Origin of the sequence: Pseudoalteromonas sp. NZS100, assembly GCF_015864815.1 — a bacterium.
Lineage (GTDB): Bacteria > Pseudomonadota > Gammaproteobacteria > Enterobacterales > Alteromonadaceae > Pseudoalteromonas > Pseudoalteromonas distincta.
This window is the reverse complement of record NZ_JADYWM010000006.1, coordinates 57,672-269,071: the sequence shown is the minus strand read 5'-3', so window position 1 is coordinate 269,071 and position 211,400 is coordinate 57,672. Positions and strand designations below refer to the sequence as shown.

Genomic DNA, 211,400 nt, shown 5'->3' with positions numbered 1-211,400 from the left:
GAGCCATTAAGCTAACTTGTACTAATTACCCGTGAGGCTTAACCATACAACGCCAAACGCGTTTTATGCGACAGTTTAGACAGAAGTTAATATAACTAAAGTAGAAATTACTTAGAAAGACTTAAAAAATATTATCAGATATTTTCCAAATTCAGTTAGTGCGTAGAAATACGAATTAACGCCCTAATTTGCTTGGTGACAATAGCGTTTTGGACCCACCTGATTCCATGCCGAACTCAGTAGTGAAACGAAACAGCGCCGATGATAGTGTAGCATTTGCTATGTGAAAGTAGGACATTACCAGGCTTCAAATTGTAGAAAGCCCGACTAGAAATAGTCGGGCTTTTTTACGTCTGTAAAAAAGTGAAATATGCGCAATTAACACACACTCATATCGCGACACAAAGATAGTGTAGCATTTCACTGTGGCTCTCTACCGCTGTGGGCACTACGACATTATCAGGCTTCAAATTAAAGAAACCCGTTACTGCAATGTGACGGGTTTCTGCTTTCTGGGGTTTAGAAAAAACCTATAGCCTATATAGAACTTACATGCCGAACTCAGTAGTGAAACAAAACAGCTCCAAAGCGAGATCCACTGAAGGCTGCCCTGACACAAAGATAGTGTAGCATTTTACTGTGGCTCTCCACCGCTGTAGGCACTACGAAATCCTACTGCGTAGCGCACCGACTTCAAATTGTAGAGAGCCCGAGTAAAAATAGTCGGGCTTTTTTACGCCTGCAGAAAAGTGAAATGCGCGCAATTAACACACATTCACATCAACACCCATCACGTAGGTCGGGGAGCTTAGCGACTTCTGATGTTAATTTAATCTTTTTTATTTTATATAAAAGCTAATTACTCTCATTTCCTTAGATAGCAAATTTAATTTTGCTTTGTTACTGTCTTTGATTTAGGATCAAATCAGTTTAAAACCAAGAACTAACAGCCTGTGTATAGATTATTAATTAGCGCCATATCCATTTTATTTTGTTTTTCTGTGTCGGCAGTTGAAGTAACTGATCTATATCAAGATATTTTAAGAGTGGATGACAAAACACGAGATACTCGATTAGCTGCGAGTCGTAAAGCTTTGCTTAATGTTTTAGTGAAAGTAAGCGGTGATGAAACTGCGGATCAAAATAAATTAGCGCAGCAACGTACTAAAGATATTTCTGATTATATGCTTAAGTTTGAATATGACGAGAGAGCAAATGGACAATTGAAACTCGTTGTTAAATTTGAAGCTCGAAAGATCAATGCGCTAATCAAAGAGTTAAACTTACCTTTATGGGGAGTACAACGTCCATTAGTCGCAATATGGTTAGGTATTGAAGACAATTGGCGCAGAGAATTAGTAACACAAGAAAGTTATCCGCAGTTAGAGCAGTTAATTTATGACAAAGCAGGGCGTCGTGGTTTACCTGTTGTTGTTCCATTACTTGATTTACAAGATCGACGTCTAGTAGGCATTCCTGAGGTGTGGGGTAACTTTTCAGAACCAGTAGAAGAGGCCTCTAGACGCTACAGTGCTGAGCGAAGTATTACAGCTAGAATGTATAAAGAAGCAGATAGCGAAAATTGGATTTTAGACTGGCGTTTTACTAATGATGATCAATTTGATTCAAATCGATTAACCGGTGATAAACAGCAAATAGTTAGCCAGATGATTGACACCTTAGCACGAGGCCTTGCAAGCGAGTATGCAATTGATCCAAATGCTTATTATGAACAAGCAACTGCTACGCTCACGCTAAAGGGTACACAAAGTTTTGTTGATATAGAATTAGCGAAACGAAGATTATTGAGCCTAAGTGTTGTTACGCAAGTCAAAATTGTTCGTAAAACACCGGAATTTGTTGAATTTAAACTAAACCATACTGGTAACTTGAGTGATCTTAAAAAAGGGTTAGGGCTAGACTCTTCATTTAAAGATTATGAGGATCCACGCGCATTTTATCATGTTGTTGATAAAAATAGCTTAGAGTATCAATGGGTAACACCATAATGCTAATGTCTGAGCCGATGCAAATGGCACTACCGGTTACTTTACCGGATGACGAAACCTTTGCATCATATTTTGGGGGAGAAGACTCTTTGGAGGTTAATCACCTAAAAGATAGCTTTTCCAAATTAGCAAAAACGTTTCAGTATACATACCTATGTGGTTTAGGTGATTCGGGCAAGTCTCACCTTTTATATGCAACCTGCATAAAAGCACAAGAGCGTGGCTTATCTAATATGCTGCTGTCTATGCGCGAAGTAATTGACTTTGGACCTATGGTATTAGACGGTTTAGAAGCGCTTGATGTTCTATGTATTGATGACGTGCATTTAGTTGCAGGGAATGATGCGTGGGAAAAAGCACTATTTAACTTTTTTAACCGGTTTAACGAACCCGGTAAAATGTTAGTAGTAACTGCTGATTTACTTCCTAGCATGCTCAATATATCTCTGCCTGACTTAGAGTCTCGTCTAACGTGGGGAACAACCTTTCAAATTCGTTCTATGAGTGATGACGATAAAGCACAAGCACTTGTTAAGCGCGCTCACATGCGCGGCCTTGAATTAAGTGATGAGTGTGCACGCTTTTTATTAACCCGTTTAAGCCGTGATATGCGAGCTTTATTAGATGTACTCGACAAATTAGATCATGCATCTATGGCTGCACAGCGAAAATTAACTATTCCTTTTATAAAATCAACGTTAAAGCTGTAGTAGGTCTAGAATCTAGACCCTGCTTTCAGTTATCATAAGCTATTATCAGAGCGTGTTTACCTTTCCTGATTGGAATTTGTTTAACTTAAGTGGGCTTTAATCGCGTCGTGAGGACATTAGCATAGTTTTTATATGCAAAACCCGAACAACAAAGAAAATAGCCTTCAAGATAAACACTTCGAACAACACGTGTTTGGTCTTTATTTAGCGTTATTGCATGACTTATGTAGAAACTACAGCCCAATGCTTAACCTTATTTAATAGCCAACCACACTGTTGTAAAGCAATCTTGAAAGGCCAACACGCTCTTAAGCAATCACCTTCTGTGAAAGATCAGGTATCGAATGAACTTAGAAAACATATTAGCGCAAGCACTTGAGGCGGTAGCCAGTGCCAGTGAAATAGCGCAGTTAGAAGATATCAGGGTTAATTACCTTGGTAAAAAAGGCGAAATCACTAGCTTACTTAAAACGTTAGGTAAAATAGCACCTGAAGAACGTAAAGAAGCAGGCCAAGTTATCAACCAAGCTAAACAAGATGTGCAAGTTGCTATTAACGAAAAACGTGAATTGCTTGCAAGTAAAGCACTTGAAGAAAAGCTAGCTGCTGAAACTATAGATGTAACTCTGCCAGGACGTGTTATGCCTACCGGCGGTTTACACCCAGTTACGCGCACTATTGAGCGTATAGAAAGCTTTTTTGGTGAGTTAGGTTTTGAAGTTAAATCTGGTCCAGAAATCGAAGACGATTTTCATAACTTTGATGCGCTAAATATTCCAGAGCATCATCCAGCACGTGCTGATCACGATACCTTTTATTTCAATCCTAAATTAGTACTACGCACACAAACCAGTGGCGTGCAAATTCGTACTATGGAAACTGAGCAGCCACCACTGCGCATTATTTCACCTGGACGTGTATACCGTAACGATTACGACCAAACACATACACCTATGTTCCACCAGGTTGAAGGTTTAATGGTTGATACCGATGTTAGCTTTACTGAGTTAAAAGGTATTTTGCATGATTTTTTACGTAACTTCTTTGAAGAAGATATGGAAATTCGTTTCCGTCCTTCATTCTTCCCGTTTACAGAACCTTCAGCTGAAGTAGATGTTATGGGTAAAGACGGTAAGTGGTTAGAAGTACTAGGCTGCGGCATGGTACATCCAAATGTACTTAAGTCTGTGGGTATTGACCCAGAAAAATACACCGGCTTTGCCTTTGGCATGGGTGTAGAGCGTTTAACAATGTTGCGCTATGGCGTAAACGATTTGCGTGCATTTTTCGAAAATGACTTAAAATTCCTGAACCAGTTCCGTTAAGAGTGAAACAATAAAATGAAATTTAGTGAAAAGTGGTTAAGAGAGTGGGTTAATCCTGCTATTGATACGCAAGCTCTTTCGGAACAGCTTTCAATGGCTGGTCTAGAAGTTGATGGTGTTGAGCCTGCTGCTGCCAAATTTAATGGCGTAGTTGTTGGTGAAGTTGTTGAATGTGGTCAACACCCTGATGCAGATAAACTGCGTGTTACCAAAATTAACGTAGGTGGCGATGAGCTACTTGATATCGTGTGTGGTGCACCAAATTGTCGTTTAGGTATTAAAGTTGCTGTTGCAACTGTGGGCGCTGTACTTCCTGGTGACTTTAAAATTAAAAAAGCCAAACTACGCGGCCAACCTTCAAACGGAATGCTATGTGCTTTTGTTGAGCTAGGTATTAGCGAAGAAGGCGACGGCATTATGGAATTGCCAAGCGATGCACCAGTAGGCACTGATTTACGTGACTATCTAGGTCTTGATGACAATATTATTGATGTTGACTTAACACCAAATCGTGGTGATTGTTTAGGCATTAAAGGCCTTGCTCGTGAAGTAGGTGTTTTAAATAGCATTGACGTAAATGTATTAGATATCCCAGCGGTTACGCCAACAATTGATGACAAAGTATCAATTGAGCTAGTTAATGAAGATGCATGTCCTCGTTACCTTGGCCGTGTGATAAAAGGCATTAACCTTGATGCTGAAACACCACTTTGGATGGTTGAAAAATTACGTCGTAGTGGCGTACGTTCAATCGACCCAGTAGTTGATGTTACTAACTATGTATTACTTGAACTTGGTCACCCAATGCACGCGTTTGATTTAAATGCGATTGAAGGTGGTATTAAAGTTCGTAGTGCAAACGCAGGCGAAGAACTTGTTTTATTAGACGGTAATACCGCTAAATTAAACGACACAACACTTGTGATAGCCGATCATAATAAAGCACTTGCAATTGCAGGTATTTTTGGTGGGGAGCAATCAGGTGTTACAGATAAAACATCTGATATATTACTTGAAAGCGCATTTTTTAATCCTGTTGCAATCGCAGGGCAAGCACGTAGCTACGGTTTGCACACTGATGCTTCACACCGTTATGAACGCGGTGTTGATTTTGCTCTGCAACATGATGCAATGGAACGTGCAACAGCACTTCTTCTCGAGATTGTAGGTGGTCAAGCAGGCCCTGTAGTTGAAGCTGTTGCGGCTGATAAACTACCAAAAGTGACTGAAGTACGTCTTCGTCGTGCACGTTTAGACCGTGTTATTGGTCATCATATTGAAGATGCTAAAGTAACAGATATTCTTACGCGTTTAGGCCTTGATGTTAAAGTAGAAAATGAAAGCTGGAGTGCGGACGTACCAAGCTACCGTTTTGATATTCGCATCGAAGAAGATTTAATTGAAGAAGTAGCACGTGTTTACGGTTACAACAGCATTCCAAATGTTGCACCAACTGCAAAACTTAAAATGACGACACATAACGAAGCAACTATTGCGCTTAGCAAGTTCCGCAATACGTTAGTGACTCGTGGTTACCAAGAAGCAATTACATACAGCTTTGTAGACCCTAAAGCACAAGCTATTTTACACCCAGAGTGTAAAGCAATGGTATTACCGCATCCTATTTCAATTGAAATGTCAGCAATGCGTGTAAGTTTAATGCCCGGTTTATTAGCGTCTGTAGCTTATAACCAAAATCGCCAACAGCCTCGTATTCGTTTATTCGAACATGGTCTTAAATTTATAAGCGACGAAAGTGCAGAAAACGGTGTTTACCAAGTGCCGGTTATTGGCGGTGTTATAACAGGCCTTGTAAATGGCGAGCATTGGGTTGAAGAAAAACGTAATGTTGATTTTTACGATTTAAAAGGTGATGTTGAAGCCTTACTTGCAATTACCAATGACATTACTCGCTTTGAAATTAAAGCCGAGCAGTCAGATGGACTTCACCCTGGTCAATCAGCAGTAATATATGTTGATGGTAAAAAGGTTGGTTTTTTTGGTGCTTTACATCCTCAAGCTCAAAAGTCGTTAGATATCAACAACGCAACTTTTGTTTTTGAAATTGAAATGTCAGCAATAGAAAAAAGAAATTTACCGCAAGCCGAAGGGGTGTCTAAATTCCCTTCAAATCGCCGCGACATCGCGATTTTAGTGGCAGACAGCGTTAAATCTGGCGACATTTTAAGCGTGATCGAAAAAGTTGGCGGAAATCAATTGGTTGACCTAAACTTATTCGATGTGTATAAGGGCAAAGGTATTGAGCCAAATTATAAGAGTTTGGCGATTGCTCTAACACTGCAAGCGGTTGATAGAACACTCGAAGAGAAAGATATCAATCTAGTAGTTGATAACGTGGTGGCCGAATTGGCCGAACAGTTTAATGCATCGTTGAGGGACTAGATATGGCGCTTACTAAAGCCGACATAGCTGAACACCTATTTGAAAAGCTCGGGATCAATAAAAAAGATGCCAAAGATTTAGTTGAAGCGTTTTTTGAAGAAATCCGCTCAGCGCTAGAAAAAGGCGAGCAGGTTAAGCTCTCTGGATTTGGTAACTTTGATCTTCGAGACAAAAAAGAAAGACCAGGCCGCAACCCGAAAACAGGCGAAGATATTCCTATTTCGGCACGTCGCGTGGTGACTTTTCGACCAGGTCAAAAGCTTAAAACCCGCGTAGAAGTGGGCACAAGCAAAGCAAAATAAAAAAAGGCAGCGTAAGCTGCCTTTTTATTTGCCTGAATAACCTAGTTATTAAATTATACCAACCTGCATAAATCTTTGATCAATTTAACGAATTAAATAGCACTATAACGTCGTTAAAATATTTTTATCTAGAACAACTAGATACAAAAATTTTTGCCTAGTTCTAGCGTAATTTTCTTAACGTTAAATAGACCCCATACATAAGCAGATTGGTATTAGGTTATTTTTGCGATTATAAATTAAAACTCTCGAGGAGATACAAAATCACCTGCCATTATTTGCTGAAATGTTTGCTCTGCAAGTACATCTAGGCTATCTAAGCTTTTACCATTTGCGACTAATTTCTGCTCAATTTCAAATGCATCAATATTTTCAATCCCCGACATTTGCGCTACTCTAGAAAATATATATGCGTGCTTAAACTTATCATGTTTATAAAAAAGACTAATAAGTGATGTATACACTTCCGGATTCGGTATGTTGTCTTTTTTATTGAGCTCTAGAGTTTTATAAAGTAAATCAATGGTTTTTTCATCATCAAATTTAATATAGTACGATGCTAAAAAAAATTGCATTTCGGCACTTTGCGTTACACTTTTATCGTTTTCTATAGCCAATAATTTAGTCAACGCACTTTGGTTGTTATTTCGTGACCATTGGTAGTAGAGCAAACCTGGGTGGTTTGTATTTTGGGTATCTTGATATAACCGAGTCATTTCTTTAATACTCGTTAATTGACCATCAATACGTGACGTTTTTTTAGCTTTTAACTTAATATGTTCAATTTTAGCGGCCAAAGTTATGCATTGGTTATAAGATTCAAAGTCCTTGAGTAATTGGTATTTATTTTCATCAGTAGGGTCTTTGTATTCTATGTAGCGTTTGATAATTACATCAGAACGCTCATCCTTGCAGTGACTGTCTTTGTTTAAGTCGCTACAAAAGCCAGGTGTTTCTTTGCACACTTGTGCGAGTGTTAACGGCTCTTCACACCCTGCCAATGTTAGCAAACCCAATAGTACACTTGCTTTTTTAAGCATTCCTTAACCCCAAATGAATATTTACTTTGTTATTCTAACGCAATCATTTAACGCCTAACAGTAGAGAATAACTTCAGTTTAAATTAGAATAGCCCTGCCTGAAGTGCATTACTCTCAAAATATAGTGCATTTTTAAAGGCTATCCGTTCAAAATGATAAACTTAGGTAAATAAAATGACCTCATCTCACGAGTTAGAATACACAAATAGTTGGCAAGAGCGCCAAGATTACGCAGAAAGCATGCAACCAATCATTGGTAAGCTTTACCGTAATCGTGGTATCGAAATCGCTGTATATGGCCGTCCTCTCGTAAATGCCAGTACTATCGATATTATCAAATCTCACAAAACCGTTGCTCAGTTTGAAGGCACTAAATTACGTTTGCGCGAAAGCTTCCCATTTTTAGAAGCTATCAGCAAAATGGAATTAAACTCAGCACGTATTGATATTGGTAAGCTTGCATATAGTTATTTGTTCACTGAAGCCGCAAAAGGTCGTTCAGTAGAAGAGTTTGTAAAAGATGAACTTGCAGAAATAACAGACTCACCAGCGAAAGAGCCACGCGATGTAGTATTGTATGGTTTTGGTCGTATCGGTCGTTTATTAGCGCGTTTATTAATTGAAAAATCAGGTCCATATTCAGATTTACGTTTGCGCGCTATTGTTGTGCGTGGTGGTAAAGATGGGGATCTTGAAAAGCGTGCAAGCTTACTGCGTCGTGATTCAATTCACGGTCCATTCAATGGCTCAATCACGATTGATAAAGAACGCAATGCAATTAAAGCTAACGGTAGCTACATTCAAGTTATTTACGCTAACTCTCCTAGCGAAATTGATTACACTCAATACGGTATCGACAATGCATTAATTGTTGATAACACAGGTATTTGGAAAGACGAAGCGGGCCTTGGCCAGCATCTAGAGTGTAAGGGCGCTGCAAAAGTATTATTAACAGCTCCTGCAAAAGGCAATATCAAAAACATCGTATATGGTGTTAATAACAAAGATATTTTACCTGAAGATAAAATTGTTTGTGCAGCAAGCTGTACAACCAATGCAATTACACCAACGCTTAAAGCACTAAACGATAAGTTTGGTATCAATAATGGCCATGTTGAAACTGTACACTCGTACACGAACGATCAAAACCTTATTGATAACTACCACAAAGCAGAGCGCCGTGGCCGTGCCGCAGCACTTAATATGGTAATTACTGAAACAGGTGCTGCAAAAGCGGTTTCAAAAGCATTACCAGAGCTTGAAGGCAAGTTAACAGGTAACGCAATCCGCGTACCTACACCTAATGTGTCGCTAGCTATTTTAAATCTTAACTTAGCAACAAGCACATCAGTTGAAGAGCTAAACGCATTTTTACGCGATACAGCACTTCATTCAGACTTACGTGATCAAATTGATTACACTGCATCAACGGAAATTGTATCTACCGATTTAGTAGGTAGCCGTTACGCAGGTGTTGTTGATTCACAAGCAACAATTGTTGAAGATAACCGTATTGTTTTATATGTATGGTACGACAATGAGTTTGGTTACAGCTGCCAAGTAGTACGTTGTATGCGCGATATGGCCGAAGTGTCATTCCCAAGCTTACCTCGCTAATTTATTTGCAGTGACTTAAAAGCCAGCATGTTGCTGGCTTTTTTGGTCGTGTATTATTTTTAAAGCGTATGCCTTGTGATAGGCTTTAATTAAGAAAATGCACATTCGTTTTACTATTTATAAAATAATGTCAGTTCTGTGAATTAATAAGCAGATAAACTTATTCAACCTAAAGGTTTTTTCATGAAAATCAGCAGCAATTTCGACAGTGGTAATATCAAAGTTATTGAAGCCACCGATCCTTTAAATATTCAATTAGAAATTAATAAAGATCACCAGTCTGAATTTTATCAGTGGTTTCACTTTCGCCTTGAAACAACACCTTACCAATTGCATAAGTTAAATATTAATGAGCTTGATAAATCAGCTTACCCAGATGGTTGGGAAGGGTATCAAGCCGTTGCATCATATGACCGCCAAACATGGTTTCGTGTACCATCAAGCTATGAAAATGGCACATTAAGCTTTGAAATTGAACCAGAGTGCGGCAGTGTATATTTTGCTTACTTTGCGCCATACAGTTACGACCGCCATTTAGATTTATTATCTTGGGCACAAAGCCAAGGCGCTTGCCAATTAATAACGCTTGGTGAAACACTCGATGGCCGCGATATGAGTGTGCTTAAAATTGGTGAGCCAAGTGAAGACAAGAAAACCATTTGGATCACAGCACGCCAACACCCAGGTGAAACAATGGCGCAGTGGTATGTAGAAGGTCTATTGCACAAACTTCTTGATGACGAAGACCCACATGCAGCTGCGCTCTTATCAAAAGCAGTATTTTACGTTGTGCCAAATATGAATCCAGACGGCAGCGCACGTGGACACCTTCGTACTAACGCTAAAGGTGTTAACTTAAACCGTGAATGGCAAACACCAAGCATGGAAAACAGCCCTGAGGTTTACTTAGTGCTTAATAAAATGCGCGAAGCTGGCTTAGATATGCACTTAGACATACACGGCGATGAAGCTATCCCATATAACTTTGTGGCAGGCAGTGAAGGTATTCCAAGTTACGATGAACGCTTAAAAGGCTTAGAAGATAGCTTTAAAGCTGCGCTTTTAACTATTACACCAGAGTTTCAAGATGAGCATGGCTATCCAAAAGATGAGCCAGGTCAAGCTAACCTTACGGTAGGTTCATCAGCTACGGCTGAAGAATTCAAAGCATTAACGTACACAATTGAAATGCCATTTAAAGACAACAACGATTTACCTGATCCAGATTACGGCTGGTCAGATCGTCGTTCGTATCAATTTGGTCAAGATACATTAGCGGCTATTGTTAATGTTGTTGATGATTTAAGATAAAACGCTTATCTAAAAGGGTATCAATAGTTTTGATACCCTTTTTGCTTTTAATAAAACCCTTTGTATAAAAAAATAATAATCATATAGCAGCTTTATTCTTAAAACGTTTTCAACGCTTCTTCGCTGCGTATCATCACCGTATCGGTACAAATCAATCTACTTTCATTTAAATACTACAGATGTAGTGCCTTTCGCCAAGTGTGTAATTATATATTTTGAAAATTAAGTGTTAACAAAGTTAGGTTACTTAAGTTAAGATTAATTAAATCATGAGTCGGGACGGGAGAGGTAAAACCTTATTTCGTAAAGCTTATGTAGCGTAGTAGCTAAAGCAGAGTCTCGTAATTAAAAATAATAAATATAACTATAGAGGATATCCATGGAAGCTTTTGTAAGTGCTGTTAATGATGTTGTTTGGAGTGATGCACTCATCTATTTATGCCTAGGCGCAGGCTTGTTTTATTCAGTATTAACTCGATTTGCTCAAGTTAGACATTTTAAAGAAATGTGTAAGTTATTATTTAGTCCTAACACGTCTGATAAAGGTATCTCATCTTTTCAAGCCCTTGCAGTATCGTTATCTGGACGAGTAGGCGTTGGTAATATTGCTGGTGTTGCTGCCGCTATCGGCTTTGGTGGACCAGGCGCAATTTTTTGGATGTGGGTTGTTGCATTTTTAGGTGCAAGTACTGCATACGCAGAGTCTACTTTAGGCCAAATTTATAAAACAGAAGAAGATGGGCAATACCGTGGTGGCCCAGCGTACTATTTTGACCGTTGTTTAGGGCAAAAGTGGCTAGCTGTTTTATTTGCTGTTTCGGCGATTATTGCCTGTGGTGTTTTTCTACCTGGCGTGCAAGCAAATGCAGTAGGTAATGCGTTTACCCAAGTGTTTGGCAATGGCAACATGGTTACTACTAGCTTTGGTGACGTAGGTAGCTTTAAGTTAGTCGCTTTAGCAATCATCCTTATTGTTTTAGCGTTTATTATTTTTGGCGGTATAAAGCGTATTGCAAACTTTACGCAAGTAGTAGTGCCATTTATGGCGCTTGGTTACATAGTACTGGCATTAATCGTAGTATTTTTAAATTTAGATAAAGTAGCTGATATATTCTATTTAATTATTAGTGATGCATTTACTGCGCAGGCTGGTTTTGGTGCTGCTATTGGTTGGGGCGTAAAGCGTGGTATATATTCTAATGAAGCTGGCCAAGGTAGTGGGCCTCATGCTGCAGCGGCTGCAGAGGTTGATCACCCAGCTCAACAGGGTTTAGTACAAGCTTTTTCGGTTTATGTTGATACCATTTTTGTATGTACTGCAACAGCATTAATGATTTTAATAACGCAGCAATATAATGTTGTGGGTGACTTACCAGCAGGACAGTTTATTGTACAAAATGTAGATGCAGCCACTGAAGTAGGCTCAGCAGCCTTTACTCAAATGGCTTTATTTAGTGTATTTGGCAGCTTTGGACAAGCATTTGTCGGTATTGCATTATTCTTCTTTGCCTTTACCACAATACTTGCTTATTACTTCATTGCAGAGACAAATATTGCTTACTTAAATCGTTACTTTAAAGGCAATATCCCGCTTGTCCTTGTGAAATTTGTGATTATGTTCATGGTTGCATACGGTATGGTTAATAATTCAGGTTATATCTGGACTATTGGAGATATTGGCGTTGGCTTAATGGCTTGGATTAACATATTGGGTATTTTAGCTATTTTCTTTGTAGCTAAGCCAGCTTTGTTATGTTTGAGCGATTATGAGGATCAGAAGAAAAAAGGCGGAAAAATCACATTTGATCCAGTTAAATTAGGGATTAAAAACGCCTCGTTTTGGGAAAAGCGTCTAGAGAAACAGTCAAAAGACGCTGAGTAATTAAACTTAGTGGGCAACTTAGAAAATTATAGCCCCTAAATCAGTTGTTGGTTTGAATTCAAAAAAGACAACGAGAAATAAAACAAGTACAATAAAGGCGCCGAAAGGCGCTTTTTTTATGCGTAGTATGGAGAGAAGTATGGCGATTATTCGTTGCCCAAAATGTGCAAAATCAATTTCAGATAAACATAAGCAATGTCCGCATTGCGAAAGCAACATTGCAGAGCTAAACGACGAGCAAGTTTTACAACTTCAGCGCGAACAGCGAATTAAAAAAAAGCAGATGTTTATAAATCACTCCTTTTTGGCGCTTATCTTATTTTTAGGTGGTTTTTTCTGCTTGTACTTTTTACAACCGCAAGAAGAAACACTTCAATGGTATGCTTACACTGCCGCAATAGGCATAGGCTGTATTTGGTACCTTATAAATCGTATTATATTAGTGACTCTAAAAAAGAAAAAATGACATGAACATCGATAATCTTGTACAAAATATTACTCCCGAATTATTCGAACGCTTACAATACGGTGCTTCTACTGGCAAGTGGCCAGACGGTACCGTTTTATCAGATGAACAAAAGCAACAAACAGTGCAGTTGGTTATGTTGTATCAAGCAAAGGTGGCTCAATCAAACGAGCAATTTACGATTGGTGCTAATGGTGAAATGATCCAAAAGACAAAAGCTCAACTACAAAAAGAATTCAAATCAGACAACGAAATAGCTAGGTTTAGTGAACATGATCTTTAAGCACCTTTTTACACCTAAGTGGAAACACCCAAAGCAACAAGTACGTCTTGATGCTATCGAAAAATTAGACATTGAACGTGATGCAACCATATTAAACACGTTAGCACTTGAAGATAGCTCAGCTGAAATTCGCCGTAAAGCGCTGCAAAAGGTAAACAATTTGCCGCTATGGTGGAAAGCGTATAAACAAGATCAAGCATTAAAAGATATAGCAGAGCTGCAAATATCTAATGCTGTTTTAAATAGCGAAAGTACACTAACAGCGCAAATCAAAAGTGAATACATAGAGCGTTTTGCACCTGTTAAAACACTCGAAAAGTTAGCATTTGCAGAAAAAGAACTGCAAGTACGCGTTAAATTATTAAAACGTTTAGCAAATCCAAAATTAGTAGAAAAAGCATTTAAAGAAGGTAGCGAAGAGCTACAAACTCAGTTAGTTGAACTTGTTATTACCCATCAATTAATTAAGCCATTAGTAAAACATGCAAAAGGTGATGCAAAAGCAGCACTTGAAACGCATATTGAAAATGAGCGTTTAGCAATTGAAATGCCACTTCAGGTTGAAAGTGCAACACGTGTTATTTTAGCTAAGTTAAATGCTTTACGTGAAAAAACAGATTTTGGTGTTGTAAATTCACAAGCCGGCGAATTAATGGCCCAGTGGCAAGCACTTGAGCTTAAATGGTTAAGTGATGAGCGTGTTAAGCTGCTTGATGAAAAATACATTTCTATTACTACTAAGTTAGATGCACACATTGAACAGCTAAAAGCGGTACATGACAAAGAGCAGCAGCAATTAGCGCAACAACAGCGTCAATTATTAGCACTTGCAACACTTGAAGCTTTAGGTGAAGAAATTGAAAATGCCTTACAGCTTGGTCTTGAAACTCCAGAGCAAATTCAACAAGATTGGCTTGATGCAAAAGTAGCGCAAGCTAAGCAAGCTATTAGCGAAACAGAACTTGCTAATAATGCACAATCAAAACTCGCTGTAAGCAAGTTAGAAAAACTATTTACTCAAGTTGCTAAGTTACCCGAGCTAACAACGGCTATTAAAGAGTACAAACTCGCTTTTGCAGCATTATGCGAAATTAAGCCAGCAGAGGATTTAGCACAATACGATGCAACTCTAACTGAATTTAATAATGGCTTTAAAGCAGCGCGTAATCATTTGAATATATTAGATGGCGCACTGCAAAGTACCTTTAAAACACAGTTAAATGGGCATAAAAAGCAATTTTTAGCACCAATGAATGAGCTAGTTAAGCCACTTGAAAAAAACCAAAGCCAAGCAAAGCGCAAAGCGCGTGATGTTAAGCGCCTAATTGAAGAAGGTCGTTTTAATGTTGCTTTTGGCGTATTTAAAGGCTTTGAAGAGTTATTTAATACACTTACTGAGCAATATCAGCAGCCACTTGTGAACATAAAAGCAGACCTTGAAGCGCAACTTGCAGATGCGAAAGATTGGCAAAAATACGCTGCAGCACCAAAGCGTAAAGCTTTATTAGAAGAAGTAAGTGCATTAGTAATCGAAGAGTGTACAGACCCACAACAACGGGCAGAGCAAGTAAAAGCGCTACGTAAACGTTGGAATGAGTTAGGTCGTTTAGATACAGATGAAGAAAAGCAACAAGGTGTGCAGTTTGATGAACAAATCGAGTTGTTATTTGCGCCTTGCCGTAGTTACTTCGCAGAGCAAGAAGTGCAACGCGAAGCATCAAAAGCACAGCGTGAAAGTATTATTAACGACATGCATGCGCTCCATTTACAGCCAACTGCTGAGGATGACTTTGATTGGAAACAATATGAAAGCCAATACAATCGTTTAAATAAAGCGTGGCGTAGTGTGGGTAAAGTTGACCCTAAAACATACCGTACACTAAACGATCGTTATAAAAATGAGCAACAACAAGTACTGGCTTTATTAAACGCATTTCATAAAAGTAATGCAGCACTTAAAAATGAGTTAGTAGAAAAAGCGCAGCAGTTATCACAAAGCGATGATTTAGCCGCTGCTTGCCAAGAGTTGAAGCAAATGCAGCAGCAATGGCAAACCATTGGCTTTGCTGGTTTAAAAGCTGAAAATGCGTTATGGCAAAAGTTTCGTCAGTATAACGATGAAACATTTACCAAGCGTAGTAGTGAGTTTGAGCAGCAAAAACTCGAGCAAAACGAGTCAGATAAGCAAGCAGTTGCAGAACTTGCTGAGCTTGAAGCAGCACTTAGTGATGTTAATCAAAGAGCGCAGTTGCACGACCTCGAAACAAAAGTGAAAGGGTACACGCAATTTAGATCGTTAGCGCCAAAGGTTACTAAGCTACTAGCAGCTATTGACGATAAACTTGCATTGCTTACAAGTAAATCTGAGCAAGCTAATTTAGATGCATTAATTACTGCACTTGAAAACAATGAAACGTTACCAAGTCAGTATCAAGCACCGCTTAAAACAACATTAAGTAAAGAGCAACTTATTACTCGCATGGAAATACTAGCGAACGTAAGTTCAACCGATAAGTCACTTAGAATGGCAGAACAAGTAGCCATGCTAGATGACAAACATCGTGGCGATCATGCTGATTTAAACTATTATTTAAAACAGTTATTAGCGCTCAGTGACGGTTCAGTTGAACCTGACACACTAACGCGACTTAAAGCGACACTTGCAGCTTAATAAAACCAGCATAATCTATGCTGGTTACTATTTTACTAAGCCGCTTTAATAGCGGCTTTTTTATGTATCACTAATTCATAAACAAAAGGGTTCTCATGAGAATTTTAGTTATTATTGCAGCGTTATTTTTAACTGCCTGTAATACCACGCAAGGCATATCAGTATATTCATTTACCAACTCTGAGGTTGAATCTGTACTGGGTAAGCAATTACCAAAGTTAAGTGAAAAAGTAAGCTTAATGGGTTTACCCGTTCAGTTTGATGTAAACGACTTAAGTGTCAACATTGGGCCTGATAACCGCGATGTTGTTGTTCTTGGTGCCGATTCAAGCGCTGAAATTAATGCATTCGCACTTAAATACCCTGTGCGTTTAAAGCTGCAAATTGAAGGTAGCCCATTTTACGACAGTGAGAAAAAAGCAGTGTTTTTACGTAATATTAAATTACTTGATTCGAGTGTAGATGCCGGTGGTTTTAAAGGTAATTTAGGTGCGCTTGATAGCCAAGCAATGGATGTTATTAATGCTTTTTTAGCGGTTAACCCAGTTTATACATTAAACATGGATGACCCTAAAATGATGCTACTTAGTAAGCTTCCACTTGATATGAAAGTGGTTGAAGGTGCAATTAAGCTAGTACCTCGTCTATAAGTAGATCTACCTACTTACAATATACGTATTAATTAGCCTGACTTTCAGGCTAATTAGGTTTTAATATTATGGCGGCTCCTCGTACTGTTCCCTCTTCTCGGCTTTCTCGCTTTGCAAAATTAGGCTCACTTGCCACAGGTGTTGCTACCAACATGTTAGTTGATGGAGCTAAGAGCGCGCTAACAGGTAAAGGTTGGGATAATAAAAGCTTACTACTACAACCTAAAAATATTGAAAAACTAGCCACACAGCTATCACATTTACGTGGTGCAGCAATGAAACTCGGGCAATTGCTCTCAATGGATGCCGGTGATCTACTTAGTCCTGAATTAGCTCAGTTACTTGCTTTACTTCGCTCAGACGCGAACCCAATGCCTCATAAGCAGCTTGTTGAAGTGTTAAAAGAGCAATGGGGGGATGAGTGGCTAGCGCGTTTTTCTCACATTGAGCTAAGACCTTTTGCAGCGGCTTCTATAGGGCAAGTTCATTTGGCTTATAAAGAAAATGGCGAGCAGCTTGCTGTTAAAATTCAATACCCTGGTATTGCTAAAAGTGTAGTAAGTGATGTCGATAACGTTATTTCTTTATTAACGATTTCTCGATTATTGCCAAAAGATCTTAATATTAAACCACTTATTGGTGAGGCTAAGGCACAGTTATTAGCTGAGGCTGATTATAAACGTGAGGCTCAGTACTTAATACGTTATAAAAATGCATTAGCAACTAATCCCCACTTTAAAGTACCCAAAGTATATCCAGAGCACAGCACACAACAAGTGCTAACTATGGAGTATATAAAAGCAGAACCTATTGAGAGCATTACAGAGCTACCAGATAGTCAAAAAAGCTTTGTTGCAGAGCAACTGATTGATTTGTTTTTTAAAGAAATGTTTGAATTTAAATTAATTCAAACCGACCCTAACTTTGCCAACTTTCATTATCAGCTTGATACACAAAAAATTGTTTTATTTGATTTTGGTGCAACGCGAGAAATATCAACCGAGCTTAGCTTAGCGTACTTAGCCTTATTTAAAGCGGGTAGCGAAAACAACCGAGAAGGTGTACTCAAAGCGGCATCACATATAGGTTATTTTAAAAATGACTTAGTTGATGAGTATAAAAACAACGTCATTGATTTATTTTTAATGGCGTGCGAGCCGCTAAGAGTAAAAGGGGAATTTGATTTTAAAAATAGTGAACTCGCGCTCAAAATTAAAAATGCAGGGCTTGCCCTTAGTGCGCAATCTCAGCAATGGCATACACCGCCCGTTGATGCGTTATTTATTCACCGAAAACTTGCAGGACTTTATTTAATAGCCGCAAGGCTAGGTGCAAAAATAGATGTAAAAACGTTATTTAAGCACTATTTATAGCGTTTTAATTTACGCGTAAGTGCACTTTAAGTAATGAGTGCACTTAGCGTATAAAATTGCCATAATGCTCGCGATATTTCGCGAGGTGCATTTATGATAAAACAATTTTTAAACGATCCTAAATTATTGCTAAACGCAGTAGGTGAGGGCATATACGGTTTTGACCTATCGGGTAATGCGGTGTTTGTTAATCCTGCGGCTGAGCGCATGACAGGTTGGTGCGCTGAGGAACTATTAGGTAAAAAAATACATCAATATCATCACCACACTCATGCTGATGGCACTCCTTATCCCGCTGATGAATGCCAAATTTACTGCACCATGTTTGACGGCAAACGTCGTGAAGTTAAAAATGAAGTTTTTTGGCGTAAAGACGGTAGCTCATTTGCAGTAGAATACACCTCAACACCGGTTTATCAAAATGATAAGTTAATTGGTGCTGTAGCGGTATTTCGCGATATATCACTGCAACAGCAAACACAAAATGCACTGCAAGAGGCACTTACTCAAGTAAAGCACTTAAGTGAGCAGCTAAAAGATGAAAACAACTACTTAATTGCAGAACTTAACGAAGATTGGCAAGACTCAGGGCTAGTTGGACAAAGCCATATATTTCAAACCATGTTAGATCAAATAAAACTGGTAAGTGAAACCGACAGCACAGTGCTTATACTTGGCGAAAATGGCACGGGTAAAGAATTAGTAGCCCGTAATTTGTATAGGCTAAGCAAACGCAGCGAACAAGCTTTTATAAAAGTAAATTGCGCCGCATTTACCCCAAGTTTGCTAGAATCGGAATTGTTTGGCCATGAAAAGGGCGCGTTTACAGGTGCCAATGACCGCCGTAAAGGGCGCTTTGAACTTGCTGATAAAGGCACCTTGTTTTTAGATGAGATAGCAGAGCTTCCACTTGAGGCGCAAAGTAAACTACTAAGAGTTCTGCAAGAACAAGAGTTTGAACGTGTGGGTGGCAGCAATACGCTAAAAGTAAACATTAGAGTAATTGCAGCGACTAATCGCGACCTGTGGGAGATGGTACAAAAAGGCACGTTTAGAATTGATTTGTATTATCGGCTCAATGTATTTCCTATAAAAGTACCCGCCCTTAAAGATCGAAAAGAAGATATTCCTTATTTATGCGCTAATTTAATTGCGCAGATAAATAAACGACTGGGTAAACACTTAAAAGGGCTAAGTAAAAAAGCAATTACGCAGCTGCAGGCTTACGATTGGCCAGGCAATATTAGAGAGCTGCAAAATGTACTTGAACGCGAAGCTATTTTATCTAATCAAGCGGTACTTCAGTTAAGTCAGCCTTTGCAAGCGGGTGGTGAAGTAGTTATTAATCCTTCACTTACGCTCGATGAAGCGCAAAAGCAGCATATAACCTCTGTTCTTGTGTTATCGCACTGGCAAATATCGGGTGATAAAGGAGCGGCAGTTAAATTGGGCTTACCTGAGAGTACACTACGCTCAAAAATGCGAAAGTTAGGAATAGCTAAGAATTCGTGATATATCGCGAAGTTCGCTTTATATCGCGAGGTTGCTTTTTGTTTTTTAAAATAATTTCTTTAATATCAATGAAGTAGTTAAAGTTTCAGCTTGGTCTGAAGGTTGCAAATACTTGCTTAACACCCGTCATTATGAAGCAAGTACTATGAAGTTTGATATTAAAGAAGAAGACATGATTATTAAGCCCTATAACACAGAAGGGCCAATTTATATCCGCGAGCAAAAAGGATTTTTTCAGCGCATACGCCGTAATTTAGGCTGGCTGTTAATGCTAACTTTTATTGCAATACCGTGGATTCAATATAACGGACAACAAGCTGTGCTGCTTGATGTGGCAACGCAAACCTTTACTATTTTTGGTTTAACACTCCTTCCTCAAGATTTTATGATTTTAGCCCTGCTATTTATGGTGGGGGCTTTTGCATTATTTTTTGTAACTAACTGGCTTGGTCGGGTTTGGTGTGGTTATACGTGCCCGCAAACAATATGGATGCTTATGTTTTCGTGGGTAGAGCAGCGCATTGAAGGCACGCGAAATCAGCGAATTAAATTAGATAAATCTCAGTGGACGCTAAGTACTTGGCGCAAAAAAATAACTAAGCACAGTGCGTGGATTATTATTTCAGTTTTAACCGCCACCTCGTTTATGGCGTATTTTATTCCAGCAAAAAGTTTGTATATGGAAATGCTTACATTTGAATGGTCAGGTATTACGAGCTTTTGGGTGTTTTTATTCGCTTTTTGCACTTACGGTAATGCAGGGTTTTTACGCGAAAAAATGTGCACGATTGCTTGCCCGTATTCTCGTTTTCAGGCTGTTATGTTTGATAAAGATACGTTGCTTGTTACCTATGATAGCAAGCGCGGTGAAAGTCGTGGACCGCGTAAACGCAAAGCCGATCCAAAAGAGCTTAACTTAGGTGACTGTGTAGACTGTAACTTATGTGTAGAGGTTTGCCCGGCAGGTATAGACATTCGAAATGGCTTACAATATGAATGTATAAACTGTGGCTTATGTATTGATGCTTGCGACGATACTATGGAGAAATTTGGTTATCAAAAAGGCTTAATTAAATACGCCAGTGAAAAACAAATGGAAGGTAAAAAAACCAATCCATTTAGATTAAAACTAATAGGATACGGCGCATTAACGGCTTTGTTAATAATTTCTATGTTTGCATGGATGCTGCAACGCACACCAATAGAAGCCTCAGTACTACGCGATAGGAATGCGCTTTATAGAGTGAACTACGAGGGCCTGGTAGAAAACCCTTATACACTTACTATTATTAATAAAACGCAGCAAGCTCTGCATTACAGTATTGCCATAGAGGGCTTGCCAGAAGCAACACTCTCAAGTCCAAGTTCTACACTTATACAGCCAGGTGCAATGAAAAGAGTCCCCGTTACTGTAACAGCCGATGGTTACAATATTGCGCACAAAGTGAGTAAGTTACAATTTGTAGTAACAGCGCAAGAAGATGCCAGCATTACTATAACCAAAGACAGTCAATTTTATAAAAATTAGTACAGTATATAAGCTCTATATAAACAATGGCTTGAGCTTTACCTAGCTCAAGTCGTTGTTTAATTCATTTAAAATAAAATGCTTTGCCGATTCTAGGTTATCAAAAAGACAATCTTTGAAAGAAACGTCTCTTTTGGCGTTTTGCATTATTCGTTGCATTTGGCTTATAGCAATAGGTGATGTAAGCACAAACGCGCTAATTAAACAGTTATTCTGCTGCATGTTGTGGCTTATGGCTACCATTTCTTGCTCGGCCTGCGGGGTTGCAGCTACAACGTTTGATGAGTCACTTATATAACCCCATTTCTCGCCTTTAAATGATTGAATGGTTTCAAAAAGCGCTATTTTAAAATTACTTAAAAGCTCAAGTTCTAGGTTTCCGCTAAATTGTGCAATAACTATATTATTTTCAAGCGATAAATTAACGTGTCCGTTTTTATTTTTGTATTCCATTAATACCTCCTAAATTAGCTTTTTATCTAAATTTAGTTTAGCAGCCAAGAGGGTACAAGCGGCTGCAAACTTATTAAAGTGCTTTAATATAGTTAAGGGCGCTTTTAATAACCGCTACTTGCGCCAAAATACATTCTTCATCTGTGGCTGTTGGGCTATCAGGGTATACCTCTGTTGTGGTTACATAGGGTGCATCTGTAAAGCCCATACACAAACCTAAATCGCGTGCTGCGTAATTAATAACGCCAAATTGCTCTTGAGGGACGCCTATTAACTGGTTATTTTCATCACTCGGTGCAATGTGCGTGACCTTTGCTACATCTTCGATAATTACTTTTTGAAATTCAGGCTCAGGCTTATTGGTATCGGCCACTAAATAAAACCCATCAGGTATGTTCCAATTAGTGTTTGTTGTGCCTTCACGGGCAGCAAGTGCGGGTCTAAATTCACTGTTATCGCTGTCGGTTGTTTCGTGTAAATCAATATGAGCAACTAAGTCTACATCGAGTGATTTTACAAACGCCATAATAGCTGCTGACTCTTGTGCTGGGCTGCCTTCGTAAAATGAGCGGTTAGGATCAATAGCATCAGGGTTCCAGCGATTTATTGTTTCATATCCCCAAGGGCTAATGCAGGGCGCAACAACAATATTAAACTGCTCAGAGTGTTGCATAGCAGATGTTTTAGCAAATCTAAGTGCGCCATGTACGCCACTGGTTTCGTAGCCATGTACACCACCGGTGATTAAAACAGTTGGTTTATTGGCATTAAAGTTAGGCGTTTTTAATATATATAATGGGTAAGTACCAGCGGCGTAATTAAGCTCGCCGTATTGCTCTATATCTAAGGTGCTTTTAAGGTCATTAATTAGCGTTACGACTTCGTTTTGGTAACTGCGTTTAATGTTTTGGCGTGCTAACCACTGGGCTTTATCGTTGTTATTCCATTTTTTGCCTGGTGTGCCAATAGGGTATGTGCTGTTAGTCATAATAAACCTTTATATCAACTGTTATTTGTTCTCCTATAAATAAGGAGGGCAATTACAATTGGTAAAATTACTTAATAAAGGCGTAGCTTAACGCTGAGTAAATTAGCGTGCAAATTAAAACGTTAAAGTCATATTTTTAATAGCGCGTGATTGCTGGGCTTTAATATAACTTTGGTTTGCGAACTCACCCGAAATACTACCTAGTCGTTCACGCTTTACACTAACGGTTAAACTACACGTTTTACTTTGATCTACTTGCGAGCTGCTAAACATATCTAAGCTTTGCAAATCTATTTCAAGGCGCGAAGTGCCAAGCGCAAAAAGCATTGATTGTAAAAGTGTTTCATTATTATTGTTAGTGCAGCTACTGCTAAGTTCTACTTGACTAGTACTATTGGGATCAGTGCCATCTAACTGAACTGTAAGGAGACTATTAATACTAAAAGTTTGGTCGTTACTCGGGGTTAAAATAATAAAATTTAAAGGTAGTTCCACACCTGAATTCGCATTTATGCCATCGTCTCGTTTAAATTTAATATCAAACTGTTGGTTATCGTCAGTGGCATTTATATACGCTTGGTAATCAACGTCTAAAAAGTCGGTATCTTTTGTAAGTACAATAGCAGTGTTATTCACAAGAGCTTGTAATGAGTCGCTATCGCTTAAAACAATGTTTGAGCCATTAGCATCTCCCGCATTTAGTTCTGCGTTAACACGCGTGCGGTTACCGTCAGAAACCAGCTCAAAGCCTGCCCAAATTCCTTTTGTTTTTATTAAATTCGACTCTGTTTCTGATGTACATGCGCATAATAATAAAATTAAAGCAGTTGTGGTAATGCACTTTTTAAGCATGTTAGCTCCTTTTAACCACTGAATTAGCTATAAGTAATTGTTTAATTGCGGATATACCTAGTAAATATATTAAGTGTATTTGTGCATTGTTACACAACACGCTATTTGTAAATGTTTAAAATTGTTAATGGTTGTGAGTAAAATGCTAATATTAAGTTTTAAAAGTCAGCCTGCTAAGAGGTTGCTCGATAAATGACTACTATTTAGCGTTAAATGTAATATAAAAGAGTATGTTACAATCAAGTCAAAGCATATCTTCATATTGAGTATTATGGCGCAGTATATTGCTACTCCAAGTTGGCTAGGCCGTTTTTTTACCCGTATTAAACACGTAACTATTGAACAAGAGCGCCTTGTTGTGCATTTTAGAAGTGCTCCCGCACGGACATTTTTAATTAAAGACTTTTATAATTACTCAATACTTAAAAATCGTTTATTTAGCGCCAAAATTAATTTGTGCGATAGTAGCAATACATCAATTAGCTTTTTAAACAAAGCGCAAGCTAAGTCTTTAAATACCGCCCTTAACACGCAATTTTCAGCCATGCTTGAGCAAAAAGTAAATAACGCCAAGGCTTTGCTAAAGCGTTATGCTTTAGATGAGTTTTTACGTGATAGTTCCATAAAAATACTTAATAACGAGGTATTTTTACTTGCTAAACAATACGCTCAAAGTACAAACACATGGCAACAACACTTATCGCCAAGCAGTATTAAATTTTTAAATATACTGAGCTCCACACCCAATACTCACGATGCAATCACACAGCTGCGCCATAAATATGAAAAAAAACAGCTAACTCTTAAAAATGACTTTTTTAATCAAGTAGAGTCAAATCCATTAACAACAGAGCAGCGCTTAGCGGTTATACGCGATAACGATAAAAACCTAGTATTAGCGGCAGCAGGCACAGGTAAAACATCTGTGATGGTAGCAAAATCGTTAGATTTAATAGCGTGTGATATTGCCAAGCCTGAGCAAATTTTGGTGCTGGCCTATAATAAAACAGCAGCAAATGAGCTTAAAGAGCGCTTTATTAAACGCGCCACGCATGCAAACTTGCATACCAAAGTACCCACTATTTTAACGTTTCATGCGCTTGGGCTTAAATTATTACAAAGTGCTAAAAAGCCAATCGAGTTGTCAAAATTTGCAACCGACCCAGTTCAATTAAATAGTTGGTTAACTGGGTGGGTAAGTAAAAAAATACAAACCGAGCCACAGTTTTTAAAAGCATTTGTAGATTTACTCCATGAGCCGATTGATATATTTAGCTTTAAAGATAATGCACAGTACGAGCGGTACGTACGCGATAACGAATACCGTAGCCTTGCGGGACATAAAGTAAAAAGTTATCAGGAAGTGCTTATTTCAAACTGGCTACATTTGAATTGCGTGGCGCACAGTTATGAGGTGAATTATCACTTTAATCAAGGCGCAGAGCTAAGTGGGCAATACCAACCAGACTTTTATATACCTCAATACGATATTTACTTAGAGCACTTTGGCATTGATAGGCAAGGGAGTACTCGTGCCGATATAGATAAAAAACACTATAACGAGCAAATTGCATTTAAGCGTAAGTTACATAAACAAAATGGCACCACTTTACTCGAAACCTTTCATTACAACTGGGTAGAAGGAAAGCTTGAGCAAACTCTCGCAAAGCAATTAAAGCAGCATAATGTTGAATTAGCACCTTTAAGTAACGACGAAATATTTCATACTTTAAATAACTCAGGACAGTTACAGCAAGGCATTGAGAAGTACATAAAATGCTTACAAGCTATTCGAGTGGAGCAACTAAGTAATAAGCAAATAGCGCAGCGCATCAAGCAAAGTGGTATTAAAAACTATCAACAATATGCAAACTTGTTAGTGCAAATTCACGACGCTTATATAAATGAACTAAGCACGCAAAATGCCATTGATTTTGACGACATGATTATTCAAGCAACAAAGGCGATAGTAAGCGGAGATTTTAATATTCCATGGAGCCACATTTTAGTTGATGAGTATCAAGATATATCAAGTGCGCGTATGGGTTTTTTAAATGCCATATTAAAATATGGCAAAGGAATACGCTTTACTGCGGTAGGTGATGACTGGCAAGCAATTTATCGGTTCTCGGGTGGTAATTTAGCGCTTACTACACGCTTTAATGAATTAGTGGGCAGCCACTCACTTACTATGTTGCAAAAAACATTTAGATATAACAATAGTATTAGTGATGTAGCGGGGCGCTTTGTAATGCAAAACCCTGAGCAATATAAAAAGCAGATCAGCACACATACGCAAGTAATCACACCACAAGTTATTTTGTTAGACGATTTATACCAAGGCACTAAATCGATAGAAATAAAAGTACAGCAGAGCATAAGCACTATTCAAAAAAACGATGCATCAGCGAGCATTGCCATACTTAGTCGATACCGATACATGTTAAATAGCGTGCAGCAGCATTTAAAAGATAAAAAGCATACAAACCCTCTTTATTTTTGGACATTGCATAGCGCTAAGGGGCTTGAAGCCGATTACTGTATTATTATTGGTTTTGAACAAGGTAAATTAGGGTTTCCTAGCGATAATCAAAATAACGTGCTGGTGGAGTCGTTATTACCAGAGCAAGATGAATTCACTCACTCAGAAGAAAGGCGTTTGCTTTATGTAGGTATTACGCGCGCAAAACATAAAGCGTATTTAATTGCAGACCCTTATGCATGCTCAGCGTTTGTAAAAGAACTAGTAAATGACGATTATCCTATTCAAATCGGCTCCACGTTGTTTAACAAGTCGCAACTAAAGCAAAGAGAGTGTAATACGTGCAGCGACGGATTAATTGTGCCAAAAACGGGTCAGTATGGTGATTATTATAGCTGTACTAATACGCAGATTTGCGAAACTAAACTACGAGTGTGTAAAAGCTGTAGTAGCCCATCGGTTGATAAAAACACGTATTCACAATGTGTGAATACAGAGTGTAAAACGCAGCATCCAATTTGTGAAAAGTGTGGTCGCGAAATGCGTAAACGTAAATCTAAGCACGGTGAATTTTTAGGATGCAGTGGTTTCGCGCTTAAAGAGGATAACTGTAAAAACACTCGAAAAATGAATGTTTAACGGCTAACGAGCAGGTTTACACCTATCTATTTTATAGAACAATGTAAATAGAAATTATATTCATTTGATTGATTTTAACAAGTTATCAATGTCTAATAGAAGAATGAGCTTTAACTGTTGTTTATTATGCATTTTTTCAATAGGTTCTTTTTATTAAACGATCACTATTCAGCCCCTGATCAGGTTGCTAATTGGCGAATAAGTGCACTGCGCATTATTCTATCATTAGTAATGGTGTTATGTTTTGCTGTGGTGTGCCACACGTACGCAAGCGCTATTGAGTTTAACTTAATTTATATTGTTGTATTAACAAGCAGTTTTTTTGCGACTGTATGCGGTTTGCTTATAGCAAGTAAGCGTTTTTATCACTTCAGCGCTCATGTACTTTTAATAGCCATTGTAGCTGCTAGCGTGTCGATGAACTTATTTTTAACAGACCTAGAGCTTGCTAAAGTGGGCTCTATGTATATGTATTCCTGCCCAATAATCGCACTTATGCTACTTGGTTATAGAACAGCCCTTGCTTATGGCGTATTAAATATTGTACCGTTTTATATGATCATCAATAACGTTGATGTATCGGGCTTAACTGGCATTGCTCAACAACTTCCCGATGCCAGCTTATACATTACAGGGCTAATATTCTTATTTTTTAACATTTGTATTCCCCTTGCTGTGGCACGCACAATTGTGGCTGCTAAGCGTTTAAACAAAACAATGATAAGCGCTAATACACACCTTAAAGATAAAAATGAGCTTTATCGAAGCCTGTTCACCGAATCAAATAAAGCCAAAATTATTGTTGACGAAAACCTTGTCATTACTGATTTTAATCAACACGCTATTGATATGTTTGGTATAAAAAAAGAATTAAAAGAAGAGTGCGTTAACCTTTCTCATTTATTTCCTACTTTAGTTTTTGACGCCCCTAATGCTCAAAATAAAATTGTGAAGTACAAAAAAAGCTATTTTAAAGCCTGCTACCAGCAAATAACAATGAGTACAAACTACCGTGTATACGACTTTTACGATTGCACGCAAGAGCAGCTAATTAAACAAAATTTATCGATGATGGAACAAGAAAATAAACGTTTACGCTTTAGAGACTCGCAAACAAAACTACCTAATAGAGAATGGTTTGAGCTGCAATGCGACAGATTAACAAGCAAATACCAAAAAGGTTTTTTTATCGTTGTTACCCAAAGTGCAAATAGTGAATACTTAAATTTAAAGCTCACTAAAGCCGACTCTCAAGCATTACTTATTAACGCGTATAAGCGTTTAAAGGCGATGGCAGATGGGCCGTTGTTGTGTGCCCATATAGGAGTAGGAAAGCTTGCTTTTATAATTGGCGCAAACTCGCAAAACGAGCTTGAAGATAAGCTATTAATGCAAATAAAAAATACATTAGATAAAACTTATAATGTGTTTGGCACTAAGTGTCAGCAATCATTTTTATTTGGTTTTGCAAAGTATCCTGATCACGGAAAAAGCAGCACAACAGTACTTAGCAATGCGTGCGAAGCACTTAAAGTTGCAAACTGTAATATGCCTCTAAGTGGTTATAACGAAAAACAATCACAAGCTTTTATCGAAAAATACGAAATTTCGATGTTATTAGATGAAGCGCTTCAGCAGGGCGATTTGTCGGTACACTATCAACCTAAAGTAGATGCAACGGGTCAATGTATAGGGCTTGAAGCTTTAGCGCGTTGGAACAGTCCCATACTAGGTAATGTGTCGCCAGTGGTATTTATTCCTATTGCTGAAGAATACAGAATGGTCAGTAGATTAACCGATCTGATTATTCAAAAAGTCTGCGCACAAATTGCCAATTGGACTAAGGCGGGTTTACCGAGTGTGCCGGTGGCAATAAATATATCTCTAATTGATTTTAGCCAAACCGATTTCATGTCAAAACTGGTTAAATACCTTGCCGACTTTAACGTAAAGCCACCTCAAATAGAGTTAGAACTGACTGAAACCTCTCTTGAGGCAAACCAAGCGCATTCGCTAAAGCTTATGCAAACACTGCAATCGTGGGGTTTTACTATTTCGGTTGATGATTTTGGAGTGGGGTATTCTAATATTGCACGCCTTGCCGATTATCCTATTAACAAGCTTAAGTTAGATCGCTCATTAATCAGCCAAGTAACGAGCTCTACGCGTCAAAAAAGTTTAGTTAAAGCGGTGCACGTTATGTGTGAAGAGCTTGATATTAAGTGTGTAGCCGAAGGAGTAGAAACCCAAGAGCAAGTAGCAATAATGACGCAAATGGGGTGTAAAGAATTTCAGGGCTTTTACTTTGCGAAACCAATGCCAGCCGAAAATTTTGCAGAGCATGTTAGCCGCCATGGCTTAGTGTTTAACCCCAAAGAGATGACGGCTCAACTTTAAATGTATAGCAGGTATTTTATTACCTAATTACAAAGCTGTTGGGCGTTTATAGTTATTTCACACTGATGAATAACTCCTGCTCCCCAATGCTGTATATCTGATTGAGCGGTACAGCCTGCATCTTCAATTAAAGCAGTATTGGCATCACATAAAAGTAGCACTGCGTTATCATCTTGTACGTTCACGATAAGCGTGTATTCCCCAAAAGGTGCAAGTTTGCTTAAATCGTTATTAACAGCAGCTTTTAACAATTCATCAGTTGTTGAATAGGATGTTTCACTAAATTTTAATGTGCCATCAACGGCTGTAGCAATATCTTTTAATTGTGAGGCTAAGTCGGCCATCACTTCTGGATTGTTGTTTTTAGGAGTGTAGCAACCGCTAAGTAATACCATGAGGCTTATACAAAGTAAGTGTTTCATTTTATTTGCTCCATACCGTCATCGTGTTGTGTTCATCGTAGCCTGTATCTAGGTTCCAATTTTTAATTGCACTGTAATCAGTATCTAAAAATACGGCATTGGCAATAATGGTTATGTAGTGCTGAATGTTACTAACGGCAAAGTCAAAAATATCGTTGTAATGCATAGGCTCGTGCGGCGTTTTTAGTTGTTCAATAAAAGTGGGGTCTACTTCGTTTGGGCGAGGATAAAACAAGCCTAAATCAGCAGCAACATGGCGTGCACAGGCAAATAATCGATAACTTTCTTCAACGTTATTTACCACAAGCTGAAAACCGTTATGCCATGAATTAAAGTTAGGAGCGTGTTGTGCTGCGTAGCTTGGGTGAACCGTTAATAAAGCATGTTGCCAAATTTTTGCAATATCGGTATCAAAATTATCGTCTTTGTTAGTACAAGATCCAATATTTTGTTGCACGCGGTCAGCATAACCTAACTCACCTAAGTTTAAACGTTGCCAAATAAACGCGTCTTGATTCATTTCGCAGGTACGGTGCGCCGTTTGGTTTTGCTCATACGGGCCTACTTTTAATTCAACAACCGGATGCACCGTTATATCCGCAGCAACATGGGCCATATAACCGCATAACCAAGCAAAACATTTCTCAAATGCTTCACCTTTAAGTGTTTTACAGTGTTCAATCATGGCTTTAAGTAAATCGCCTGTGTGCTCATAGTGCATTAGGTCGGCCCACGCATTTTGGCCAGGCTGCGCTACAGCTAAGTAAGGATAATCGGGGGCTACACAGCCTAGTTCAAGGTATGCTTGGCGTTGGCTTAAAATAAGCTTTGCTTTTTTAGGCATATCCATTTTAGCGAGTGATTTGGTTTGCGTTGCAATATTAACGGCAGTGATGTGCGCAAAAGCACCTGGCATTGTCATATCCTTATGATTTATTAATAAGGGTACAGATTAACATTGAGAGGGGGTTAAATAAAGCCAACTAAATGCAAGTATAGCGGGGTAAACACCTATTAAATTAGCTGCTCAACTAATTGGCCATTCTCGTATAATTTAGCATGTTGACGTTTATGTTCTTCAAATAGGTAAGCTCTTAGTTGCTCTTGACCGCTATGGATTTGCGTTATTTTAGCGGCTATACCTTGCGTGCTTTGCCTTACGGGTTCTATTTCCATCGAAATACTTTGTTTGTTAGGCAAAATAAATTCCATGTGCTGCGATTTATTTAAATGGTTACCTTTTCTGAGGGGTTTTAAAAACATCCCCGTGTTTGATATTGATTCAATTTTAAACCCTTGGCTTTTAATATTTAGCTCACTCCAGCGCCAACTACGCAGTGTGCCTTGTGTGTCTATTACTTCGGGGGCGGTTAAAATAGGTTTGATTATACCGGCGCTATCAATTTTTAAGTCCAACGGAAACCATAACTGATAGTGTGCAACTTCTGCGAGCAGGGTTAAATTAGCGCTACTAAGTAAGTGAGCAATATTGGCTGGTACTGAACTTTGTAACGTTAAAACGTGACTGTTGTGCGCATGTGACTTTTTATTAGGCTTAAATAACTCAGCAAAAAAATTTATCTCTTCATTAGAAAAGTCCATATTTCACCCCAGTTACATAAAATAATTCACCACCGTAATTTAAACAATAAGATTGGTCAATAAATGCCCCGTTTAAATTTGTTTAGATAATATTTACAAAGACAAAAGGGCAAACTAAACAATGTATTTAAATGCAGTGCTTAACCCGAACGTTTTTCAGAGACTTGAATTATTTAACATTTACAAAAATATATTTAGGCGCCAGTGGCTAGCTGTTAAACTACAGCACATTAGTTTTATTATTTATATTAGAGTTTACATTATGATATGTGCATTTTTACGTGATCAACAGCCGAAGTTACTGGGTATGGTAGTGGCATTGGTCGGTGCAGGATTTTCAATAAATGCAGTGGCTCAAGAGCAAAGCCAAACTTTAATTTTAGTGGGGTCAGAGCTTACTACCTGTACTAGCGCCAAGCTCAATAATTGCCAAAAAGAGGCTGTTATTGATGGTAAGTCACATAATTTATATACACTTAGCAGCTCTCAAATAAAAAACATCGCGCAGCATTGGCCTAATAATAATGTTGAGGCAAAAACGGCTGTATTAAAAACACTTAAAACCATACAAAGTAAATCGTCAAATAGCTTATCAAAAACAGATTTACTCTGGCAGTGGCGCGATATAAATAATCAGCAATTAGAAAGTCTAACTCAGCAAGAGTACAACTTTGTATTTGATATGCTAGAAGTACCGCTACTTGATAAAAACGGTGAGCGTTTAAAAGAGCAAGTAAATACCGATTTTAATAATGAGGTTGCGACTAATAATATTTTACAATTTGTGTCGGGCAGTTTAAAAGTTAATAACGCAAAACCAACCATGCTTGCTATTACGGCTTCGAGCCGCGACCCTTATGAGTCGGCAGATGTAGCGCAAAGTCTTTTGGCACAATCAAATATAAACACTCAATGGTTAGCACTAACGCCAGCGCTTGCTAAAGCGATTACGAGTAACTCGTGCGATGAATTACCAGCGCTTAGAAATACATTAATGAATGTGTATAACCGTGAAGTGATTTATCCCGATCGCACAAAGGCCGAATACGCTTTATGTAAAAGTGGCACTAATGCACTTGTATCACTTATTAAAAGCAGTACCGGCGTTATGTTTAATGATGGTGATGCGGCTTTAACACATAAGGTATTATTTGATCCAAACAATAACCCATACCCGTGGACGCAAGCATTGCAAACTCGCCCAGTAATTGTAGGTGAAGGAGCAGGCGCAGCAATCCAAAGTAAAGTGACGAGCATGCTTACAAATACGACAAGCCTTGAGGCACTTCGTAAAAGTGAAAATAACACTAATGCTGGTGGGCTGGGCAGTTTTAACTTTGGCGTACTAGATACTCAATTTAGCGAACAAAACCGTACATTTAGGCTCACAGCAGCGCTAAATAAAAACGAAGTAAAAAGTACTAAAACAGAAATTCAACATGGATTTGGTATTGATGAAAATACAGCCTTAGTTGCTATTAAATCGCCAGAAGGTAGTTTAATAACCGTAATAGGCAAAAGTGGTGTAGTGCATTTGGCTAACCAAGGAAAAGCCCAACCTGAGAGTAAGAGCTATAGCTACTCGTACTGGCCTAAAAGCAGTGTAATTGAAATTACCAATAATACGTTTACCTTAAGCGCACGCACAATAGATGAAGCGTTACCCGCTATAAAAATACCTCCATTGCCAGTGCAGCGTTTTGGCTCAATTTTAACAAATTCAAAACTGCGTTCACTTACTCAAGCGATGTGCCTAAGCCAAGAGCAAAGTGCGGTAGCCCAACAAGACGAGTTTATAATTAGCCTTACAGCAACGAGTGACACACAGTATCATCGCATCAATGCAAAAGAGTTTGGTTGTGCGCTAAGCAATTTAGAGTTAGCTATAAAGTCGATTTAGTGACTAACCTGAGCCAAGGGTTTAAGTTTTTGGCTCTTCTATATAAAATAGCCACCATAATGATTTAAAAGCCTTACTAAAAGAGTGTTAAAATGAATAAAGAAAATGATGTAATTTCTAGTCTAGCCGAATTAGAAAGCTTTTTATTAAATGTAGAAAACGGCGGTCTTGGCCTTAAGGGTGTTTCGGGCGTTGGTATGGCAACAAACAATAGTGATGGTAGTCGTTTTGTAGCCGTGTTTGACGATAATCAAAAATTACTTTTAGCGCGCGGTATTACAGAAGATGTATTCCAAACCGGGCAAGACATGGTACGTAATGGTGTAGGGCGCAAGCACTAGTACTTTAATAAAAAAGCGCTTAGAGCGCTTTTTTATTTTAATTTCAATAAAATTGAAATTAAATGGCTTAATATAGATTCCACAAAGGCCACTTCAAGGTAATAACATTTAAATACAACCCACTCAAAAACTACAAGACTTACTAGGTAAATTCGTTTTATTAAGTGTGCTTTGATAAATAAGATAGTGCTACGGATAAATTGTAGAATCAAAACAGATGGATTTTGGCTATATTTTGAAGAGAAGTTTAACTTATTGATATAGAGGGAGTTTATACCAATTCGCTTAATTAAGTGATCTATTTTTAGGATGGAAAAACGTGTTGATAGCTAGGCAAAAAATTCGCTATTTAGTTGTTCTAAATGAGAATTTTTTAACACAGGTAGCGACACGTTTAGCCCCGCAAAATGATTAAGTATTATTGCGGATTGGTATTAATGGTCGGTATGGAGAGATTCGAACTCTCGACCCCTGCCACCCCATGACAGTGCGCTACCAAGCTGCGCTACATACCGACGTTGTTTGCAATAGTACGTGTATTTTTTTAAAAATCAATAAGCGATTGTTTGTTTGGGTGTTTATTACGCAAGAGGCCTAAAAAGGCGCCCTTGCGGTGTATTAATTAGCTAGTCTTTATTTAACCACTTTTTGATCGAGTCATACATCTCATCTCGTATTAATGGCTGAGCTTTTTTGTTAGGGTGTAAACTATCGTTTTGCATTAGATCAGATTGGCTGGCAATATCTAGCATAAAAAAGTTCATTAAATGCGCATTTGTTTCTTCGCTAACGCGCGAAAAAGTGTCAGTAAACATTTTGCTATAACGCGGACCATAATTAGGGGGAATGTAAATCTCCATTAAGGCGGTCATCGCATTAGCTGCTTGGCTTTTTTGAATAAGAGACGTTAAGTTAGTTTGCATTTTTTTAACTGGAAAACCACGTAAACCGTCATTAGCACCTAGCTCAATAAGTACATGAGTGGGTTCGTATTGCTCAAGCAATGCATCTAAACGGCGTAGGGCTCCACCAGATGTTTCGCCACTAATACTGGCGTTGATAAGTTCAATGTCGGCTTGTTCGTCATCGTATTTATCTTGTAACAATTTTACCCAGCCTTCTTCTTGTTGAAGTCCGTAGGCTGCGCTTAAACTGTCACCGAGTATTAAAATCGTGTTGTCGGCTGCTGCGCTCAGCGGTTTGATAACTAAAAATAAAATGAATACTAAACGAAGGATTGAATGAGTCATATGTCAGCGCTTTCTCAATTAAATATAATTCAGGTTAATGGTTTGTCTAAAGTAGTCTCTACCTTTGAAGGTGAGCTGCCCATCCTCAGCGACATCAGCTTTAATGTCAAGCATGGCGAGTCTGTTGCTATTGTTGGCACGTCGGGCTCTGGTAAATCTACGTTACTCAGTTTATTAGCAGGGCTGGACACCGCCAGCAGCGGTGAAATATTTTTAGATGGTGAACCATTACACAATTTAGATGAAGAAGAGCGTGCTGCACTGCGCGCGGCTAAAATTGGATTTGTATTTCAATCGTTTATGTTAGTACAAAGCTTAACGGCACTAGAAAACGTTATGCTGCCAGCAGAGCTCGCTGGTGAAAGTGATGCAAAAGAGCAAGCAATTGCATTACTTGAAAAAGTAGGCTTGAGCCATCGAATTGATCATTACCCGTCGCAACTCTCTGGCGGTGAACAGCAACGTGTTGCTATTGCGCGAGCATTTATTGGTACACCTAAAATACTATTTGCTGATGAGCCTTCGGCTAATTTAGACAGCAAAAACGGTAAAATGATTGAATCCTTATTATTTGATTTAAACACGCAACACGGCACCACGCTTATTTTGGTTACTCACGATGAAGGGCTTGCACAAAAATGTGAGCACATTATTCAAATAGAAGCGGGCTTACTGGTAAAAAGCCAAGTAGAGGACATTGCTAATGTGGGTTAAGTTAGCGCTTAAGTTATTTTCGCGAGAATTTCGCCGTGGTGAGCTCACGGTTATAAGCGCAGCTATCGCCCTTGCTGTTTTAACCGTGCTTACACTGTCTATGGTTACTGAGCGGATAGGGCAAAGTATTGCGCAAAAAAGCAGTGCTTTTATTGCTGCAGACCGTGTACTTGCAAGCGACCATGTTCTGGACACTGCTTTTATTACTCAAGCACAGAGCCAAAATTTAAAAACGGCGCAAATGGTGTATTTCGACACTATGTTGTTTGCCGATGATGAAATGCAGTTTAGCTCAGTAAAAGCAGCATCTAATGCGTACCCGCTAAAAGGGCAGTTAAAAGTTAAAGATACCCTAACCGGTGAAACTAAAGTTGCTAATAGCGGACCAACGCCTGGTAATGTGTGGCTAAGCGAGTCGGTATTTTACAGTTTAAATATTGATATAGGCGCGCAAGTAGAGCTTGGCGCTGCATTATTTAATGTTTCAAAAGTTATTGTAGAAGAGCCTGACGCGCCATTTAATGTATTTTCGAGCAGCCGTCGTGTGCTTATTAATATTGACGATGTGGCAAAAACCGAAGTTGTGCAGCCGGGTAGTCGTGTTTATTACCGCCAACTTTATGCAGGCAGTGAGGCCGACATAAATAGCTTTTACGAGTGGCTTAAACCACAAATGAAAGAAAACCAACAATGGTATGGCGTTAAAGACCGCCAATCACCCATTTCAAACAGCTTAAACCGCGCTGAGAGCTTTTTATTACTTGCTGGTTTACTGGGCATTATTTTGGCAGCAGTGGCTATAGCTGTTTCAGCAAAACGTTATTGTGAACGCCAATACGACCCAGTAGCGATGATGAAAACGCTCGGCGGTAGCCGCTCAATGATCCGCAAAATATACATGCTTCATTTATTGCTTGTATGTGCAATGGCGGTAAGTATAGGGCTGTTAATTGGTTATGGCTTGCAAGAAATAGCAACAAGTTACTTATCAAAAAGTATGGGCACAGAGTTACCCTTAGGTGGCTTTAAACCTTGGCTGGTGGCTATAAGCACTGGCGTAATTTGTGCTGTTATGTTTTCTATTAAACCGTTATTTGATTTATTTGATATTCCACCGCTTAGAGTACTGCGCCGTAACTTAGGTGACAAGTTGGCAGTAAGTCGTGTGCATTTAGGTATGAGTGCGCTAACCGTGTTTTTATTAATGTGGTTATTTAGCAACAACATAAAAATAACGCTTATTTTGTTTATATCAACACTTGCGCTAATTGGTGTGCTGTTTTTAGTATCTAAATTAATATTTGGTGGTGGTCGAAAACTAGGATTAAAGCCAGGTAATAGTTGGTCGCTTGCAATTGCATCTATCCAAAAGCGTGCAAATGTGAACGCGGTACAGTTAATTAGTTTTTCGTTAGCGATTAAATTACTGCTGTTTTTAGTGGTACTTAAAAACGACATGATATCTGATTGGCAGTCGCAACTTCCAAGCGACGCGCCTAATGCGTTTCTAGTCAATATTACACAAAATGAGCTTGAGCCAATTAATGAGTATTTGGCACAAAAAGATATTCAGGTATCAGAGTTTTATCCAACTATTCGTGGGCGCGTAAATGCTGTGAACGGCGAGTTGGTAGCGCGTTCTGTATCGCTGCAAGACAACGAGAAAAAAGACGAAGAAGCACGTGCAGGTATTGGTCGTGAGCTAAATCTTACATGGCTTAAAGATGTGCCTGATCAAAATGAAGTAACACAAGGTACGTGGTTTGGTGAGAATGCGATGGCTGAGGCTTCAGTAGAGGAGTCGATGCTTGAGCGTTTAGATGTTGAGATAGGCGATACGCTTACATTTTTAATTGGTTCGCAGTCGTTCGACGCTAAAATCACCAGTGTGCGCAAAGTAAATTGGGCCACGCTTAAACCTAACTTTTTTATTATTTTAAGCCCGGATGTACTTGCAGATTTTCCGGCGACGTATATTTCGTCGGTACGTATAAACCCAGATCAAAAACGTGACTTTAGCCAGTTATTACGTACTTACCCTACTATTACAGCGATTGATATTGATAACTTTGTTAAGCAAATACAAACAACTATTTCGCAAGTATCGCTCGCCATTGGCTTCGTACTTGCAATTGTAGTGCTGTGTGGCGCGCTTGTACTTATATCGCAAGTGCAAGCTAGTTTAGGTGAGCGTATGCAAGAAATTGTAATACTGCGAACGCTTGGGGCTAAAAGCCGATTAATTAAAAACGCGACCCTGTATGAGTTTTTATTACTAGGCGGTTTAGCTGGTTTAGTGGCTGCATTTTTTAGTGATATAGCGCTTTTGATTGTGCAGCAACAAATGTTTGATTTAGCAGGTAAGTTACACCCACATATATGGATTATAGGTCCGGTAGCTGGCGGCGTATTTGTGGCTGGTTTAGGTTATTTAATGATTGCCCGAACACTTAAACAAAACACCCAAGGATTAGTGCGTGCCCTAGGGTAAGCTTAAACTAACATGTTCCTGTAAATGCCCACCTAGTACGTGGGCATTTTTGTTTTTCTTTGTACTGGTAATTTATACAGTGCTCTGGCATTATTAGCGTAATTTAAAAATAATAACAATGGAGCGCTGTTTGGCCATTATTTTAGGGATCGATCCTGGTTCACGTTTGACCGGATATGGCGTTGTTGCCCACCAAGGTTCTAAATTTACATATTTAGGCAGTGGTTGTATTAAGTTAGCAGATCATCCTTTTCCGGTTAGGCTTAAAATGATCTATCAAGGCATTACACAGCTTATTGAGCAGTTTTCACCAGAAACCTTTGCCATTGAAAAAGTATTTATGGCGCACAACCCCGATTCAGCTTTAAAACTAGGCCAAGCTAGAGGCGCTGCGATTGTGGGCGCTGCGATGGCCGACTTACCTGTATTTGAATACTCAGCTAGGCAAATTAAGCAAGCAGTAGTAGGCAACGGTGGCGCAGATAAAACACAAGTGCAACACATGGTAAAAAATATTTTAAAACTACCCGGTACGCCACAGGCCGATGCAGCTGATGCACTCGCTATTGCGATTTGCCACGCCCACTCAGAACAAAATTTAATTAAACTAGCGGGCAGCGCAAGCAAAACCGTTAGAGGACGTTTAAGGAAATAATTATGATAGGCCGCTTAAATGGTATTTTAGTCGAAAAACAGCCACCAGAAATATTACTCGAAGTAAGTGGTGTAGGTTACGAAGTACAAATGCCAATGACCTGTTTTTACGATTTACCAAAAATTGGTGAAAACGCGATTGTTTACACTCACTTTGTAGTGCGTGAAGATGCTCAACTATTATTTGGTTTTAATAATAAAGTTGAACGTGCCTTGTTTAGAGAGCTTTTAAAAGCAAATGGCGTAGGGCCAAAACTTGGCTTAGCTATTTTATCGGGCATGTCGGCAAAACAATTTGTAAGTTGTGTAAATAACGAAGACTCAACATCGCTTGTTAAATTACCCGGTGTAGGTAAAAAAACAGCCGAGCGTTTAGTACTCGAAATGAAAGACAGACTAAAAGATTGGGGTAATGATTTATTTACGCCATTTAGCGACAGCGCAGTAATAGAGCCAATGAGCGATGCGACAATTGCTAATAATGCAGCGGATGATGCCGTATCGGCACTGCTTGCATTAGGTTATAAATTGCCACAAGCTCAAAAAGCAGTAAAATCGATAAGTAAACCCGATATGTCTACTGAGGTTCTTATTAGAGAATCTTTAAAATCTATGTTGTGAGTAACCCATGATTGAAGCGGATCGCTTAATTGATGCGACTGAAAAAACAAATGAAGACTCTATAGATCGTGCAATCAGACCAAAACTTTTAGCCGACTACAGAGGCCAGCCTCATGTTAAGCAGCAAATGGAAATTTTTATTGAAGCTGCCCGAACCCGTGGTGAAGCGCTCGATCATTTATTAATATTTGGCCCACCTGGGCTTGGTAAAACCACGCTTGCAAATATTGTAGCCAATGAATTACACGTAAGTATTAAAACAACATCAGGCCCTGTACTTGAAAAAGCAGGCGATTTAGCTGCTCTACTTACTAATTTAGAAGAAGGCGATGTACTGTTTATCGATGAAATACACAGGCTAAGCCCGCAAGTTGAAGAAATACTATATCCCGCAATGGAAGACTACCAGCTTGATATAATGATTGGTGAAGGCCCAGCTGCGCGTTCTATTAAATTAGACTTACCTGCATTTACACTTATTGGTGCAACCACACGAGCAGGCTCGCTTACATCGCCACTGCGTGACCGTTTTGGAATTGTGCAGCGATTAGAGTTTTATTCTGTAGAAGATTTATCGCACATAGTAGGGCGTTCAGCGCATTACCTTGATTTAGAAATGTGTGACGATGGCGCTACCGAAATTGCCCAGCGCTCACGCGGCACACCACGTATTGCAAACCGCTTATTGCGCCGTGTACGCGATTACACTCAAGTAAAATCTGACGGCACAGTAAACGCCGATGTAGCTAAGCAAGCCCTTGATATGATTGACGTAGATAAAAGTGGTTTTGATTATATGGACCGCAAATATTTACTCGCCATAATCGAAAAATTTATGGGCGGCCCAGTAGGGCTCGACAATGTAGCGGCTGCTATTGGTGAAGAGCGCGAAACAATAGAAGATGTAATAGAGCCATTTTTAATCCAGCAAGGATTTATTCAGCGTACTCCACGCGGGCGCATAGTGTCTGACAGTGCATATCATCACTTTGGTTTACTTCCTAAAAAAGACTAGCCTATATACTTTACTTGCTGTGGTTTATTGCGCAGCAGGTAATTGTCTCAGTATCCCTTTGTTTCAAATTATTATACCCAAAACCTCAACACTCTGTTGCAAATGTTATTTCAAAATACTAATACGCTTTATAGTTAACTGTTAATTCACAGGGCGTTAAGACTCGCGAAGCTATCCTGCGTACCATTCAAACTAGTAAGCGAATTACTTATTGTAAATTAGGTAGGGCAATTATTAGTTTATAAATAAAATATGTAGCGCACTAAATTGCAGGCAAAAAAAAGCCCGCAAAAAATGCGGGCAAACAACAAGTTGAAGGAAGTAATCCAGGGGAACTACGTTTTACTAAATTTGGTTTTATCCAGAAAGAGTAAAACAATGTAATACGATAAAATATCCTATTACTAAGAACTTGGCTTAATGAAACTATCTCATTCAGTGCGCTAGCTCGGTATGGGAGAATAATACGTAAGTTTACTTTTTTGTTCAAACTAGAAAATTTGTATTTTCAGATTAGAAAAACTAATTTAGTGAATTTTATTGTTGTTTGAATCTTGTGCGTTAATTAATCGTTAAATTTATAAGTTTATGAAATTTATAACTTAAGTAATTTATTTCGTTATAGCTCGGTATTAGTTTTACTATTACGTACAGGTGAGGCTTATAGGTTTTGAGTGTTTATGCTCTTATTTTGAATAAACGGCGCATTTTATGACGTTTCATGTATATATTTACGCATATTTATAGTTAGCGAGTTTGTTTAAAAGTTTAAATAAAATACTGAGGCAAAGGGAAATGCCAGCTAAAGCTGTTTTTTAACGTTTTTTGTTGCCTATTCATAGCAATACCGTTGTCAGCTTGAAATGGACTAGATACACTAGATGCAACTTTTGGCCGTGTAAGCGGTCATATTTACACAAATTAACCAATTTGCCGTATTTTGAAATTATTTAGGAGTTTAACATGGGATCAGGGCTTAATTTTTTAGATCTAATTTTAGAAGCAAGTTTGCTTGTTCAATTAGTAATGTTAGGGCTAGTTGCCATGTCTGTAATGTCGTGGACAATTATATTTCAACGTAAAAAAGCAATATCGGATGCGCTAATAAATGCTAAGAAATTTGAGCAAAAGTTTTGGTCGGGTATTGATTTAAGCAAATTATATAACGAGATATCGTCACGCAGCGGTCAGTCTCAAGGGATTGAAGCTTTGTTTACTTCGGGCTTTAAAGAGTTTGCTCGCCATAAAAAGAATACATTTCAAAGTGCGAGTATTGTTATGGAAGGAACGCACCGCTCTATGCGTGTTGCGCTTTCTCGTGAAATTGAAAAAATGGAATCTAGCCTATCGTTTTTAGCAACAGTAGGTTCTATAAGTCCGTACATCGGTTTGTTTGGTACAGTGTGGGGTATAATGAATGCCTTTATTGCACTAGGTGAAGTTAAGCAAGCTACATTACAAATGGTAGCACCTGGTATTGCAGAGGCACTTATTGCCACTGCTATGGGTTTATTTGCGGCGATCCCTGCTGTTATTGCTTATAACCGTTTTTCAAACAGTGTTGAAAAGCTTGAGTCTCACTATATTAACTTTATGGAAGAGTTTGCTAATATTTTACACCGTCAAGCAGCTACACAAATAGAGGCACAAGCGAATGTATCAGCGTAAAAAGCGCCGTCCGGTCGCAGAGATTAATGTAGTACCTTACATTGATGTAATGTTGGTACTACTTATAATATTTATGGCTACAGCACCGCTTATAACGCATGGTGTAAAAGTTGATTTACCTAAAATGGAAGAGTCTGATTTAGTTGATACTAAAGATACTCCGCCTATTATTGCCTCAATAGATGCACAAGGTAAATATTACGTGAGTGTAGGTACAGATCCAGAAGAGCCTATGGAAGCACTTGATGTTGCGGCGGTTATAAAATTACAGCTAATGAAAAACCCTGACGTGCCGGTAATGATTAAAGGCTCGGGTAAGGTGTCGTATCAAGAAGTATTATTACTAATGGATTTTTTGAAAAATGCAGGCGTACCATCAGTAGGATTAATGACTGAATCCTTTGAGGGGAAGTAGCTGTATGAATAGTTCAGTAGTAAAATCAATAGTACTTCATTTAGGGATTGGTGGATTTTTGTATGCTTCTGCAAATATTCATCCGCCAACACCTAAAGTAATGGAAGTAACGCTTAATTCGGCTATACCTACGCCAGATAAAGCGGTATCAGCCGTTACAGTTGATCAAAAACAAGTTGAGCAAAAAATTGCTGAGCTTCAAAAGAAAGAAAAAGATAAAAAAAGTGCTGAAGATAAACGTATCCGTGATTTAGAACGCAGAGCGGCCAATGCACGCAAGCAACGCGAATCAGAAGCACGTAATATTAAAAAGCTAGAGCAAGAGCGTAAAGCTAAAGAGAAAGAAAAAGCGCAAGCCGAGGCAGAAGCTAAAAAAGCACGTGCCATTGAGCAAAAAGAGCGTGCTAAAGCTAAGCAAGCCGAAAAGCAAAAGCAAGAAGCTGAAAACGCAGCAAAAGCAGCAGCTGACAAACGCAAAGCTGAAGAAGAAGCGCTTAAAAAAGCAGAAGCTGAGCGCAAAAAGCGTGAAGAGGAAGCAAAAGAGCGTGCTGCTGAGGCCGAACGTAAACGCCAGCAAGCAATGCAAGAGCAAATGTTACAAGAGCAACTTGCCAAAGAGCAGGCTGTCCGTAGTAAAATACGTCAGCAACAAGTGGTGAGCGAAGTTGATAAGTACCGTGCATTAATTATGGCGCGTATTCAGCAAAACTTACTGATTGATGAAAAAATGAAAAACCAACAGTGCCGAGTTAATATTCGTTTGGGCTTTAATGGTTTAGTAACGCAAGTTAAATCATTAGGTGGCGACAAGTTAGTATGTGAAGCTGCATTAAGAGCAGTGCGCATGGCTGACACATTACCGGTATCTAAAGATAAAGACGTATTCGAAAAACTTAAGAATATTAATTTAACAATCAAGCCAGAATTTTAAAGGAATGATATGTTCAACAAAATAAAAATAGCCTGTTTAGTTTTACTGTTTGGGTTTACGGGTGTTGCTAATGCAGCGCTTGAAATTGTAATAACAGAAGGTGTAGACGGTGCAAGGCCTATTGCTATTGTACCTTTTAAATACCAAGGTGTTGGTCCAATCCCTGAAAAGCTAAGTGGTGTTATTGCTGCCGATTTAATGCGCAGTGGTAAGTTTAAACCTGTTGATGTGGCGCAAATGCCGCAACAGCCAAGTAAAGATGGCGAAATTGATTATGCGTCTTGGGTTAATAAAGGTGTTGAAGCTGTTCTTGTTGGTGAGGTTGAACAACAAACTGATGGGCGTTATTTAGTTCGTTATGAGTTAGTTGATGTGATTCGCGGCCAAATTACCGGTGGCAATACGCAAATGATGAGTAACGGTAAGTTAGTTAAAAGCCAAGATCATATTTTAGAAGCGCGTGAAAGTGTTATTGGCGAGAGTGGTTTTCGTCGTTATTCACACCGCATTAGTGATGTTATTTATGAAAAGCTAACGGGTGAAAAGGGCGCGTTTTTAACTAAAATTGCCTATGTAATAGTACGTGATAACGAGGCTAAACCTTATCAGCTAGTCGTTGCTGATTACGATGGTTTTAACGAACAGGTATTACTTCGTTCAAAAGAACCATTAATGTCGCCAGCATGGTCACCAAATGGTACTAAACTAGCGTATGTAACGTTTGAAAACCGTCAAAGCCAAATTTACATTCAAGATATATACACAGGTAAGCGTGAAATAATAGCAAGCTACCGTGGTATTAATGGTGCACCGCAGTTTTCGCCAGATGGTAAAAAGCTATTATTAGTGCTTTCTAAGGATAAGACGGGTGCGACAGAAGTTTACATGCTTGACCTTGCTACACGTAAAGAAACACGCTTAACAAATCATCGTAGCATAGATACTGAGCCATCTTGGTACCCTAATGGCCAAGATATTGTGTTTACATCTGAAAGGGGTGGTAATGCTCAGATTTATAAGTTAAATTTAAAAACAGGTAGGTCACAACGACTCACCTTTGATGGTGATATGAACCTTGCTGGTTCTATAACACCAGATGGAAAAGAATTAGTGATGGTTAACCGTACCAACGGGCAGTACCATCTTGCTAAGAAAGAGCTGGCTACAGGTGCGTTTCAAGTATTAACGAGAACACGCCTAGATGAATCACCGAGCATAGCGCCAAATGGTTCGATGATTATATACAGCACGCTCCATAATAATAAACAGGTACTTGCGCTAGTATCGATGGACGGCCGATTTAAAGCACGGTTACCTGTGCTAGACGGACAAGTAAAGGCACCAGCTTGGTCGCCATACTTACAGTAATATTACTGGTTTACTCAAAATAGGAATCTACTCAATGCAACTTAACAAAATACTTAAAGGCCTGCTAATTGCTGTGCCAGTAATGACATTAGCAGCTTGTAGCTCATCTTCTGATATTGATGAAGGTGCTGCAAACCAATCAAATCAAGGCGTTGTTGAGCAATCAACTAACACTGATACAGTTGAAGTAGCTACAATCTCTCCTGAGCAACAAGCAGAAGAGCAACTTCGTCAAAAGTACGAAGCACTTCGTCAAGAGCAAGTAATTTACTTTGACTTTGATAAAGCGACTGTTGAAGGTAAGTACGCTGATTTACTTCGTGCACATGCTGAGTTTTTAGTTCAAAACCCATCAGTTAAAGTACTAATTGAAGGCCACGCAGATGAGCGCGGTACTCCAGAGTACAACATTGCACTAGGTGAGCACCGTGGCCAAGCAGTTGAAAAATACCTATTAAGCTTAGGTGTTTCAGCTAGCCAAATGTCAGTGGTAAGCTACGGTGAAGAGAAGCCAATGGTTAAATCTCGCACTGAATCAGCTTTCGCTAAAAACCGCCGTGCGGTACTAGTTTACTAAGATAAGAGATATTATGAAGCCGAAAATTATTTTGGCAGCCATGATATTGAGCGGGAGCACCCAGTTAATGGCTGCTCCCGCTCCTGTTTCAGAAGCTGCAAGTTCACAATCAAGTATTGAGAAGCGATTAGCGTCGCTTGAGAATATGATGCAGTCGCGTAACTTTTTACAAGTAGAGTTACAGCAACAACTTAACTTGTTACAAGACGAAGTAAGTCAAATTCGCGGTGTAACTGAAGAGCAAAGCTACAAACTTGAAAAAGTACTGCAGCGTCAGCGTGAGTTGTATCAAGAGATTGAAAACCGCGTGAGCCAGGCTTATACACAGCCAACAGCAGCTCCAGTAGTCGATCAGGCGCAGCCAAACGATGCACAGAGCTACAGCAGTGACTTATCTGAAAATGAAGCGTACGAGCGTGCTGTTGCGCTAATAATGAAAGATAAACGTTATGATCAAGCGATTCCTGAATTTCAAACGTTTTTAACTACCTATCCAAACTCTGTATATGCGTCTAACGCGCATTATTGGTTAGGGCAGTTGCTTACTATTAAAAATGATGGCGTAAAAGCGGTAGAGCATTTTAAAGTGGTTGTTAACGAATTTCCCAATTCTAATAAACGCCCTGATGCAATGCTAAAGTTAGGCACACTTTTACAAGATCAAGGTTCAGCGGCGCAAGCACAAAAAATATTGAGCGATCTTATCAATCAATACCCAAGTACTACCGCTGCAAAACTAGCAACTGATCGTTTGGGAAACTAAAGTTCACCAGCGATTAAATTTCTAGTTAAGGCATGCAAACTACATGGAAACTCTCGAAGAATCTTGGATTTGCATGTAGTTTGAGCACAAACGGTTTAATTTTGTGCATCTAGACATAAAAACTTAAAAAAAGAGACAATTTCGGTTGCACTCATTTTATAAATAAGTATTATAAGCGCCCGCAGCAAACGAATGGTTACCCCACTCGAAATGCGACAAAAAGAGCGGGTTATTAGCTCAGTTGGTAGAGCAGTTGACTTTTAATCAATTGGTCGATGGTTCAAATCCATCATAACCCACCATTCTTTGAATGGTCTTTTATCGGCGGATTTACGTACAATACTAAGTTGTTATAAAACGCAACGTCAGAGCGGGTCATTAGCTCAGTTGGTAGAGCAGTTGACTTTTAATCAATTGGTCGATGGTTCAAATCCATCATGACCCACCATTCTTTATTCCTTGTGAATACGGTTTGGCATCAATCGGCGGATTTACGTAAGCTTCATTCTAATTGAATAAGTGCATAGAGCGGGTTATTAGCTCAGTTGGTAGAGCAGTTGACTTTTAATCAATTGGTCGATGGTTCAAATCCATCATAACCCACCATTCTATGACAGTTTAATCGGCGGATTTACGCAAGCTTTTTACAAAGCAGATTTATATTAGAGCGGGTCATTAGCTCAGTTGGTAGAGCAGTTGACTTTTAATCAATTGGTCGATGGTTCAAATCCATCATGACCCACCACTCTCTAATACTTTCCTTTATATTCTTTTGTAATTTCCCACTTTATTTTTTATAAACAGCCTTACTAGTTTGCTGTTATTTGCTTTCATATTCTCGTATAATTCGCCCTAATTAATGCACTGTAGATAAGTGGTCGAGAACATGAGTCTAGCTCAAACTATTATGCCTGAAGGTTATATTTTTCCCCCTAAGCCAGCACCGTTAACACAAGACGAGCAAGGCGAATATAAAGCGCGTATAAAACAATTACTAAAAGATAAAAATGCAGTACTTGTTGCCCATTATTATACCGATCCTGAAATTCAAGCACTTGCTGAAGAAACCGGCGGCTGCGTTGCCGACTCGCTAGAAATGGCGCGTTTTGGCGCACGTCACGACGCAGATATGATTATTGTTGCTGGCGTAAAATTTATGGGCGAAACAGCCAAAATTTTAACGCCAAATAAAACGGTTGTTATGCCAACGCTTGAAGCAACATGTTCGTTAGATATTGGTTGCCCGATAGACGAGTTCTCTGCGTTTTGCGATCAGCACCCAGATCGTAAAGTCGTTGTATATGCAAACACGTCTACGGCTGTTAAAGCACGTGCAGATTGGATTGTAACTTCATCATGTGCACTTGAAATAGTAGAGCACCTCGATGAGCAAGGCGAAAAAATCATTTGGGGCCCAGATAAGCACCTTGGTAGTTATATTCAAAAAAATACCGGTGCTGATATGCTTATGTGGAATGGCGCATGTATTGTACATGACGAGTTTAAAACAAAAGCACTTAAAGACATGAAAGCGCTACACCCAGATGCAGGCGTATTAGTTCATCCTGAGTCACCAGCAGAAATAGTTGCTCTTGCCGATTCGGTTGGATCTACGAGCCAATTAATCAAAGCAGCGCAAACAATGGACAATAAAAAGTTTATTGTAGCAACCGATCGCGGCATCTTTTATAAAATGCAGCAACTATGTCCAGATAAAGAGTTTTTTGCGGCTCCTACGGCAGGTGAGGGCGCTTCATGTAAAAGTTGCGCACATTGCCCTTGGATGGCAATGAATGGCTTAAAAGCGATTGAGGAAGCCCTCATAAGTCCTAAAGGCAAAGAAGTATTCGTTGATATGGATTTACGCGAAGGCGCACTTAAATCCTTAAATCGCATGCTTGAGTTTACTGCGAGCATGGCTAAATAACTTTTAAATTATAAATTAAAAACGGTTAAGTCTTAGATTTAGCCGTTTTTTTGTGCCTATAGGTATGTGTTGCTTGATTAATAAGCATTTAAAGGCCCAAATTTAAAAATGCCTTGCACCTTAAGGGTCTATTTCATACTATAGCGCGCTGTTGCATTACACAATTGCAGCACCGTGGAGGGATGGCTGAGTGGCTGAAGGCGCACGCCTGGAAAGTGTGTTTAGGTTTATCCCTAACGAGGGTTCGAATCCCTCTCCCTCCACCATTATTCTTAGAGCCCAGTTATTAATATCGAAAGGTAACAATAACTGGGTTTTTTAATGCCTTCAGTATGACTAATTATTTACTAAGCAAAGTGTCGATAACATGCCGACAAGTTCATGTTTTTCGATTGGTTTTGAAACGTAACCATCAAATAATTGCCTGTATATTTCTTTTTGTTCTGTAAAAACATTAGCAGTTAATGCAATAACAATTTGTTCGCTATTAAGCGCCTTAATTTTTTTACATGCCTGAAGACCATCCATTTTTGGCATTTGAATGTCCATAAAAATAATGTCTGGTTTGTGTAACTCGTATAATGAAATCGCTTCTAAACCATTGTTGGCAATAATAATGGTGGCTTTAGTTGGTTCAAGCATCGCAGCTGCAACAAGCTGATTTATTTTATTATCTTCAGCTAATAAAATAATTTTTCCAGATAGGTCAGGAAACTCACTATTTTTGGTTGTTAATGTGCTGTCATCCACCTGCGCTTGTTTTAATGGTAAGTACACATAAAACTGACTCCCTGAACCTAACTGGCTTGTTACTTTAATTTCGCCATTCATAAGGCCTATTAATGATTTAGTGATGGGTAAGCCAAGGCCCGTACCACCATATTCACGCGTGGTTGATTGCTCAGCTTGTTCAAAGCGCTCAAACAATCGATCAATTGCTTGCTCAGAAATTCCAATCCCCGTGTCTGATATACAACAACATATTCTGCTTTCGTCGGTTAGCCTAAAGGTTACTGTAACGCCACCTTGAGATGTAAACTTAATCGCGTTAGATATTAGATTTAAAAATACCTGTCTGAGTCTAACTGGGTCGCCCACCCAATGCTTGTGCTCAATATCAATCACAAATTTAAGGTAAATGTTTTTATCTGTTGCTTGTACACCTAAGTCTGACTCTAAGTGATGAATAAGTTCAAAAAAATCAAAAGGCTTATTCTCTAATGAGAGCTTGCCAGCCTCTATTTTAGAAAAATCAAGAATATCGTTAATAATGGTGGTGAGTGCTCGAGTTGAATACAGTGATTTTTTTAAATACTCTTTTGATTTTTCATTAAGCGGTTGTTCTTGTAATAGTTGTAATGTGCCAAGTATACCGTTCATCGGGGTTCGTATTTCGTGGCTCATATTTGCTAAAAACTCAGACTTAGCCTGCGATGCTTGCTCAGCAAGTTCTTTTGAGTGACCAAGGGCTTGCTCGTGGTCAATTTGTTCTGTTAAATCGTAAGCAATACCTAAGTAGCCAACGGTGTCTCCTTCGTTATTTAACAACGAAGTGACACTTAAATTAACTTGTATTTGCTCGCCTGTAGAAGAAATATATGTCCATTGATTAATATCTGGCTCTGTTGCTGTTGCTTTTAAGATAAAGACTTCAAAACCAGGGGGTACAGGTTTATTTAATTCAGCACTAAGTAGTTTAGCCTTTTTTATAATTTCTTCTTTTAAATGAAATATGCTTGGGTCTTTAATACCAATAACATCTTGCGCTTTGTAGCCTAATAACTTTTCTGAGGCGGGATTAAATAGAGTGATTAAGCCGTTTGTGTCGGTCGCTATAATTGAATAACTAGCACTGTTTAAAATACTTTGTTGGAGCATGCTCATATCGGCTATTTCTTGCGTACGTTGTTTAACTTCGCTTTCTAGTTTTAAATTTGCTTGCTGTAATGCGAGTTTATTTTTTTTAGCCTGAAGTGTTTTTCTCTTAATTCTTTGGTTTCTTCTAAAAATAAACAATTGCATTAAAAAAACTACAAACATACAGCCAATAGTGGCGAAAGAGCCATTAACAATGGCTTGATACCGACTAGGGAGATGAAGGTTATAAATAAAGGCGTCTGAGGCATCAATGGTAATTTTCCACGTTCTACCCATTAATTTTATAATTTTAGTTAATTGATAATCGTTAGTTTTGCTTTTTATGCCATAACTAAAAAAATCAGTCTCAGTCTCAGTATCGTTATTTATATCACTTATCGTTAGTTGATTTTCATCAAGGTGTGAAAGTGAGTCTAAAATTTTATCAATTAACAACGGCGAATATGCCCAACCTAAAAGCTCATTAAGGCGCTGTTTTTTATTATCAGAAATAGTAATGGTTTTATATATTGGCACTAATATTAAAAAGCCTTGTTGCGAGAGTTTATTCGCTTGTACTAAAGTCAGTGGCGCCGTTAATTGGGTTGTATTATTTATGGCAGCATTTAGTGCTGCCTGTTTGCGCATGCTCTCAGATCCAATATCTAATCCAATTGCTTGTAAGTTTTTTTGCTCAGGAAAAATATATTGAATTATAAAATGCTCATCACTAGTCGCTACGAGTGTATTCAAATTAAATGTCTGATCGGGTCTATCGTTTTTTGCATCATTCAAAAATTTATTTAATTGCTCAACGCCAACTTTTTTTATATAGCCAATACCATTAGCTCCAGGGAATTCTTTAGCGTAGTTACGGCCCCCAGAGTAGTTAGTTATGGCTTGATAGTTTAAGTTATTTGCACCTATCCCATGTACAAAGCCCTTTAAACCAAATAGCCCATATTGATACAAATCGAGCCTACTGTTAATACCTGTAGAAAGCGATGATAGGCGGTTATCAAGCGCATTGTTTATTTTATTTTTTATGGCTTCTTGGTGTTTAATATGAGCAAAGTAGGTAAGTATAATGCCCGCAACTAATAAAATGACGTGAGGAAGCAGTGAGATTAATAACCCTTTATTAACCGGTCGTGCTTGAATCATTAATTAATCCTTTTTCATGAGTCGCAGTAAGTGTGTTTCTATTTTAATAACGTGATAAATATAGCACTTTTTAGAGAGGATACAACTTTGTCCGTAATTAATAATTATATATTTAATAGAACCTTGGCGCTGCTTATACTGAAGTAAAAAAATAGCGTTTTACCTTTAAATAAATGAGGTTAATAGCTATTTATTGATGTTTTTGTTTGTAAATAATAGTTATAAAGTGCTGCTTTATTGATATTCAAATAATGCGTTTTCCCATTCTTGCAAAATTATTTGGCGCTTCATTTCATCATTAATAACTAAAATTTGAATACCTAATGGTACAGGGCGCAGCTGTCCCTCAGAGGTATCGAGTAGGTGGGGTTGTGTTGTACGTACTTCGTTGTTTATAGGTTCAAAATTTGTAAAGTTGGCCATATCTGTTTGGCCCTTGCTTGAAAGTATATAATCAAGAAACTGCTGCGCGCCTTTAACATTTTTAGATTTTTTAGGAATAATAGCACTGCGCATAATTACTGAGGTGTAGTCTTTTGGTTGCACTACAACAATATTTGGATATTGCGCAGCCCATGTACGCGCATAAGAGCTTAAAATATTATAGCCTACTGCTATTTCTCCTTTTGAAATAGCTTGGAGTATATCTGCGCTGCGCCTAAACACTCGTGTGTCGTGATATCCAAACGACTCAAGCATTCGGCCATAACTGGAGCTTTGCTCTCTGTCGTGCGCCCAAAGTAAATAACCTATTCCTACTGTTGTTATATCGTAAATACCTATGCGGCCTTTAATTTCATCACTGTGCCTGCGGATCAAATCAAGTAATTCATTACGGCTACCTGGTGGGGGCTCATTAGATAAAAAATCTTTATTGAATGCTATTACCGCTGTTTCGTAGGTAAAACCAAATACCTCGTTACGCCATTTTGCCCATCGGGGGAGTTTTTTTGTTTCCTGTGATTCATAAGTTTGTGCGTAGCCATCGTTAACTAACTTAACTTGCAAGTTCATTGCAGAGCTTAATAAAATATCAGGTGGGTTATTTGTATCTTTTAAAAATGATGTATACACACCGCGTGTACTCAATTCATGGTAATTAATTTGTACGTGTGGGCTAGTTTTTTGAAAAGCTTTTAAAAATGGAGCTATTTCCATTTTATCAGCGCCGCCAAATATAGTGAGTTCAGTGTGTTTTGTTTGCAAAGCTTTAAATATAAGCGGCTTTTGAGTAGTTGCATTTGCATTTAAAAAAACACTACTTAACAACATTATTAAGGCGTAAATATAGGGCGTTTTCATTGCTCACCTTCGGTTAGCATTAGCTTAAAATTAATCTCAAATATAAGTCCCGAAGGGGTGTTATCGAGTAATTGTATGGTTGCGTTATGATGCTCGGCAACTTCTTTGGCAATACTTAGTCCTAAACCACTGCCTGCGCGCGGATCGCCCTTACTTTTATAAAAACGTTCAAATACATGGTGTTTTTCATTATTTGGTACGCCCACACCTTGATCGGCCACGCACAAGCGAGCTATATAGCCAAGCTCTGTGCTATGCAATTGTGTAGATACGTTAATTTCTTTATCTGTTGGGCTAAATTTTATAGCGTTTTCTAAGATATTGCGCAGCATTTGGCTCAGTGCAAATGCATCTCCTTTTATCATTAGGTTTTCTTCACCCTGATAAGTAATCGTCACACCTCGTTGTATTGCCGACACAGCTACATCTCTACAAACCGATTTTACAAGTTCAGGCAGTGATAGGGTAATAAACGGCTGACTATGGAAGCGATGTGCAAGTGTTGCTTGGTTTAACAGTTGCGTTACAGTGCTATCAAGTAAGTCGGTTGAGTAAAGTACGCGCTTTAATTGCTCTGTTCGTATTTTTGTGTCGGTTTCTTCTATTGCATTTTGGGCTTGGCTTTTTAGCCCTGCAAGTGGCGTTCTTATTTGATGAGCTACTTCACCGGTAAAGCGTTTTAAATGATCAAGCGATACTTCTAGTTGAGCCATAAAATGGTTTATAGTAGCGATAAGATCGGCCATTTCCTTAGGTATGCTCATATCTATCGGCCTTAAATCCATAGGCGAACGCCTGCGGATTTTTCTGTTTATGGCATATATTGGTTGCAGAATCTGCCTTACACCTAGCAAAATAAGCACAATAGCAATTACAAAAATTAGAGTAACCATTTGCAGTACTTTTAAGTTCATCTCGTAGGCAAGTTGGTCGCGAGCTTGGGTGGTTTGGCCTATTAAAATATTAATATCGAAGGCTTTTCCTACTTCATATAATTTGTCTGAGAGCATTATAAATCGGTAGTTTTCGCCTTTGTAATGACCTTCCCAAAACTTAATTTGTAAGTTGTCTCTAGGATCATATTCAGAGCGTTGCCAATTATTGCCGGCTTTATCGGTAATGAGCGTATATAGTTCTTTATAACCGGTTAAATGCCCACCTTTGTTTTGAGTAATTTGATACACCAAACGATCGGTTGATGCCATTGAAAGGGTTTCAAACGTGGCACTGGGTAAATCAACAATTATTTCGTGGTAGTCGATATGGATGTTTTCAAAAATTTGCAAAGCAGCGCTTGCAAGTAGTCTATCGTAAGAAAGCTTAGCTGCACTTTTACTGTAATTATTTGCAATAATGTAAGTGAAAAAAGTGATGATAAGCATCAAGCTCATCGTAATTGTGAGCAATTGTCGGCGAATAGACGGAAGCGCTATATTACTCATTACACTCTGCTAAAAGGTAGCCTAAACCGCGTAATGTTTTTATATCAACACTGCTATTTACAAGCTTTTTACGCAGCCTTGCTACATAGGTTTCTATGGCGTTTGGGCTAGGTGAGTCGTCAAAAGAATATAAGTGATCGAGTAACTCATCTTTATTGAGCACTTTGCCTTGATGGGTTAAAAATATTTCTAGTAATCTAAATTCGCGTTGTTTTAAATCAACAAGCTCTTTGGCAATAGTAACTGTGCAAGATTTGCGGTCAAAATCGAGGTTGCCATAGCTAATTACATCTTTACCTAAGCCTTGGTTTCGTCTAAGTAGTGCACGGCAGCGGGCTTCTAATTCTCCAAAGTCGAACGGTTTAGTTAGGTAGTCGTCGGCGCCTAAATCGAGTAATTCAATACGGTTTTCTACCTCTGCGCGGGCAGTTAAAATCAATACAGGTGTGTTTGAAGAACGAGCTCTAAGCTTTTTAAGAATTTGTTCGCCATTTAAATTGGGTAAATTTAAATCAAGTAGAATAAGGTCGTACTCATGACGTTTTAATAAAGAATTAGCTACATCACCACTGGTGACAAGGTCTATACCTTGGCCCATTTTGGTAAATCGCTGACAAATTGCCTCGCCTAAAACCTCGTCATCTTCAACCGCTAAAATTCTCATTGAGCACACCTACAGGCAACTTTTAAAAAAGTATAACTTTAAATTATGCAAGACACTAAACAATTAGTGCAAAGTTTACAACACGAAAATACCTTACTTTATAGCAATATAAGCTATAGTTTTATCTTAAACGTTAAAAAATACAATTGCCTAAAATGTAATTATCTTGTGACAGGTTTGTGACAGGTTTACCCTGTAGATTGCAATATGAATACGCTGATACGCACTACACACAACTATAAATTTAATTTAACAAGGTAGCGGAGATAACTATGGCTCAACGGTTCTCTAAAATATTTGCAGTAACAGGCGCAATGTTAACTTGTGTTTCACTTCCTTCGTATGCTTCTTTTAATGGGCTTACCGAACAAGACAATTTAAACGTTAAGCTTAGGTCTATTTACTTTGACCGCGATTACGACAACGACGCCAGTGACGACTCAACCTTTGCACAAGGTATAGAGCTAAATTACCAGTCGGGCTATTTTAATGACTTAATTAGCTTTGGAGTGTCTAACTATACCGTGCTCAATTACAACTCAACCGGCAGCGCACAAAATAATATTTTACCTGCAGGGGATGAAAAAGGCGGTGTAGACGATAGCTTTTCTAAATTTGGCCAATACTTTATCGACTTTAAATTAGGCGATAAGGGGCATATAAAAGTAGGCGGACAAAAAACCAAAAGCATGCTTTTAAAAAGCTCAGGTAGCCGCGCTATCCCAAATACCTTTAGAGGTGTATTTGGTGATTACATAATGGGCCATACCAAAGTATACGGCTTCGCATACGATAAATGGAGCCGACGCCACGATGACAAATGGGAAGACTTTTCAACCGACCAATCAGATAAGGGCGCTATTAGTGTAATTTGGGGTGTAGGTGCAAGTTACAAAAAAGATGCACTTAAAATTGACGCTGAATATTTAAGCTCTCACGACTACCTAAGCAAAATGGGCCTTAAAGCCAGTTACGATATTAAACTTGAGCAAAGCAAGTTAACACTTTCAAGCGGCGTGTTTACCTCAAAAGACGACGGTGATTTATTTGTAACCGGCGCAGAAGGTGGCGATTTAGATGACGAAGATGCACTAGGTGCGATTTCTGGCGTTACTAAAAGCGAAAACGATGGTTTTGCTTATTATTTAGATGCTAATTGGAAAAAAGATATTTGGACATTGGGTGCGGCGTTTACCAAAGTAAACGATGCATGGATAGAAGATAACTTTAGTGGCGATCACGGTACTAACCCATTTCCTACACGTTCATTAATTGGTGCCGATTTAACAAACCAAAACGAAGCTACCTGGCAGGCACGTTTAGGCATTAACTTAAAAGCAGTTGCACCAGGTTTAACCACAAAACTTTACTACACAAACGGTAGCGATGCAGAAAATTCAGCTCTTGGAAAAGCAGGTGGTACGGCAGATGAAAAATACTGGGCTATAGATACTCGTTACAAAGTACCCGCGGTTAAAGGTTTAAGTCTACGCTGGATGTTTTTAGATTACACCACTGATGAAATGGGTAGTGTAGATGGTGTTAAAGGCGACCGAGCCGACCATCGTGTTTATGTTGATTACACTATTAAATTTTAAATTCCCCTCCGATATGGTCTGAAAAGATAAAAGACCTTTTGTTTTGGTGCGTCAATTCATTGTAATTGCGCACCTTTTTTATGCCAATCAAAATATATTACTTTTTATACAATTATTTTTAACATGACAGGTTAGTGACAGCTTAGCTGATTACTCTTAGATAAAGAGCAAGATTTAAGCATATAACTCGGGCTCTATCCGTTCAAAGTGTTAAACAACGTAAAAAGGGTGATTATCATGAATATATTATTTGCAGCTAAACAGTTAAAACCCGCTCCACGAGCGATTCATGTTCGCGAAAATCAACATGGTAAGTCACCTTCTAAATTATCGCATTTGTCGCCAATGGCTGTTCAGCATAACGTATTTGAAAGCATAAGCTCACAAGAGCAAACGTTAGAATGCGTTGTTGTTTTAAGTAATAACTAACAGTGTAAGCCACGTATTTAATTAGATTAATTGGTTGGATTATTATGACTATTCAAAAAAAAATACCCTGTGTCATTATGCGCGGTGGCACATCACGCGGAACCTACTTTTTAGCAAATGATTTACCAAGAGAGTGGGAAAAAAGAAAACAAATACTCATGGCAGCAATGGGATCTGGTGATCCGCTTCAAGTAAACGGAATAGGAGGCGGTAACTCGCTAACCAGTAAAGCGGCTATTATTTCTCGATCAAACGAAGCCGATGCTGATATAGATTACTTGTTTGCGCAGGTTGCCATAGAAGATATGGAGGTAGACATTACCCCTTCTTGCGGCAACATCTTATCGGGTGCTGCGCCTATGGCAATTGAATACGGCTTAGTCACTGCAAGTGAAGGTGAAACCACTGTAAGAGTAAGAAACGTCAACACCAACACACTTATTGAAGTTATTGTACAGACTCCAAATGGCTTTGTTGAATACGAAGGCGATGCCACCATTGATGGTGTACCTGGATCTGGTGCGCCAATTCTACTTAAATTTTTTGACGTATGCGGCACTAAGACTGGTGAGTTACTACCTACAGGGTCTGTGCGTGATACGTTTGATGGTGTTGAGGTAAGTTGCGTAGATGCTTCTATGCCTATGGTACTTATTCCGGCTAAATCATTGGATGTTACAGGCTGGGAAACTAAGTATGAGTTAGATGCAAATAAAGGGCTATTACAAAAAATAGAGAGTATTCGTTTACAAGCATCATTAAAAATGGGATTAGGCGATGCAACTGGTAAGGTTATTCCAAAAATTGGGCTCCTTTCTCCAGCACAGTTTGGTGGCACAATTACCTCTCGCTACTTTGTACCGCAAAACTGCCATACGAGTCACTCAGTGACTGGCGCAATATGTGTAAGTGTAAGTTGTATGTTACCTGGCAGTATTACCGAAGATATAATTACTCAAAGTGAAGAAGAATCTCAGAATATTGTAGTTGAGCACCCAAGTGGAAAAATTGATTTATTACTTGAAGGTAACTACAACAATAACACCCTAAATATAAAGTCAGCGGGCTTAATGCGCACTGCTAGAATGTTATTTAAAGGTGAAGTGCATATTCCTGGCAAAGTATGGGATATACCTGCGTAAGTTAACAATTTCAACCAACCCAATTGAGCGATGACGGTTTTGTCATCGCTTTTTTTATGTTGTCTAAAAAACAAAATGAATATTAAGTATTTAAAATCAATGTCTTGGGTTTTTTTTGTAAAGGGTATATAAATATTAAAAGTTTATTAACGATGACAGGTCGATGACAGTTTCGAAGACTAGTCTAGGTGCTGTTAACTTCTAGTAACGAAATACTTTCATTTAAGCAATGAATGTAGAGCCGTTATTAGGACCTATTTAAATAATTAAAGTGAAAACCAGAGGTCGATTTATGAATATTAAATTAAGTACTTTTACACCTAATCGATTAAAAGCATTACTTGTTGTTTTAGCAGCATCAAGCGGTTTGAGTTCAGCATATGCAAACGCAGATGAAGTAAATTTTGAAGGCGAGCGAGTAGAGTGGGTTGTGCCATTTAAAGAAGGCGGTGGTTCTGATACATGGGCACGCTTTTTTGGTCCTCGTTTTTCACAGCACTTAAATGGTAAGCCCGTTGTTGTTGTTAAAAATATTCCTGGTGGTGGCTCAACTAAAGGTGCAAACCGCTTCGAGCGACGCGCTAAACCTGATGGCTTAAATGTTTTTAGCACGTCAGCTTCTACGCAAATACCTTATTTACTTGGCGACTCACGCGTTAAATATAATGTAAAACGCTGGAACGTTATTATGGCTACACCTACGGGAGCGGTTGTATATGTGCGCCCAGAGCTAGGTATAAAAAGCGCAGCAGAGCTTACAAAATTACAAGGTCAAAAACTTAAATTTGGTAGTCAACGTGCTGCATCAATGGATTTAGTTGGCTTATTAGCTTTTGACATGCTTGATTTAGATATTCATGCGATTTTTGGTATGAAAGGTCGCGGTAGCGCTCGCTTATCGTTTGAACGTGGCGAGGTTGATATCGATTTTCAAACAACATCAGCGTACTTAAAAAAAGTACGACCATTAGTTGATGAAGGTAAAGCAATTCCGCTTATGTCGTTTGGCGTACTAAATAAAGACGGCGTTATAGTTCGCGACCCGACTTTTCCAGATTTGCCACATGTAGGTGAAGTGTACGAAATGATCCACGGTAAAAAACCTACAGGTGTTGAATACAACGTATGGAAAACTTTTTTCATTGCTGGATTTGCAGCTCAAAAGGGTTTGTTTTTACCACAAGGCACGCCTGATGACGTGATTGCATCTTGGCGCAGTGCTGCGCAGCGCGTAATTGATCAAGACAACTTTAAAGAAGAATCAGAGTTGGTACTTGGCGAATATCCGCAGTTAATTCACGAAGATGCGGTTAACACATTGAGCTCAGCACTTACTATTTCAGACACAGATAAAGAGTGGGTAAGACAATACCTTAACGACAACTACAACACGCGTTTTTAGAACCATGTTGATGTGTTTTATTCAAAGTGGCTCTACGAGTGTGAGCCACTTTATTAATCAAAGGAGAGCAGTATGTTAGATGCATTTTTAATTGCGCTGCAAACTATTCTTACCCCAACTCATTTAATGTATTTATGCGGCGGTGTATTTTTAGGGCTGTTAATCGGTATATTTCCGGGCCTAGGTGGTATTGCGGGTTTATCGTTATTGTTACCGTTTTTGTATGGCATGGATCCAATATCTGCACTTGCTATGTTAATTGGCTTAGTCGCGGTTATTCCAACTTCTGACACGTTCACCTCTGTTTTAATGGGGATCCCAGGCTCTAGTGGTTCCCAAGCGACCGTACTTGATGGTTTTCCGCTATCTAAAAAAGGGCAAGCGGCTCGCGCACTTTCAGCGGCATTTGCATCATCATTGTTTGGTGGTTTATTTGGCGCAGTTATTTTAACGTTGTTTGTACTTATTGCTCGTCCAGTTATTTTAGCATTTGGCTCAGCCGAACTATTTATGCTTACTTTACTTGGTTTAAGCATGGTAGGTGTACTTGCCGGTAACAGTTTGGTTAAAGGTCTAAGTGCATGTGGTTTGGGACTTTGTTTAGGCTCGCTTGGCGGTGCACCTGCCACAGGTGAATACCGCATGGTATTTGATAACGGTTATTTAATGGATGGCATACCACTGGTTGTAGTGGGGTTGGGTATTTTTGCTCTTCCTGAAATTATTGATTTACTACGTCAAAACCGTTCTATTTCAGAGGCATCTGAGCTAGGAAGTGGATGGTTTGAAGGTGTTAAAGATGTGGTTAAGCACAAATGGTTAGCGACACGTTGTGCTGCAATAGGTTGTGTAGTTGGGGCGTTACCAGGGCTTGGTGGCAGTGTTGTTGATTGGATTTCTTATGGCCACGCTGTACAAACCTCCAAAGACACCGAAAACTTTGGTAAAGGTGATATACGCGGTGTTATTGCTCCCGAATCCTCTAATAATGCTAAAGAGGGCGGTGGTTTAATTCCTACTTTATTATTTGGTATTCCAGGCTCTGGTAGTATGGCGGTATTTTTAGGTGGCATGGTATTAATTGGTTTAGAGCCAGGTCCTGCGATGATCACCACCGACCTTGATATAACTTACACCATTGTTTGGTCTCTTGCGCTTGCAAATGTAATTGGCGCGGGTGCGTGTTTACTTATTTCTAAATGGGTTGCCAAAGTAACAACGATACCTTACACGTTAATGGCACCATTTATGGTGATGGTAATATTTTTTGCAGCGTTTCAGGCAACTCGTGACTTAGGCGATTTAGTTGCATTAATTGGTATTGGTATTCTAGGTATTTTAATGAAGCGCTTTGGTTGGCCACGACCTGCATTTTTAATCGGTTTTGTACTTGCAAGTGGGATGGAAACTTACCTTTATCAAGCTATCCAATTCGACGGCATTGAGTTTTTATTAAAACCGGGTGTAATTATTATTGGTGCGTTAACTGCGCTTTCTATTTTCTTTGCAGCACGCCACTCTATTAAGGCTGCTAAAAAAGAAAAAGCGAATAAAAATACGGCGAATGCTGAACCAAAACCTACCAACCTAAAACCACAAACTGCGTTTTCAGCATTTGTTAGCTTAGTGTTTGCTTATGGTTTATATGACTCGTTCCAACGCTCATTTTTAGGCGGAGTATTCCCTGCGGTTGTGTGCTCATTTATGTTAATACTCTCAGCAGTCGTCTTTATAAAGCTATTACTTAACAAAGTAGATGACGCTGTAAATTACGATAACGAAGTGTCAGCAGGATACGAAAATGACTCAAGTGTTACCGGGCTTTGGCATTATGTATTTTGGCTATGCGGCTTATTAGTTGGGTGTTTTTTAGTGGGGTATGTTATTTCGATAGGGTTGTTCTTTATTACATTTTTACTTATAAAAGCGCGTATTTCGATTGTTAGAACATTAACTTTAACCACCTGTGCCTTGGCATTTTTACTTACCCTTGCGCATTTTATGGTACTTGATTTACCGACAGGCTATTTACAAGAGGTAGCCAGCTTTACAGCACTTTAATGACAGGTTGAGTGTTAAAAAGCGTTCAACTTCTTAAGCTGCCATGCTTGGATTGTTTCCTTTAATGTAATGAGGATATAAAAATGATTTCGCCGAAATTAATTTTAATGCCGCTCTCTACCAGCGGACATGTAACGGAACGCTTAAAAGGGGGGTTAGCCATTGCTAAATATTTTAATGCTCATCTTGATGTATACCATAACCACCTTGATCCAAAACGTTTTTTACCAATAGGTCAGCTTGGATTACCTTCTAAGTTGGTAAAAGAACTTGATTTAGTTGCTGGGCGCTTTGCAAGTACTGAGTCAGCAAACTTAAAAGGTGAGTTTATCAGCCTATGCGACGAGCAAAATATAATATATAGCGACAAAAGTGGTCCAAGTTTAACGCACCCAAGTGCAACATGGCACGTAAACTCGGGTTTGCGCAGTGAAATAATTGCAGAGCAAGGCAAAGTAGCCGATTTAATTATTATTCCACAGTCAAAAAGTGGTAAATCGACTTCTACTTTTGAAGCGTCGATTATGCGAAGTGGTAAACCTATATTGTTAGTGCCGCGTGAAATGACCAACTTTAATATAAAAACGGTAGTGATTGGTTGGAACGCAAGTACAGAAGTTGCCCGTGCGCTTACATATAGTTTGCCATTATTGAAGCAAGCTGAAAAAGTAATTATTTGCACCAGTGCAGACAGTGTTAATAAAAGGCCAAATGGCAATGAGGTCGTTAATTACTTAGCGCAGCATAGTATTAAAAGTGAATTTGTTACCTTTAATAATGGTAGGCAATCAACCCCAAAAGCGTTTATGTCAGTGGCACAAATGCATAATGCTGATTTAGTTGTAATGGGGGCATTTACGCACAGACGTATCCACGAGCAAATTTTTGGTGGCATGACCAACTACGTGCTTGCAAACACCACGCTACCTATATTTATGGCGCGTTAGCGCGTAATAACAATTGTATTAAATTTTACCCAAAGGCCGATATTTACGTTCAATATCGGCTTTTTATTTTTAGTGACTCATTGATTAATTGTGTTAAAACTAACTAAGTACAATAATAAAAATAAAGGGGTATTACACCATGAAAGCACTTATTCAATGGAGATCAGATGGACAATTCATTGATATAAATGGCCATCAAATATTTACAAAAATAGCTGGTGATATAACTAAGCCTGCGCTGCTTTTAATACATGGCTTTCCAAGTGCTAGCTGGGATTGGGAAGGTATGTGGCAAACGCTTAGTGAACATTATTTTGTAATTACGCTCGATATGCTAGGTTTTGGTTTGTCAGATAAACCAATAAACGCTACTTATAAAATTACCGAACAAGCCGACTTATATACCCAATTTTTAAAAACGTTAAATATTAATGATGTACATATTTTAGCTCATGACTATGGCGATACAGTGGCTCAAGAGTTATTAGCAAGGCAAGTGGTTAGCCAAAGTGACTTTAAAATAAACAGCGTGTGTTTTTTAAATGGTGGGTTATTTCCTGAGGTGCATAAACCATTATTTATACAAAAGCTTTTACTTTCAAAGCTAGGTTGGATAGTGCCAAAATTAATGAATAAACAAAAATTTGCCAATAATTTAGTTACTATTTTTAGTAAAAGTACACCTCCTTCAAAACAAGTGGTAGACACACTTTGGGAGTTGCTAATTTATAAAGATGGTTTAGCCGTTATGCCTAAACTCATTAGTTATATAAAGCAGAGGCAGCAAAACAGAGAACGCTGGGTTGGTGCCATCATAAATAGCAATATACCACTTACGTTTATAGCAGGCGCAGAAGATCCCATCTCTGGTAAGCACATGATTGAGCATTATAAAAAGCTTATTCCCAATGCGCGCGTACAAGAGTTTGTAGAGCTTGGGCATTATCCGCAAGTAGAAAATCCAGATGCAATTACGCAGGCTTACTTGGCATTTAGAAATTAACTATTAGTACAATTTAGATTTTTATAGAAGCTAAAATTTTAGCTATTTTTTCTTTTGATTCATAATTGATAGGCGCTAAAGGGCTTCTTACCGTTGCGTGTATTGGTAATCCCAAAAGGCTGAGTGCTTCTTTAATATTTGCATGAGGGCTGGTTACTGACTTTATTAGTGGTTTAGGACTACGAATTAAAATATTAAGCAGTGAGTTTTGCACACTTACTGAAATATTTAAATTATTAGCAATCGGCAATACAGATTTTAATACTGTACGACGTTTATTTATCTCTTTAGTGTTATTTAGATTTAAATCTTCAAAAAATGCAGCAGCCTGCATGGGTAAAATAGTTGCTATAGGACAAATTGCACCCGCAGCACCATGGGCAGCTATATGTTCGTACACCAAAGTTAATCCGCTAAAGTAACGAGTATCAGGCAATTTATTTAAAACGGTGCGCGCTGTTGCTAGATGTAATGAGCTATCTTTAATACCTATAATATTTTTAATACTTAGCAGTTTTATTAATTGTTGGTTTGAAAAATAATGCCCTGTAATCTGAGGGAAATAATAAAAAAGGATAGGTGAAGTTGAATGCTGCGCTATGTTCTCAATCGCTTTTAAGTAGTTTTCAAAGCTTGATTTATAGTAAGGAGTTAATAACAGTAATATATAACTCGAGTAACCTTTATAAGCAGTAATTTTTTCAATTGCTTGCGCGCTACTGTATGCGTTTACGCCTATGATAAGTGGCTTTTTATTTTGCACTTTATTGTAAGTGTACTGAACAATTTTAAGTTGTTCTTGATCAGAAAAATAAGGGAGTTCACCACCACTACCTAAAATTGTTAAGCCGTGTATATCTGTATCTAGGTAATAACCTAAACATTTATCAAACCCTTTAAAATCGATACTCTCATCTTCTAAAAGAGGAGTGTGGATCACTGGGTATATTCCATTTTTTATAGTCATATTGATATCCAACTAAATATTAGCTCCTAAAATTATTAGGAGCTAAGTGATTTTATATACTTAAATCAAGTAAGTTATAATCTTTAATCTCTTGTTTTGCCTGATCATCCCAATCAAAGGTTTTATTGGCTTCAACAAAAGGTTGATATTGATAAGGTGTTTCGTCAGGGAAGTGCTGTTTTCTAGCATCTATTGCATAGCCAAGTACTTTTGATCTCTGCTCAATAAGTGACTCATCGTAAACTTTAGCTTCACAGTGCATTCCAGAGCCCATGACACCTAATACAGATGAACGTTTATGGAACCCAAAGTTAATAGTAACGCGAGGCTCAAATCCAGAGTTAGCGAATGAACCATGCAAAAGCTGTCTATTACAAATAACAACATCACCGGGATTACAAATTAAAGGCACCATTCCAATTAAGCGCTCACTACCTGCTTCGGCAACCATTTTTTTAATATCAACCCTACCAACCTTATGACTTTTAGGTAAAACCCACACACCATTTACAGCAGTACTGCCAAAAACTTGCGCCATAAAGTTAAAGCCGTGTATGTCTTGATCAAAATTTTCATTTTCCCAATGAGTATCACCATCTTGGTGCCATGAAACGGCAGCGCCTACGCCAGGATCTTTAATAAAAAGACATTCATGAAATGGTGCAAAATCTTTACCATTTATTGCCTCGGCCACTTTTAATAATTGAGGGTGCGCGTACGTTCTTAAGCATGACTCAGAAAACTGCAGTGAGCCAAGCAATACAAAAGGCGAAAACGCAGGCAGATCGTCAGCAGCTTCAGGTTCAAATAATTTTACTTGGTGTCGGCCATTAGCGATTGCGGTTCCGCCAAGTGGATCTCCAAGTGATTTTGACCAAATTAAATTAGGTGCTTGATTATCAGCACCTAACGCTGGTTTTCCATCTGCGGTTGTTTTTCCATACGGTTCTAAAGGGAAGGTTTTTTTTAATTGGGCTAGTTCTATTTCTATCTCGGCGAGCTCTTTTTTATCAATTACGTTTTCGAATATATAAAAGCCGTATTCTTGGTATTGGCTTTTAATGTTTTGTGCTAAATCACCATATTCATCAAACTCAATAGGGCCTCTATTATTCATAGCTAAAGCATTTTTTTCGCCATTAAGTAAATATTCTCGCATTTCATTGGCATTTTCACCGTAATGTGAGGCGCATGCATCAATCGATCTTGTTATACTTTTAGTCATAATGTGTCCTTAACGTATTTCACAGTTTTTATCGCAAGTAAAACTTAACCTACAATAAAAACTGTGGTCAAGCTGTTTTTCTATGGAGAAAATAAATGGAGCAACTAAATATCGCTCGGGGTAATAAAAAAAGACAAGAAAACAAAGAGTTGAGAAAGGTTGATATACTAAAGCATGCCCGAAATCTTATTGCCTCTAAAGGCTTTGATGCGTTTACATTAAGCGAATTAGCCACTGTTGCAGGTGTTTCAATACCAACTATTCATAATTTATTTGGTAAAAAGCATGATATCTTCAAAGTGCTGGTCGAAGAAATGGTCATTCGCATTGAAAAAGTTATACTACAGCCCGACATGACAAACCCAATAGAAGCCGCTATTGCGTTTATAGATAACTTACTCGAATTATTTAAAAAAGATGAAGCGTTTTACCGAGCTGCGTTTGTTGCTGGTGAGCGTAGTAATTTATTTGAACATAAACAACCGACAGGCATTTTTAGTCAATCGCTAAAAATAGCAGAGCAGCTATGTATTTCAGCTAAAGAAAAAGGCTTTTTGAATGGTCTTGTTGATAGTAAATGGTTAGCAAAGCAGCTGTTTGGTTGTCAGCGACTAGCTCGCCAAGATTGGGTTAACGGGTATATTGATTTACAGCAGTACAAAAACCAAGTGCTGATAGGTATGTTTATTACTTTTAGTGCTGATGCAACAGATGAGTATAAAGTTGAATTGTTAAATAAAATTGATTCACTGACATAAACGTATAAAAATGCGGCCTACTTTACAGTGGCCGCGTTTTAAATTTAGTAATTAGGTTTAATATTTTTTCTTCGGTGCTCTTAATTGTTTTTCAAACTCATCTGAAAACAATATCGTGCCGTCGTCTTCCTCAGTAGGAAAGGCAGCAATAAGTAAATCATCCTCTTCAAGGCCTGGTGTCCAGCGACTAAACCAGTCAGCAAGCGGGATTGCTTTAGCGCTGCAGCCAGCCCATTCGCCGGTTGCCCATGCTTCTGCAAATTCACGAGTTGGCCAAACTGGTACGCAGTCGTCATCTTCGTTGGCAAGCATAACGCAGCCATCATCGTCGTTTAAAATCCATACTTGTTTAAATTGTTGTACGGTTTCGAACATATAGGCTAGGCGTTTTTTTGCCCCAAGCCCTAAAATTACTGCTTGTTCTTCGCTTAAATTTGGCGTTGTCATAATTAGCTCACTCTTAATTACTATATCTCAATTATATGCACACAAGTATATCGAGTTATATGACAGAGTGTTGAAAAGTTGCTATTTAATTTCAGCAATGCAGATCTAATTTGTATATTGAACAGTATAAGTCACAACTAATTTGAGCGATCATTCAAAATAAGCTTGAATGTTTGTAAAAAGGCCACATTGTAGTAAGCATATACTTAATGAAGGATTGAAAAATGACTACTGATCTACTTGCTCCGTTTAAACTAAATAATACGATTGAGCTTAAAAATCGCGTACTTATGGCACCATTAACGCGTTGTATGGCTGACGATAACTTAGTGCCAACACAAGATATGGTTGAATATTATGCTCGCCGTGCCGAAACCGGTTTAATTATTAGCGAAGCAACTATTATTCGTCCAGATGCGCAAGGTTACCCAAATACACCGGGTTTATTTACCAGTGAGCAAATTCAAGGTTGGAAAAAAGTAACAGACGCAGTGCACGCTAATGGCGGCAAAATGTTTGCACAGCTTTGGCATGTTGGCCGTGTTGCACATCCTCACTTTTTTGATGGCGATGTACTGGCACCATCGGCAATTGGCGTTGAAGGCTCTGTGCCTCGTATGCGTGAGCTTACATACATCACACCAAAAGCAGCGACTATAGATGACATTAAGGGCCTAGTAGCTGATTACGCAAAAGCGGCAGAAAATGCGATTGAAGCGGGTTTTGACGGGGTAGAAATTCACGGTGCTAACGGGTATTTGATTGACCAGTTTTTACATTACGCTGCAAATACACGCAGCGACGAATACGGTCAAACGCCTGAAAATATGTCGCGTTTTGCACTAGAAGTAACCGATGCAGTTATCGCCGCTGTAGGTAATGAGCGTACTGCTTTACGTGTTACACCGGGTGCTTATTTTAATATGAGCGAAGATAGCCGTGATAAAGCGGTATTCGATTACTTATTACCAGAGCTTGAGAAGAGAGATTTAGCATACTTACACGGCGGTATTTTTGACGACAGTACAACGTTTGAATCGCTTGAAGGTAAAACGACGTCTGAATTTTTACGTGCAGGCTACAAAGGTACATTAGTAGGCGTAGGCAGCTATAGTTTTGAGTCAGCAAAAGAGGCAATTAACGATGCTAAGTTTGATTTAATCGCTATTGGTCGCCCACTTATCGCAAACCCAGATTACATTAGCAAAATTGCAAACGGTGAAGAACTAGTACCATACATCGATGAAATGCTAGCTGAATTAAAGTAACAGCTAAATATTATATTTAGTGATTAAGGCACCTTAAGCTAAACCTTTGGGTGTCTTTTTTTGTACATATTCCCGCCATAAATCTTCCATATTTGTTTAACCTTTATGTAAATAAAGTTCATCCTCGTTGTCATATTTAAAATTCATACTGTCCGCGTTTTCATATTTCATAATTAAAACTAAACGGGACAACAATGTACGCTTTAAAAAACAAATCGCTATTGAGCATGGCTATTGCCATGGCTGTATCAACATCTACTTATGCTAACGACAACACCATAGAAGAAGTAACCGTGGTTGCTAAACCAACGAGCTACGCTAACAATGTTATTGAGCCTGCAATGCTTGAGCAACAAAGTTCGGTATCGAGCATATTATCGGTTATTGATAATTTACCAGGGATTAGCATAAACGAAGGTGATGCATTTGGTGGCGACGATTGGTCTACTACAATTACTATGCGTGGTTTTAGTATTGATGGGAACCAACAACAATTAGGAATGACCGTTGATGGCATTCCCAATGGTGGCTCTAATTACGGCGGTGGTGCTAAAGCTAACCGTTACTTGGAGAGCGAAAATTTAGCAACGGTAGAAGTAGGTCAAGGTACCTCTGATATTAAGTCGGCTTCACTTGAAGCACTAGGCGGGACATTTAACTTTGTAAGTAAAGACCCAAGCCTTGAAAAAGGCACTACCTTTGCTTATACATCAGGCAGCCACGATGCCACGCGTTATTATATTAAACACGAAACAGGCACTGTTTTTAATAACACACAAGCGTACGTAAGTTACTCGCAAACAGATACAAGCCGCTGGATTGGTTCAGGCAGTAATGGGGGTAAAGACAACCAACACGCAGAGCTTAAGTTTGTATCTAATTTTGACGATTTAACGCTCACTGGTCGTTTATCTTACGATGATGTAAGCGAGACAAACTATAACAGCGTAAGCCTTGAGCAGTTTGAACAAACACCAGAGTGGGATCAGTTAACATGGAATTGGACGGGAGTACCGCACTTTGACCAAATGTTTGCAGAAGGTTGGGGAACGCTTCGTGAAAATACCTTAGGCTATTTAAAATTTGAATACGCGATTTCGCCAACTTCATTATTAACTGTTAGCCCTTATTATCATAAAAATTCAGGTCGCGGCGATTGGATCCCACCTTATTTAACAACGCCTGTTGATGAAAATGGCGACCCAACAACCGAGGGTGGCACTAATGCAGGCTCTTATGGTTTTGCTGATAGTGAAGGCAACCCGCTTGCACCCAATGCCGATTGTACGCAAAGTTTGAGCTGGCCATGGGAGTCGGGTCCTGGTTTAAATCCTGCGTGTTACGATGCAACAGCAACGCCGGTTATGTCTTACCGCCATACGCATTACAACAAAGATCGTTTAGGTGTAACGGCAAATTACCAAGCTACATTTGGTGATCACGATATCGAAGCGGGCTTTTGGTATGAGCAAAGTGAGCGTGATGAATCGCGTGATTGGCACAAAGTAATTGATGCGCGTATTTATCATCACTTTGATAGCACGCCTTACTGGACACAATACAAAAACACTTTTGATACCGATACATTCAAATGGTACCTACAAGACTCGATTAATTTTGGTGACTTAACATTAAATATTGGTGCAAAACAATATTTAGTTGAATTACAAAAATACGACCACTTTGCTAACGAAAGATCAGATAAAGTAGATAGCGACTCAGACGTGTTATTTAGCGGTGGTGTATTGTATCAGCTAAATAACAGCACAGAATTATTTGCTAGTTACAGCGAGAATTTTTCCGCAATAAAAGACGGTGTACTTGAGCGAGATAGCTCAACACTCACAAACATAGAGCCAGAAACTGCCGACAACATAGACTTTGGTGTACGTTACCAAGCCGACAGATTAACCCTTACAGCAACGGCTTACAGTGTTAAGTTTGATAACCGCATTACCTTTATTGCCCCTGGTAGTGGCACAGATGGGATTGATTACACCATTGGTACAAATGGCTCGTACGTAAATGTAGGGGGTATTGACTCAAATGGGCTTGAGCTTGCAGCAAGCTATATGTTAACACCAAGCTGGAGCGTGTACTCGTCGTATACTAATAGCAGTTCTGAGTATTCGTCGGATGATCCAAATGCATACGATTCACAGGGTGTAATATTAAGAGATGAAAGTGGTAATGAGGTAGCACCGAGCTTTAGAAAAGGCGACAGCATAATCGATTCATCAGAAGATTTATTTGTGGTATCTACCGATTACTTTAGCGATGGCTTTCGTGTTGGTTTATCGGCTAAATACACCGGTGAGCGCTTAGGTGCATGGCAAGACGAAGACACTCGCACGCGTAATAAAGTAGACGGCTACACCGTACTTGATTTTAATGCAGGTTATTCAACTGACGTAGATGCAGGCCCGTTTAAAGCCATTGACGTATCGTTTGTTGTTTATAACGTTACTGACAAAAGCTACTTAGCAGGTGGTACTGGTAACGGCGCTACTTATTACATTGGCGCGCCACGCACCGCAGCAGTTACATTTACCGCTGACTTTTAATTAAGTTTTAGTAATTGAATTAAAATAAAGCCCATCATTGATGGGCTTTATTATATCAAAGGGCGCAAAACGCGATGAAAACGATTTTAAAAGTAACACTATTTAGCTTAAGTGTATTAGCGAGTAACTTTGCAACAGCTGCGCAAAATGTAGTGCTGGTAACGCTTGATGGAGTACGCTGGCAAGAAGTATTTTATGGGGCTGATAATAGCTTAATTAATAATACTGATTTTGTTAAAAAGCCAGAGCAATTAAATACCCAGTTTTGGGCAAAAACAGCAAATGAGCGCCAGCAATTACTAATGCCTTTTTTAACGCAAGTAGTGGCTAAAAAAGGGATTATAATTGGCGATAGAGCTAACGGCTCTACTATGTCGGTAAGTAACCCGTGGTATTTTTCATACCCTGGTTATAACGAAATACTCACCGGTGAAGTTGACGAAAATATAAATAGTAATAACAAAGTGCTCAACCCAAATAAAACTATTTTAGAGCGTTTAGATAAGTTACCTGAGTTTAAAGATAGCACAGCCTTATTTGGTAGTTGGGATGTATTCCCATACATTGTAAATACTAAGCGCAGTAACGTGTATGTAAATGCAGGTTTTATGTCAATTGAAGAGAATTTATTTACAGATGCGCCACTCTTAAATGCGCTACAAAATGAAATTCCCAGTCCTTGGTATAACGTACGACTAGACAGTTTTACATACCGCTTTGCTAAAGCGTATATGTTGGCTAAAAAGCCTAAGTTGTTAGTGATAAGCTTAGGCGAAACCGATGACTTTGCGCATGATGGTCATTACGATCAATACCTTAAATCGGCAAGGCAAAGTGACGCGTATATAAAAGACTTATGGGCAACCATTCAAACTACAGCGGGTTATAAAAATAACACCACACTAATTATTACTACTGATCACGGCCGTGGCAATAATGCCAACGATTGGCAACATCACAGCTCTAAACGTGCACTTGCTGAGCTAGAGTTAGGTGAAAATACCTACCCAGAAGGAATTGTCGGCTCTGAACATATTTGGCTTGCGGCCATTGGCCCCGCAATAAAAGGTAGTGGCTTAATTAAAACTAAAAATGAGCTTAAACAAGCGCAAATAGCGGCGACCGTTTTAAAGGCGCTTGGGCAGAATCCAAATGAAATAAATTCAAATATGGCGCCTGCAATTAGCGAGATTTTAAAATGAAGAACCTATTAAAACCATTAACCCTAACTGCCTTGGCGTTGAGTTTGGTTATTAGCGCGAGTGTTACTGCCGCGCCATCTAAAATTCTATTTGGTTCGTGTGGGCATCAAGATAAAAAGATACCCATATTTAATGCAATTAACAAAGAGAAAGGCGATTTGTTTATATTTTTGGGTGACAATATCTACGGCGATACCAACGATATGGATGTACTTGCCGATAAGTACCAACGTTTAGGGGCAAAGCCTGGTTTTAAAACGTTAAAAGCGCAAACGCCTATTATTGCTATGTGGGATGACCACGATTATGGCCAAAACGATGCAGGTAAAGAGTATCCGCATAAAGAGCAATCACGCCAAATTATGCTTAATTTTTGGGGTGAGCCTGCAAACTCAGCGCGTCGCACTCGCTCTGATGGAATTTATACCTCGTACATGTATGGTGAAAATGAGCAAACCATACAAGTAATAATGCCTGATTTACGTTGGAACCGTGATGCGTTAAACCATGTAGGTGAGCTTGAATACTACACTAAACGTAAGTTAAATAACCAAGGCCCGTATAGTCCTAGTGAAGTGAAGGGCGCATCAATGCTAGGTGAAGCCCAGTGGCAATGGCTTGAACAAGAGCTTAAAAAGCCTGCTGCAATTAAATTGATTGCCTCAAGCTTACAGCTTTTACCCGATTTTACAGGTTGGGAGTCATGGGCAAACTTTCCTGAAGATAGAAACCGTTTATTTGCATTGATTAAAAAGCATAAAGTAAATGGGGTCGTGATCATCAGCGGCGATACGCACTGGGGTGAAATATCAAAGTATCAGCAAAACCTTGATTACCCATTGATTGAGATGACCAGCTCAGGCTTAACTGAAAAATGGAAAGACGTAAGCCCTAACAAGCACCGAGTAGGGAATTTTACTCATAACGTAAATTACGGTGATTTAAGCATAGACTGGCAGCAAACTGATCCCACTATTTCACTTAAATTAAAAGGCGTTGATGGCGAAGTAATAATGCAAAGTGACTTTAGTTTATCAAGTATTAGCCCTTATAAATAAACTCACTACTACGCACAGTATATAAAATAGATGCTGTGCGTATAAAAATCTGTAAATTAGTTCTTAACTCTCTGATTTATTAAAGCCAATTACCCGTTTGCGCTACCCCTAATATTGAAAATATCTTACACTGGTTTTATCTCAAGCAAGGTCAGTGTTATATGCTAAATATTATTCAATCAAACCGCATGGAAGCCCTGCAAGCGCAGTTCCACCAGCTGTTAAAAGTAAACCCATTGCAAAGCCCGTTCGACAAAGAAGTAGTGCTAGTGCAATCGCCGGGTATGTCGCAGTGGTTAAAAATAGGTTTGAGCGAAAACTTAGGGGTTGCAGCGCAGGTGGATTTTCCGCTGCCGTCGAGCTTTATTTGGCAGTTGTATCAGCAATTACTGCCAAATGTCCCTAAAGAGTCGGCATTTAATAAGCCCAACCTTGCTTGGAAACTGTTTGCAATTTTACCAACCTGCATTGATGAACCGCTTTATTTGCCGCTAAAAACCTATTTAGAGGGCGATATTGACGGGCAAAAAACCTTTGCGCTATGCGAAAAAATAGCCGATGTGTACGACCAATATTTAATGTACCGACCGCACTGGATAGCCACATGGGATAGCGGCAAAGATGAGCTTGATGACGTAGATGTAGCCATTGCCCCATGGCAACCTGATTTATGGCGACGCATTGTAAAGCTAAGCCAAGAACTTGGGCAAAGCCAATTTCATCGCGCTAACATGCAAGGGCAATTACTTGCAGCACTTGAGACGATGGACAATAGCTTACTGCCACAACGCATTAGTTTATTTGGTATATCGGCGATTGCCAGCTCCCAGCTTGAGGTGTTTGAAGCGCTGAGTAAAAAAACCGAGGTTATATTATTCTTTTTTAACCCAAGTGAGCACTACTGGGGCGATATCATAGATGAAAAAACAGCAGCTAAAATAAGCGCTAAATACGCCAAAATGCCGCTGGTGGAAGCGCAACAAAAAAAACAAACCAATCCTGATGAAGAATACTACTTTATTGGTAATCCGTTGTTATCGTCGTGGGGTAAATTAGGCCGCGACTATTTTGAACAACTTGTACAGTTAGATGCCCGTTGGATTGATGGTTTTATTGATGTGTTTGACGACACCTTACTAGGGCAAGTACAAAGCGAGATTTATCAACTTGCGTTTAAGGGGGAGTCTCTTACCGATAACAAAGAGTGGTTTATAAACGACGAAGGTAAATTACCAATCAGCGCAACCGACACCAGCATTACGCTCAGCGATTGCCATACACCGCTTAGAGAAGTTGAGCGCTTGCACGACTACTTACTTAACTTATTTAATCAAGACCCAACGCTTACCCCCAAAGACATAATTGTCATGATGCCCGATGTAGGCACTTACAGCCCTTATATTGAAGCCGTATTTGGCGGGGCACAAGGCAGCCGCTTTATTCCTTACGCATTGGCCGATTTAGCCATAGAGCAAGAAAAGCCTGTCCTTAGTTCATTTGCGAGTTTAGCTAACTTACCGTTTTCGCGCTTCGGTGTATCGGATATTCTCGATTTATTACAAGTGACGCAAATAGCCGAAAAATTTGGGCTTGAAGCACACGAATACGAGCAAATTCAATACTGGCTTGAACGTGTAGGTGTTAAATGGGGTATAAACGCAGCGCATAAAAGCAGCTTTGATTTACCCGCTATCGATTTAAATACCTGGCAACATGGGCTCAACCGTTTACTGCTTGGTATAGCCATGCGCGACGAACAATGCCCGTTTAACGGTATTTACAGCGCTGATGAAGTAGAAGGCATGGCGCTTGATACACTCAACAAGCTCGTGCATTTTATTGATGTACTGCAAAGCTTTAAAGAGCAGCTAACGCCCGATGATACGCTCACTAATAAAGCGCATATTTTAAGCGAGCTATTAAGCGCCATATACGAAAGTGAAAGCGACGACAGCTGGGATTTATTAGTACTGCAAAACGTGCTCGAAGAGTTACAAAAACACCACGATAACGGTGATTACAGTAAAGCGGTTTCGCAGCGTATTGTTAGTTACTTAGTTAAACAAGGCATTCAAGAAAAAGGCGTAGGGCAGCGGTTTTTGGTTGGGCAAGTAAACTTTTGTACGCTTATGCCCATGCGCGCCGTGCCATTTAAAGTGGTGTGTATGCTGGGTTTAAACGATGCTGACTACCCGCGTAACGTACAGCCCATTGGTTTTGACTTGGTGCCTTATTCTAAAAAGCAAAAAGGTGACCGATCACGTAAATTAGATGACCGCTACTTATTTTTAGAAGCGCTACTGAGTGCCCGCGACAACTTATACATGAGTTACATTGGTCGCTCGTGTTTTGATAACCAACCGCGCATGCCATCAACGCTTGTAAGTGAGCTGTTAGAATATATTGGGCGTAGTTTTGTATTAAACGAAAAGAGTGAAAAAACGCTGCCCGCATGTCTAATTAATCAGCAGCATTTACAGCCCTTTAATAGCCATTACTATTTAGCCGATGAGCAAACCAATACTGTGCTGAGCAACCACAGTTACAATCCAATTTGGCTACCAAGTGAGTCAATTAAACCAGAGCCGGTTATTGCGCTTGATGTGACTGTGCCAGATCAGCTAGATCTCGATGTGTTTATTAGAAGTGTGTGCAGCGCACAAGAGAGCTTTTATCAACAAACATTGGGTTTACGCCTACCACAATTTAACGAAGTAGCAAAAGACGAAGAACCCTTTAGCCTAGATGCGCTGCGCCGTTATTTTTACCTTGATGAAATACTTAAAGCCAATATAAACGAGCAACCACTGAGTACCGAGCAAATACTGCAGCGGGGTGAGTTACCTCAAGCCAATGTAGGCAGCCTCATATTTGAGAGTATGGAGCACCGAGTTGATGCGCTTGCAGGTCAAGTTAAAGAGCACATTAAAGGCGGGAAAAGTGAGCCGATAGAAGTTTTGCTTACCATTGAAGGCACCAAAATAGAGGGCTGGCTCAATCATGTGTATTTGCAAAAACAAGTGTTTTACCGCAGTGCGAGTATTAAAGCGAAAGATTTAATTAAAGGCTTTATTTATCACCTCGCAGCGCAAAGTATGGATCAACAAGTAGAAACATTGTTACTTGGGCTTGATAAGCAAATTACCTTTGCGCCAATTAATAAAGCTGATGCCGATGCATTGTTACTTGATTGGTTTGAGTTATACAAAGCGCTGCGCGCGGAGCCTGTGCCGTTTTTTCCGGTAAGTGGTTATGAATACGTTAAAAGCGGCGGCGATATAACAAAAGCAATGAGCAAATTTAGCCCGCAATACATAGGGCGAGGCGAGGGCGAAAATCCGTATATTCGCTTAACGGTGCAATCGCTAAACGACTGCCAAGAAGAATTTATAAAATGGAGTGATAAATTGCTCACGCCTTTATTTGAACACGCAAAGGAGAGTGACCATGCAAGCGCTTAATCCTCTTACTATGCCGCTCATTGGTCAAAGTTTAATAGAAGCCAGTGCGGGTACTGGTAAAACTTATACCATTACAGGGCTGTATTTACGTTACTTACTAGGTATGCAAATAGAAGGTGAGTTAAATACGCCGCTCAGTGTTGAGCAAATTTTGGTTGTAACCTTTACCGACGCCGCCACCCAAGAAATTAAAGACCGCGTACGCAGCCGAATTATTGCTGCACGCGACGCACTGCTTGGGCAAGACCCAAATGACGAACTCATTGAAGGCGTAATTGCCAAAATTGATGATAAGCACCGCGCGTTTGATTTGCTCGATGCAGCTGCTAAATCAATGGACGAAGCCGCTATTTTTACTATTCATGGCTTTTGTCAGCGGATGCTAAAGCAACATGCGTTTGAGTCGGGTGTGGCGTTTAATCTCGAATTTATTTTAGATGAGCGCGACATATTACTCGAAACTATTAAAGATTTTTGGCGGGCATTTGTATACCCACTTAATAAAGAACGCACCGATGCTATTTTAGATGTATTTGCCGCACCAGAGGCTTTATTCGCTCAAGTGGCGAGCATTTTAAACAAAGCTAATGCGCACATTACGCCACAAATAAATTTAGATGATGTATGGAAAGCCCGTGACGAGTACATAACACGTGTACCTGCATTTAAAAAAGCGGTGTTAGAGCAAGAGTTTATCGGTGCTATTAAAGGCTCGGGTTTAAGCGGGTCTAAAACGCCAGCACGAAAAGGCAGCCTTGGTGCGCTTGAGGCATTTTGTTTAGGCGGCGATTTGTTTTTTGAATTTGGCACTAACAAGTATTCGTTTGAAGTGTGGAGTACAGAAAACCTAAGCGATGCAGGCAATTATAAAAAAAATCAGCCATTATTTGTGCATCCATTACTGAGTCAGTTTGACGAGCTTGCCGCACTTAATAACACCATAAACCAAGGGCTCAAAATAGCGGTTGTACAACATGCAGCACGCTGGGTAAAAGCCGCAATAGTTAAGCGCAAGCAAGAGCAAAGCGTGATCACCCCAGATGACTTATTGACCAATTTACACAGTGCGCTTAATAACGAGCAAGGCGACGTACTGGCGCAAAAAATTGCGCAGTTGTTTCCGGTTGCCATGATTGATGAATTCCAAGATACCGATCCGATTCAGTACGGTATTTTTAGTAAAATTTATGGGCAAAAAAATACCACGCTTGCCATGATAGGCGACCCCAAACAGGCTATTTATGGCTTTAGGGGCGCAGATATTTTTACGTATATTGGCGCAAAAGAGGCAGTACAGACTGATCAGCAATTTACGCTGGGTACTAACTTTCGCTCAAGCACCGATATAGTAAATAGCGTTAATAGTTTATTTGGCAAACACGCTAACAGCTTTATTTATAACGATGCCATACCGTTTAACGCAGTAGCTGCTAAAGGTAAAAAAGCGGAAGACTCTTTTTTAATTGATGGCAAAGCCGCGACCGCATTCGAATTTAATGTATTTGTGGATGAAGCCGCCGATGAAAAGAACAAACCAACTAACAAAGGTGTAGGGCAAGCGCATTTAGCCACTCACTTTGCTAATAAAATAGTCACCCTGCTTGAAAAAGCAAAACAGGGGGATGCGTGCATTGGCAGTAACCCTGTAAGCGCTGCCGATATTTGTATATTAGTGCGCGACCGTGTTGAAGCACAAATAATGAAAAAAGCGCTAGATGATGCCAAAATTTCCAGTGTGTATTTATCGCGCGAGAGCGTTTTTAGCCAAGAGCTTAGCCATCACCTACTTAACTTTTTAACAGCGCTGCATGGTCAATATGACGAGTCATTGCTGCGCGGTGTTTTAGCGGGTCCACTATTTTGTTTAAGTTATAACGAAATACATGCACTCGCCGATGATGAAAATAAATGGCAAGACTACTTAAACTTTTTTGCACAACTTAGCCACATTTGGAACAAGCAAGGCGCTATGGCAATGCTTGAGCGTTTAATGAGCCATAACCAGCTTAGCGCTAAATGGCAAGGGCTGGGATATAACGTTGAGCGTTGGCTGACAGACTTTAGGCACTTGGGCGAAATACTTCAGCAAAAACAAATAGAGCTTGAAGGTACGCTACGTTTACTGCGATGGTTTGCACAAAAGGTAAGCCAACAAGACGGTGAAACAGTACAAGTACGCCTAGAAAGTGACGCGAACCTAGTTAAAATTGTCACTATGCATGCCTCAAAGGGGCTTGAATACCCTTTGGTATTTATGCCGTTTGCCAGTGGCTATCGCGAAACAAAAGAAGCGCTTTATCATAATAATGGCAAGCTAGTTTTCGATTTAAGTAAAGACGAAGATGCCCTTCAAAAAGCAGAACAAGAACGCCTAGCTGAAGATTTACGCCTGCTTTATGTAGCACTTACTCGCGCCGTACATTTTTGTGCGCTTGGTGTTTATAACATAGGGCAAGGACAAAGTAGCCGCTTGGCTATGCAAAGTAGTGCACTTGGGCATGTTTTATTTGCAGGGCTTGAACTTGCCAGTAGCCAAACATGGCGCACGCATTTAAGTGAGTTTTGCGACGCTAACAGCGCGATGAGCTATCAGCAATTTACCTCACAAACATTATTAGAGCAGGGAACACTTTGTTTTAATAACAGTGAAAGCGCGCAGCAAACGTTAAGTGTTAATAAAGTAACAGCAAATATTGAGCGTAACTGGCGAGCAACCAGCTTTAGTGCGTTGAGTTTTAAAAAGCACAGCGACCAATTAGCTCCAGGGCGAAGTGATGAAGATCACGAAAAAGACGAGTTTGCAGTGCAAGAGGACGAACTACCATCACCTTATAGCTTTCCTAAAGGGGCAAAGCCTGGTAGCTGTTTACACGAAATATTTGAACAAATAGATTTTACTAGCCCAATAGTTCACCCAACTAATACTGAGCAAAACTTATCTGAGGTAGTTAAGCGCAGCCTTGAAAAGTACCACATAGGTGAGCAATGGCGAGAAGTGGCTGAAAAATGGGTGCTTGATGTTCTTACGTACCCCCTAGATAACAGCTCTTTAGAAAACGGGCTTCTTTCATTGGGTGTGCTTACACCCAATGATTGCCTAGTCGAAATGGAATTTAATTTACCTCTTGAGAGTTTAAGCGCACCTAAGCTAAACGAAATGCTCATTAAACATTTTGGTTTCACGCAAAGTAAGCTTGAATTTTCGCACGTAAAGGGCTTGTTAAAAGGCTTTGTCGATTTAATATTTTGCTACCAAGGCAAATATTATATTTTAGATTATAAGTCTAATTATTTAGGTAGCACGCCAGCTGATTACGAAGGCGACATGCTTGAGCAAGCGATGAGCAGTCATCAGTATCATTTACAGTATTTAATCTACACGGTAGCGCTGCATCGTTTATTAAAACAACGTATAGCTGATTACTCGGTAGAAACCCATTTAGGCGGCGTGTATTACACGTTTTTACGTGGGATGCCCGCAGGGCAAGGCGTGTACTTTAAAAAGCTAACTGAAGAACAAGTGATTATTTTAGATGGCTTATTTAGCCAAGGAGCCATGCTATGAGCGATTTAAATGAGCAACCTGGCTTGTTTGACGATATAGACGAGACACTTAATAATGAAGCCGTAGAGCCTCTTACTTCAAAAAATGTAGCACAAGATGTCCCATTAGAGGACATTGTGTTAAATAATACGATTATCGAAGTCCCGTTACTTGAATATTTATTAGCGCAAAATCGACTACGTGTGGTTGATGTTAAACTCGCAGAATTACTGTGTGCTAATGACATTGAGCAAACTCACAATGAGCTGTTTTATATTATTTTATTGCTGTGCTTATCGCAGCAAAGCCAGCATAGCTGCCTAACTTTAAATGAGGTTGATTGGAGTAATCCTTTTAACTTGCGCAAAAGCGACTTTAATAAACTCGATGGCAATGTACCCAGTACGCTAAGCCCGTTTAGTGATGACTTTAATGTACATACAGCGCTCAGTTATTTACAAAACCATGAAAGCGTGGGCGAAAATAAACCACTGCAACTGTTTAAAGAGCGACTTTATTTTGCGCGCCTTGCCGGTTATGAGCAAACACTCGCAGATAGATTATTAAGCATGAGCGAGCGAAAGCTCAATATTAATAATGAAGTATTGGCTGAACTTTTGAATACCTATTTTCCTGCTGATTCAACAATTGAGACTGATTGGCAAAAAGTGGCGTGTGCGATTGCGGCCACCAAAGGCTTTAGTGTGATCACGGGTGGCCCAGGTACAGGTAAAACTACCACAGTGACTAAGTTGCTGGCTATTTTGCAGTCACTTTATAAAACCGCGCCGCTTAGCATTAAGCTGGTGGCACCCACTGGTAAAGCAGCTGCACGTTTAAGTGAGTCTATTTTAGGCGCTAAAAATAAGCTCACAACGATTCCTGATGATATAAAAACGCTGATACCGCAAAGCGCTCAGACTATTCATCGCTTATTGGGCGTAAAACCGTTTACTAATAAATTCAGACATAACAAAAGCAATCCGCTGCATTTAGATGTGCTGATTATTGACGAAGCCAGTATGGTCGATTTATCGCTGATGGCTAAATTAATAGAAGCATTGCCTACGCACGCGAGATTAATACTCCTAGGTGATAAAGATCAGCTTGCCTCGGTAGATACCGGCAGCGTAATGAGCGATTTATGCCAAGGTTTAACACTTGGGCAAACGCCACGCTACTCGCAAGCACGCTGTGATGAGCTAAATAGCTTATGTTTTAATAATGAGCCTAAGCTCGTAGCGCAAAGCGTGAGTGAATTTAAACTCGCAGATTGCGTTGCCTTTTTACAGCACAGTTATCGATTTGATGCACAAAGCGGCATTGGCCAACTCGCACTTGCGGTAAACACAAATAACACCGGTATTTTAAATTACGTTGAGCAAGAAAGTATTGAAGGGCGTTTTAACGATGTAATTTTAGATTACGACTTTGTAGCAAAACCAATTGAAAAGCTTGTTAAAAGTGCAGCAAGTCATTATGCAAAATACCTTAACTTAATTGCCCAAGGTGCAGATGTTGCACAGGTGCATGCTGCTTTTGCTAGTTATCAGCTTTTAGCTGCGGTACGAGAGGGCGATTACGGCGTGCATAGCTTAAATCAGCGAATAGAGCGCGTATTGCAACAGCAAGGTTTAATAACAGTTAGCCCTAATACTCATCATTATACAGGCATGCCCATTATGGTGAGCCAGAACGATTACCAGCTTAAGTTATTTAACGGCGATATTGGTATTTTAATGCCCGATGAAAGCAATCAGCTCAAAGCCATATTTATTGATGAGCAAGGGAATCAACGAGCATTTTCGCCAGCACGACTCCCTGCACACGATAAAGTATACGTAATGACTATTCATAAATCACAAGGCTCAGAGTTTAGTTACACCGCTATGGTATTGCCACCGCTAAAACAAGCGCGTATGGGTATTAACCGGCAATTGGTGTATACGGGGATAACCCGCGCTAAAAATAAGTTTGAACTGGTGGCTGACAAAAAAGTACTGCAACTTGCAATGAATAAGAGCGTATCAAGAGCATCTGGTTTATATGAAAGGTTACAATTTTAAGCTTATTTTGTATTTTTGATTAATAATTTAGCTTCAAACTGCTTGTTATTTATCGCGTTATTATAAATGTCTTCTATACTAAAATTAATTTTATATTGAATGTGTTAGTAAGGATATTAATGTTTTTTTCTAAAAATAAGCAAAATGAAATAGCCTCTTTAAAAGCAGAACTCTATCCGTTACGACAAGTGTGGGAAGGGCTTTACCGAGAGATGTTAGTACTAAACATTCTTTATGATGGTAGAATTTCGCACGCTAATGATAGGTTTTTAGAAAACTTAGGCTACAACGAAGACGATCTTACTAATAACTCTTTTGATGATTTTATTACTGAGTCGTCTCGTCAATCTTCAGAATTTAAAAGCCTACAGCAAGCTATAAAAAAAGAAGGACATTGGGGAGGTGCATTACAAATTGCGCGCGGTGATGGTAAAGCTGAATGGTTACGTTTAATAGTACACCCAGTAAAAGGTGAGCAAGACCAGCTGCTCTATTTTTCTATATTCGGGAGTGTACTTACAAAAACAATTACAGCTTCTCGCGAGCAAAGCGACACTATTAAAGCAATATATCGCTCTATGGCGGTAATTGAATTTGATTTAGAAGGACATGTTTTAAAAGCAAATGAGCAGTTCTTATCAGCAATGGGTTATCAAGAAAGTGAATTAATAGGAAAACACCATCGCACATTTTGTGAAGCTTCAGAGTATAATTCCCAAGAGTATCAACAGTTTTGGGCTAAATTAAGAGAAGGACAGTTTATAGCGGAGCGCTTTAAGCGTGTTGATAAATACGGCAATGTTGTATGGTTAGAAGCGTCATATAACCCAATCTCAAATGATGCGAATGAGCTTTATAAAGTAATGAAGTTTGCAACAGTTATTACAGAGCAAGTAAATCAAGAAATTGCGATATCTCAGGCTGCCGAAATAGCTTATAGCACCTCAACCCAAACTGATAAAAAAGCAGAGCAAGGCGCGAGCGTTATACAAGATACGGTTGCAGTAATGACCGAGCTGGCTATTAACATGGAGCAAGCTGCTAGTGAAATTTCAGCGCTTGATCAGCAGTCGCAACAAATATCGAGTATTGTACAAAGTATTAGTAGTATTGCAGAGCAAACCAATTTATTAGCACTAAATGCCGCAATTGAAGCGGCTAGAGCTGGCGAGCAAGGTCGAGGCTTTGCTGTTGTTGCAGACGAGGTTCGATTGCTTGCATCTCGTACATCAAAAGCAACAGAAGAAATAGTAGAAGTAGTACAGCGTAATCAATCACAAACCCAAAATACGGTGGCTGTAATAGAAAAAGGTAAAGAAAAAGCAGAGCAAGGTTTAGCACTATCTAAAGAGTCGGGTGATGTGATGCAGGAAATTCAGCAAGGCGCACAAGAAGTTGTTAATGCGATTGGGCAATTTACCAGTGAACTCAAAGCTAACGGCTAGATTAGTTACGTTCTTATTCTAAAGCGGGCACCTTTACCGGTACCCGCTCAACCTAACCCCCTCAATATTACTCTCGAAACACCCCTGATAATTTTAAATTTAACAACTATTCTTTATTAACCCATTAAATAACAAGTAATAAGTTTTTTCATTCCTATAAATGATAATAAATTGTTGCATTTTTGTTCTTTGTTCCTAATACTGGTGAACGCCAAGGCTGACAAGCCCTAGTATGAATACCTTAAATGATAATAAAATATTACGTACACAACATTAAGGAATTGTATGAACAACACTAAGCGCACACACACATTAATTAAACCAAGTCACCTAATTGGTGCTGGTCTTGCTATGCTAATGAGCTTTTCTGCTGCGAGTAAAGACTACAAAATTATATTAATTCACGGGTTACAAACTTCGCAAATAACCAATAAGTCGGGTAGTGATGTAATTAATGACGGTGAAACATATTGGCAATCGTACTGGAATAATCGTGCGGATGAGCGAATTGATTGGCCTGCTTATGAACGTATTGAAGATAAAATTGCTACCGATTGGGTGTGGCCAAAGTTAAAGCAAATTTCACGCTCTAATTTATGCAGTGATGGCTGTGTATTTGTAACACATTCAACAGGCGACTTAGTTGCACGCCATATTATTGATAACCAAGAAAACTGGTTAGAAAACACAGGCTTACAGCCGCTTAATATTGTTGCGACGTTTGATTTAGCAGGCGCGGGCGGTGGAAGTGAGCTGGCTGATGTAGCAGTTAGTGCTTTAACTGGCGCATCATGGAACTTTGCGGTCGATGCAGCACTCAAATGGTGGCTAGGGAGCGATGTAACCGAAGCTGTTGGTGTATTACACGATTTAAAAGTAAATAATGCCCGTAAAATATCGCCATTTCCTGATGCACGTACACCTAGGTTACGCTTTGTGGCAGATGGTAATGCCTATTTAGGTTTAACAGGTGGGTTTTTAAAAGGTAATGATGATTCGGTTGTAGCATCGCACTCTTCATGTGGTGCAAGTTCGGCTGGCTCGTTTGGAAGTTGTAGCAGCAGTATTGATACAGATGGCCATTTAAAATCGCAAGGTGACGCTGTCAGTAGCTTTATGCCAAATCATTATCCAATGATGATGAGTGACAGTTATAGCCATAACGAAATACATAACGCGCAGCGTAAAGGTAATGTCACAATAGCCATGAATAACGTAAATGTTGAAGGTAATAACCTAGGGTTTAATACGTTTGATAAAACTACAGGTAGTTGGTTTTGGAAAAAACAATATCGTTATATTAAGGATTCAAATAATTTAAGCGCATCAGCACTTATTTATAATGTGATTCCATAACATAGAAGGCGTGTAGTTATACCAATCTGCATAAATCTTTGATCAATTTAACGAATTAAATTCCACTATAACGTCGTTAAAAATTTTTATTTAGAACAACTAGATACAAAAATTTTTGCCTAGTTCTAGCGTAATTTTCTTAACGTTAAATAGACCCCATATATAAGCAGGTTGGTATTAAAAACTATACGCCTTATAAAAGATTGAAATATAAAAATGAAAAAATTTTATGTCGTTGCTTTAATTATTAGCACTATTTTATTCTCGCTATGGTTTACTGGTAAAAATGATGCTCATAAAGTTGCTGAGCCAATAAAACCACAGGTTAAACACAGCGCGAACGCAGCTGACTTATCGCCTGTAAAAGTGATCCCTATAGATGTGCCTAAAGCTAAAAAACCACAATCAAAGAAGCAAATTGCGTTTAATGAAGACCTAACAAAAGCAGCGCAGCAAGTGGTGATGCAATACGAAAGTGCACTTAAGTTTCCTCCTTATTCCCAACCTTTAAGTCCTTTAGATGAAGATCGATTAAAGCCAAATCAATTTTATCCTGTGTCGAGCCCCATAGGTGAAAGCGGCGATGCTTTAACGGTAAGTCTCAAACAATATCGTTTTGTATATCCAGAAGAAATAACAATAAAGGTAAGCGCTCAAGGGCTTGGTAAAGTGGTCGTTGAACTTGCAAATACTGATACAAAGGAAGTATTAAATACCCATACGGGCAATGCGCGTGAAGGTGAGGCAATTATTACATTTAAAGAAGATGAAGATTACCCTCGTAGTTTGCAGGTGTATGTGCAGGGCGATGTTGAGGGTAAAAAAGTACCTGTAGTTGCGCAAATTCAATATATGCCGCCAAGTGCTACTTTAACAGGTTTTGAAATTGCTTATGCTCAAAATGAAAACATGGTTATGCCAGCTAATTTAACGGTGATAAAAAGTGGTTTGTATCGTGTTAGGGCGAATTTATATAGTGGTGATACACCACTTGCCCATTTGGTATCTAAGGAACGCTTAACACAAGGGAGTCAAACCGTAGACTTAAAAGCTCATTGGTCAGTATTACCTAAGGGCGTTACCGATATGCGCTTAAGTGACTTTGTAATAGAAAGAATGTCGCCAAGCCCAGGTGAGCGTAACAGCTTTGGGAATAGTGAAATAAGCCATTTTGATATAAACGATTTCTCGTACGACAGTTTACAGCAGTTGCCGTATCAGACTAATGCACAAGAAAAGTTAAGTTTGGAGTTTTTACAAGGCCTAGCTGAGAGTTAAAAAGACAACGCAATGCTGAATTGGTAAATTTAAGGGGGTTGTACATAAATACAACCCCCTTAAATTTGTTAGCTTAGATATGTTAGCTTAGGTTTATAGTAACTACACTTGGCGCTTCTTGTTCATCAAGCTCATTAGTAACAGGCACTTTAGGAATGTCTGGCTTATCAAGAGCTATATCGCCACCATCAATGACTTCACCTGTTTGTAAGTTTTTAAAATCAAACAAATCAGCATCAGCTAAGTGTGAAGGCACGACGTTTTGCATTGCTGTAAAAATACTCTCAATACGACCTGGATGCTCAGCATCCCATTTAGCGAGCATTGCTTTTGTATGTTTACGCTGTAGGTTTTCTTGCGAACCACATAGGTTACACGGAATAATTGGATAACCTTGCGCAAATGCGTATTGGCTTATATCGCTTTCTTTACAGTATGCCAGTGGGCGAATAACCATATGCTCGCCGTTATCACTCATTAATTTAGCCGGCATACTTTTTAGTTTTCCACCGTAAAACATATTTAAAAACAACGTTTCAATCATGTCGTCACGATGGTGGCCAAGGGCTATTTTAGTTGCGCCTAACTCATTTGCTGTGCGGTATAAAATACCACGGCGCAGTCGTGAGCAAAGTGAACAGGTTGTTTTACCTTCAGGAATAATATCAGTAACAATGCTGTAGGTATCTTCTTCTACAATTTTGTATTCAACATTTAATTTATCAAGATACTGAGGTAAAACGTGCTCAGGAAAACCTGGTTGTTTTTGATCTAGGTTTACAACAACGAGATCAAACTTTATAGGTGCTACACGTTTTAAATGTTGAAGCATTTCAAGCATTGTGTAGCTGTCTTTGCCACCTGATAAACACACCATTATACGGTCACCTTCTTCAATCATATTGAAGTCCATAACGGCTTGACCAGTTTGGCGACGTAAACGCTTTTGTAGCTTATTTAAGTTAAATTGAGCTTTAGCTTGATCTGAGTGTGACAATTACGCCCCCTAGTAAAACAATACAGCAAAGTTATTTGCTAAAAATAAAGGGGCGTATTATACCCAAACCACCTGAATATGCGAGTTTAGGATGTAATTAAACACGGTATTTTTAGCAAGTAACATCCAGTTTGTTACTAGCTAAATTTTTAATTAATCTAGTTTCTTTGCCAACGGGCTTACGTAACCATCGGGCTTGAGTGCCAGTACATCGCAGTCAAGGCTATCAATTACATGCTCTGCTGTATTACCTACTAAAGCGGCACTTAAACCTGTACGCCCAACGGTACCAATAACTACTAATTCACTATTTAACCGCTTAGCTACATCAGGGATTACATCCTCTGGTAGGCCTTCTTCAATAAAACATTGCTCTTGGCTTAAATTAAACTCAGCAGCAAGTGCATTCGTTGATTCAATGTGGTGTTTTTTAACTGATTCGTTATAAAGTCCAGGGTTAAACTCAGGAATTTCGATTGCTATATTTATGGGCGTTGCAGGATAAGCATTAACTAAATTAAGCTTTGCGTTGGCAAGTTCACATAAAAATTGTGCGTCTTTAATTACCCGTTTATTAAGTGCTACATGTTCTTCGTTTTCACTAACCGCATTCACAGCAGCTAAAATATTTCCGTTTGCTGGCCATGCCATTTCTTTAACAAACAACACCGGGGCAGGGCATTTTCGTACTAAATGCCAGTCGGTAGGGGTGAAAATAACGGATTTAAGTGCACCATGTTGATGTGTGCCTTTAATTACTAAATCGTACTTTTGATCAATTACAGTATCGATTATGGCTTCATAAGGACGGTTATGCCAAACCACTTGGGTGTCAATATTTATATCTTTGTAAGGTGAAATCATATCGTTAAGCCATAGCTGGCGATCTTTTAGTACGGCATCACGCATTGCTTCGCGTTCATCGCCAGATAGCATCGTTGTCATTTCATAAGAGAAGTCGTAAACCGTCATGAAGGCGGTAATACTTGCGCCAGATTTTTTGGCTAAGTCTATTGAACGTGATAAACCGTGTTGATCGTCTTTGGTAGGGTCAATAACCGCAATAATGCGTTTAATAGTGTTCATATGCTACTCCATTTGCCTAACGGGTGTACAATTAGTGTAACGCAAATATAAAACAGTTAAAGGGGTAGCATATAAATTGTTGTTCTAAATCAAACTATTTAATTTAGCGAGGCTTAACGATTGCTGCCGTTTTAGCTAAGGCATCATTATCTAAAATAGTAATAAATTTACCTTCTACTTTAATTAAGTCGGCTTTTTGAAAACGGCTTAATAAACGGCTAATGGTCTCTACGGTAAGGCCTAAGTAGTTACCTATTTCACCGCGAGTCATGGTAAATCTAAATTCTTTGCGTGAAAAACCACGTTCACCAAAACGCTCTGATAAGTTATAAATAAAACTAGCTAAGCGTTCTTCTGCTGATTTTTTATTGAGTAATAACAGCATTTCTTGATCGTATGTAATTTCGCTGCTCATTAAACGCATAATTTGTTGACGAAGTTTTGGTAATTTACCAGCAAGTTCGTCAAGGGTATCGAATGGTATTTCGCACACCATTGACGTTTCAAGTGCTTGTGAAAAACTCTGGTGCGCCATTTTGCTTATCGCGTCAAAGCCTACTAAGTCACCCGCTAAATGAAACCCGGTTATTTGCTCATCACCTTGCTCTGATAATGTGTACGATTTAAATGAGCCAGAGCGTACAGCATAAATAGCCTGTAAAGGCGCGCCTGATTCAAATAGATAATCGCCTTTATGGAGTGGTTTTTTTCGCTCAATAATTTCGTCTAGCTTATCCATTTCTTGGCCATTGAGAGAAAATGGCAAGCACAATTGACTAATACTGCAGTTATTACAGCTAATAGCACAATTACCTTTAGCGCGACTTTGAGAGAAATCCATAATTTAATCCGTTTAAATTTTTATACACACGACTGCAAAATAACCATAAAAGGTTAATACTGCGAATAGGTTATTGTATCAGCTTGTCAGTTGCAATTATCAATAAGTAGATACCATACCAGATTATAACACTGCCCAATACAATTCGGGTCCAAGGGTGGTTAATAATACTATTTAGTTTTTGTGCGGTAACGCCTAACGTGATCATTGCGGGGAAAGTACCCAAAGCAAAACAAAGCATCACTAAAGCACCGTCTAAGGCACTTGGGCTAGTCATCGCCCATGTAAGTGCTGAGTATACAAGTCCGCATGGAAGCCATCCCCACAAAGCACCGTAACCTAGAGCTTTAAAAGGGGAGTTAATAGGCATTAAGTATTTATTTAGCTTAACAATGTGTTGCCACACTAAGGTTTTACCAATTTTTTCTAACCATTGCAACGTAGGACCCAAGCGCATTATATACACGCCGACTAGGAGCATAAAAATAGCTGCAATGAATGAAAGTGCTAAAGAAAAAGATGTGTTTTGCCTAGCAAATTGGCTGCTAATACCAGCAACAAGTGCACCTGCTGCCATGTAGCTCAGTGCACGCCCGGTATTATAGGCAAATGAATAGGTAAATGTTTTGCGTTTATCACTTGCAAGTTGTAATGAGCTTGCAATACCGCCGCACATGGCAATGCAATGACCGCTACCTATTAGCCCCATTAAAAATGCGCTGGTGTAAAGAGGATCAATCATTACTTTTGTTATGTTGCTCTTTGTCATCTTCAAACAAAATACTATGACCTTGCTTATTTAAATCCGAAAACTGCTCACTTTTTACGGCCCAAAAGAAAACGCCTATAGCAATAATGACAAACAAAATGGCAATGGGGATCAAAATGTAAATTATGCTCATAACTTTAATAGCCTTAGTGAATTACTAATCACAATAATTGAGCTGGCAGACATGCCAATAACAGCCATCCACGGAGCGACTAAGCCCAGCGCTGCCAATGGTAATATGGACGCATTATACAATAAAGACAGCGCAAGGTTTTGCTTAATAATACGTCTGGTTTGTTTTGCCACATTGAGTAAATGATCAATTGAAGCTAAATCGCTATTAAGAAGCACTACATCGGCGCTATTTTTTGATATGTCAGCACCGGTTTCCATTGCAATGGATAAATGCGCGCTGGCAAATACAGGGCTGTCGTTTACGCCATCGCCGACCATTGCTACAACTTCGTTCTGTGACGCCCATTGTTCAACGGCTGTTTGTTTATCTTGTGGCGAACATCCAGATTGCACACTTTCAAGGTTGAGTTGTTTAGCTACTTTTTGCCCAGCATCTGATGCGTCACCGGTTAACATATGACACGTTAAATTTTGCGATTGAAGTGAGTCTATAAGTTTATTAGCATCGCTTTTCACTTTATCAATAAAGTAAAAACGAGCAACAACCTGCTTATTTATATACAAGCTTGCTTGTGCATTTGATTTTTTGCTATTAAACCAACCACTTTTACCAATTGCATAATGATTGTTTGCATCTTGTGCGCTAATTCCCAGACCTGGATGCACTTCAACGTTATTAAGATTGTGGTGAGCAGGAGTAATTTCATCAAATGCGCTGGCGATAGGGTGCTCAGAATAACGCTCTAACATAGCTGCTATATCTAGCACTTGCGCTTTTGTGTATTGCTTATCGAGTATATCTACTTCATCAAGGCTAAATTTACCTTGGGTGAGTGTGCCTGTTTTATCAAAGGCAAATAACGTAATTTGTGAGAGTGTTTCGAGCACATGCGCTTGTTTTATTAATACGCCTTTACGGGTCAAGGTTGCAACCGCGCATGTAAGTGCGGTTGGTATGGCTAAACTCAAGGCACATGGGCAGGTAGCAACTAAAACCGAAATGGTGATCCAAAATGCGTGTTCAGGGTCAATTTGGTACCAGCCAATAGCTGTAAGTGAAGCAAATATAAGCAGGCACGCTATAAACCATTGCGCAACTTTATCTGTAATTTCAACCAGTTTAGGGCGTTTAGTTAATGCGTTGTGTTGCAAGCGGATAATTTGATTTAAAAGGGTATTTTGGCCAATTTTATTGATTTTTATTTCAATAACGCCGTCGTGGTTAACGCAACCGGCGTAGACATTGTGGCCGATAAATTTTGTAACGGGTTGGTGTTCGCCCGTCATCATTGATTCATCAACCGTAGTTTTACCCTTAATAAGCTCGCCGTCGGCAGGGATTGTTTCACCCGCTTTAATAAGTACTACGTCATTAAGTTTTAGTTTTTTGGCTGCAATTATAAGTTCTTCACCACTGTCGTTAATGGTGCGGGCTGTTAATGGCAATAATTTTTGTAAGTTGGCAGTAAATTCGCTCGCTTTTAAACGCGCTCTAAATTCAAGGTATTTGCCCAGTAACAGCAAAAAAGTAAACATACATACAGATTCAAAATAGACCTCGCCTACTTGCATAAATGTGGCGTAACAACTTGCACCAAACGCACCAAAAATAGCCAGCGATACGGGTAAATCCATATTGAGCTGTTTTGCTTTTAAGCCATTTATAGCATTGGTTAAAAAGGGCAGTGCGCTGTATAAAACAACCGGAGATGCAAGTATTAAACTTATCCATCTAAAGTACTGTTCAAAATTGCTATCCATGCCTGAAAACATGCCAAAGTACATGGCAAACGCAAACATCATTACTTGCATTGTCATTAAACCTGCAACACCTAAGCGGCGAATATAAGATTTTGCAGTTTGCTGTTTTTGTTGTGCTTCAATATCGGATTGAAATGGGTAGGCTTTATAACCAATTTTGGCAAGTGCGGTAATAATTTCACTCAATGGGGTGGTGGTTTTGTCCCATTGGATCATCGCGCGGTTGGTGGATGTATTTACATCAACCCGTTTTACAGTATTTAAGTTTAAGAGTTGTTTTTCGATAAGCCATGCACACGCTGCGCAGGTTATACCTTCAACACTCAACAATACCTCTGAGATATTATCGTTAGTGGCTATAAATTCGTCTTGAATGTCTTCGTTGTCATAACTTTTTATAAATGCGAGTTGCTCAGGTACCAGTTGCTCAACCTTGCCTGCGCGAACAGTTCGGTATTTATAATAATCAGTCATACCTTGATCAACAATATTTTGCGCAACTGCTTGGCAGCCAATGCAACACATTGGCTGGGCAATATCGTCAATTATAACGTTTGCGCTAAATCCGTTTGGCACACTTTCAAGGCAATGAAAGCAAGAGTGAGACATAGTAATGATTACTTATAGTTAGGAGTAACTAAAACGGTTTCAGCCGTCGGTAGAACAATGTTTTCTTTTAGTTTCCAGCTGCCATCAATTGGCTCAATAAATACAGAATATGCACCTGGCGTATACTTATCAAGTAATGCAGTAAATTCTTGATTGGCATTAGGTGTAAGTGTGGCCTCAAAGTCATGCGCTTTAATAGTACGGTGGTAAAACGAAAGTTTTAAAACATGTACGTTGCTACTGTCACCTTTTGTAAACTTAAAGCTTACACGCTCGTTGGTTACATTTAATTCGCCATGTAAGTAAAGTGCTTTTGCTTTTTCAAACTTAGTCAGTTCTAAGTTTATTGCTTTGCCTTTTTTGTAGTAGTCGTCAACAACCATATCTGGGCCGTTACCTATTGCCGTAATAAATAAGCTAATACAGCCAATAATGGCAACTAACGGAAAAAAGATTAAAAACCAAGGCCAAAAATTTTTATACCACGGAGTAGGTTGCATAGTGTCTCTAAAATTAGTTTAGGAAGCGTTATTTTATAGGAATTATACGTAAAAGACTAAAAAAAAGCCTCCGACTGGAGGCTTTTTTGATCTGGATTAATCTATTGAATTAAATAAATTAATTTATAAACATTTTATTAACCGCGTGCTTATTTATCTTGCGATAAACTGTAAACGTAGGCTGTTAATAAGTGAATCTTATCTTCACCTAAAATGTCTTTCCAAGCAGGCATTACACCAGCACGGCCGTGGTTAAGCGTTTCTTCAACAGCACGTTGAGAACCACCGTATAACCAAATGTTGTCAGTCAGGTTAGGCGCGCCAAATGGTAGGTTATGTGCAACCGACCCTTTACCGTCAGCACCGTGACATGCAGCACACATAGCAAACTTAGCTTTACCTGCGGCAGCATCTTTTTGGTTAACAGTACGACCAGAAAGGCTCAGCACATGTGCAGTCATTTCTTTAACGCCTTGCTCACCAAGAGCATCGCCCCAAGCTGGCATTGCAGCTATACGACCATTAAGCAGTGTTTCTCTAATTTTGTCTGGTGTACCGCCATATAACCAATCTTTATCAGTTAGGTTAGGGAAGCCGGTTCCACCACGTGCATCAGAGCCGTGACATTGCGCACAGTTTTGTGAGAATAAACGCTGACCAATTTCGATGGCTAATTGACCATCTGTTTGTTCATGTTTGTCACCATTTTCAAGAGCAACTTGCTGCGCTGCGTCACCTTCAAATTTAGAATTAACTAAATCTAAAACCGGCACTTGTGCAAGTCGATTAAAAATAGGACCAAAGCGTTCTTCTGCAGCTTCATACTCTTTATCAAGTTTAACAAAACGACCTTCTGCTTTGGCCTCTGCAACTGCTTTTTTAGATTCAGCTAAAGACGTAATACCTTGGTTAGAGCTAGTCCATTTACCTAAACCTTCCCAGTTACCTAAACCTGGGAAAGCTGCAAGGTAATATACTGACCAAATAAAAGTTGCGAAAAACATGTAAGTCCACCATTTTGGTAGTGGATTATTTAGCTCTTCAATGCCGTCAAATTCATGTCCACAGCTTTCACCTTCTTTTACGCCAGCATAGTTTTTTAAGTTCCAAACTAATAGGCCAAAGATGATGCATAAGCATGCAAGGGTTAATACAATAACCCAAATACTCCAAAAGCTAGTCATTTTTCAGACTCCTTTTCCTCGTTAGAGAGTGTGTTGTTATGTTTTTTTTCATCTTCAAAAATGGCATTAGCAGCGCTATCAAAACGATTTTTGCTACGCTTGCTGTATGCCCATACAACAATCACAATAAACAATACTAAAATTACCAGAGTCAAAATGCCTCTGTATGTTCCGTAATCCATAATAATTTACTTCAAGTGGGTACCAAGTTGCTGTAAATACGCGATTAGAGCTTGGATTTCTGTTGCGCCTTCGCCGTTATTCATAGCGTTAACTTTTTCAACATCAGCTTTAAGTTCTTCGTCGCTGCCATAACCTAGGCCCGGGTGTTTAGGGTTTTCTGGGTTAATAGCAAAAGTATCACGGAAAATTTGTAGTTTTTTCAGAGTCAGGCTTGTATCTACCTTATCCTCTGCTAACCAAGGAAAACCTGGCATATTCGACTCAGGAACCACAGCACGTGGGTCAACTAAGTGAGCATAATGCCAGTCGTCCGAGTAACGTTTACCAACGCGAGCAAGATCAGGACCAGTACGTTTAGAACCCCATTGGAAAGGGTGATCCCATACTGATTCGCCTGCTACAGAGTAGTGACCGTAACGCTCAACTTCATCACGAAAAGGGCGGATCATTTGTGAGTGACAGTTATAACAACCTTCACGTACATATATGTCACGGCCTTCCATTTCTAAAGCATTAAGAGGGCGTAGGCCTTCTACTGGTTTAGTTGTGTCGTCTTGGAACATTAGCGGAGTAATTTCAACTAATGCACCAAAGCTGATAGCAAAAACAGTCAGAATAGCCATAAGGCCAACGTTCTTTTCTACTATTTCATGTTTGTTTTGTGAATTTTTATTGCTCATCATCTCACTCCGTTATGCTAATTGTGCTTGCGCGTCTAACTTCAGAGATTCTTTCTCAGCTGAAATTGTACGGAAAACGTTATAAGCCATAACTAACATGCCTGTTACGATGAATACACCGCCTACAAAACGCATAATGTAGAAAGGATGCGACGCTTCTAAAGACTGCACAAAGCTGTACATTAATGTACCGTCGGCATTTACCGCACGCCACATTAGACCTTGCATTACACCAGAGATCCACATCGCAACAATGTATAAAACAACACCTACAGTGTGTAACCAGAAGTGGGTGTTAACCAATTTAACGCTATACATACGACCTTGCGCAAATAACGCAGGAATTAAGTGGTAAATAGCACCAATTGAAATCATAGCAACCCAACCTAGTGCACCTGAGTGTACGTGGCCGATTGTCCAATCTGTGTAGTGAGATAACGCATTTACAGATTTAATTGCCATCATAGGGCCTTCGAACGTAGACATACCGTAGAAAGACAATGAAACAACTAAGAAGCGTAGTACTGGATCAGTACGCAGTTTATGCCATGCGCCTGATAGGGTCATAATACCGTTAATCATACCACCCCAAGACGGTACGAATAGGATAATAGACATAACCATACCTAAACTTTGCGTCCAATCAGGAAGCGCAGTGTAGTGAAGGTGGTGAGGACCTGCCCAGATATATAATGAAATTAATGCCCAAAAGTGAACTACCGATAAACGGTATGAGTAAACTGGGCGACCTGCTTGTTTTGGTACAAAGTAATACATCATACCCAAGAAACCAGCAGTTAATAGGAAACCTACAGCGTTATGACCGTACCACCACTGAACCATAGCATCTACTGCACCTGCGTAGATTGAGTATGATTTAGTTAACGACACAGGCACTGCCATGCTGTTTACAATGTGTAGTACTGCAACAGTAATAATAAAGCCAGCATAGAACCAGTTAGCAACATAAATGTGCGACACTTTACGCTTGATTAAAGTACCAAAGAATACAATAGCGTAAACAATCCAAACCACAGCGATTAAAATATCGATTGGCCATTCAAGTTCTGCGTATTCTTTTGAGCTAGTAATACCAAGTGGTAATGTAATTACTGCTAATACAATAACTAGCTGCCAGCCCCAAAATGAAAAGGCGGCGAGTTTGTCTGAGAAAAGACGCGTTTGACAAGTACGTTGTACGACGTAATAAGACGTCGCAAACAGTGCACTAGTACCAAATGCGAAAATTACTGCGTTCGTGTGTAACGGACGTAGTCGAGAGTAAGTTAACCATGGTGTATCAAAGTTAAGTGCTGGCCAAGCTAATTGGGCAGCAATCAGAACCCCAATACTCATGCCAACGATGCCCCAAATCACTGTCATAATAGCGAATTGGCGTACAACCTTATAGTTATACTCAGTTTGTGATGCTACTGTTTGGCTCATTTTCTGGCTTCCGCTGCAATAAATGCGTTTAGAAATGAATTACCCACTATTAAAAGTGGGGCCTACTATTTTTCTCAAGCGTGTTACCTAAAACTTTCAATACATGAAAACTTCAGAAAAAAACTTGAGAAACCCTTATTTTTTGCGGGTGAAATGATAAATTTTTTGGCCTAAAAAAGATAGGTCAATTACATAAAATTATGACATCAATCAAACTTTGTGAGCTTGTTGTTTATTTTTTGATACAGTTTGTGCCTAATTTGGCCTAATAGTAACACTCGCACTTGTTATTTACAGTCACGATTATTAGTATTTGCTTTTCTTTAGTGCGAAATTGTTATGCTTATATATAGGTTAAGTTTATTCACTGTGGTGTTTTTTTTATTAACAGCGTGTGATTTTTCTAAAAATACAGATGAAAAATTTCTTAAAAATGCCCAGTGCGAAGCCAATTTGCCTTGTACTTTTTCAAATGATGTTAAAGTATGGTTAAGCGAGAAAACCCTTTCCCCCGAAACCCCATTTACTATCTTTAGTGACTTACCTGCAAACGTTACAATTGAAGATGCCAAGCTTAAAGGCATCACTATGTACATGGGTTACATTCCCCAAAAATTTAAAAAACATAATGATCTTTGGCAAAGTAATACTATGGTTGGTATTTGTTCAGAGCAAAATATGCTTTGGAATTTAGAACTAACCGTTAAAGATAATGCCACCTCTGTAATACAAACACTCAATTACTCTTTTTACGTAACGTATTAAAGTTGCGACTACAAACTCTTGTATACAGCTTACATTTTTGATGTGAGTTCGTTTTCTTATACATACGATTATTTGAGTGACAAGATCAATAAAATTGCCTTTTTAGGTTTTAATACTGACAAAACTTCAATAGTGAATAAGTGCTCTCAAAAAGTTCAACTTTAATTACGACTGAATAAAAAATCTAATCAAAAAACCTTCCAAAGAGGCTAAATAAGACTATTTAAGCACCAAGTATGCATAAATATGGTTATTAATTAACATTTAGTTTTGCGGTTTTAATAATGTGCTGTGATTAAGTTGTTAATTTGTCTGTTTTTGGTACGTAGCTCAGTTAATTACATTTGATTACAAAGTGAATCACTTTGGTTTCAGGTGTGTTTCTAATGTTTCCTTATCTTTTCAAGGCGTTGTTTTTAAAGTGTATTTATTAATTAACACTGAAACATAATGTAACCTATGTACCTACTATGGTTATTCCATTTTATTTCTTGATATAAATTGAGCTGTCGTTAAGTTTTCGTTCAGTTAAAAGCGCCTAAGTTGCCCACCTGACTCACTATTCTAATAAAAAGTGAGCATTACCAATAAAGGTAAATTTCCAACAAGTAGGGTTCTTTCATGAAAAAATCAACTCTTGGTTTAGCTGTAATCGCAGCATTTCCAATGTTCTCAAGTGTGCAAGTTTTAGCGGCTGACGAAGCAGCTACATCAATTGAAAAAATTCAGGTAACTGGCTCTCGCATTAATCGTACTGATATGGAAACATCAAGCCCAATCACAGTTATCGGTGATGACTTCATTGCAAAAAGTGGTTTCACATCGGTTGCTGACATACTTTCTACTCAGCCATCAGCTGCTGGTATTAGCTTAGGCGCTTCAAGTAATAATGGTTCAGGTGGTTCTGCGACAGTCAACCTACGTGGTATGGGCTCGCAACGTACACTGGTATTATTAAATGGTCGTCGTATGGTTTCTTCAGGAACCGGCGCAGATTCTTCTGTTGATTTAAATACCATTCCTGTAGCAATGATCAAATCTATAGAAATCTTAAAAGACGGCGCGTCTGCAGTATATGGCTCTGATGCTATTGCTGGTGTTGTTAACATCATAACAAAGAAAGATTTTGAAGGTTCAGAGCTTAACGTTGAAGGCAGCCGCACTACAAAAGGTGATGGCAATAATTACGGTGTTAGTTTATTACACGGAATGAATATTGCCGATGGCAACTTAGTTGTTGGTGCTCAATACTCAAACCGTGGTGAAGTAATTCAGTCGGATCGTCGTTTTGTAGAGCCTGGCGAGTCTTCATTTATTCCTGAAGGAACACTGGGCGGCAGAACTTACCAGGGTAATGGTGTTTTTGCAGATAGAACTACTTCATACGATTTCACAACATCAAGCTATGCTCAAACACCTAATGAGCTATACAGCTTATTTACTAGTTTTGACAAAGAGCTAGACTCAGACACTACATTTAATGTTGATTTGATGTATACACGTCGTGAATCTAACCAACAACTTGCACCACAACCAGCAAGTATTGATTTAAGTACTTCTAGCTTGGATTCAACTTACACAGATAGCTTCCGTGACGCAGATACAGGCGATCTTGCTGACTCTTTAGAGTACAGAAGAAGAATGGTTGATGCTGGTCCTCGTATTTATGAGCAAGAAACTGACACTTACCGTGTATCTGTTGCATTACAAGGTTTATTAGATAACGATGCAAGCTGGGATGTAAGTGCAACTTACGGTCGTAATGACTCAAAAGATAAAGTTCAAAACTCAATTAATGCAAGTCGAGTTGAAGAAAGCATTTATGCAAACCAAGCTCTTTGGTTTAGCGGTGATTCTTTAGATCGTAGCTTATTAACATCTAACGATTCAATTTATACTGAGTCAAACGAAGGTGGTAACGAGCAATTTATTCTTTCAGCTGGTTATAGCGCAGTCACAGAAAGTGATATTGGTTACGCAATCGGTGTAGAAAACCGCTTTGAAAGTGGTTACTACACACCAGATCTAATTACTCAGATTGGTGAGAGCACAGCTGCACAACAAGATCCAACTGAAGGTGATTTCTCAGTACAGTCTATCTACTTTGAAACATCTATGCCGGTATTAGAGACTGTTACCCTTGAAGGTGCTGCTCGCTACGATAACTACTCTACCTTTGGTGGCGAAACAACGTGGAAACTTGGTGCAACGTGGAATGTAACTGAAGAGTTTATGGTTCGTTCTGTATTAGCTACTGGCTTTAGAGCACCAAACGTATCAGAACTGTTTGGTGGTAACTCAGGTTCGTACGATTACCTAGCTGATCCATGGGGCAACGAACAAGATGCTCAAATACTTGTAAACTACACAAGTGATAACGATCTTAAAGCCGAAGAAAGTCGCTCTTTCACTTTTGGTATGGTTTGGGAAGTAGCTGACGGCTTATCAACAACTCTAGATTACTGGAAGTTTGATATTACTAATGCGATTACTCGCTTAGATGTTCAAAACGAAATGAATAGCTGTTTTGCAGGTGACTCAGAATCATGTTCATCAGTAAACATCACACAATCTGGTGACTTATCTAACCTAAGTTCAGCACTAACTAACGTAGGTTCTCAAGAAACATCAGGTGTTGATTGGAATATTAGCTACTCTGCAGATAACTATCGTATAAACCTTGATACAACTTATTTAATCAAGTTTGAAGAAGATGACATTAATTACACTGGCACTATTGATGGCAACATCGGTGGATACTCTAAAATTAAATCTAATCTATCTGTAAGCTACGATATAACTGATGCATTTAATGTGCTTTATAATGCACGTTTTCTCCGTGGTATGGACGGCGATTACTACGGTGAGTCGTTTAGCACAGATAACGTTATTTACCATGATATTTCTATGAGCTATAACATCAATGATGCACTTCGTGTTACCGGTGGTATGAACAATATCTTTGATAAAGAGCCAGAAGAAGTTCTAGGCGGCAATGATATGGGCACTGTTCCAGAAATTTACGATGTAGTTGGTTCTCGCGTGTTTGCAAGTGTAAACTACAAGTTTTAACTAGCACATTAATCTTATTAAGGCTCAGTATTTACTGAGCCTTTTTTATTGAACAAAATAAAGGAGACAAGTACACTAAAACGATATTTTAGAAGGAGAACTGATTGTTAAAACAAGATGAAAACTTATCTTTTGTCATTGAACCAGAACTAACTCCTCGTTCTGAACAGCGCATAGATCTGTATTTTTCTATCCCTAATGAAATGGGGATCAATCCGCAAACACTTACCGAAGAATCTTACTTTAATAACCACTTTAAATCACACTTAGCGTATAACGCTAACAATATACACTTGCCTTTAGTGCGAAGCCGTTTTGTTAGTAAAAACAAAGGTGAGCAACAAGATTACCGGCAAAACCTTAATTTATTTTGTTACCAAGTACGTTTAGCCCTTGATGCCGACATTAAAGACGCGTTAAAAATTGATGAGGCAGAAGATTTTTATAAACGGGCTAACGAGGTATATGAGCAAAGCGAAGGGCTTTTAAAAAAGCTACGTCGCTACACACCAGATGACGAAAAACTACTGCCATTTTTTACCAATGCCGATAACTATTTAAGTTGGCATGTTGAGCAATCTTTTTTAAAGCTTTTAGATGAAGGCCCACGTAGTAGCGATTATGCAAAAGAGCGTAACGATTTACTGCAGTTTTGTAAAAGCGAAAATACGTATCGAGCAGAGAAAAGCTACAACTCTGAAACCACTATGCAAGACGCAAATCGAATAACAAATAAAATGCGCTTGTTACAACGCTTAATTGAGCACGGCGTAATATTACAGCGTCAAACGCGGTTTCTTAACAGCTACCTTAAACGATTAGTTAAAGGCACTGTAACAGCTGTTATCATGGCATTTGTGATGGTTGTGATACTTAATGCCCGCTCAACGTTTACGGAAGTCACCGCGACGCTTATTTTAATTTTAGGAGTTATTTACGGGCTGCGTGAAATATTTAAAGAAGATATTACACGTATGATTTGGCGAGCCATTGTACAAGGGCGACCTAAGTGGCGATTTAGTTTTAAAAATAGTATTACCAAAGACAAAGTAGCGAGTCAGCTAATTTGGCTTGAATACATGCGCTTTAAGAAAATACCTAAAGAAGTGAAATCTATTTTTTCAAAACGTCGTCAACAAAATAAACAAGCTGCGCAGTGGTTACATTTTGCAAGTGAGACACGTGTTAGTGCGAAAGAGTTTTTGCCCGGCTACGATACACTACAGCACACGCTACAATTTAATCTTGCACCATTTGCACGTTATTTAAAGCGTGGTGAAGGGAAGCTATATCATTTAGACAGTAATAAAATTTCTAAGCAGGCTGTAGAAAGGCGTTATCAATTAAACATGGTACTTGTTCTAACAGAGGAAGATAAAACACTCTATCAACGCTATAAAATAACGTTAAATCGCAGTAAAATCGTTAATATTGAGCTTATCTACTCCAAAAAGTGAGTTTTATTAATTTAAAAAGGGGCTGATACAATCAGCCCCTAATATTTGGTCACTTTATTTATTAGCTAAGCCATGTTTGCTATATAAAGTTACTTTGTCTGATACTAGTGTGATCTCGATATTTTTTGCTTCATCGCCCCATATACAGTTAGTATGCAGTGTTTTTTCAACACAGTTATCAGCACTGCCTAAAATAGTTTCAACTTCAGTCTTATCCATGCCTACTTTAATTTTTTCATAATTTTCAAGACTTACCTTAGAACAAGCCGCAAGGCTTAATGTAGCTGCGATGATAAGGAGTTTTTTCATTGTTATATCCTACTTAATATTAATGTTTGAATTTTCTGATCTGGACAATCATGCCCATTCGTGGATGGTCAAAGTAATGTACTTCACCACTAATTACACGTCTAAACTGAGAAAAACGGGCTGACTCTATATCGCCGTTTTCTAGCTTTTGGCTAATATCAAAATTAGCTGTTATGTATAAATAATGTCGTAAATGTATTTTAAATAAACCGTCTAGTTCCCATTCTGCTTTTGATTGATCTGGGTCGTTAAATAGCGCCGGTTGTGAATTTAATAAACTTACAAAATCAGGGTTTGAATAGCTAGGTGTTACATTGGGTTCATTTTTAAGATGCTTACCCGCTATTAAATGTATGCTTGGGGCGCGTGACTTACTTGCGCCTTCAAAGCGCCAGCCAGTATGTAGGATAGGTGTTAAGCCTTTGCGGTCCAGTTGCCTATACTGCGCTTTAAATTGCAGCTGTTGCGGCGCTAATAAATAAGTTTGCTGCATATCATCTTTAGCGGGTGCTAAAGGCGTTACAGGTAGCTCATCGTAGCTTTGTAGGTAGTTAATACTGTTGTCACATACACCCGATTGCGGGTTTGAATTAACTAATGAATCAGTAAAAGTGCGTTTTTGAAAACGCTCATCGCCATCTATGCAGGCCTGCATTGCTTGTTCAGTGTAAAGAGGGGTCAGTAAGTCTAACGTATTTTTATCTTCGATAGCTTTGTGCTTAAGGCTAAAGTCTTCTTGTAAATACGGGGCAGGGCGCTGTTTAAATACAAGCACCTCAACCTCAAACCAGCGTTCTGCAAATGCAGTGCTGCTAAATAAGCAGCATAAAACAATAAGCGATTTTTTTAGCAACATTAATGGCTAACCTTTTTTTCGAAATCTGCAATCATTGCAGTGACCATTTTTAAGCGTTCGCGGGCATTTGCCTCACTAATTGCAAAGCGCAGTTTATTTGCGCCATCCATTTTGTACACCTTAGGCGCACTTTGTATCAAGCCAATGATGAAGCTAGGGTTAACCTTGGTATCTTGGCTAAACTCAAAGTAACCACCTTTTGGGTTTGCCTCAATTTTAGTTATACCTAAATTACTAGCCTTCATTTTTAATAATTGTAGGCTAAATAGGTTTTTAGCCGCATCAGGTAGTAAACCAAAGCGGTCTATTAGTTCTACCTGAAGTTCATCCATATCATCAAGGTTAGCACAACTTGCAATGCGCTTATACATACCCAAACGTGCATTAACATCGTGTATGTAGTCATCAGGTAATAATGCAGCCAGTTTTAAATCTACTTCGGTTTGTTTTTGAAGTAGGTTTTCAAGCGTTGGCTCTTTACCTTCGCGCAGCGCATTTACTGCTTGTTCGAGCATTTCCATATACAAACTAAAGCCGATGGTTTGCATTTGGCCTGATTGATCATCGCCAAGTAGCTCACCCGCACCACGAATTTCTAAATCGTGTGTAGCGAGGGCAAAACCTGCACCTAAATCTTCTAACGATTCGATTGCTTGTAAGCGTTTACTCGCATCTTTAGAAAGCGCTTTAGGATCACCTGTTAGTAAGTAGGCATACGCTTGATGGTGGCTTCGCCCAACTCGTCCACGTAATTGGTGTAACTGGGCAAGGCCGAGTTTATCTGCTCTGTCCATGATAATGGTATTAGCCGTAGGCACATCAATACCGGTTTCGATAATCGTGGTACATACCAGCACGTTGTATTTTTGATGGTAAAAGTCAGTCATTATTTGCTCAAGCTCTTGCTCGCGCATTTGGCCATGGGCTGTAGTCACACTGGCTTCAGGTACCCATTCACTAATTTCTTGTGCAACACGCTCAATAGTTTCTACGTTGTTATGTAAAAAGTAAACTTGGCCACCGCGTTTAATTTCTCGCAGTACCGCTTCGCGTATTAGTTCTACATCGCGTTGGCGTACAAAGGTTTTTACCGCTAAACGTTTAGCCGGTGGCGTTGCGATTATCGATAAATCGCGCATGCCGCTCATGGCCATGTTGAGTGTACGAGGTATTGGTGTTGCAGTCAGTGTGAGTATGTCTACATCGGCGCGCAGTGCTTTAATTTTCTCTTTTTGGCGAACACCAAAGCGATGTTCTTCATCAACAATTAACAAGCCTAAATCGTTAAATTTAATGTCTTGCTGAATAAGCTTATGCGTACCAATAACTATATCGAGCTTACCATTGGCCATTTTTTCAAGTGTGTCTTTTTGCTCTTTAGTGGAGTTAAAGCGCGAAAGTACACCTACTTCAATAGGAAAATCAGCAAAGCGGTCTTTAAAGTTTTCATAGTGTTGTTGAGCCAGCAGGGTGGTGGGCACTAAAATAGCTACCTGCTTATCATCGTTAACTGCTACAAAAGCAGCGCGCATGGCCACTTCTGTTTTACCAAAGCCTACGTCACCACACACTAAGCGGTCCATGGCTTGTTTTGATTGCATATCACCTAATACGGCTTCTATGGCGTTGCGCTGATCGTCTGTTTCTTCAAACGGGAAGCTATCGCTAAATTGGCGATATGCAGGGGCGTCTAGGGTAAATTTATTACCAGGTTTTGCTTGGCGCTGAGCATAAATGTCGAGTAATTCAGCGGCGACATCGCGAACTTTTTCAGCCGCACGTTTTTTTGCTTTTTCCCACGCATCTGAGCCAAGCTTATGCAGCGGGGCGCTGGCTTCTTCACCGCCAGAGTATCGACTCAGCATATGCAATGCAGATACTGGCACGTACAATTTAGCTTCACTTGCGTAAGTAATTGTTACAAATTCAGTAACTACACCTGCAGCATCAATTGTTTGCAAACCTTGGTAACGCCCAACACCGTGATCAAGATGCACAACAGGTTGACCTTCCTTAAGCTCGGCTAAATTACGAATTAGCGCATCTTGGCTGGCTTCGTACTTGTGCTTGCGGCGTCTGCGCTGAGATACTTTTATGCCAAGCAGTTCTTGCTCGGTAATAATAGAAAGGCTTGGTTTAGTGCCAAGTACGACACTTTGCTCGAGCGGACTTACTATTAAGCCTACGTCACTTGAACTTTTTATAAATTGTTCGAGTGTTTCAAATTCTTTAAATTTTAAACCGCTTGGTTTTAAAATGCTCAGCAATGATTCGCGACGACCGTCCGATTCAACACTGAGTAATATGCGGCCTTTTTTCTTTTTTTGCTCTGCTACATAATTTATAAACGCGCCATAAGGTTCATGCTGTTTATGATCAATACGAATGGCTGGCAGCTCGCTAACGCTTAAGTTTTTATTGCCCGCTTTAGTACCAAGCTTTGCAAGGGATAATCTAATACGTGCAAAATTGCCTAAATTAGAAAACAGCTCTTCAATTGGCTGATAAAGCGCATTGGGTTCAAGTAATGGACGAAGTGGGTCAACTCTGCGGTTTTCATAGCGTACATTTACATCGTGCCAAAAGTTATCTGCGGCATGCTCTAAATCACCCAGCTGCATAACGGTTGTTGTATCTGGCAGGTAGTCAAAAATAGTCGCGAGCTTTTCAAAAAACAACGGCATGTAGTATTCAATACCTGCAGGCCAGTTACCTTTGCTTACTTGCATGTATACTGAATCTTGCTGCGAGCTTGCGCCAAATTTTTCACGGTAGCTTATTCTAAAACGTTCAATATCAGCGTCGTTAGTAGGAAATTCATGCGCTGGAAGTAGCTCAATTTTATCTACTTTTTCATCAGAGCGCTGTGTTTCTACATCAAATAAGCGAATGCTATCGAGTTCGTCATCAAAAAAGTCGAGTCTAAATGGGTGTGGGCTACCCATTGGGTATAAGTCAACGATAGAGCCGCGTATAGCGTATTCGCCGTGCTCCATTACTTGTTGAACATTTAAATAACCAGCTTGCTCTAAGTTATCACGAAAGTTATGTGTGTCTAGTTTGTCGCCTACTTTAAAGTTTATTGTTGAACCGTAAATAAATGAGGCCGGGGCTGTGCGCAACATTAAAGTAGATACAGGCACAATTAACACACTTTGTTGTTCTTTTTTTAAGGTGTTTAAAGTGGCCAAACGGGCTGAAATAATATCTTGATGGGGAGAAAAATGATCGTATGGCAGAGTTTCCCAATCAGGAAATACCATGACTGGGTTATCGGGTAATAAATATTCTAACTCTGTTTCAAGGCGCAGTGCGCTTGGCGTATCCGGCGTAACAATTAAGACTAAGTTATCTTGTTGTTTAACGCCTTCAGCAATAGCAATACTTAAACCACTTCCGCTTAGCTGGCCCCATTGAATTTTATCTTTATGAGATTTTACCCAAGGCAAGGCTGCCCATTGCTCAAACGCCATTTATTACTCCATTTATAGTTGGCTCTTAGCAAGTAAGAGCCATCTTGAGTTAAGATTACTTAGTCTCGGTATATTTTTGTTAGGTCTTTATAGTGATCAATTCGTCTATCACGTAAGAAAGGCCAGATACGTCTTACGTTTTCTGAGCGTTTTTGATCAATTTCTACTACTAAAATTTGCTCATCAGTATTATTAGCCTCTGCTAATAGTTCACCTTGTGGGCCTGCAATAAACGAATTGCCCCAAAACGAAATACCATCGCTTTGCGCACTAGGGTCACTTTCATGGCCAACGCGGTTACAGCTAATTACCGGCACGCCATTGGCAACAGCATGGGCACGCTGGCTAATAACCCACGCATCTTTTTGACGAGTTTGCTCAGCAATGTCGTCGTTAGGATCCCAACCGATAGCGGTTGGGTAAATTAATACCTCAGCGCCAGCCATTGCCATTAAACGTGCAGCTTCAGGAAACCATTGATCCCAACATACTAGCACGCCTAATTTACCCACTGAGGTTTGAATAGGCTCAAAACCGATATCACCTGGGGTAAAGTAAAATTTTTCGTAAAAACCTGGATCATCAGGAATATGCATTTTGCGGTATTTACCTGCAATACTGCCGTCTTGCTCTAATACAACCGCAGTATTGTGATAAAGGCCCGTAGCGCGTTTTTCAAATAAAGACGTGACAATAACAATGCTTAGCTCTTTAGCAAGCTCACCTAAGGCATTACTGCTAGGGCCTGGAATGGTTTCGGCTAAATCAAATACGTCAACATTTTCGGTTTGGCAAAAGTAGAGGCTTCGGTGTAGCTCTTGGAGTACAACCAGTTTTGCACCTTTTTGAGCGGCTTCACGAATGGCACTTATTGATTTTGCCATATTGTCCTGAGCGTTATCGGTATTGCTTTGTTGCACTAACGCAACGGTTAATTTTGCAGGGCTTGTCATTGTGCTGCTCCAGCTAAAAATCCACGAGGTAATTGCATTGTAATACAGTGCAGGCTGCCAAATTGTTCAATAATTGGTTGGCAATTTACGCCAATAATCGTGTGTTGTGGGTATGCTTTTTGAACTTGCGCAAGAGCACCCTCATCATTGGTATCATTATACGTTGGCACAAGCACAGCATTATTAATAATTAAGTAGTTAGCGTAGGTAGCCGGTAAGCGTGTTTGCTCATCGTCATAAGCGGCTTTTGGCCACGGTAACTCAATTAAGTTATATGGGGTGTTATCGGCAGTTTTAAAGGTTTTTAGTTGTTTTTCCATCGCATCAAGTGCGCTAAAGTGCTCATCAGTTTTATCGTCACACTGCACATATACAAGGGTATTATTTGGTGCAAAGCGCACTAAAGTATCAATGTGGCTGTCGGTGTCATCGCCCGCTAAATAGCCATGTTCAACCCATAAAAAACTGGTCGCGCCTAAGTGCTCTTTTAAAAGTGCTTCAATATCATTTGGGTTTAAATCAGGGTTACGGTTTTTATTAAGCAAACACTCACTGGTTGTTAGCAACACACCGTGCTCGTTTATTTCAATACCGCCACCTTCAAGTACCATATCGAGCGCTTGATATTGGTTGTTTGTGCTACTTAGCTCTTTTACCAAAGTACAATTAATTTGATTGTCTAATGCACTTTCAAACTTATTGCCCCAACCATTAAAAGTAAAATCATATACTTTTAATTGCTCTGGTGAATCAATAGCGGCGCAAGTAAGCGGACCATGATCGCGCGCCCAGGTATCGTTAGTAGGCGTTACTACAAAATGAACACGATTAAGAGAGACGTTAGCACTATTTAGTAATGCTGTAATATGCACTTTTAAGGCACTGTTATGCGCCACAATAACAAGCTGTTGCTGCGTTGTTATGTGTTTAGCAAGTTCAATATATACAGGTTCTACACGCGCTAAGTTGTCGGCCCAATCGGTGTCTTTGTGAGGCCATGTAAACATGACAGCGTCTTGCTCGGCCCATTCTGGTAAAAGTCTAAAGTTCATGAATTTTATATACTAATTAAGATGGCGCTAGTTTAGCATTTTACATAAAGATGTCAGCTAATTATCACTGTTTAGGTCGCCTTGGTTTTGATCAAGTTCTTGACGTTTTTTAAGTTGGCGGGTTTGAGCATGTAAACTCGCTCTAACAATAAGTTCTTGGTCTGTGGTTCTAATTGCGGTAAAGAGCATAGTGTATTGGTAGTGTTCGCTATCTTGTTTTTCTACTGCCACAACTTCGGTGTAACAATAAACCGCAGAGGCCTCGTGGTGCAAAAACAGTTTGGTTCTAAATGCTTGGCCAATTGAGTGTACTTCGGGTGATGTAAAACGAATACCGCCACCGCCGTAGCTATCACATTGTATTGCGTTATCTTGGGCTTGTTCTGAGGCCAAAATATGGCTCATTATTAAATCTATTTTACGTGACTGCGCTTGTAAAAAAGTAGCTAGCTCTTGTGCTATATCGCCTAAGTTACGCAGTGGGCGTAACGAGCTTTGCTCAAGCTCACTTACTTCATTTGCTAATCTAAATAGTGGGGGAATGTCGTCTTCAAGCTCAAGCTGCGATTTAGGAACTTGTCCGTTTGATACGGGGAATAAATTTACTCTTATACTTTCATTAATTTGAAAGTACTGCTCAAACTCACCTAATCTTTCACTATTCATTATGTTCTCCACCACGTATTTATTTAATAGTAGCGTTGTGAGTACTAAATTGCTAGCAGATAAAATAACGCATAGCGGGCTAAATGCTTTGTTTACATTCAATTTTTAACATACTAATTATGAAAATAAATACACTAAGACATATTTAGGGTTAGTTACAAAAAAGCGGCCAATGTCATCCTAACATTGGCCGCTTGGGTATTGATTCATCAGCGTGTACTTATTTAAGTAGAGCGGCTAATTCATGTAAATCTTTCACAACGTGATCTGGTTTTTTAGCTAATGGGTAAAGTGCTTTACCTGGGCGTGCTATAAAAGTGGTTTGTAAGCCAGCTTCTTTTGCACCAGCAACATCCCAGCCATGGGCTGCAACCATCATTGCTTCATTTGGTGCTACGTTTAGCTTTTTAAGTACCCACTCATACGCACGTAAGTCTGGTTTGTAAATTTTAATATCTTCAATGCTGTAACGCGCATCAAAGTAAGACATTAAACCAGCGCTTTCAAACTGTGCCTTTACACCTTTGTTTGAAGAATTTGTAAGGCTTACTAACTTATAGCCCTGTGCTTTGAGTTTTGCCAGTCCTTCTTTAACATCGCTGTGTGGAGGAAGTGTTAAAAGAGGCGTAACAATAGCTGTTTTAGCTTGTTCACTTGTAATATCAATGTTGTTGTTTTGGGCAACCATAAGAAGTGACGCCACACCGATTTGCCCAAAGTCGTGATAACTACCGCTTACAGTATCTACTAATGAATGGTGCAGCATAGTTGAAAACCACAGTGGTAATAAATCTTCACGTCCGCCTAGCGCTTTACCAATAGAAGTACGCATTGACGTTAAATCAAGTAGGGTTTCGTTTACATCAAAAATAAGCACTTTAGGTTTTGCTTGTTCTTTTGGTTCATCAGCGACTGCATAACCAGATACAAGGCTTGTGCCCACAAGTAGTGAAAGAGTAAGTGTTTTTAACGATTTTAAAATAGACATTAATTATTCTCCGATTCAAGTGCTGTCATGACATCAATAGGTTCTGCGCGTAGGGTGTAATCTTCGCTTAAAAATGCGTATGTAATAACACCTTCTTGGTTTATCACATAGGTGGCCGGTAGCGGTAATTTAAAGCTTTTATCGCCGTAGTAGTGTTCAAAATCAATACCAAATTGTGTATATAACGCTTGAATACGCTCATCAAGTGTAAACAATAAACCAAATTGCTCAGCTACTTTATTGCTCACATCGCAAAGCACGTCAAATTCAAGGTCGTTTTTTTGTGCAGTTGAGAGAGTTTCATCAGGTAGTTGTGGTGATATTGCGATTAACTGAGCACTTTGAGTTTTAAATTGTGGTAAGTAGTCGTTAAGTGCTTTTAGTTCTAAATTACAATATGGGCACCAGCCACCACGGTAAAAGCTAATGATTACCGGGCCTTTTTTTAATAAATCTGCAAGCTCAATGTTTTCGCCGTTATGGTTGGCTAAGCTAAAGTTTTCTACTTTTTGACCAATTTGTAATGCATTGTTTTTAATATGCTGTGCAATTAGCTCTTCGTTTGTAGTGTTCATTAATGCTAAAACATCAGCCGGCAATTTGGCATCTTTTTGTACGTTATAGGCATCTATTTGCGCTTTTAAACTCATGATTGAACCTCAATAATTAGACTATATGCAATTATAGTGTTTTATATATTTAAATAAACATTGCAATACTGAAAGCTTCATTCGAAAATATTAAACATTGAAAAGTGCACAATGGCATCTTTATGTATAATTTAAGCGACCTAGAAACATTTATAGCTGTAGTTGAAAATAAGGGCGTGCTTGCTGCTGCCCGCGAGCAGCGTTTATCGCCTGCAACGGTGAGCCATCGCTTAAGTAAACTAGAGCGTGAGCTTGCTACAGTACTTGTTTTTAGAGATAGCAGGCGAGTACGCTTATCTCCCGCAGGTGAAATATTTTATACGCGTGTGGGGGCTATAATAGAAGCTCTTCACGATGCTGAGCATAGTATTGGCGCGCGCAGCTCATCGGTGAGTGGTTTACTACGCGTGACCATGCCGCCTTGGGTTTTTTCAAAATACGTAATGCCTAAACTCAATGAGTTTGAGCAAGCTTACCCTGAACTAAAGCTTGATTTTTTAATAACGGATCATTTTGTAAATGTGGTTGATGACGCGCAAGATGTTGCAATTAGGGTGGGAAAATTAAATGACTCAGGATTACTTTCTCGTAAAATCGTAAACAATAGTCGCATACTGTGTGCAGCCCCTAGCTATATAGAAAAGTACGGCATGCCTGAAAATTTAACGCAATTGAGTGAACATTATTGGGTTTGCCTGCCGTGGCAACGCCAGTTAAAGCTTTTTGACGAACACAAAAAAATACATACCTTTAATGCTAAAACTCGTTTTACTATTTCAAACTCCGATAATATGACACAAGCTGCTATTGCAGGTCATGGTATTGCTATTAAGTCAAAAATAGCGATTAATGAAGATCTTAAAAACGGTATTTTGGTTGAAGTTATGCCAGGGGTAATGGCACAAGATGATGCACCGGTTTGGTTTTTACGTCCGCAAAATAGTTTAACAACCCGCAAAACCGATGTATTTTATGATTTTATGAAATCATTATTTTTGAGCTGCGAATAAGCGTTTAAATGAGCGTTTTACTCCAGTTAAAAAAAAATAACCAGTAAGCTCTGCAAGCAAGGCAACAATTATGGCTGCAACAATGGCGGCTATAATAGAGTCTTTTTTCAAAATGATTTGACCTTCAAAGCGTTGCCATACTTGTTGCTTTATATCGCTCATGCCACTGATCATAGTAAATATATACGGAGATTTCTCAAACCTATTTACGGCTATCTGTAAATCTTGCTGTCGCTCGTAAAGAGTACTGATATTACTTGCCCCTTTGTTCACAATTTCATCACCAATATTTTGATAGTGTTTTATTAGCTTATTTAAATCATTATTGAAATACTTAGCTGCATCGCTTTTAAAAGGCGCAACGGCATTATTAGCTTCAATTAATTGGGCTGATAGTGCTTGGCCAAAATCGCTTACAAATGCAGGTATTTGCACTCCAAGTAGTAAACCGAATGCAAAGAAACTAAGTCGTATATAATCTAAAAATTTACTCATTTATCTTCCTATGCATTTAAATAACCCAGAATTAACATTTGGGCTTGTTTTTATGTCAAAAACTCGTAATCTAATGGAGCGTGTTGACCTTTGTGGATTGAAATTTGTTCAATCTAGGTACGATTTAATCGCGGCGCGAGGTTTGTAACCTAGCGGGCTAAGTCAAAACCGAGCAACAAAGAGTTAATCGTCCCTAGAAAGAACCCAACGGGCAGCGCATGTTTGGCATTTATGCTGCGTTATCACCTATTTATGGGGAATAACCACACTACATAGGCTCTGCCTTGCCTAAATCCCAAACGTACTGCTGCAAATTCAACCACGAAAGGCCAACACGCCCTAATAATAAAAATAACAACAGGTGGATGTTAAGGATGACGAAAAAAGTAAAGTTCACGTCAACATTTGTTGATATTTCTAAACAGCTCAAACGTTTTGTATCGCGCATTGTTCAACCCGACGATGTAGAAGATATTGTGCAAGAAACTTTTGTAAAAAGCTATGAAGCTGATTTAAAACAAGACATCCAGTTTACCCGCAGTTATATGCTAAAAACAGCAAAACATCTAGCACTCAACCATATAGCTAAGTGGGACAACAAATTTAATGATTCGTTAGAAAATGATAACGAATTACCCGTATTACTCAAATCAATGAAGCTCGAAGACGAATACACATCTAAAGAGCGTTTTTTACTTTTTTGTAGAGCTACTGAGCAACTAAGCTCATCGATTCGTAAATGCTTTATATTAAAAAAAGTTTACGGTATGAGCCAAAAAGAGATAGCAGACCAAATGCAGTTAAGCCAAAGCACTGTTGAAAAACACATTGCCAAAGGATTGTTACAAACCATGTTGTACATGCGTGAACATGAGCAAAGCCCTCAAACGAACCCTAAAGCTCAGGCACATCCTATATCAGTTAAGAGGGTCGCAGAATGAGTAATGTTCATCAATTTAATTCAAAAGATTTAATCTTAGAAAAGTCATGTGATTGGATAAGCGCGATTGATCGTGGTTTAACTGATGATGAAAAAGAGCAATTTAAATTATGGATGATGCAAAGCACCGCACATCAAGACTCTATATACGAGCTTGCTCAGCTTTGGGATGAGCTTTCAGTATTAAACGAATTAAGTCATTTATTTCCTCAGCGTAACAATACTAAAGCATCAAAAAATAAGTGGATGTTTTCTTACTCAATTGCAGCGAGTTTGTTTGCAGCGTTAATGGTATGCAGCTACTTATTAATTAACTTAGAAAATGGCTACAACCAAGAGCTTGCAAAAGTTAATTACACTAAAATTTACAAAACAAAAGTAGGCGAGCAAGCAACGTATGTATTGCCAGATGGCACCATAGTGCAGCTTAATACTAATAGCTTACTAGAAGTTGCTTATAGCAAGGGCCGCAGGCAGTTATTACTCAGTCGTGGGGAAGGGCGCTTTAATGTAGCAAAAGATGCCACGCGTCCATTTAGTGTTATGGCTGGTGATAAAAGTTTTACCGCGTTAGGCACGGTATTTAATGTACAACGCAATACTTCATCAGATTTAGAACTGGTGGTTACTGAAGGCAAAGTGATGATCACTGATCCAAGTGTAGCGGTTGATGCAAATGACTTTAAAGATTATCAACTTGCAGATAATAGCACGCAAAAAATTCGTCAAATTAATGCCAATATTGTTACCTCAGGCGAAAAAGCAGTTATTGAGCAAAGTGTTACAAAGCCAATTACGCAGCTTTCAATGAACGACGTACAACGCGATTTGGCATGGCAAAACGGGATGCTTATTTTTAATGGAGAAGAGCTAAGCGATGCTTTAAATGAAGTAAGCCGCTATACAGCCACACGTTTTGAGCTTTCATCAGCTGAGCTTGCCAGTATTAAAGTGGCTGGAGTATTTAAAGCCGGTGACGTTGAAGGTTTACTTGAGAGTTTACAAACTAATTTTTCGATTGATCATGAGCGTTTAGGTGAGCATGTAGTAACGCTAAAACACCATACAGAATCATAAGTAGACGTTATGCAAATCAAACTAATGTTAGATAAAGTTGCATCAATAAAGATTGAACGTAAAAAAAACATTAAAAAAAAGAAACAAAGCCATAGAGGATTTTTGTTTGTCAGCTGTTTATATAAGTTGCGCAGTAACCAAACGCATTTATTGAGTGGATTTAGTGTGCTTGCACCGGCTATTTTTAGTTTAAGTGTACAAGCAGCAACACAAACCACTGGGCAAATGGTGCAATTTGATATAAAAGCGCAGCGAGCAGACAAAGCCTTAATTGAATATGCTAAACAAACAGAGCAAACCGTGGTGTTTTCTTATGAGTTGGCAAAGCAGTATGACGCAAATTCAGTTTATGGATTTTACACTCAGCTAGATGCTCTAGAGGCATTATTAGGTGGGACTGAACTCGATGCGGTTGTTGATCAAAATGGTTTACTGAGTATAAAACTCAAACAAATCAACAGGAATGATAACAACATGATGAAGCTTTCAGCGGTCAGTGCAGCAGTATTACCAGCTTTACTTGCAGTAAATTCGCAAGGTGTAAACGCAGCAGAAGAAGTCGCTCAAGAAAAAATTGAAAAAATTGCTATTGTCGGTAGCCGTGTAGCAGGACGTTCAGTTGAAGATTTACCCGTTCCAGTAGATATCCTAAGTGCAGAAGCGCTTGAAAATACGGGCCAAACAGAAGTTGGTCGTATGCTACAGTCTATCGCCCCTTCATTTAACTTTTCAAGCTCTGCAATTAGTGATGGTACAGATGCTTTAAGACCTGCGACACTTCGCGGTTTGGGCCCCGATCAAACATTGGTGTTAATTAACGGCAAACGTCGTCATCAAGCAAGTATTATTCATATTAATGGCTCTGTTGGGCGTGGTACCGCAGGTACTGACATGAATGCAATTCCAGCCTCTGCAATTAAACGCATTGAAGTATTACGTGATGGCGCTGCTGCTCAGTATGGTTCTGATGCAATTGCAGGTGTTATTAATATTGTGCTCAAAGATGGTAGCGAAGGTGGTAAAGCGGCTATTAACTACGGTCAATATTCTGAAGGCGATGGCGAAACCATTAACCTTGATTTTAATAAAGGCTTTGCGCTAGGTGATGACGGTTATTTAAATACAACTATTAATTACCGTGACCGTGCACCGACTAACCGTGCCGGTTTACATGGCTCTTGTCAGTTTTATGGTTGTACAGAACTAAGTGACGGCACTTTACTTGCTGGCGATCCGCGTGAGCTGACAGCCGATCGTGATACCTTTAGAATTGGTGATGCTGACTCTCAGCAGTTTGGTTTAACAATTAATACCGGTTACGAGTTAGGTGATGGCGAGCTTTACGGCTTTATTACTTACTCAACACGTGAAAATGAGTCGGCTGCATTTTTCCGTCATAATGCAAATGCAGGTGGTAACCCAGTACTACAAGATAACGATGCGACGATTCCGCTAGGTTTCTTACCAAAAATCAACACAACTATCGACGATATCTCGTACAATTTTGGTTATAAAACTGAATTTGATAACGATGCAAGCCTTGATTTATCTTACACCTATGGTGAGAACAGCATTGATTACACTACAAGTGACACTATCAATGCCTCATACGCTAACTTTTTACGTTATGACCAAGGTTTAAGTGCAGCTGATATTCGTACAACTATTCCACGTGAAGCTTACGCTTACGGCATGGAATTATCACTGCAAACAATCAATATTGATTTTACGCAAAACTTTGATGATTATTCGTTAGCGATGGGTGCTGAAATACGTACTGATGAATACCGTATTTTAGAAGGTAATGAATATGCGTACCGCGATTACGACACATTAAATGGTGTAAGTATTTACAGCGGTTTAAGTGGCGGTGTTGGCTCTGAAGATGCATCGGGTGGTTCACAAGGTTTTGGTGGTTCATCACCTGCGTCTTCAGTGGATGAGTCACGTGATGTAATTTCATTTTACGTAGATGCAGAATCTTATGTAATTGAAGATGTGATTTTATCTGGTGCACTTCGCTACGATAACTACAAAGGTTTTGGCGATACAGTAAACTTTAAACTTGCTGGTAACTGGTCTATAACCGACGATATTTCATTACGTGGTGCATTAAGCTCAGGATTTAGAGCGCCTTCAATGCAGCAGCTTTACTTTAATAACGTAAGCACACAATTTGTTGTTGATACTAATGGTAATTTAGTTGCAGAAGAAGTTGGTACATTTAGAAATGATTCAACACTTGCGCAAAGTTTAGGTATTCCTAAACTTAAAGAAGAAAAATCACAAAACCGTAGTTTAGGTATTGTGTATAACGTTACCGATAATATTAATGTAACCGTTGATTACTACTCGATTGATATTGACGACCGTATTGTAATTAGTGATCGTTTAGGTAAAGGGTTATCTACAAGCCTTGATGCAGCACTAAACAGTGCTGGTGCTGGCGTAGGGCAGTTTTTCTTAAATGGTGCTGATACAGAAACTCGTGGTGTTGATTTTGTAGCAACGTGGAACACTGAAGGTTTAGGTGGCACGCTTGATTTTACACTTGCAGCTAACTTTACCAAAACAGATGTTGTATCGTTGTTCTCTCCTGCTGGCTCAAGCCTTGAGACAGTAAAAGTAGAAGATATATTCTCAGCTGAAGACATCTCTATTATAGAAGAGTGGCAACCAGAGGACCGTATTAACTTAAGTGCGCTTTATCAACGTGATGATTGGACTGTTAACCTGTCACTTAATCGTTTTGGTGAATACACAGTAGAAGATGGTGGTCGTCAAACGTATGGTGCAGAAATTTTAACTGACGTTAAAGTTAACTACTTCGTTACTGAAGACTTATCAGTAAATATTGGTGCAAATAACTTGTTCGATGTTTACCCAGACAAAAATGAAATAGGTAACTCTCGCTCAGGTACTATTGTGGATGCTAGTGGCAACACAGTAATAAGTAGCTCAGGTGTGTTTGACTACTCACGTCGTTCGGCTCCGTTTGGTTTTAACGGTGCTTACTACTATGTAGGTGCAGAATACCGTTTTTAATTACTAACCTAAACTCTGGTTAAGATATTTAAACTTTGATTTCTCTAGCCAGAGGTTTTCAGTGAAAACAAGGCGAATTTATGCGTCAATAGCTGGCCTATTGCAATTAAATTCAACGCAGTTAACGCTGAAAATAGCTGCTAGAGATAGATTTATTAGCCAGAATTTAGGTTAAGCAACTCTCCCTTTTGTTATTTAACTCAAAGGGCCGTAAGGCCCTTTTTTTGGTTTTAGCTTGGGCTGATTTTATTTAGAAATCAAACTTATTGGATAATCATCGTATTGCTTAATATTATTCATTACATTCATTAAAGTATTATGTGTACTGTTTTCGTCTGCGGTTATAAGTACCGAACTTATTTCATATTTAGCCGCGAACATAGCTAAATTAGTCGCAACTTGCTCTAAATCAATTAACCTCCCAGAAAAATATACTCCGTTACTTTCATCAATTTTAAATAAAGCATTTTTAACAGGCTTATCTATTTGAGGGCTGTCGAGTGGTCGGTTTAATTCAATAGCCACAGGTTTTACAAAAGATGTAGTTACAATAAAGAAAATTAGTAATATGAACACTATGTCTAACATCGGGGTCATATCTACATCAGCATTATTTTGTAGTTTGGTTAGTTTTTTCATATTGGACCTTATTTTTAATTAAATGCTGCGGCGCCACAGCAAGGTTTTAGGTACCTATTAACAAAATTAGCACAGCAAAAATAAAGCGTGGTTAAATAAATATTCTAATAACATTAAATATTTGTACTAATTATGTATTAAAATGTGGTGAAATAAGGCGGTGTTTATACCGTTCTGCTTATATATGGGTCTATTTAGCATCGTTATAATGTAATGCAATTTGTTAAATTGCTTAAAAAACTATGTAGATTGGTATTAGAGGCAATAAAAAACCCAGCTCGAGGCTGGGTTCTAGTTATGCGCTATGTCAGCTTAATGCTTCTGCATACGGCTCATTTCTGCATGGCAGCTTTGCATTGTTAATAATGTTTTAGCCAGTGCAGCTTCGCAGTCAGCTGGTTGCGGTTTATCCATTGCTGCTTTAATTTCTTCAAGGGTTTTATCTTCTACCTCTTCAAGCTCTTTTACATACGTGCTGTCGTTGTGTGAGGTGAAAGTAGTCAATAGGGCTGTGTACGCACGTCGTGCTTCAACTGCGAAAGATGAGCCATCTTCGCGTTCGCCTTTTTCATTAATTGCATATGGCTGCAAGCGCTCAACACTCACTTTTCGGGCATCTATCATACGCTGAAAAAGTGCACCAATAGCAGGGTCTTCAACTTTTTCCTGTGCTTTTTGATAAAAATCGATGCCGCTGTTCATAACTTGAATGATGTCAGTAATATGATTTACTTCTGATCCTTGATGGGTGTTCATAATGACCTCTTTAATTAAATGAATGTATAGTTCAATTTAATAAAAGCAATGTATGTTCCACGTTTCAATAGTTATGTAGTTATTTGATTTTATTGGTTTAATTTTATTTTAGTAAGATGCTAAGTTAACAGGCAGAAAATTAACCTAGCAATTTTTACATTATATTGTGTAATAAAGTTATTTTAGCTCTTCAGCTACTTCAGCTACTTTTTGACGTAACCAAATGTGACTCGCATCGCGATGTAACAGTGGGCTCCAAATCATATCAAGCTCAAAAGGAGGGATTGGAAATGGTGGCTCTAAGATTTTAAGCCCCGGATCATCTAAATATATATTTGCGGCTTTTGAAGGAAGGGTCGCAATTAAATTTTTCTCTTTAGCTAAATGAATTGCCACATGGTAGTTACGCGTAAAAGTGGCAATATTACGATGCTTACCAAAGTGAGCAAGTGCTTCGTCAACCCAGCCAAGTTTTTGCACATCTTTAGGGTCCATGCCTACACCTACACCAAAACCTGTTTTGCTTACCCATATATGGCGCGCTTTTAAATAGCTGTCGAGGCTAAAGTTTTCAATTATAGGATTATCGGCTTTTACTAAGCAGCAAAAACTATCTTTCCAAATACGTTTATGATGAAAAGACTGCGGTAAGTTTTCAAAACGGTTGATTGCCATATCTACTTTACCGTTTTCAACATCATGAAAGGTGACATCACTTGGTGTGAGTATATCTAAAGTAGTATCGGGGGCTTCTTCGTGCAATTTACTTAAAAGCTTTGGTGCTAATGTACTTGCAGCGTAATCACTGGCCATTATTCTAAACACACGCTTACTTTGGCTTGCCTCAAATTCTCGATTAGGTGCTAGAGTTTCTTCAAGGGTCATTAATATGCCACGAATAACGGGTTGTAACTCCAAAGCACGCTCGGTAGGCACCATACCATCGCTGGTACGAACTAAAATAGGGTCGTTAAATAAGTTACGAAGACGTTTAAGGCCATTACTCATTGCAGGTTGCGTTATACTCAATTGATTAGCAGCGCGTGTTACGTTGCATTCTCGCAGCAATGTATCGAGGTAAACGAGTAAATTTAAATCTATTTTACTTATATTCATTGTGTGTGTCCTTTAGCGCTTACCAGTGGTGAATAAAGCGCTGTGCTGTCGGGTATGGGTAAATATGACTTACCTGACCATTTTTTATATTTTGTTGTGCCTGCTTCCAAAAGCTAACATCTATAAGCTCAGGATGAGTGCTGAGTAAAAACTTTTTATACATAGGGTTTGGCATTACAAATGTACAAAGTTGCTCAGGAAATACGTCCTGTGGTGCAACAGAGTAACTTTGTTCATCCATTAAATAGTCGTCATAGCTCTTTGCTTTTGGTAATGCTCTAAAGTTCATATCGGTTAGATATTGAACTTCATCGTAATCGTAAAAAATAATACGTTTGTGCTTACTTACACCAAAGTTTTTTAAGAGCATATCACCAGGGAATATATTAACAGCAATCATTTCTTTTAGAGCTTGCCCATATTCTTCAATCGCGTCGGCGACACTTTCTTCATCAGCATTTTCTAAAAACAAGTTAAGAGGTGTCATGCGCCGTTCAATATACAAATGCTTGATGATCAACCAATCGCCCTCAATTACCATTGATGAGCCAATTGTTTTATGTAATTGCGCAAGTAAATTACTATCAAAACGCGCTAAAGGAAATACGACGTTAGAATACTCTATGGTATCGGCCATTCTGCCAACGCGATCATGGTTTTTTACTAGTTGATAACGCTTTAATACGGTATCACGGCCAAAGGGTTTACTCTCACCAAATTTGTCTTTTATTACTTTAAAAACATAGCCAAATGAGGGGAGGGTAAATACCATCATCACCATACCGGGAGTCCCCGGTGCAATTGTAAACTCATCACTAGAGTGAGATAAATGATTTAAAAACTCTCGGTAAAACTCAGTTTTACCCTGCTTGTGAAAACCCACTGCGTTATAGAGCTCAGCAAGTGTTTTGTTTGGCATAAGTTGATTTAAAAATCGAACAAGTGCTGAAGGTGCGTGAGTCTCTACCATAAAGTAGGCGCGGGCAAAGCCAAAAATAACACGCATTTGAGATGACTTAGTTAAAAGTGCATCTAAATATAATCCGTTATCTTCATCGTGTAATACAGCGATTATGAAGGGCTGAACCCCACTTTTTGAAACAACACGACCAACAATATAGGCTGCTTTATTTCGATAAAAAGGCGTGTGTAAAATATCAAAGCGCATTTGCCAAGGTTGGTGATGTGTATCGGGGGCTTGTTTATAAAAAGCTTTAACAAGGAGGCGAATATCACGCTCTAAATTTACAAATGGGGCTTTAAAATCAAAATGACTAATAATGCGTTTTATTGTTGGTTTTAGGCCATCAACTACAGGAAAGTATGTTCTATATTCTGCTTCTACAGGCACTGAAGGAGCATCTTTTAAGGTTGCCTCTACAAATATAAAGTCATTATGAAAATAGCGCCTATGGTACAGCCGGCAAAATACAGAGTTATAAAAAGTTTCGGCGAGCTCTGCTTGGGGATGAAAACATAAAAAATGCTGATATATCTTTTTAACTTCAAGCCATAGGCTTTCATCGAGTTGTTCGGTTGGGGTTTCTTTTTTTAGCGCTTGCGTGGTTTCGTTAACACGATCATCATAATAGCTGATACGCAAACGGCTGATATCATTAATTGCTTGCCAATCTTTTTTTGCAAAGGCAAGAGGGGCTTTGGCTGTTGTTTTTTGAAATAACTGATAGTGCCTTTTAAAACCCGTTAAAATTAATTCAGCAATATGGCGAGGTTGCATTTACACTCCTTAAAAGTCCCTAGAGTTTATACTCTATTGTGTTAAGGGTATGTTATTTTAAGTTTAAAACCAAGATAAATGTTACTTACTAACTAAGAGTAACTTATTGGAATTGAGCTATCTTTTTTTCGAGAATTTTAATTTGTTTAGTCACAGCCGATACGTTTTTCTTATATGTTTTATTGATTATTTTTAGTTTCTTAGTAATGTCTTTAGTAATACGCTTTTTATCATCAATGGCTAAGATATGATTTAACCGCTCTTGTTGTTTGTATTCAGCACGCTCTTTATTACGATCAAGTATTGTTAGTTTATGGTTATTACTGCGAAGCTCTGCCTGTAAGGCAGACAGAAGCCTTTCACGCTCAAGTTCGTTTAGTTGTTTAGTGTAGTCAACCTTAGGACCAGAATACTGATTACCCGTTGTTTTAACTTTATAAGTCGTTGCTTCGTCGTCACAGGGGAGTTGAGAAAAGACAGTGCCTTTTTCTGTTACACATTTGTAGTAAGTGGTATCGCTAAAGCTAAAAAAACTGATAAGTAAAAAGCTAGAATGGAGAATATAACGAGAAGTTTTAAACATACATGTCATCCTTGGTTTTTATATCTAACAACAATATAAAACTATAACCTAGCTTGGTGGTATATCAAGCTAGGTTAGGATAACTGTTATTGGGTAAAGGTTTTGAGCTTTTTAATACTCTGTACTAAAAATGGTATATCTAAACCTTGTTCAATAGAAAAACCTTCAGCGGCGGAAATGTTTTTAAAGTTACCATCTGAATCTATTAAGGTAATCCTATCTTTTTTATAGGCTATAACAACACCCTGAGAATAGTTCACGCCCATATCGTCTTTTTTCTTGTATAGATTAACGCCTAGCATTGTTTGCTTGGCAATAGCTTTACAATTTAAATATTGCCCAACGCTTGTTGCAATTAAATCGCTAGGTTGAATTAACCCATCTACTTTAGAAATACGTTTGTCAGAGCTGTATAAAGTTGAGGTTGCTACTACTTCTTGCTTGTTATTGGCAAGACTAAAAGCAAAAACCTGTGTTTCATCATCTCGAACAGTAGGGGTATCACTCGCTTTAATTACTCGAATAGCACTAGAGCTATGTGCTTGATCATTAATAAAGCTTAGTTCTTCAATGCCAGTTACTTCAATGCTACGGCGCTGACTTTGCCAAACTGGGAGTGTCTGCTCGGTTAAAATTGCTGCTTTATAAAAAGCGGGTAAACCATACACTAAGCTAAATAACGTATCGTCATGATTTGTTGGCTGTAAAAACTGCTCTGTTTTGTGCATGTTTTTATTCTCGACAACAAACTTTTCGAGTTGTTGTTGAGTTTCAAATACAAATATATCTACATTGGCTTGTGTGTAGTCCTCGCATTTTTCAAGCGGGCTTGGCATTTGATAACTAATATTTTGGTTATTAATTTTTACGTTGTGTGCTTGCTCGTAGCTTTCTATATCTAGCAGATCATTTTTAGCTAACAAGCTTTTAGCGGTAGTAGGGTATGAAAGTGGCAAAACATTATCTTGTTTTGTTACGTCAAAGTTTAAATTGGCGTCAGCCCAAATATGAATACTGTGGCTAAGCGAAAAACACACTATTAAGAAAGAAATTGCGTAACGTGCAAATTTATATTGCTTTAAACGCTCAAGGTGGTGCCATGTGTAATTACTAACAAGTAGCTGAAAGCCTAAAATAACAACAACAATACCACTGGCTAAAATGGTTGTTAAAGCAGGAGAGCTTGTTAAACGATGCCACAACAATGAAATGATTTCAGGTAAGGCAGATATACTTAGGTGATAACCTAAATTAACATACACATAAGCATCAAGAGTAAGCAATGATGCGCCTACAGTGGCTATAACAGCGGCCATGCCACGAATGTGTCGTGGGTAGGGGAATATTAAACTAAGCGGAAATACCGTCAGCACAAACGCTAAAAAGGCTATAAAACTAGTGTGGCTTAGCCAAGTAACTAGCATATAGGTAATGCCTAAAAAGCTTGTAGGTGGCGAGTCTGCAAATAAATAGCTTAAGCTAATAAGCAGGGCTAAGCCGATATTGGCAAAGGTAAACCAATGCCCCCAACTTAGCAGCTGACTCGCTTTTGATGAAAATTGATTGTGCTGCGATAAATTCATAAATTTTACTTAACCGACTGCGCGAGCGCTTTTGCAAAGTTCTCGGTTACAGCTTGTCTTTTCCCTGTTGGTACATGCTCTTTTAAGATATGCGTGATAGAATTTCCTAAACACATAAGACTTAAATCAACCGGCGCATTGTGTTTAGTTAGCACATCAATAAGCTGATCGACGATTTGTTCTACTTCTTCATTAGAGTATTTTGATAAGATTGGCATTAGTTGGTTCAATAAAATAGTTATATTCTCGTATTTTAACACTAGAGGCGTGAAAAACAAAGATGACAACAGACGTTAAAAAATTAGTCGTTCACTATGTAGACAAAAAAGACGACGATACGCAAATTCACCTTCGAAATGATGAGATGGTAATTAACGATAAAGTAGCCGTTTTTATCGAACAATTACATCATGCATACAATGGTAAACCTGGTAAAGGTTATTGTGCTTTCAGTGGTGACAAAAACAGTGTTGTAGCATCTGCAATGCAAAGTTACCGTAACGATGAGTTAGGCTTTTGGCATATGACCGAGCAAGCCTCAACGGTTTTAAAAGAAGAGCTTGATAAATATGCATTTAGTGAAACAGGCTATTTAGTATTTTGTCATTACCAGTACGTTGCAACTGATTACATGCTAATTGCGATGATTAACATCAAAGAGCATTATTCTATGACCTCAGAGCTTGATTTAGCCGCTTCTCGTCATTTAGACATATCACGCATGCAACTTGCTGCTCGTATCGATTTAACAGCGTGGGATACACAAGCTGACGACAACCGTTATATTTCATTTATCAAAGGGCGAGCTGGACGTAAAGTTGCTGACTTTTTCTTAGACTTTTTAGGTTGTGAAGAGGGTATTGATTCAAAACAGCAAAGCCAAGTAATGCTTAGCGCAGTAGAGGATTATTTATCTGAGCAACAATTTGATAAATCAGAAAAAGACGATTTACGTAAACAAGTTTTTGACTACTGTAATGACTGTGTGACAACTGGTGAAGATGCAAGCGTAAGCGAGCTATCTGCAACGCTTACAAAAGGCGATGACAGCCCGTTTGATAGTTTTTGTAAAGAGCAAAGTTACGATCTAGAAGAAACTTTCCCTGTTGATAAAAAAACCGTAACCAGCATGGTTAAGTTCTCAGGTCTTGGAGGTGGTGTGAGTGTAAGCTTTGAACGTAAGCACTTAGGTGAGCGCGTAACTTACAACGAGGCAACTGACACGCTTGTAATTAAAGGTATTCCGCCAAACTTAAAAGATCAGTTACAACGTTTTATGGAAAGTGAAAGCGAGTAAATTTCACAAGTTAAAAAGCTGATTTAAGAGCGCGGTATTTATATCGCGCTTTTTTGTATCGGTATATAAATTCGTTGCATCGGAAAAAACCTTAAATATTTATTTCAGATAGAGAAGTGAAAGAGGAGTAAATGAGAAAACACAAGTCATGCTTTCTTGGCAGGCTTAGCTTTTTTACTACCTCTAAAAGCGCAGCGTCTCTTTACCTCTTTGTGAATAAATCGCTTATTGTGGGCGTGAAGAAACTTTAATAATTATTCAAATCATATAAACAAAAAAGCCCCGCTATTTATTAAATAGCGGGGCTTTTAAATGAATGTTAGTTATTAATCAACACTCATTGTTTTAGTCATTGCAGAGCTTGCACGACCAGCAGGTTTGATTGAACCTGCACGTAAACCACTGTCTGGAACTAGTTCACGTTTATCGTGAGCCATTGCTACAGAAGTATGTTTCACTTCGCTATCAGCTACAGGAGTAGGTTGTGCCATTGGCGCACTTGCTGACCCTTGAGTAACCGCTGTTTTAACATGCGGTGCTGATTTTTCAGTTTTCACTTTTGCTTCAACTTTAGCAGGCTCTTCAGTGGCTACTGGCGTTTCAACTTTAGTAGGTTCTTCAGTGGCTACTGGCGTTTCAGCTTTAGCAGATTCTTCAGTTGCTGCTGGTATTTCAACTTTAGCAGGCTCTTCAGTTGCTACTGGTGTTTCAGCTTTAGCAGGCTCTTCAGTGGCTACTGGCGTTTCAACTTTAGCAGGCTCTTCAGTGGCTACTGGCGTTTCAACTTTAGCAGGCTCTTCAGTTGCTACTGGTGTTTCAACTTTAGCAGGCTCTTCAGTGGCTACTGGTGTTTCAACTTTAGCTGGCTCTTCAGTTGCTACTGGTGTTTCAACTTTAGCAGGCTCTTCAGTTGCTACTGGCGTTTCAGCTTTAGCAGGCTCTTCAGTTGCTACTGGCGCTTCAACTTTAGTAGGTTCTTCAGTGGCTACTGGCGTTTCAACTTTAGCCGGTTCTTTAGCTTTTACTGGCTCTTCTACAGCTTCAACTTTTGCTAAGTCTTCAACCGCAACGGCTTGCTCAACTTGTTGCGACGCATCTACCGGTGTTTCTTCTGATTTAGCTTTAAGTTCTGCTTCGTATTCTGCAGCAGCTTGATCAGCAACTGGAATAAATGCAGGGGCTTCATCAGATTTAACTTCTGCTTCACCTTCAGGGCGACGACGACGTTGACCAGATGCACGAAGATGACGAGGGGAACGACGTGAACGTGTACGTGTTTGCTCTTGTTCGTCTTCAGTAGTTGCTGTTTCATCGTTAGAATCAACAACATCAACTTTCTCTTCTTTAATGTGAGCTGTTTTTTCTGCCGGAGCTTGCTTTTGCTTTTCTACAGCAGGAGCTTGCTCTTGAACTTGTGAAGTTTCAGTTACAGCCGTTTGCTCAGGTGCTTGCTCTGTTGAGTTAGCTTGCTCAGCTTTTTCATCTTGCAGACGTACTTTTTTACGTATGTTACGACGTTGACGGCGAACTTTAGGCTTCTGCTCTTTAGGCTCTGCAGCTTGTGCTGGCTTAGAATCAGTTTCTACTTCCGCCTTTGCAGGGGCTTCAGTTTTAACTTGATCTTTTTCTTGGTTTTTATGCTCTGGGCGCTTACGAGAGTTAGGGTTACGACGGCGCTTGTTGCGGTTCTCGCTTCTCTCTTGAGTCTCGGTGCTTGCTGCTGAGTCAGTTTTAGCTTCCTCTTCAGCGGCTGGACGCTCATTGCGCGGCTTGTTAGTGCGTGGGTTATTATTACGACGACGTTGATTGTTATTACGACGACGATTATCGTTACCACGACGCGCATTATTGCGCGTTTCTTGCTGCTCTTTTTCTACAGCTTCTTTTTTCTCTTCTTCAGATTCACTTGCAAATAACGACTTAAACCAATTACCAATAGCAGCTAGTAAGCCACCTTCAGTTTTAGTTTGTGCTACCGCAGCAGGCTCTACGGCTTTAGCTGGCGCTGCTTGTGGAGCAGGAGTAGAAGGCATTACCACGCCTTTTAGCATCGGCTCTTCACGGACTGGCGTACTTGGAGATTTTGACATCTCGAATACTTCAGGCTCCGGTGCAACAACTTGTCCGTAACTTACAGTTTCAAGTGTTTCGTCTTTACGTAAGCGCATAACTTCATAATGTGGTGTTTCCATATGTTGATTTGGAATAATCACTACGTCACATTTATGATGTTTTTCAATGCGATGAACACTACGACGTTGCTCATTTAATAAATAAGCAGCAACAGCAACAGGCACTTGTGCATTTACTTGTGCTGTATTGTCTTTAATTGCTTCTTCTTCAATTAAGCGAAGAATTGAAAGTGCTATTGATTCGTTTGAACGAATAGTACCTTGGCCACTACAACGTGGACATGGGCCTTGGCTTGCTTCACCTAATGAAGGACGCAAACGCTGGCGCGACATTTCAAGTAAACCAAAGCGTGAGATTTTACCAATTTGAACGCGAGCACGGTCTGGGCGCGCTGCATCTTTTAAACGATTCTCTACTTCACGTTGATGGCGTGGAGGAGTCATATCGATAAAGTCGATTACAATTAAACCACCTAGGTCACGAAGACGTAATTGACGTGCAATTTCATCGGCCGCTTCTAAGTTTGTATTAAGTGCTGTCTCTTCAATATCGCCGCCTTTAGTTGCCTTAGACGAGTTGATATCAATAGATGTCAGTGCTTCAGTAGGGTCAATTACAATTGAACCACCAGAAGGAAGACGTACTTCACGCTGGAATGCAGACTCAATTTGGCTTTCAATTTGGTAATGTGTAAATAAAGGCGTGTCACCTTGATAAAGCTTAACACGGCTCATAAAGTCAGGACGAAAACGCTCAATGTGCGCTTTAGCTTCTTCAAAAACACGTGGTTTATCAATTAAAATTTCGCCAATGTCACGACGTAAATAATCGCGTATTGCGCGGAAAATCACGTTGCTTTCTTGGTGAATCAGAAACGGTGCTTTAGCACTATCGGCTGCTTGTTTAATTGCATCCCAATGTACTAATAGTGCTTTTAAATCGTAGTTAAGTTCTTCAAATGACTTACCAACACCCGCTGTACGAACAATTAAGCCCATACCTTTAGGTAGTTCTAAACGACCTAATGCTTCTTTAAGTTCAGTTCGCTCATCACCTTCAATACGACGAGAAATACCGCCAGCACGAGGATTGTTAGGCATAAGAACTAAATAGCTACCAGCAACACTGATAAAAGTAGTTAACGCTGCGCCTTTTTGGCCGCGTTCTTCTTTATCAACTTGTACTATTACTTCCTGACCTTCTTTAATTACGTCGCGAATGTTTGGGCGACCATGAAAAGTGTAACCTGCAGGGAAGTAAGTACGTGCAATTTCTTTTAAAGGAAGGAAACCATGGCGGTCAGCACCGTAATCAACAAATGCTGCTTCAAGAGATGGTTCAATGCGAGTGATTTTGCCTTTATAAATATTGGCTTTTTTCTGTTCGTGACCTGGGCTTTCGATATCTAAATCATAAAGGCGCTGGCCATCAACCAGTGCTACGCGCATTTCTTCTTGCTGCGTTGCATTGATTAGCATACGTTTCATATTGTTACTCTACTTATTTATGTCGCTGACATGACGATGTTTTTCTCGCCTGTTCAGTTGTCCCTATTTTTAGAATGTGCAGCCTCACGACTGGGTCTTTAACGGAACGGCTCTGTATCTCGTATGCAGTATTTTAAATGCTGGCAAACAATAGCGATTATTACCGCTATTAAATTCTTAATGGTGCTAAAACTGTCGGCTTTTCAGCTACGTTTACAAGTTTTACCCAGAAGTCGGCCTGTCATATTAATCTTACTAAATATCATTCATATTAGGCGCGTAGGGCTCATTAAGTTGGTGAGCAATACATACTGATGTATCGCTAATATCCGTTTTAAGAGCAAAAATCGCTGCCGATGTTAATGAACGCTTATTTATTAGATTTTTTTAATTCTAAATAAGCTGCTGTACGGTACTACAATAATTGAGCTAGTGCTGAACGACGTTTTTTACGTCGTCACTATCAGACAAATTATCTGTTCATTGCTTTCTCTAGCACATTAAAAATCGCTTCATGTTCAAACTTAACCAGCAATATATTACGCGCATTGCCGTTAATTGATCGCACGTGTTAACTGAGGAGGCATAAAAGCTTTGGAAAACTTAACTCGGATCTGTATGATCGGCTACCCAGAATGTGCATCACGAATGTTTTAATGTGTTAAAAAGCACCGTTGTTATTTGCAAATACTAAATATTTGCGCTGCTGATTATCCCACTATTATTACAGTGTTAGCAACTAAATTATTTTACTTAAATTAGTGATTAGGCAATGTCAGAAAAAAACGACTTACAAGTAACTTATGTCACGATCAATGAAGACCATTTAGGTCAGCGTATTGATAACTTTCTTATTACCCATTTAAAAGGGGTGCCTAAAAGCGCTATTTATAAACTTTTGCGCAAAGGTGAGGTACGCGTTAATAAAAAGCGTATTAAGCCTGTATATAAACTACAGCTTGACGATGTACTGCGTATTGCACCTATCAGAGTTGCTGAGCGTGAAGAGTTTGTACCATCAAAGTTAGACAAAGTAACTCGCCTAGAAAACGATATTTTATTTGAAGATAAATACCTTATCGTCATAAATAAACCTTCAGGTATGGCTGTTCATGGTGGCAGTGGTTTAAGTTATGGTTTAATTGAAGCGCTGCGCGCGCTTCGCCCAGAAGAGCGCAGCCTTGAGCTAGTACATAGGCTTGACCGTGATACTTCGGGCTGTTTACTTATAGCAAAGCGCCGTTCGGTGTTAACAGCATTGCATGAACAACTTCGTGAAAAAACTATGGAAAAAAATTACTGGGCACTTGTAGAAGGGCAGTGGGACTCTAAAACTAAAAACGTTACTGAAGGGCTACGTAAAAACACACTTAAATCGGGTGAACGCGTAGTACGTGTAGATAACACTGAGGGCAAGCCTTCGCATACGCGTTTTAAAGTACTTGAACGTTTTAACGATTGCTCACTTGTACAAGCATCTCCTGTTACAGGACGTACGCACCAAATTCGTGTTCATACGCAATGTAAAGGTCATCCTATCGCGTGCGATGATAAATACGGTGACCAGGGGTTTGATGAATCTATGCGTAAAGTTGGGTTAAACCGTTTATTCTTACATGCACACGATTTAAGTTTTTATCATCCTAAAAACGAAACAACGATGCGTATTGAAGCGCCCCTTGATAAAACGCTTAAAAATACATTACTAAAATTACGAGACGCAAAACAGTGATTACAGTGACGCCGATTAAAAAATATAAGCTCGTCATTTTTGATTGGGATGGCACCGTTATGGATTCAGTCACTAAAATAGTTAACTGTATTCGTAGTAGTGCTGAGTCACTTAATTTAGTGGCGCCAAGTGATTTAGCCATTAAAAACATTATTGGTATGTCGCTTGAAAAAGCAATTGATGTTTTATTTCCCGATAATGTGGCGCAGCATCAAGCGCTAATTAAGGGGTATAAACACCAATACAGTGTGGATACTACTCCCACGCCTGTATTTGCTAATGTTGTCAGCGTTTTAAATGCCTTAAAAGAGCAGGGCATTGTTTTAGCGGTTGCAACAGGTAAAGGTCGAGATGGATTAGAGCGTTTGCTTGATCAAAGCCAACTTAGACATTTTTTTAGTGCAACACGTATTAGGGCCTGTTGACCTTTCAGGATTAAAATTTGCTCAATCTAGGGGCGATTTAATCGCGGCGTGAGGTTTGTAACCTAGTGGGCTAAGTAAAAACCGAGCAACAAAGAGTAAATCGCCCCTAGGCAGAACCCTTCGGGCAGCGCATGTTTGGCATTTATGCTGCGTTATCGCCTATTTATGGGGAATAACCACACTACATAGGCTCTGCCTTGCCTAAATACCAAACAGTCTGCTGCAAATTTAACCTCGAAAGATAAACAGGCCCTAGCGACGACGGACTGTCTAAGCCGTCTGCGGATATGCTGTATCAATTACTTGAAGAACTTGGCATAAGCGCTCAAGACGCTGTAATGATTGGTGATACCCAAATAGACATGACAATGGCAAAAGCTGCAGGCATGGATAGAATTGGCGTAACAATGGGTGTACATAACGCACAGCAGCTGAACAAGCTTAGCCCTGTTGCAACGGTAGATAATTATCTGCAATTGCAACAGGTTTTGCTTGGCTAATTTATTTAATTAGAATTTGCTTTGAGCGGTAAGCACATCAATACCAAACTCAGCCAGTAATTGGCTGAGTTTAATTAATGGTAATCCAATTAAGCTATTAGGATCGTCTCCGCTTAGTTTTTCAAATAAACAGATACCCAATCCTTCACTTTTAAAGCTGCCAGCACAGTTATAAGGCTGCTCTGCGTCGCAATAAGCACTAATTTGTGCATCACTTAGGGTTTTAAACGTCACATTAAAAGGTTCTACGCAGGTTTTTTTTGTTCCAGTTACAATATCGTAAACACAAAGCCCAGTTAAAAATGTTACAGTATTACCGCTAAATAAATTTAGTTGTTTTAGAGCATTTTGTTTATTGTGCGGTTTACCTAAAATTTGATTGTTAAACACAGCGACTTGGTCTGATCCAATTGCTAACCCTTTTTTAAAGTGTTTATTAGCTGCTGAGGCTTTTAACTCACTTAAACGCTTAACCAGTTCAGTAGGTGTTTCGCATTCAAGTGCTGATTCGTCAACGTCGGGTGAAAACGTATCAAAGGGTAAATTAAATTTTTGTAATAAAGACTGCCTAAAAGGCGAGCTTGACGCTAAAATGAGTGGAAGCTTCATGGACTGTTTTCCTACGATAATTCAGATTGAGTTAGGATAAATCAGATCCGAGAGTAAAACACGTTAAAAACCAAGTAAAAATGGTTTTTTACTTTGACTAACAAACTAACTATCTATATGATGCAGCCCCTATGCAAAAGGTGAAAATTCCCATCACTCTTCATCCAGGCAAAGCAGCGCAGCACCGTTTAAAGTATGACGGAATTGTACCGCTTGAAAAACTTACTCGTTTAGAGAAAGTTGTGCAGGAAGAAGTAGGTGAAATAGCGGTAAAAATACATTGCAAAAACGATGATCAAGGTTTCGCTGTGATTAGAGGCAATTTGTCCACACATGTTACTGTCATTTGTCAACGTTGTAATGGTGATTTAGGGTTGGATTTGGTTCAAGACTTTGCATATTCACCAGTAGGTGAAGATACAGAGTTAGATATTTTTCCTGAAGACTACGACGAAGTAGCACTTGATGAAAATGGTGAAGTTAACGTTTTTGATTTAATTGAAGACGAACTAATTTTAGCAATTCCATTAGTGGCTACCCACAACGAAGCTTCATGCAGTTATTCAGCAAAGCCTGCCAGCTTTGGTGTATTAAAGGCGGAAGATGATAAACCTAATCCATTTGATATTTTGAAACAACTTAAGAAAGATTCTTAGGAGAAGACTATGGCTGTACAAAAAAGCAAAAAGTCTCGTGCAAGACGCGGCATGCGCCGTTCACACGATGCGATCAGTGGTCCAACTTTAACTGTAGATCAAACATCTGGTGAGACACATCGTCGTCACCATGTGACTGCAGATGGTTACTACAAAGGCGTTCAAGTAATTTCTAAATAAGAGATTACTTATATGCTGAAAGATCTAACCATAGCGTTAGATATGATGGGGGGCGATTACGGCCCCCGTTCATCTATTCCTGCTGCCGTTCATGCGGTAAACGCTCATGCCAATTTAAGTCTCATTTTATGTGGCAATGAAGACGTTATATCTAAAGAACTCGAATCCCTCGATTCTTTATCTCATCCAAGACTCATAATTCGTCACTGTAGTGAAATAGTCACTAACGCCTGCGAACCTGCAATTGCAGTACGTTCGAAAAAAGATTCATCTATGCGTGTTGCCCTTGATTTAGTTAAATCGGGCGAAGCACAAGCGTGTGTTAGCTCAGGTAATACCGGCGCTTTATTTTTTATGGCTCACTACGTATTAAAAATGCTGCCAGGTGTTAAACGTGCCGCACTCATTTCATCTGTTCCTACAGAAAGCCAAAACCCAGTATATTTACTCGACTTAGGTGCTAATGTGCACTGCGATGCGCAAATGCTGTATCAGTTTGGGATTATGGGCTCTGTAGTTGCTGGCCAAGCACTTGGCTGCGATAACCCTCGCGTTAGCTTATTAAATATTGGCGCTGAGGACATTAAAGGCCACGATGATATTAAACAGGCTGCACAATTAATGCAGCAAAGCCCACATATTAATTACATTGGTTATAGCGAAGGAAGTGATATTTTTTCTGGCAAGGCTGATGTTATTGTATGCGAAGGGTTTGTGGGTAACGTGGCGCTTAAAACATGCGAAGGCATTGCCAAGCTTATCATGAATAAGTTTACAGCTGCGCTCGAAAAGCACCTTTTGTATAAATGTATGGCATTTATATTGCGTCCAATAATAAAAAAACTCTATAAAAGGGTGAACCCCGACCAGTATAACGGTGCTTCTCTGGTAGGATTGCGCGGTATTGTCGTTAAAAGTCATGGAAATGCGTCAGCTAAAGCATTTCAAGCAGCAATTGATGAAGCGGTAAAAGAGGTTGAACGTCAACTTCCTGATAAAATAGCCGCTATTTTCGAAAAAACACATTCTAAAGACACGGTGGTTAATCAATAATTGATGTGCCGTGTATTTCATTATTTATTTGTTTAATTAAAAAGAGCAAAGTATGGCACAAAAAATTGCACTTCTATTCCCAGGTCAAGGCTCGCAAAGCGTTGGTATGTTACAAGAGCTACTAGAGAGTTCTGACATTGTTAAAGCAACATTTGCAGAAGCATCAGATGCACTGGGTTACGACTTAGCAGAGCTAGTTCTTAATGGCCCAGAAGAAAAATTAAATCAAACTCATCGTACACAACCTGCATTATTAACTGCAAGTGTTGCTATTTACCGTGATTGGTTTGCAGCAAACCCAGATGCAGACGTTGTTATGGCGGGGCACAGCTTAGGTGAATATTCAGCACTAGTATGTAGCGACGTACTAAGCTTGAGCGAAGCTGTTAAGCTTGTTGAAAACCGTGGTTTATACATGCAAGAAGCTGTACCTGCAGGCGTAGGTTCAATGGCTGCGATTATTGGCTTAGGCGATGAAGAAATAAAAGCGGCATGTGCTGCCTCAGCGCAAGGTGAGGTTGTATCTCCAGTTAACTACAATTCTCCTGGTCAAGTTGTTATTGCAGGGCATAAAGCGGCAGTAGATAGAGCATCACAAGCATGTAAAGATGCTGGTGCTAAACGCGCATTACCACTTTCGGTTAGCGTACCTTCACATTGTGAACTAATGAAGCCAGCTGCTGATAAGCTAGCGGTAGACTTGGCCGCTTTAATATTTAATACACCTAAGTGTGATGTAATTAATAATGTTGATGTAAAAGCTGAATCGACCGCTGATGCAATTAAAGATGCACTAGTACGTCAACTATACAGCCCAGTTCGCTGGACAGAAACAGTACAAGCCTTGGTTGCACAAGATGTAACGCAAAGCTACGAATTTGGTCCTGGTAAAGTATTAACAGGGCTTGCGAAACGAATTGATAAAGCAATGGTTTGTGGCTCAGTAAACGATGCCGCTTCAATCGCTGCAGCTAAATAAGAGTATATAAAATGTCTAATTTATTTTCTTTAGAGGGCAAAATTGTCCTAATTACTGGCGCTAGCCGTGGTATTGGTAAAGCAATTGCAACAACATTAGTTGCGCAAGGTGCAAAAGTTGCAGGCACTGCTACAAGCGAGTCAGGCGCTGCTAAAATCAGCGAGTACCTAGGTGACAATGGTAAAGGTTATGCATTAAACGTAACGGATCCTGCATCTATTGAAGCGACACTTGCCGCAATAAAAGCTGATTTTGGCGATATTGACGTACTTGTTAATAACGCAGGTATCACACGTGACAACCTATTAATGCGTATGAAAGAGACTGAGTGGGACGATATAATCGACACTAATTTAAGCTCGATTTTCCGTTTATCTAAAGCGGTACTTCGTCCAATGATGAAGAAAAAGAAAGGTCGTATTATCAATATTGGCTCAGTAGTGGGCACTATGGGTAATGCAGGACAAGCTAACTATGCAGCGGCTAAAGCAGGCGTCATTGGTTTTTCTAAGTCACTTGCACGCGAAGTGGCATCACGTGGTATTACAGTAAACGTAGTGGCACCTGGTTTTATTCAAACTGATATGACTGATGATTTAACTGATGAGCAAAAAGCAGCAACACTTGCAAATGTTCCAGCAGGGCGTTTAGGCCAACCAGACGAAATTGCAGCTGCGGTATGTTATTTAGCATCTGACGCTGCTGCGTATGTATCAGGTGAAACTTTGCATGTAAATGGCGCGATGTACATGGTTTAACAACCATTGTACCCACATTGTTATTTAATAAAGTTAAGTAAGTTACCTCAAAAACATTGAATTATTTGTGAACTTGCTTTAAACATACTTGAAATCGCTGCGAAAATAAGCGATAAAAGACAAAACACACACTCAGAGGTTTGACCAGACAATTATTTATGGTCAAATCATTGAATCAGAGAATTATGCCGCGTAAACTACGCGGCAATCTGAAAATAACGCATCGGCGTTTTTAATAAAGGAAAGAAGAATGAGCGATATCCAAGAACGCGTAAAGAAAATTATCATTGAACAACTAGGTGTTAAAGAAGAAGAAGTTAAAAATGAATCTTCTTTCGTAGATGACCTAGGTGCAGATTCTCTTGATACTGTTGAACTAGTAATGGCTCTTGAAGAAGAGTTTGATACTGAGATCCCAGATGAAGAAGCTGAGAAGATCACTACAGTACAAACTGCTATCGATTACGTAACAGCACACGCTGAGTAATTAATCGCACGTTAAAGGCAGCATCCGCTGCCTTTAATTTTTTATATCCAAACCACCTCAAAGTTCGTGATTCAAAACTTAAGCCTCAATGCTCAATTTTAGCTAAAAATTAATTTTGATTGTGTTATGCGTTTTTAATCTATTTTGGGACTAGCACTTTGAGGTAGCTTGGGTATGATCATCCCCTTGTAAAATATCCCTTATTGGAGGCAAACCGTGGCTAAACGTCGAGTCGTCGTAACTGGCTTAGGAATGTTGACGCCGCTAGGTAATGATGTTCAATCAACCTGGCAAGGCTTATTAGATGGCAAAAGTGGCATTCAAACAATAACCCACTTTGATACATCAAAATTTGGTACTAAATTCGCTGGTTTAATAAATGACTTTGATGCAACTGCATACATGTCAGCGAAAGATACTAAAAAAATGGACTTGTTTATTCAGTACGGCATTGCAGCGGGTGTTCAAGCCTTTAAAGATTCAGGCCTTGAAATTACTGAGCAAAACGCAACACGTATAGGTGTAGCTGTGGGCTCTGGTATTGGTGGCTTAACGCTTATCGAAGAAAACCACATTAAGCTATTAAATAGTGGCCCGCGCAAGTTATCGCCATTTTATGTGCCGTCTACCATTATTAATATGATCTCAGGTCACTTATCAATGATGCATGGACTTCGTGGTCCTAATATTTCAATTGTAACTGCCTGTACTACTGGTTTGCATAATATTGGCCATGCCGCGCGCATGATTGCCTACGGTGATGCAGATGCAATGGTTGCTGGCGGTGCAGAAAAAGCCTGTACCCCAATTGGTATGGGTGGCTTTAATGCTGCACGTGCACTTTCAACTCGCAATGACGATCCACAAGCGGCTTCTCGCCCTTGGGATAAAGACCGCGATGGCTTTGTGCTTTCTGACGGTGCAGGTGTTGTTGTAGTTGAAGAGTACGAACATGCAAAAGCACGTGGCGCTAAAATTTATGCTGAGCTTGTTGGCTTTGGTATGAGCGGCGATGCGTACCACATGACATCACCACCAGAAGATGGTGCAGGTGCTGCCCTTGCAATGCAAAACGCACTAAATGATGCGCAAGTGAACGCTGAGCAGATTGGTTACATTAACGCACACGGTACATCTACAAATGCAGGCGATAAAGCAGAAACTGCCGCTGTTAAGTCTATTTTTGGTAATGCAGCCAAAGATGTAATGGTCGGCTCGTCTAAATCGATGATGGGTCACTTGTTAGGTGCTGCAGGCTCGGTTGAATCGATTATTTCGATTTTATCACTGACAGATCAAAAAGTGTCGCCAACTATCAACCTTGATAACCCAGACGAAGGGTGTGACTTAGATTATATTGCTCACACTGCACGTGATGCAAAGTTAGACTTTGCACTGTGTAACTCGTTCGGTTTTGGTGGTACTAATGGCTCGTTGCTATTTAAAAAGGTATAATCTTTTTTAACAACGAATCAAATTATAAGAGCTCAGTTGTTTAACTGGGCTTTTTTTATATGCCAAATAAAATGCAAACAATAATAGCAGTAGATCAAAACAGCACTTTAAGTACGCGTGACAGAGGCTTAAATTACGGTGACGGCTTTTTTACAACGGCTAAAGTTGTTAATGGGCAAGTACAGTATTGGGCTCATCATAAAGCGCGTTTGATTGAATGCGCACAGCGCCTCGGTTTTCCTGAGCTAGATTTTAATAGCCTTGAAAATCAAATTACTTTGCATATAAAAGCAGCACCACTCAACGTGCTTAAAATACTTGTAACGCGAGGCGAAGGCGGACGTGGTTATGGGCTGCCAAGTGAGTGTAATATTACTATTTTATTGAGCATATTAGATTACCCTAGTAATTACGAAGCGCTTGTTAAAAAAGGTGTAAATCTAGAAGTAAGCCCAATTAAATTAGCAGCACAGCCTTATTTAGCGGGTCTTAAAACACTAAACCGGCTTGAGCAAGTACTAGTTAAAAAAGCAATGCAAACGCAAAACTGCGACGATGTGTTAGTGCTTGATTACAATAACAATGTAATTGAAGCTTCTGCAGCTAATATTTTTGCGATTAAAAATAAGTGTGTGTTTACGCCATTGCTTGATGAGTGCGGAATAAAGGGCGTTTATCTACAATCGTTATGTGATAAATTGCCTGTTGAATTTAAACGCGTGAAAGTAGAAGACTTAACCCAAGCAGACGCCGTATTTGTGTGTAATAGCTTAATGGGAGCAGTACCTGTAAAACGTATTGAGCAACAGGTATTTAATACAGATGAAAGCCACGCATTACTAACTAAATTATTAGCCAAGGAGGCTGAGTGTTAAAAGTTATTTTATCGGTACTTTTTTTAGCTGTTATAACCACTGCTGTTGGTTATCAGCAATTACAAGCAACAATAAATAGCCCGTTAAAGGTAGCACAAAGCACACAATTTGAAGTTAAGCATGGCACTGGCTTTAATAAGTTATGCCAACAATGGCAAGCTAATAACTGGGTAGAAAGTTGTTGGCGTTATCAGGTAATTGCCAAGTTAGATCCCACACTTACCGACTTAAAAGCGGGACTTTACGAGCTAACAGCCGATAGCGTTATTAACAACGTAAAAAAAATTAACCAAGGTCAGCAAATTAGTTTTAGTTTTACCATAATTGAAGGGCAAAACTTACGTGAAGTACTAAGTGCTATTAAAAAAGCTGATAATTTACAAAACGATTTAAAAACTGACGAACTAAGTACTCAAATACTGGGTAATGACACGCACTTAGAAGGCTGGTTATTCCCCGACACTTACCACTATCATAATAACGATACTGCAAGCAGTGTATTAAAACGTGCAGCACAAAAAATGCAGCAAACATTAGATGATGCTTGGCAGCAGCGCGCCGCTAATCTACCCTATAAAACAGCATACGAAGCACTAATAATGGCTTCAATTATTGAAAAAGAAACAGGCCTTGCCAGCGAACGTCCGTTAATTGCATCAGCGTTTGTTAATCGATTAAACACCAATATGCGCCTGCAAACCGATCCAACCGTAATATACGGGCTAGGCGCTGATTTTGATGGTGATATTAAACGTAAAGATTTACGCGATTATACGCCTTACAATACGTATCGCATTAATGGTTTACCGCCAACACCGATTGCAATGCCATCAAAAGCCGCTATTTTAGCTGCAGTTAATCCGCCGCAAAGTGAATATGTTTACTTTGTATCAAAAGGCGATGGTAGCCACCAATTTTCAACCACGTTAAAACAGCATAACGCAGCAGTTAAAACGTATATATTAAATAAAAAGAATTAATAGTTTATGAAACCAAAATTTATAGTAATAGAAGGGCTAGAAGGCGCGGGTAAATCAACCGCTATTTCGCTATGCCAAGACTTTTTAAACAAACAAAAAATAGACTTCATTAATGTCCGAGAACCTGGCGGCACGCCACTGGCTGAATCGCTTCGTACGCTTGTAAAAGCGGAGCATGAAGAAGAAATTGCCTTTGAAACCGAGTTGCTTATTATGTATGCAGCTCGCTCGCAGCTAATGCACAATGTTATTACCCCAGCGCTTGATAAAGGCCAATGGGTACTTGCCGATCGTCATGATTTATCGTCTCAGGCGTATCAAGGTGGTGGGCGTGGTATTAGCTCAAATACATTAGCTTCACTTTCGTCAATGGTGTTAAAAGGCTTAAAGCCAGATTTAACTATTTACCTTGATATTGACCCAGTGATAGGTCTTGAACGTGCAAAAGGGCGTGGCGAGCTTGACCGTATTGAACAAGAAGCCATTGAGTTTTTTCAGCGTACACGTATGCGTTATGTTGAACTTGCTAATGACGACAACACAATTAAAACAGTTGATGCAAACCAAAGTATTGATAAAGTACATCGCGATATTACCAATGTACTGCATTCATTTTTTGAAGGCCTAAAATAATATGCCATTGCCTTGGCTACATGATACTCAAGCACGTTTAGCGAAAAGTTATCGCGCAGAGCGTTTTCATCATGCGCAATTATTTTGTGGGCCTGTTGGCGTAGGTAAGTTTGAGTTAAGTGATGAGCTTGGGAATGCTTTGTTATGCCAAAATATAGCTAAGCAAGTAGCTGCGCAAAACAGTATGCTAAAACCTTGCGGACAGTGTAAAAGCTGTTTACTTACCCTGGCTGGCACTCATCCCGACAAGCGTTTAACGCAAGTTGATGGGCAAAGTATAGGTGTAGATGATATTCGTGGTATTAGTGATTTTATGAATCACTCAGCAGCGCAAAATGGCAATAAAGTCGCGATAATCGAAAATTGCGAAAAAATGACCACAGCAGCAGCTAACGCATTATTAAAAACACTTGAAGAGCCAACTAATAGCCGCTTTTTAATATTAACTACAAGCCAACCAGCACAGCTCCCTGCAACTATTTTAAGTAGATGTGCTAAAAGTGACGTAAAAATAACTAACATAGCACTTGCTCAGCAATGGCTAGAGACATTAGATATTCCTAACTATAGTTGGTTAGCACTTTTTTATAACCAACCGCTGCAAGTAAAACATTGGCAACAGCAAGACCAGCTAAAAAATATTGATACACTGTATAAGTTTGCAACTGAGTTTAAACAAAGCCATAATTTCAAAGCGTTAGTCGATATAATAAATAAACAGCCTGAACTTGTTCGTATATTTACTTTGTTTTTAAGCGTGCAACTAAAGCAGCAATTACTGCAAGGCATGAGTTTTGACGCTTATCAAAGTGCGCAAAATGCATTAGGCGAGTTTTTACAAAATAACACACAAGTACTTGGCCTTAATTTATCGCTTGCTGTATCACGATTAGCATACACATTGCGAAATTCTTAAAAGGATTAATCATGCAAGAACTACTAGTAGACATAGACGATTTAGACGAGTTATACCGTTGTTATATGCCTTACTTAAAAAAAGGTGGCTTATTTGTACGCACTAATATGCGTTACGAAGCAGGGCATTCATTAGCGCTTAGAGTTACTTTGCCCGATGCCTTAGAAGATGACGTAGTGACAGGTAAAGTGTCGTGGATCACGCCACAAGGTGCACAAAGCTCTAATCCTCCAGGTATTGGTATTAGCTTTTTAGATGATAAAACAAACCTAAACGCTAAAATCGAAAAGCTCCTTGGGACTATGTTAAACTCAGGCGATCAAACATATACCATGTAGTTATAGGTCGGTTTCTCATTGAGATTAACGCCGCCCTATATTGGGTTCTTTTAATTACTAACATAATAAATTAAACGAACAAATTTAAACCCTGAACATAATACAGGCCTTATAGTGATTGTAGATTCTCATTGCCATTTAGACCGTCTTGATTTTGATAAACTAGACTTAAACCTTGACCAAGTTCTTGATAAAGCGCGAGCAAAGCAAATAGAGCACTTTTTATGTGTAAGCGTAACGCTTGATCAGTTTCCAAGCATGCTTGATAAAATTAAGCATTACGACGATGTTTCAGCCTCATGTGGTGTACATCCACTTGATCAAAAAGACGCCCTTAATAAACAGCAACTAATCGACTTAGCTTCACACGAAAAAGTCGTTGCTATTGGCGAAACGGGTCTTGATTACTACTATTCAAAAGATACTCATGCAGTGCAGCAAGCAAGCTTTGTTGGGCATATTGAAGTGGGTAACGAATTACAAAAACCGTTAATTATTCATACACGTGATGCCCGCAGCGATACCATTAATTTAATGCGTGAGCACAAGGCCGAAAACTGCGGTGGTGTATTACATTGCTTTACCGAAGATTGGGATATGGCAAAAAAAGCCATAGACATGGGCTTTTATATTTCTATTTCGGGCATTGTTACCTTTAAAAATGCTATTGAGTTAAAAGAAGTAGTAAAACAAATACCGCTAGATAGATTACTAATAGAAACCGACTCGCCTTATTTAGCACCGGTACCGTATCGTGGGCAAACTAATCAGCCAGCATACGTAGAAGACGTTGCTTACTACATTAGCGAACTTAAAGGCATTAGCTTTAATGAACTTGCTAAAGCGACTACCGAAAACTTTTATTCTTTATTTAAATTAGCAGCTAAAGGCTAAATACATGATTACTCACACGGCAAACCTTCCTATTTTACTAATGGGGCCAATGGTGCGCCGTGCAGAGCAAACTGGAGTCTGTATTCAGTTTGCTACCTCCAAGCCTGCAAACTGCCAAATAAACTTATTAAATGTTGAGTGTTATAGCGATCAACATACTGTTTCTTTGGGCGAACATTTATACCTGCATTTCGTTATTATAAAGCCAATAGACAACAAACTCCCTGTAGATAGCTTATTAAGCTATGAACTTGTAATTGATGATATAGCAGTCGATTTGTCGCCTTGGTGCTATAGCAATCAAATAACGCCTGCATTTGTAATCCCCAACAAACTGAGTGATATTTTGCATGGCTCGTGCCGTAATGCACATCATCCAGCAAAAGACAGCTTAGTGTCTGCAAGTCACTGGCAAAATACTCAGCGCGGTAATAATAACCAAGGCGCACAATTGCTATTACTGAGCGGTGATCAGGTTTACGCCGATGATGTAGCAGGCCCCATGTTATTAGCTATTCATCAGTTAATTAAAGCCTTAGGTATCTATAAAGAGCAACCACTTGCCATTGAGCTACCGGGCGATATAAATGAGCAACTTTATAATCGCCATTTGTTTTTACCAAAAACGCCTTGGCAAAAACGCTCAAAACTAGGTGTTGGTTACTGGCTCAAAAAAGACGAACCTCATTTTTCAAGCGTAAAAGCCTACAATCACCTTATCCATTTTGAAGAATACATTGCACTTTATTTATTAAATTTTAGTGCTGCTGTTTGGCAATGCGTTGATATAAAAAACACAACGTATTCAGGTAAAAACAAGCAAAACAAAACTATTTTTGACGCTGAAAAAACAGCATTGATTGATTATGCAAAAGGCTTAACTGAAGTAGAGCGATTGTTTGCCAATGTATCTACATTAATGATGTTTGACGATCATGATGTAACTGATGATTGGAATCTTACTGCTGGGTGGGAGCAAGCTATAAATGAAAATCCAAGTAGTAAACGGATCATCAATAACGGCTTAATTAGTTATTGGCTTTTTCAAGGAATGGGGAACGATGCACTAAATAAAACAGGCGAGTTACTAACACCTTTTAAGCAAAGCCGTACTGCTAATAATTTATGGCAGTTTAAAGCATTTGATAAACCACTAAACGATTTTAGTTTTTGGCATTATGAGTTAACTACAACCCCTAAAGTAGTGGTGCTAGATACACGTACGCACCGCTGGCGAAATGAGCAAAACTTTAATGAGCCTTCAGGCCTACTTGATTGGGAGCGCCTCACAGAGCTTGAAGAAAGCCTACTAAGCCACGACCAAGTTATTATTGTATCACCAGCCCCCGTATTTGGTGTTAAATCAATAGAAGCCATTCAAGCCATGTTTAATATTTGCGGGCAACCTCTTATGGTTGACGTAGAAAACTGGATGGCGCACGAAGGCTCAGCCAAAAAGCTACTCGATACTTTTAGACGCACCGACACCCCAAACGAGACCCTTATTTTATCGGGCGATGTACATTACTCATTTTGTTTTTCGGTGCAAAAGCGTTTTGGCGATCACCACAATCGAATTTGGCAGCTTACCGCCAGCGGTATTAAAAACGAGTTCCCGCGTAAATTAATAAACATACTCGATAAACTAGATTCAATTCTATACGGCCCAAAAAGCCCATTAAACTTTTTTACCAAACGCTGGCACATGGAAGTAGATAAACACCAAACCATTGGTAAAGGGCAAAAATACTTAGTAAGCGACTCAGCTATTAGTTTAATAACACTAGAGCAGGGGAATTTAGCCCGATATCAACTTATACACGGCGATGGCCATTTAACTGAGTTCGATTTAGAAGAGCAGTAAGTTGTTTATCTACAAGTTAACTGTAAATAAAAATGCCCAAAGACTTATAAAAATCTTTGGGCTATAAAGTGACTCTAAATTGAGTCTAGCGTTAACTAAAACACTTTCTTGGTTCTTTAGGGAGAAGAAGAAAGTATTTAAAAGTGTAGTAAAACCAGCTAAAAAAGCATAACTAATTTTGCCACTTAGTTACATTTGGCAATAAAGGATTAGATTAATTATGCATGTTTTATACTTTAGTTTAGCTCCAGCTTATTAACTGTGTATTTTGTACTAAATCACGTGGTAGAGAATTTTTAATCTTATTTTTTTGCCATTTACCCAGCCCAATAGGGCAACCGCACAGCGTTAATACCACTTCACCAATTGTCTGAGTGGCTTCAGCTAAGCGTATATCTTTACCTTGAAAATAATCATTTGCTTGCTCGTTATTTAAAGCAAATATGTTAGTTTTACACTCATTGCCAAATACGGTTGCAAACTCATGGGTTAGCCTTACGCCGTTTTTATGAATAATGCCAATTTGAATACCTAAGCGTGCATATTTAATTTTATTTTGCAGGGCTTCAAACCCCTCAGGAAATAGCCATAGTTCTTTATCACGCTGCATTAAGCTGCCAGGCAGGTTAGTTAACCCAAAATGCTTTTTAAGTGATTGCATAAATGCGGCACTTTGCTTTTTATCAAACTCGTTAAACGGAAATGCACCTTTTTTAACTGTTTGATTTGGATTATTACAACTTGCGTGTTTTTTAAATTTAGCAATAAAAAAGCCTTCGCTGTCGAATGTTTGCGGCCAAACATGCAAATAGCCTTCAGTAGTTGTGGCTTTACTTGCACCTTCAAATAAATCACTTAGTGACTCAGGCTCTATATAGTCGCCAAATTCACTGAGTAAATAATCGCACACTTGTTGATTTTCGAGCGGGGTAAGTGTGCAGGTTGAATACACTAATGTGCCACCTGGCTTTAATGCATAAAAAGCGCTTTTAATTAAGTCTTTTTGTACTTGGGCTATTTGTATGTTTGATTCTATGGACCAATTTTTTAGTGCGTCGGCGTCTTTACGTACCGTGCCTTCGCCAGAGCATGGCGCGTCTAGCAATATGCTATCAAAGCATTCAAACATGTAGTTGCCAAATATAACGCCATCAAAGTGCGAGAGCGCACAGTTACCAACCCCCATACGTTTGAGTGTAGCGCTGAGTACCTTTAAACGAGATGACGATAGCTCATTTGCAACAAGCACGCCTTGGTTATCCATAAGTGCTGCTAGCTGTGATGTTTTAGAGCCTGGTGCTGATGCCATATCAAGCACGGTGTTACTTTGTAAGTCTGAGTTTTCAATACTTTGCTTTAATGCGATAGGGGGCAGCATTGAACTTGCTTCTTGCACGTACATCGCACCACTTAGGTGTAAGTCGGTATTACCTAGGGCTAGGTTTTGCTCTTCATTGCTTGGGCGCTCTAACCAAAAGCCTTCACTGCACCATGGGATTGGGGTTAGCAGCCAATTTTTTTCAGTGGCACGTTTTACAAATTCTTCAATGCTAATTTTTAATGTATTAACGCGGATAGATTTTCTGAGCGGCCTGCGACACGCATTTAAAAAGTCATCTAAGTTTAGATGCGCTGGTAAATAGGTTTTTACGTCATCAATAAAGTGCTCAGGAATAAAAGTGTTGGCGTTCACGCGTTAGCTCATACTATAAAAATAAAGCGCGATAATAGCATTTATATAATGCATTTTCAGCGCTTAAAGACGTAACATCTGATTTATTGTCCTGTCGACACTTCACTGTTTTAGTCTATTCTAAAACCATTTTTATGCGACTTTAGGTTAATAGTGTCGACAATGAGCGTGTTTTTTAGCCATTTTGATAGGTTTAAGGGTTGACATGATTTTTTAATAAGCCCATAGTAACCACATTAATTGTCGACAATCTAAAAAATAACTTATGACACACACATTTTTAAACGAAGCGCCTATAACTACCGCATCAGATCAAGTATTTGTAGATATGCGCCGTGAGATTGTTGAAGGCAGTATAGTTCAAGGCAGTAAAATATCAGAACCTGAGCTTGCCAAACGTTATGGTGTAAGCCGTGCAACGCTTAGAGAGGCGTTAAATCGCTTAGAAAGTTGCTACCTTGTTGAGCGTAAAGCTAACGTAGGTTGCCGCGTAGTTGCCCTTACCGCTGAGCGTTTGATTGAAGTTTATCAAGTTCGCAGTTCACTTGAAGGTTTGGCATGTAGGCTTGCTGCCGACAATATGGAACCCGAAGAAGTAACAGGCTTAAAGCAATTACTTAATCAGCACCTACAAACACAGCGTGTTAAAGAGGGCGAATCTTATTATCAAGAAGCTGGCGATTTAGATTTTCATTATCGTATTATTCAAGGCAGTAAAAACGCGCATTTAATTCATTTACTGTGTAATGAGCTTTATCAATTAATACGCATGTACCGTGTTCAAATGGGCATGGTGGGGCCGCGTGTATCAAAAGCGTTTGATGAGCATTTAGCTATTATTAACGCGATTGAAAACCACGATGGCGAACTGGCCGAAATGCTTATGAAGCGCCACATAAGCGCATCGCAAGCAAATATTCAAACCAAATTTGATTTATTAACGGCTAAAAGTTAAGTAGAGCAGTTAAACAGTCACAATTACAGATTAAAACTATAAGTTACTCCACGTAGCAACCGTTCAAAGTTAGGAGAAAGTAATGTCAGCAGGATTAAAATTTAAACACGCTATTGCCAATAACCGCCCTTTACAAGTGGTAGGTACTATTAACGCCTACACAGCGATGATGGCTGAAAAAATGGGTCACCAAGCTATTTACCTCTCAGGTGCGGGTGTTGCAAACGCTTCGTTTGGTATGCCTGACTTAGGTATGACAAGCCTTGATAACGTGCTTGAAGATATTCGTCGTATTACGGGTGCGAGCGATTTACCACTACTTGTTGATGCCGATACCGGTTGGGGTGGGGCGTTTAACATTGCACGCACAGTAAAAGAAATGACTAAAGCGGGTGCGGCGGGTTTTCATATAGAAGACCAAGTAGCGCAAAAGCGCTGTGGTCATCGTCCTAATAAAGAAATTGTAAGCCAAGGTGAAATGGTTGACCGCATTAAAGCGGCTGTTGATGCAAAAACCGATAGCGATTTTTATATTATGGCGCGTACCGATGCATTTCAAAAAGAAGGTTTAAACGCCGCGATAGACCGTGCAGCTGCCTGTGTTGAAGCCGGTGCTGACGCTATTTTTGCAGAAGCCGTACACGACCTTGCTGATTACCAAGCGTTTGCAAAAGCGATTAACGTTCCAATTTTGGCAAACATTACTGAGTTTGGCCAAACACCTATTTACACAAAAGAGCAGTTAAGCAATGTAGGTGTTGAAATGGTGCTTTACCCACTCAGTGCATTTAGAGCCATGAACAAAGCAGCGCTAAACGTGTATTCAGCAATTTTAAATGAAGGCTCACAACAAAGCCAAATTGAAAATATGCAAACGCGTTCTGAGCTTTACGACTTTTTAGATTACCACACGTACGAGAACACACTCGACACCCTTTTTTCATCAAAATCTGACAAATAATAATTTGGGCGTATTAATCTTTAGTGGTTGAATTTGCAGCCGTATGTTTGGTGTTTAGGCAAGGCAGAGCCTATGCAGTGTGGTTATTCCACATAAATAGGCGATAACGCAGCATAAATGCCAAACATGCGCTGCCCTTTGGGTTCTTTCTAGGGACGATTATCTCTTTGTTGCTCGGTTTTTACTTAGTCCACTAGGTTACAAACCTCGCGCCGCGACTTAATCGCCCCTAGATTGAACAAATTCCAATCTACAAAGTTCAATACGCCCAACAATCACACACAAATTTAAGATAGGAGAAGATCATGGTAGATAAAGCATTAGGCGGCGCGGGTTTACGCGGACAAGTGGCTGGTCAAACAGCATTGTGTACTGTTGGGCAAAGTGGTTCTGGTTTAACGTATTGTGGTTACGATATCAGTGAACTTGCCGAAAAAGCGCAGTTTGAAGAAGTGTCTTTTTTACTTTCACGTGGTGAGTTACCAACCACAAGCGAATTGGCAGAATATAAAGCAAAACTAAAAAGTTTACGCGGCTTACCTGATGCGCTTAAAACCGTGCTTGAAAATATTCCTAAAGACGCACACCCAATGGATGTAATGCGCACGGGTTGCTCAATGTTGGGTAACCTTGAAATGGAGCTTGATTTTAGCCAAGCTAATGATGCAATCGACCGTATGGTTGCTGTGTTCCCAAGTATTATTTGTTACTGGTACCGCTTTACACACGATGGCGTACGCATTGAAACACAAACTGATGACGACTCAGTTGGCGCACATTTTTTAAATTTATTACACGACAAAGCACCTAGTGAATTGTTTGCACAAGTGATGAATGTATCACTAATTTTGTACGCAGAGCACGAGTTTAACGCCTCTACCTTTACAGGGCGTGTGTGTGCATCAACGCTTTCTGATATTCATTCTTGCGTAACTGGTGCGATTGGTACGCTACGTGGTCCATTACATGGTGGTGCTAACGAAGCGGCAATGGATATGATTCAAGGTTTTACAAGCGCTGAACATGCCGAGCAAGAAATTATGGGCATGCTTGAACGTAAAGACAAAATAATGGGCTTTGGTCATGCGATTTATCGCGAATCTGATCCGCGTAATGTAATTATTAAAAAGTGGTCTGAAAAACTAGCCAATGAAGTAGGCGATACCGTACTTTACCCTGTGTCTGTTCGTTGTGAAGAAATTATGTGGCGCGAGAAAAAGCTGTTTTGTAATGCCGATTTTTTCCATGCATCTGCTTATCACTTTATGGATATTCCGACTAAGTTATTTACGCCAATATTTGTAATGAGCCGTGTTACGGGCTGGACAGCACATGTAAAAGAGCAGCGCGCTAACAACCGTATTATTCGCCCAAGTGCCGATTACACAGGGCCTGATGCACGCAGTTACACACCAATAGAGTCACGTTAAAAATGGGTGAGCACGCATGTGCTCACTTTTTTATTGCACATAGCCACTAGCGAGTAGTTTTTCTCAAACTTTTTATTAAACACGCTAGCTGTGAGCAAACACCGTCACCAAATTAGCGAACCCTTACCATGACCATAATTAATAATACCCAATACCGTAAACCTTTACCGGGCTCAAATGTCGACTACTACAATACGCAAGAAGCCGTAGATGCAATTAAGCCAGGTGCATACGCCACACTACCTTATACATCGCGTGTATTTGCCGAAAACCTAGTACGCCGATGCGACCCTGCCATGTTAACCGATGCACTTAATCAGCTGATTGAGCGAAAGCAAGATTTAGATTTTCCGTGGTATCCGGCGCGGGTAGTGTGCCACGATATTTTAGGGCAAACAGCGCTTGTTGATTTAGCAGGTTTGCGTGATGCAATTGCAGCCAAAGGCGGCGATCCGGCTAAAGTGAATCCGGTAGTACCCACGCAGTTAATAGTGGATCATTCACTAGCGGTAGAGCATGCCGGTTTTGATCCTGACGCATTTGAAAAAAACCGCGCCATCGAAGACAGACGAAATGATGACCGTTTTCACTTTATAAACTGGACTAAAACTGCGTTTAAAAATATTGACGTTATTCCACCGGGTAACGGCATTATGCATCAAATTAATCTTGAAAAAATGTCGCCGGTTATTCAAAACCGAGATGGCATTGCATTTCCAGATACACTAGTTGGTACCGACAGCCACACGCCACATGTTGATGCGCTGGGCGTTATTGCTGTGGGCGTAGGTGGGCTTGAAGCTGAAAGCGTGATGCTTGGTCGTGCTTCTTATATTCGCCTACCTGATATTGTAGGCGTGGAGCTAACAGGTAAGCGCCAACCCGGTATTACCGCAACCGATATTGTGTTGGCTATTACTGAATTTTTACGTGAGCAACGTGTTGTATCTACTTATTTAGAGTTTTACGGTGAAGGTGCAGACGCGCTTACACTTGGCGACAGAGCAACCATTTCAAACATGACACCTGAATTTGGCGCAACTGCAGCCATGTTTTATATCGATGATAAAACAATAGATTATTTGCGTTTAACAGGGCGTGAAGAAGAACAAATTGCCCTTGTAGAAAACTACGCAAAAACAGCAGGCCTTTGGAGCGATAGCTTAAAAACCGCAAAATATGAGCGTGTACTTAAGTTTGATTTATCAAGCGTGGGGCGCAATATTGCAGGTCCATCTAATCCGCACCGCCGTGTATCGACAAGCGATTTAGCTAAAGAAGGTATTTCGGGCATTGTGGAAAATGAAGAAGGCTTAATGCCAGACGGCGCGTGTATTATTGCGGCTATTACTAGTTGTACCAATACCAGTAATCCACGCAATGTAATTGCCGCAGCACTCCTTGCCCGTAACGCAAATGTAAAGGGTTTAATGCGCAAACCTTGGGTTAAAACTTCATTAGCACCAGGTTCAAAAGCGGTGCAATCATACCTTGAAGATGCAAACTTACTTACAGAGCTTGAGCAACTTGGCTTCGGCATTGTTGGTTTTGCGTGTACTACCTGTAACGGTATGAGCGGGGCGCTTGACCCTGTTATTCAAAAAGAAGTCATCGAACGCGATTTATACACTACAGCGGTGCTTTCGGGCAATCGTAATTTTGACGGGCGTATTCATCCTTATGCTAAGCAAGCATTTTTAGCGTCACCTCCTTTGGTTGTTGCGTACGCCATTGCAGGTACTATTCGCTTTGATATTGAAAAAGGGATACTAGGGCAAGATCAACAAGGCAACGATATTACGCTTAAAGATTTATGGCCATCTGATGAGGAGATTGATGCAGTAATTAAGAAAAGTGTTAAGCCTGAGCAATTTAGAAAAGTATATGAGCCGATGTTTAATTTAACCGTAGATTATGGTGAAGATAACGATCCTCTTTACGATTGGCGTCCAAAAAGTACCTACATTCGTCGTCCTCCTTATTGGGAAGGTGCACTTGCGGGTGAGCGCACAATGAGTGGTATGCGTGCGCTTGCTGTACTTGGCGATAATATTACAACGGATCATTTATCGCCATCAAACGCGATTATGGCAAGTAGTGCTGCTGGCGAATACCTGACCAAAATGAACGTGCCAGAGGAAGATTACAATTCGTACGCAACGCACCGAGGCGATCATTTAACAGCGCAGCGTGCAACCTTTGCTAATCCAAAATTACTTAATGAAATGGTGATTGACGAAAACGGCGACGTTAAACAAGGTTCTTACGCACGCCTAGAGCCACAAGGCACTAACACACGTATGTGGGAAGCAATCGAAGCCTACATGGAGCGTAAACAACCGCTTATTATTGTAGCCGGTGCCGATTACGGTCAAGGTTCGTCGCGCGATTGGGCTGCAAAAGGCGTAAGACTTGCAGGCGTTGAAGTTATTGCAGCAGAGGGCTTTGAGCGTATTCACCGTACTAACTTAATTGGTATGGGGGTTTTACCGCTTGAGTTTAAAGCAGGCACAACGCGTAAAACGCTCAAGCTGGATGGCAGTGAAACGTACGATGTAGCGGGTGATTTAAAACCAGGCGCCACCGTTAATTTAAGTATTACCCGTAAAGACGGTGAAGTACTCACTGTGCCTACGAAATGTCGTATCGATACCCAAGAAGAGCTTTCTATTTACGCAGCTGGTGGTGTGTTACAACGCTTTGCTCAAGACTTTTTAGAAGCAACGCAATCTGCATAAGGGTAAACACTATGTTTAAACCGCAAATTAAAGTGCCTGCAACCTATATGCGTGGCGGCACCAGTAAAGGTGTGTTTTTTAATTTAACTGATTTGCCAAAGCCTGCTCAAGTAGCAGGCGAGGCGCGCGATAATTTATTACTGCGCGTTATTGGCAGCCCCGATCCGTATGCCAAACAAACGGATGGCATGGGCGGTGCTACATCAAGTACCAGTAAAACCGTAATCCTAAGTAAAAGTGAGCAAGCTGACCATGATGTTGATTACTTGTTTGGTCAAGTGGCGATAGATAAACCTTTTGTAGATTGGAGCGGTAACTGCGGCAACTTAACGTCAGCAGTCGGTGCTTTTGCCATTAGTAATGGTTTGGTCGATAAAAACCGAGTACCCGATAACGGTGTTGCTATTGTGCGTGTGTGGCAGGCTAATATTAAAAAAAGCATATTAGTGCATGTCCCTATGACCAATGGCGAAGTACAAGAAACCGGCGACTTTGAGCTCGATGGCGTTACCTTTGCTGCAGCTGAAGTAAAACTTGAATTTATAGACCCGGCTGATGGCGATGGCGCGCTATTCCCAACAGGCAACGTAGTTGATAACTTAGAAGTACCAGGTGTTGGTACTTTAAAAGCCACGATGATAAATGCAGGTATTCCTACTGTATTTATTAACGCCGCTGATATTAATTATACCGGCACAGAGCTGCAAGACGATATAAATAACGATACTGCAGCGCTTGAAAAGCTTGAAACCATTCGTGCTTATGGCGCTGTTAAAATGGGCTTAATCACTAACATTAGTGAAGCGCAAGCTCGCCAACATACGCCAAAGGTTGCGTTTGTTGCAGCGCCTTTAGATTACACTGCATCTAGCGGTAAATTTATTGAGGCTGCCAACATTAACTTACTCGTGCGCGCAATGTCGATGGGTAAACTGCATCATGCCATGATGGGCACAGCCGCTGTAGCTATTGGCACTGCCGCAGCAATTGAAGGCACACTCGTAAATATAGCCGCTGGTGGCGGTGCATTGAGTGAAGTTAACTTTGGTCATCCGTCGGGCACCCTAAAAGTAGGTGCTGAGGCTAAAAATACTGCAGGTAACTGGCTAGTTACCAAAGCAAGTATGAGCCGAAGTGCACGTGTATTAATGGAAGGGATTGTAAGAGTCCCTTACTAATCACTGGTGAAGTTAAGCACAACTAAACATTTATTTTAGTTAAGCAAACAAATTTTATAAACGTTTGCTTAGCTAAAGTAAAACCTACTCACACTCGTTAAAAATAATCCTTTTTCATTAATTTTTCGAATTATCGTCTTTTTTAGCTCTCATCCACCGCATTTACTTGAAGAATATAATTAACAAACTAGATTATATGTAATATTCATTTAATAAAGTGAATATATTGTATCAATATGTGCTGGTTCTTTATGAGTGTCTATAGGTTATTGAATAATAGAGATGCTGATAAAGAAGTAGCTCATAGAATAAAGATAAATACTTCTATAAAACGTATAAATATGTAGCATAACTATATAGCTTAATGGTATTTTTAATGTTCTAGTAACAAAAGTTATGATTGTGTACTTTTTTGGTGCTTTTTAAATGTAAAAGCTTACATAAATCACTATCAACTAAACTAATTTATGATACTCATTCTAGGCTATCAAGGAGAAATAAATGTTAAAGCGTACGATCAAATTTACACCTATCGCAGCTTCAGTTGCACTTACATTAGGCTTAACAGCATGTGGCTCAGACAATGATGGAAATGTCTATGTGCCACCAGTTGAGTCTGTTACCTCATCAGATGATGCGCAGTTCAATGTAGAAGTAACAGGTAAAGCTGTTAAAGGAGCTATGAAAGGTGCAGTTGTTAGTGTAATGACATTAAACGCAACAGGTGAAAGCGTGCCTGTTGCATTTAGATTAGAAGCTTCTGCTGAAGCTGAAACATTTACGGGTGAAGCAACATCACAAGATGCCGCCGACGCAGCCGTTGAAGCAAGCAAGCTTGCAGGTAACCCTGATGCGCTAATTACTAATGACAGTGGTCGTTACAGCATTTACTTGGAAGATAATTTTTCTGGACCTGTATATATTACAGTAACTACTTCAGAAGAAGGCGACGATAGCTTCTTACGATGTGATGCATATGTTGGTTGTGGTACTTACGACACAGCGCCAGAAGAAGATAACGTTAATGATGGCGACATGAACATTGAATTTGGCGAGTGGTATAAAGCAGACCTAGAGCTTTCTGTTGTGAAATATGTAGCTCCAGTAAAAGCTGATTCGTCTGAGGCGAGTGGTGCAGCAGGTGATGCAAATGTAGCACGTTCGTTTAGAGCTAATGTAACTTTTTTAACTACGTTAGTCGCTCAAGCTCTGCTTGAAGCCGAGGGTGATATTGATGCTGATTCTATTGCAGCAACCAGCCTAAATACTATTGTTCAAATAATGGGACCTGACGCAGTTATTTTATTGTCAGCACTTATTGGTGACTTATCTAATGGTGGAGCCGTAGATTTAAGTGAAGTAGACGGTGAAGAAAGCCTTTCTCAAGGTGTATTGATGATTGCACAGCTATCTTCATCAATACAAGGTTTACCATCAATTACTGATGCGATGGCTAGTATTAAAGCAGGTATCGCATCCGGTACATTAAGCACGACTGATATTGCTAAAACGTTGCAAATTGCAGTTTCGAGCACTGCGAGTGTGTTTACGGCAATTGCAACTGGTGATGAAGTTGCAATTAAAAACGCATTAGAAGCAGCTTTTTTAGCAAATAATCCAGATGCAACTGCTGAGGAGATTGCCGAATTTGCACAAAATTCTGCTGGTATTGCAAGTAAAGCTAAAGCAGCGAAAGATCAGGCAGTTAAAAATGGTGCAGCTACAGATGAGGAGCTAGCTAAATTAGCAATAGTTGTTCAAGCAGCTTTAGAAGAGCTTGGTTGTACTGAAGATGAGTGTGTAATTGAGGGTGATTTTTTTGCCGAACTTGCGGTAGAACTATCAGCTCAAATTGACGCATCTTCTGTAGAACTTACATCTCTACAAGCATCTGTAGAGTCGGCTGAAGCAACACTTGTTGACGTTGAAGAGCTTGCTAGTACGGTTACAGACTTGGAGACAGCAATTGAATTTGTTGCTGCTGTAGCTGCGCTAGAAAATGAAGCAGAAGCTTCTAATTTAGCGGCTTCAATAGATACCCTACATGTGAAAGCTCAAGGCTATGTTAACACTGCAACTTTACTGGTATCTCAAAATTCTGATTATCAGAGTATACTTAGTACAGCAGCTACCCTTGAGGAATTAGCTTTAATAGAGGTGAATAAAGTAGAAACTTATGATTCCGCTCTTGCACAGTTAGTAATCGATGCAGAATCTATTATCACTGAATACGAAATTGAAGTCGAAGCTGCTAAAGAAATCGCTTTAAACACAGCTGATATTGCTGACGAAAAGAAAACAGCTGCAAACACTTCAGAAGCTGCATCTACTAGTGCATTGGCAGCCGCTCAGTCTGCGGTTAATTCTGCTGCTATGGATGTAGAGATAAAAGTAGAAGCAGCAATAAATGCAGCTTCTGAGTTTTCTGCTGCGGTTAATGTACTAGAACTTGCAGTTCAACAATCTATTAAGGCCGCACAAGATTACCTAGATGCTTCTGTTGCTGAGTCTGATGAAGAGCTTGAAGCAGAAACGCTTCTTGAACAAGCTGAAATAATGGCGAGTGAAGCAGCTGTACAAGCAGAGCTTGCAAATGAACAACTATTAACGGCGTTAAATCTACAAGAAGAAGCTCAACTAGTCGTTGCTACAGCTTCAGTCAAAGTTACCTCTGAATCGCTTTCAGCAATGACTGTACTTACTAATACAGGTGGTCAATCGGTTATTGATGCAGCCGATATCCTAGTTGACGTTATCGATGAGCTTGGTGGTATGGGGAACTCAGGAGATGGCAGCTCAACACGTCAGCCTGATTGGTCATATAACTATGATTTAGATGCCTTAACCTTGGCATTAGAGAATGAAAGCACCGGTGAAATGATCAGTGCTTCTGCCTCTTACCAAGGAGACAAACTTGTTGTTGCTTGGGGCGCTACATTAATGGGAGATGAAGGTGTATCTATTAAACTTGTTACAGGCGAAAGTCGTACTGCAGCTCTAGAAGAGTGTGAACAGTTTGCTGCCGGTACAATTACAGATCCTACTCAAATAGATTCATGTTTAATTTTCACCTTTGATGGTGAAGTAGATGCTGACACAGTTGATGATGCAGAAATCGTCAACACTGAAACTTGGAATCACGTTGAAATTATGGACGGTGAGTCTGGTTTTGTAGGCATGTTAAATTTAACTGCTGATGATGCTACTGACATGGGTACAGTTACACTTGAAGGTATGTCTGGCGACTTAGACTTTAAAGTAATGGGTATGGTTGACAGCAGTGGTGATGAAGATGAAAGTACATTAGAAGTTATGGTTAAAGGTGACACAGCAATGGGTTACACATTATCTCTAACTGGTATGGAATCTACAGGTTACACTGGTGATGTTAAAGCTATGTACAATGGCGAAATGATGTCATTCGGTTCAGCCAATAAAGTTACTAACGGTGTATCAATCACTTACATTGATGGTGATGTAGTGTCTTACACTGATGTTGATTTAATTGATTCATCTAAGTAATTTAAAACTATAAAAGGGGAAAGCATCGCTTTTCCCTTTTTTTATAGAAAGCGATTTTATTATGAAAAAAAAAATTCTCTTGTTAGGATTTTCAATAGCTCTTATTTCTCCTCTTGCTTCCGCAGATAACCAATTTCAGATATTTACTCATTTTGACGCAGAAATTTATACTGAAGCACAACCAGTACAAGCCTTTGTAGATGATTTTGATGCACCATTAAAATCGGGTGACAGTGCATTTACCTATAATATTTTTGAAGTGGGTGTTGGCTACGGTAATTTTAAAGTGGGTTTACAAAGTCGTTATGACTATGTTCTTAACTTTGATCCTGATACAGCTAAATATACTCATACCGAAAAGAATGATTTAGAGTTTGAAGATAGATTTTATACTTATTACCTTGATGCTAAACAAGCAACGTCTAATGGTGTATTCGTATCTTATGATTTTAAATTTTTAGATAAAAATGCATTAACAATAACACCTAAGCTTTCTGTTTTTGCCAGCTCACACTATCAAGATGCCACTGTAAATGGTGAGATTTTTAGTGATGAAGTTGAAGGTGCTGTAACTGTCGATTACAACTTTTCAAAAGATATTTTATTTAAAGAATTTACACCTTCACAAAAGCCTGAAGGGCTAGGCTATAGCCTAGATATTTTTGCCGATTGGCAAGTAAATGATGAGCTTAAAGTTGGTTTTAGCGTAAAAGATTTGCTCTATAAAACTCAGTACGAAGACAGTGGCTCTGTAAAGGGTCAAACTACTGAAATTCCATTTAGCGAAGATGATAACGGCGATATTATTACTCAGCCAACAGTTTCATTAAAAACATCTGCATTTGGAAATACGGTATCTCATGATTTCGAAATGGAAATGCGACTACAAGCATTTGCCGATTACAGAATAAACGACCGATTTTCGACTCAGTTAACTTTAAAACGTTACGATAAAGACACGTTTAGCCAATTAAAAGGCCGTATTCACTTTTGGGATCATTGGCGAGTACAAGCAGGCTACGAAACAAAAAGCGAAGCATTTTTAGTTGGTATTGAAAATGAGTATTTTGGTCTTAATTTACAAACTGATAGCCTAGATTTAGATAAAGCCTATTATGCGAATGTGAATTGGTACGTGAACATTAAGTTTTAAGGAATGAAGATGTTAAAACAAATTATACCTTTAGGGGTCGCTATTGCATTGGCCGGTTGTGGTTCTTCATCAGACAGTGACAGTTCAGAATCTGTTGCAGTGAGTGAAATTGCTACATCTTCTTCTGTCAGTTTTTATGTATCTAATTGGCAATCACCACAGGGCACGCTTAATGTTTTAGATAGCGATGGGGTGGTGCAAGAATCAATTGAAGTCGAAAACATCAATACTGCGAGTGTAAGTGTAACTCCACTTACTTTTAATAGTTTTGAGTTTATACCTAGCGATACCACTCTACCTTGTCCGCGATTTACAGGTTGTGGCAGAACTGTGCGTGGTGATGTAAATGACTTAAACGCAAACCGGTTAATCGATTACCAAGAATTGACAGCCGTTACTCTTAATTACAAAGCGGATGCATTTAGTGCACCGGGTGTAAATAAGGTTTATTTATCACCATTGAGCAAAGCAATTACAGAAGAAGGCTTTAGTGCTACACAGGCGAGTTTATCAGCCACGCCTTTTTATCATTTAACGCACAGTAATTTAAATGCAAGTGTTGAAGCAGAAATGGTGACAAATGCCTTCACCTACGCGGCAATTTTAGCTGGTGTTGCTGATAGTTCGTTTAGTGTTGAAAGTGCTTTTAATGCATTTACTAACTTGGAGACTGACCAGCAAGCATGGCAAGATTACAGCGATTTAGCAGCGCAGTATGTTACAGACAACTTATTTAGCGACCAAGGTAATGCTTTGCTGAAAAATGTAGCTGGTCAAGTTAAGCAAACGATTGCAAGTGTAACTACATTTGCAAATTGGCAGGCTCGCTCAGCAGAAGTGCAAAGCTTAGACTCAAGAGAGTTACTTGTTGATACGCGAAATATAATTGGTGTTGCAAGACTTCAAGAAAAAAGCTATTCAGATGAATTAGACGCAAAATTTACTGAGCTTGAAGGTGCGTTTGATGAAGATACACAAAGAACCCTTGATGCACTTAGTAATGCTTTAAACGAAGTTATCACAAATTATTCACCACTAGCTGATGGCTCTACACCATCGGGGCAATATAAGCTTCGTGATTTAGATATTGATTACAACCAATCACCTTATACTTGGGCTATTACTGGCACATATGATGAGTTACCTATAACCATTGATTTATCAATTCCAACTTTCAGAGTAAGTGGTGTATTAGGTAATAAAATCGAAGGTGTAATGAGCGCAACGGTCACAAATGGTGCTACGGTATTAAGTGTGGATGTAAGTGAGTTGCTGATTGAGTTTGATGGCATAGATGCTCAAAGTGAATTAAACCCAGAAGCCGATACGGGTATTACACAGGTAACCACCAACGTAATTATCAATAAAGCAGCGGGTAAACTCGAAGGTGATTTATCAGTAAACTTAAATCGTTTTGTTAATTCACTAGGTGAGGAGTCAACCACGTTATCTACTTTTGATTTTAATGGTGATTACGTAAGCGACATTCAAAGCACTGCATTTCATATCACAGCAGTAGAGGCTTCGCCTTTTGTTGGTGAAGATAATGACGATTTAGCATTTACTTTTGAATTAGATTTTCCATTGAATGGTGCAAGCGATTTTAAATTTGCGTACGTAGGCGATGTGGAAAACTTATCAGAACTTACTTCTACAGATATATTTGTTAGCATAAAAAACCGCGCGTTAGATTTACGTATCCGTGATGTTAATGGCAACATTAATCTAATAGCAAAAGGCGAAAATGGACGTTGGTTAGATGTAAAGCAAAAGGGCCGTAATTACAGTGGCGGTTTATATTTTGGTGATACTAAACTAGCTGATGTTGCTGCGGTACGTGGTATTCCTGGTGTTTTATTTCCAAATGGTGAGTTTGAGTCGTTATTTTAACCATTAGATTAAATAATTAAAAACTCAGCATATGCCTTACAGCTCAGCGCTTTTTGCGATGAGTGAAGTGTTTTTATAGCTATTCAAAATCCGATATTAGTTTTCTAGTATCGGATTTTTTAATGTTTGTTATATTAGTTAAATGCGCCTGAATCGAGGTAGCTGCCAATCCCGAGTGTAAACATCCATAGCCCCCATAAGCTGTGTTCAATAACACACACGACCGTTGAGCGGCTTTGTGCGTAGGTATACGCAAACAGTAAACCGCCCAAAAAGGCTAAGGCTACTGCAATCCAATTGGCATACACAATATGCGCCAACGCAAATACACTCGCACTGACTACAATACGCACTGCTTTTTTTGGCATGATGCGTTTATAACGATGAAAAAAATACGTTCGGAATATTAATTCTTGAGGAATAACCGACAGTATTGGATACAGCACCAGCAGTAAAAGCCAATCATTAAACGAGTTACGGGGAAGGGTAAACCAGTTGCCTTGATGAATAATCCCGTAAAACATGCCTGAGAACAGCGCACCTAAAAAAAAGAAGCTAAACACACGCCTTTTAACAGCAGAAAATTGCCCAAGGCTTGTGAGTCTAAACCGTTTAAAATGGGGATCGCCTAGTAGCAACATACAACACACACTCATAAGTATAATAAGCGCAGGGATAAGCCAATTAGCTAAATGCTCGCGTAATCCAAAACCCAACAAGGGCAGCAATATAAAAATGAGGGTAAATTCAAACCAGCGATATTGATTAGCGTTCAAGGTCGTCTCAACTTGCTTTTTTTAATAAGCTAACAAGCTAAGACGACACTTTTATGACGAGGGGGCTTACTTTGCTGCTTCCTCTTCATCAGGGAGGTATTTGTACAAGGCAATAATGGTGGCAAAAATGCTTACAAAAGTAATACCCATTAAACCAAACACTTTAAAGTTAACCCAAAAGTCGAGCGAAAAATTGTATGCAATATAAATGTTTAGTGCCGCTATACCAGCAGTTATAACAACCCACATTAGGTTAAGCTTATCCCATAATGGTTCTGGGACAACGATGGCTTGTTTTGTATCATTAGCGTTTTCGAGGATTGAGCTAAGCGCTTTTTTAACGAGATTTTTATTAAGTACATAACGGCTAACAAGTAACGTTAAACTTAAACCTGCATATATGAGTGTTGCTTTCCATTTAATGTATTGCTCATCATGAAGTACCAGCGTTAGCGTACCAAACACGGCAGCAATGCCAAAAAATATCCAATGACGAGTAGGCACATTGCCATGTTTAAAGTAGCTATAAGCAACTTGAATAAGCGTAGTGGCCATTAATAAACCAGTAGCCCAATAAATATCGACGAGTTTAAACACTGCAAAAAACAGTATGAGTGGAATGTATTCAATTAATGCGTGCATATACTACCTAAATTATACAAAAAAGAGTCAAAGGCTTTTTACCACATAAAGCTTAGCAACTACAAGGTTGACTTGTTGCCCTGTAACCCTTAGCCTGCGTGGCTTTATTACCAATTTGGTTTGGTATTTTTCATATCATCATATTCCCACGCTTAACCAACACTGATTTGGCGTGTATTTAGGAGCCTAAAATGAATAAAGCAGAACTCGTTGCTGCCATTGCACAAAAAAGTGAATTAACAAAAAAAGATTCTCAAGCGGCACTTTCAAGCTTGCAAAAAGTCATTACTAAATCGCTTTCTGAGGGCGATCAAGTTCAAATTAATGGCTTTGGTACCTTTGCGCTAAGTTATTACCCAGCGCGTACTGGGCGTAACCCACAAACAGGGGCTGCAATTGAAATAGAAGGCGCAAATAAAGCGGTTTTTAAACCAGCTAAGGCGTTAAAAGATCTGCTTTAAATTTATTTAAGGTTTTAAACCTCGTATTGATAGATAAGCTACATGAGCGCGAAGTAAATTCGCACCTACGGGTATATACTGTAGGTCAGGATTACACGTCGCGTTTAATGGCTTTAAATTACATGAGCGCGAAGTAAACGCACCAATGGGGAAATATGCTGTAGGTGAGGTTTTATACCTCGCTTTTGGTGGTGTTAAATTACATGGGCTGGAAATAAAGTCGCACTTATGTACATTATTCATAATCTCTAAATAATTTACATGGATTATAAATCCTACTTAAATTAAATCCTTTATTTTCAATTGCTTGTTATCGGCACGCATCGTGCTTTTTTGATTGTGTATTTTAAATATACCTTTTAAGAAAATAAGGAGATCTCAATGAGTACATTACAAACAAGCACACGTTTACAAGGCAAAAAAATCGCAATTTTAGCCACTGATGGATTTGAGCAAAGTGAGCTTTTATCTCCACGCAGCGCATTACTTGATGCTGGTGCGAACATCGAAATAGTATCAATTAAAGAAGGTCAAATTACTGGCTGGGATGAAGACAAGTGGGGCGATAAAGTAACAGTAGATAAACTAGTTACAAACGCGGATCCTGCTGATTACGACGCGCTTATGCTTCCTGGTGGTTTATTTAATCCAGACAGTTTACGCCAAGATAAAGATGCTAAAGCATTTATTGATGGCTTTTTTGGGGCAGAAAAAAATAAACCCGTTGCTGCTATTTGCCACGCACCGTGGTTGTTAGCTGAAATTAATAAATTGCGCGACCGTACTATTACTTCTTTTCCTAGTATTAAAAGCGATTTAATTAATGCAGGTGCTAATTGGGTCGATCAAGAAGTATGTGTAGACCAAGGTTTGGTAACAAGCCGAAGCCCAGCTGATTTAGAAGCATTTAATGCTAAGTTTATTGAAGAGATTTTAGAGGGTAAACACCAAGCTCACTAATTTGCTTTTTAAAAAACAAAAAAGGGCATTTTAAATGCCCTTTTTTAATGCGTAAATTTACACTTTTTATAATGCGGTTGCGGCTTTCATTTCACTAACAAATGCTTTTAACTGCGTTGTCATTGCGTCTAAATCGTTAAGGTTAGCTTCAATAATTTTAACTACAGCAGAGCCTGAAATAGCACCTGCTGCGCCTGCGTTAAGTGCGGCTTTTACATCATCTGGTGTTGAAATACCAAACCCTAAAAGAGCAGGAGCTGCATGGTATTCTTTTAATTTAGTGACAATATTACCCGCTGGCATTTGTGCTTTAGTATCGGTACCGGTAACACCAGCGCGCGATAGTAAATACGTATAACCACGACCGTAAGAGGCGCATTGGCGAAGTGTGTCATCATCTGCATTAGGTGTTGCAATAAAAATTGGGTCTACACCGTTATCCATTGCTGACTTTCTAAATATCTTAGATTCATGCAGAGGCACGTCAGCCACTAAAATAGAGTCTACACCTACCGCTTTTGCATCTTTGTAAAATGCTTCTATGCCGCGCTTAAAAACAAGGTTTGAGTAAAGCAATAATCCAATTGGAATATCGGCGTTATACTCGCGTATCTCTTTAATAACATCAAAGCAATCTTGCGTGTTAATGTGCACATCAAGTGCGCGAATATTAGCTTTTTGAATTACAGGACCATCCGCAATCGGATCAGAAAACGGAATACCAAGCTCAAGTGCATCAGCGCCGCCGTCAATTAAGCTTTTAATAATCGCAACACTTTGCTCTTTACCTGGGTCGCCAATTGTTACAAATGGTACAAACGCACCTTGTTTTTTCTCGTTAAGCGCTGCAAACATTTTACCGTAACGATCCGTTTTTACTTGGCTCATAGCTGACCTCTTTCAGATAGTACATTGTGAACGTGTGCTAAATCTTTATCGCCACGACCACTTAAATTAATAACTAAAACGCTTTCCTCGGTTTGCTCTTCTGCATACTTAAGTGCATAAGCAAGCGCATGGCTTGATTCAAGCGCCGGAATGATCCCTTCGTTTTTAGCAAGTGATTGAAACGCATCAAGCGCTTCTGTATCTGTGATACCCACGTATTGCGCTCGACCGGTTTCGTGTAAAAATGCGTGCTGAGGACCAACCGCAGGGTAATCAAGACCCGCTGATACAGAGTAAGACTCTTCAATTTGGCCATCGTCATTTTGCATAATGTACGTGTAAGTACCGTGTAATATGCCTTTAGTGCCTTTACAAATTGTTGCACCGTGCTCATTTGTATCAAGCCCTTTCCCAGCAGGCTCAACACCAATTAATTTAACGCCTGGCTCGTCAATAAAGTCAGTGAACATACCAATTGCGTTTGAACCACCACCAACACAGGCAATTACAGCGTCAGGTAAACGACCTTCGGCTTTAAGTACTTGTTGTTTAGCTTCTTCACCAATAACTTTTTGATACTCACGTACAATTGTTGGGAATGGGTGAGGACCCGCAGCCGTGCCTAGTAGGTAATGCGCGTCTTGATAATTTGCTGACCAGTCACGCAGGGCTTCATTTACTGCATCTTTTAATGTGCCAGAACCCGCTGTTACCGGAATAACCTCTGCGCCCATTAACTTCATTCTAAATACGTTTGGTTGCTGACGTTCAACGTCTTTTGCGCCCATATAAATTCGACATTTTAAACCCAGTAGTGCACATGCAAGCGCGGTTGCAACGCCGTGTTGGCCCGCGCCTGTTTCAGCAATTACTTGTTTTTTACCCATGCGCTTAGTAAGTAACGCTTGGCCAAGTACTTGGTTGGTTTTATGTGCGCCGCCGTGTAATAAGTCTTCACGCTTTAGATACAGTTTTACTTTTGGGTTTTTAACTAAATTGCGCGTTAAAGTAAGTGGGGTAGGACGACCCGCATACTCGTTTAATAATTTACTTAGCTCAGCCTGAAACTCAGGATCTTTTTGTGCTTTGTTAAATTCGTTTTCTAACTGCTTAAGCGCAGGGACAAGTAACTCGGGTACAAACATACCGCCAAACTCGCCAAAATAAGCTGGATTTTGCATTTTAACCTCAATAATTTCTGATGCTTGTAAAAGCATTATGTAATTTGTTAGGGCACTTTTTACCCGCAGATTCTTCAACGCCTGAGTTTAAATCAAGGCCTAAGGCACCTTTTAAAAGCGCATCTTTAATATTGTCTGGATTTAAGCCTCCAGCGAGCATAAAGGGTGTAGTTGCATCATGAAGCACCGACCAATCAAATGCTTTACCTGTACCGCCAGCTTGTGTATCGCTGTGTGTATCGTAAAGGTGTCGGTCAACGCCATTTACAGGCGTTGGCAATGCATCTTTTATTGCTTGGGCTTTCCAAATCTCGCAGCCGGTAGGTAACTGTGTACGCAACTGAGCGATGTAATCGTCACTTTCTTGACCATGTAATTGAACTGCCGCCAATTTTAGCACACTTGCGTATTGAGCAACTTGATCAATTGGGGCATCTACAAACACACCCACAAAATTAAGCGGGGCACTTTGGCTAAGCTCTTTTGCGCAATCTAAATCAACATAGCGTGGCGATTTAGGATGAAAAATTAAACCACCGTAAATAGCACCGTTTTGATATGCCGCTTGTGCATCTTTGGTACGTGTTAAACCACATACTTTATTGTCACCAAAAATAACACGGCGACATGCTTGCTCTAAATCACGCTCGCCCATAAGTGAGCTGCCAATTAAAAAACCATCGCATAATGGGGCTAAACGTTTTACGTCTTGATGGGTGTAAATACCCGATTCCGAAATAACCACTTTATCTGCCGGAATAAGCTTTCGTAGTTTTTCGGTAGTAGCTAAATCGGTGCTTAAATCGCGTAAATCACGGTTATTAATACCAATAATTTGTGCATCAAGCGCAAGTGCACGGTGTACTTCTTCTTCATTACTTACTTCGGTTAATACCGACATATTAAGTGAATCGGCAACAGCGTGCAGTGCTTTATAGCTTTCGTCATCGAGTACTGAAAGCATTAATAATATAGCGTCACCGCCATAAATACGCGCCATATATACTTGGTACTCATCTATAAAAAAGTCTTTACAGATAAGCGGTTGTTCTACTTGGCTGCGCACAAATTCAAGATAGTCAAAACTGCCTTGAAAATATTTAGCATCAGTTAACACGCTCATGCAGGTAGCGTATTTTTTATAAACCGATGTGATTTCGGTTAAATCAAATGGCTCTCTAATTAACCCTTTTGAAGGCGATGCTTTTTTACACTCTAAAATAAACTGTGTGCCTGGGGCGGCTAATGCTTTGTAAAAACTACGGCTTGTAGGCACAGCAAGGTGTTTAAAGCTTTCAAGCGGGCGTGCGGCTTTACGCTCAATGAGTTCTAATTTTTTATCAGCAACAATTTTGTCTAATACATTAGCCATTACTTACCTCAATAATTGCATTTAGTGTGTTCATGGCTTGCCCTGAACTTAATAATGTTTGTACTTGCTTTGCCCCTTCTTTTAACGTTTCTGCTTTACCTGTTAGGTATAAAAGGGCAGCTACGTTAACCACAATAGCAGCATTATGTGCATCAGTGCCTTTGCCTTGTAAGATGGCAAGGCTAGCATTTGCGTTGTATTGTGGGCCTTCACCAGCGAGTTGTTCAAGTGAATAGTTTGCAAGGTCAAAGTCGCTTGGGTTTAGCGTGTACTGTGTAAGCTCGCCATTATTTAGCTCAACTACCGTTGTTGGACCGTGTAGAGCTATTTCGTCAGTGCCCGAGCCGTGAACAATCATAGCGCGCTTTGTGCCAAGGGTTTTAAGTGTTTGTGCCATTGGCATACATAACGCTTCGTTGTACACACCTAACAATTGCACATCAGGTGCTGCTGGGTTAGCAAGCGGGCCTAAAATATTAAAAATAGTGCGTGTTTTAAGCGCTGTACGCACGCCCATCGCATGGCGTACGCCACTGTGATAGTGCGGTGCAAACAAAAAGGTAAAATTGGTTTGCTCAAGGCATTTTGCTGCCTGCTCTGGGCTCATATCTATATTAATGCCCAGCGCTTTTAGTAAGTCGGCAGATCCTGAATTACTCGATACACTGCGATTACCATGTTTTACCATGTTAATGCCAGCAGCAGCAGCAACTATGGCTGCTGTTGTGCTTATATTAATTGTGTTTGAGCCATCGCCGCCAGTGCCACAGCTATCAGCAAGTTGTGTACTGCTGGTAGTAAAAGCAACAGCGTTTTCGCGCATTGAGGCTGCAGCACCTGCTATTTCATCGCTTACTTCGCCTTTAATTTTAAGGCTTATTAGTAGGGCGGTTAGCTCAATCTCGCTCATGTTACCTTGCATTATTTCATCAAACAGTGCTTTGGCGTCTGCGTAGCTTAATGATTGCCCTGTAATTAGTTGTTCAATCGCATGTTGAACATTTATGGGTTGTTCTGGTTGTGTACTCATAATGTCCTCTTTTATTTGGCGCGTGTTAAGTAAGCGACACTTTGCTGAAGTAGCATTGCGCCGTTTGGCGTCAGTATTGATTCTGGATGAAACTGATAACCCAATGCATTGTCATCATGATGATAAATAGCCATAGGGATATCTTCGTACTGGGCAATAACCTTTATATTATCAGGCACTTTTGTTGCCATTAATGAATGGTAACGTGCTACAGGCATTGTATTGCCCATACCATCAAATACAGGATGTTCGCCTAAATTAATAATTGAAGACTTACCATGTACGGTTTCACCCGCGTGACCGATTACTCCGCCATAGCTTTGTGTTAACGCTTGTTGGCCTAAACAAATGCCTAACATTGGGAAGTGGCCTTTAGAGAGCTCAATAAGCTCCATTAAACAGCCTGCATCGCTTGGTGTGCCAGGACCTGGCGAAAGTACTAATAGTACTTGTCCTTGCTCTTGGCGCATTTTATTAAAAATAACCTCAGCGCTAATGTTGTTTCTGTAAACAACCAGTTCGCAGCCAAGCATCGTAAGCTCATCAACTAAGTTATATGTAAATGAGTCAAAGTTATCTAAAAAATAGATTTTAATAGGATTCGCTTTACTCATTTTATACCGCCTTATACGTAGATTTTATGGCGGTGATAACCGCTTGTGCTTTAGCGCGAGTTTCGTTTGCTTCTGAAATAGGATCTGAGTCAAACACTACACCTGCACCTGCTTGCACGTAGGCTATGTTATTTTTAACAAAAGCAGAGCGAATAACAATACAGCTATCCATTGCGCCATCACCGGTTAAGTAACCTACAGCGCCGCCATAACTGCCACGGCGTTTCCCTTCAGTTTGACGAACAAGCTCAGCAGCACGTACTTTTGGTGCACCAACAAGGGTGCCCATATTCATACACGCTTGGTAAGCGTGCAGTGCATCAAGTTCTGGTTTTAATGTGCCAACAACGCGTGAAACTAAATGCATTACCTGTGAATAGCGGTCTACTTTTAATAACTCTTTGGCAAAACGAGTACCTGCAACACTAATGCGGGCTACGTCGTTACGCGCTAAATCAACAAGCATTAAATGCTCGGCGCGCTCTTTTTGATCGTTTCTTAGTTCCAGCTCAATGCGGCTGTCTAAGTCTGGATTTATTTGCCCGTTAGCAAACTTGCCACGCGCTCGAGTACCAGCAATTGGGTAAACTTCTACTTGCTGATTACTTACGTCGTACTTAAGGGCAGACTCAGGAGACGCGCCAAATAAAGCAAAGTCTTCATCGCGCATATAAAACATGTAAGGGCTTGGGTTTTGCTTTTTAAGCTGGCTATACGCATGTAAAGAATCAGGGCAAGGTAGTGAAAATGTACGCGACGGCACTACCTGAAAAATATCACCATCAACAATATTCTTTTTAAGCTTAACAACTTGCTCGCAGTAAGTGTCATCGTCTATATCAACGCTTACCTCACATTCGCCACTTTGCATATCCGCACTAAATTCTGCTGCGTTATCGCAAAGTGTATTTAACCGCTCAAGCTCTTTACCTACTTCAAAGCAGTTAGCGTGTACGTCTGGGCCGTTAAATACATTACCAATGAGCTCAGTTGTTTGCTTTTGATGATCAATAACAACTAACGTTTCAGCTAAATAAAATACGTAATCTGGGCAGGTGTTTTCGCCATCAGGTACATCACTTAATTGCTCAAAGTTTGCAACCATGTCGTAGGCAAACACACCGCCTAAAAATACCGAAAACGGATTTTCGGTAGTGCTTTGAATGCTGTTAATACAGGTACGAAGAGCACTGAAGGCGTTATCGGCAACAAGCTTACTTGCTTCGTCTATATCGCTGCTGGTGTCTTGGTAGTTAAGTGTAAGCGTTGTGTCGTTTAATTGTGAATCACAGCTCTTAACATTTGCTTGTAAGTAGCTTAATAATTGCTTGCCGTTATTAGATTGTGCGCTAACAGTTACCGTTTTACCCTTACATACAATGCGCAGGGCGCTATCAACTAAAATTAAACTTTTTACACTGTCTTTAGAATCAATCTCAGCCGATTCAAGCAGTAGTGAGTTAGGCTTATCAAGTGCCGCGTATAATGCAAGAGGGCTACTAATATAGTCGCGTACTTGCGTTATGCTTGTTACTTCGCCTGGTGTGGTAGTTATATGACTAAAAATCAAACCTCATTCCCTCAAAAAATTAAACCCCGCAATGCGTTAGCAGTGCGGGGTTTGAATAACGATATCTAAATTACAAACAGATCATTACCGTCCCGCTATATCAGGCGCCACCACCAACGATGTGTAAGAGTAAGACCGTTATTCATGTTTTTCTGCCTCAAAATTTATTAAATATTTTTAACGTATACGTTTCGTAAAATTTAGTTATAAAAAAACCCGCATAGTTGCGGGTTTTGAATTTTTGTTAGACACGACAATTCATCACCCGAAAATTACGAGTGCCACCACCAAATAGTGTTTAAGTTTGAATTGATCATTATTGTTAATTCTTAATGTGTCTGAAAGTGGCTACAGTAAAACGTATCTTATGCTTTTGTGTCAAGTGTTTATTTAAAACAATTTAGTCAAAAAAGTTGTTATACTTACATAAACACCAGTAACCCTTAATTTTAAGCAGTTTTCTTTTGATAAAATACGATTTACATAGCCATACTACACATTCAGACGGGCGTTTGACGGTTGAAGAATTATTGCATCGCGCTGTTGATAAAAATATTGATGTGTTTGCTATTACCGATCATGACACTGTGGCGGCTATTAAGCCTGCTCAGCAATTTATTGAAGCAGAAAACTTACCGCTTTCATTAATAACGGGTACCGAAGTGTCTACCAAATGGGAAAGCTTCGAAATTCATATTGTAGGTTTAAATATTGATATTAATAATATTGACCTTACTTCTTTATTAACGGCTCAGCAGCAAAAGCGAGAAGAGCGTGCACTAGAAATTGGCGCACGCCTTGCAAAAAATGGCTTTGATGGCATTTACGAGCAAGCTAAAGAGCTGGCAAAAGACGCGCAAATTACGCGCGCACATTTTGCACGCGCTCTTATTGAGCGCGGTGTAGCTAAAAATTTCCCGGGTGTTTTTAAAAAGTACTTAGGGCGCGGCAAAACAGGCTATGTACCTAGTTGCTGGTGCACCATGCAAACCGCTGTAGAGGCAATACATGCCGCTGGTGGTGTTGCTGTACTTGCGCACCCAAGTAGCTATCAAATGTCAAACAAGTGGCTACGCAAATTATTAGTAGAATTTAAAAGTGTAGGAGGAGACGCAATGGAAGTTGCGCAACCTCAACAGGCGCCAAGCGAACGTCAATTTTTAGGTGAACTCAGTCGTGAGTACGAACTACTTTGCTCGCAAGGGTCTGATTTTCATTTTCCGACAAGCTATTTAGAGCTTGGCAAAAATTTATACTTACCGAAAGACTGCCAAGGTGTTTGGCAAGTTTGGGAAGGACAAGAAGGGGCATTAACATGAGTCAATTATTCCATATTCATCCTGATAACCCGCAACCAAGATTGATTAGTCAAGCCGTTGATATTATTAAACAAGGCGGTGTTGTTGTTTACCCAACAGATTCGGGCTATGCCATTGGCTGTAACATTGGTAATAAGCAAGCCAAAGAGCGCATAGAGCGTATTCGTGGTATTGAAAAAAACGATAATTTTACGCTAGTTTGCCGTGATTTATCGGAGCTATCTACTTATGCACGTGTAGATAACCAGCTATTTAGATTAATTAAAAATAATACGCCAGGGCCTTATACCTTTATTTTTAAAGGCACAAAAGAAGTCCCTAAGCGTTTATTAAACGACAAGAAAAAAACAATTGGTATGCGTGTAATTGAACACCCAATTGCTTGTGCGTTACTTGCCGAACTTGGCGAGCCATTAATGTCGTGTTCTTTAATTTTACCCGGGCAGCAGTTTACTGAATCAGATCCGGATGAAATATTAGAGCGATTAGATAAACACGTTGATTTAATTATTCACGGTGGCCATTTAGCCGAGCAAGCAACCACAGTAATCGACTTGTCGGAAGATGAAGTTAAAATATTACGTGTTGGCTGTGGTGATACAAGCCCGTTTGAGTAATAACAAGTGAGCGAAAGTACTGCGAATACAAAAAATAGTGAAAAGCCAGTGCAGCAAAAGCTGCCACTGGCTTTTTTGCATGGTAAAGCGGTTGTAGATAAACCAGAAGATTTATACATTCCACCTGACGCGCTCGAAATAATATTAGAAACCTTTGAAGGCCCGCTCGATTTACTGCTTTATTTAATTAAAAAGCATAAGCTTGATGTGCTCGATCTTTCTATTTTTAGTATTACAGAGCAGTATGTAAGTTACGTTGAAATGATGACCGAGTTTCAACTCGAACTTGCCGGCGAATATTTAGTAATGGCTGCGTTACTTGCACAAATTAAGTCGCGCTTATTACTCCCTGTTCACGAAGAGCTTGAAGAGGAAGAAGACCCTCGCGCTGAGCTTATTAAACGCCTGCAAGAATATGAGTTATTTAAAAAAGCCGCCGAAAACCTCGATGATATCCCCCGCGTTGGGCGTGATATTTTTATAGCGCATGCCGCTATGCCAATAAGTGAAGATACAAGTCAAAACCTCCCCGATATTGAACTTAAAGACTTAATGCTGGCGTTGAGTGATGTTATGGCGCGAGCAAAAACGTTTGAACATCATCAAATTACTGCCGAAGTACTCTCAACCCGAGAGAGAATGAGCCAAATATTACAACAGCTATCGAAAGCAAATTCAGCGGTGGTATTTAATACGCTTTTTACGCCTGATGAAGGGCGTAGTGGTGTGGTGGTTAGTTTTATAGCCATGCTTGAGCTCATTAAAGAAGGACTTGTTACTTGTTTGCAAGTAAGCCCAGAGAGCTTAATTTATGTCAGCTTGAGCGAGCAATCCACCCTATAAACTTATCTGTTTAATCCTCAACTTCTAAAAACTGACTTTAATTATCAAAGTTCTGTGCGTATACGCACGTAAAGTGTTTGTAAATGTTATTTTCATTTACGGCTATGCACTATATTGTAACGTCATAGCATTATAGGACGTTACACATGTTTAAAAATACACCTTCATCTTACGGACTTGTCGCCATTATTTTACATTGGCTCATGGCGTTGACTATTTTTGGCCTGTTTGGTTTAGGTTTATATATGGTTGAGCTTACTTATTACGATAGCTGGTATAAAGGCTCGCTCGATTTACATAAAAGCATTGGTATTACGCTTGTGGCCGTATTTTTATTTAGAATTTTATGGCGTGCTTTATCTACACAACCTAAACCATTAGGTGAAAGTAAAGGCATGAACCAATTAGCACACACCGCGCATATTGCTATGTATATTATTTTGGCCGTTATTGTTGTTGCTGGGTATTTAATATCAACCGCAGACGGACGTCCAATAGAAGTGTTTACCTTATTTAACGTATCAGCGCTTGATTTTGCTTTTGATGACCAAGCCGATATTGCAGGAAAAGTACATTATTACGGCGCGTGCACATTAATAGGGTTTGCAGTATTGCATGCACTAGGGGCGTTAAAACATCACTTTATCGATAAAGATAAAACCTTAATCAGAATGATCAAACCATTAAAGGATGATTAAAATGAAAAAATTATTAGTAAGCACAGCCGTTTCGGCTGCAATGATGTTATCGGCAACAGCCGCTAATGCAGCTGATTATGTAATTGATACAAAAGGCGGGCACGCATCTGTTAACTTTAAAATTAAACACTTAGGTTACAGCTGGTTATATGGTCGTTTTAATACTTTTGACGGCACATTTAGTTATGATGCTAAAAACCCTGATGCATCAAAAATTATGGTAAATATTGACACCACAAGCCTTGATTCTAACCATGCAGAGCGCGATAAGCACTTACACGGTAAAGATTTTTTAAATGTGGATAAATACCCAAAAGCGACATTTAAAAGCACGAGTATTAAATTTGATGAAGATGGTGAAGAGGCCGACGTAACCGGCGAATTTACGCTGCATGGCGTAACTAAAACTATTACCTTTGAAATAGATAAAGTGGGCGAAGGGAAAGATCCGTGGGGTGGATACCGCGTAGGTTTTGAAGGCGAAACCAGCCTTAAACTTACCGACTACGGTATTGATTACAACTTAGGGCCTGCATCTACTCATGTTGATATTATTTTATCAATAGAAGGCGTTCGTAAGTAATACAGATATTGAATATAAAAACGCCACTTACTGTGGCGTTTTTTTTGCTTAACAGAAACTCAAATTAAGCGACTTTGAATTTGTTTATTTTGTGCTATTAATACGTGACTTTAATAGCGGCCTTAAATCCTCAGGCAACCAGCGCATAAGTAAATCGTTATAAGCCTGCGTTTTTTTAATAACTTTAAGCTGCTCATTTAGAATAGCGATGTCTTTTGCGCCTTGCTCGTTTTTAGTACAACCAATAAAGCCATAACTGAGCGCTGGAGATTCGTTTAATGGACGCTGCGTTAAGTTTTCTTCAAAGTGCATTGATTTAGCTAAATAGTAATGCTCGCTTGGGTAACCCAGCAAAATATCAATCCGTTTTAGGTTAAGCATATATGTGAGGCTCGCTAGGCTATCGCGTGTGGGTCTAATTACTAAATCAATGTTGGGTGTACTGTTTATTAAAGTATCTATCTCTTGGCCGTAAGAGCGGCTCATAGAAACTCCAAGAGTTAGTTTTTTATCTTGTATTAAATTGAGTAGTGATACTTCTTTTGATTCCGCTATATTTAGCGCTTTGGCGAGCTTTTTGTGCATTGCTATTGAAGGCGAGAGGCCCGTTGTTGAGCTTTCGTCTGTGAAATAAATATGCTCTTTTCTGTAATCATTTTTATAAAGCGATAACGCACAAGCATTATTTGAAGTATTAGACAGCTCTTGAATTACTTTACCTGAGGGGATAAGCATGCGGTTAAAGGTAATATTAGGAAGTTGTTTTTCAAGTAAAGAAATTATGCTTTCGTCACGGCCTTGGTGTTGATATTGACCATTTAAAATATAATAGGGTGCAAAATCGTGCGCTAGCCAGTTTATGGTTCTAGCATTGCTTATTGAGCTCAGGCAGAAAAAAAGTAAGAAAGTTAAAAATATACGGAGCATTACAACAGCTACCAGTAATTATTATTGTAAAACTATTGTAACCAATAAAGAGCTAAAAAGTAAAATGCCAGCAACAAGGCTGGCATAATATCTTATCAATAATTGCAATAATAAAAGGCAATTAAAGTTATGTGTTGCTTAGTTAGCTTTTAGCCACTTAACAAACTGGCGTGCATCACTCGCTTTTTGAAATAATGCATTTTTTAAACCTTGTGTATCACTGAAGATTACACGATGTTTGTTTACTGAAATTGATTGCACTGGATGTGCTATTTGGATCATAGACCCATTATATTTATAAGACATAATAAAACTCACTTTATTCTTGTTATTTATTCTGCGCTATATTTTTATAGCAAATTGCAGTCAATAAATTAACGATGTTGTGTTTAGCTTCATTACAGTGTTGACGATCTTTATGACACTTTTGCGATGATAGTAAAAAATCATCTCGGTATTATTCAAGGGGTTCTCGCCGTACAATAACTTAGCTTTCAAATATACGTTTTGCGGGGCTTACTGGATCAGGGTAAATGGTTAACCGCGGCGGTTTCTTTAAACCAGAGAGGGAAGGTAACTTATATATAAATTGTGTGCAAGCTATTTATTATAAAAATATTTATAATAAATCTTATCAACTGCTTACAAAGCCCATTTTTAGTTACCAAAGGATAAGTATGAATTACCTAATAGTGAGTGATATTTATGGTTTAACCCCTGCTTTAAGGACGTTATCACAGGCAATTAGTTCAAATTTAGTGATTGTTGACCCTTACAATAACAAGATTCAAGCTATTGAAAGTGAACAAGATAGTTATAATAATTTTATACAGCAGTGTGGCCATGATAAATACACGGACAAACTTCAAAAATGCTTTGAGAGTTTAAAAGTGCCGACCACGTGTATTGCTTTTAGTGCAGGGGCAAGCGCAGCATGGCGGGCACAGTTATTAACAGGCAATACACACCTTAAAAAGTTAATTGGCTTTTATCCGTCGCAAATTCGTAATTATTTAGCGTTAGATGCAAATGTACCCTGTGAATTCATATTCCCAGAAAGTGAGAGTCACTTTAATGTTGATGAAGTTATTAAAGCTTTAAGCACCAAAGTGGGTGTTAAGTGTTATAAAACCAATTTTTTGCATGGTTTTATGAACGAGTACTCAACCAATTTTGATGCGCAAGGGCTGGTTGAATATAGTAACTATATAAAACAGAGCAGCCGTTAAAGCGTGTTTAGCTGCTTTTTATTAATATCAGGAAAATCAGTACGGGTATTATATTTTGCATACAGCGTTGTAAAAACGCTACTACCGGATAGCTTATCTAACTCTTTTATAAAGGTTTTCGCACTAGAGCGAGCGGGTCTACAGCATGTTTGATACTGTTTTATTATACCCGCGACAGATAAACCTTGTTTTTGTAGCTTAAGATCGGCCTGTGCAAAAAAAGCCGCACCCGTCCAATAAACACGTTGCTGGGCGCGTTGTTTCCACATATCGGCAGAGAGCTTATTAAGTGGCTGTGTTTTAGTTTTAGTTTGCAGGCGGGCACGATCAAATCCTGCATTTAAACGTTGTACAAACTGCGGCTGGGTAATTATACCGCTGTCACGCATTATTACGTTTTGCATATAACTGGCAAAACCCTCGCTTAGCCAAAAACCGGAATAGGGAAGTAGCGGCAAATATAAATGCGAAAGTTCATGGTATAGCGTCCAATCTTTAGTGAATGCATTTAAACTGGCGTAGCGATCTATATGTAGTTCAAGCCCATCGGGGTTATTGCGCTTAACTGTAGCCCAAGGCACAGGCTCAAAAGCAAAGTATTGCGGTTTTAAATAAATAGGCAAAGTGGTTTGTTTTAAAGGCCCCAGTGTATTTTGTGTTTTTTCAACACTTTGATTAACCCATGTAGACACCGTATTTTGAGCATTACTTGAGAGCGAGCTAAGGTTATGTATGACTACTTCAACGGCTAATACGTTAAAAGAGCTGATTAATAGTAGCAGTACAAAAAAGTATTTCATTAAAATGCTCCACTGTAATTTAATAACTGGTACGCCAGGGTTAACATACAAGACCAACTAAATGGATAAATAATCACGCCTAATTCTTTATTTTTTAAAATGATAGTAACTATAAAAGTACAAATACAGACACTTCTAGCTAAGCATGGTTTAATCAATTAATCGTTATTTTAAGTTAGGTTTTAGCCATGACGTATCAGCATATTCAAGTTCCTGAGCACGGCCAAAATATCACTATTGATGCACAAGGACACTGGCAAATACCGTTAGAACCTATCATTGCTTTTATTGATGGCGATGGCGTGGGGCTGGATGTTATGCCGGTGATGCGCCACGTTGTTGATAGTGCAATTGAGCATTGTTATAAAAGTGCACGGAAAATTCATTGGATGCAGGTTTATAATGGCGAGCAGGCCGCAAAGCTGTATGACGGTGACTGGTTCCCGCAAGAAACAATTAACGCGGTACGTGCCTGCAAAATTGCCATAAAAGGGCCGTTAACCACACCACTGGGTGGTGGCTTTAGATCGCTTAATGTTGCACTCAGGCAAGAAATGGATTTGTTTGTAAATATGCGCACTATAAAAGGCTTTAGTGCACTCCCTTCTCCTTTAAAAAACCCTTTTTTAACAAACATAACAGTGCTTCGTGATAGCAGCGAAGACGTGTACTCAGGTATTGAGTGGCAAGCAGGGAGTGTAGAAAGTGAAAAAATGCTCGACTTTTTATGCGAAGAAATGGGCGTAACCCGCCTAAGGTTTTCACAAGAATGCGGTATTGGTATTAAAAATATATCTAAAGAAGGCTCTGAGCGACTAATGCGCTTTGCCATTTACTATGCACTTAAAAACGATAGTGAATCATTAACACTAGTGCATAAAGGCAATGTACTTAAATTTACCGATGGAGCATTTAAGCGTTGGGGGTATGCACTTGCACAAAGCGAATTTAATGCCACTGCACATGAAAATGGGCGGTGGATGCAAATAGAGCGAGTAAATCAAGCACCTCTAATTATTAAAGAAGTTATAGCCGACAATATGCTGCAGCAATGTTTAATGCACCCAGAGCAATTTGATGTAGTGGTGACGACTAATCAAAACGGCGACTTTTTAGCGGATATGTTGAGCGCACAAGTTGGCGGTGTTGGCATAATGCCTGCTGCAAATTTAAATAACGATGTCGCATTTTTTGAGCCTACACACGGCACGTTTGAACGTATAGCAGGGCAAAATAAAGCAAACCCCAGCAGTAGTATTTTAAGTGCGGTATTAATGCTTAAATTTATGGGATGGGACGAGGCCGCATTACTGATAGAAAATGCGTTAGAGCAAACATTTAAAAGTGGTGAAGTAACCTTTGATTTAGCGCAAGAGCAGAGCGATAACTCAAGTATTCATAACTCGACAACCTTAACTTGTACTGGCTTTGCAAAGAAGGTTATCGAGCACTTTTAAACACATTCATTATTAAGCTGCTGAGGCAGTTTTTACTCTGTGCATGCAAGGGCGGTTGGTTAACTGCGCTGCACGATGGTAAATCTCATGTGCTTGAGGTTCATCGCACTGCGTACCACTAAGCGTATCCATTAACGCAACAACAATAATTGCAGGAACCTGGCAGCAATATTCGTCTAAAACGGCTTCCGTCGTTTGTGCATCAACATGGCAAAGTGGGTGGTTTTTAAGTTGGTATGCGTTTAGCAATGTATCCACTTCTAATACATCATTTGGTTGGTGCTTTGTTTTACGGCATTTACAACCAAACTCATCAACTAAAGTAGCTAATGCTTGGTAAGTTTCAGTGGTGTTAGTTTTTGCGCATAACTGCTCTTCAATAAACTGATGTAAGTTAGCATCAATAAATAACCCGTCTTGTTGTGTAAAGCTTGATGTTGTCATAATTATTACTCTTAGTTTGTTGGCTTAACTTCACTCTAGCGCTAAGTGTATTATTAATGAAATTGTTGTTTTCAATAACTGACATTGATTTCATCAATAGTAAGTTTTAAAACTAAATAAAAAATAGAAAACATACCTAAATTATACTAATTAATTTGGTGCAGAGCGGTAAAAACGTGCACAAAACTGGAACAAGGGGATTAGTTGATGAGTTAAGGTGGATGCTTAGTTAATTGTTTTTATTGAATTTTAATTGTTTTATGAAGTTGGTACTAAGCTTGCTAATCTTACACTGTAGGTAGACTCCTATATCGACGATTTCCAAAAGCGCCATGGTATTTTCCCAAAGTTGAATACCACGGCGCTTTTTTATTTTCTCGTGTATTTTATTCAGCCGTAACAATAGTAATATTAAATTTTAATAAAGTAGGGAATAGCCACTAAAATAGCGCCTACAATCAACAGCATGCTAACACTGCTCATAAAATACGGAAATACCAATAGCGACAAACCAATACAAAGCGGTACTACGGCTTTTTTTCTTCGCCCGTAAGTAAGGTAGCCAATACCTATGCCTCCAAACAAAACACTCCACGCAATTATTGATGCACTATCCATTTGTAAATTACCTATTTTGAAATACTGATTTAAATTACGACCGACATAGCCAGCTTTTCAATACCATGTGAAGGAGTCCATCTTTTAAATTCCACGAAGCCATGCTTTTTATATAAATTTATTGCAGGAGTATTAGCAACCGCAGTCTCCACTATTGCATGAGAAAAATCATCCATTGCTAAAACATAACTTATTAGCTTACTTGCGATACCTTTTTTAAAATGACTAGGATCAACGGTTAAACTACAAATATCTAAATACTCGTTGTTTGTATCTACTTCTATAACGGCTGCTAAGCATTCATTTTCGCTGTAGCCATAAAAGGTTGTTTCTGATTTTTTTATACCTTTAATATTACGCGCTAAAGGAGGAAAGTTATGCGCGCCGATCAGTTTAGCCTCTATAGCATAGGACTTTTGAAAGACAACAAAAATTATATTTGCAGTATCGTTATTCTTATTATTAAGTTTGTTTATCATTGTCTTCTTTTTTAGAAAATAAAGTATGAATACCATATGCCGTAATAAAACCTCCGGCACCAATTGTGAAAAAAAGAAATAAATAAAACTTTTTCGGGTTATTTTCTAAAGATGCCATTGCCGGCTCATTGTATCTCTTATAAATGACACCATTTTCGTAATTAAAATAGCTGCGTAAAAGGATAAACAAACCTAAAATAATACATAGGAGCGCTTTACTTGTTTTCTTAGTGCTATTTTCAGCTATTACTATTTGTTGCGTATCTTTGGGCTCAGTACGATTTGGTTTAGCTAATTCATCTTTAAGGCGTTTGTAGTTTTCGGGATATTTATGCGCATCGATACTTTCAAGTGCTTCGTTTAATTCACTAAGTGAATAAGTAGAGTAATCAATATTTATAAGAAAGCGCCCTTAAGTTTTTATTATATAGAGTTGGTGTTTGATTTAATGACTGTAAGCAGAACTCAAACGATTTAATCAGAGTCCAGATTATTAAATAATTCTACTGATTAACTGTAGTGTTAACAACTGGGGTCTGTTGATCTCTGCGGATAAAAATTTGTTTAAACTAGGGTCTATTTAAGTACGGCGCAAGATTTATAACCTTGTGGGTGAAGTAAAAGCCGAGCAGCAAAGAGTAAATAGCCCCTTAGTAAATGAATAAACAATTCATATTTAATTACCTATCTGCAATCGTTTTGGCAAACGCTAATAACTCACGCCTTAACCATTGGTGCGCCGGTGCATGGTGCAGCAGTGGGCTCCATATCATCTTTACCTCAATAGGCACTATTTGGAATGGCACAGGGCTGATTACTAAATCAGTATGAGAGGTTAATAACTTAGCTTGCCTGCGCGGTAGGGTGGCAATAAGTTGCTCTGATTGGCAAAGCAGGCTTGCAACCATATAGTGGCGAGTAAAAACACGTATTTTACGGGTTTGTTCTAGTTGCCAAAGCGCTTCATCTACCCAGCCTAATTTTTGCTTTCCTGATTTATTAGTAACAGCGGCTTCAGGCCCCCAGCCGGCACGATTTACCCAAATATGCTCTTTTTTTAAGTAGTCGTCTAACCCTGATTGTTGTAAAAATGTATTTTTAGGATGCGTTAAACAACAGTAGTTATCTCGCCATACACTGGCTTGATGAAACGAGCGTGGCAAACCATTAAAGCGATTTATTGCTAAATCTATAGTGCCTTTTTCCATGTCTTGCAGGTTTACGTCGCTTGGACTTAACACATCAAAATTAATACCGGGGTTTTTACTAAGCTGCGCCGTTATAAAAGGGGCTATTAAGGTCGACTCTATGTAGTCATTTGCCATTATTCTAAAGGTAACTTCAGCGGTTGCAGGGTTAAATTGCTCACTAGGCTGCGTAATAGCTTCGGCCATTTTTAAGAGCGCCTCAACTTCAGGTTTTAACGCAAGTGCCTTTGCCGTTGGCGTCATAGAGCCTGCAGCACGAACAAGTAGCGGGTCATCAAATAAATCGCGCAAACGTTTTAATGCGTTACTCATAGCAGGTTGCGTAAGAGCAAGTTTATTTGCAGCTTTTGACACACTTTTTTCATCGATGAGTACATTTAAGTAAACTAACAAGTTGAGGTCGACGTTTCTTATATTCATATGGGCGTGTTGGCCTTTCAGGGTTGAAATTTGTTCAATCTAGGGGCGATTTAATCGCGGCGCGAGGTTTGCCACCTAGTGGGCTAAGTAAAAATCGAGTAGCAAAGAGTTAATCGTCCCTAGAAAGAACCCTATGGGCAGTGTGTATTTGGCCTTTATGCAGCGTTAAAGTACATTTATGGGGAGTCACCACACTACATGTACTTTGCCTTGCTTAAAAACCAAATACACGGCTGCAAAATTAACCTCGAAAGGTCAATACGCCCAATAAATTCTATTTATATGCTTTATTAATTATCTAAATTAAAGCCTGCTTGCTAAGGTGTAAACAATTAATAAAAAATAACCGCCATAACTGGCATCAATATAAGTGCTGTATTTATGCAAAATAGGCTAACACATCAATCTAATAATACGCTGCAAAACGTTATTGCCAGCAAGCTTGCACGATCTGTTTTTGCTGGATTTGAGGCGATGTTTTCGCAATTTTTAAATATTACACTGGGTGCACAAAGCCGTTTTGAACAACGACAGTACCACAGTGTGCAAAGTGCTATGCGTGAACGTTTACAAGTGTATGAGCGCGAAGTAAAAAACGTGAGTGAAGCCGTGAGAGTTATTGCTTATGCTGAGCTTACTTGCCCGCAAACGTGGCAGTTAGCTAAAAATATTTACGGCGATATGGTACAAAATCACGAAAACAAACCTATTGCGCATACTTTTTTTAATTCAACGTTTGGCGCAATTTGGGACGATAAAAAAATTCGTACTGTGCATTTGTTTGTATTAAAAGCAAAGTATCGTAGTGAGCCGCGCTCTTATGAAAGCTTAGTAAGTAGAGTATCGCTACACAATGGGTTTAATAACGCCGTTAAAACGCTTATCACTAATCAAGTATTTAGAGTGCCATTTAGTCATTTAGAACGTGATGTAGCCACATTACAAAGTACGTTAATGCAAGGCGCTAAGCAGCAATGCAAACAGGTGTACGAACTTATAAATTTAAACGACGGTTATATTGAATACGCCAACTCATTATTTTTTAGAAACAAAGCCTGTTATTTAATTGGGCGCTGCATTGCTAAAAATGGCGACAATATGCCTTTTGCTATCGCTATTTTAAATACCGATGAGGGACTAAAGCTTGATGCTGTAATGATGGGCGCCGATCAATTAAGTTTATTATTTGGTTTTGCACGCACCTATTTTATGGTTGATACCGATAAACCCGCTCGCTATGTAGATTACTTAAGTGTGTTAATGCCACACAAACAACGCTTTGAGTTATTTAACGCCATTGGCTTTATAAAGCACGCCAAAACTGAATTTTATCGGCACAAGGTTGATACGACTAAAAATAGCCCAGCCAACTTCAAGTATGTTAAAGCGCCAGGGACGCCGGGCATGGTAATGCTGGTATTTACTATTGAAGGACTAGATTACGTTTATAAAGTAATTAAAGACAAATTTAGTGCGCCAAAAACAGCCACCAAAGCACAAGTCAAAGAAAAGTATAACTTTGTAAAACAAGCCGATAGGGTTGGTCGTTTGGTAGACACACACGAATTTAGATATTTAGCGTTTGATTTAAGCCGTTTTAGTGATGAGCTTCTTGAGCAGATGAAAAGCCAAATTGGCAGCAGCATAGTTATATCTGGCAAGGCACTCATTTTAAAGCATGTTTATGTTGAGCGTAAAATGACCCCGCTTAATTTATATATTACCCAATGCGATAACAAAACCTTAGAGAGAGTTATGCATGATTACGGTAAAGCAATTAAAGAATTAGCCGGTGCTAATATATTTCCGGGCGACATGCTAATGAAAAACTTTGGCGTAACGCGATGGGGGCGAGTTGTATTTTACGACTTTGACGAAATTTGCCCGCTTACCGATTGTAACTTTAGAGACGTGCCACACACCCAAAATGCACTCGAAGAGCTAAGTAGTAACTCGTATTTTGATATAGCTGAAAACGATATATTCCCGAGCCAATTTAAGGTGTTTTTTAGTGCCAACGAGATTGCGTTTAACTATTTTAATAATGAGCACAGTAACTTGTTTTTAGAGACGTTTTGGCAGAGTTGTCAGCAACAAATACATAATGGTTATCTACCCGATGTTTATCCTTATAAACAAAGTTGGCGCTTTTGAGGTTGTTTGAATCTGTGTTCATCCCCATCTATATGTTATTACAGTTTTTAAACTTGGAGCAACAATGAAATATATTTCTCATGAAGATGGTAATCTTGCATTTAGTGAAACCGAAAAACCGGTTTTAAAGAGCCATGAAGTACTTGTTAAAGTTGCAGCAATAGGTGTAAACCGTGCAGACAGTATGCAGCGCCAAGGTAAATACCCGGCCCCTGCGGGAGATAGCCCTATTTTAGGTTTAGAATGTGCGGGTACAGTTACTGAGCTTGGAAAAGATGTAGATAAAAGCTGGCTAAACAAGCGTATTTTCACGTTGTGCTCAGGTGGTGCTTATAGCGAATATGTAGCCGTTGATGCAAAACAACTTATGGAATTACCCGATGATGTAACAATGGCAGAGGGCGCCGCAATAAGCGAAGTGTATTTAACGGCATTTGGCGCATTATTTGAGCTTGGTAAATTACAAAAAGGGCAAACAGCGCTTATTCATGCAGGTGCTAGTGGCGTAGGCGGTGCAGCAATTCAAATGGCTAAAAGCGCAGGTGCTACCGTGGTTATTACCGCTGGTACGGATGACAAATGCCAACACGCAAAAGAGCTCGGTGCCGATCATGCAATTAACTATAAAACCACCGACTTTGTAGAATATATGAAAGCAAATGAGTTAACAGCAAATGCAATTGTAGATCCTGTTTCGGGTAGTTACTTAAATAAAAATGCCGCTATTGCAGCCATGGATTGCCAAATTGTAATGCTTGCATTTTTAGATGGACGTTTTGCAGAAGTTGATTTTGCGGCGCTTTTACAAAAGCGTATTTCGTTTCATGCCTCAACGCTTAGAAATCGTAGTATTGAGTTTAAACGCCAGGTGCGCGACGACTTTGTAGCACGCTTTTACAATGATATTGCCACTAAAAAGTACGACTTTAACCTGTATAAAACATTGCCTTGGAGCGACGCAAACGAAGCGCATGCTATTTTAGAGCGTAATGAAAACGCAGGAAAAGTGGTTTTACTTGTAGAGTAACTCTTTAATTTTAGGGTTTAGCCCATATACTAAGCCCTATAAAAAATACTTAAGGTTTAATAATGAATCCAATACTAGCAATACTTAAAGAGCACAATGTAAGCGACGAAAAAGTAAAAGCATTGTTTGAAGCGTTTACTCAAAATCCAATGATGGCAATGGCGCTTGTTCAAGAGCTTGGTATTCCGCCAGAAAAGTTACAACAATTAATGGCAGTCGTGATGACTCAACCGCATCTGATTAAAGAAGCGACTGACGAACTTGGTTTAGATTTTGAAAAAGTAAAAGAAGCGAAAGAAAAACTAAATCAACAGTAATTGATAATCTAATTTTCAGATTGATCATATAGCAAGGTAAGCAACTACCTTGCTATACCCGCCGTAAAGCACACACTTTTTGTTACACTCTACATTGAACTGCTCAGTATTTAGTAAGTCATAATAATACTTAATTAACGCAGGGAAATAATATGAAACCGCTTTATAAGTTTTGGAAAAACAACCGCTCTCTTATCGTATTTATTGCACTAATGAGCGTATTTAGAAGCGCTGTAGCCGATTGGTACGAAGTGCCAACAGGCTCAATGAAGCCAACAATTCAAGAAGGTGACAGAATACTTACCGATAAAATGGCCTACGATATTCGTATCCCATTTACGCATATAAAACTACTTAAACTAGCGGACCCACAAACCGGTGATATTATTGTTTTTGACTCACAAGCTGCCGATAACCGTTTAATTAAACGTGTAATTGGTGTGCCAGGAGACACCGTTGCGCTTGAAAATAATGAGCTCATTATTAATGGTAAAAGACTTAATTATGCAGATCAGCAAAGCAACATAGACTCGCTTGATAAAATCGAAGATTTAAACGGATTAGCGCATTCGATAAGAGTGGCAAATATTCCTTCACGTTTATCGGGCTTTGATGCAATTACAATTCCTGATGATTATTATTTAGCAATGGGCGATAACCGCGACAATAGCGCTGACTCGCGTGTAATAGGTTTAATTCCGCGTAATGAGTTATTAGGAAAAGCAGAGCGCGTTATAGTCTCACTTGATTACGATAACTATTACCTACCAAGAAAAGACCGCGTATTGAAAAAGCTCAATTAAATAAGATAATTAATTTTAGAGTTAAAATATAACTGCCTATTTAGGCAGTTTACTTATATATTTTATTACAAGCTTGGTAAGAACACTACGCTCTTGTTCGGTATTTAATACCTTACAAAAATCGCCACTGACTGCAGCGCCACAAGCACCTGCTTCAAACCACTGGGATATATTATCTAAATTCACACCACCAACAGGCATTAATTGTGCTTCTGAAAATGGACCCGTTAATGCTTTAAAGTAACCAATGCCCATACTGCCTGCAGGAAATACCTTAATAATATCAGCGTTATATTCAATTGCATTTGCTACATCGGTAGGTGTTAGTGCGCCCATTAATACGGGTAACCCGTGCTGGTGGGCAAGTTCGACAACCGATTTGTTGGTATTTGGCGTTACGATAAACTGCGCGCCTGCATCAATAGCTTGCTGGGCAAGGGTGGTGTTAATTATTGTGCCTGCACCAATAAGTGCGTTTTTATGCGCTGCGCGAGCTCTTGCTATTTCTTGCTCAAAGCCAGGTGTGTTTGAAGTGATCTCTAATGAGTGTATGCCCGCATTTATTAAACAATCAATTAATGGAGCTACATCGGTTTGTTGTTTTAAGCGCAGTATGGCGACTAATTTGTGTTGCTTTATTTGGCTACTTACTTTTGTTCTGTTGGTATCTAAAATTTGGGTCATAATTACAATTCACTTTATATCAAACGGGGTAGACGATTTAATAGGAAATAGTATAGTCAGGGAGTATGTACCTTTCTAAATTGAAAAATTAATTGATAAAGGTCACAGGCTTAATCAATTAAAGGCTTCAGAAAAATCTTGATTAACTTACTTGTTTCAATCGGCAATTCTTCATGAGGTAGGTGACCGGCATTACTCACTATTTCTAACTGAGTATTTGTGCTGTTGAGTATAAATTCTTTTGTGTAGTCAAATGGAACTACCTCGTCCTCCTCTCCCCAAACAACTAAAGTAGGTATATTTAGTTTATCGCCAGCAAATAACAAAGGGTCGAACGAGTACGATTTTAAAAGGGAGATTAATGCTGCTCTGTTACCAACTCTAAGAGTTAGTTCACTGTACTGCTGAAACTTACTAAACGGTATATCTTTATTTTTAAACACTCTTCTGAGACTGTTTTTAGTCACAAAGTAAGGTAAAAAATACAGGCTTAATTGCTTTGTTATTGGTAAATAAGCAAGTTTCCAGCCTATTAGCCAATTCTTAAATGGGGCTAGACGAGGAGTTGCGTTTATAAGAATAAGGGCATTTATTTTATTTCGATGATTTTTGGCTAGTTGCCATGAAATTTCACCACCAAAAGAATTGCCAACTAACGTATATGAGAATATTTCGAGTTTATTAATAAATTTCTCAACAAATTTTGAATAGTTTTTACTATCGTATTTTTTGCTCTCTTCCCATGGCCCAGTTATGCCAAAGCCGGGTAAGTCCAAACTTATCACCCTGAAATCTTTTGTAAGTGTTTTAGTAACATCATGCCACGTATGTAAACTTGCTGATAGTCCATGCAGCATAATGAGTACTGGCGCATCTTTTTTTCCTTCATCTATATAATGAACGCTTATTTTGTCGATATTTACAAACTTTGAGTTATCGTATGACCAGCGTTTTTTTATTACGATAGCCGAAATATCTGGCGAGTACGTTAAATAAAATAATACTGTAAAGCCCAGGAGGAGAAAAATTATAAGGTATGTCAAAGCTTATTATTCCAATTATTGATTAGCGATATTGTAGAAGCTGAATCAATAGGTTTACTGTAGTAATAACCTTGGCCATAAGTACTGCCCATGCCTTTAAAAATTGCTATTTGATTAGCTGACTCGATACCCTCGATTGTTGTTTCAAAGTTAAGCGCTTGTGCCAAAGATATAATAGATTTAACGATGGCAGTAGCTTGGGTGTTATCTACTACATTCAATTTCTCAACGAAAGATCGGTCAATCTTTAATTTATCCAACGGAATTTCTTGGAGATAGGAAAGTGAAGAGTAGCCTGTTCCAAAGTCATCGAGAGCAACCTTTACACCTCGCTCTCTTAAATTGTTCAATACCTTAACAACGTATTCGTAATTGTTAATCATTACAGACTCTGTAAGTTCTATTTCTAACTGTTCGGACGCCAAATTACTGCTTTTTAGGGCATTAAAAATATCTTCAACTAATGTGTTTTTAGTAAACTGTAATGCCGAAACATTAACAGAAACCTTAAGATGTTTAGGCCATGAAGAAGCATCTTTGCAGGCTTGATTTAAAATAAATTGGCCAAGTTTATTTATTAGGCCACTTTCTTCAGCTAGTGGTATAAATGTATCCGGTGCAATAGTTCCTTTTATAGGGTGATTCCAGCGAACTAACGCTTCAAAACCATTGAGGCTACCCGACTTAAGATTTACTTGTGGTTGGTAATAAATAGTAAATTCGTTATTTATAAGTCCTTTTTTTATATCAGAGAGTAGGGCAAGCTTCGATTTTCCATTTTCTTCCATATATTGTTCAAAGAAACTGCATTTAGATTTTCCTGTCTCTTTTGCTGAATATAGAGCCATATCAGCAAATTTAAATAAATCATGAGCAGTCATAGTATCTTTTGGTGTAGAAGCAATTCCTATGCTCGCATACATTTCAATCTTATATTCGTGAACATACCATGGTTTTTTTAAAGTATCTAAAATTTGCTCGGCATGTTCTTGGGCTGAAGTTTTATCTAATGTATATTGATAAACAATTGCAAATTCATCTCCGCCAAGACGAGCAACTAACCCATTTGGCTTTATTGCAGCAGAAAGTCGTTTAGCCATTTCTTGTAATAATTGATCGCCCACTATATGTCCTAGTGAGTCGTTTATTATTTTAAAGTTATCTAAATCCATCAAGAAAAGAGTACAGTTTGCTGATGCTTTCTTTTCAAATACTTGTTTAATGAATTGATTGAACTTATGCCTGTTTGCTAAACCAGTTAAAGGATCTGCATTAGCTAAGAACTCCATTTCTTGTTCTCTTAATTTTATTTCTGTTATGTCAGAAATAACACCACGCCAACCTAAAAATAGTCCGTTAAAATTTACTAATGGCTTTGCTGTGATAGCCCACCATTTGTGGCACTTTGCTACTTCAACAGGTATTTGCATATTTTTAAATGGGAGTGGGGTACATAATTTAGTATTGAGGTCTTGAAACAGCTCTTTGCTTGTGGCGTTTTTACACAAGGAAAATATAATTGATGAGAAGTTTTGACCTTCTAATTCCTGTATGGTTACATTAAGTGCTTTAGCAAGGTGAAGGGAGGTATGCTGTAAATTACCTTTTTCATCAGTTTCCCATAGCCAGTCGCTTGCATTCTTTTCGAAGTCATTGAGTAACATACCAACGACTTGACGTTGATGTTCTATTTTTGTTTCTGCCTCTAAGTTTGATAAAAACATTCGAGAAAATACAATTACCGTTGAGGCGAGTATCAAGCCAAAAAAAGTGACTATTAACGCAAAGTACCAATAATGCCCCCAAAAATGGTATGGAATACCAATAAGTAATCCAAGAGTAAAAATACCAACCCATGCTAAGCCCGCTATAGGAAGAAATGAAAACATCCAAGCACCAACAGAGGCAAACGAAATTATAATACAGATAATTAATAGTCGGCCTTGTTCATCAGATAAACCAAATAAATAATTGGCCATCGTGATATGTAAAATAGCCGCTAAAGATAGAATTACAGTTAACCATTCTGCTGCGTGCTTCTTAATTAATGTGTTTTTGTCAATCGATTTACTTTTATACCACAAAAAAATGTTAATAATAGCTATGCACCAAAGAGCGCTTATCCATGATATTAATACATAATGATTAACATCGTTCCAGAAAAATAATGTAAGAAGTAAAGAAGTTAGCATGTTGCCAGTACTACTAAAGGGCATTTGCTGTAAGATTGCGTAGTATTGGCGTGATTTAAACGCTTTGTACGTGTCTCTATTAGAGGAGTTTGTATTTATACTAGACTTGATATTTTTGATAAACCAAAAATAAACAGAATATAACAAATTAAAAAAGCTAGGGTTTGATGAGGTCGGTTCTCGATTCATGAATCTTAGGGGGTCCTTTCCCAAATAGCATTAATTGACAATTTAAAAGGTCTAAATTATTGGCTTATATATTAGCACAGTCCTTTTTTAATACTATTTATGCATTTTATGATAATCATATTGTAATAAAAACCGCTGATGTATCAGCGGTTTTTATAGTATGAGTAATATTACATTACGCGCATACCAGGCTCTGAGCCGTCATCTGGGTTAAGAATATAAATTTCTTTTCCGCCAGGGCCTGCTGCTAATACCATGCCTTCAGACATACCAAAGCGCATTTTACGAGGCTTAAGGTTAGCAACCATAACGGTTAGCTTGCCTTCGATATCCTCAGGTGCGTAAGCTGATTTAATACCCGCAAACACTTGGCGAGTTTCGCCGCCTAAATCAAGTGTTAGCTTAAGTAGTTTATCTGCGCCTTCTACGTGCTCTGCTTTAGCAATCTTAGCTACGCGTAGGTCTACTTTTGCAAAATCATCGAACTCAATCTCGTCGCTAATTGGCTCTTTCGCAAGTGGGCTGTTAGGGTCAATTGTTACTTTTGGTGCTAAGCTTTCTTTAGATTCTTCAACCATTTTGTTCACTTTATCCATTTCAACACGTTGCATTAACGGTTTAAATTTATTGATAGGGTGGCTTACTAGTGCATTTTGAACGCCGTCCCATGCAAGGTCGTCATTTAAAAACGCTTGTACGTTGTCTGCCATTCCTGGTAACACGGGTTTTAAGTAAGTAATTAAAACGCGGAACAAGTTAAGACCAAGAGAACACACTTCGTGTGCTTCTTGTTGCTTAGTTTCGTCTTTAATTAATACCCAAGGCGCTGCGCCATCAATAAACTGATTTGCTTTGTCGGCAAGCGCCATTATTTCGCGAATTGCGCGGCTGTAATCGCGGTTATCGTAGTGTGTTGTAATGCTCGGTGCAGCAGCTTGAAACTCTGCTAACAGCTCTGGTTGCATAATAATGTTGCTTAGCTTGCCATCAAACTTTTTAGTAATAAAGCCAGCACAACGGCTCGCTATGTTGACTACTTTACCTACTAGGTCTGAATTTACGCGCTGTGCAAAGTCTTCTAGGTTTAAATCCAGATCAACAATACCGCTACTTAATTTTGCTGCGTAGTAGTAACGTAAGTATTCTGGGTTTAAGTTATCTAAATAAGTACGCGCTTTAATAAACGTACCCTTTGATTTAGACATTTTTTCGCCATTTACAGTGACAAAACCGTGAGCGAATACGTTAGTTGGCTTTCTAAAATTCGCGCCTTCTAGCATTGCTGGCCAAAATAAGCTGTGGAAGTAGATAATGTCTTTACCAATAAAGTGATAAAGCTCTGCGTCTGAACCCTCAGCCCAAAACGCATCAAAGTCGATGCCTGTTTTGTCACACAGGTTTTTAAAGCTCGCCATGTAACCAATAGGAGCATCTAACCAAACGTAGAAGTATTTGCCCGGTGCATTTGGAATTTCAAAACCAAAATAAGGTGCATCGCGGCTAATATCCCATTGCTGCAAGCCATCGGTAAACCATTCATCTAGCTTATTAGCCATTTCTTGTTGAATAGTGCCCGAGTGTAGCCATTCTTTTAGCATGCCTTCAAATGCTGGCAGGTCAAAAAAGTAATGCTCAGAATCTTTCAGTACAGGCTCAGCGCCCGACATTACAGAACGTGGGTTGATTAAATCTGTAGGGCTGTATGTAGCACCACATGAATCACAACTGTCGCCATTTTGGTTTTCAGACTTACACGTTGGGCAAGTACCTGTTACAAAGCGGTCTGGTAAGAAAATACCTTTTTCTGGATCGAATAATTGCGAAATAGTGTGCTTTTTAATATGACCGGCATCGTTTAGGCGGTTATAAATAAGCTCGCTTAATTCTTTGTTTTCTTGGCTGTGTGTGCTGTGGTAGTTATCAAATTTGATATTAAAGTCAGCAAAGTCGCGTTGGCGCTCTATGCTTACTTGTTTTACCGCTTCTTCAGGCGTGATCCCTTGCTTTTGCGCATTAAGCATAATTGGTGTGCCGTGGGCATCGTCTGCGCAAACATAATAAGCTTCGTGGCCCTGTAGTTTTTGAAAACGTGACCAAATATCAGTTTGAATATATTCCAATAAATGACCTAAGTGAGTAGGGCCATTTGCATAAGGTAATGCGCTGGTAATCAGGATCTTTCGCTGCGTCATAATCATTCCGAATTGAGGATAAAACGCCGTTTTTATTATACAAACGACAATTATCATTAATTTATCCATAAGCTATTTGCTTAGAGTGCACACAGCTTATGGATTTTTATTAATTGACTGGTGTTAATGCCCTGAATGTTACATAATTCCGTGGCACTTTTCATCAAAGAAACGCTATTTAATTGCTATGTTTGGACTGTCGAAACTATTCTCTTCTAAATCGGTGCAAAAACAACCGATTATAACTGCCTTAGCGGCATATCGTAGTGCGGCTTTTGCCGTCGGTATTGACGAAAGCTTCATTGATACTATTACTCAAAATGACGATAAATCACTACACATTAAATTAACTCTGCCATTTGCTGGGCAATCAGAAATGCCTTTAGTTGAGCAACACGTAAGTGAAAGCTTAAATGTGCCTGTAACAATTAGCGCCAAGGTTATCATTAAAGAGGCGGCTAAGTTTAAAGCGATTAAACATATTGTGCTTATTGCCTCAGGCAAAGGTGGGGTAGGTAAGTCGACTACTGCTGTTAACTTGGCAGGCGCGCTTAAAAATGAAGGCGCAAAGGTGGGTATTTTAGACGCTGATATTTATGGCCCATCTATTCCAATGCTTTTAGGATTAGTGGGCGCAGAGCCCGTCACTAAAGATAACAAACAGCTACAGCCTTTTGATGCAAATGGCATTAAAGCGCAGTCAATTGGCTTTTTAGTCCCAAGCGATGATGCCACAGTATGGCGCGGACCAATGGCGTCAGGCGCGCTGAGCCAGTTACTTAACGAAACCGATTGGGGCGAGCTTGACTACTTAATTGTTGATATGCCACCGGGCACCGGTGATATTCAGCTTACAATGAGCCAAAAAGTACCCGCTAGCGGCACTGTTATTGTCACTACACCGCAAGATTTAGCGCTAGCCGATGCGCAAAAAGGCATTGCTATGTTTAATAAAGTAAACGTACCGGTGCTTGGCTTAATAGAAAATATGAGCCACTACATTTGCACTCACTGTGGTGAAGCTAACCACGTATTTGGTAAAGACGGTGCACAAAAACTGGCGCATAAGCACGGCGTGCCTGTACTTAGCCATATTCCACTTGCAATAGATATACGCGAGTATTCTGAGCAAGGTAAACTTATTGCAAGCGATAACGATGCAGCAATAAGCAAAACATACAGCGCAGCAGCAAGGCTAATAGCCAGCACGCTTTATTATCAACAGCATCACAATGCAATTGAAATTGTGATTACGGAAGATTAATAAATAATGAGACTTTCAGACACACATATTAAAGAATACTTAAACGATGGCCGCATTGTTATTGAGCCTGCACCAACGAGCGAGATGATTTCAGGCGTGACTGCCGATTTACGCTTGGGAAATAAATTTAGAACTTTTAATGCGCATAACGCGGCATACGTCGATTTAAGTGGTCCAAAAGATCAGTTAAATAAGGCCATGGAATCAATCATGAGTGAAGAAATAGTGCTTGATGAAGGTGAAGCATTCTTTTTACACCCAGGTGAACTTGCACTAGCTATTACCCATGAAAAAGTCACTTTGCCAGCAGATATAGTAGGTTGGTTAGATGGACGCTCATCGCTTGCGCGTTTGGGGTTAATGGTGCATGTAACCGCGCACCGAATAGACCCAGGCTGGAGCGGTAATATTGTTTTAGAGTTTTACAACTCAGGTAAATTACCACTGGCACTACGCCCGCTGATGAAAATTGGTGCTATGAGCTTTGAAATGTTATCGGGCCCGTGTGAAAACCCATACAATATTCGTAAAGATGCAAAATATAAAGATCAAAGCAGCGCAGTAGCAAGTCGTATTAGTGACGATAAATAATCACCAAATATAGGCATTACTCGTCTATTTTATGAAGCGCGTAACCCAGTAGTTCAAAATACTGGTTAAGCGCTTCATTTGCTTTATTAATATGCTCACTATTTGGGTATATTAAATTACTCCTTTTTAAGCCTCCCACCAAAAAGCTATTTTTTATATATGTGTGGCCTTCAATACAGGCTTCAAAACACCGTGCTGCAAGCTCTTCTGGCATGCTCATGTAATTCATGTTTTGTGCTTTATCGTGTTCTATACACGCTTGTACAAAGTTATTTGCATCAATACCATCTTCATCTAAAAATACATGTTTATAAAAACTGTTCAAAGCATTATTAAGTGGGTGCGATAAATTAGGCGTGTTTGAAAGCCATAGTTTTGAGGCAAAGCCAAATCGTGGTTTTGCTGCAAATAAATGCTCGCTTATATGATGGTCAAACGCATGAAACCATTCGTGAGCAAGTGCACCACCGCCTGCATTTTTTGCAAGAGCAAGTGTTTGAGAGGCTGCGTTATAATGCGCTTGCACACCTTTTTGACCACCATGACCAAACGCAAAATTAAGCTTGCCGCGCAGGCCAATTGCTTTAGGTGGTAAATGCAGTATTTGTGCTAGGTCGGCCAGTGCATCGTAAATTAAGTTGGCGCTAATATAGCGCTCTTCTTTAGTTACCCATTTACCAACGACCATTGACCTAAAGCCGAAGGTATCTCTTATATCGCTAAAGTCGACTTGGTCGTCAAAGCGATAGTCGGGTCCTTGGCGAGTAAAGCCACGTTTTAGTCTGTTAGGGTAGTTACGCATTGCAAGTTTCATATAGTAACGAATTTAATCTAAGTAACGTGCTTTTACGTGCTCGGGCATGTGTTGGGTTTGTTTTTGTATTAATTCATTAAGCGTATTATAAAGTGGTGCGGGATTTAGTTGCTCTATTAAAAACAAACTATGCGCTACAGCTTCAAGTGTGGATAGGCTGTCGGCCCGAGGGGCTTTACGAATAGCATAACGATTTTTAGGTAGCTGTTTAAAACTGACCGTTTTAAATTGATTTAGTAATGTGGTGAGCTGCAAAATTTTGTAGGCTTTTTTCCATGTACCATCAACCACGATTAAATGGGTGATGTTTTTTACACTTAGCTGCTCAGCGCTATCGTCTAAATTTATAGCGTGTTCGTTAGGGTAGAGTAAAACAGTTGAGCTTACTGGCAGTGTTTTTAGTATGGAAAAGTCATCATTATTTTCGCCTTTGATTATTTGGCAATCAGTTAGGCATAAATTGAGTAGTTTAGCGGTATTTTTTGCTATTTTTTCTTCACTCGGGTGCTGTAGAATAATAACCGTAACTTTGTTGTTTATATTTGTAATTGCGTTGCAAATACAGGTGTTTAGTGAAAAATTACAATGATTACAAAGTGTGCGTGCCATTTAATAAACTTTTTGTTGCCAGTATGATCCTCGCAATTATACATTTATAAGGTAATTAAGTTGGTTTTTTTTACGCATCAATATAAAGTAGTACTATTAAACTGTAACTTACATGGATTGTTTTAAGGGCTTAAAATATGACAGAAATAAATATTGATACATCAGCATTAGAGAGTATGGAATCGTTATTGGGTGAGCAGTTTGCTGATACACTTGATTTTTGCTGCTCAGAGTTTGAACGTTTAGGCTCAGAAGTGTTAGCAACAATTGGTAAAGATAAAGAAGCAGCTATTCGCCACTCCCATAGCTTAAAATCGAATGCGGCACAGTTTGGTGCTTCAAGCCTTGCTGAAGTATCGCGTGTTATTGAACAAAATTTAAACCTAGATAACTTAGCTGAAGCTATCGACGCATCTAATAGCTTAATGGCTCAAGTAACAGGCTCTCAAGCTAAGCTAAATGAATGGTTAGCATCTCGTTAATTATTAAAGCTGAAACGTGAATTTATTTCAGTATTAAGTAATCAAATACACTGGCATTTTACGCCTTTACTAGGTTAGTCTAAAGACTCACTAGGGCGTGTTGATCTTTCGGGATTGAATTTGCAACGAGTGTCTGGTTTTTAGGTTAGGCAGAGCCTATGCAGTGTGGTTTTTCCACATAAATAGGCGATAACAACACATAAAATCCAAACACGCATTGCCCAGAGGGTTCTTCCTAGGGGCTATTTTCTCTTTGTTACTCAATTTTTACTTAGCCCACTAGGTTACAAATCTCGCGCCGCGATTAAATCGCCCCTAGGTTGAACAAATTTAATCCATAAAGTCAATACGCCCTAAAGAGGTAAAAATGTCTGATATTAAAAAGAGTCACAAATTAGAAGGTGTATGTTATGACATTCGTGGGCCGGTTTTAGCACAAGCTAAAAAAATGGAAGACGAAGGTCAAAAAGTATTAAAATTGAATATAGGTAATCCGGCTGCTTTTGGTTTTGATATGCCAGAAGATATGCACCGCGATATTATCCGCAACTTATATTCAGCCCAAGGTTACTGTGACTCTAAAGGCCTCTATTCAGCCCGCGTGGCTATTTATCAGCACTATCAACAACGTGGATTACATAATTTAGATGTAGATAGCATATATATTGGTAATGGCGTAAGCGAACTTATTCAGATGATCACCCAAGCGCTATTAAATAATGGCGATGAAGTGCTTATTCCAGCTCCAGATTATCCACTTTGGACTGCTTCTGTCACATTATCGGGTGGTAATCCGGTGCATTATTTATGTGATGAAGAGCAAGATTGGTTTCCGGATATTGCAGATATAAAAAGCAAAATAACATCTAAAACTAAAGCTCTGGTATTAATTAATCCTAATAATCCGACAGGTGCGGTTTACAGTGATGATTTGTTAATGCAATTAATTGATATAGCGCGTGAACATAAACTACTGTTATTGAGCGATGAAATTTACGAAAAGATTTTATACGATGGTATAACGCATACTTCAATCGGCTCACTGTGTGATGATGTACCAATCATTACTTTTAATGGTTTAGCAAAAACCTACCGTGCAGCGGGGCTAAGAATGGGGTGGATGGTTCTAAGCGGTCGTACCTCGGTAATGGATGATTTACGCAAAGGTCTTGAAATACTTTCATCTATGCGTTTGTGCGCCAATGTACCTGCGCAATATGCAATTCAACAAGCGTTGGGCGGCGTGCAATCAATTGATAATTTAATTAACCCAGGCGGGCGCTTATACGAGCAGCGCGATATAGCATGGCGCGGGTTAAACGCTATTGAAGGCATTAGTTGTAAAAAACCTAAAGGCGCGCTTTATGCGTTTGCCAAAGTAGATACAGCACTTTTTAACGTTAAAGATGATGAAAAGATGATGTACGATTTGCTAAAAGCCGAAAAAATATTACTTGTACATGGCAGGGCGTTTAATTGGCCAGATCCTGATCATTTTAGGTTGGTCTTTTTACCAAGCAAAGATGATTTATCGGATGCGATGTTAAAAATGAAGCGCTTTTTTAAAGACTATCGCCAAGTATAGTTATTAAAAAATAATAAAAAAACGAGCCAAATTTGGCTCGTTTTTTACTTTAGTCATGAATATATTGCCTAATACGCTTTATCTACACGCACCGTGTTGTCGTTCAAGTAAACTAATCTTACGTTATCGCCTTTGCTAAAGCGCATTGATTGGTCTTGATCTTGAACAACCATAAACTGGTCGCCGTTTTCAACTTGTATTAATAACTCTACAAAATGATTTTGCTGATAATGACTTTGCTGCTGCCTATTATGTGCAACACTGCCGCCAATTACCGAGCCTAATATTGTTGCTACTGTGCGGCCGCTACCGCCACCAAATTGGTTGCCTACAACACCACCGAGTAATGCACCGCCGAAGGTTTTCCAGCCGTTATTTTTGTCTTGAATGATTTCTTGTTCGGTAATATTGCGTACCGATTTTACGTCACCAAATAAAACTTGCTGCACAGGGACTGCTTTATTGCGCTCGTATTGAGCAAAAGTTGGCGCGCTTACACTAAGTAGGGCACACATTATTAATATTATAGCTTTCATAATAATCTCCTATTGGTAGCCTTTATGGGCTTATTAGCCCGTAAAGGCTTAGTAACTACCAACCAAATGTCGATTTTTCTTTAGTTTTACGAATTTCAGTTTCGTCTGCCCATTCAACTAGGCCGCTTTCCATATCCATTAAACGCATCGTAAATTTATAGTATACGTCTGATTTGTCGGCATTTGATTTAACTATGCTCGATAAATTTCCGTATAACATATATTGCGCGCCAATTTGTTTACCAAATGCAACGGCTGTTGCAGGGTTAACAAGGGCATCTTCGTTTTGAAACGTTAATTGCTCACGTACTGACTCAACACGCGTCATATCTACAAAACGGAACTTACCACTGCGTAGCATTTGCGTTGAGATTGAATCGGTGATTGATTCAGTATCAATGTGCTCACTAGTTTTGTTTTTAATACGCTCAACAAATACTACGGGGCGTTTATTAGCGGTCATTGTGCCAACAACGGGTGAGCTGAGTAATGAATCGGTCATTTGACTCGCTACTTTTTGTAAGTCGGTAGAGCCAAAATTAATATCGGTTGTTTCTACTGCTTGTGCGTCGCCATAACTTACTACGGCTTTATTAGCACAGCCACTTAATACTAAAGCGCTGAGGCCAACTAAAGCGTAAGTTGATGCTGTTTTAAATTTGTTACTGATGATCATGGTTGTTTCCTTTAATCTTTAAATTCTTGTGATTCGGTAGACACTTCTCTAACTGCTAAAGAAAAGGTAACCGCATCAGAGCTCGGTGCTAAGCCCGGTAATTGTGTTTTTGCAAAACCAAATAAGGTGAGTGCTTGCCAAGGTGAATGGTTGCCTTTAATTACAAAGCCGTCTTTATCAAACCAATTAAACTGATACTGTAAATATTGTGATTTTTTATACTGGCTCGAAAGTGTCACTACTACATCGGTTAACTGGTTGGTTTGACGTGTTTTCACATCTGTAATGGCCAGCTTTTTACCAAGCTCTGGGTTATCTACACGTAATTGCTCATTAAACTGGTTTTTATTTTGTTCAACAGAAATACCCGATGTAACCGGTTGGCTGGAACATGCACTGAGCATTAAGGCTGCTAATAATGGCGCTATGTATTTCATGATGGCTCCTAAAGTTGAACTACGTGGTAATTAAAGTAGTTATTAATAGAGGTTAAGTAAATTAACGTTAACCCTTGCTTACTAATGGTAAAATTTATAGGTGCTTGTGTGCCTATATGCACAGAATGCTCACCTGTATTTAGGCTTTGCCTTGCGACACTTATTTGATTTGGAAGTGTAAGCCAGCTGCGTGTATCAGCTTGCTCAGACGCCAAATTATAAATATTAGCAAGTATGTTACCTACATCACCGGCACTACGAGCAAGTTCTGCCCGCACTTTCTCTTTAGCTACTAATCTAAGTACTTGGCGAGCGACTTTTGCAGGTATTTGATCTTCTAGAGTTTTAGCTGCAAGTGCTTCAATGTGTACCAGTGGGCTAAGCGCCAAGCTTTGTGCATCTATATTTATATTGTTAAGGCGGCTCACATAGGCATTATCTTTATATACCGGCATCGCCAAGCTGTAAAAGCGTGCATCGCCACGTGATGAATAAATTGGCAAGCGCAGTTTAAATTCATCTTGTTTTGGTACTAATCCTTGTTCAAATAAAACAATTACTTCGCCTTGTGATGAAGAAATAGTGGGCGTATCGCCAAAGCGTTTTTTAAATTCATTTAGATCTTGGTCAAACCCTTGTTTTTTAGCAAGGCGCATTACATCTTGCTGTAAATAAATATTGTTAGGTTGTATAGCCAATGCTTTTTTATAATCGATATAGGCGTCGTCGTATTGTTTAGCACTTTGGTAAAGCAAAGCAGATAAGTAAAATGTGTAGGCATTTTGAAAGCCATTTTTTATGTTTCTGGTTACATTGCTCATGCTTGGGTAGTGTTGCTGAGCTTCTTTAACGGTTGAGTCTACTTCTGCTTCATTCTCGCTAAGCGCATCAACTTGTACTTTATTAGCTCGGCGAATTTCGACCAATGCGCCTTCAACATCATTTTTATACACGTAGTTAAGTGCTTTATAACTATGAAGCATGCTCATTTCGTAAGCGGGTGGCACATAAGTTATTGCTGAGTCGTTGGTAAATAAAGCGTTACTTTGTTCAAGACCCGCACTAACTTGTATTTTGGCGGCTTCACGCTTTTTTTGCATTTGCGTATACACGTTCTCAAATTTACTTTGTGCATCATCTGGTGTATTAGCTAAGTCGTTTAAACGAGCTTGCTCAAGTTGGTTGAGTAAGTAGCTGCTGTGCAAGGTGCTATTATTAGCAATAAGGGATTGCGCTTCTTCGATGTTATTTTTCTCGATCGCATTTCTTATTGGTGTCATTTGCGTGGCATAGTCATTAAATAGGTCATTAAAACCCATTGTGCTACACCCACTTAAAATAAAACAAAAGCTTAAAATTATACTGCGGCGCACTGAGCACTCCTCTTAATTTACCTGTATACATTAACATACTATTTTTAGCTAAATGTGTGAAATATTGTAAAAAATCGTAGAGTAAAACTGCCTGCTAATAAAGAAATATAAAATGACATTGGTGAACAAAGTGTGAATTTTTTTGGTTTATTATCAACTACACTGAAATAGTATTTTCGCTTTAGCGGTCTTGCTAAGAGTTATATCACTCAGAGGAATTAAAAAATGAAAAAGTTCACAGGTGCAGCAATGGCTGTAATGGTAGCAGGTTTAGTTGGTTGTAATGCAACAGAGGCAGAAACGGCAACATCAAGTGCAGTTGCTAATAATGGCGCAACAACTGATTTAGTTCATTGTTATGATGCGAATGTATGTGGTGGCCATAACGATTGTAAAACAGCTGAGAATGCATGTGCAGGTCAAGCGTCATGTAAAGGGACTGGTTTTGTAGCAATGCCTGCAAAATCATGTGCTGACGTTGGCGGTACAGTAAAAGATAAATGGGTTGGCAGTGTAGCTAAAGCAGATTTAGTACATTGTAACGATGTAAATGTGTGTGGCGGTCATAACGATTGTAAGACTGCTAATAATGCTTGTGCTGGACATGCATCATGTAAAGGCACCGGTTTTGTATCAATGCCTGCAAAAGCATGTGGTGATATTGGTGGCTCTGTAGGTAGCTAATACCAATTTATCGAACGCATAAAATAAGCCTGAACGATGTGTTTTCTTATTCAGGCTTATTAAGGAAGTTTATGACAAATCGTTTTTTAGGTTTTGGTTTAGGACTGAGAGCCCCGCATTTTGAGCAAATTATTTCAGAGAAACCAGCTGTAGACTGGTTTGAAATTATCTCAGAAAACTATTTTGTAGCCGGTGGAAAACCTTGGCATTTTTTAAATAAAATAAGAGCAGATTATCCGATTGTTATGCATGGGGTATCAATGTCGATTGGTAGTATTGACCCTATTAATAAGGACTACTTAAATCAGTTAAAAAACACAATTGCGAGGGTTGAGCCGCAGTGGGTGTCTGATCATTTATGTTTTACCCAAGTGGGTGGTATTAATAGCCACGATTTACTACCAATGCCTTACACCTCAGAGGCACTTGATCATTTAGCAAATAAAATTTCGCAAGTTCAGGACTACCTAGGGCGCGAAATGATTTTTGAAAATGTATCGAGCTATTTAACCTATAACGATTCACAAATGAGTGAATGGGAATTCTTAGCGCAATTACATAAGCAAACAGGCTGTAAGTTTTTAATGGATGTAAATAATGTTTATGTAAGTGCACGAAATCACGACTTTAATGCTATGGATTATTTATCAGCTATTCCGAGTACAGCTATTGCACAAATTCACTTAGCAGGACATCAAGACTTTGGTACGCATATTATAGATACGCACGATGAAGATGTTCCCGATGCGGTATGGGACTTATATGCTCAGTATGCAAAAACATTAAATCCGGTAAGTACCATGATTGAACGCGATGATAATATTGGCTCCCTTGATGATTTAATTACTGAGCTTGAGCATGCCAAAGCGCTAGTGAAACCGTTTTGGGATATAAGGCCATGAGTGATTTAGCAAAGCTGCAACAACAGTTTATGAGTTTACTGCAAGGTGAAAGTTCGGATATTAGTGAGCAAATTGCGCAGCAAGGGCAGTTAAATACACAACAGCGACTCTCTATTTATCAAAGCGCTTATAAAATTCGCTTAAGAGCCGTGATTGAGCAAGATCACGAACAGTTGGGTATTTACTTAGGTGATGATTTATTTGAGATGATGGTTGATGGTTATTTAGCTTTATATCCTTCAACTCATACGTCACTACGAATTTTTGCAGAGCAACTACCAGATTATTTAGCCGCTAATACTCCTTTTAGTGATTACCCCATACTTGCAGATATAGCCAAATTTGAACGACTATTACTAAGTACTTTTGATGCAAGCGATAAAACATTACTTAATGTATCAGAGCTTGAAAGTATTGAACCTCAAAAATGGCCAAATTTACTATTAAAATTACATCCAAGTGTACAGTTAGTTGCGTTTAATACGTTGGCGGTTGAAAGTTGGCAGGCAATAAAACAAAAGCAAACACCGCCAGAGCCAAGAGTCTCAGAACCTCGCTTTTGGGTTGTAGCACGTGATACTGAAAGACGTACACAGTATTTAAGCGTTGATGCACAAGAATACCGCTTACTGAGTTTATTAAAACAAAACACACCCTTTGCACAGTTATGTCAATCCTGTTTAAATGAACTCCCTGGTGAGCAAATCGCTGGGTTTTTAATTACTAAAATTAATCAATGGCTTGAACGTGGTTGGTTAATTAGCGAGTGAGTTTAAACAATATAGTTATTTTTCGTTGCGAAGGAATTTTTTTGAAAGCCACCATATACACATTAATTGCTTTAATTGCGTTTGCCGCAAATTCTCTTTTTTGCAGAATGGCCTTAGCAGAAGGTTATATAGATGCTTGGAACTTTACTGTTATTCGCTTACTTAGCGGGGCTGCATGTTTGGGCATTATAATGGCTATTTATACCCATAATTTAAAACGTAAAGGCACATTCAATCCCGCTATTTTAAGTGACAGAGGAAGCTGGCGAAGCAGTATTAGCCTGCTTGTTTACGCGCTTTGTTTTTCGATTGCCTACGTAGAGCTAGATACCGGTACCGGTGCACTAATTTTATTTTCCGCTGTGCAACTTACTATGATTGGCTGGGGTATTTATCAAAAAGAGCAATTAAGCGTACTTCAGTGGTGTGCATTTATAGTGGCGTTATCTGGTTTTGTATATTTAATGCTGCCATCTGCAGCGGTGCCTTCATTATTAGGTGCATCACTTATGGCACTCAGTGGTGTGGCATGGGGTATATACAGTATTCGCGGTAAAGTGTGCGTATCGCCACTGCGTACTACTGGGTTTAACTTTATAAGAAGCTTAGTTGCTATCCCTGTTTTATTACTTGTAGGTATGAGTTATTTAAAAAATATGAGTATTGAAGGGGTGTTACTTGCGTGTGCCTCCGGGGCAATAGCGTCTGGAGTTGGTTATAGTGTTTGGTATGTAGCAATGCCACTGCTTAAAAGTACCCAAGCTGCGGTTGTGCAACTTTGTGTGCCGGTACTTGCTGCCATTGCTGGTGTTTTGTTTTTATCAGAGCAAGTAACAATGGAGTTTTTAGTAGCAAGCTCCTTAATATTAGGGGCCGTGCTGGTGTTTATTTTAAATAAAAAGAAGGCTTAATAAAACCTAACCTTCTTTTAGGTGTGGGCTTACGTTTGTTACAAAGCGTTTATAAATAGCAGGTAAGTTATCAAGTATTGCCTGCTTACCTTGTAGTTCACTGTTTTTTATGCACTCAAAAAGTACTTGCTCGCTAAGTTTATTCACTAATAATTGTGATTGCTTAATATGGCTTATATGCCAAAGCTCAGGTGCTACGCCACCTAAATCATGCTGGTAAGGGCGATAAAAACCAAATTTAACTAAGTTAGTATCAAGCCAATTACTTAAAGGTGCAAACGGCCCACCTTGCAGGTATTCATCAGGTGTTAGCTGTAGCTTATAATCATCACTGACCGCAGCTTTATCAAACACATCTAAGTCAGTCCCTAAATGGTGCCTGCTTGCGCCAGGTAGTGCAGAGTAGAGCATTATTGCTATGCATTTATCTACATCATTTAATTTAGTTAAATCTACAACCTTTTGCTGTTTATTATAAACAGGTCGAATACCTAAAAACTTATTATTCCAAATAATTGACTGGCGTTCAAAGTCGCGAAAACTTGAGGCAATAGTAAGATTAAATCCCGCTTTTTGAGCTGCACTTTGCAGCGCTAAAAAGTCGCTAATAATAGCGCTGTGCAAGCGATGATTTTGTATGTCAGTTAAATGTGTATCACTTTGCCCTGTGATACACATTATCGATGTTGGTTTAGTTACATCCATTATGCTAAAAGTTGCTCTAGTATTTGCTCGTAAATGTCGGTAAGGGCTATTAAATCATCGGTACTTACGCATTCATCTACTTTATGAATAGTTTCGTTACGTGGGCCAAGTTCAATTACTTTAGCACCTGTTTGTGCAATAAAACGCCCGTCAGATGTGCCACCTGTGGTTTCTAGGTTTGTGGTTAAACCGGTTACCGATTTAATAGCTTTTACTGTGGCATCAACAAGTGGGCCGTGCTCGGTAATAAAAGGCAAGCCATTTACTATCCAGCTTAAGTCATAATTTAAGTTATGCTTTTGCAGTATGTCATTTACACGTTGTTGTAATTGCTCATGTGTTACTTGCGTGCTAAATCTAAAGTTAAACTGTACTTCTAGCTCACCTGGGATCACATTACCTGCACCTGTGCCGCCATTAATATTTGAAATTTGAAAGCTGGTAGCAGGGAAGTATTCATTTCCGTTATCCCACACCGTTTGGCTAAGCTCTGTAAGGGCAGGGGTTGCTAGGTGAATTGGGTTTTGTGCTAAATGTGGATAGGCGACATGCCCTTGTACACCCTTAACGGTTAAAAAAGCGGTAAGTGAGCCTCTTCGGCCATTTTTAACAACATCACCTAATACATCTCGTGATGAAGGCTCGCCTACTAGGCACATATCAATTTTTTCACCGCGCGCCTCTAGCGTATCAATTACACGGGTAGTCCCGTTTATAAACGGGCCTTCTTCGTCAGAAGTAATTAAAAATGAAATTGAACCTTTATGATCTGGATGTTTAGTAACAAAACGCTCGGTTGCAACAAGCATTGCAGCTAACGAGCCTTTCATATCGGCAGCGCCGCGCCCATGTAATAAACCGTCTTTTATTAATCCTGAAAACGGCGGGTGTTGCCAATTTTTTTCAGGGCCTGTTGGCACAACATCAGTGTGGCCTGCAAAACAAAAGTGCGGTGATTGTGTGCCTTTTCGAGCCCATGTATTTAATGTGTCGGTAAAAAATAATGACTCTATATTAAAACCAACTGCAGCAAGGCGATCGTTCATCATCTGTTGGCAGCCAGCATCTTCGGGCGTTACTGACTCACGTTGTATTAGTGCTTGGGCGAGTGCAATTACATCATCTTTCATGATTTAAATATCTCATCGTATTGGGCTGCTTTAAAACCTAAGTGGTAACTGCCATTGTTAATAAGTACTGGACGTTTGATCATGGCAGGTTGTTCAACTAACAATGGGATAGCACTTTCTTTAGTCAAACTCTGTTTTTGCTCATCAGTTAGTGCGCGATAAGTTGTGCCACGTTTATTAACAAGCTGTTCCCAATCGAGTTTATCTGCAAAATCACTTACCATTTGCTCATTTACGCCATCTTTGCGGTAATCATGAAACGTAAATTCGATGTTGTTGTCGGCTAAGTATTTTTTTGCTTTTTTTATCGTGTCGCAATTGCTAATACCGTATAGAGTGATCATAAATTTAGTTCTTCTTAATAATAGTTAATAAGGTATCTACATCCGCATTTACATGCGAATGTGAGTAATGAAATGTGCCGAGATTATGGCCGTTAAGTAAGATTAAACTGGCCAGCATAGGCGTTTCTAGTTCACGTAAATCAAAATAAGCGAGGCGCTGGCCTTTACTTATTTCACTACCATTTAATTGTGCAATATGGGTATGTGTAATTGATTGCGAACCGGTAATAGTTAAGTTGATTAAAACTTTTAAACCATTTTTAGCCTGTAAAATAAACTCAGTACCTGCGTTTTTTACTTGTAATAACGTGCCATCAAACGGCGCTAAAATTTTGTGGCTACTGAGCTTTACAGTAATACCAGGACCGAGAATACCAAACCTAAAAATAGGTTCGGGGTGTTCTTGAAGCGGTATTACTTTACCTGTAAATGGGCTTGTAATAAGGATGGCACTGCGGGGCGTTTTATTGAGTGCTAGATATTCAATTGTTTGTGCTTTCATATGCTATTGGGCCACCACGTTGTAACCATCTTTTTTTAAGGCGTTAAGTGCTAGTGAGGCCGTTTGCTTTTTTACTAAAATATAATCGGTATCGTAGGTTGAGATTGAAAAAATAGAAATTTTAGCGCGTGCTAATACACCCGATATATTAGCCATTATTCCGGTCAGCGAAAAACCAAGTGGGCCAACCACTTCAAGTGCTTGCCAATCAGATTCGGTATCTAAACTCTCTATTTCAAAGCTACTAGGGCAAACAATAGATAGTTCATCCTGGGTTTTAGATATAAAAAATAAAGGAAGCTTTAGTAGCGCCGCAGGTATATCGGCGTCAACATCTAAACTGTGAATAGATAAAACCGTGCTGTGTAATTGTAATGTTTGTTTTGACATTAAACGCCTGCGATACAGCATTATTGATAGCTTTATAGTATAGATTATTGCCTTCAAGTTAAAGGTGTAACCGTGACTAAAATGAGCATTTGGAAGTGGGTTTTAATAGAGATTAAAAACTTACCCACAATTTCTGTGGATAAGTATGGGGGTTGCAGGGTATAAATAGCCTAACTACTTAATTATTAAATAAATAATAGCTAGGCTATAAAAAGCACACGTTGTGTTTAATGTGCTATTAGCGCTTCTGCTTGGGCTGCCTGAATTGCAGTTAAGGCGATTGTATACACAATATCATCGACCAATGCACCACGGCTCAAGTCGTTTACGGGTTTGCGCATACCTTGAAGCATAGGGCCGATACTTATTAAGTCGGCACTGCGTTGTACTGCTTTATATGTTGTATTACCCGTATTTAAATCTGGGAATATAAATACAGTCGCTTTACCAGCTACAGGGCTGTTAGGCGCTTTTTTAAGTGCTACATTTTCCATTATAGCGGCATCGTATTGTAGTGGGCCGTCGATAATTAAATCAGGACGTTTTTGTTTTGCTATTTTTGTGGCTTCACGTACCTTTTCAACATCGGCACCCGTACCTGACGTGCCAGTGCTATAGCTTATCATTGCTACACGTGGCTCTATGCCAAATGCAGCTGCAGAGTCGGCAGATTGAATCGCTATATCAGCAAGTTGTTCAGCATTAGGGTCGGGGTTAATCGCACAGTCACCGTAAACTAACACTTGATCAGGTAGCAGCATAAAAAATACGGAAGATACCAGTGATGATCCTGGCGCTGTTTTAATTAGCTGCAGGGGGGGGCGAATTGTATTGGCTGTGGTATTAACCGCGCCCGATACTAAACCATCTACTTTACCTTGCTCAAGCATCATTGTGCCAAGCACGACGTTATCTTGTAGCTGCTCTTGTGCTACAACCGCAGTTAGGCCTTTGCTTTTACGAATTTCGACCATAGGTGCAATATAATCATTTATAATACTTTTTGGCTCGATGATACTTACATGTTCGTTTAGCTCAATACCTTGCTGCTGTGCAATACGTATTATTTCTTCGCGATCGCCAAGCAATATAGTTTTAGCAATGCCACGTTGACCACAAATAGCAGCCGCTTTAATTGTACGAGGTTCGTTTCCTTCTGGTAATACTACGGTTTTATCTGCTTTACGTGCTTTATCGGTTAATAAATAACGAAATGCAGGTGGTGATAACTTACGCGTTTTGCCTACACTTTGAGCTAGAGTATCGAGCCAGCTTGAATTAATATGTTCTGCGTTGTGATCTTTTACTTTTTCAATGCGTTGGTCATCATCATTTGGTACTTCCATATTAAAGTTATGCAGTAATAGTGATGTGCGCCATGTGTCGGCATCGGTTGCGAGTATTGGTAAACCGGTTTGCATGGCTTGTTCACACAAAGCCATAATACGTGGCTCTGGCTCAAAGCCACCGGTGAGTAATATAGCGCCAAGTTTAGTGCCGTTCATAGCAGATAAACACGCAGCAACAAGTATGTCTGAGCGATCGCCCGGTGTTACTAATAAAGCACCTGGCGTAAAATAATTTAAAATATTAGAAACCGTACGAGCACAAAAAGTAATACGACGCAGACGACGATGAAGCATATCGCCTTCGTTAATTATTGTTGCTTTTAAATACGCGCTTAAGTCTTTTACGCGTGGCGCTACTAAGTCAAAATCCCACGGGATTGCGCCAAGCAACATAAACGGATTCTTTTTAAAAATAGGTAAAGACGCTAAACGATTTAACTCGTTTTCAAGCTCTTCGGGTTTGTAAGCATCGACTAAATCGGCGCGTGCACGGCCTTCTTCATCAAGTGGCGCATTTACTTTATTAAAAATACAGCCCAGTACACGAGGATGATCGATTCCACCGTAATTACCTGCTGCAATTTCTAGGCGGTCTTCTATTTGAGTAATGGTGTAATTACCAGGGGTAAGTACAAATACAATTTCAGCGCCGAGTGTTTGCGCAATTTCGCGGTTTACACGCCCAGCATAAGGTTGGCGACGAGTAGGCACCATACCTTCAATAATAGCGACTTCATCGTCGTTTATTTTACTTTCAAAGCGTTCAACAATTTCCTCTAGTAGATCATCACCTTTACCGTCGCCAATCATTTGCTCAGCATAATCAAGAGCAAAAGGGGTGGGTGGGTTAATAGGTGAACCTTGAGTGACTATTTGTGTTGATTTTTCAGGACCTGTTTCGCCTGAACGAGGCTGAGCGATGGGTTTAAAAAAGTTAACTTTAACTGTTTTTTGCTCAAGAGCGCGAACTAAACCAACTGATACCGACGTTAAACCCACACCGGTAGACACAGGAATTAACATAATACGACGTGCCATATTAAAGCTCCTTTACGATGTTAGCGGCATCAAGTGCAATAACCCACTCTTCGTTGGTCGGCATTACTACCACTTTTGGTGAAGTATTGGCTGAACTAATAATACCTTGATTACCAAAACGTGCATCAAGATTGCTCTTCTGGTCACAACTGAACCCTAAAAAAGCTAATTGATTAATGACATTTTCACGTATGATATCGGAGTTTTCGCCAATGCCGCCAGTAAATATAAGTGCATCTAAACGTTGTAATGGTACCATGTAGGCTGCAATTTGTTTGGCTAGTCGGTAGCAAAAAATATCCAGCGCTAAACGTGCTTGTTTATGTCCGGCAACAGCGGCTTCTTCAATCGTTCGGCAATCGTTAGAGAGTTCGCTAATACCTAGTAGGCCGCTTTCTTGGTTTAATAAATTATCTATTTGCTGAGCGTTGTAACTAAGCTGTGTGGTTAAAAAATTAAATAAACCGGGGTCAATATCTCCACTGCGAGTACCCATAACAATACCAGCCAATGGCGTTAAACCCATACTGGTATCAACACTTTTACCATTTTTTATTGCAGTAACAGAGCAGCCATTACCTAAATGAGCACTAATGAAATTACTCTTCTCTATAGGCTGATTTAATAATTTAGCAGTTTGTCCTGCTACATAGTAATGACTTGTGCCATGCATACCATAGCGTCTTACACCGTAGTCTGTATAAAGCTTATAGGGTAGGGCGTAAAGGTAGGCAACTTCATCCATAGTTTGATGAAATGCTGTGTCAAATACTGCTACTTGCGGTAAACCTATAAATGAAGCTTGTGCAGATGAAATACCTAACAAGTTCGCATGACCATGTAGCGGCGCTAAAGAAGACGCTTTAGTAATACCGTTAATTACATCTTCATCAATTAAGACTGACTTTGTGAAATGCTCTCCGCCATGAACAACACGGTGCCCAACAGCAATAAGGTGCTCATCAAGGTTATGATCCTTTATTAAGCTTACAAGCGTATTTATAGCCTCAGCATGTGCTTGATTAGCCGCTAAGTCGATAACCGTCTTAGCCCCATTAAATTTGTATTTAATGGAGGGGGCTTTGGCGCCCAAGCGTTCAGCAAGGCCTGATATAATTTCGTGACCGTCGTTTGCATCAATAATGGCAAACTTTAAACTAGAGCTACCACAGTTTAAAACTAAAACATGTTGGGATTCAGGGGAGGTTGTTGGCATAGATTCAATTTCCATAAACAAATTTAGTAAGTGAACGTTAATACGTGATAGTTACACTTACTGTATTAAATAAAGCTAAAACAATTGAATGTTCAACTGCAAAGTGGTTAACGCAATGTTAAATATTTTACCTTATTTATGATGTTTAAGTTAGGATTGTTCGCCATTAAAGGGTAAATTTAAGCTCTTTTACTGAGAAAGTGTAACTCCCTCATTTTGTGTTACACTTTGGGTATAGCTCGTTTTCTATTGTATTTAAAAGCAGTATCTGTGAGGAGTCATGATGCAAAAAAGTGTGATGTCACAACTACAAACAGGCCGTTTGTATGGTAAAAAATGGCCAATGCGTAAAGAGCTTGCGCCTTTGTTTTTAGAGTTTAGAGTGATTAGAGCGACTGAGCTTGCCATTACAGTAATGCCAATCTTGGCTATGCTAACGTTGTTTTTTCAGCTTAATTACTTAGGATCTGATTTTTTACCGCAAGCCATTGCGAGTGCATTATTTTTTATATCGTTACCTTTACAAGGTTTATTTTGGTTAGGCAAACGAGCGCAAACGCCTTTAGATCCTGCGATGCAAAAATGGTACAACGAGCTGTACACTAAAATGGCGGCTAATGGATATCAAACGCAGTTAAGTGAAAACAAGCCCCGTTATATGGAGCTTGCTAACTTACTTAAAGATATGTTTGAAAAAATGGATAGAGCATTTACTAAAGAGCAGTTTTAGCGGGTTATACCATTATCTATTTTGGTAAACTGAGTAATATAAAATGATAAGGTGACATTGTGTTCACCTTTTTCTTCGAGTGCTGTCCAGTGCTCGGGTCTAAATTTCCATGCAAATGGCGTCATCATTATTAAGTTTTTAATATCAGTAAAGCTAAGCGCTACATGCTCTGTTAAAAGAGCCTGTTCTGCTTTTTGAAACCCTCTTGGCGTGGCTATTTCAGTATGTTCGTTTACTTCTGAATATATATACGATTTTAGCTCTTTTAAATGATAAGGGCCTGGGCTTGCGACCACTAATGTTGCATTTTTATTAGCTAGACGTTCAATCTCTTCCTCAAACAAAGGTGCAAATACGCTAATAAGTACATCAGCAAATTGACTTTTAAAAGGTGCTTGGCTAATTGATGCAACACTAAAATGGCAATTAGGGTAGCGCTTTGCTGCATATTTAACGGCAGATTTTGAAATATCGACACCGTATACAACTGCGTCTGTTTTACTGGCTATTGCTTGGGTATAAAACCCTTCGCCGCATCCTAAATCTATAACCGTATTCGAACTTATTCGACCGACTAAATCGCTAAGATTTTGTTGTAAAAAGCGGTAGTATCCACGCTCTAAAAATGCGCGTCTAGCTTGTACCATTTCAAGGGAGTCGCCCGGTTGTTTTGAATTTTTTTGTTGCACAGGCAGTAAATTAACATACCCTTCTTTGGCAAAATCAAAGCTGTGGTTATTAGCACAACGAAGTGTTGAATCAGCTTTCAAAAGTGCGAGATTACATAGCGGGCATTGATATTGTAGACTCATGAGTCTAGGTAGTCCTTATCGTAAAAAGTTTTTACCCAATGCGGGCGATAGGTGATCATAATTGTTATAGCCATGCCGTTGAGCATTGCTTCAGGAAACCAAATTATGGCACTTAAATAAACGTAGTTATCTGCAAGTTCTTGCCAATTGTATTGCCCTATAGCTAAGTAAAATAAAGCACCTAGGCTTATTTTTATACAGGCTATAAACCCTGCAGTTATAAACGCACAAACAAATATATAAACAAAAAAATGACGAGGTAAATACTGGTAACTAATTATAAAGCCAAGGTAGCTTAGTAAAATAGGAATAAACGCACCAATAAGCAGTTGTACTGGTAACAGTTCAAGTTCAATTTGACCAAATGCAGTTAGTAGCGCTGTGGCAAGTAGGCTACTTAAGATAGTCAATCGCCAGCCTAAAATTAATGTCGCGGCCGTAACGCCTAATATGTGTAAATCAAGGCCAGTTAAAATTCCTGCTTTTATTCGCCAAAGCACTGCAAACACTAACGCACATGCAAGAACTCCAGTTTGACGGGCTGGCGTATTAAGCAATGTTTTATATGTTTTTTTATCAAAGCTTAGTAGGGCAATAATAATTACAAGGGCCCAAAGTAGCCCTTGTATTGTTATGCTTAGCATAGTAATTACTTAAATGTTGACCATATAGGGGCATGATCTGAGGGTTTTTCAATACCGCGCAGTTCGTAATCAATGCCAGTATCTATACAGCGTGCTGCAAGCTCATTAGTTGCAAGTACTACATCTATTCGAAGCCCTCGGTTATCTACAAACCCTTTAGAGCGATAGTCAAACCACGAATATTGATCGTCTGTTTCTGGGTTTTGCTCTCTAAAGGTGTCTTTAAAGCCCCAATTAAGTAATGTTGCAAGCCATTCACGCTCTACCGGTTGAAAAGAACATTTACCCGTTTTTAACCAACGCTTTGCATTAACTTCGCCAATACCAATATCTAAATCGGTGGGTGATATGTTGATATCGCCCATAACAATGACGTCTTGATCGGGGGTGTGGTTGGTTTCAAGGTGTGTCATTAAATCTTTATAAAATTGTCGTTTATAAGGAAATTTAGTTTCGTGATTAATATTATCACCTTGTGGGAAGTAGCCATTCATGACTGTAAGGTCGCGACCGTTATCTTGTTCAACAGTGACGCTTATCATGCGTTTTTGCGATTCCTCTGTATCGGTAGCAAAGCCTTTTAAGACCGATTTAGGCTCTTTTTTGCATAACATAGCTACGCCATAATGGGCTTTTTGGCCATGAAAGTAGACGTGATATCCCATTTTTTGTACATCTTCTAGTGGGAATGCTTCGTCATGAACTTTAATCTCTTGCAAGCCAATAACGTCTGGTTGATGTTTGTCGATAATTGCTTGTAATTGGTGGAGACGAGCACGCAG

183 protein-coding genes, 6 tRNA genes, 1 rRNA gene and 2 pseudogenes (1 of these 192 only partly in view) are annotated in these 211,400 nt (G+C 39.3%); 110 read left to right on the top strand and 82 right to left on the bottom strand.

From position 1 onward, the window contains the following. Positions 1-191: 191 nt before the first annotated feature. The 6 genes from rrf to ihfA all read left to right on the top strand — a co-directional run bounded on the left by rrf (position 192) and on the right by ihfA (position 6,749). A 5S ribosomal RNA gene (rrf, locus tag I6E69_RS08930) occupies positions 192-306 on the top strand. Positions 307-953: 647 nt separating this feature from the next. Then, complete coding sequence (locus tag I6E69_RS08925; protein WP_197121072.1) at positions 954-2,009, top strand: DUF2066 domain-containing protein; 1,056 nt, start codon at positions 954-956, stop codon at positions 2,007-2,009. Next, positions 2,009-2,719 (top strand): DnaA regulatory inactivator Hda, encoded by a 711-nt coding sequence (hda, locus tag I6E69_RS08920; RefSeq protein ID WP_002960693.1) that lies wholly within the window; start codon positions 2,009-2,011, stop codon positions 2,717-2,719. Before I6E69_RS08925 ends, hda begins: the two co-directional genes overlap by 1 nt. A gap of 344 nt (positions 2,720-3,063) precedes the next feature. After that, positions 3,064-4,044, top strand: a complete 981-nt coding sequence (gene pheS / locus I6E69_RS08915) for a phenylalanine--tRNA ligase subunit alpha (protein WP_039486289.1) — start codon at positions 3,064-3,066, stop codon at positions 4,042-4,044. A gap of 15 nt (positions 4,045-4,059) precedes the next feature. Continuing rightward, the gene (gene pheT, locus I6E69_RS08910; protein ID WP_002960691.1) at positions 4,060-6,447 is read left to right on the top strand and encodes a phenylalanine--tRNA ligase subunit beta; all 2,388 of its coding nucleotides are present in this window, start codon (positions 4,060-4,062) and stop codon (positions 6,445-6,447) included. Positions 6,448-6,449: 2 nt separating this feature from the next. Then, positions 6,450-6,749, top strand: coding sequence for an integration host factor subunit alpha (gene ihfA / locus I6E69_RS08905; protein ID WP_002960690.1), 300 nt, complete (start codon positions 6,450-6,452; stop codon positions 6,747-6,749). Positions 6,750-6,988: 239 nt separating this feature from the next. Here ihfA and I6E69_RS08900 read toward each other — a convergent pair whose 3' ends face one another. After that, positions 6,989-7,789 (bottom strand): DUF2989 domain-containing protein, encoded by an 801-nt coding sequence (locus tag I6E69_RS08900; protein ID WP_197121071.1) that lies wholly within the window; start codon positions 7,787-7,789, stop codon positions 6,989-6,991. A 174-nt stretch (positions 7,790-7,963) separates the two neighbouring features. On the opposite strand from I6E69_RS08900, the gene I6E69_RS08895 reads away from it, so the two are divergent. The 10 genes from I6E69_RS08895 (at position 7,964) to ccoG (ending at position 21,082) form a co-directional block, all read left to right on the top strand. Then, on the top strand, positions 7,964-9,406 hold the full coding sequence (locus I6E69_RS08895) for a glyceraldehyde-3-phosphate dehydrogenase (RefSeq protein ID WP_002960684.1): 1,443 nt from the start codon (positions 7,964-7,966) through the stop codon (positions 9,404-9,406). Between the two features lie 183 nt (positions 9,407-9,589). Continuing rightward, complete coding sequence (locus I6E69_RS08890; RefSeq protein ID WP_002960683.1) at positions 9,590-10,717, top strand: M14-type cytosolic carboxypeptidase; 1,128 nt, start codon at positions 9,590-9,592, stop codon at positions 10,715-10,717. Between the two features lie 379 nt (positions 10,718-11,096). Beyond that, positions 11,097-12,599, top strand: a complete 1,503-nt coding sequence (locus I6E69_RS08885) for a sodium:alanine symporter family protein (RefSeq protein ID WP_039486316.1) — start codon at positions 11,097-11,099, stop codon at positions 12,597-12,599. Positions 12,600-12,738: 139 nt separating this feature from the next. Further along, the gene (locus tag I6E69_RS08880) at positions 12,739-13,065 is read left to right on the top strand and encodes a hypothetical protein (RefSeq protein ID WP_002960680.1); all 327 of its coding nucleotides are present in this window, start codon (positions 12,739-12,741) and stop codon (positions 13,063-13,065) included. 1 nt (position 13,066) lies between these two features. After that, positions 13,067-13,348, top strand: coding sequence for a YeaC family protein (locus I6E69_RS08875; protein ID WP_007378333.1), 282 nt, complete (start codon positions 13,067-13,069; stop codon positions 13,346-13,348). After that, entirely contained in the window at positions 13,338-16,019 is a 2,682-nt protein-coding gene (locus I6E69_RS08870) for a DUF349 domain-containing protein (RefSeq protein ID WP_197121070.1), read from the top strand. The genes I6E69_RS08875 and I6E69_RS08870 overlap by 11 nt, the downstream gene beginning before the upstream one ends. Positions 16,020-16,114: 95 nt before the next feature. Further along, the gene (locus tag I6E69_RS08865; protein ID WP_002960677.1) at positions 16,115-16,669 is read left to right on the top strand and encodes a DUF1439 domain-containing protein; all 555 of its coding nucleotides are present in this window, start codon (positions 16,115-16,117) and stop codon (positions 16,667-16,669) included. 68 nt (positions 16,670-16,737) lie between these two features. After that, the gene (locus I6E69_RS08860; RefSeq protein ID WP_197121069.1) at positions 16,738-18,042 is read left to right on the top strand and encodes an AarF/ABC1/UbiB kinase family protein; all 1,305 of its coding nucleotides are present in this window, start codon (positions 16,738-16,740) and stop codon (positions 18,040-18,042) included. 93 nt (positions 18,043-18,135) lie between these two features. After that, a complete protein-coding gene (locus I6E69_RS08855) occupies positions 18,136-19,554 on the top strand; it encodes a sigma-54-dependent Fis family transcriptional regulator (protein WP_197121068.1) in 1,419 nt (472 codons plus the stop codon). Positions 19,555-19,699: 145 nt separating this feature from the next. Then, positions 19,700-21,082 carry a cytochrome c oxidase accessory protein CcoG gene (gene ccoG / locus I6E69_RS08850; protein WP_182749687.1) on the top strand — a complete coding sequence of 461 codons (1,383 nt, stop codon included), beginning with the start codon at positions 19,700-19,702 and terminating at the stop codon, positions 21,080-21,082. Positions 21,083-21,124: 42 nt separating this feature from the next. Here ccoG and I6E69_RS08845 read toward each other — a convergent pair whose 3' ends face one another. From I6E69_RS08845 to I6E69_RS08835, 3 genes are all read right to left on the bottom strand, one after another. Further along, entirely contained in the window at positions 21,125-21,535 is a 411-nt protein-coding gene (locus tag I6E69_RS08845) for a hypothetical protein (RefSeq protein WP_039490155.1), read from the bottom strand. Between the two features lie 73 nt (positions 21,536-21,608). Beyond that, positions 21,609-22,523, bottom strand: a complete 915-nt coding sequence (locus I6E69_RS08840) for a M14 family metallocarboxypeptidase (RefSeq protein ID WP_182693655.1) — start codon at positions 22,521-22,523, stop codon at positions 21,609-21,611. Positions 22,524-22,637: 114 nt separating this feature from the next. Further along, positions 22,638-23,375, bottom strand: a complete 738-nt coding sequence (locus I6E69_RS08835; protein WP_197121067.1) for a hypothetical protein — start codon at positions 23,373-23,375, stop codon at positions 22,638-22,640. A 271-nt stretch (positions 23,376-23,646) separates the two neighbouring features. Here I6E69_RS08835 and I6E69_RS08830 point away from each other — a divergent pair, with 271 nt between their 5' ends. Both I6E69_RS08830 and I6E69_RS08825 read left to right on the top strand, forming a co-directional pair. Continuing rightward, entirely contained in the window at positions 23,647-26,496 is a 2,850-nt protein-coding gene (locus I6E69_RS08830) for a UvrD-helicase domain-containing protein (protein ID WP_197121066.1), read from the top strand. Between the two features lie 126 nt (positions 26,497-26,622). Further along, complete coding sequence (locus I6E69_RS08825) at positions 26,623-28,893, top strand: EAL domain-containing protein (RefSeq protein WP_082007375.1); 2,271 nt, start codon at positions 26,623-26,625, stop codon at positions 28,891-28,893. A gap of 23 nt (positions 28,894-28,916) precedes the next feature. Here I6E69_RS08825 and I6E69_RS08820 read toward each other — a convergent pair whose 3' ends face one another. The 3 genes from I6E69_RS08820 to I6E69_RS08810 all read right to left on the bottom strand — a co-directional run bounded on the left by I6E69_RS08820 (position 28,917) and on the right by I6E69_RS08810 (position 30,917). Then, complete coding sequence (locus tag I6E69_RS08820; protein WP_197121065.1) at positions 28,917-29,315, bottom strand: hypothetical protein; 399 nt, start codon at positions 29,313-29,315, stop codon at positions 28,917-28,919. Position 29,316: 1 nt separating this feature from the next. Beyond that, on the bottom strand, positions 29,317-30,231 hold the full coding sequence (locus I6E69_RS08815) for a zinc dependent phospholipase C family protein (protein ID WP_138488833.1): 915 nt from the start codon (positions 30,229-30,231) through the stop codon (positions 29,317-29,319). A 98-nt stretch (positions 30,232-30,329) separates the two neighbouring features. After that, on the bottom strand, positions 30,330-30,917 hold the full coding sequence (locus I6E69_RS08810) for a hypothetical protein (protein ID WP_197121064.1): 588 nt from the start codon (positions 30,915-30,917) through the stop codon (positions 30,330-30,332). A gap of 262 nt (positions 30,918-31,179) precedes the next feature. Here I6E69_RS08810 and I6E69_RS08805 point away from each other — a divergent pair, with 262 nt between their 5' ends. Then, a complete protein-coding gene (locus tag I6E69_RS08805; RefSeq protein WP_197121063.1) occupies positions 31,180-32,817 on the top strand; it encodes a cyanophycinase in 1,638 nt (545 codons plus the stop codon). 92 nt (positions 32,818-32,909) lie between these two features. Then, on the top strand, positions 32,910-33,158 hold the full coding sequence (locus tag I6E69_RS08800; RefSeq protein WP_024596835.1) for a hypothetical protein: 249 nt from the start codon (positions 32,910-32,912) through the stop codon (positions 33,156-33,158). A 438-nt stretch (positions 33,159-33,596) separates the two neighbouring features. Here the strand turns inward: I6E69_RS08800 and I6E69_RS08795 are convergent. Together I6E69_RS08795 and I6E69_RS08790 are read right to left on the bottom strand one after the other, a co-directional pair. Next, positions 33,597-33,673, bottom strand: a tRNA-Pro gene (locus I6E69_RS08795). A 111-nt stretch (positions 33,674-33,784) separates the two neighbouring features. Further along, complete coding sequence (locus I6E69_RS08790) at positions 33,785-34,408, bottom strand: arylesterase (protein WP_002960656.1); 624 nt, start codon at positions 34,406-34,408, stop codon at positions 33,785-33,787. Here I6E69_RS08790 and I6E69_RS08785 point away from each other — a divergent pair, their 5' ends adjacent. From I6E69_RS08785 to I6E69_RS08705, 17 genes are all read left to right on the top strand, one after another. Then, entirely contained in the window at positions 34,409-35,122 is a 714-nt protein-coding gene (locus I6E69_RS08785) for an ABC transporter ATP-binding protein (RefSeq protein ID WP_002960653.1), read from the top strand. After that, complete coding sequence (locus tag I6E69_RS08780; protein WP_002960651.1) at positions 35,112-37,613, top strand: ABC transporter permease; 2,502 nt, start codon at positions 35,112-35,114, stop codon at positions 37,611-37,613. Before I6E69_RS08785 ends, I6E69_RS08780 begins: the two co-directional genes overlap by 11 nt. A gap of 130 nt (positions 37,614-37,743) precedes the next feature. Next, positions 37,744-38,268 (top strand): crossover junction endodeoxyribonuclease RuvC, encoded by a 525-nt coding sequence (gene ruvC, locus I6E69_RS08775; RefSeq protein ID WP_002960649.1) that lies wholly within the window; start codon positions 37,744-37,746, stop codon positions 38,266-38,268. Positions 38,269-38,270: 2 nt separating this feature from the next. Continuing rightward, positions 38,271-38,888, top strand: coding sequence for a Holliday junction branch migration protein RuvA (ruvA, locus tag I6E69_RS08770; RefSeq protein ID WP_002960647.1), 618 nt, complete (start codon positions 38,271-38,273; stop codon positions 38,886-38,888). A gap of 7 nt (positions 38,889-38,895) precedes the next feature. Continuing rightward, positions 38,896-39,903 carry a Holliday junction branch migration DNA helicase RuvB gene (gene ruvB, locus I6E69_RS08765; RefSeq protein ID WP_039490135.1) on the top strand — a complete coding sequence of 336 codons (1,008 nt, stop codon included), beginning with the start codon at positions 38,896-38,898 and terminating at the stop codon, positions 39,901-39,903. A 963-nt stretch (positions 39,904-40,866) separates the two neighbouring features. Next, the gene (gene tolQ / locus I6E69_RS08760; RefSeq protein WP_002960643.1) at positions 40,867-41,571 is read left to right on the top strand and encodes a protein TolQ; all 705 of its coding nucleotides are present in this window, start codon (positions 40,867-40,869) and stop codon (positions 41,569-41,571) included. Further along, positions 41,558-41,986 carry a protein TolR gene (gene tolR, locus I6E69_RS08755; protein WP_002960641.1) on the top strand — a complete coding sequence of 143 codons (429 nt, stop codon included), beginning with the start codon at positions 41,558-41,560 and terminating at the stop codon, positions 41,984-41,986. The genes tolQ and tolR overlap by 14 nt, the downstream gene beginning before the upstream one ends. Before the next feature lie 4 nt (positions 41,987-41,990). Further along, entirely contained in the window at positions 41,991-42,917 is a 927-nt protein-coding gene (gene tolA, locus I6E69_RS08750; RefSeq protein WP_197121062.1) for a cell envelope integrity protein TolA, read from the top strand. A gap of 9 nt (positions 42,918-42,926) precedes the next feature. Beyond that, complete coding sequence (gene tolB, locus I6E69_RS08745) at positions 42,927-44,285, top strand: Tol-Pal system beta propeller repeat protein TolB (RefSeq protein ID WP_182738125.1); 1,359 nt, start codon at positions 42,927-42,929, stop codon at positions 44,283-44,285. Positions 44,286-44,319: 34 nt separating this feature from the next. Further along, on the top strand, positions 44,320-44,862 hold the full coding sequence (gene pal, locus I6E69_RS08740) for a peptidoglycan-associated lipoprotein Pal (RefSeq protein WP_002960636.1): 543 nt from the start codon (positions 44,320-44,322) through the stop codon (positions 44,860-44,862). A 13-nt stretch (positions 44,863-44,875) separates the two neighbouring features. Then, on the top strand, positions 44,876-45,625 hold the full coding sequence (gene ybgF, locus I6E69_RS08735) for a tol-pal system protein YbgF (RefSeq protein ID WP_033021320.1): 750 nt from the start codon (positions 44,876-44,878) through the stop codon (positions 45,623-45,625). Between the two features lie 226 nt (positions 45,626-45,851). Next, a tRNA-Lys gene (locus I6E69_RS08730) sits at positions 45,852-45,927 on the top strand. A 70-nt stretch (positions 45,928-45,997) separates the two neighbouring features. Continuing rightward, positions 45,998-46,073: transfer RNA gene (locus I6E69_RS08725), tRNA-Lys, on the top strand. An 82-nt stretch (positions 46,074-46,155) separates the two neighbouring features. Further along, positions 46,156-46,231: transfer RNA gene (locus I6E69_RS08720), tRNA-Lys, on the top strand. 63 nt (positions 46,232-46,294) lie between these two features. Further along, a tRNA-Lys gene (locus I6E69_RS08715) sits at positions 46,295-46,370 on the top strand. Between the two features lie 141 nt (positions 46,371-46,511). Beyond that, positions 46,512-47,552 (top strand): quinolinate synthase NadA, encoded by a 1,041-nt coding sequence (gene nadA, locus I6E69_RS08710; RefSeq protein ID WP_002962419.1) that lies wholly within the window; start codon positions 46,512-46,514, stop codon positions 47,550-47,552. 176 nt (positions 47,553-47,728) lie between these two features. After that, positions 47,729-47,818 (top strand) — tRNA-Ser (locus I6E69_RS08705). A gap of 70 nt (positions 47,819-47,888) precedes the next feature. Here the strand turns inward: I6E69_RS08705 and I6E69_RS08700 are convergent. From I6E69_RS08700 to I6E69_RS08685, 4 genes are all read right to left on the bottom strand, one after another. Beyond that, on the bottom strand, positions 47,889-50,573 hold the full coding sequence (locus I6E69_RS08700; protein ID WP_197121061.1) for a CHASE domain-containing protein: 2,685 nt from the start codon (positions 50,571-50,573) through the stop codon (positions 47,889-47,891). Positions 50,574-50,807: 234 nt separating this feature from the next. Further along, positions 50,808-51,875: an ABC transporter substrate-binding protein gene (locus I6E69_RS08695; RefSeq protein WP_197121060.1), complete on the bottom strand. Its 1,068-nt coding sequence runs from the start codon at positions 51,873-51,875 to the stop codon at positions 50,808-50,810. Then, positions 51,872-53,317 carry a sensor histidine kinase gene (locus tag I6E69_RS08690; protein WP_197121059.1) on the bottom strand — a complete coding sequence of 482 codons (1,446 nt, stop codon included), beginning with the start codon at positions 53,315-53,317 and terminating at the stop codon, positions 51,872-51,874. The genes I6E69_RS08695 and I6E69_RS08690 overlap by 4 nt, the downstream gene beginning before the upstream one ends. Beyond that, on the bottom strand, positions 53,310-53,981 hold the full coding sequence (locus tag I6E69_RS08685; RefSeq protein ID WP_138488864.1) for a response regulator transcription factor: 672 nt from the start codon (positions 53,979-53,981) through the stop codon (positions 53,310-53,312). The genes I6E69_RS08690 and I6E69_RS08685 overlap by 8 nt, the downstream gene beginning before the upstream one ends. A 272-nt stretch (positions 53,982-54,253) precedes the next feature. On the opposite strand from I6E69_RS08685, the gene I6E69_RS08680 reads away from it, so the two are divergent. From I6E69_RS08680 to I6E69_RS08650, 7 genes are all read left to right on the top strand, one after another. Beyond that, a complete protein-coding gene (locus I6E69_RS08680) occupies positions 54,254-55,579 on the top strand; it encodes an OprD family outer membrane porin (protein ID WP_138488865.1) in 1,326 nt (441 codons plus the stop codon). A 237-nt stretch (positions 55,580-55,816) separates the two neighbouring features. Beyond that, positions 55,817-56,008, top strand: coding sequence for a hypothetical protein (locus I6E69_RS08675; protein ID WP_138488866.1), 192 nt, complete (start codon positions 55,817-55,819; stop codon positions 56,006-56,008). A gap of 44 nt (positions 56,009-56,052) precedes the next feature. Beyond that, a complete protein-coding gene (locus I6E69_RS08670; RefSeq protein WP_138488867.1) occupies positions 56,053-57,150 on the top strand; it encodes a 4-oxalomesaconate tautomerase in 1,098 nt (365 codons plus the stop codon). 292 nt (positions 57,151-57,442) lie between these two features. Continuing rightward, complete coding sequence (locus tag I6E69_RS08665) at positions 57,443-58,552, top strand: tripartite tricarboxylate transporter substrate binding protein (RefSeq protein WP_138488868.1); 1,110 nt, start codon at positions 57,443-57,445, stop codon at positions 58,550-58,552. A 72-nt stretch (positions 58,553-58,624) separates the two neighbouring features. After that, positions 58,625-60,613, top strand: coding sequence for a tripartite tricarboxylate transporter permease (locus I6E69_RS08660; protein ID WP_138488869.1), 1,989 nt, complete (start codon positions 58,625-58,627; stop codon positions 60,611-60,613). An 83-nt stretch (positions 60,614-60,696) separates the two neighbouring features. Then, positions 60,697-61,560, top strand: a complete 864-nt coding sequence (locus I6E69_RS08655; protein WP_193226273.1) for a universal stress protein — start codon at positions 60,697-60,699, stop codon at positions 61,558-61,560. A 139-nt stretch (positions 61,561-61,699) separates the two neighbouring features. Then, positions 61,700-62,563: an alpha/beta fold hydrolase gene (locus I6E69_RS08650; protein WP_138488872.1), complete on the top strand. Its 864-nt coding sequence runs from the start codon at positions 61,700-61,702 to the stop codon at positions 62,561-62,563. 13 nt (positions 62,564-62,576) lie between these two features. Here the strand turns inward: I6E69_RS08650 and I6E69_RS08645 are convergent, their stop codons facing one another. Together I6E69_RS08645 and I6E69_RS08640 are read right to left on the bottom strand one after the other, a co-directional pair. After that, positions 62,577-63,530, bottom strand: a complete 954-nt coding sequence (locus tag I6E69_RS08645; protein ID WP_197121058.1) for a dihydrodipicolinate synthase family protein — start codon at positions 63,528-63,530, stop codon at positions 62,577-62,579. Between the two features lie 52 nt (positions 63,531-63,582). After that, a complete protein-coding gene (locus tag I6E69_RS08640; RefSeq protein ID WP_039490122.1) occupies positions 63,583-64,755 on the bottom strand; it encodes a phytanoyl-CoA dioxygenase family protein in 1,173 nt (390 codons plus the stop codon). A gap of 95 nt (positions 64,756-64,850) precedes the next feature. Between I6E69_RS08640 and I6E69_RS08635 the strand changes: the two genes are divergently transcribed. Further along, on the top strand, positions 64,851-65,513 hold the full coding sequence (locus I6E69_RS08635) for a TetR/AcrR family transcriptional regulator (RefSeq protein ID WP_033028321.1): 663 nt from the start codon (positions 64,851-64,853) through the stop codon (positions 65,511-65,513). Between the two features lie 57 nt (positions 65,514-65,570). On the opposite strand, the gene I6E69_RS08630 is transcribed toward I6E69_RS08635, so the two are convergent. Then, the gene (locus I6E69_RS08630) at positions 65,571-65,960 is read right to left on the bottom strand and encodes a DUF2750 domain-containing protein (protein ID WP_024595957.1); all 390 of its coding nucleotides are present in this window, start codon (positions 65,958-65,960) and stop codon (positions 65,571-65,573) included. 224 nt (positions 65,961-66,184) lie between these two features. Here I6E69_RS08630 and I6E69_RS08625 point away from each other — a divergent pair, with 224 nt between their 5' ends. From I6E69_RS08625 to I6E69_RS08580, 10 genes are all read left to right on the top strand, one after another. After that, on the top strand, positions 66,185-67,228 hold the full coding sequence (locus tag I6E69_RS08625) for an alkene reductase (RefSeq protein ID WP_197121057.1): 1,044 nt from the start codon (positions 66,185-66,187) through the stop codon (positions 67,226-67,228). A gap of 194 nt (positions 67,229-67,422) precedes the next feature. Then, positions 67,423-69,792, top strand: coding sequence for a TonB-dependent receptor (locus I6E69_RS08620; RefSeq protein WP_197121056.1), 2,370 nt, complete (start codon positions 67,423-67,425; stop codon positions 69,790-69,792). Between the two features lie 74 nt (positions 69,793-69,866). Further along, on the top strand, positions 69,867-70,994 hold the full coding sequence (locus I6E69_RS08615) for an alkaline phosphatase family protein (protein WP_193226277.1): 1,128 nt from the start codon (positions 69,867-69,869) through the stop codon (positions 70,992-70,994). Beyond that, on the top strand, positions 70,991-72,052 hold the full coding sequence (locus tag I6E69_RS08610) for an alkaline phosphatase D family protein (RefSeq protein ID WP_197121055.1): 1,062 nt from the start codon (positions 70,991-70,993) through the stop codon (positions 72,050-72,052). The genes I6E69_RS08615 and I6E69_RS08610 overlap by 4 nt, the downstream gene beginning before the upstream one ends. Positions 72,053-72,213: 161 nt before the next feature. Further along, the gene (gene recC, locus I6E69_RS08605; RefSeq protein WP_197121054.1) at positions 72,214-75,513 is read left to right on the top strand and encodes an exodeoxyribonuclease V subunit gamma; all 3,300 of its coding nucleotides are present in this window, start codon (positions 72,214-72,216) and stop codon (positions 75,511-75,513) included. Further along, a complete protein-coding gene (recB, locus tag I6E69_RS08600; protein ID WP_197121053.1) occupies positions 75,500-79,078 on the top strand; it encodes an exodeoxyribonuclease V subunit beta in 3,579 nt (1,192 codons plus the stop codon). Before recC ends, recB begins: the two co-directional genes overlap by 14 nt. After that, entirely contained in the window at positions 79,075-81,123 is a 2,049-nt protein-coding gene (gene recD / locus I6E69_RS08595) for an exodeoxyribonuclease V subunit alpha (protein ID WP_197121052.1), read from the top strand. Before recB ends, recD begins: the two co-directional genes overlap by 4 nt. 119 nt (positions 81,124-81,242) lie before the next feature. Further along, positions 81,243-82,568 carry a PAS domain-containing methyl-accepting chemotaxis protein gene (locus tag I6E69_RS08590; RefSeq protein ID WP_197121051.1) on the top strand — a complete coding sequence of 442 codons (1,326 nt, stop codon included), beginning with the start codon at positions 81,243-81,245 and terminating at the stop codon, positions 82,566-82,568. A 285-nt stretch (positions 82,569-82,853) separates the two neighbouring features. Next, entirely contained in the window at positions 82,854-83,924 is a 1,071-nt protein-coding gene (locus I6E69_RS08585) for a hypothetical protein (protein ID WP_197121050.1), read from the top strand. Between the two features lie 216 nt (positions 83,925-84,140). Beyond that, entirely contained in the window at positions 84,141-85,202 is a 1,062-nt protein-coding gene (locus I6E69_RS08580; protein WP_197121049.1) for a hypothetical protein, read from the top strand. An 82-nt stretch (positions 85,203-85,284) separates the two neighbouring features. Here I6E69_RS08580 and ttcA read toward each other — a convergent pair whose 3' ends face one another. The 11 genes from ttcA to ccoN form a co-directional block, all read right to left on the bottom strand. Then, positions 85,285-86,199 (bottom strand): tRNA 2-thiocytidine(32) synthetase TtcA, encoded by a 915-nt coding sequence (gene ttcA, locus I6E69_RS08575; protein WP_002963067.1) that lies wholly within the window; start codon positions 86,197-86,199, stop codon positions 85,285-85,287. 153 nt (positions 86,200-86,352) lie between these two features. Beyond that, positions 86,353-87,285 carry a universal stress protein UspE gene (gene uspE, locus I6E69_RS08570; RefSeq protein WP_197121048.1) on the bottom strand — a complete coding sequence of 311 codons (933 nt, stop codon included), beginning with the start codon at positions 87,283-87,285 and terminating at the stop codon, positions 86,353-86,355. A 103-nt stretch (positions 87,286-87,388) separates the two neighbouring features. Next, positions 87,389-88,126, bottom strand: coding sequence for an FNR family transcription factor (locus I6E69_RS08565; RefSeq protein ID WP_002963069.1), 738 nt, complete (start codon positions 88,124-88,126; stop codon positions 87,389-87,391). 70 nt (positions 88,127-88,196) lie between these two features. After that, positions 88,197-88,868: a sulfite exporter TauE/SafE family protein gene (locus I6E69_RS08560; RefSeq protein ID WP_039490095.1), complete on the bottom strand. Its 672-nt coding sequence runs from the start codon at positions 88,866-88,868 to the stop codon at positions 88,197-88,199. Then, on the bottom strand, positions 88,861-89,028 hold the full coding sequence (gene ccoS, locus I6E69_RS08555; RefSeq protein WP_002963071.1) for a cbb3-type cytochrome oxidase assembly protein CcoS: 168 nt from the start codon (positions 89,026-89,028) through the stop codon (positions 88,861-88,863). The genes I6E69_RS08560 and ccoS overlap by 8 nt, the downstream gene beginning before the upstream one ends. Then, a complete protein-coding gene (locus tag I6E69_RS08550; RefSeq protein ID WP_197121047.1) occupies positions 89,025-91,400 on the bottom strand; it encodes a heavy metal translocating P-type ATPase in 2,376 nt (791 codons plus the stop codon). The genes ccoS and I6E69_RS08550 overlap by 4 nt, the downstream gene beginning before the upstream one ends. An 8-nt stretch (positions 91,401-91,408) precedes the next feature. Then, positions 91,409-91,900: a FixH family protein gene (locus I6E69_RS08545; protein WP_002963075.1), complete on the bottom strand. Its 492-nt coding sequence runs from the start codon at positions 91,898-91,900 to the stop codon at positions 91,409-91,411. Positions 91,901-92,049: 149 nt separating this feature from the next. After that, positions 92,050-93,084 (bottom strand): cytochrome-c oxidase, cbb3-type subunit III, encoded by a 1,035-nt coding sequence (ccoP, locus tag I6E69_RS08540; RefSeq protein WP_197121046.1) that lies wholly within the window; start codon positions 93,082-93,084, stop codon positions 92,050-92,052. Then, positions 93,081-93,266: a CcoQ/FixQ family Cbb3-type cytochrome c oxidase assembly chaperone gene (locus I6E69_RS08535; protein ID WP_024597380.1), complete on the bottom strand. Its 186-nt coding sequence runs from the start codon at positions 93,264-93,266 to the stop codon at positions 93,081-93,083. The genes ccoP and I6E69_RS08535 overlap by 4 nt, the downstream gene beginning before the upstream one ends. A 6-nt stretch (positions 93,267-93,272) precedes the next feature. Then, complete coding sequence (gene ccoO / locus I6E69_RS08530) at positions 93,273-93,947, bottom strand: cytochrome-c oxidase, cbb3-type subunit II (RefSeq protein WP_024597379.1); 675 nt, start codon at positions 93,945-93,947, stop codon at positions 93,273-93,275. 12 nt (positions 93,948-93,959) lie between these two features. Further along, entirely contained in the window at positions 93,960-95,393 is a 1,434-nt protein-coding gene (ccoN, locus tag I6E69_RS08525; RefSeq protein ID WP_002961515.1) for a cytochrome-c oxidase, cbb3-type subunit I, read from the bottom strand. Positions 95,394-95,732: 339 nt separating this feature from the next. Between ccoN and I6E69_RS08520 the strand changes: the two genes are divergently transcribed. The 3 genes from I6E69_RS08520 to I6E69_RS08510 all read left to right on the top strand — a co-directional run bounded on the left by I6E69_RS08520 (position 95,733) and on the right by I6E69_RS08510 (position 100,687). After that, positions 95,733-96,158 (top strand): hypothetical protein, encoded by a 426-nt coding sequence (locus I6E69_RS08520; RefSeq protein ID WP_039490088.1) that lies wholly within the window; start codon positions 95,733-95,735, stop codon positions 96,156-96,158. Positions 96,159-96,779: 621 nt separating this feature from the next. Then, positions 96,780-99,230, top strand: coding sequence for a TonB-dependent receptor (locus I6E69_RS08515; RefSeq protein ID WP_197121045.1), 2,451 nt, complete (start codon positions 96,780-96,782; stop codon positions 99,228-99,230). Positions 99,231-99,334: 104 nt separating this feature from the next. Next, positions 99,335-100,687 (top strand): hypothetical protein, encoded by a 1,353-nt coding sequence (locus tag I6E69_RS08510; RefSeq protein WP_024597376.1) that lies wholly within the window; start codon positions 99,335-99,337, stop codon positions 100,685-100,687. 54 nt (positions 100,688-100,741) lie between these two features. Here the strand turns inward: I6E69_RS08510 and I6E69_RS08505 are convergent, their stop codons facing one another. From I6E69_RS08505 to I6E69_RS08470, 8 genes are all read right to left on the bottom strand, one after another. Then, on the bottom strand, positions 100,742-100,996 hold the full coding sequence (locus I6E69_RS08505; RefSeq protein WP_002961511.1) for a hypothetical protein: 255 nt from the start codon (positions 100,994-100,996) through the stop codon (positions 100,742-100,744). Positions 100,997-101,015: 19 nt separating this feature from the next. Continuing rightward, positions 101,016-101,852: a peptidoglycan binding protein CsiV gene (locus I6E69_RS08500; RefSeq protein ID WP_138488892.1), complete on the bottom strand. Its 837-nt coding sequence runs from the start codon at positions 101,850-101,852 to the stop codon at positions 101,016-101,018. Continuing rightward, positions 101,852-105,325 carry a transcription-repair coupling factor gene (gene mfd / locus I6E69_RS08495; protein ID WP_197121044.1) on the bottom strand — a complete coding sequence of 1,158 codons (3,474 nt, stop codon included), beginning with the start codon at positions 105,323-105,325 and terminating at the stop codon, positions 101,852-101,854. Before mfd ends, I6E69_RS08500 begins: the two co-directional genes overlap by 1 nt. Positions 105,326-105,384: 59 nt before the next feature. Then, positions 105,385-106,278: a carbon-nitrogen hydrolase gene (locus tag I6E69_RS08490; protein ID WP_197121043.1), complete on the bottom strand. Its 894-nt coding sequence runs from the start codon at positions 106,276-106,278 to the stop codon at positions 105,385-105,387. Beyond that, on the bottom strand, positions 106,275-107,330 hold the full coding sequence (locus I6E69_RS08485) for an agmatine/peptidylarginine deiminase (RefSeq protein WP_197121042.1): 1,056 nt from the start codon (positions 107,328-107,330) through the stop codon (positions 106,275-106,277). Before I6E69_RS08485 ends, I6E69_RS08490 begins: the two co-directional genes overlap by 4 nt. A 57-nt stretch (positions 107,331-107,387) precedes the next feature. Further along, the gene (locus tag I6E69_RS08480) at positions 107,388-107,996 is read right to left on the bottom strand and encodes a PilZ domain-containing protein (protein ID WP_002961502.1); all 609 of its coding nucleotides are present in this window, start codon (positions 107,994-107,996) and stop codon (positions 107,388-107,390) included. Between the two features lie 220 nt (positions 107,997-108,216). Continuing rightward, positions 108,217-108,984 (bottom strand): haloacid dehalogenase type II, encoded by a 768-nt coding sequence (locus tag I6E69_RS08475; RefSeq protein ID WP_002961500.1) that lies wholly within the window; start codon positions 108,982-108,984, stop codon positions 108,217-108,219. Beyond that, positions 108,984-109,634 carry a peroxiredoxin-like family protein gene (locus tag I6E69_RS08470; RefSeq protein ID WP_197121041.1) on the bottom strand — a complete coding sequence of 217 codons (651 nt, stop codon included), beginning with the start codon at positions 109,632-109,634 and terminating at the stop codon, positions 108,984-108,986. Before I6E69_RS08470 ends, I6E69_RS08475 begins: the two co-directional genes overlap by 1 nt. Before the next feature lie 122 nt (positions 109,635-109,756). On the opposite strand from I6E69_RS08470, the gene I6E69_RS08465 reads away from it, so the two are divergent. Then, a complete protein-coding gene (locus tag I6E69_RS08465) occupies positions 109,757-110,644 on the top strand; it encodes a LysR family transcriptional regulator (protein WP_002961497.1) in 888 nt (295 codons plus the stop codon). On the opposite strand, the gene I6E69_RS08460 is transcribed toward I6E69_RS08465, so the two are convergent. Next, entirely contained in the window at positions 110,624-111,139 is a 516-nt protein-coding gene (locus tag I6E69_RS08460; protein ID WP_197121040.1) for a DUF2937 family protein, read from the bottom strand. The genes I6E69_RS08465 and I6E69_RS08460 overlap by 21 nt on opposite strands. A gap of 374 nt (positions 111,140-111,513) precedes the next feature. On the opposite strand from I6E69_RS08460, the gene I6E69_RS08455 reads away from it, so the two are divergent. From I6E69_RS08455 to I6E69_RS08445, 3 genes are read left to right on the top strand one after another with little or no spacing between them, the layout of a single operon-like run. Next, a complete protein-coding gene (locus tag I6E69_RS08455; protein ID WP_002961494.1) occupies positions 111,514-112,080 on the top strand; it encodes an RNA polymerase sigma factor in 567 nt (188 codons plus the stop codon). Further along, on the top strand, positions 112,077-113,156 hold the full coding sequence (locus I6E69_RS08450) for a FecR family protein (protein WP_197121039.1): 1,080 nt from the start codon (positions 112,077-112,079) through the stop codon (positions 113,154-113,156). The genes I6E69_RS08455 and I6E69_RS08450 overlap by 4 nt, the downstream gene beginning before the upstream one ends. Before the next feature lie 9 nt (positions 113,157-113,165). Then, the gene (locus I6E69_RS08445) at positions 113,166-116,201 is read left to right on the top strand and encodes a TonB-dependent siderophore receptor (RefSeq protein WP_165743031.1); all 3,036 of its coding nucleotides are present in this window, start codon (positions 113,166-113,168) and stop codon (positions 116,199-116,201) included. Between the two features lie 246 nt (positions 116,202-116,447). On the opposite strand, the gene I6E69_RS08440 is transcribed toward I6E69_RS08445, so the two are convergent. From I6E69_RS08440 to I6E69_RS08410, 7 genes are all read right to left on the bottom strand, one after another. Next, a complete protein-coding gene (locus I6E69_RS08440; protein WP_002961488.1) occupies positions 116,448-116,840 on the bottom strand; it encodes a biopolymer transporter ExbD in 393 nt (130 codons plus the stop codon). Positions 116,841-117,152: 312 nt separating this feature from the next. Beyond that, positions 117,153-117,596 carry a PA2169 family four-helix-bundle protein gene (locus I6E69_RS08435; RefSeq protein ID WP_002961486.1) on the bottom strand — a complete coding sequence of 148 codons (444 nt, stop codon included), beginning with the start codon at positions 117,594-117,596 and terminating at the stop codon, positions 117,153-117,155. Positions 117,597-117,773: 177 nt separating this feature from the next. Beyond that, positions 117,774-118,712 (bottom strand): LysR family transcriptional regulator, encoded by a 939-nt coding sequence (locus tag I6E69_RS08430; protein ID WP_002961484.1) that lies wholly within the window; start codon positions 118,710-118,712, stop codon positions 117,774-117,776. A 19-nt stretch (positions 118,713-118,731) separates the two neighbouring features. Continuing rightward, the gene (gene aceK / locus I6E69_RS08425; RefSeq protein ID WP_197121038.1) at positions 118,732-120,450 is read right to left on the bottom strand and encodes a bifunctional isocitrate dehydrogenase kinase/phosphatase; all 1,719 of its coding nucleotides are present in this window, start codon (positions 120,448-120,450) and stop codon (positions 118,732-118,734) included. A gap of 103 nt (positions 120,451-120,553) precedes the next feature. Further along, entirely contained in the window at positions 120,554-121,033 is a 480-nt protein-coding gene (locus tag I6E69_RS08420; protein ID WP_197121037.1) for a DUF4124 domain-containing protein, read from the bottom strand. Positions 121,034-121,119: 86 nt separating this feature from the next. Further along, entirely contained in the window at positions 121,120-122,616 is a 1,497-nt protein-coding gene (locus tag I6E69_RS08415) for a DUF3413 domain-containing protein (RefSeq protein ID WP_197121036.1), read from the bottom strand. 5 nt (positions 122,617-122,621) lie between these two features. Next, positions 122,622-122,834 (bottom strand): DUF1414 domain-containing protein, encoded by a 213-nt coding sequence (locus I6E69_RS08410; protein WP_002961475.1) that lies wholly within the window; start codon positions 122,832-122,834, stop codon positions 122,622-122,624. Positions 122,835-122,896: 62 nt separating this feature from the next. Here I6E69_RS08410 and yejK point away from each other — a divergent pair, with 62 nt between their 5' ends. Further along, positions 122,897-123,913, top strand: coding sequence for a nucleoid-associated protein YejK (gene yejK, locus I6E69_RS08405; protein WP_002961473.1), 1,017 nt, complete (start codon positions 122,897-122,899; stop codon positions 123,911-123,913). Between the two features lie 326 nt (positions 123,914-124,239). On the opposite strand, the gene rne is transcribed toward yejK, so the two are convergent. Further along, entirely contained in the window at positions 124,240-127,533 is a 3,294-nt protein-coding gene (rne, locus tag I6E69_RS08400; RefSeq protein WP_197121035.1) for a ribonuclease E, read from the bottom strand. A gap of 772 nt (positions 127,534-128,305) precedes the next feature. On the opposite strand from rne, the gene rluC reads away from it, so the two are divergent. The 3 genes and pseudogenes from rluC to I6E69_RS08385 all read left to right on the top strand — a co-directional run. Then, positions 128,306-129,265, top strand: coding sequence for a 23S rRNA pseudouridine(955/2504/2580) synthase RluC (gene rluC / locus I6E69_RS08395; protein ID WP_002962392.1), 960 nt, complete (start codon positions 128,306-128,308; stop codon positions 129,263-129,265). After that, positions 129,262-129,675, top strand: a pseudogene (locus tag I6E69_RS08390) (HAD hydrolase-like protein); the annotation flags it as partial. The gene rluC and the pseudogene I6E69_RS08390, both read left to right, overlap by 4 nt. 269 nt (positions 129,676-129,944) lie before the next feature. Next, positions 129,945-130,190 (top strand): annotated as a pseudogene (locus I6E69_RS08385) (HAD family hydrolase); the annotation flags it as partial. Positions 130,191-130,199: 9 nt separating this feature from the next. Here I6E69_RS08385 and I6E69_RS08380 read toward each other — a convergent pair. Continuing rightward, complete coding sequence (locus I6E69_RS08380; RefSeq protein ID WP_138488900.1) at positions 130,200-130,799, bottom strand: nucleoside triphosphate pyrophosphatase; 600 nt, start codon at positions 130,797-130,799, stop codon at positions 130,200-130,202. Between the two features lie 131 nt (positions 130,800-130,930). Here I6E69_RS08380 and yceD point away from each other — a divergent pair, with 131 nt between their 5' ends. From yceD to I6E69_RS08310, 14 genes are all read left to right on the top strand, one after another. Continuing rightward, positions 130,931-131,455, top strand: coding sequence for a 23S rRNA accumulation protein YceD (yceD, locus tag I6E69_RS08375; RefSeq protein WP_007375269.1), 525 nt, complete (start codon positions 130,931-130,933; stop codon positions 131,453-131,455). A gap of 9 nt (positions 131,456-131,464) precedes the next feature. Next, entirely contained in the window at positions 131,465-131,635 is a 171-nt protein-coding gene (gene rpmF, locus I6E69_RS08370; protein WP_002962381.1) for a 50S ribosomal protein L32, read from the top strand. Between the two features lie 12 nt (positions 131,636-131,647). Beyond that, positions 131,648-132,688: a phosphate acyltransferase PlsX gene (gene plsX / locus I6E69_RS08365; protein WP_197121034.1), complete on the top strand. Its 1,041-nt coding sequence runs from the start codon at positions 131,648-131,650 to the stop codon at positions 132,686-132,688. 52 nt (positions 132,689-132,740) lie between these two features. Beyond that, positions 132,741-133,667, top strand: coding sequence for an ACP S-malonyltransferase (fabD, locus tag I6E69_RS08360; RefSeq protein WP_197121033.1), 927 nt, complete (start codon positions 132,741-132,743; stop codon positions 133,665-133,667). Positions 133,668-133,678: 11 nt separating this feature from the next. Next, entirely contained in the window at positions 133,679-134,425 is a 747-nt protein-coding gene (gene fabG, locus I6E69_RS08355) for a 3-oxoacyl-ACP reductase FabG (protein ID WP_002962378.1), read from the top strand. 250 nt (positions 134,426-134,675) lie between these two features. Beyond that, entirely contained in the window at positions 134,676-134,912 is a 237-nt protein-coding gene (acpP, locus tag I6E69_RS08350; RefSeq protein ID WP_002962377.1) for an acyl carrier protein, read from the top strand. 216 nt (positions 134,913-135,128) lie between these two features. Next, entirely contained in the window at positions 135,129-136,367 is a 1,239-nt protein-coding gene (fabF, locus tag I6E69_RS08345) for a beta-ketoacyl-ACP synthase II (RefSeq protein WP_002962376.1), read from the top strand. Between the two features lie 59 nt (positions 136,368-136,426). Further along, the gene (pabC, locus tag I6E69_RS08340) at positions 136,427-137,242 is read left to right on the top strand and encodes an aminodeoxychorismate lyase (RefSeq protein ID WP_197121032.1); all 816 of its coding nucleotides are present in this window, start codon (positions 136,427-136,429) and stop codon (positions 137,240-137,242) included. Further along, entirely contained in the window at positions 137,236-138,222 is a 987-nt protein-coding gene (mltG, locus tag I6E69_RS08335; RefSeq protein WP_138488902.1) for an endolytic transglycosylase MltG, read from the top strand. Before pabC ends, mltG begins: the two co-directional genes overlap by 7 nt. Before the next feature lie 6 nt (positions 138,223-138,228). Next, the gene (gene tmk, locus I6E69_RS08330) at positions 138,229-138,855 is read left to right on the top strand and encodes a dTMP kinase (protein WP_002962371.1); all 627 of its coding nucleotides are present in this window, start codon (positions 138,229-138,231) and stop codon (positions 138,853-138,855) included. A 1-nt stretch (position 138,856) separates the two neighbouring features. Beyond that, positions 138,857-139,771, top strand: coding sequence for a DNA polymerase III subunit (locus I6E69_RS08325; protein ID WP_197121031.1), 915 nt, complete (start codon positions 138,857-138,859; stop codon positions 139,769-139,771). An 11-nt stretch (positions 139,772-139,782) separates the two neighbouring features. Further along, positions 139,783-140,109, top strand: a complete 327-nt coding sequence (locus I6E69_RS08320; protein WP_002962367.1) for a PilZ domain-containing protein — start codon at positions 139,783-139,785, stop codon at positions 140,107-140,109. A 114-nt stretch (positions 140,110-140,223) separates the two neighbouring features. After that, positions 140,224-141,003, top strand: a complete 780-nt coding sequence (locus I6E69_RS08315) for a TatD family hydrolase (RefSeq protein WP_197121030.1) — start codon at positions 140,224-140,226, stop codon at positions 141,001-141,003. 4 nt (positions 141,004-141,007) lie between these two features. Continuing rightward, positions 141,008-142,867 carry an alkaline phosphatase D family protein gene (locus I6E69_RS08310; protein WP_197121029.1) on the top strand — a complete coding sequence of 620 codons (1,860 nt, stop codon included), beginning with the start codon at positions 141,008-141,010 and terminating at the stop codon, positions 142,865-142,867. A 241-nt stretch (positions 142,868-143,108) separates the two neighbouring features. Here I6E69_RS08310 and rsmF read toward each other — a convergent pair whose 3' ends face one another. Then, entirely contained in the window at positions 143,109-144,560 is a 1,452-nt protein-coding gene (gene rsmF / locus I6E69_RS08305) for a 16S rRNA (cytosine(1407)-C(5))-methyltransferase RsmF (RefSeq protein ID WP_197121028.1), read from the bottom strand. A gap of 265 nt (positions 144,561-144,825) precedes the next feature. Between rsmF and I6E69_RS08300 the strand changes: the two genes are divergently transcribed. From I6E69_RS08300 to I6E69_RS08265, 8 genes are all read left to right on the top strand, one after another. Continuing rightward, a complete protein-coding gene (locus I6E69_RS08300) occupies positions 144,826-145,515 on the top strand; it encodes a GntR family transcriptional regulator (protein WP_182674255.1) in 690 nt (229 codons plus the stop codon). An 82-nt stretch (positions 145,516-145,597) separates the two neighbouring features. Next, positions 145,598-146,476, top strand: a complete 879-nt coding sequence (gene prpB / locus I6E69_RS08295; RefSeq protein ID WP_039489991.1) for a methylisocitrate lyase — start codon at positions 145,598-145,600, stop codon at positions 146,474-146,476. Between the two features lie 305 nt (positions 146,477-146,781). Further along, complete coding sequence (gene prpC / locus I6E69_RS08290) at positions 146,782-147,906, top strand: 2-methylcitrate synthase (RefSeq protein ID WP_039489990.1); 1,125 nt, start codon at positions 146,782-146,784, stop codon at positions 147,904-147,906. Positions 147,907-148,034: 128 nt separating this feature from the next. Then, positions 148,035-150,644, top strand: a complete 2,610-nt coding sequence (gene acnD, locus I6E69_RS08285; RefSeq protein ID WP_197121027.1) for a Fe/S-dependent 2-methylisocitrate dehydratase AcnD — start codon at positions 148,035-148,037, stop codon at positions 150,642-150,644. A gap of 11 nt (positions 150,645-150,655) precedes the next feature. After that, positions 150,656-151,822, top strand: coding sequence for a 2-methylaconitate cis-trans isomerase PrpF (prpF, locus tag I6E69_RS08280; RefSeq protein WP_149602829.1), 1,167 nt, complete (start codon positions 150,656-150,658; stop codon positions 151,820-151,822). A gap of 501 nt (positions 151,823-152,323) precedes the next feature. Beyond that, on the top strand, positions 152,324-155,344 hold the full coding sequence (locus I6E69_RS08275) for a hypothetical protein (RefSeq protein ID WP_197121026.1): 3,021 nt from the start codon (positions 152,324-152,326) through the stop codon (positions 155,342-155,344). 61 nt (positions 155,345-155,405) lie between these two features. Further along, positions 155,406-156,497 (top strand): hypothetical protein, encoded by a 1,092-nt coding sequence (locus I6E69_RS08270; protein ID WP_197121025.1) that lies wholly within the window; start codon positions 155,406-155,408, stop codon positions 156,495-156,497. 9 nt (positions 156,498-156,506) lie between these two features. Continuing rightward, the gene (locus I6E69_RS08265) at positions 156,507-158,387 is read left to right on the top strand and encodes a hypothetical protein (protein ID WP_197121024.1); all 1,881 of its coding nucleotides are present in this window, start codon (positions 156,507-156,509) and stop codon (positions 158,385-158,387) included. Between the two features lie 134 nt (positions 158,388-158,521). On the opposite strand, the gene I6E69_RS08260 is transcribed toward I6E69_RS08265, so the two are convergent. Further along, on the bottom strand, positions 158,522-159,163 hold the full coding sequence (locus I6E69_RS08260) for a CPBP family intramembrane glutamic endopeptidase (protein WP_002961594.1): 642 nt from the start codon (positions 159,161-159,163) through the stop codon (positions 158,522-158,524). Positions 159,164-159,229: 66 nt separating this feature from the next. Beyond that, positions 159,230-159,805: an inner membrane-spanning protein YciB gene (locus I6E69_RS08255; protein ID WP_197121023.1), complete on the bottom strand. Its 576-nt coding sequence runs from the start codon at positions 159,803-159,805 to the stop codon at positions 159,230-159,232. 191 nt (positions 159,806-159,996) lie between these two features. Here I6E69_RS08255 and I6E69_RS08250 point away from each other — a divergent pair, with 191 nt between their 5' ends. After that, on the top strand, positions 159,997-160,266 hold the full coding sequence (locus I6E69_RS08250; protein WP_002961590.1) for an HU family DNA-binding protein: 270 nt from the start codon (positions 159,997-159,999) through the stop codon (positions 160,264-160,266). Between the two features lie 381 nt (positions 160,267-160,647). After that, entirely contained in the window at positions 160,648-161,226 is a 579-nt protein-coding gene (locus I6E69_RS08245; protein WP_024595007.1) for a type 1 glutamine amidotransferase domain-containing protein, read from the top strand. A gap of 66 nt (positions 161,227-161,292) precedes the next feature. Here I6E69_RS08245 and trpA read toward each other — a convergent pair whose 3' ends face one another. Genes trpA through I6E69_RS08215 form a run of 6 tightly spaced genes read right to left on the bottom strand, consistent with a single transcriptional unit; the run spans position 161,293 to position 167,881 of the window. Beyond that, positions 161,293-162,114 (bottom strand): tryptophan synthase subunit alpha, encoded by an 822-nt coding sequence (trpA, locus tag I6E69_RS08240; RefSeq protein ID WP_024595006.1) that lies wholly within the window; start codon positions 162,112-162,114, stop codon positions 161,293-161,295. Then, on the bottom strand, positions 162,111-163,295 hold the full coding sequence (gene trpB, locus I6E69_RS08235) for a tryptophan synthase subunit beta (RefSeq protein WP_002961582.1): 1,185 nt from the start codon (positions 163,293-163,295) through the stop codon (positions 162,111-162,113). Before trpB ends, trpA begins: the two co-directional genes overlap by 4 nt. 7 nt (positions 163,296-163,302) lie before the next feature. Further along, positions 163,303-164,667, bottom strand: a complete 1,365-nt coding sequence (gene trpCF, locus I6E69_RS08230) for a bifunctional indole-3-glycerol-phosphate synthase TrpC/phosphoribosylanthranilate isomerase TrpF (protein ID WP_197121022.1) — start codon at positions 164,665-164,667, stop codon at positions 163,303-163,305. Next, complete coding sequence (gene trpD, locus I6E69_RS08225; RefSeq protein WP_002961580.1) at positions 164,660-165,697, bottom strand: anthranilate phosphoribosyltransferase; 1,038 nt, start codon at positions 165,695-165,697, stop codon at positions 164,660-164,662. Before trpD ends, trpCF begins: the two co-directional genes overlap by 8 nt. An 11-nt stretch (positions 165,698-165,708) precedes the next feature. After that, on the bottom strand, positions 165,709-166,311 hold the full coding sequence (locus tag I6E69_RS08220; RefSeq protein WP_149592564.1) for an aminodeoxychorismate/anthranilate synthase component II: 603 nt from the start codon (positions 166,309-166,311) through the stop codon (positions 165,709-165,711). 1 nt (position 166,312) lies between these two features. Continuing rightward, positions 166,313-167,881 carry an anthranilate synthase component 1 gene (locus I6E69_RS08215; protein WP_002961578.1) on the bottom strand — a complete coding sequence of 523 codons (1,569 nt, stop codon included), beginning with the start codon at positions 167,879-167,881 and terminating at the stop codon, positions 166,313-166,315. A gap of 464 nt (positions 167,882-168,345) precedes the next feature. Between I6E69_RS08215 and I6E69_RS08210 the strand changes: the two genes are divergently transcribed. The 5 genes from I6E69_RS08210 to I6E69_RS08190 all read left to right on the top strand — a co-directional run bounded on the left by I6E69_RS08210 (position 168,346) and on the right by I6E69_RS08190 (position 171,941). Next, positions 168,346-169,200, top strand: coding sequence for a PHP domain-containing protein (locus I6E69_RS08210; protein ID WP_138488940.1), 855 nt, complete (start codon positions 168,346-168,348; stop codon positions 169,198-169,200). Continuing rightward, entirely contained in the window at positions 169,197-169,817 is a 621-nt protein-coding gene (locus tag I6E69_RS08205; protein WP_002961576.1) for an L-threonylcarbamoyladenylate synthase, read from the top strand. The genes I6E69_RS08210 and I6E69_RS08205 overlap by 4 nt, the downstream gene beginning before the upstream one ends. A gap of 6 nt (positions 169,818-169,823) precedes the next feature. Next, a complete protein-coding gene (locus I6E69_RS08200; RefSeq protein ID WP_197121021.1) occupies positions 169,824-170,660 on the top strand; it encodes a ScpA family protein in 837 nt (278 codons plus the stop codon). Positions 170,661-170,806: 146 nt separating this feature from the next. Continuing rightward, a complete protein-coding gene (locus I6E69_RS08195; protein WP_002961572.1) occupies positions 170,807-171,358 on the top strand; it encodes a cytochrome b in 552 nt (183 codons plus the stop codon). A 1-nt stretch (position 171,359) separates the two neighbouring features. After that, positions 171,360-171,941 carry a YceI family protein gene (locus I6E69_RS08190; protein WP_039489966.1) on the top strand — a complete coding sequence of 194 codons (582 nt, stop codon included), beginning with the start codon at positions 171,360-171,362 and terminating at the stop codon, positions 171,939-171,941. 84 nt (positions 171,942-172,025) lie between these two features. On the opposite strand, the gene I6E69_RS08185 is transcribed toward I6E69_RS08190, so the two are convergent. Next, positions 172,026-172,868, bottom strand: coding sequence for a transporter substrate-binding domain-containing protein (locus I6E69_RS08185; protein WP_197121020.1), 843 nt, complete (start codon positions 172,866-172,868; stop codon positions 172,026-172,028). 138 nt (positions 172,869-173,006) lie between these two features. Further along, positions 173,007-173,174 (bottom strand): hypothetical protein, encoded by a 168-nt coding sequence (locus I6E69_RS08180; protein WP_002961566.1) that lies wholly within the window; start codon positions 173,172-173,174, stop codon positions 173,007-173,009. A gap of 371 nt (positions 173,175-173,545) precedes the next feature. Between I6E69_RS08180 and I6E69_RS08175 the strand changes: the two genes are divergently transcribed. Beyond that, positions 173,546-174,097, top strand: a complete 552-nt coding sequence (locus tag I6E69_RS08175) for a hypothetical protein (RefSeq protein ID WP_197121019.1) — start codon at positions 173,546-173,548, stop codon at positions 174,095-174,097. Here the strand turns inward: I6E69_RS08175 and I6E69_RS08170 are convergent. Beyond that, positions 174,094-174,897, bottom strand: a complete 804-nt coding sequence (locus tag I6E69_RS08170; protein WP_197121018.1) for a hypothetical protein — start codon at positions 174,895-174,897, stop codon at positions 174,094-174,096. The genes I6E69_RS08175 and I6E69_RS08170 overlap by 4 nt on opposite strands. Before the next feature lie 188 nt (positions 174,898-175,085). Here I6E69_RS08170 and icd point away from each other — a divergent pair, with 188 nt between their 5' ends. Then, positions 175,086-176,354 (top strand): NADP-dependent isocitrate dehydrogenase, encoded by a 1,269-nt coding sequence (gene icd / locus I6E69_RS08165; RefSeq protein ID WP_197121017.1) that lies wholly within the window; start codon positions 175,086-175,088, stop codon positions 176,352-176,354. 12 nt (positions 176,355-176,366) lie between these two features. On the opposite strand, the gene I6E69_RS08160 is transcribed toward icd, so the two are convergent. From I6E69_RS08160 to I6E69_RS08145, 5 genes are all read right to left on the bottom strand, one after another. After that, positions 176,367-176,798: a hypothetical protein gene (locus I6E69_RS08160; protein WP_002961558.1), complete on the bottom strand. Its 432-nt coding sequence runs from the start codon at positions 176,796-176,798 to the stop codon at positions 176,367-176,369. A gap of 411 nt (positions 176,799-177,209) precedes the next feature. Continuing rightward, positions 177,210-177,416, bottom strand: a complete 207-nt coding sequence (locus I6E69_RS08155; protein ID WP_007375422.1) for a hypothetical protein — start codon at positions 177,414-177,416, stop codon at positions 177,210-177,212. A gap of 29 nt (positions 177,417-177,445) precedes the next feature. After that, positions 177,446-177,895: an N-acetyltransferase gene (locus tag I6E69_RS08150; protein WP_197121016.1), complete on the bottom strand. Its 450-nt coding sequence runs from the start codon at positions 177,893-177,895 to the stop codon at positions 177,446-177,448. Then, positions 177,879-178,013: a hypothetical protein gene (locus I6E69_RS20770; protein ID WP_264299604.1), complete on the bottom strand. Its 135-nt coding sequence runs from the start codon at positions 178,011-178,013 to the stop codon at positions 177,879-177,881. The genes I6E69_RS08150 and I6E69_RS20770 overlap by 17 nt, the downstream gene beginning before the upstream one ends. 562 nt (positions 178,014-178,575) lie before the next feature. Continuing rightward, the gene (locus tag I6E69_RS08145; protein ID WP_197121015.1) at positions 178,576-179,523 is read right to left on the bottom strand and encodes a LysR family transcriptional regulator; all 948 of its coding nucleotides are present in this window, start codon (positions 179,521-179,523) and stop codon (positions 178,576-178,578) included. A gap of 381 nt (positions 179,524-179,904) precedes the next feature. On the opposite strand from I6E69_RS08145, the gene aceK (I6E69_RS08140) reads away from it, so the two are divergent. The 4 genes from aceK (I6E69_RS08140) (at position 179,905) to lepB (ending at position 183,824) form a co-directional block, all read left to right on the top strand. Further along, complete coding sequence (aceK, locus tag I6E69_RS08140; RefSeq protein WP_197121014.1) at positions 179,905-181,677, top strand: bifunctional isocitrate dehydrogenase kinase/phosphatase; 1,773 nt, start codon at positions 179,905-179,907, stop codon at positions 181,675-181,677. 64 nt (positions 181,678-181,741) lie between these two features. Continuing rightward, positions 181,742-182,704 carry a zinc-binding dehydrogenase gene (locus I6E69_RS08135; protein ID WP_024595341.1) on the top strand — a complete coding sequence of 321 codons (963 nt, stop codon included), beginning with the start codon at positions 181,742-181,744 and terminating at the stop codon, positions 182,702-182,704. Between the two features lie 62 nt (positions 182,705-182,766). Further along, positions 182,767-183,021, top strand: coding sequence for a DUF2999 family protein (locus tag I6E69_RS08130; RefSeq protein ID WP_002963210.1), 255 nt, complete (start codon positions 182,767-182,769; stop codon positions 183,019-183,021). 152 nt (positions 183,022-183,173) lie between these two features. Further along, positions 183,174-183,824, top strand: a complete 651-nt coding sequence (lepB, locus tag I6E69_RS08125) for a signal peptidase I (protein ID WP_197121013.1) — start codon at positions 183,174-183,176, stop codon at positions 183,822-183,824. 36 nt (positions 183,825-183,860) lie between these two features. On the opposite strand, the gene I6E69_RS08120 is transcribed toward lepB, so the two are convergent. From I6E69_RS08120 to metG, 4 genes are all read right to left on the bottom strand, one after another. Beyond that, entirely contained in the window at positions 183,861-184,508 is a 648-nt protein-coding gene (locus I6E69_RS08120; protein WP_197121012.1) for a bifunctional 4-hydroxy-2-oxoglutarate aldolase/2-dehydro-3-deoxy-phosphogluconate aldolase, read from the bottom strand. Positions 184,509-184,618: 110 nt separating this feature from the next. Next, a complete protein-coding gene (locus I6E69_RS08115) occupies positions 184,619-185,551 on the bottom strand; it encodes an alpha/beta fold hydrolase (protein ID WP_052201229.1) in 933 nt (310 codons plus the stop codon). Continuing rightward, on the bottom strand, positions 185,548-187,932 hold the full coding sequence (locus I6E69_RS08110; RefSeq protein WP_052201228.1) for a bifunctional diguanylate cyclase/phosphodiesterase: 2,385 nt from the start codon (positions 187,930-187,932) through the stop codon (positions 185,548-185,550). Before I6E69_RS08110 ends, I6E69_RS08115 begins: the two co-directional genes overlap by 4 nt. A 170-nt stretch (positions 187,933-188,102) precedes the next feature. Next, a complete protein-coding gene (gene metG, locus I6E69_RS08105) occupies positions 188,103-190,124 on the bottom strand; it encodes a methionine--tRNA ligase (RefSeq protein ID WP_197121011.1) in 2,022 nt (673 codons plus the stop codon). Between the two features lie 187 nt (positions 190,125-190,311). Between metG and apbC the strand changes: the two genes are divergently transcribed. Then, positions 190,312-191,388 carry an iron-sulfur cluster carrier protein ApbC gene (gene apbC / locus I6E69_RS08100; protein WP_182715318.1) on the top strand — a complete coding sequence of 359 codons (1,077 nt, stop codon included), beginning with the start codon at positions 190,312-190,314 and terminating at the stop codon, positions 191,386-191,388. A gap of 6 nt (positions 191,389-191,394) precedes the next feature. Next, positions 191,395-191,979: a dCTP deaminase gene (dcd, locus tag I6E69_RS08095; RefSeq protein WP_197121010.1), complete on the top strand. Its 585-nt coding sequence runs from the start codon at positions 191,395-191,397 to the stop codon at positions 191,977-191,979. A gap of 16 nt (positions 191,980-191,995) precedes the next feature. Here the strand turns inward: dcd and I6E69_RS08090 are convergent, their stop codons facing one another. Further along, complete coding sequence (locus I6E69_RS08090) at positions 191,996-192,781, bottom strand: CLCA_X family protein (protein ID WP_197121073.1); 786 nt, start codon at positions 192,779-192,781, stop codon at positions 191,996-191,998. A 24-nt stretch (positions 192,782-192,805) separates the two neighbouring features. Continuing rightward, entirely contained in the window at positions 192,806-193,402 is a 597-nt protein-coding gene (locus tag I6E69_RS08085) for a tRNA-uridine aminocarboxypropyltransferase (protein WP_007375411.1), read from the bottom strand. Between the two features lie 137 nt (positions 193,403-193,539). On the opposite strand from I6E69_RS08085, the gene I6E69_RS08080 reads away from it, so the two are divergent. Together I6E69_RS08080 and I6E69_RS08075 are read left to right on the top strand one after the other, a co-directional pair. Continuing rightward, the gene (locus tag I6E69_RS08080) at positions 193,540-193,884 is read left to right on the top strand and encodes an Hpt domain-containing protein (RefSeq protein WP_002959674.1); all 345 of its coding nucleotides are present in this window, start codon (positions 193,540-193,542) and stop codon (positions 193,882-193,884) included. 367 nt (positions 193,885-194,251) lie between these two features. After that, entirely contained in the window at positions 194,252-195,469 is a 1,218-nt protein-coding gene (locus I6E69_RS08075) for a pyridoxal phosphate-dependent aminotransferase (protein WP_002959675.1), read from the top strand. 68 nt (positions 195,470-195,537) lie between these two features. Here the strand turns inward: I6E69_RS08075 and I6E69_RS08070 are convergent, their stop codons facing one another. Genes I6E69_RS08070 through I6E69_RS08055 form a run of 4 tightly spaced genes read right to left on the bottom strand, consistent with a single transcriptional unit; the run spans position 195,538 to position 198,491 of the window. Beyond that, entirely contained in the window at positions 195,538-196,005 is a 468-nt protein-coding gene (locus I6E69_RS08070; protein WP_002959676.1) for a glycine zipper 2TM domain-containing protein, read from the bottom strand. 55 nt (positions 196,006-196,060) lie between these two features. Continuing rightward, positions 196,061-196,681 (bottom strand): penicillin-binding protein activator LpoB, encoded by a 621-nt coding sequence (lpoB, locus tag I6E69_RS08065; protein ID WP_007375407.1) that lies wholly within the window; start codon positions 196,679-196,681, stop codon positions 196,061-196,063. A gap of 11 nt (positions 196,682-196,692) precedes the next feature. Beyond that, positions 196,693-197,118 (bottom strand): YcfL family protein, encoded by a 426-nt coding sequence (locus tag I6E69_RS08060; protein ID WP_002959678.1) that lies wholly within the window; start codon positions 197,116-197,118, stop codon positions 196,693-196,695. A gap of 8 nt (positions 197,119-197,126) precedes the next feature. After that, the gene (locus tag I6E69_RS08055; RefSeq protein ID WP_197121009.1) at positions 197,127-198,491 is read right to left on the bottom strand and encodes a COG3014 family protein; all 1,365 of its coding nucleotides are present in this window, start codon (positions 198,489-198,491) and stop codon (positions 197,127-197,129) included. Positions 198,492-198,716: 225 nt separating this feature from the next. Between I6E69_RS08055 and I6E69_RS08050 the strand changes: the two genes are divergently transcribed. The 4 genes from I6E69_RS08050 to I6E69_RS08035 all read left to right on the top strand — a co-directional run bounded on the left by I6E69_RS08050 (position 198,717) and on the right by I6E69_RS08035 (position 201,758). After that, positions 198,717-199,175 (top strand): hypothetical protein, encoded by a 459-nt coding sequence (locus I6E69_RS08050; protein ID WP_182724280.1) that lies wholly within the window; start codon positions 198,717-198,719, stop codon positions 199,173-199,175. A gap of 71 nt (positions 199,176-199,246) precedes the next feature. Continuing rightward, complete coding sequence (locus I6E69_RS08045) at positions 199,247-200,077, top strand: DUF692 domain-containing protein (protein WP_197121008.1); 831 nt, start codon at positions 199,247-199,249, stop codon at positions 200,075-200,077. Beyond that, positions 200,074-200,847 carry a DNA-binding domain-containing protein gene (locus I6E69_RS08040; protein WP_197121007.1) on the top strand — a complete coding sequence of 258 codons (774 nt, stop codon included), beginning with the start codon at positions 200,074-200,076 and terminating at the stop codon, positions 200,845-200,847. Before I6E69_RS08045 ends, I6E69_RS08040 begins: the two co-directional genes overlap by 4 nt. Positions 200,848-200,888: 41 nt before the next feature. Continuing rightward, positions 200,889-201,758: a DMT family transporter gene (locus I6E69_RS08035; protein WP_165742930.1), complete on the top strand. Its 870-nt coding sequence runs from the start codon at positions 200,889-200,891 to the stop codon at positions 201,756-201,758. A 6-nt stretch (positions 201,759-201,764) separates the two neighbouring features. Here I6E69_RS08035 and I6E69_RS08030 read toward each other — a convergent pair whose 3' ends face one another. The 7 genes from I6E69_RS08030 to I6E69_RS08000 all read right to left on the bottom strand — a co-directional run bounded on the left by I6E69_RS08030 (position 201,765) and on the right by I6E69_RS08000 (position 208,432). Next, positions 201,765-202,463, bottom strand: coding sequence for a M15 family metallopeptidase (locus I6E69_RS08030; protein ID WP_197121006.1), 699 nt, complete (start codon positions 202,461-202,463; stop codon positions 201,765-201,767). After that, entirely contained in the window at positions 202,463-203,593 is a 1,131-nt protein-coding gene (gene dapE / locus I6E69_RS08025; RefSeq protein WP_197121005.1) for a succinyl-diaminopimelate desuccinylase, read from the bottom strand. Before dapE ends, I6E69_RS08030 begins: the two co-directional genes overlap by 1 nt. Then, positions 203,590-203,937: an ArsC family reductase gene (locus tag I6E69_RS08020; protein WP_002959693.1), complete on the bottom strand. Its 348-nt coding sequence runs from the start codon at positions 203,935-203,937 to the stop codon at positions 203,590-203,592. Before I6E69_RS08020 ends, dapE begins: the two co-directional genes overlap by 4 nt. Positions 203,938-203,941: 4 nt before the next feature. Next, positions 203,942-204,439, bottom strand: a complete 498-nt coding sequence (locus tag I6E69_RS08015) for a PTS glucose transporter subunit IIA (RefSeq protein WP_002959694.1) — start codon at positions 204,437-204,439, stop codon at positions 203,942-203,944. 3 nt (positions 204,440-204,442) lie between these two features. Further along, entirely contained in the window at positions 204,443-204,829 is a 387-nt protein-coding gene (locus I6E69_RS08010) for an ACT domain-containing protein (RefSeq protein ID WP_002959696.1), read from the bottom strand. Between the two features lie 227 nt (positions 204,830-205,056). Beyond that, positions 205,057-207,216 (bottom strand): phosphate acetyltransferase, encoded by a 2,160-nt coding sequence (pta, locus tag I6E69_RS08005; RefSeq protein ID WP_197121004.1) that lies wholly within the window; start codon positions 207,214-207,216, stop codon positions 205,057-205,059. 1 nt (position 207,217) lies between these two features. Further along, complete coding sequence (locus I6E69_RS08000; RefSeq protein WP_193226323.1) at positions 207,218-208,432, bottom strand: acetate kinase; 1,215 nt, start codon at positions 208,430-208,432, stop codon at positions 207,218-207,220. A gap of 283 nt (positions 208,433-208,715) precedes the next feature. On the opposite strand from I6E69_RS08000, the gene yfbV reads away from it, so the two are divergent. Further along, complete coding sequence (yfbV, locus tag I6E69_RS07995; protein WP_024596543.1) at positions 208,716-209,162, top strand: terminus macrodomain insulation protein YfbV; 447 nt, start codon at positions 208,716-208,718, stop codon at positions 209,160-209,162. Here yfbV and I6E69_RS07990 read toward each other — a convergent pair. The 3 genes in view from I6E69_RS07990 to xthA are tightly spaced (at most 5 nt apart) and all read right to left on the bottom strand, a layout consistent with a single transcriptional unit that may run on beyond the window. Further along, the gene (locus tag I6E69_RS07990; RefSeq protein WP_197121003.1) at positions 209,159-209,974 is read right to left on the bottom strand and encodes a putative RNA methyltransferase; all 816 of its coding nucleotides are present in this window, start codon (positions 209,972-209,974) and stop codon (positions 209,159-209,161) included. The genes yfbV and I6E69_RS07990 overlap by 4 nt on opposite strands. Beyond that, entirely contained in the window at positions 209,971-210,618 is a 648-nt protein-coding gene (locus I6E69_RS07985; RefSeq protein WP_182692884.1) for an energy-coupling factor ABC transporter permease, read from the bottom strand. The genes I6E69_RS07990 and I6E69_RS07985 overlap by 4 nt, the downstream gene beginning before the upstream one ends. Before the next feature lie 5 nt (positions 210,619-210,623). Further along, positions 210,624-211,400: the 3' portion of an exodeoxyribonuclease III gene (gene xthA / locus I6E69_RS07980; protein WP_024596546.1), read on the bottom strand. It continues 30 nt past the right edge of the window; 777 of the gene's 807 nt are visible here — the last part of the coding sequence; the start codon falls outside the window, past its right edge; its stop codon occupies positions 210,624-210,626.

Coding starts and splice junctions, on each gene's coding strand:
- hda (WP_002960693.1), top strand. CDS start 2,009: ATGCTAATGTCTGAGCCGATGCAAATGGCACTACCGGTTACTTTACCG.
- pheS (WP_039486289.1), top strand. CDS start 3,064: ATGAACTTAGAAAACATATTAGCGCAAGCACTTGAGGCGGTAGCCAGT.
- pheT (WP_002960691.1), top strand. CDS start 4,060: ATGAAATTTAGTGAAAAGTGGTTAAGAGAGTGGGTTAATCCTGCTATT.
- ihfA (WP_002960690.1), top strand. CDS start 6,450: ATGGCGCTTACTAAAGCCGACATAGCTGAACACCTATTTGAAAAGCTC.
- I6E69_RS08900 (WP_197121071.1), bottom strand. CDS start 7,789: ATGCTTAAAAAAGCAAGTGTACTATTGGGTTTGCTAACATTGGCAGGG.
- I6E69_RS08895 (WP_002960684.1), top strand. CDS start 7,964: ATGACCTCATCTCACGAGTTAGAATACACAAATAGTTGGCAAGAGCGC.
- I6E69_RS08890 (WP_002960683.1), top strand. CDS start 9,590: ATGAAAATCAGCAGCAATTTCGACAGTGGTAATATCAAAGTTATTGAA.
- I6E69_RS08885 (WP_039486316.1), top strand. CDS start 11,097: ATGGAAGCTTTTGTAAGTGCTGTTAATGATGTTGTTTGGAGTGATGCA.
- I6E69_RS08880 (WP_002960680.1), top strand. CDS start 12,739: ATGGCGATTATTCGTTGCCCAAAATGTGCAAAATCAATTTCAGATAAA.
- I6E69_RS08875 (WP_007378333.1), top strand. CDS start 13,067: ATGAACATCGATAATCTTGTACAAAATATTACTCCCGAATTATTCGAA.
- I6E69_RS08870 (WP_197121070.1), top strand. CDS start 13,338: ATGATCTTTAAGCACCTTTTTACACCTAAGTGGAAACACCCAAAGCAA.
- I6E69_RS08865 (WP_002960677.1), top strand. CDS start 16,115: ATGAGAATTTTAGTTATTATTGCAGCGTTATTTTTAACTGCCTGTAAT.
- I6E69_RS08860 (WP_197121069.1), top strand. CDS start 16,738: ATGGCGGCTCCTCGTACTGTTCCCTCTTCTCGGCTTTCTCGCTTTGCA.
- I6E69_RS08855 (WP_197121068.1), top strand. CDS start 18,136: ATGATAAAACAATTTTTAAACGATCCTAAATTATTGCTAAACGCAGTA.
- ccoG (WP_182749687.1), top strand. CDS start 19,700: ATGAAGTTTGATATTAAAGAAGAAGACATGATTATTAAGCCCTATAAC.
- I6E69_RS08845 (WP_039490155.1), bottom strand. CDS start 21,535: ATGGAATACAAAAATAAAAACGGACACGTTAATTTATCGCTTGAAAAT.
- I6E69_RS08840 (WP_182693655.1), bottom strand. CDS start 22,523: ATGACTAACAGCACATACCCTATTGGCACACCAGGCAAAAAATGGAAT.
- I6E69_RS08835 (WP_197121067.1), bottom strand. CDS start 23,375: ATGCTTAAAAAGTGCATTACCACAACTGCTTTAATTTTATTATTATGC.
- I6E69_RS08830 (WP_197121066.1), top strand. CDS start 23,647: ATGGCGCAGTATATTGCTACTCCAAGTTGGCTAGGCCGTTTTTTTACC.
- I6E69_RS08825 (WP_082007375.1), top strand. CDS start 26,623: ATGCATTTTTTCAATAGGTTCTTTTTATTAAACGATCACTATTCAGCC.
- I6E69_RS08820 (WP_197121065.1), bottom strand. CDS start 29,315: ATGAAACACTTACTTTGTATAAGCCTCATGGTATTACTTAGCGGTTGC.
- I6E69_RS08815 (WP_138488833.1), bottom strand. CDS start 30,231: ATGCCAGGTGCTTTTGCGCACATCACTGCCGTTAATATTGCAACGCAA.
- I6E69_RS08810 (WP_197121064.1), bottom strand. CDS start 30,917: ATGGACTTTTCTAATGAAGAGATAAATTTTTTTGCTGAGTTATTTAAG.
- I6E69_RS08805 (WP_197121063.1), top strand. CDS start 31,180: ATGATATGTGCATTTTTACGTGATCAACAGCCGAAGTTACTGGGTATG.
- I6E69_RS08800 (WP_024596835.1), top strand. CDS start 32,910: ATGAATAAAGAAAATGATGTAATTTCTAGTCTAGCCGAATTAGAAAGC.
- I6E69_RS08790 (WP_002960656.1), bottom strand. CDS start 34,408: ATGACTCATTCAATCCTTCGTTTAGTATTCATTTTATTTTTAGTTATC.
- I6E69_RS08785 (WP_002960653.1), top strand. CDS start 34,409: ATGTCAGCGCTTTCTCAATTAAATATAATTCAGGTTAATGGTTTGTCT.
- I6E69_RS08780 (WP_002960651.1), top strand. CDS start 35,112: ATGTGGGTTAAGTTAGCGCTTAAGTTATTTTCGCGAGAATTTCGCCGT.
- ruvA (WP_002960647.1), top strand. CDS start 38,271: ATGATAGGCCGCTTAAATGGTATTTTAGTCGAAAAACAGCCACCAGAA.
- ruvB (WP_039490135.1), top strand. CDS start 38,896: ATGATTGAAGCGGATCGCTTAATTGATGCGACTGAAAAAACAAATGAA.
- tolQ (WP_002960643.1), top strand. CDS start 40,867: ATGGGATCAGGGCTTAATTTTTTAGATCTAATTTTAGAAGCAAGTTTG.
- tolR (WP_002960641.1), top strand. CDS start 41,558: ATGTATCAGCGTAAAAAGCGCCGTCCGGTCGCAGAGATTAATGTAGTA.
- tolA (WP_197121062.1), top strand. CDS start 41,991: ATGAATAGTTCAGTAGTAAAATCAATAGTACTTCATTTAGGGATTGGT.
- tolB (WP_182738125.1), top strand. CDS start 42,927: ATGTTCAACAAAATAAAAATAGCCTGTTTAGTTTTACTGTTTGGGTTT.
- pal (WP_002960636.1), top strand. CDS start 44,320: ATGCAACTTAACAAAATACTTAAAGGCCTGCTAATTGCTGTGCCAGTA.
- ybgF (WP_033021320.1), top strand. CDS start 44,876: ATGAAGCCGAAAATTATTTTGGCAGCCATGATATTGAGCGGGAGCACC.
- nadA (WP_002962419.1), top strand. CDS start 46,512: ATGAGTCTAGCTCAAACTATTATGCCTGAAGGTTATATTTTTCCCCCT.
- I6E69_RS08700 (WP_197121061.1), bottom strand. CDS start 50,573: ATGATTCAAGCACGACCGGTTAATAAAGGGTTATTAATCTCACTGCTT.
- I6E69_RS08695 (WP_197121060.1), bottom strand. CDS start 51,875: ATGAAAACGCCCTATATTTACGCCTTAATAATGTTGTTAAGTAGTGTT.
- I6E69_RS08690 (WP_197121059.1), bottom strand. CDS start 53,317: ATGAGTAATATAGCGCTTCCGTCTATTCGCCGACAATTGCTCACAATT.
- I6E69_RS08685 (WP_138488864.1), bottom strand. CDS start 53,981: ATGAGAATTTTAGCGGTTGAAGATGACGAGGTTTTAGGCGAGGCAATT.
- I6E69_RS08680 (WP_138488865.1), top strand. CDS start 54,254: ATGGCTCAACGGTTCTCTAAAATATTTGCAGTAACAGGCGCAATGTTA.
- I6E69_RS08675 (WP_138488866.1), top strand. CDS start 55,817: ATGAATATATTATTTGCAGCTAAACAGTTAAAACCCGCTCCACGAGCG.
- I6E69_RS08670 (WP_138488867.1), top strand. CDS start 56,053: ATGACTATTCAAAAAAAAATACCCTGTGTCATTATGCGCGGTGGCACA.
- I6E69_RS08665 (WP_138488868.1), top strand. CDS start 57,443: ATGAATATTAAATTAAGTACTTTTACACCTAATCGATTAAAAGCATTA.
- I6E69_RS08660 (WP_138488869.1), top strand. CDS start 58,625: ATGTTAGATGCATTTTTAATTGCGCTGCAAACTATTCTTACCCCAACT.
- I6E69_RS08655 (WP_193226273.1), top strand. CDS start 60,697: ATGATTTCGCCGAAATTAATTTTAATGCCGCTCTCTACCAGCGGACAT.
- I6E69_RS08650 (WP_138488872.1), top strand. CDS start 61,700: ATGAAAGCACTTATTCAATGGAGATCAGATGGACAATTCATTGATATA.
- I6E69_RS08645 (WP_197121058.1), bottom strand. CDS start 63,530: ATGACTATAAAAAATGGAATATACCCAGTGATCCACACTCCTCTTTTA.
- I6E69_RS08640 (WP_039490122.1), bottom strand. CDS start 64,755: ATGACTAAAAGTATAACAAGATCGATTGATGCATGCGCCTCACATTAC.
- I6E69_RS08635 (WP_033028321.1), top strand. CDS start 64,851: ATGGAGCAACTAAATATCGCTCGGGGTAATAAAAAAAGACAAGAAAAC.
- I6E69_RS08630 (WP_024595957.1), bottom strand. CDS start 65,960: ATGACAACGCCAAATTTAAGCGAAGAACAAGCAGTAATTTTAGGGCTT.
- I6E69_RS08625 (WP_197121057.1), top strand. CDS start 66,185: ATGACTACTGATCTACTTGCTCCGTTTAAACTAAATAATACGATTGAG.
- I6E69_RS08620 (WP_197121056.1), top strand. CDS start 67,423: ATGTACGCTTTAAAAAACAAATCGCTATTGAGCATGGCTATTGCCATG.
- I6E69_RS08615 (WP_193226277.1), top strand. CDS start 69,867: ATGAAAACGATTTTAAAAGTAACACTATTTAGCTTAAGTGTATTAGCG.
- I6E69_RS08610 (WP_197121055.1), top strand. CDS start 70,991: ATGAAGAACCTATTAAAACCATTAACCCTAACTGCCTTGGCGTTGAGT.
- recC (WP_197121054.1), top strand. CDS start 72,214: ATGCTAAATATTATTCAATCAAACCGCATGGAAGCCCTGCAAGCGCAG.
- recB (WP_197121053.1), top strand. CDS start 75,500: ATGCAAGCGCTTAATCCTCTTACTATGCCGCTCATTGGTCAAAGTTTA.
- recD (WP_197121052.1), top strand. CDS start 79,075: ATGAGCGATTTAAATGAGCAACCTGGCTTGTTTGACGATATAGACGAG.
- I6E69_RS08590 (WP_197121051.1), top strand. CDS start 81,243: ATGTTTTTTTCTAAAAATAAGCAAAATGAAATAGCCTCTTTAAAAGCA.
- I6E69_RS08585 (WP_197121050.1), top strand. CDS start 82,854: ATGAACAACACTAAGCGCACACACACATTAATTAAACCAAGTCACCTA.
- I6E69_RS08580 (WP_197121049.1), top strand. CDS start 84,141: ATGAAAAAATTTTATGTCGTTGCTTTAATTATTAGCACTATTTTATTC.
- uspE (WP_197121048.1), bottom strand. CDS start 87,285: ATGAACACTATTAAACGCATTATTGCGGTTATTGACCCTACCAAAGAC.
- I6E69_RS08565 (WP_002963069.1), bottom strand. CDS start 88,126: ATGGATTTCTCTCAAAGTCGCGCTAAAGGTAATTGTGCTATTAGCTGT.
- I6E69_RS08560 (WP_039490095.1), bottom strand. CDS start 88,868: ATGATTGATCCTCTTTACACCAGCGCATTTTTAATGGGGCTAATAGGT.
- ccoS (WP_002963071.1), bottom strand. CDS start 89,028: ATGAGCATAATTTACATTTTGATCCCCATTGCCATTTTGTTTGTCATT.
- I6E69_RS08550 (WP_197121047.1), bottom strand. CDS start 91,400: ATGTCTCACTCTTGCTTTCATTGCCTTGAAAGTGTGCCAAACGGATTT.
- I6E69_RS08545 (WP_002963075.1), bottom strand. CDS start 91,900: ATGCAACCTACTCCGTGGTATAAAAATTTTTGGCCTTGGTTTTTAATC.
- ccoP (WP_197121046.1), bottom strand. CDS start 93,084: ATGACTAGCTTTTGGAGTATTTGGGTTATTGTATTAACCCTTGCATGC.
- I6E69_RS08535 (WP_024597380.1), bottom strand. CDS start 93,266: ATGGATTACGGAACATACAGAGGCATTTTGACTCTGGTAATTTTAGTA.
- ccoO (WP_024597379.1), bottom strand. CDS start 93,947: ATGAGCAATAAAAATTCACAAAACAAACATGAAATAGTAGAAAAGAAC.
- ccoN (WP_002961515.1), bottom strand. CDS start 95,393: ATGAGCCAAACAGTAGCATCACAAACTGAGTATAACTATAAGGTTGTA.
- I6E69_RS08520 (WP_039490088.1), top strand. CDS start 95,733: ATGCTTATATATAGGTTAAGTTTATTCACTGTGGTGTTTTTTTTATTA.
- I6E69_RS08515 (WP_197121045.1), top strand. CDS start 96,780: ATGAAAAAATCAACTCTTGGTTTAGCTGTAATCGCAGCATTTCCAATG.
- I6E69_RS08505 (WP_002961511.1), bottom strand. CDS start 100,996: ATGAAAAAACTCCTTATCATCGCAGCTACATTAAGCCTTGCGGCTTGT.
- I6E69_RS08500 (WP_138488892.1), bottom strand. CDS start 101,852: ATGTTGCTAAAAAAATCGCTTATTGTTTTATGCTGCTTATTTAGCAGC.
- mfd (WP_197121044.1), bottom strand. CDS start 105,325: ATGGCGTTTGAGCAATGGGCAGCCTTGCCTTGGGTAAAATCTCATAAA.
- I6E69_RS08490 (WP_197121043.1), bottom strand. CDS start 106,278: ATGACAAGCCCTGCAAAATTAACCGTTGCGTTAGTGCAACAAAGCAAT.
- I6E69_RS08485 (WP_197121042.1), bottom strand. CDS start 107,330: ATGAACTTTAGACTTTTACCAGAATGGGCCGAGCAAGACGCTGTCATG.
- I6E69_RS08480 (WP_002961502.1), bottom strand. CDS start 107,996: ATGAATAGTGAAAGATTAGGTGAGTTTGAGCAGTACTTTCAAATTAAT.
- I6E69_RS08475 (WP_002961500.1), bottom strand. CDS start 108,984: ATGTCTATTTTAAAATCGTTAAAAACACTTACTCTTTCACTACTTGTG.
- I6E69_RS08470 (WP_197121041.1), bottom strand. CDS start 109,634: ATGAGTTTAAAAGCGCAAATAGATGCCTATAACGTACAAAAAGATGCC.
- I6E69_RS08465 (WP_002961497.1), top strand. CDS start 109,757: ATGTATAATTTAAGCGACCTAGAAACATTTATAGCTGTAGTTGAAAAT.
- I6E69_RS08460 (WP_197121040.1), bottom strand. CDS start 111,139: ATGAGTAAATTTTTAGATTATATACGACTTAGTTTCTTTGCATTCGGT.
- I6E69_RS08455 (WP_002961494.1), top strand. CDS start 111,514: ATGACGAAAAAAGTAAAGTTCACGTCAACATTTGTTGATATTTCTAAA.
- I6E69_RS08450 (WP_197121039.1), top strand. CDS start 112,077: ATGAGTAATGTTCATCAATTTAATTCAAAAGATTTAATCTTAGAAAAG.
- I6E69_RS08445 (WP_165743031.1), top strand. CDS start 113,166: ATGCAAATCAAACTAATGTTAGATAAAGTTGCATCAATAAAGATTGAA.
- I6E69_RS08440 (WP_002961488.1), bottom strand. CDS start 116,840: ATGAAAAAACTAACCAAACTACAAAATAATGCTGATGTAGATATGACC.
- I6E69_RS08435 (WP_002961486.1), bottom strand. CDS start 117,596: ATGAACACCCATCAAGGATCAGAAGTAAATCATATTACTGACATCATT.
- I6E69_RS08430 (WP_002961484.1), bottom strand. CDS start 118,712: ATGAATATAAGTAAAATAGATTTAAATTTACTCGTTTACCTCGATACA.
- aceK (WP_197121038.1), bottom strand. CDS start 120,450: ATGCAACCTCGCCATATTGCTGAATTAATTTTAACGGGTTTTAAAAGG.
- I6E69_RS08420 (WP_197121037.1), bottom strand. CDS start 121,033: ATGTTTAAAACTTCTCGTTATATTCTCCATTCTAGCTTTTTACTTATC.
- I6E69_RS08415 (WP_197121036.1), bottom strand. CDS start 122,616: ATGAATTTATCGCAGCACAATCAATTTTCATCAAAAGCGAGTCAGCTG.
- I6E69_RS08410 (WP_002961475.1), bottom strand. CDS start 122,834: ATGCCAATCTTATCAAAATACTCTAATGAAGAAGTAGAACAAATCGTC.
- yejK (WP_002961473.1), top strand. CDS start 122,897: ATGACAACAGACGTTAAAAAATTAGTCGTTCACTATGTAGACAAAAAA.
- rne (WP_197121035.1), bottom strand. CDS start 127,533: ATGAAACGTATGCTAATCAATGCAACGCAGCAAGAAGAAATGCGCGTA.
- rluC (WP_002962392.1), top strand. CDS start 128,306: ATGTCAGAAAAAAACGACTTACAAGTAACTTATGTCACGATCAATGAA.
- I6E69_RS08380 (WP_138488900.1), bottom strand. CDS start 130,799: ATGAAGCTTCCACTCATTTTAGCGTCAAGCTCGCCTTTTAGGCAGTCT.
- yceD (WP_007375269.1), top strand. CDS start 130,931: ATGCAAAAGGTGAAAATTCCCATCACTCTTCATCCAGGCAAAGCAGCG.
- rpmF (WP_002962381.1), top strand. CDS start 131,465: ATGGCTGTACAAAAAAGCAAAAAGTCTCGTGCAAGACGCGGCATGCGC.
- plsX (WP_197121034.1), top strand. CDS start 131,648: ATGCTGAAAGATCTAACCATAGCGTTAGATATGATGGGGGGCGATTAC.
- fabD (WP_197121033.1), top strand. CDS start 132,741: ATGGCACAAAAAATTGCACTTCTATTCCCAGGTCAAGGCTCGCAAAGC.
- fabG (WP_002962378.1), top strand. CDS start 133,679: ATGTCTAATTTATTTTCTTTAGAGGGCAAAATTGTCCTAATTACTGGC.
- acpP (WP_002962377.1), top strand. CDS start 134,676: ATGAGCGATATCCAAGAACGCGTAAAGAAAATTATCATTGAACAACTA.
- pabC (WP_197121032.1), top strand. CDS start 136,427: ATGCCAAATAAAATGCAAACAATAATAGCAGTAGATCAAAACAGCACT.
- tmk (WP_002962371.1), top strand. CDS start 138,229: ATGAAACCAAAATTTATAGTAATAGAAGGGCTAGAAGGCGCGGGTAAA.
- I6E69_RS08325 (WP_197121031.1), top strand. CDS start 138,857: ATGCCATTGCCTTGGCTACATGATACTCAAGCACGTTTAGCGAAAAGT.
- I6E69_RS08320 (WP_002962367.1), top strand. CDS start 139,783: ATGCAAGAACTACTAGTAGACATAGACGATTTAGACGAGTTATACCGT.
- I6E69_RS08310 (WP_197121029.1), top strand. CDS start 141,008: ATGATTACTCACACGGCAAACCTTCCTATTTTACTAATGGGGCCAATG.
- I6E69_RS08300 (WP_182674255.1), top strand. CDS start 144,826: ATGACACACACATTTTTAAACGAAGCGCCTATAACTACCGCATCAGAT.
- prpB (WP_039489991.1), top strand. CDS start 145,598: ATGTCAGCAGGATTAAAATTTAAACACGCTATTGCCAATAACCGCCCT.
- prpC (WP_039489990.1), top strand. CDS start 146,782: ATGGTAGATAAAGCATTAGGCGGCGCGGGTTTACGCGGACAAGTGGCT.
- acnD (WP_197121027.1), top strand. CDS start 148,035: ATGACCATAATTAATAATACCCAATACCGTAAACCTTTACCGGGCTCA.
- prpF (WP_149602829.1), top strand. CDS start 150,656: ATGTTTAAACCGCAAATTAAAGTGCCTGCAACCTATATGCGTGGCGGC.
- I6E69_RS08275 (WP_197121026.1), top strand. CDS start 152,324: ATGTTAAAGCGTACGATCAAATTTACACCTATCGCAGCTTCAGTTGCA.
- I6E69_RS08270 (WP_197121025.1), top strand. CDS start 155,406: ATGAAAAAAAAAATTCTCTTGTTAGGATTTTCAATAGCTCTTATTTCT.
- I6E69_RS08265 (WP_197121024.1), top strand. CDS start 156,507: ATGTTAAAACAAATTATACCTTTAGGGGTCGCTATTGCATTGGCCGGT.
- I6E69_RS08255 (WP_197121023.1), bottom strand. CDS start 159,805: ATGCACGCATTAATTGAATACATTCCACTCATACTGTTTTTTGCAGTG.
- I6E69_RS08250 (WP_002961590.1), top strand. CDS start 159,997: ATGAATAAAGCAGAACTCGTTGCTGCCATTGCACAAAAAAGTGAATTA.
- I6E69_RS08245 (WP_024595007.1), top strand. CDS start 160,648: ATGAGTACATTACAAACAAGCACACGTTTACAAGGCAAAAAAATCGCA.
- trpA (WP_024595006.1), bottom strand. CDS start 162,114: ATGAGCCAAGTAAAAACGGATCGTTACGGTAAAATGTTTGCAGCGCTT.
- trpB (WP_002961582.1), bottom strand. CDS start 163,295: ATGCAAAATCCAGCTTATTTTGGCGAGTTTGGCGGTATGTTTGTACCC.
- trpCF (WP_197121022.1), bottom strand. CDS start 164,667: ATGGCTAATGTATTAGACAAAATTGTTGCTGATAAAAAATTAGAACTC.
- trpD (WP_002961580.1), bottom strand. CDS start 165,697: ATGAGTACACAACCAGAACAACCCATAAATGTTCAACATGCGATTGAA.
- I6E69_RS08220 (WP_149592564.1), bottom strand. CDS start 166,311: ATGAGTAAAGCGAATCCTATTAAAATCTATTTTTTAGATAACTTTGAC.
- I6E69_RS08205 (WP_002961576.1), top strand. CDS start 169,197: ATGAGTCAATTATTCCATATTCATCCTGATAACCCGCAACCAAGATTG.
- I6E69_RS08195 (WP_002961572.1), top strand. CDS start 170,807: ATGTTTAAAAATACACCTTCATCTTACGGACTTGTCGCCATTATTTTA.
- I6E69_RS08190 (WP_039489966.1), top strand. CDS start 171,360: ATGAAAAAATTATTAGTAAGCACAGCCGTTTCGGCTGCAATGATGTTA.
- I6E69_RS08185 (WP_197121020.1), bottom strand. CDS start 172,868: ATGCTCCGTATATTTTTAACTTTCTTACTTTTTTTCTGCCTGAGCTCA.
- I6E69_RS08180 (WP_002961566.1), bottom strand. CDS start 173,174: ATGTCTTATAAATATAATGGGTCTATGATCCAAATAGCACATCCAGTG.
- I6E69_RS08175 (WP_197121019.1), top strand. CDS start 173,546: ATGAATTACCTAATAGTGAGTGATATTTATGGTTTAACCCCTGCTTTA.
- I6E69_RS08170 (WP_197121018.1), bottom strand. CDS start 174,897: ATGAAATACTTTTTTGTACTGCTACTATTAATCAGCTCTTTTAACGTA.
- icd (WP_197121017.1), top strand. CDS start 175,086: ATGACGTATCAGCATATTCAAGTTCCTGAGCACGGCCAAAATATCACT.
- I6E69_RS08160 (WP_002961558.1), bottom strand. CDS start 176,798: ATGACAACATCAAGCTTTACACAACAAGACGGGTTATTTATTGATGCT.
- I6E69_RS08155 (WP_007375422.1), bottom strand. CDS start 177,416: ATGGATAGTGCATCAATAATTGCGTGGAGTGTTTTGTTTGGAGGCATA.
- I6E69_RS08150 (WP_197121016.1), bottom strand. CDS start 177,895: ATGATAAACAAACTTAATAATAAGAATAACGATACTGCAAATATAATT.
- I6E69_RS20770 (WP_264299604.1), bottom strand. CDS start 178,013: ATGGCATCTTTAGAAAATAACCCGAAAAAGTTTTATTTATTTCTTTTT.
- I6E69_RS08145 (WP_197121015.1), bottom strand. CDS start 179,523: ATGAATATAAGAAACGTCGACCTCAACTTGTTAGTTTACTTAAATGTA.
- aceK (WP_197121014.1), top strand. CDS start 179,905: ATGCAAAATAGGCTAACACATCAATCTAATAATACGCTGCAAAACGTT.
- I6E69_RS08135 (WP_024595341.1), top strand. CDS start 181,742: ATGAAATATATTTCTCATGAAGATGGTAATCTTGCATTTAGTGAAACC.
- I6E69_RS08130 (WP_002963210.1), top strand. CDS start 182,767: ATGAATCCAATACTAGCAATACTTAAAGAGCACAATGTAAGCGACGAA.
- lepB (WP_197121013.1), top strand. CDS start 183,174: ATGAAACCGCTTTATAAGTTTTGGAAAAACAACCGCTCTCTTATCGTA.
- I6E69_RS08120 (WP_197121012.1), bottom strand. CDS start 184,508: ATGACCCAAATTTTAGATACCAACAGAACAAAAGTAAGTAGCCAAATA.
- I6E69_RS08110 (WP_052201228.1), bottom strand. CDS start 187,932: ATGAATCGAGAACCGACCTCATCAAACCCTAGCTTTTTTAATTTGTTA.
- metG (WP_197121011.1), bottom strand. CDS start 190,124: ATGACGCAGCGAAAGATCCTGATTACCAGCGCATTACCTTATGCAAAT.
- apbC (WP_182715318.1), top strand. CDS start 190,312: ATGTTTGGACTGTCGAAACTATTCTCTTCTAAATCGGTGCAAAAACAA.
- dcd (WP_197121010.1), top strand. CDS start 191,395: ATGAGACTTTCAGACACACATATTAAAGAATACTTAAACGATGGCCGC.
- I6E69_RS08090 (WP_197121073.1), bottom strand. CDS start 192,781: ATGCGTAACTACCCTAACAGACTAAAACGTGGCTTTACTCGCCAAGGA.
- I6E69_RS08085 (WP_007375411.1), bottom strand. CDS start 193,402: ATGGCACGCACACTTTGTAATCATTGTAATTTTTCACTAAACACCTGT.
- I6E69_RS08080 (WP_002959674.1), top strand. CDS start 193,540: ATGACAGAAATAAATATTGATACATCAGCATTAGAGAGTATGGAATCG.
- I6E69_RS08075 (WP_002959675.1), top strand. CDS start 194,252: ATGTCTGATATTAAAAAGAGTCACAAATTAGAAGGTGTATGTTATGAC.
- I6E69_RS08070 (WP_002959676.1), bottom strand. CDS start 196,005: ATGAAAGCTATAATATTAATAATGTGTGCCCTACTTAGTGTAAGCGCG.
- lpoB (WP_007375407.1), bottom strand. CDS start 196,681: ATGATCATCAGTAACAAATTTAAAACAGCATCAACTTACGCTTTAGTT.
- I6E69_RS08060 (WP_002959678.1), bottom strand. CDS start 197,118: ATGAAATACATAGCGCCATTATTAGCAGCCTTAATGCTCAGTGCATGT.
- I6E69_RS08050 (WP_182724280.1), top strand. CDS start 198,717: ATGAAAAAGTTCACAGGTGCAGCAATGGCTGTAATGGTAGCAGGTTTA.
- I6E69_RS08045 (WP_197121008.1), top strand. CDS start 199,247: ATGACAAATCGTTTTTTAGGTTTTGGTTTAGGACTGAGAGCCCCGCAT.
- I6E69_RS08040 (WP_197121007.1), top strand. CDS start 200,074: ATGAGTGATTTAGCAAAGCTGCAACAACAGTTTATGAGTTTACTGCAA.
- I6E69_RS08030 (WP_197121006.1), bottom strand. CDS start 202,463: ATGGATGTAACTAAACCAACATCGATAATGTGTATCACAGGGCAAAGT.
- dapE (WP_197121005.1), bottom strand. CDS start 203,593: ATGAAAGATGATGTAATTGCACTCGCCCAAGCACTAATACAACGTGAG.
- I6E69_RS08020 (WP_002959693.1), bottom strand. CDS start 203,937: ATGATCACTCTATACGGTATTAGCAATTGCGACACGATAAAAAAAGCA.
- I6E69_RS08015 (WP_002959694.1), bottom strand. CDS start 204,439: ATGAAAGCACAAACAATTGAATATCTAGCACTCAATAAAACGCCCCGC.
- I6E69_RS08010 (WP_002959696.1), bottom strand. CDS start 204,829: ATGTCAAAACAAACATTACAATTACACAGCACGGTTTTATCTATTCAC.
- pta (WP_197121004.1), bottom strand. CDS start 207,216: ATGGCACGTCGTATTATGTTAATTCCTGTGTCTACCGGTGTGGGTTTA.
- I6E69_RS08000 (WP_193226323.1), bottom strand. CDS start 208,432: ATGCCAACAACCTCCCCTGAATCCCAACATGTTTTAGTTTTAAACTGT.
- yfbV (WP_024596543.1), top strand. CDS start 208,716: ATGCAAAAAAGTGTGATGTCACAACTACAAACAGGCCGTTTGTATGGT.
- I6E69_RS07990 (WP_197121003.1), bottom strand. CDS start 209,974: ATGAGTCTACAATATCAATGCCCGCTATGTAATCTCGCACTTTTGAAA.
- I6E69_RS07985 (WP_182692884.1), bottom strand. CDS start 210,618: ATGCTAAGCATAACAATACAAGGGCTACTTTGGGCCCTTGTAATTATT.